The organism is Fervidicoccaceae archaeon (genome assembly GCA_038878695.1).
In the GTDB taxonomy this organism is placed as follows: Archaea; Thermoproteota; Thermoprotei_A; order Sulfolobales; family Fervidicoccaceae; genus JAVZVD01.
Map to the genome: position 1 here is coordinate 227,820 of JAVZVD010000001.1, position 230,686 is coordinate 458,505.

Sequence of the window (230,686 nt, forward strand, 5' to 3'; positions counted from 1 at the left end):
GCTTATTCTTCTTATGATGGGGGGGAAAATATCGCTCAGAAGTCCTCTCCTCCTATCACTCCAGTCTCCATTGCCAGCTTCTCGGCCGCGTCCCAAGTCAGCCCCTCCGTTCCCAAAATAGTGTATCTATCGGGCCTTATAGTGTGAGCTATAGTGAGAGCCTCAACGATCTTCTCCTCGGGCATTCCGAGCTCTTTGGCGGTCGTTGGGGCACCAATTTCCCTCAGTACGCGCCGGATCTTCCTCCAGTTCATCCTGTGGAGCTTACTCATCATGATCGTCCCAATGCCCGTCTGCTCTCCATGGAGGGCCGGTCTCTCTGCTACTATATCGAGAGCGTGACTGAAGAGGTGCTCACTGCCGCTGGCCGGCCGCGTGGAACCCGCGATGCCCATGGCCACGCTACTGCTAATGAGGGCCTCTAGGACGATCCTAGAACCGGCGATCTTGTTCTTTGCGACGACTTCTCTATATTTCACGATGTGTTTCGCGGAGAGTAGAGCGAGGCTGGCGGAATACTCGCCGTAGTACTCGTTGCGCAACATATGGGCGAGCTTCCAATCTAAAACAGCGGTGAACTTCGCTATCACATCGCCGGCCCCCGCTATCAGCAGCCGAGTCGGAGCTGACGCTATGACGTCTATATCGGCCACCACGACCGTGGGCTCTACGGTCTTTATCGACACGGGCTTCTCCGTTCCGCGCAGTGTAGCGAAGGCGCTGGCTATGCCGTCGTGGCTAGCCGCGGTCGGCGCGCTCACGAAGGGAACGCCGATTTTACTCGCGCAGTACTTCGCAACGTCTATACTCTTACCTCCCCCGAAGCCGAGAACGAAGTGTGCCCCCGCTCTCTTTACCTCATCTGCCACGACCTCGGCCACTTCCACGTCGGAGCTATCAACTCGAGCCACTTCGATGGAGTATCTCGCGTTGTCTAGAGCCTCCACGAGCCTCCCCGAGTAGGCTTGCCAGACGTGCGGCCCCGTCACGATGAAGACCTTGAAGCCGGGGACCCTCAGATGTCTCGGGAGATACTCGGTCAATCTGCCGAGGACTCCCGATCCTATGACCACGCGCCTAGTGAGCTCGATAACGTGCGTCGACAGCACCTCTCATCGAACCTCGCCAACCTTTGAGCAACCTTCTCGTGACCTTCTCAACTAACTCTGAGAAGCGCGCACTTTTTTCCTCTTCCTCCGTCCATTCCCCTGTCCACCAAGCGGAGGGTTTTTTCGCGTCCGCGTCTTCAGATTAAGGCGGTGAAACGCAGATTGCAGACCCCTCCCTTGAAGAGAGTCGGAGAATACGAGTGGGTGATCGATAAGACGTACAAGAAGTGCATGCACGTCTCGGCGGTGATCTACGCCGATGAGCATCTATTGGAGAAGATGAAGACGGACTTGACCCTCGAGCAGGCTGCAAACGTGGCGTGTCTCAATGGTATAGTCGGGGCGAGCTACGTGATGCCCGACGGCCATCAGGGCTACGGCTTCCCCATAGGTGGAGTCGCCGGTATGAACGTCGACGAGGGAGGAGTAGTGAGCCCGGGAGGCGTGGGCTACGACATAAACTGTGGGGTCAGGCTTCTCAGGACCAACTTGGATCTCGAGGATGTGAGGCCGAAGTTGAAGCAGTTGATCGACCTGCTAACAATTAACGTACCGAGCGGGCTGGGCAGCGAGGGGAAGATAAGCGTAAGCACAGCTGAGCTTGACAAGGTTCTCGAGTTGGGAGTCGAGTGGGCAGTCCAGCGGGGATACGGGCGAGTTGAAGATCCGGAGCACGTCGAGGAGAGAGGCTCGTGGACTATCGCGGATGCCAGCAAGGTCAGCCCCACCGCTAAGGCTAGAGGTAGAACCCAGTTGGGCAGCCTCGGGAGCGGCAATCACTTCCTAGAAGTCCAAGTTGTCGACAAGATCTTCGATGAGAAGATAGCCAAACACATAGGGATCGACCACGTAGGACAAGTCGTTGTGATGATACATACTGGGAGCAGGGGGCTGGGCCACCAAGTCGCTAGCGATTATCTACAGATCATGGAGAGAGCGATGAGGAGGTACGGGGTGAGCCCGCCCGATCGCGAGCTCGCCAGCGTGCCGTTCGCCTCCAATGAGGGACAAGACTACATGAAGGCCATGGCGGCGGCCGCGAACTTCGCTTGGGCTAACAGGCAGCTCATAACGCACTGGGTAAGGGAAAGCTTCAAGCAGGTGTTCGGTCAAAGCGACGACGTGTTAGGCCTGGAAATAATCTACGACGTCGCCCACAACATAGCGAAGCTCGAAGAGCACGTCCACGATGGGAAAAGGACGAAGCTCGTCGTGCACAGGAAGGGCGCAACGAGAGCTTTCCCACCAGGTCATCCAGACGTGCCGAAGGATCACAGATCCGTGGGTCAGGTCGTGCTCATCCCGGGCAGCATGGGCACGGCTAGCTACGTGTTGGTGGGAGTGGAGCAGGGCGCAAGGACTTGGTACACTGCTCCCCACGGGGCGGGGAGATGGATGAGTAGAGAGGGTGCGGTGAGGAAATATAGAGCGGACGAGCTTCTGAGGGAGCTCGCCGAACAGGGCATATATGTCAGAGCAGCGTCAATGAGAGTGCTAGCTGAGGAGGCTCCGGGAGCCTACAAAGACGTCGACCGCGTGGCCCACGTCGCCGATCGCGCAGGAATAGCGAAGCTCGTTGCCAGAATGAGGCCTCTCGGTATCACGAAGGGTTGAGCCGGAGGAGGGCCGCGAGGAGAATCAACGCGAGCCCGCTCCTCGCGGTGGAGAGCGACGTGTAGTCTACAGCGCTCGATACGACGAGGTTAACAGCGGCACCCAAGCTCACAAAGCACAACGCTATATTGGGCGCGAAGCTCTGAGAGAGCCCGGCCCCGACGGCGAGCCCCCCCTCTATTTGAGGGAAAAGCGCGACGTAGGCGTAAAGTCTCATAGCGAAAACTAAAAGTACTGCCGGAATTATCAGAGCCGACGCTTGAAGGAGCAGGCTGCTCGATCTGAACCTCCGTTCGAGCAGCACCACATCGTGGAGAGAGAAGTACACGAGTTCCAGGAAGCCTGGGTAGGCCGCTCCGAACTCCTCGAGCGACTCCACAACGTGTTTCACGAAGACCGAAGTCTGTCTGCGCACTCGCGAGGAGGCGGCGAGCTCGCAAATCGCTGCGATGCCCGCTCTCTCGATGGCATCTTGGTAGCTCAATCCAGCCTTCACTCCCTCTTTTACCGCGCTGAGAGCTTGGAGAACGCGCTGCTCAAGGCGCATCGCTCTCTCACTCTCTACGAGGAGAGGAATCCCGCACAGTAAGAGCGGTACGCCGGCCGAGATGGCGATCGTCGCGGAGCTCGCCCCAGAGCGCATCAGGCTGAGCGCGAGAACAAGTGAGAAAAGCGCACCTAGCGCTGACGGCAAGAGAAGAGACCCATCGTGTAATGATAGAGACGCCGGCCTGGAGGTGTTTATCGAGATAATCAAAGAGAGCTCGGCTATCATCACCGAGAGCGTTACCAAATTGACCGCGCGCGCAAAGAGGTGCGCGTCGACCAACACGGCCGCTATACTCAGTGTGATAATCGCAACTCCCAACACGAGCGCTACCTCGATGGCTCCGAGGCAAAGGCCCCAGAACCTCCTCCACCTCTCCCTAAATTCGTCCATTAGTTCTCTTAAGTAATTCTCAAGATACTCTGGCACTCTACCACTCGTCGTTCCCACAATGAGAAGGCCTCGGAGAAACTCTTTGTAGTGCTCCGAGGAGCTCTCCTTCTCTAGTACGCTCAGCGCCTCATCCCAAGACTTTCCTAAAGACCGAAGCACGGCGAACTTCTTACACTCGACTCGGAAGGCACGGAAGCCTCCTGAGCGCTCGACGCGAAACACTTCATCGACGCTTCCGCAGCTCGAAGTGATAACGAGCGCGTGAACTACAATGAAGGGGAGCTCTTGCGTTAATTGCGAATAGTGCTCTAATTTTCTGAGTATAGCGTAGATAGCGCCCGGGAGCCCAGCTAAGCTAGCGCCAATGAGGAGCGTGGCAACGAAGGCTCTCGCTTGAATCGATAGCGGAGCGGCCACGAAGATGAGAGGAGCTAGACCTAGCGTCGCGAGGTCCGTGGCGAGCGCCCTCGGATACAGCTCGCGAGCCAGCGGGAAAAGAGGCTCCAAAAGCCTTCTCCACGGCCTCGACTCAGCTCGAATCAGCGAGAGCACTTCGGGCAAGAGCACGCGACCTCCTGGTGAGCTCGTAAAAGCCCCTCAGGTACTCCCTAAGCTCTAGTCCGCCCACGCCGCGCTTGGATAGGCTCGAGAGAAGCTCCGTCCTGACATTAAGCTCCTCCACCAAGTCAGACTCGCTCAGATCCTCCAACGAAGCGTACAGCCTCAGTCTCGAGCTCTTAGCTACAACCTCGGCAGCAGTCGTGGGCTCGAAAGAATCGCTCTCGCGCTTCCATGAGAAGAGCTCACGAAGTGAGAACCCCTCGGGCCCTTCGGGGAGAACCTCGACTACTCTGACGATGCGCCTCCCCTTCGATTCGAGCGACCGGACCTCAGCGAAGGCCCAGATGAGACTGATGAAAGAAGGTCCTAAGGATATAGGCTCGCTCATAAGCCTAAAGATGGCTGAGTTGACGTCGTTTGCGTGGAACGTGCAATTGTGAGAGACCACGGACTCGACGACGTACGTTCGAGGTCCCGGCACTTCAATATCGTACGCGAAACCCCTCCTCTTCTCTATCTCGACGTCTTCTATGACGTCTAACCAAGGCTTATTCTCTGGAGTCAACTCGACTCTCAGGAGCTCATCGCCTCTCCTCAGCTCCTCGGCTCTTCTGAAGCGCAACACCTTCCCGTCCGAGCTCAACAATACGTGGTCAGGCGAAGCCCTCAACGTAGCGCCACCAGAGGTTCTAAGCTTGATCCATACATTACATCGAGTCCTTACGAGTGCTCTAATCTCAGCCCAGAGAACCCCCCTTCTTCTGGGGCAGTGTGCCAAGATCCTCAAGCCTTTCGGCGACAAAGCCCCCCTCGCGACCTTATCGAAGAGCTCGTCGATTCGGATGCGCCTCTCGCCTTCACCTGCGCGAATAACTACAGAATGTCCCTCGGAGACGCACAAAGAGCCGTGACCCGTAGCAGCTGCCTGAGCGAGTACTCTCGCCTCCTCGCCTCTCACTTCTCCTATGACGAGATGCTCGGCTCTTCTCCTCAAAGCGAACTTGGTCATAGCTACGAGGTCCAGCTCTTTAGCCTCGCCGCCAGGGTGATAGGAACTCCGCACGACTAAGGGGTCCCAGTTCTCTAAGAATAGACGCAACTCCGGGGTGTCCTCGATTGTCACCACGCGCCTATCGCTTGGCAACATATTGAGAAGGGCCTGTAGCAACGTCGTCTTGCCCGCCGCCATTCCTCCAATGATCATCAAAAAGCCTCGCAACTCCGCGAGTAGCCAGAGATAGCTGGCCATCAACGGCGAGAGCATGCCGCTTGCGATGAGCTGAGCTAAGCTCGGGGGCTCGGCCCCTCTCCTGATAACGAAGCTCGTGCCTTTCCTGGAGACGTCGCTCCCCAACGCGATAGCCACTCGGTGCCCTTCGCGCGTCACGCCCTCTGCTATGGGCGTAGCCGGTGACAAAGGCTTCCCGATCATCCTAGCTAGCTGCTTTGCTAGGAGCGACGCCGAGAGCTCATCGAGGATCACGTTGGACTTGAGCCAGCCATCAATGTGTTTGTGGAAAACAGACAAAGCTTCATTGGGTCCGTCGAGAGCGACGTCTTCAACTAGACGGTCAGCGAGGATTGGATAGAGAGGCCCCAAGCCGGACGATATTCTCTCTACGTAGTACGCTTCATTCGGTGTTAATTGAACAGAAGACGCCTCTCCTAGAGAGCGCTTTAAGATGGTTGAGAGCACTCGCTCGATGTTTTCCGCTGGGGGTTCATCGAGACAGTAAATGATCGAATTGTCTAACTCGAGGATTCTTACCGCGGGTTTCCCGAGAAGAGGTAAATCGTACGCATATACCGACTTCCCTTTCATTGAGCAGTTCACAGGCTCAACAAGGAATCTCGCCGGGAGGTAGGGTTTGGGCAGAGCCGCGCTATGGTTACGGATCGAGAACAGGCGTGAGAGCGAACCGGAAAGAAAATTTCGAAGTGGTCGAGGGCTCCGAAGCGCCGCGCGCATCTCTCATCTTTCTCGCCGTCTTTAAGTCACGATCACGGGCTTAGAGATCAGTGCTTGCCCTCGGCTCGTGAAGTGGACTATAGCATACGTATTTGTGCCGAGCTGACCGGATAGGTTCGCCGTCGTTATGTTGGCGTATCTAGACCCTGGCTCTAATGTCATGCCGTCTAGATTTATCAAGGCTAGCAAGGCACCTCCTCGTAGTATCTCGATCTTGTTGAGGTTCACAGGAGCGTTACCATAATTCGTGACCTCGTAGTAAAACGTAGCATTGCTCTGAGTCGAGCTGATAACCGAGATGCTAAGAACGACGGAGTCCTCGCTGGTGTAGACCTTCATGATGTGGTTGAAGTATTGATACAACATCACGCCTCCCAACATGGTGGCCGAGAGCAGTATCACTGTGGCAACAAGCGGCGAAAGTGCGCGCCACGAGCCTCTATAACTCATATTCCCCGTTCCTCGAAAAGGAGACGGCGCTTAAAAAATGAGCGAGTGCTCGCGCATTATCGAGGAGGTCTTAGAGGTTTCGCGGTTGCTCGTGGATCTTGGTCTCAACACGCTGAGAAGTGGCAACGTCAGCGGACGTTGCGGTGACTTCATCGTCCTGACCCCCACTTCTCGCTGGAAGCATACATTGACTCCGCGGGACTTGGTCTTCTACGACATGAAGAGAGGGATTTATATAGGAGCGCTGGACCCGACGATCGAACACATGATGCACGTGCTCTCTTATCGTAAGAAGAGCGACCTCGGAGGGGTAGCGCACGCGCATAATCCTCTGGCCACATCGCTCTTAGAAACTAGGTCTCCTGAGGGGGAATTCGAAGAGGAGCGAGCTCTGCGTTTGTGTGAGAGCTCCCCAGCTCCTCCAGGTAGCAGAGAGCTCGCCGAGGGCGTAAGCTCACTCGCCGACCAGTGCGACATTGTGCTATTGCCGGGCCACGGGCTCGTGTCCTTTGGCCGTTCACCGCTAGATGCCGCGGAGCGGCTCATAGCTTTGGAGGCACTGGCCAAGAGGATCGCGATCATCGGGAGGAGGAAATAGCATTGCCCGAAGCTCCGAGTGTGGCCTCGATCGAGAGGGTGGAAGACGTGTTGCCGACGCGCGAGCTGTTAGAGGCGGCGAGCGCTCTCGTTGAATACTATGAGCGGATTCATGGCTTCACGGCAGGAAGCGTGGCGCGAGCTAGTCGCGTGCTGAGATCGGCCAGAGAGAAGTGCGATCTCCGCGTGTTAAGCTTCACCGGGAACATCGTGGCGTCCGGGCTCAGAGGACTGCTCGCCTGGCTACTCGAGGAAGAGCACTTTAATCTGGTCGTGACCACGTGCGGCGCAATCGATCACGACATAGCCAAATCCGAGGGGGGAGTCTACATCAAAGGGCACTTCTTCGCCGATGATTATGAGCTGGAGAAGCTAGGAATTCACAGACTCGGCAATATATTCATCCCGCGAGATAGCTATGGACCTTTAGTCGAGAGGTTCGTCAAGAGATTGATGAACGACGTCGCTGAGAGGGCTCGAAAGATATCGGGTCACGAGCTACTATGGGAGGCTGGCTCTAGGATAAACGATAAAGCGTCGATATTGAGAGCGGCTAGGTCTCGGAAAATCCCCATCGTTGTTCCGGGCTTCTACGATGGGTCCTTCGGCACAAACGTCTACATCTACTCCAAGGCGCTCGGCGTAGACGTGGATCTGCGGGCAGATCAGGAGATGTTGAGTGAGAGGTTCTTCGGTGTGAAGGAATGCGTCGCGGCTCTCGTGGTGGGCGGTGGAATAAGTAAGCACCACGTCCTCTGGTGGAGCCAGTTCTCCGGTGGGCTAGACTATGCGGTGTACGTGACCACGGCAGTAGAATATGACGGCAGCCTAAGCGGCGCCCTCCCGAGAGAGGCCGTGACTTGGAGTAAGATCAAATCTACGGCCGAGTACGCGGTAGTCCACGGGGACGCCACAGTGATATTGCCCATGCTCGCGTCAACTTTCCTGCGGCCTTGAGGTGTGAGGAGCCCTCAGAGCCTCCACGACCTCAGGTACTCTCGTTGCTTCTCGGTCAGGCTATCGATCTCTATCCCCATCGATCTCAATTTCTCTCGCGCGATCTCTTCGTCTATCTCCCTCGGTATAGAGTAGATCCTGGGCTCGTGTTTCTCGCTCCAGAGCTTGAGCAACGCCAGCAGCTGATTTGAGAAGCTCATGTCCATTACTTCGCTGGGATGACCCTCGGCCGCAACCAAATTGACGAGCCTCCCCTGGGCCAGAACAATGAGCTTGCGCCCATCTTCGAGTATGTACTCGGTGACATGCTCTCGCGGGCATCTTTTCGCAACTGCTCTCCTCTCTAACTCTTTCACGTCTATCTCCACGTCAAAGTGTCCGCTGTTAGCTAGTATCGCGCCATCTTTCATTAGCTTCATCTCTTCCCACGTTATCACGTCAATAGAACCCGTGGCGGTCACGAAGATGTCCCCAATCTCAGCGGCCCTTCTAATCGGCATCACCTCGTAACCGTCCATAACGGCCTCGAGGGCTCTCACGGGATCCACCTCAGTCACCACGACTCTTGCCCCCATGCCCCTGGCCCTGGAGGCTATTCCGCGCCCAACCCAACCGTAGCCGCAGACCACTACGATTTTGCCAGCTAGCAAAACGTTGGTGGCCCTCAGTATGCCATCGACGGTGCTCTGCCCCGTCCCGTACCTATTATCGAACATCTGCTTCGTTAGGGCATTATTAACCGCGTATACGGGGTACGCGAGCTTCCCCTCGCGCTCCAGGGCGCGGAGCCTCAATACCCCGGTGGTGGTCTCCTCTGTACCTCCTCGGATCTTCGCCGCGACGTCGAGCCTCTCTGAGTGCAGAAGGGCGTGGAGGTCCCCCCCGTCATCGACTACAAGGTTGGGCCCCGCGTCCGCCAAGAGCCCTAGCGCCAGCTTGTACTCTTCGAGCGTTTCCCCTCTCTTAGCGAAGACTACGACCCCCTCTTTGTCTAGCGCTGCAGCCACCTCGTTTTGCGTCGAGAGGGGGTTACTGGCAGCCAAGAACACTCTGGCTCCTAAGCTCTTCAGACTCAAGGCCAACACGGCGGTCTCCTTAGTCACGTGGAGACACGCTGAGACCACGGCCCCATCGAGGGGCTTGCCGGGAGCGAGCTTCCGGGTCAAGCTCGTGAGGACCGGCATTTTTCTCGCGGCCCACTCCACTTGGAGTCTTCCACGCTCGGCCAGGACCTCGTCCTTAATCCAAGACCTCAAGGACCTCTCCTCCCCGAAGTACCGCAACGCAGGTTAATTATTTTTAGTTTTTTACTCTAATACATCAAAAATTTGCTCTATTTCTTTAAATTTATCTTCTCTGCTCTTCTCAACGGTAGCCGAGGCCCGAGGGGAGAGCTCCCCCCATGCCCCCGCACATGTTCCCTCGAACAGCAGGAGCTTGTAGCACGCATAGCAGAGCCTGAATTTAATTCCTTCGGCTTTAGAAGGTCGGCAGTCCGAGACTGGGGTGTACCTGTGGCATAGATCGCACCTTTGCCAATATATCGTCAAGCTTCCCCCTCCTCCAGGAGTCTTCTCAGAGCAACCGCGTCGTCTAACATGTAGATGTTATTGAAGAGGACATAAACGCGCTCGCATTTCTCAGATGCCTCAAGCACTAACTTCTTCAACCTATAGAGGTCTTCTTTCGCATATTTGTATTTGTAATTCACCTCGGACCCTCCGAGACCGTGGAGCCTTGTGTACGCCAAACCTCTCTCTAGGGTCTGGCTGTGCCAGTGGTGTCTGAGCACATCAGTCACCACCACGACGCCTTTCTTAGATAGCTCATTGAGGAGCGAGTGCTCGGCGCGCCAAGGTCCCCTAGGCTCCCAAGCTATCGCCGTCTCTCGAGCAAGTCCTAGGACCTCTTCGAAGAAGAGCCGCGCCCACTCCTTCGCCTCGTCGGTCAGCGGCATAGAAGGTGGCGTCTGAAATACCACGACCTCGGCACCCACCCTTGCTGCCTGCTCTAGCGTCAATTGGGCGGCGTGCAGGTTCTCCCTAGTGGGTCTGAGCCAACCGTAAGCATCGAGTCGTCCAGGCGGGCGCGCTCGCAGCCTCCTCCACGTTGGTGACGAGCTGGGGTGCGTGATGGTCTGCCAGGCTTTCCACGTGAGGATCAAGCCCCTCTCTCTCAGAGAGGAGAGGGCGCGGAGCCTCTTCTCGCTCACAAGATCGTAGAAACTCTCCTGCACCTCGATTACATCCACGAGCTCTACTAGCTTATCGACTCTGGTGGGGAAACCGCAGACGCCAACTTTAACTTTCGAGAAAACCAAGCGACACACCCGCGTCGGCTTCCCGGCGAACGAGAGAGCAGCTCTAATCCCTCTCGAGCGGGGAGCCAACATAAGTACTTTTTAATATTTGAACTTAGCATCTGATGGAGGAGAAGAAGGAAGCTAAAATAGGATGGTGAAAAGAATGCGCGTAACTAATATATTGAAGGTAGACCCTAAGGGTCGGATTACAATCCCGCTTGTGCTGAGAGAAGCCCTGGGCATACAAGAGGGCAGGCTCCTGCTCGCAATAGCCGACACCGAAAAGAAGGAGCTCGTGATAACGCCGCTGGTGCCATCGGAGAAGCAGATCTACGAGATAAAGGTAGAACTAAGCGATAAGCCGGGAGCGCTGGCCGACCTCAGCGAGAGGTTACGCGAGATGAAGCTGGACCAGATCCTGACTAGGTGCGCTGTGATCAGGCGAGGCGAGGTCGCGGAGTGCATCTTCGTTGTCGAGCCTCTGGAGACGCCAAGTGTAGACGTCGAAGCGGTCAAGAAGGAGCTCGAGGCGCTGGAAACGGTCTACTTCATCACGATTAAGCCCCTGGGGAAGTGAGTCTCGTGAGGGGGGAGAGCCGGAGAGGGGCCTCAACCCGAATGAATGCCGAGGCTTCGCAGGGAACAGAAAACGTGTCCTGAGCCGACGTCTCGTGACATTATCGAGGTCGATGGAGATATTGACAAGTTCTCGAGGCCTCTACGCGAAGGACTGCCTTCGGCTTCCGCGAGAAATTGAGAAGTGGAATGAAGAGACCCTGGCCGCTCTCTCAGAGTGCGAGCTCATGTTGGCGACGCGCCTTCTGATCGGAGATCTCGCTAAGGGCCGCGGAGCCGCTTTCGCGATCGCTCTGAGTGAGAGCGGAGAGCTCTGTGCCGTAAAGGCTTCGTTAGCGCGCGTCGCCGATGAGAATGAGCCCTGGGAGAGGATAACCGAGCTATTGGGAGACTGCATGGATATAAGAATATTGAGGGGGCGCGGTAAGGTTTGGGTGATCTGCGAGGATCGAGAGCTGGATCTCGAGGAGGCGTTGAGCGAAGTCTCCGGCTACGAGGATCCAGCGGTGCTTTGCTACCATGAGTGGGAATAACTCGAGGGAGCGACTCCCCTCGGTTAGGTTCAGGGTGCGCGGTTGGATCGACGACGAGACCTTCGGGGAGCTCCTCAAGTTTAGCGACTACTTAGGTCGAGACGGAGATGAAATAAGATTTGTTTTGAATCACGCGAAAGCAGAAAAAAATAATTATGATCTTAGAGAAATAATATTATTTTTGAAGAATCTCGGAGATAGGGTCGATGAGAGAGCTCTGAGGTACCTTGAGGAATACGAGGAGAAGAGCCGCTCCGTTGAACTTGAGCTGGAAGGCTCAAAGGTGCTCGTGAGGCCTCGCGTTTTCCTGGGAGAATACGCGAAACAGCTTCAGGGATTGCTCAAATACGATAGAGCGAGAAAGGTCTTCTGGGCTAGCCTCGGGGCCCTCCCCATTTTGCGGGAGAAACTCGAGTCGTTGGGCTTAAGCGTGGTCGATAAAATAGGTCTCCCTGAGGCCCAACCTCTTCCCAACAAGCTCTCCTTCAAAGGTCAGCTGAGAGATTATCAGAAGGAGGCTCTCGAGGCTTGGCGCTCGAGCGGGTATCGAGGCATAATCGCTCTGCCCACCGGAGCCGGGAAGACCCTCGTGGCGATCGCGGCTATGGCTATGCTATCAGAGCGGACCCTGGTGGTGGTCTACACGAAAGAGCAGTTATGGCAGTGGATCGAGAAGATACTAGAGCTCACAGACGCACCTAAGGCCTTCGTGGCTGGGTTCTACGGCGAGGAGAAGAGGCTAGCCCCGATAACCGTCTCAACTTATCAAACCGCCTTCAGGAACGTGGAGGACCTCGGGCTCAGGTTCAGTTTTCTAGTCGTCGATGAAGTGCATCACCTGCCGGCCGAGAAGTTCAAGACAATAGCTCTGAACATGTACTCTCCAAGAAGAATGGGCTTGAGCGCCACAGTGGTCAGAGAAGATGGTAAGCACGTCGAGCTATTCCCCTTGATGGGTGGGGTGATCTATCACAAAGGGGCTCAAGAGCTAGCTCAGTGGGGCTACCTCGCCCCCTACGTAACCAAGCTCATTAGGGTTGATCTGACGAAGGAGGAGCGGGAGAAGTTCGAGAACCTTAAGAGGGCATATAGGGCTCTCGTTGGCGAGATTCCCTTTAAGGAGCTAGTGACGCGAGCTCAGCGCGGAGACCCCATCGCGTCAAGAGCGCTAAAGATACATAGCGAAATGCTGCAGCTAGTTCAACGCTCGAGGGCGAAGCTCGAGGCGCTAACGAAGATAGTAAACGAAGAACTTAGCAGAGGCTCAAAGATACTCGTCTTCACGCAATATGTCGATCAGGCCGAGGAACTCGGCAGGATGCTCAACGCCTGCGTACTAACCGGCGAGATGGATCAGAAGACGAGAAGGAAGGTCTTAGATGAGTTCAAATCCGCTCCCAGCGGAGTATTGGTCCTGACCTCTGTCGGCGACGAGGGTCTCGACATACCGGATGTCGACGTCGGCATAATAGTAGCGGGGACAGGCAGTCGAAGGCAGTTTATACAGAGGCTCGGGAGACTGCTGAGGCCCAAGCCGGGCAAGATCGCCAGGCTCTACGAAATAGTGACTCGAGGCACGGGCGAGGAGTCCCAAGCCAGGAGAAGGAAAAGAGCCCTCTTAGATGAGGTCTTAGAGGGAGCCCCCGATCGCGGAGTCGATTAGTATTTAATATTCTAGCGCCGGAGCCCACGATGGTGCAGCGTTTGGAGGAGAGTAGCAAGAAAGTGGCCGTTTTCGAGGGTACGGCTAGGGTTGGCGAGATAGCCCGAGGATTCATGCATATTCAGCTTAGGCCGGAGGATTTGACGAGCCCCTTATCCTTCCAGATGGCCCTCAGCAGGATCTACGAGACCCTGATCAGGACGCTACAGGAAGGACCTAAGAAGACGTTCGTAGCCGAGGTCAGATTCACTGACTCAATAGGTCAGAACGTCTCATTCGCCGTCGATCTAGGCACAACACCTCCGCCATTCCAGAGCGAACGCGTGAAAGCCAAAATCATAGTTGAGCTCTACGAGGAGAATCGAGAGTCCTAACTAGTCTTATATATAAATAATATTGTAGCATATCATTTAAAACTTCTGTAAAACTTCTTATCAAAATATTATCGGTGTCCAGAGGAATAAGATAGCCTAGCTTGATGATGCGCCTACATATGTTCCTAGACACTCTGCGCGTGAAACCAAACTTCGCGGATACCTCCTCGACCAAAGAATCGAAGCTCAGGATTTCCCCAGCATGACGTAACGATAGAAAGTAGAAAACCAAGAGTTCACGCTTCTTCGGCCATCTCCTCAACTCCCTTGCCCCCGCTCTGCACGCCGCAGATGAGCCTCTTAATTTCTCGACAGAGGCTCCTGGGGGCGAATCCCATCTTCAGAAGCTCAAGGAGAACACCTAAGTTCTCCTCTTTTAACACTATGGTTTCAGCCCAGGCATCTCTCTCGATCACGTAATAACGATCGCCCAGCTCCCCTCTGGCTGGGTCTTCGCACAGAATACTACCGCTTCCAATTACGAAGAACGCCTTGGTTGCGAGAGACCCCTTGACGAAAAATGACGCGAGAACTGTCGTCGGTTCGCACAACAGCAACATTCTCCGACAGATGTCACGTCTACTCAGACACGGGGGGAGGTTGCCGGTTCGGAGCAACGAGATATCGTAGATCACGGAGCCTTTCTTGAGCCTCAAATCGTGGAAATTTCCTCCCGCAGTATCTCAAGGAGATTTTATTTCAAAAACTACAAACCGTTTCTGAGAAGCCGATCCTCGTTATTTTGCAAGCTTCAACGTTATCTCAATGGTGGAAACTCTGCTGGTCCTGTCCTGTCCCTGGATCGTTTGACTCCCGATCTTTATGTCCTTCACTTGGACCTTCTCGACGAGCAGCTTGTTTCTAATTATTTCGACCGTGTCGACCGCCTTTCCAATGGCTCTTCCTCTCGCCTTGATGACGACCTCGTCGACTCCCTGGTTTAGGAGGGCTAGCACAGCCATGACGTAGTTCATCACAGGCTTTTTACCGACGAGGATTACATTGCTAGGCGTCGCTCCTATGGCCATTCCCGGACACCTTTTCCTGTTGCAGCCGCAAGCCCCTCTATACGCCGTAGAAGAGCTTAAAAATTTAGAGGTGCCGCGGCACGCTTGGCGATTCGTGGTGAAGCGAAGAGCCCCCTCCTTTATATTGTCAACCCCCCAGTGCAGCCCTCTCATCGGGTTTCCAGCGCCACGAGCATTGGAGAGGACGAGCTTTCTATGGGTACCGAGATCCGCGCCGTCTATTACGCTGCTTGTCCGAGTTGTGGAGGGCCTGCCTCCTCGGTTAGGCTCGAACGAGGCTTGCCCTGTTCCTCTTGCCTCCCCGACTCGAGCAAACTTGATGAAATTACGATACAGAACTCTAATCGAAGACATATGTATGGAGAAATTGCTAAGAGAGCTTCATCGCGGGCCGCGCGCGGCTACTTCGCTTATTTATCTTCCATCTACTCGGAGGTGGAGGTTCTCGAGCGGATGTTCTCCGAGGTGGTGGGTCACCGCTTTTGGGATCTCCAGAGATCTTGGTGCGTACGCCTGCTACTCGGCGAGAGCTTCGCCATGGTGGCTCCCACCGGAGTGGGCAAGAGTACATTGCTCTTAGTGTACGCGCTCTACGCCGCTTCTCAAGGGAAAAAAGTCTACATCGTTGTCCCAACAGATAACTTACTCTTTCAAACCGCGGAAAGGCTAGACTTCATGAGAGAGAGGCTCGGCACGAATGTGAGAATCTTATGCTATAATAGTAGGAACAGTAAAGCCAAGAAGGAGAAGACGCTGGAGGGGCTCCTCCTCGGCGAGTACGACGTATTTCTGTCCACGTCCGCCTTCCTCTCGCGTCATTTCGAGAAGATTAGGTCGCTCAGATTCGATGTGGTGCTAGTCGACGACGTCGACTCCATCCTTAAGAAGAGCGTCAACATAGAGAGGGTGCTGCTTCTCATAGGCTTCGATGAGAAAGACATTGAGAACGCCGAGGCTATAATCAGAGCTAAGCGCGAGCTGGCCTTGGCTAGGGCATCGATCGACCAAAGCAGAGCCGAGAGGCTGGCCGAAGAGGTCGAGAGGCTCAGGCTCAATCTAAGCGAGGCCCTGGCCTCGAAGAGAGTAGGCCAACTCGTGATAGCTAGCGCCACGGGCAGGCAGAGCGGCCTCAAGCCGTTGCTCTTTCGCGAGCTCTTAGGGTTCGAAGTGGGAGGCTTACACGACTATATGAGAAATGTCATTGATGCATTTGAACTCTGCGACGAGGAGGAGCTCCCCGCTCTCGTGGCAGAGCTCGTGAGCATATTGGGACCTGGTGGTCTAATCTTCGTGCCCAAAGACCGAGGGGTCGCGAAGGCCAAAGAGATCGCGGAGAAGCTACGGCGACTCGGCTTGCGCGCAGAGGTGGCGTTGCGCGGGAGAAGGGCCCTCCGCGCAATGGCTCTGGGAGAGCTCGACGTACTCGTCGGCGTCTCGAGTTACTACGGAACTCTGGTCCGCGGTATAGACCTCCCGGATAAGATAAAGTACGCGATCTTCGCGGGTATCCCCAGAAATAGACTCCCATTAGAGAGAGCTCTGCTAAGCCCCAAGAGACTACTACAGGTCCTGGCACACCTGGAACCCGAAACGTTGCGCGAAAGAGAAGTAGCCTCGCTCCGTTCGATCGTGGAGAGGCTCTCCCATGGCGAGTTGACCGCACTGAAGATCGCTCTCGAGAAGCACTCTCTCGATCAATTGAGGGGGGATCTGGCCGAGCTCGGGAGCAGGATCCTCGAGCTCGTCGGCAGAGTCGTTGAGGACGCGAGAAGGAAGCTCTGCGGGGCTCCGAAGCCCAGAATGCTAGTCGGCTCGAGTTATATTGAGTGTCTCGAGGGAGGGTCTTTATACCTCGTGGTCCCTGACGTCTTCACCTATCTCCAAGCTAGCGGCAGGACTAGCAGGCTCCTCAATGATAAGATGACTCGCGGCCTCTCTGTAGTCCTAGAAACGTCTCGAGAGGCCGTAGAATCGCTACAGGCCAAGGCCTCTGCGTATCTGCGAGGCTTCAGACTCATCCCGCTTAGCACTCTCGACCTGCAAGCCGTGAGGGAAGAGCTCGAGGGGTCGAGGAAAGGAGAACTCTACAAGGTGAAACCGGCGAAGTCATTGCTTTTTATAGTAGAATCTCCTACTAAGGCGAGAACGATTGCGAGCTTCTTCGGTAGACCGTCTCGGAGAAGATTCCTAGACGTCGTAGTCAACGAAATAGCTATGATAGATCCGAATACCAAGGACGCCTATTTGGCTCTCATTGTGGCCACGAGAGGGCACATCTTCGATCTCGCTATTGACGACGTGGGTTACCACGGCACTCTCCTAGTGGGGGGAGACGTCGTCCCAATCTACGCTCCCATAACCAAGTGTCGGAGTTGCGGCGAAGTCTTCAGCTCCATCTCGAAGCGCTGCCCTAAGTGCGGCGAGGCGAATAGGTTGAAGAGCTCAATGGACGTAGTCGAGGCCTTGCGAAGATTAAGCATGGAAGTGGAGACGGTCATCATAGCTACTGATCCGGACGCGGAGGGCGAGAAGATAGCCTGGGACGTCAGTTTGATGCTGCGCGCGCTGGCCCCGCGCATTTTGCGCGCCGAATTTCATGAAGTCACGTTGGAGGCGGTGCTGAGAGCGTTGAAGAACCCGAGAGAGATAGATCGGGGGAGAGTAGCGGCTCAAGTCGTGCGCCGGGTCAGCGATCGCTGGATCGGCTTCTCTTTATCGAAGAAGCTGTGGGAGAAGTTTGGTCGACGATGGCTCGGCGCGGGCAGAGTTCAGGGACCGGTCCTCGGATGGATAGTCGATCGGTACGACAGATGGAAACGCGAGAAAGGGTACCGGGTCATCGTTAAGTTAGAACATAACTTAAAACTCAACTTATTCGTCGCAAACGCTAACGAGGCACGAGACCTGAGAGAGAGATTGTTGAGCACTAGGAAAGTCCGTATTTGGAGGCGATCCTCCGAAATACGAGAGCTAACGCCTCCACCACCGTTTACCACAGACGAACTAATCTCCGAGGCCAACAGGCTGCTCGGCTTCGCGGCGCCTCTGACCATGAGGTTGGCCCAGGAGCTATTCGAAGCAGGTCTCATAACATACCATAGGACCGACAGCACTAGAGTCTCGAGCGATGGTTTGCGAGTCGCCCAGGAGTACTTCGAGAAGAGGAATCTGCGATCGCTCTACGCGCCGAGGAGCTGGGATGGCGCGAAGGGAGCCCACGAGGCGATCAGACCTACCACGCCCTTGGCCCCCGATGAGGTGGAGAGGGGTCTATTGAGCGGAGCGCTCAGAGCTTACGTACCCATCACCGAGAAGCACCTAAAACTCTACGGCTTGGTCTTCAGAAGATTCATGGCCAGTCAAGCTAAGCGGGCGGTGGCCAAGTTCGATGAGGTAGAATTCGAGTTAGCCGGGAAGAGGGTCGAGGCCGAGCTGCTCGAGGAGATCTTAGAAGCAGGATTCTTGGCATTGCTTGGGGAAGAGCCCCGCCCCAGCGTCAAGAAACTCCTTGAGAGGGGCGAGGCCGACGTTGTAAGCGTCGAGCTCCACCGCGGCTCAGCTGTGCCGCTATATACTCAAGGCGAGATCGTCACTATGATGAGAGAGCGAGGAATTGGTAGGCCTAGCACCTATGTCACCACTCTGGAGAATCTCGCTAGGCACGGCTACGTAGTTGTGTCTAAGGTGCGCAAGGCCCTGGTACCAACTAAATTAGGCATCGAGATATACTCCTTTCTCTCGTCCAATTATCCCACGCTCGTAAGTGAGGAGACGACCAGGCGACTGGAAGAGGAGATAAACTCCCTCGAGAGGGGGGAGCTAGAGCTCAGGGGAACTCTCTCGGGTCTTTTGCGCGAGTTGGAGCTGCTGGGCCTCTACGTCATGGAGCCTGAGCGTATAGGAGTTTGCGGCGAGGAGCTGAGAAGAGAGCTTTTAGCTTAGGAGTTAAGCTAGCTTCAGCGATATCTCTATGTACGAGACTTTCCTTTTTCCAGACTTCTCGCTTCCTATAGATACTCCTACTAACTTCAAACCATCTCCCAATCTTTCTTTTATTTCATTATAAATATCTATGGCTTTGCTTATATTTTCGCCTCTTCCTTTAATTATTACTACCTCGTCCTCTCCCGCTTCCCTCAGCATTACGATGGCTCTCAGGGCATAGGCGTTCGGGTCCTCGCCCCCAACGAAGATCGTTCGACTTCTCGAGCGCTCTGAGCCGGACATCAATAGTGATCACGCTCTTACCTTCTTCGAGTGGACCTCCTAGGAGCAAGCGCGAGTCAGCCGAAATAAGTGTTTAGCACTCGGCGGGGCCTCTAACGGTTCTCTTCTTATATGTGTCAACAAGAGGTAAAATTCCCTTGGGCAATGAAGAGAACGCCGCAACCGATAGGTGAGGAGGGCCTGTGTTTCTGAGCCTCGCATTAGGTGCTCAGTAAATGAAGGCTCGAAGGTGCCGAGCAAGAATATTCTGCGTTGCCGAAGACAGCGTTAAAGCCTCTAAAATAGGTATAGCTATGAGCAAAGAAGGCTTCAAGGTAAATTATTTCAGAGAAGGAAAATACGAGGTCATCGAGGCCAGCGGCCCTTGCGGCTTCTTAAGTAAAACGAAGGAGCTGGGAGAGTGTCTAGTCTTAAGCGGATTCCTCGAGGGCATGTGTCGGAGTGACCGAAAAGGCGAATTGGTAGAGGTACTAGAATCGACCGGCCCGAGCGGCGTCCCTGTGCTTTTAGAGAGACGAGGGAGCATTCTACGGGTTAGGCCCTTTAATAGAAGCCTCGTCAATGGAGCGAGAATATTGACCTTAAAGCGGGATCGCGCGGGAGCAGCTCTATTGTCCGGGAGAATTTTCGCGCTCGAGCGCGAAATGCTTCTAGAGGCAGACAAAATTATGCGGGAAATTCTCAGAGAGGTCTGCTCTGAGTGATCACGCGCCTGCTCAGAGCCTCTTGGTCTCAACGCGCTCGCGGCTCTTCTCGAGATCCGCGATAGTCTTCTGGATCTGCCTCTCGACGCATGAGACGTCGGGGGCCTCCAGCATAACTATCTTGAAGAACTTGGCAGCGCATTTGGCCGAGTGAAAATGAAGCCTTAAGCCCCCTCGCATTATGATGACGCCTTGCCCCTCCGAGAAGGCGCGCCCGCAGACCACGCAGCGTTTAGCGTCACTCAAGAGAGCTCGCCTCTTCACCGAATAGCCTGGAGAGGATCTCTCTAGCTTTCTTCTCCGCGAGCTCTTTATTGGGAGCCCCCACGTCTATCACGATACCGCTGCGAGCATGTTTGAATCTGAACCTCTTCGTGGAACCAATCAACCTCTCTTCCACCAACGAGAGCTCCTCCTCGCCCCCTGTCTTCTTTAAGTAATCTATTATCGACGGCTTTGACTTCTCGCCGCTCAAGCGCGTCGCTCTCTCTCTAGAATGATTTTAAGAGCCGCACTCAGCTTTTCGTAGACCTTCTCGAGACTCTCGGATATCACCTTGGTGTCGAAAAGAACAGGCATGAAGTTCGTATCTCCTCTCCATCTAGGAACTATGTGGACGTGAACGTGGTCTTCTAGGCCCGCCCCCGAGTCCCTTCCTATATTGATCCCCACGTTGAAGGCATCGGGCGAGAACGCCTCCCCGAGAGCTAACAGACCCAATCTGATTGTCGTGAAGAGATCCAGAGCCTCCTCGTTCTCGAGGTCTACGAGGCTTGCGACGTGCCTATAGGGGGCCACCATGATATGACCTGCGTTATAGGGGTAAAGGTTCAACATTAGGAGGCTCCTCTTTCCTCGATAGACGACTAAGTTCTCGTGGTCCTTCGATAGCGGGGCTTGGGCTGCCTCGCAGATGAAGCACCTAGCTCTCAGGCTCTCACTATTGATCCTCTTCAGGTACTCGCTTCGCCAAGGGGCCCATAATCTATCCATGTAATGCTCCTCCCCTTCGTCCGATGCCCGCTCTCGTGAGCGACGAGCTCTTGTGCGCAGGCTTAATGTGGATTCGAGCCCTGCATTAATAGCTCTAATCGCTGCGCGATTTTCGTTGCTCTCTCACCTCGCCGCGCGTGGGTCCAGGCGAAGAGGGGGCTCGGGATCGACCTCTACGAGGCTCAGTGTAGAGGAGTCGGGCAGTTTAATCACGATTTGACCTACCCCTAATGCCTGGAGAATCGACGCGAGCTCCCCCTTCCGGCCCCCCAAAAGCCTCTCCAACGTCTCGGCATAGACGGAGTCACTTGAGCCAAAAGCCACGATTGTTCCGAAGTTAGCGAGAATCTCGTTGGGCAGATCAATTAGGCTCTGCGTTGAGAGGATAAGCCCCGTACCAAAGCCGCGGCTCTCCTTGACCAGCCTCTTGGTGAAGTACAACGTTGACTCGCTCAGCCTCCAGGCCTCATCGATTATTAAGAGCCTCCTCAGAGTTGAGGAGGGTCCAATGGAATACATGAGGTCTAGATATGTGCTCAGGATAGCGGCTATAATGGCGAATCTCCCTTCGTCGGTCAAGTTTTCTAAGAGCAGAGCAGACCAGCGCTCGCCCAACGAATCTTTTATCGATACCGAGCCGCTCTCTGGCGGATCGACGTAAACGAGGCGTATTCCGAGATCCCTTTCCAAGCTCTCAACGGTCTGGAGGCTCCGGTCGAGCTTCTTAGTCGAGTCAAGCGACAGTCGCCTCCACCTCTGTCCCTCGAGGACTCGCTCCAATGCTGCCAAAGCCACCTCGGCGGCTTTCGGTTCGAGCCTCGTAGAATAAGAGAATCTGTACCTCTTGTAGCCTTTCGCTAGAAGCTTATCGGTATCTCCCTTTGGATCTATCAATGTTACATCTACGAGATTCCTGGCGTATAGTCTATTAGCCACAGTCGCTAGGAAAGTCGTCTTGCCCTTGCCAGTCGGTCCCACGACCAGTACGTGTCTCGAACCGTATTTGCTCAAGTCAAGGAGAAAGGGGATTCTCGTGCCCACTCTATAGCCGACCAGCACTCCTCTCGGGCTCAGACTTTCTCTCTCGAACGGAGGTAACGCGAGCGACGACGCAGACTCAACGACTCCTCCTACGGAAGTCTTCACCCTTGGGGCGCTCAAGAGAAGCGACTCCAACATGGGGGACAGGGCTCTCCGCTCCAAGATCTTGGCCCTGGCGCCGAGCGCTATCGTGAGGGCTCTCGAAAGCTGCTGCGCTTCTCCACGCAACGCGTCAATTACGCTCTTCTTGTCCTGACCTCGCGTCCGGACGACGACGTAGAATCTTAGCCACCCGAGCCTCTCGCCGTTCCTAAGCCTCTCGTACATTCTTTTCAAAGCTCGTTCCCTCTCTCTTAACTTCTCGTCGTCCTGCTGCGAGCTCAGCACGGCTCTCAGCGAGCTGAGCTCCCTCTCGACTCGGCTGGCTAATTCGAGCGGATCCACTCCTTTTCGAGCGACCCTTAGTTCGACCTCCGTTGATGCGTTAGAGAGAATCTTCCCTAGCACCAAAGCTCTATTGAAGAAGGCATCAGGAGTCCTGGCCTCCTCTACGAAGCTCTCGTCGAGGCCTATGACAGCGAAGCCAATGTAGCCTCTGCCCCCTCTCAGCTCAGCAACGACGAACTTACCATCGACAAGCTCAATGCGTCGCGCGCGCCCGCTCACGAAGTTCTCAGCGCTTAGCAGGCCTACGCGGAGCGTGCGCGCGTACATGTAGGCTATCAGGGGGGACGCAAAGAGCGTCAAAATCAGCGGCATCCACGGAGACACAAACGTCACCAGACCACCATGGGAAGCCTCTCTCTAGCGCCCCCAATGAGGTAAGCGATCGCTCCAGCCGCGGAGCTTAACAGTGCGACGTAGACCGCTGGCATGACTACGAGAGATAAGATCAACGAGGCCGCTAGTCTGGTCAGGTCGGTCGATGGAGAGAAGCCTATGGAGTCCACGAAACGCCTTTCGGAGGTCATGGGCGTTTTGAGCGGCCCGCACTCGATAACCTCGGCTCGCACGAAGACCGTAGAGTTCCCCGGGATCCCGACCTTCTTAACTAGCCCCTCTAATTGGGCCCACTCAAAGCTTGCCTCCTCGACCTCGACGCCTGCTCCAAGCGCCTGCACTTCAACGTTGCAAGAACTGGGGTAGCGCACTTCCAAGTAGCCCGAGCCGCCGTGTGCCTCCACCTCCACCTCGAGAGATCGCTCGTTGGTGCTCAACACACGAACTCCCACGTTGGAGCTCCTATAAATCGCAGTGAGCGGCTCAAGCTCCCTGAGGAGGTAGAGCGATCTGGTCTCGAGCACGATGCTAGCTTGGGGCATATACTTAGTCGTTGGACGGTAATGCAACGATGGAACTACGGGATCGGGCTCGAGAGGAGTGATCTTCCCCATGTAATCTAACAGTAACGTATAGGGGCCGATCGAGGGTAGTCCGCGATCCGGGAAGCCCGCCAAGATTACCCCATTCGCGTCGCCCAGATACGAGAGAACTTCGCTGCCGTTGAGTATTCCTCTCACCATAGGGTAAGAGACAGCGTATCCCAGAGCGTCCTTCACTTCTATGGCTCCATACTCGATCGCTTCGTTCGGAGCCCTGGGTAGAGTAGCCGGATTCGCGAAATGATCAACGAAGCTTGGCATCAAGGGGAGCCCAACGAAGAAAGCTATTGAGAAGCCCAGCATGTAGGAGCCTGCTGTCTTCGTCAGCCTAAAGGGCACGCTCATTAGCAAGAGGCCGAGCAAGAATAACTTAACGAAGGACCCCTTGATCACAACGCCGAGCGCTATTATCGTGTAGATTGTGAGAAGAGCGTAATTGACAGCTCTGCTCAGAGGATCCAAGAGGACTTGGGCGAACTGACCTCCCAAAACTTTCGATGCGGCAGCTGTGAGGAAGAGGACCTGTAGCTTCCAGCCGAGCAACAGGGCGGATCTCTCGAGAACCCACACCGAGAAGTTCGCCCAATCCGCCCCGAGCAGACGTTGCAGGCGCGCAACTCCATAGAGAATGGTGCTTGAGCCTACCACTAGAATGAAAGCGAACAACGCATCTTTAATTAGTGCTGGGCCCCACCTCTTGAGGCCTGGCAGAGGTATTGGTAGCGTTAGTACGAGTACCCCGAGAGCGTAGGTCAACAGCGCTAGCGCCGATGCCAGCAGCAACAGCTCTCCGTCACTCAATCAAAGCCCCTCAACTAGGCGAGATCTCGATCGCCACCACTTGGACTAGATATGAGATCACGGAGAAAACAGTCGAACCCATTGCTAGCCAGAATGCCGCCCACAGAGCATCCTCGATGAGGCTCTGACCCGCTCTCTTGAGTCTGGCTACTGGCAGAGGAGAGCCCCTCAGGACCCATCCAATGCTCCAGGTCAATGCGAAGAGAGCCCACGCGAGCAACGCCACTTGGGTAGCTACGTTATTGACAAATTCTACCAGCGTCACGCGCGCTCAGCCTATGAATAGCGGACCCTTTAAAGGAGAGCTCACGTTATTTTCTGGCTTTCCTCCTCTCTCGCCTTCTTCTAGTAGCCTCTCGCGTCGCGTCTTCTACCTCGAGAGTCGAGTAGATCTCGGTCAATATCGAGGGATCTAATGCTCCCCGGAGGGCTGCTTTTATAAGTTCGAGTACTCTTAGAAACTTTGAGAGCTCCTCGGGCGAGAGCTCTCCCTCGCCTATTTCCTCTTCCTCGACCTCCCCAGGCACCGTCTCTTCTTCCATCGTCAGCTCGTCGCTTGCCTCCTCAGTCTCACTCGCGTACAAAGGTTGACACACCCTTAGTGTGACGAACTGGGTGTGCACTCACTCACTTCGAAGAGTAAAAGGTTATCTCTTAGTTCTCCGCTTATGAGAGCATAGCCTCGAGGAAGAACTCTAAGCGTGCTTTTGAGAAGCTCTACGAGCTCTCTGCTGCGCAGAGGAGCGAGATAGTCTACGGCGCGCTCGAGTTCCCGCCCAGAGACTCGAAAGGATATCCTGGTGGCCACATTGGCGAGGACTCGTTCATCGAAGTCCACGAGGCTTTGACTGATCAGAACTAGTGCTAGTTTATACTTGCGGGATTCGGCGACGAGTCTAACGACAAAGTCGTTGGTAGAAGGGTCGACCAACGCGCGGTGAGCTTCGTCTATTATCAACATAAGGGGTTTATCGGGAAGACGCGTTTTATATGCATAAATCTTTCTCAATAGAAGGCCTAGGTAGAGGCTTTGTAAACCCTCATGAGGTATACCGCTCAAATTGAGCACTACATTTCTCGAGAGTAACTCCTCAGCGTCTACGCTGGCGGCGTCTCTCGATGTGATCTCTGCGAGTAGTCTCATGTAGCTGCGGAGAGACTCCGCTCTGGGCGCCAGAGCTGGTCTTTCTTTCGCAATTTTGTCTAACACGCGTAGAAGGTCCTCGAGAGTCGGCGACTTATTAGACCACGTGACGGGGTTCTGGGAGGAAATGCCGACCTCCTCGTAAGATCTTTCGATCGCTTCCATCAGGAGTGCGCGCTGGGCTCCCCCTAGCGAGAACACATTTGCAATGGAGAAGCTCAGCTCGAGTGCCTTTAGATGAGGAGGGAACCCGTCGAGGTCTAAGGGATTGATGGGAGTCTTCGATGCGTCTACTAGCGCGAAGCCCGCCGTCGCCATGGACTCTCCGTACTCTCCATGGAGATCCACTATCAACGTAGTCAACTGTCGACGCGCCGCTTCCTTAGCTAACAGCTTCGCCAAAGTGCTCTTCCCCGAGCCGCTTTCGCCGAATATTATAAGGTGGGGATTTCTGCTACCGAACAAATCAAGTAATAGTGGAACACGAGAGATATCTACCCAACGTTTGGAACTATTTACAGTCTTATTGATTTCTCTAACAAAGTTTATTTGTGATTCTTTGCCTTTCTCGCCAATCACGGATGCCACATAGCCTATGCAGAGACCTCGCCATTCTGAGGGAAGCCCAGCGAAGCTCACGCGCTGCCCCCCCTCGCCACCCCGTCTAGCCCATTCCAGCACTAAGGGAAACCAGGAGGGCCCGAGGGGAGAGCCTAGGGCTAGGAGCCCCGTCGCCAGCTTGTCCTCAACAAGCAGGCCGACGGCTAAGCCGAGCACGAGCGAGTGAGCGAGCCAGGAGAGCGAGCCTCCGTAAATCTCGGCGACGCCCCCATCACTTGCCAATCCCGTGACACCGAAAGCCATGAGGGTTACCCCGACCGCGAGAAGAAGTCTCCCGATATCGACTTCGAGCCTCGGCGTGGGGAATAGCAACCTGACTGGAGAGCGTCGACCCAGGAGTCGCGCAGCGGCCCTCAAGGTCGTGTACGATAGAGCAATGGATCCCAAAAGTAACGCCGACAGCGACAATGAGAGCCTTAAGCTCAATATCATCGTAGGATAGCAGAGCATGAGCGTTAGCAGAAGAGATCTCGTTACTAAGAGTGAGGCTAAGGCCAACGTGAAGAACAACGCAGAAGACGCCGCGATCTCGAGGGGAACGTGATATATGCTTGTATTTGTTTGTAAGAGTGAAGAAAGCTTTTGAGCTGAGATGTGCCACGCGAAGATCAGAATCGCTAGCGACGCGGAACGGAGTACCCTGGTCGCTATTGACCCGCGAGAGCTTCGTGATATGTCCACGGGCTCCGCGAACCCTCTGATCGCCATGGGGTCGGTGGAGAAATAAATCGTTACGAGTGGAGGCTGGCCGCTTTGCAACGTATTAACGAGGGGCGGGGAGTGGAGGGAGCTTTCAGGCTCTTAGACCCGAGACTAGCGAGCGCCCTAGTGAGGCGAGGGATCACAAAGCCCACTCCTATCCAAGAGAGAGCAATCCCCCTAATTCTCTCCGGGAGAGATGTCATAATGTGCTCCCCTACTGGGACTGGTAAGACCGAAGCGGCAGTTTTACCCGTGCTCTCTCTCATGTTGCAGGAGGGCCGTCCAAAGGCTCCTCGGATGATCTACGTGACTCCTCTTCGTGCCCTCAACCGGGACGTCTACAGTAGGTTAAAGGAAATATCTGACGAAGTGGGATTACGCTCCATGGTTAGACACGGCGATTCCACCGCTAGAGAGCGACGGGATTTTCTCGCATCTCCGCCAGCGTGGTTCATCACTACGCCAGAGAGTCTTTCAATGATGATCTCTCACGAGCGGCTGAGGCCTCTGCTATCGGGCATCAAGTGGGTCATCGTAGACGAGCTCCACGAGCTCATCGATGACGAGAGAGGAGCTCAGTTGGAGGTAACGTTGCTCAGATTGAGAAACTTCACAAGAGGCTACCAGTTCATAGGAGCGACGGCCACACTTTCTGATCCGATGCTTTATAGAAAATTCTACCCGTGTAGGCGCGAATGCGTGATACTCGAAGAGCGCCAGCACAAAGAGGCCGAGTATAGTGTGACTACCTGCGGCACGCCGTGCTTGGAGGGCTCAAAGCGTTACGTAGAATGGGCGTTCGAGCAGATGGTCGAGACGCTCAAGCGGCATCGCTCAGTCTTGGTCTTTACTAATACTAGAGAGGAGTCGGAGCTCTTGGGCTACGAATTTAGGAGCAGAGGCGAGAGCTGGCTGGGAGTGCATCACGGCAGTTTGTCATTAGACTACAGGAAAAACGTAGAGGAGGGGCTGAGGTCGGGAGAACTCAGAGCGGTGGTCGCTACATCGAGTCTCGAACTCGGGATAGATGTGGGCACAATAGATGTAGTGTTTCATGTGAGGAGCCCTAGGCAAGTATCGAAGTTGATCCAACGAGTTGGCCGCAGCGGTCACGCGCCAGGACGAACGGCCCACGGCGTGATCCTGGCCGAGTCAAATATCGATGATATCATAGAGTCTCTCGTCATAGCGAGAAGAGCCCGAGCTGGTTTGTTAGAGCGTCCCAGAGTTCATAAGAGCCCTCGCGATGTGCTGCTACATCAACTGGTCGGAATGACTCTCTCCGGGGAGGTCAAGCGAGTCACCGACGCTCTGGAGATTCTGGAGCGTAGCTTCACCTTCAGCGAGACAGCTCGAGAGGAACTCTCCAAGGTCTTGGAGTACGCTCAACACGTGGGGCTTCTGAAAATGAGTGGCTCGGGTGAGCTTTTCCCAACTAAGAGAACTCGCGCTTTCTACTTCGCCACCACTATGATCCCGGACACGAGGAGACTGCCCGTGAAGTCTTTAAGTGGAGAGAACCTGGGCCTCCTCGACGAGGACTTCGTGGCTGCAAAATTGGAAGAGGGATCCACATTCCTCTTGGCTGGACGGGAATGGCGCGTCGTGGCTGTGAACAACGAGGAGGTGATCGTCGAGGAGTGCGCCGAGAAGCGCGGCATCCCCCCCTCTTGGGAGGGGGACATGATTCCGGTGGGGAGAGAAGTCGCGCGAGAAGCCTGCTCTATTCTGAGGAGGCTCTGGCTAGGCGAGCCTATTGACAAAGTCGTTGCACACTATCGCGGCGCGTCCGGCGAGGTCTGGGATTTCCTATTGACCGTAACGAGGAGAGCTAAGGATCAAGGCTTCTTGCCACCGGGGCCCAATTACGTGTTGATAGAGGTTGACGAGCGCGATGAAGTGGCTATACTCTACGCCTGCCTTGGTAGTCGAGGTAACGATGCGTTGGCGATCTTGCTCTGTAGCCACATAAATGCAAGGCTAGGTCGCGCGGCTAAGTGTGCCAGCGATCCTTACAGAGTCTACGTGGAGGTAACTCGACGGAGCGTTTCGAAAGTATTGGAGGAAACATTAAGAGCTCTCTCTTCAGCTTCGCCGGAAGAACTGAAGAATGAGTTCATTGAGGGAGTAAAGAAGACCGGGCTCTTCCGCTGGAGAACGCTGCAGGTCGCGAGGAAAATGGGGGCTATTTCTCCAGATGCGACTATCGAGAACATCAGGCAAGTAGCTCGTTACCTAACGGAAACCGTTGTGGGAGAAGAGGCTCTCCGCGAGCTGCTCACCGAGAAATTAGACCTGGACCTGATCATAGAGATCCTCCAAGGCGTCGGCTCGGGTAGGATCAAAGTGTTAATGCAACCTAAGCGCGGACTCAGTCCCTACACGCTCTACGGTGGTTACGGGGCCCGCCGACTCCATCTTCAACTCGAGAAGCCACACGACGAGCTTTCCCTGGTTCTCTTCGAGAAGCGCCTGCTAGAAAAAAAGATGCTACTGAAGTGCATCCGTTGCGGTTGGGAGCGTGAGGTAGTGGTTCGCGAATTGGAGGATCGGCCAACGTGTCGAAGATGCGGATCTCGAGCTTTAGCGCCTATACATCCCAGTAGCACCGATCTCCTCGACTTGCTGAGAAGATGCATGAGCTCGAGCGAGGAGTGCAACCGAGAGGATGCGAAAATCTTCGAGGAGGCTGTTCAGAGAGCCAACCTGGTCTTGGCGCACGGAAGGGCAGCCGTCATAGCCATGGCAGCTTACGGTGTGGGGCCTCGCGCGGCCTCGCGGGCCCTCTCGAAGCTTAAGCTAGGGTGGAGGGACTTCCTGGAGGCTTTGTTCAATGAGGAGAGGAACTACTTGAGGACGAGGAAGTACTGGAACGACTGACAAGATCGACGTGGTAGCAGATCGCTGTCATACCCTTGGCGCTATCCAATAGCGCGCTTCTCCTCCTCCGACCAACTCGAACGAGATCCTCGCCGGTTGCGCTGTTCCGAAGCCGAAGGTCATCACTGTCTGCGGGGAGGCCGCTCTCAGCGTGGAAGCGATGAGTTTTACAGCATAACTAGCGCGGGCCTCATCGACTGTCGAAGAGAGATCGGTGAGGGGCTCGCCAAGGCGTAGTTCGGCTTCGTAGAGTACGTCGGCCTCCTCCGCTCTCAACACGACCGAGTTATTCGAGTACTCAAGCGTGATCTCTTCGGCCACGAGCTTAGCCTCCTGGAGCAGGACCTTCAAATCCTTGGCCTTAATCCCGAACTTCACCTGGACGTCGACTCTAGGCTCTCCTAGCATTTCGCCAGCCTCCAACGACACTGGAAGCTCGAACGACCTCGAGACGCTCGACTTCTTGTTGACGAACGTGAGCTTTAACCTCTTCTCGGATATATCGAGCGAGAGCTCGAGCGAGTCTCCTCTGAGAGCGCGCCTGACCACTCGCAGCAGCTCTCTGGTGCTCACCTTGAATCCTAGGGGCCTCTCTACCTCGAGCGACTCGAACGAGTCAGGGGGCACGGAGAGTACAAGCATCACGGTCTTGTCCTCGCTGAGACTCCGGACGCTGATGCCCTTCTCGCTAACAAATATCGGCGCCTCGTCTATAATTTGAGCTAGCGAGTGGGCTAGGGATTTGACCGCAAGCGCTTTAGGGAACATCATCTTGACAGAGAGCATAAGCTTGTACCTAGTAAGCAGTCGTCAGGCCCCAGTTAAATAGATTGTAAGAGTCGAGCGGGGAGAAAGTAGAGCGGCGCGGAGAGCAAGGAAAGCTAAGATCTGATCTCGGTGTTGGCGGATTGGGTAGGCCTTACGTTATAGTCACGGCAGCGATGACAGTCGACGGGCGCTTGGCCGACTCCGAGGGAGTCTGGAGGCCTCTCTGTGAGAGAGAGGCTCGGAGATTTTCCGAGCTGCTCGAGTGGGCCGACGTTGTTGTCATCGGCTCGAGAGCTGTCAAAGACTCCAATATATCTTTCGCCCCGACTCACGCAGCTAAGCGGGCTCCTATTAAGGCGATTTTAGATGGTAGGCTATCTTTGAGTCCCGACTTGAGGGTATTCCTCAGCGGACCGCCGACTATAGTCTTCGCCTATAAGAAGTGGGCTGAGGAGCAGAAGCTTGAGGCACTGAGGGAACGTGGAGTCTTAGTGGAGCTTCTCGACGAGTATCCCTTCGCGGCGAGTACCCTGCTTGAAATATTGAGCAGAAAATATAAGGTCGAGCGGGTTCTCGTCGCTGGCGGCGGAGAGACCAATTGGACTTTCCTCTCGCAGCGGGCTTTCGATGATTACGTGGTCACCATTTCGCCCCAATTGTTAGGCGCAGGCTACGCTCCGACGGGTCGGCTAGGGCTTAGATTCCCCGGTCTCTTGTTGCAATTGAAGGAGGTGCGATTATGCGCGTGTGGGCAGGAAGTTATTCTACGCTATAAGCCTCTGACCGCCGATGCCAAGAGTCTGTGACCTCATTCCTAAAGATTCGTCGCCTAATCATTTTAAACTACCCTTACTCGATTGACCTTTTTATTCTGCCACGAGTATCTTCTCAGGCGGCGAGAGGCGCCGAAACCGCAGGCGGCGCAGCGCTTTTTAGAGACGTTATAACTGGTTCTCCCACACCTTCTACATCTAATGTGCGTCTTACTCCTGCCGTGCTTGCCAAACGAGGTAGTGCCCTTCACCACGGCTTAGTACCTCGCGCTATTCGAGCTCAATCTCACCCGGGCGACAACATCCTAGGCTTTCTCCTCATTCTATGGGAGCCGGAGAGACGAGTATCACGTTATCTCCGCGTATAACCACGAGGCCGAGCTTCCTATTGTTACCGGAGTCGGGTAAGATCTCCTCGGCGTCGTCTAGGACGATATTCAGGTGATAGTCGAAGCTTTTGAGCCTTCCGCGGACCTCTTTATTGCCTTTAAGCTTCACGAGCACGACTTTGCCTATCGACGCGGCTAGTAGTTTGTGAGCCGTCTCGCTCAACGCTCTTCACCGCTTGGAAGGACTACTCGAGAAGAGGCGAGCGCGCGGTGGTAATTTAAACGTACGGGGCTCGTTCTTGGTCGCTTCATACCGATGATCCGAGCCTACTACAAGAGGGCCCGGACAATAAATTTTACTACCATCGAGAAGAGGTCTCGCCGACGCTCCCAGTGAGAACGGCGGTGAGAGTTGAGAAGGTATCACCTCTCCAAGAAGGAGAAGAGAGTCCTAGCCAAGCGCGTAGCCGACTCTCTCGGATTGAAAGTGGAACTCGATGACGTCGAGGTAGTAATCATCGAGGGAGAGCTTAGGTTGTACCTGGCCGAGGGCGTACCCTTCGTGGCGGCTTTACCCGACGGGACGCTCGTGCCGCACTTATTCCTACTCTCACGGAGGGGGCACTGCTTTTTGCCGAAGATCGTCGTGGACTCGGGCGCGGTGGAACCTATAGGGAGAGGGGCCGACGTGCTTGCCCCTGGGGTTAGACGCGTGGTCGGAGAGTTCAAGTCAGGCGCCATTGTAGCGGTAATTAATGAGAGCGAAAGGTTGGCAGCCGTTGCGAGATCCCTCTACAGCTCCGAGGAGATCAGTCAGGCGAGGCGGGGAAAGGTGGCGCTCACACTTCATCATCCGAACGACCCGCTCTGGAAACTAGGGCTCTCGCTGATCAGACTTTGAGAAGCTTTCGCGTCAAATTAGAGATAAAAAGAAAAGAAGAAAGACTCCCTATCTCTCGCGTCAGAGGAGCCTAATAACCTCTCCATTGTTCGGGGCGAGTATTTGAGTCTGGTGCAGACCGAGTTTGTACCTATTTCTTTGCAGAGAGCTAGCGAGAGCCGAGATGGCCGCCGGCTCTCCGTGGTTCAGTACTATCATCTTCGGTTTAGGTCTCAACCTATATAAGAAGTCGAGAAGCTCTGCTCTATCGCTGTGCCCGCTGAAGCCCTCTACGCTGAGGACCTCCAGGTTTACCTTCCACGAGACCAATCGTCCCTCCGGCAACATGAAGAAGACTTCGCGCGCCCCATCCTTTATCTTACGCCCCAGAGTTCCTTGGACTTGGTAGCTAACGAAGATCAGGGCGTTCTTTGGATCTTCGCAGAGCAGCTTGAAGTACTCCACGCTCGGTCCACCGTTGAGCATGCCGCTAGTTGCTATTATTATGGAGGGGCCCTTCTCGAGGAGCTCTTCTCTTGTGTTGCCTCTCCCGCTAACTTCGATGAAATTCTCCGACTTGAAGGGATCCTCGCCGGCCTCGATTCTCCTCCTCACATCTGGAGCTAGGAGCTCCGGGTAGTGCGTGTGGAGAGCGGTGACCTCGGAGACCATGCCCTCCACGTAGATTGGTACATCTCGGGGAAGTAGCCCCCTCTCTATCGCATCATGCAAGACGAGAAGGATCTCCTGACCGCGCCCGACGGCCATGACGGGCACGAGCACTTTTCCTGATCTCTCGATCACGCGCTTGACGGCTTCGACGAATCTCTGCTCGGCATCAGTTCGATCGGGCAGCTCGGTAGCCCCATATGTGCTCTCCATTATGAGGGTCTCGACTCTGGGAAACACGCAGTTGGCTCTATTGAGGAGCTTCGTGTTCGCGAATCTGAAGTCCGAAGTATAAACGATGTTGTAAAGCCCGTTTCCTATGTGAAGATGCACCATGGCCGAGCCCAAGATGTGACCGGCGTCGTAGAGGGTCATCCTCACATCGGGGGCTATGTCTGTCACTTCTCCGTAATCGACGGGTATTGTATGCAACAATGCTCTTCTTATCTCTCTCTGTGAGTATGGGGGAAGACGCCCCTCCTTCGATGTGACTTCGAGATAATCTAGCTGAACTAGGGCCATTATGTCGCGCGTGGCCTTAGTAGCGTAGATCGGCCCGTTATAGCCGTACTTCGTGAGTAAAGGCACGAGGCCGCTGTGATCTAAGTGAGCGTGGGTCACGATTACAGCGTCTAGCTCCTCGAGGTTGAACTCCTCCTCGTCCAAGCTGGGTGCGGCGTCGGGGAACTGCGTAGAACCAGGGTTTATCCCAACGTCGAGTAGTATCTTGCTTTCGGGGGTCTCAACCAATATAGCAGATCTCCCCACCTCTTTGAATCCCCCCAATGCGACGAGCCTCAGCGAGCCGCCCTTGAAGAGGATCTCTCTATGTATCCTCTCCCCAACGGCTCTGAGCACGGATCTCCTGTAGGAGCTCTCCTCTACTAGCTGCGACAAAATCGAGTCCAGTATCTTGGACTCGGCCGGTGGAGCGCGCACCACAACGGGTCTCCAGCCGGTGACAGCTATAATCTCTCTCCTCATGACGCCGCCCTTGCCTATCACGAGGCCCGGCCTCTCGGCCTTTATGATGACTTCGCCCAACACGTCGTCGAACTCTATCCCTTTGATCTCGGCTTCGCGCGGGACCAGGGAGTAGATAATCCTCTTGGTCTCGTCCTTCGGCTTCCTTATGCTGGGATCGGTCCTAATGACCACTCTCTTCTTAATTCTATGAGCGAGCTCTCGGATCACTTCCATTTTATCGAGTATTGCTCTAGGATTCTTCACGTAAATAGCGATCTCGGGGCCCTCGAACTCCACCGTCGAAATCTCTGTTTCCGATGGTATAAGCTCGGCTAAACTCTTCCTTAACTCTTGGAGCAGTTTTTTACCTCTGCTCTCTTCTCTCGTCCTCTCCGTGCTCGAGCCCACTTCTGTTTCCACCCACGCGAGAGATGCTGCTCCCGCTCTAGCGCGGGATGCAGCAATAGCATTGAGCGTTGGAGCATTGAAACGTTCGAGGATCTGTGACAAAATGTAGATATTGGGAGATTTATAGACTTCACGAGAGGAGCTCCGTCTTCTCTTCGACGCGCTCCTTCTCTATTATCAATGTGTCTACGCCATCGCCTGTAGCGGCGTCGCGCCTTAGAGCGGCTTTGATCGCTTTCACAGCGAGCCTCCTGGCTTCCTCCGTCGATAGATCCTCGCTGTATTCGCTCTCTATAATTCCCATCGCTATCGGGGTGCCGCTGCCCGTGGCTATGTACTTGTCCTCTATGATACCCCCGTACCAATCTAGTCCGAACAACCTGGGCTCCGTGTCGTAGCCCGCCACTATTAGCTGGACAAGCAATGGGAAGAGCTTGTAGCTGTACAAGATCTGCGACAAATAATGAGCTGCCAGCCTAACCGTGACCGGATGCTTTGCGGTCAACGTGTAATACTTCAAGGAGCTCTCGAGATAGTCGGCTAAGGCTTGAGCGTCAGCGACGAGCCCCGCCGTGGTGATCGCTATTTTATCCCACACTCTCACGATCTTCTTGGTTCTTCGGTGAGCGACATAGTAGCCAGCCGTAGCTCGCTTGTCGGCCGCGAGCACCACGCCCTCTCTTACCAGTATACCAACCGTAGTCGTCCCATGCAACGGGGCCCTATGCGGCGGGGGCGAGCCGACGAAGGCCTCATGGTGCAGCTCCTTTCACCCCTCGAGAACCCTCGAGAACCGAGCAATACTCTAAGAGCTACGGCCTTAATATAAACGGGAGCACACGGGACAGCGCGGATCCCGCGCGACCTCGGCACCGAGGGCCGTCCCGCTTTTCAGGTCCACGAAAATCAGCCTGCCCACGAGGGGTTCTCCTACTCCGGCGAGGAGCTTCAGCGCCTCCCCCGCTTGAATTGAACCGATTACACCGACCGCAGCGCCCACTACGCTTGTACACCTGCGACCTTTCACGGACCCGAAGGTGCACGCGAGACAGGGCCCCTTCCTCGCTATGATCGTCATAACGTGTCCTTGCCAGCCTTCGACGGCTGCGTGCACTAGCGGTATCCCGCGCCTCACGGCCTCTTCGTTGAGCCTGAGCTTATCTTCCCAGTCATCGAGGCAGTCCACTACAACATCGACTCCATCTAATAATCTCTCGAGGACCCCTGACCTCGCGTCGGCCACCACTCCTTCAACCGATATCTCCGGGTTGAGGTCGCTCAGCCTAGCCGCGGCCGCGGCGACTTTGAACGACCCCATGTCGCTCTCTCCATAGAGGACCTGCCTGTTTAGGTTCGAGCGCTCTACACGATCCACGTCGATCAGCACGAGCCTACCAACGCCGGCCGCCGCCAAGTAGAGCGCCACAGCGCTGCCAAGTCCTCCCAGCCCTACGATGAGTGCACTCGACGACTCTAAGGCCTCCTGACCAGCCGCCCCAATGGCGGCCAATTGTCTGCAGTACCTGCTCGAAGACCAAGCCGGGGCCCAGCCGGAGCTACTGACTAGACTCACAGTTCCTCCCTGAGTTTGCCTCCATATCTCCTCAAGAGCAATCTTTTCGCCTTGAGATCTAACGCACCTTCTTTCTCCATTTCGCCGCCGCGAGCTTCCTCCTCGGGAGCTTTCCTCTGTTTAGTCCAGCCACAGGTGCCGTCCGGTAGCATATAGTTCAGCTTACACGTGGCATATTGACACGAATAGCCGATGCAGTCGTCTCCCACCCATCTACAGAAGACCCTCAAGTTCCCCGACCTATCACGCAGCGGCACGTATGTCCTCTTTTCGCACCAGAAGAGGGGGCACGTGGGGGTGCACTGCCCGTTGAGCGGAGCCGGGCTCGGAGGGCTGTGTTCTCGCCCTCTCCCTCCTTCCTCTCTAGGCCGAAAAACGCGAGAGGGGCCCCCTAACCTCTCACTCTTATCGCGCATGGATTCATCCCACACGTCGAATAACCGACTCCTGAGAATACATCTCGTGGCCCTACTTGGAATGTCCCGGCTAGGGCTTGAACCATTCTAGGCTCGCGTACTTAATTTTCTTTTCACCGCAATGAATAGCTATGATGAACTTCTTCTTCACGCTGTGGCTTAGTCTGCCGGCTCTGACGAGTTCGGCCGGATCTATCGTAGCGTCTCCCCGGAACACGTGTACTAGAAACGGAGCATGGTCTATCCCGGGCCCCTCCCGGTAGAGGCTGTAATCGCTCCCGAACTTCAGGCCGCTCCTCACGATGTAACCGCGCTCTCTAAGATCTCTATAAACGTCGTAGAGCATCTTGAATTCCGGGATCCTCTGCTCCGCTATCTTCTCGAGTTCCTCTGGCTCTAATCTTCTATCATTCTCGTAAACTTCGAGCGCGCCCTTCTCCGCTAGGTAAAGAGCCTCTACGAGAGAGAGCTCTAAGACTTCGTTGTAGTCTATTGGTCTTGGCTTCCGTATACCGAAGGGTTTTCCGAAGAAGCCCCTACGGTATAGCGCGGATGCCTTGGCGGGGTCCGACACGAGTACTCTAATTCCCTGGAGGATAGCTCTGGGCTTCTCAGCCTGTGAGTGCGAGATATCTGAAGACATGGCTTGCTTCCCTTATCTTATCGCTAGCCTCTTCGGCCACGCTTAGCGCCTCCTTTGTCAAGAACAAATGAGGTAGGTTCCGCGTGTTTTCTAGAATCCTTAACAACATCTTTCTGTACTTGAGGTCCATTTCGTCCTCGGAGGCTAATATCTCGGCGTGGATCTCGTGTAGCTTACTCCTACCCGCAGCTAGGCTCTTGGCGGCCTCGCGCAGCTTCCTCACCATCTGAAGCAGTCCCCCACTCATCTGAAGCAGTCCCTCTAGAACTTCTTTGCTCGCGCCTTCGTCATTGAAGTTCGTTAACAGTGTGAGCCTGTGAGCTAATTCGTCTATGTATTGAGCCAGGGAGTCCAAGTGCAGCATGGCAAATACGTACATCTCTTTGTTTAAGAGATTTGGAGAAACTCTTATCAGATACTCCATTACTTCTTCTTTCTTCTTTTGAGCTTCCTCCTTTAGTGCTCTCACGTTGTCGTAGGCCTTCCTTACCAACTCGATCTTGCCCTCAGACAGAGTCGTCGCCATTTCGACTACGCGCGCAGTCTCCTTCTCTATTATGTCTAGTATTTCGACAAATTCCTCTCTCAAATTTAGCTCGGCAATGCTGATCTCGTCGGATCTCTCAAACCTATAGGTACCACTCATATTTAGGACCACTTCCGAGTATGAGGGCTCGACTGGCTCTCCACGGAGTGCTAATCGCCGCTGTCTTTAAACCATTTCTGTGCAACGGTTCTAAGCTGCTTGACCTCCTCGAGGCTCCGTAGTATCAACTCAATGTTGTCTCGCAGCGCCCCCTCCTCTCTCGAAGCCACGTCGAAGAGCTTCCTCAACACGTCTTCTTCAACGTCTGAATCGACCAGAGCTATATAATCAGCGAGAGCCCTGTGGTACTCATTTACGAGATCCTCGGAGCGGCTTAGTCGAGCCAGAGCCTTGTTAAGACCTCTCCTATAGGCAACCCCCTGCTTGAGGAGCTCTACTATCTCTCTCTGAGCCTCTCTCTTCACGCTCTCGCTCGGCGCCTCTAGAGCCTCCATGAGCCTCTTGATCTCGTTAATCAACTTGTAGCGACTATCAATGAACTCCTCGATTTTGGTCAAGTCGTTGGGCAAAGCATCGCACCGACGCCAGTGCTTATAGTTCTCTCGCGGGAGACCGAAAAAAGGTGTTCTCCATGGCGGCCGGCGACTCGAAGTTGAGCAAGCTGTTAGAATCTTATCTGAGGTCTACCGGATGGCTCACGGCGGTGAGAGGAAACAACGTGCTAGCAAAGCGCGACGAACTCTCCGTAGTAATAGAACTCGAAGATATCGAAGGTTACGTGAGGATCGCTTGTCCTACGAACCTCGAGCTTAAGAGTTATGAGGAGATGAAGAGGGTCTTAGTGAAGAACTTCACGTGGAGGGGCGTCAAGGCCTCGTTGGACCCCGACGGTTTTCTGGTTTTACTCGTAGAAGTGGAGAGGGCACGCTTCGAGGAGCGCGTGAGGAGCGTGACGGCCGATGCGCTAAATAAATTGGCCAAGTCACTCCGTGATATATGCGCCGAGCTCGAGAAGAGTTCGAGCAGAGGAACCCACGAGTCCCTATAGAGTTGGGGGAGGCTACGTTGGGAGAAGATCTTGGTGATAAGATAGCCGAAATAGGGAAACGTCGCGGCATCTTCTGGCAGTCCTACGAGATCTACGGAGGCCTGGCAGGCTTCTATGACTTAGGACCTTATGGTGTTCTCCTGAAGAATAACCTCATCGAGGAGTGGAGGAGACACTTCGTACTACGGCACCAAGAGATGATGGTCGAGATCGAGACCCCCATCATAGGGCCCGAGAGACTATACGTAGCGAGCGGCCACGTAGAGAGCTTCACGGATCCTATTGTGAAGTGCGAAGCGTGTGGGCGTATTTACAGGGCTGACCACCTCTTAGAAGAGAAGCTCGGGGTGAAGGCCGAGGGCATTAACTTAGAGGAGTTGGGCAAGCTCGTGGCCTCGAGCAACTTACGATGTCCAGCCTGTGGAAGTAAATTGAGCGAGCCGCGCGCGTTCAACCTACTCTTCAAGACGCAGATCGGCCCTTACGGCACAAGCATCGGCTACCTTAGGCCCGAGGCGGCTCAAGGAATGTTCGTGAACTTCAAGCGAGTGTATCAGATAATGAGGAACAGATTACCGCTGGGCATAGCTCAGGTAGGGCGTGTCGCGCGCAACGAAATAAGCCCCAGGCAGGGCATGGTGAGGCTCCGCGAGTTCACGATAATGGAGTTCGAGTTCTTCTTCGACCCGCTGAGGCCAGGACACGAGAAATACATCGAGAGGGTCGCCGACAAGAAGCTGAGAATACTCACAGCCCAAGCCAGGGCGAGGGGCGAGACCTCGCCAGAAGAGTTCACGGTGAGAGAAGCCGTCGATGAGAAGATAATCATGGTGCCGTGGATGGCTTATTGGATGAACGAGTCGCAGGGCTTCTTGGAGTCGCTCGGTGTTCCACTCGAAAATCAGTACTTTGAGGAGAAGATGCCCGAGGAGAGAGCGCACTACTCCTCGCAAACGTTCGACCAATTGGTCAAGACGGAGAGGTGGGGCTGGATAGAGGTCTCGGGACACGCTTACAGAACCGACTATGATTTGAGAAGGCACTCGGAGGAGAGCAATCAGTATCTGGGCATCACAGTCCCCCTAGAGAATCCCATCGCAAGACGCCGAAAGATACTCAAGGTAGATAGGAAGCGACTGGGCACGTTATTCCGAGAGAGGGCTGCCGAGGTCGAGCGCTCTCTCACGGCGCTCGACCTCGAGGTCTTGCTGGACCACAAGCTCAGAGGCGAGCCAATAAAGTTGGGAGACCTCGAGGTGCCGACCGAAGCCTACGACATCGAGGAGACGGAAGAGGTGGAGCGTGTGAGAAGGTTCTTGCCGCACGTCGTTGAGCCGTCCTTCGGTTGCGAGAGGCTGTTATACGTCACGTTAGAATACGCTCTCAGGTCCAAGGGCGATCGCATCATCTTATCGCTTCCGCGGAGATTAGCCCCCGTGAAAGTGGCTGTCTTTCCGTTGCTCTCGAGAGGACCTATGGTCAGCAAGGCGTTGGAGCTCTACGAGGCTATAAAGGGATGGGGCTACACGGTTCTCTTCGATGAGTCAGGGAGCATAGGGAGAAGGTATGCGCGTGCCGATGAGATAGGCGTACCCGTGGCTGTGACCGTTGACTATAGGACACTCGAAGACGATACTGTCACGTTGAGGGATAGAGACAGCTGGGAGCAGGTCAGAATAAGCGTCGCTCATCTGAGAGAGGCCCTTAGCGAGTTTATCTTTGAAGGGAAGAGTCTACACGAGCTCACGCTTAAAATCAAATGAACCGCATAGTTGCGCTGGCGCGAGCGCTGTTGGGAGGCCCCTATATTATGGGCGAGGAGGTAAAGGAGGCGGGTCAAGAGGAGGGGGAGAAACGAGAGTTCGACGAGGAGAAGACGTCGAGCGACGTCATTGAGCTCAAGAAACACGACCTAAAAACTCTCCTCTCGGTGATACCGCCTGCCGTGCAGCTCAGAGCCGAGAAGAAGGCCAGATCTCTCGAGAAGAGAATCAGAGTGAAGTACGGCGATGTGGGGCGCGATCAGATCGCGGTTGGCAAAGAGTTATCAAAGGAGTTGGAGCTAGGCGAAGAGGCCTATTTAACTGTGGCCGGGAGAAAGCGGTTCCTCTTGAAGGTGATCGTGCGAGAGGACCTACCAGCCGGCTTGGTCTTGGTGAACGGGGATCTAATGCGAGAGAACGGCGTAGCGGACAACTCTATTGCAACTCTGAGAAGAGCGTGAGGTGAGGAATTCGGCTTGAGAATGGCCGAGCAAAGCGGGGAATCAGTCGAGAAAGTGCGAATAGACCACGCCGGGTCTCTCTTCGATACTCAACGCGATAAGATCCACGGCTACTATTATTGTCCGCTCTGCAGTTCAAGCGAGGAGCCCCCCATATTCTTCACCGTGGACGATCTCCTGCTCCACTTCCGCGTTCACCTCAGAGAGAAGCAGGTTACCAAGAAGCAGCGGGGCGGCCTTCCGTGAGCTTCCCTTTCACTCTACCAAAGAGCGGCGCCGAGTTAGCTCGATTCATCGATCATACTATGATCAGGCCTACCGACACGCTCGACAAAGTTATCGAATCCCTCGATGAAATAGAGAGCGCGGGATTCAGAGCTCTCGTCGTCAGTCCTTGGCTGTTGCCGGAGATAGCTTCTCTCACGACTTCGAGGCTCGCTTCGGTGATCGGTTTCCCCCACGGCTCTGAGACTCTCCACGCGAAGCTCTACCAGGTTCGCGAGGTCGCGGAATTGGGCGCGAGAGAAGCGGACGTTGTGATCAACTTATGTGCCGTTAAGTCGGGGAGGAAAGATCTTGTAGTGAGAGAGATCTCCGAATTAACGCGGGAAGCCCACGAAAGGGGCCTAATCATCAAGTTCATCATTGAGACAGGACTTCTCTCAGAGCGGGAGTACTTATGGGCAGCCGAGAAGATCGTGGAGCATGGAGCCGACTTCGTGAAGACAAATACGGGCCATGGCCCGAGGGGGGTTCTGCCGGAGGACGTTGTTAAGTTGAGAAGGGTGGTTGGCAATAAAGCCGGTATAAAAGCCTCCGGCGGAATAAGGAGCGCATTGCAGGCTCTGGTGCTCCTCTGGGTGGGAGCTGACGTCATAGGGACGAGTAATGGGCTAGAGATAGTGCGAGAATACGATGCCCTCATAAAAGAAGGCCCTCTACGTGAGCTACCGTGGAAGTAGGCTCTAGTCTGTGCGAGGTGTGCGCGAGGAATAGAGCCTCGAGAGTTTGTAGCTTATGCGATAGGAGAGTTTGCGAGGAGTGCTCAGCTGATCTCTTAACTTCGAGCTCTGTTCTCTGCTCGATCTGCGCTTCAGCCCTCTGCGAGATCTGTAAAGCTAGCCTATCGAATGACTCGTGCGTGCTATGCGGCCGAAAGGTCTGCAGAGCTTGCGCAATCGAGCTGGATCAGGTCAAGAGGATATGCTCTGCGTGCGCGATGCGTTACAGCGACGCTTTCGGTGAGTACATGCTCAGGGTCGAGCGAGCTAGGCGCGGACTCCTTTCTCTCTTCGAGCGAAGACTCTCTTCTGGACGTGCCTCGAGCTGCTGACGTGAGTTGAGCCGCCTCGCGCGCACCAACTCTTTTCGATTACTATAAGCGTTGGCTTCGGGCAAGAGGGAGAGGAAAAGAACGCCTCACCTATCTCGAGCCTAGGTAAGAGAACCCTCTCGTTATGCTCCAACGCCATGCTCTCCTCGAGGATTCTCATATCGATGTTAGAGCGGATTGCGTGAACTATTTTCGTGTTGAGATTTTTAATGAATTCGGGATTCACGCTGCTAGGAGACTGCGTCACGATCACCACTCCTATCCCGAACTTCCTTGACTCGGCGATCATCTTCGACACGAAGTTATCGACCGACTTAGGCATAATATTATGAGCCTCATCCACTACTAGCAGGATCCTCCCTCCGGCCCCCCCTCTCGCGTAGCGAGTTTGATAAATAAATTTAATCAGAGCCAATGAATATAGCTTCTTCAAATTAAAGTTCTTTATATTGCTCAAATTTATAACCTGAATCTCTCCATTACTCGGGGGTCTATAGACTGTTTTAGAGAAGAGAATTTTTCCCTCAGGTGAGTCTAAAAGTTCAAGTTTACGCAGTAGGGCGCCTCGGAGCTCGCGGTCCCAGTAGCCTTCGGGGGACTTGCTATCGAGCAGCGCTATCAATGAGCTTATTCCAAAGAGCGAGCCCCCGCTCTCTTTGAGGACTCTATAGAGCACCGCCGATTGGGGGGCGGAAAGCGATAAAACGTCCTCCAACATGCTCACGGCATCCTCGATTGCTCCCTCTAGGGGATTCACTGACGCTGAGTCGTCCTCTAAGGGATCTAAGACCTCGACCCGCTCGGCACACGCCTCCTCTAGCAGGACACCGTACTCGCCGTGCCAATCCAGAATCACTACTGACATGCCAATTGAGGCCGCGCCGGTAGCCAAAACTGCCGAGGTGGTGGTTTTCCCGCTACCAGTCGAGCCAAAGATTCCCACGTGCCTCAGCAACTCCTCGGCGGTTAGCCCGAGTGGGCTGCCAGTGCGCTTACAGCGTCCCACATAAACTAAAGCTTCCTCTTTGGGGAGCTCCCTGCTGTTGCCCCACGCGTCGTGCCTAAGCTGTTTCCCGAATAACTCGAAAAGGGCATCTGGGCTCGACGTGTACTTCGTTGAGTGCTCAGGGCACTTGAAGGACTCGTCGCGCTTCCACCGGATCTCTGGCTCTAGACTCCTCAAGAAGCCCTCAATGAACTCGACCTTGGAAGGATCCATGTCGGACAAGCAGAGATGAAGCGCCGCCCCTCTCGGCGATAAGCTCAATATCAGACTGCTCTCGGAGCCCCAATGCCTAGATTTGTTTTTGATTAGAGAGTAGAGCGCGGCCAGAGCTTTCTCGCTCTCGGTTGAGTCAATGATCTCGAGCCTCCACGCACGAGCCTCTTTCTCGCGGACTCGTCCCCTTTTTCTGTACAAAACGAAGAGCGAAACGCATAACGCTGTGAATACTAGTGCTAGAACAGCTGCTCTGTATCGAATCACGGAGGAATCGCCAACACCCTCCGAGAGCGAGTTAAGGAACTCGAGGAACTTTCCGATCTTGCCAGTTAACGCAAAACCTATTACAATCAGAACAACTCCCTGGAGAACTACGTCGCTCTTTCCGCGCAAGGCTCTCTTCAGAACAGAGGCTGCTTCTTATTAAGGGAACCCGGGGAGAGAATTCGGGCCGTTGCTAGATAGGAGGAGCTCTGAGAGTAAGGCGAGGTCGTCTATGACAAGCTGGAGGCTGAAGTGTAAGAGCTGTAATGGTATTTGGACGTTAGATCTAAGCTTCGACCTGACCTCGATAGGAAGACTATACCATTTCTGCCCTATCTGCAGGAGGAATTCTTTCCACGACGTTTTAGAGCGAATAGAACGTCTGAGCTAGGAAGGTTGGAAGCTAGCTTTTCCGCTATCGAGCTCGCTCGGCGTCGAAGAAGCTCTCGGGCTCAACCACACACTTCGGCTGAAGCACGCTCCCACCGTTGATCAGAGCTTTCTCGCCTATTACGCTGCCTCTCTTAACGAAAACCGCCCCCCGTGCCGCCTCTCTTGGATCATAATTCAACGTCACGCACATTGGGCGTAGGAGGGCTGCATCTCCTATCACGCTATCCGTGATGTGACACTGAGAGCCAACAACGGCTCGCGGCCCAATATAGCTCCTCTTGACTTCAGCCCCACTGCCGACAACGGCTCCCGGCTCTACCGACACATAGCTCCTCACGAAGCTGTGAGCGCCGACCAGAGCGCCGCGCCCTATGAAGGCTGGTCCTTTGATCACGCAGTAGTGGTCTACGATCGCGTCTCTCTCTATCACTACGACGCCCTCTATGACAGCCGTTGGCGAGATCCTCGCCTCTGTGCTTATGATTGCCTCTCTCGTTGCGCTCAAGAGCTCCTTAACCGTGGACAGGAGATTGAAGGGGGAGTTGACGGCCGAGATGCTCCCGGACCATACATGAAAGTCGCAATCGTCCTTGGAGGAGAAGGAGACTATAGCCTCCAAGATGCTCCGTCTCTCCGAGAGCTCCGAAGCCAACCTTTTATCAGATATCATGATACCGGAGAAGTAGAGTCCCCGCTGGCCTCCAATACACACTCCGCGGATGACCTTCCGCGCGAGGTCAACCTCATATCTAACCGAGTGAACACCGACTACGTCTTCGCCTGGCGAGTAGGGGACGAGCAGCAAGGTGCTTCGTGACGTCTCGTTCCACCTAGAGATGACTGATGCGTAGACCTCAGGCCCCGCTATGGCTGAGCCTAACTGTAATACGAAGAACTCGTCGTCAATAGTTGAGATGAGCGAGGCCAGAGCACGCGCTGCTTCCTGCGACCACTCTATGGGGGCTATCCTAGCCGGAGGCTTAACGTACTCGAGCAGCTCGTGTGAGCCAGGGAAGGCCACCAGCACCTCCTCGAAGCCCAAATTTTGGACTTGTTGAAGCACCCTAGCCCCCACGGGCTTACCCATGAGTGACTGCAGCGGAACCAAAGAGTCTCGCTTGCGTAGAGGATAAAGCGTCTCGATCTCGGGGTGAGAGAAGTAGATGAACTTCATCGTCCGATCACTCCACGGTCACGGTCTTCGCTAGGTTCCGTGGCTTATCTGGGTCTCTACCAAGTCTCACGGCTACATGGTAAGAGAGCAGTTGTAGAGGCGGAATTAAAACGAACGGTTCGAGCAATGGACTCGCATCGGGGAGCTCGAGTTCTATGGACGCTGTTCTGCTCGGAGGCGTGCTTCTCGACCTATAGAGCAATACGAGAGCTCCCCGAGCTCTCATCTCGGCTAGATTGCCTTCGAGCTCTTCCATGGACTCAGATGTCCCAACGAAGATTGTCGGGAAGCCGGGCTCCACCAGCGCAATCGGCCCATGCTTAGATTCGCCAGCCGGATAAGCCTCGGCATGCACGTAAGCTATCTCTTTCATCTTGAGGGCGGCTTCCATGGCCAGCGGAAGACCGAGTCCTCGGCCTAAATAGTACGCGCTTCTCCAGCTCATTAATATCTCGCTGTGTCTCTTCACCTCCTCTTCACACGAGACGATAGCATCTCCCACGAGGCCTGCCGCCTTTTCCAACTCCCTGAGCAACGAAGAGTACTCGCCGCTATCGATCGTACCAACATCTCTGGCCAAGTGTATGGCCAAGTACTCGCCAACCAAGACCTGTGCGGTGAAAGTCTTGGTCGCGGCGACGCCTATTTCGGGGCCCGCTCGGGTCAGGAGCCTAATCTCGCCTTCTCTATATATGGCACTGCCGAGCACGTTGGTTAAAGTCACGATAGATGCACCACGTCTTTTAAACTCGCGTATCGCTTTCAGAGTGTCGACCGTCTCACCACTCTGGCTGATTGCCACTAGGACGTCACCGGACCCAACGATTCTCGCGGCTTGCTTGTATTCCGAGGAGACGAACGCGTAGACCGGTCTATGCGCTAACATTTCAATGAAATATTTGAGGATAAGACCAGCGTGGAAGCTCGTGCCGGCAGCCGTGACGAAGATTCTGTTGGCAGAGTAAATCAGGTCGACGGCTCTTCGCACTTCAACCTTATCGCTGTAGAGGCCGTCGAGCGTATCTCTGATAGCGGCTGGTTGCTCGTATATTTCCTTAATCATGAAATGAGGATATCCTCCCTTCTTCACGGTTTCCGGCTTCCACGTCACGGTCACGACGCGCCTCTCGATATCGATCGCTCTCCCTGTCCTCAGGTCCTCTACTATGATGGAGCCCGGTTTAATCCAACCAACTTCGCCATCGTTTAACACGATGATTTTATTAGTGTGTTCCAAGAGAGCTGGTATATCGCTGGCCAAGAAGCTGCCACGCTCGCTCACACCGATCACCAGAGGACTCTCGCTCTTAGCGAAGAAGATTCTATCCGGTTCGTGCGTTGTCACGAGAGCTATCGCGTAGCTACCCTTGAGGAGAGAAATTGCTCTCTTAAACGCGCTGTATATGTCGCCTAGCTCTCGATAAAACTCCTCGACCAAGTGAGCGACGACTTCGGTGTCGGTCTCGCTCTTAAACGCGTGACGCCCTTTTAGCTCGTCGCGCAACTCCACGAAGTTCCTGATAATGCCGTTGTGTACCACGGCTATCTTGCCGGTGCAGTCCACGTGTGGATGAGCGTTCTCGTCAGTGGGTGGACCGTGCGTGGCCCACCTCGTATGACCTATCCCAATTTCACCATCAACTAATGCAAAACCCAATTTCGCGGAAACAACATCTACTTTACCGGCCCCCTTCAGCACGAGGAGCCCTCCCGGATCCCTCACGACGGCGATTCCGACGCTGTCGTATCCACGATACTCGAGCGCTTTCAGTCCTCTGAGGAGGAGCTCTCCCAGAGTCGAGTCGCCTCTGGGCCCTCGGAGGCACAATCCTATGATTCCGCACAAGGAGCTGCACCGGCGAATCAGTGGAGGTTCGTCTCGTCACCCAGACTCGGAGCCGTGAGTCTCCTCATCTCCGCCGATATAAGGATAAACTTGAGGGGAGATTATTCATATTTTGCGTTCTTAGAAGCTTCAGTGGCTAACCGCGGCTAACCGCAGTATCCAGCTACGCCGCTGACCTCTTTCAGGTAGTCCGCCAGCCTCCCGATCTCGATGACCTCCTGGAGACCTTTGTCGCGGCGTCTGACTACTAGCGTCCCTGTCCTCTCCTCTCTCTCGCCAACTATCAGAGTCACGGGAGCCCACATCATTCCAGCCGAGCGTATCTTGGACCCTAGCGGTGTGGGCTCTACGTCTATCTTGTACCTGAGACGGCTCGAGGCAATGATTCTCTCGATCTCGGATATAAAATTCGACGAGACCCCGCCAACTGCGGCCACGTAGACTTGAACGGGAGAGGCCGCGGAAGGTAGGAGAGGAGTCCCGCCCTCACTCACACGAGAGATCTCCGCCAGTAATGTGCTCATGTACAGCGCTAGGAGATTAATAGAGACTCCTCTAGCGGCTCGCATACCAATTTGAGCTGACCACTTATGGCCTAGAGCAATAATTGCTCCCTCGTTCTCGAGCACTGAGGCGCGACACGCGAGGTACCTTTCAATGACTCGCTCACTTGCCGGGAGTGAACGCTCAATGTAGAATGCGCGCTTGTTAGAGAGAATAAGCTCAGCCGGGAAAAGCGAGTCCTCGCTAGTCCAGCGCGGCTCTCGAACGAAGATTAACCCGCGACGCTCCGCGCCGCTCGAGACCTCCAATGCGACGCTTTCTATAGCCCACGCGAGTTCCGGGCTTAGCGAAAGCCCCCCCTCCTCGTTGATGCGAAGACCAAAGCGCTCAAAGTATCTCTCTGCTAGCTTCCCGAGCTCGCCTCCCTCGACTTTCACCGTGATACGAGGAATCAAAGCGCGCGGCGCGCGAGGAGCCGATCCCCCTATGTTCCTCGATAGCTCGCTGAGGGGATGGCCTGCCGCCTCCAACGAGAACCTCTTGTACCACCCGAAGGGTGCTCGATGAACCGTGAAGCCAGCTTCTCGCAGGACTCGCTCCAGCTCTCTCAGAAGATTCAGTGCCAGCGAGGGCTGAGCTGGCGAGCTCGAGAGATGTACGTAGGGATATAGCACGACCGACGACCTCTTCAGAGACCTTAGATGCGACGCGATGGACTCCACGGCTAGTGTTACGGCCTCCGCGTCGTCTCCTTCCTCTATCGTGGTGAATGCTACTAGGCAGTCGTCGAAGCATCCGCTCTTAGGCTCGTCGTGCGGCTCAATTGCTACTGCCACTGGCTCATAGCAGAATTTGAGAGCGTGGATCTGCAGTAACCTCAAGAGCATTACTCCCCTTCGGCGAAGAGCGCCTGATATTTTCGCTGTACTATATATTTATACACGGAGACAGAAAAAGACAGCAGGAGCCATAGCATGCAGTCGAAGACCAAATCTGGCAAGGAACGCGGGGCTCTAGAAGAGGGCGAAATCTCGGCCACCTCGACAATTAAGACTCTGACAGACTTACCCGGCATCGGGCCAGCCACGGCGGCGAAGCTGATCGAGGCAGGCTATGCGACGTTAGAAGCCATAGCGGTGGCAACTCCTCAGGAGTTGAGCGCAGTAGCCGGAATCCCTCTAGCCACGGCTCAGAAGGCCATAAAGGCCGCGCGCGAGGCCCTCGACATACGCTTTAAGACCGCGCTCGAAGTGAAGCGCGAGAGGATAAACGTTAGAAAGATAACGACGGGCAGTAAGAGCCTCGATGAGCTCCTCGGCGGAGGCATTGAGACTAGGACCATAACAGAGTTCTTCGGCGAGTACGGGACTGGCAAGACCCAGCTGTGTCACCAGCTAGCCGTCAACGTGCAGCTGGAACCGGAGCGGGGCGGATTATCGGGTAAAGCCGTTTACATAGACAGCGAGGGGACATTTCGGTGGGAACGAATAGAGGCCATGGCGAGAGGCGCCGGCTTAAACCCTGAACAGACCATGGAGAACATATTGTACGTCCGAGCCGTCAACAGCGATCATCAGATGGCCATAATCGAGGAGCTGATAGACGTGGTCCCTAAGGAGGGGATAAAGCTCGTGGTCGTAGACTCCGTGACCGGACATTTCAGAGCAGAGTATCCGGGGCGCGAGAATTTGGCTGCTAGGCAGCAGAAGCTGAACCGTCACCTCCATCAACTCATGAAACTGGCCGAAATATACAACGTTGCAGTCGTGGTGACGAATCAGGTCATGGCGAGACCGGACGTATTCTACGGAGACCCCACGCAAGCCGTCGGAGGCCACGTCCTATACCACGCGCCTGGCGTTCGAGTGCAGTTGAGAAGAAGTCGCGGCAATAAGAGAATAGCGCGCGTGGTCGACGCGCCGCACTTGCCAGAAGGAGAAGCAGTCTTCGCGATCACGGACGTAGGCATAAGAGACGCGGAGGACTAGAGCTAGGGCCAACCATTAGAGGCTTATTCACTACCGCTCTAGGAGCTCTACATCTAATCGTTCAGCGACGCTACCCATTCCCGGACAGCGAGCGCCCCTTCCACCTGCCTCCCTCATTACTTCCGTCTACTACGGTCGAAATAACGTGTTATTGCGTTTCGAGGGCGATCGCAAATGGCACGCGAGGGGAAAACAGAGCTCTACGCGAGGATCTCGTTCATCGCGTGTTAAAGTCTATAACGTCGAAGTTGCAAAGCGAGTATACTGGGGCGAGAAGCATGGGGGGAAGACAGAGGACGACACTCTTCATGGAGACTAGCGAGAGAAGAGGGGTCGAGGGGCAGAAGAGCGAAAAGCAGAAGGGCGAGAAGAAGGGTCAGCGATAGCGCTCTAATAAGTGAGGGTACTAGAGAGCGCCGGCCTCGGGCCCGAGGAGGAGCCTCTATTGTCGCTTATTGATGTCGCGATTCTACTACCAAGGTGTACCCTTGAAAACGAGCCCGACCTTCTCAGATCAACCATCAAGGCGTGGCTCATAGCTAGATTCTCCGCGATTTATAGGGTAAGTACTGTGGGGATCTATCGTAGTCGCTCTAGCGACAAGGAGTGCCGCAACGAAGGGGAGTTGCTGTCTCTATTGCTCTCCTACATGAGGGCGCCGCCCTACCTCAAGAAGAAACTCTTCTCCGTGAAGAAAGAGCTCAAATACGTTGGGTTGGCCCCGCCGCTTCAAATACCAACTCACACAGTCTCCGAGAAACCTGTCGTCGGTGAGGTGAGGGAAGCTCTCGTGGTGAAGGTCTCGAGGGGGAGAGCTCTACTCCACATAGGACTTGATGCCCCCGTGTGGGTTGAGGCCTCCGTGCGTGAGGTGAGACCAGGTTCGACGCTTTTTATCCGCGTGAAAGGAACCGAGCCATTAGAGGTAGAAATCTTGAGATCTGCGCCAAACGACGTCTACGTCGGCTATTCGGTGATCAACATAAATGATGTAGTAGCGCATCTCAGGGAGAGCGGCCGTCGCGGAGTCTACCGCCTGGGCACTTCTAGGTTAGGTGATCCTCTGGACAAGTCGCTTGAGAGGATGAAACGGAAAATCGCTAACTCGAGGGGAGTTTTACTGCTCTTCGGTGAGCCAAGGCGCGGCATATTCGACGTGCTTCGCGAACTCGGGGCAGAGCCGAGCGATGTCCTAGACGACGTGGTCAACTTGATCCCTGCCCAGGGCACCAAGACGGTTAGGACGGAGGAGGCGCTAGCGGCTGCTCTCCAAACGGTGAGACTTCTCGAAGCTCTCTCTACAAGCTCTGCAAGCTAAATAAGGCCGCGCCGCACATTCAGCGGAGCGACGCTGGGAGAAAACTGTCGAGTCCTCAGGAGTCGAGCTGAGTCAAGAGGGTAAGGTGAGATGGGTCATAGAAAGAAGCACGCCCCGAGACGCGGCAGCCTCGGAGTTAGACCACGTAAGAGAGCTTCGAGCATAATACCTAGGATCAGGAGCTGGCCAAGAGTCGAGGAAGGGCCGGTCAAGCCTCTCGGCTTCTTGGGGTATAAGGTTGGCATGACGCACGCAATTATAATAGACGATAGGCCGGGAAGCCCAACGTACGGCAGAGAAATTTTCGCGCCGCTCACGGTCGTGGAGACCCCACCTATGATCGTCGCTGGCGTGAGACTCTACGAATCGGGCTCGAGCGGTGGGAAGAGCCTAAGAGCACTCACGGAAGTTTGGGCTTCTCTCGATATATTGGAGAGAGCTCACGTGAGGAGGCTCATCAAGAACTTCCATGGAACTAGTGAGGAGATCAAATCTAAGGTAGAGGGGCTTATCGATAGAATTTCCGACGTGAGATTGCTCATGTTATCGCAGCCCTCGCTCATCACCGGTGTTCCAAAGAAGAAACCGGACCTCGTGGAAGTGGCTCTAGCTGGCATCGATGTGAGCGAGAAGTTGAATTACGCTCTCTCTAAGATCGGTAGCGCCGTGAGGGTGAGTGAGATCTTCAGGGCTGGGCAATTCGTCGATGTGCTTGGGGTGACGAAGGGCAAAGGCTTCCAAGGCGTAATAAAGAGGTTCGGCGTGAAGGAGCTTCCAAGGTGGCACAAGCATAGGAAGCACAGTAGAACGGTCGGTTCACGAGGATCCAGGGTGGGGGCGCTCTCAAGCACCCCCCAAGCCGGACAGATGGGCTTCCATCAGAGAACCGAGTATAACAAGAGAATAATCTACGTTGGTCTCGCCGAAGCGAGCGACTCCCTGAAGGAGTTCACGCCACCTGGTGGGTGGCATAGATATGGGCTGTTGAGGTCAGATTTTGTAGTGATATTGGGGTCGGTGCAGGGGCCACCCAAGAGGCCGTTGATACTCAGGCACCCAGTGAGGCCTATACCGTGGGAACCAGCCGGCGCGCCGAGGATTCTCTACATAGACGCGTCACACCGAATGTTGACCTAATCGATGAGATGAGGTCTCCGAATATACTAACGGTGAGGCAACATGCCTATCTTCATTGATAACAGCTCGGCGAAAAGAGTCCCTGTGTATGGAATCAATGGGGTTCAAGTGGGAGAGGTAGTGCTGCCCCCTATATTCCGGGCTCCTATTAGGAGAGACCTGATCCTGCGCGCTTTCCTCGCGGAGTTTACGGCCTCGCTCCAGCCCAAGGGCCGAGACCCCATGGCTGGCAAGAGAACTTCAGCCAGGAGCCTCGGCGTGGGCTACGGCCTCGCTAGAGTCCCAAGAGTGCGAGGAACAACGCGCGCCGCTTTCGTTAACTTCGCGGTGGGCGGCATGGTGGCGCACCCTCCACGTGTCGAGGAAAGGATAAGAGAAAACATAAATCGAAGAGAGAGGCTCCTAGCGACAATAAGCGCAATCTCGTCGACTACGGACCCCAATCTCGTTAAGAGAAGAGGGCACAGATTCTCCGCGGAGATACTCCCCATCGTGCTCCACGACGAAGTCGAGCAAAACGTGAGGAGCGCTAAGGAAGCGAGGGCGCTCATGGAGGCTTTAGGGGTCTACGAGGACATCGAGAGGTCTAAGGATAGGACTCGAATAAAGGCTGGACGGGGCAAAATGCGCGGTCGGAAATACGTCGAGCCTAAGAGCTTGCTGTTCGTCTTGAGCTCGCGCCTCTCACCACTGGCCCGGAGCGTGAGGAACTTTCCGGGCGTCGACGTAGAGACCGCGGCGACGCTGAGCGTCCTTAGCCTAGCTCCCGGCGGGATCCCTGGGCGACTAGCGATTTACACGATCTCCTCGCTCGACGCGCTGCAGAAGAGGTTCGAGGAGTTGCTAGTGGTGAAATAGTAATGGAGAAGTCTTTCGAGGTCCTGATAAAACCTTTGCACACCGAGAAGGCCCTCAATTACATAGAACGCTACAACACTCTAGTGTTCATTGTGGATAGAAGAGCTACGAAGCATCAGATAAAGCGCGCAGTAGAGGAGACCTTCGGCGTCAAGGTGAAGGAAGTGCGAACGCTCATAACGCCCAAGGGCGAGAAGAAAGCTATGGTGAAGCTGGCCGAGGGATACAATGCCGAGGAAGTGGCTACTAGGTTAGGTGTGCTCTGATGCGCGAAGGTGAGGGCTAGTTGGGGAAGAGGACATTAGTGCAGAGAAAGGGCCGCGGGGGGCCTACCTTTAGGAGTAGAAGGCATCTGAAGATAGCCCCAGCCAAATACCCACCCGTCACGGAGAAAACTATCAGGGGAATAGTCGAGGACATACTTCACGAGCCCGGTCGGTGGACCCCTCTAGCTAAGATAAGAGTGATAGAAGATGGTTCAATCTTCTACGTGCCCGCGGCCGAGGGCCTCTTTATTGGGCAAACGATCTTCATAGGTCCTGAGGCCGAGCCGCGCAACGGCAATGTGCTCCCCCTCGAGAAAATACCCGAGGGCACGCAGGTATTCAACGTAGAGCTGAGGGAAGGAGATGGGGGAAAGTTGGCCAGACAGGCCGGCTCCTATGCCGTCCTGATAGGGAAGACGGGGCAAGGCAAGGTGGTATTGTTATTGCCCAGCGGCAAGACGAAGGAAGTCGACGGGAAGGCGAGGGCTACCATAGGGATTCCGGCCAGCGGTGGCAAGATCGAGAAGCCTCTCCTCAAGGCCGGAGCGGCTTATCATAAGTGGAAGCCGAAGGCCAGGAAGTGGCCCATCGTGCGCGGCGTAGCCATGAATGCGGCTTCGCACCCGTGGGGCGGTGGCAGTCATCAGTCCGAGGGTAAGCCCACGACGGTCTCGAGGAACGCTCCACCCGGTAGAAAGGTAGGCCATATAGCGGCTAGAAGAACCGGGAGGAGGAAGAGATAGGAAGCCTCGAACGTGTCACCTATGCGGAGGGTGTCACGTGGTCAAAGCCTACAGATTCTACTACACGACTTTCTACGATGAAGAGCACGAGAGGGTCAAAGCCTATATCAAGGGGCTTTTCGGCATCGAGCCGATAGAGCACACATCGAGGATCCCAGGCTTTCGATGGATCGAGGTCAGATTCACCCGCGAGCTGCCGAAGGTGAACATAGAATCTTTGATAGAGTCTCTGAAGAAGATGTTGGGCGGAGACGCGTATGTGAGAGTCGACGTGATAGATCTCTGAGTGTTGTGAGCGCTGACCGATCTACCCTTCAATTATTAAGCGCAGGGACTGAGAAGCCGGGCCAAAGAAGAGAACTGGGGCTTCTCGTCGACAACGCGCTTGGCCCGAGTCTTGATGCTCGGAGCTGGTATTTCCGACTTTGCGGCAGCATTGGAGTTAGCGAATAAAACATCGATCAAGGTAGAACTTTTCGACCGTGGCGCTAGCTACTCGAGGTCGTGCGGTGAAGCGGCGATGAGAGAGCTCGAGAATATAAGTCCCGTAGAATTACCAATAGTAGCCGAAGTCTCGAGCTTTCATTTCGATCTGAGAGGTGGCGAGTCCTTCGAAGCAGACTTCACTAGTCCCGCGTGGTATATCATTGACAGGGGGCGTGAATGGCCTCGTTAAGAAAAATGAGGCGCGCAGAGCCGGCGCTAGGCTCCACTTTTTGCGCGTCAGAGACCCCCGGCCGTCAACAACGGCTCACCCCTGATAGATGCCAGGAGGGCCCTGGGTCGCTGGAAGCCTCGGGGAAAAGCCTCTGCTCTTAGAGCGATCGCGAAGGCTGAGTGGAGCGGGGACCCGGCGGTCCTCGAGTACGACTCGAGACGCCTCACACCATCCTGGATCTTTCCCAGAAGACGTGGTCTCGTCAATGTCGAGATCGCTCGTGCGCGTAGCGGAAACAGCAGAAATCTAATCGATGACTTGAGAGCCAATATCGAGGCTCACCCGAGGGGCGCCAAGGCTCTGAATACGAGAGGATCCCTAATAGTAATAGTCGTCGGTGGTCCGGCGCCATGGAAGATCCATGGAAGATAGGTCCTCTCCTACGCGTTGGCGAGGCTGGAGGCTATGTTCGCCCGCTGACCCACGAGGGCATAAGAACATCATCTACTCATGCGCTTCGCATAGCCGAAGCGATAACCAAGGTAGTAGATCTTCGGGAGGCTCTGAAAAATAGCTCGCTCGAAGCTTTCTGAGCTAGAATTAGAATCGCAGTTAAGGCTCAAAGCGCATCTTTTAAGAGTTCTAGAGAACATCGACCCAACGATTAGAGCACTGCTGCTATCGAGTCTCAGGAGAAGCTTCGTTGAGAGGTTTCTGAAGACCGCGACATCGGTTTGAGCGACGTCTTCACCGCGACAGTTCTTTCAACTTATAAGACAATAATAAAATTAAAATTGTTTAATAAATTATAACAAAATCGTCGAACTCTCCGCGATAATCTTGCCACTCCAGCGTAACGCGCCTCACCTTTGCTCGCGGAGGACCTCGCAGAGCCCACGTGATTACTCTCAGCACGTTCTCAAGCTCCCCCTCTATGACCGCCTCGACGCTGCCGTCCGGGTTGTTCCTGACCCATCCTTTTACTCCGTTGTTTAAGGCCACTCTGCGCATGTTCGCCCTGAAGAAGACCCCCTGCACTTCGCCTTCGATGCGCAGTCTGGCTCTCGCGCCTTCCAGAGAAAAGACACCCCCCACTTATTTTCCCTCCTTAGGCGGGAAATAAGCGGAAGACGTGAGGGTGTAATGACAGTCGAGCGAGAGATTAAGGTGAAACTAGATCAGCTGGACCTCGCCAAGCTCCGTGAGTGGTTGAACGATAGGTGCGTTCCTCTAGGCGAGGAGGTGCAGGTCGACACATACTTTCGACATCCGTGCAGAGACTTCGAGGTAACCGATGAGGCGCTGAGGCTGAGGAAGCGGGGGGGAGCAGACCAAGCCGAATTGTGCTACAAAGGCCCCAGGAGCGTCGGAGGAGAGCTCGTCAAGGCAAGGGAAGAAATTGAGGTGAGCGTGAAGAGCGCGAGCGAGCTCTCACGCATCCTAGTAAGGCTAGGCTTCGAGCCTGTGGCCGAAGTTGTGAAAGAAAGGGAGATCTTCGATTGCGGGAATTTCATCACTTATCTAGATCACATCGAAGAGCTCGGCGACTTCGCCGAGTTCGAGGCCAGAGGGGTAGAGCAAGCCGAACTGGTGAAACTTCTCAAGAACTTTGGGCTCCTCGAGAAAGCGGAGAGCAGAACGTACTTAGAGCTATTGCTCGAGAAACGCCGCTGAGGCTCGATATCCGGTCTATTTATAAGGCTAAATTCCGGGTCTGCGCACTCATGGCGAGTCCCTAAGAGCGCAGAGGTGCAGCGCCTCTTTGACGACGAAATTCGAACCAAGGATCGGCGAGAAGCGCTGGGACCACTCAACTGAGGAGACAAAGCTTTTGGAACTTTGGGAGCGAGAAGCTCCCGGAGCTTTTAGGCGAGACCAGATCCGAAAGAAGCCAACGATAGCTATCGACGTGCCTCCTCCCTACGCGAGTGGTAAATGGCATGTGGGAGGGGCAGCACATTACGTTCACCACGACATACTGATCAGGTACCTCAGAATGAGAGGCTATAACGTATTGGCTCCCTTCTACGCCGATCGCAACGGCCTGCCTGTAGAAGTTTACATAGAGAGGACGCGCGGGATAAACCCGCACGAGCTCGCGTCGACGCGAGAGGGAAGAGAGAAATTCCTCGAACTCTGTAAAGAGCAGCTTGACAAGACAGAGAGAGAGCTCGTTAAAATTTGGAAGAAGTTGGGTTGTAGCTTCGAGTATTGGCAGGAAGGCACCGATAGCTCTCTCTACCGGAGACTGACTCAACAAACATTCATTGAGCTTTGGAAGAGAGGACTAATCTACCTAGCCGAGAAGCCCGTGAGCTGGTGCCCCCGCTGCAGGACCTCCCTGAGCGAGGCCGAGATAGAGTACAGGGAAGAGCAAGGTCGCTTATACTTCTTGAACTTTGAGCTGCTCAGAGGCGGGAAGGTCACGGTAGCTACCACGAGACCGGAGCTGCTCGCTGCGTGTCGAGCTTTGATCTACAACCCAAATGACTTAAGGTACTCCGGGCTCCGAGGAGAGAAAGCTCGGGTCCCGCTCTACGACCATCTGGTCTCAATTTTCGAGCATCCATACGCTTCGCCTACCATTGGTACGGGCCTAATGATGGTATGCAGCTACGGAGATCAAGCCGACGTCAGGCTATTCCGCGAGCTTGGGCTAGAGCCCGTGGCCCTTATCAGAGAGGATGGAACGCTCAGCGAGCGAGCAGGCCGACTGGCCGGCTTGTCGGTGGTTGAGGCTAGGAGGAAAATAGTCGAAATACTCGAAGAGATCGGGGCGTTACAGAGAGCTGAAGATTATAAGCACACGATCCCTACCTGTTGGAGATGTGGCACGCGCGTAGAATACATACAGAGAAGAGAGTACTTCCTCCGACAGCTCGACTTTAAAGAAGATCTCTTGAAAATAGTAGAAAATATTAAATTCTTTCCTGAATTTCATAAGAGAAAATTGATAGATTGGATAAATTCGCTGAGCATGGATTGGCCTATATCGAGAGACAGATACTACGCTACCGAGATCCCAGCGTGGAAGTGCTCTAGATGTAACGAGATCTTGGTCCCCGAGAAGCTGGATGAATATTGTAGACCGTGGAGAGACCCGCCCCCATGGGAGTTCTGCCCCAAGTGCGGAGCTCCTAGGGAGGAGCTCGTGGGAGAGAAAAAAGTCTTCGACACGTGGTTCGATTCTAGCATCTCCTGCCTCTACGTGACGGGCTACCAACGCGACTTAGAACTCTACGAGGCCGTGAAGGACTCCACGGTCAGAGTACAGGGCTACGACATCATTAGGACGTGGCTTTACTTCAGCTTGCTCCGAGTGTACCTCCTCACAGGTCGTCCTGCGTTCTCTTACGTGAGAATAACAGGCATGGGCCTCGATGAGCGAGGCGAGGCGATGCACAAGTCCAAGGGCAACGTCATTAACCCAGAGCCTGTCCTAGAGGAATATGGCGCCGATGCCTTTAGATTCTGGGCGGCGATCTCGACCAAGATCGGCTACGACTACAGATTCTCGCCTCAACAGTTGAGAGCGGGGAAGCTATTCGTGACGAAGCTCTGGAACATAGCGCGCTTCATATCATCGTTCCCGGAGCCGGCGGCCGAGGCTCGCTCGACGTTGGTGGACCTGGACCGAGCTCTGTTGAGCAAGCTCAACTCCGTCGCCAGAGCCTACGTCAAGTACTTCGATGAGGAGCTTGACCACTTCGAGGCGACGCTCGTAACGTACAACTTCGTCTGGAACGTGTTTGCAAGCCATTACTTGGAGGCCGTCAAAGACAGAGCATACAACAGAACGGGCGATTGGTCTACGAGCGAGCAGCTGTCGGCTTGGGCAACCTTGCACGAGACCCTGCGAGGGATCCTAAAGCTCCTAGCTCCGATAATGCCGTTCATCACTGATGCCATATGGAGGAGGCTCTACGGGCCGAAGAGCATACACGAGGAGACGCTGGATCTCCCGAGGCCCGAGTGGGACTCTTGGGACTCGCGCTTGTTAGATCTACTCGTTACGATAAATGGAGAGGTCTGGAGATACAAGAGGAAGAGAGGTCTGACGCCGAGACAGCCCGTCGCCGATGTGCTGTTCTACGTGCCCTCGGAGGCAGAGCCCCTCGTGAAGCACCTCGAGAAGTTACACGCGGCAAAGTTCGAGGTCGGAGAACCTCCGCTCTACGCAGAGAAACTCGGAACGGTCTCTGTTGTTGAGCTCCGCCAGAGGTGATCGATTTGGAACTAGATGTAGAAAGCATCAGGCGCGACTTCCCTATTCTCGATCAGGTCATTGGAGGTAGAAAGCTGGTTTACCTCGATAACGCTGCCACGACTCATAAACCGAGACAAGTTGTCGAGAGAGTCGTCGAAGTATACTACAAGCATTACTCCAATGTGCATAGAGGTCATCACAGCCTGAGCGAAATATCTACCGAGCTCTACGAAGAGGCCCACAGAGCGGTCGCGAGATTTATCGGGGCCCGCTTTTGGGAGGAAATAGTGCTGACCTTCAATACTACAACGGCCATAAACGCGATCGCTGTCCCTCTACTCGAAAAGACCTCTCGAGAGGGGAGGAAAAAAGTTCTACTCACGCAGATGGAACATCACAGCAACATGTTGCCCTGGAGAAGAGCCGCTAAGCTTCTCGGGTGCGAAATCTCCTATATCCCAGTCAAGAGGAGCGGGCTCTTGGACTTTGAGAAGGCTCTAGAGCTTCTGAACGACGACGTGGGGGTGCTCGCGATCTCTCATGCTAGTAACGTCACCGGCGTGATAAACGACGTGAGGCTCCTGGCTCGCCGAGCCCACGAGTATGGAATCGTGGTGGTAGTCGATGGGGCGCAATCAGCGCCACACCTCAAGATCAATGTTAACGACCTCGAAGTAGACTTCTTCGCCTTCAGTGGGCACAAAATGCTCGCTCCAGAGGGGACTGGCGTACTCTACGGGCGAAGAGAGCTGCTCGAGGAGCTCGAGCCGTGGTTCGTCGGAGGAGGAGCGGTCAGGAGGGTCACAGTGGACGACGTGATCTACGAGGACCTGCCGTGGAGATTCGAACCAGGCACCCCCGACGTGGCAGGCGCGGCCGGACTCATTGAGGCTGTGAAGTACCTAGAGAGAGTGGGCATGGAGCGCCTCCACTCGCACGAGGCGAAGCTCTTGAGGCTAGCGAGAGAAATTCTAGCCAACGACGAACGAGTGATACTTTACCAGCCTGCTGAACCGGAGAAGCACACGGGCATCTTAGCGTTCAACGTACGTGGTATAAACTGCCATGTTGTCGGCAAGATCCTTAATGACTTCTACGGCGTGGCCGTGAGAACCGGCTTACATTGTGCCCATCCATATCACGTAGCCATAGGCGCTCCCGATGGCACCGTGAGAGCCAGCTTCTACCTTTACAATACGGCTGAGGAGATCGAGTATTTCGCGGAAGCCGTGAGAGAAATAGCACGCAAGTACTCCAAATAGATAGCTCCCCACCTAAGATAGTAAAATGCTGCGAAGAGCGAAACGAGGGAGAGGCGAAGAAACTTGGACGTAGAAGAGACGCTGAGATTAATCATGAGGAACACCGTCGAGATAGTCACATTGGACGAATTGAAGTCAGCTTTGGAGACAGGCAAGAAGCTGCAGGGGTACTTGGGATATGAGCCGAGCGGGCTATTCCATATCGGTTGGATGATATGGGCCCTCAAGGTTAAGGACCTAATCGAGGCAGGAGTAGATTTCACACTCTTGGAGGCTACGTGGCACGCGTGGATAAACGACAAGCTCGGGGGGAACATGGAGCTCATACGCGAGGCTGCAGTCTACGTGAGGCACGCTCTCAGGGCGCTCGGTATTCCGACGGAGAGGTTAAGATTCGTTGACGCAGAGGAGCTCGTCTCCGATAAGTCGTACTGGGCCCTCTTGTTGCGAGTTGCTAAGAATACTACTCTTAAGCGAGCCAAGAGAGCCCTCACTATAATGGGTAGACGCGAGGACGAGGCCGAGCTTGACTCCTCGAAAATAATCTATCCCTTTATGCAGGTGACCGACATATTCTACATGGACTTAGATTTGGCTCTCGGTGGGATAGACCAACGAAAAGCCCACATGTTAGCTAGAGATCTCGCCGAGAAGATGGGAAGGAAAAAGGTGATAGCGATCCACACGCCTCTTCTAACTTCTCTCAGCGGCGCTGGCAGGGAGGAAGCGCTCAAGCTCCCGCTCGACGAACAAGCGGTCGAACTTAAGATGAGTAAGTCGAAGCCGGAGGGGGCTCTGCTGATCCACGACGGCCCTGATACAATAGAGAGGAAGTTGAGAGCAGCATACTGTCCCCCTAGACAAATAGAATTGAATCCTATAATAGAGATAAATAAATATATTCTGTTCCCTCAGAAAGGATTCCGTCTCCTCGTGGAGAGGCCCGAGAAATATGGAGGGACCGTGGAGTTTCACGAATTCGATGAGTTGGCGAGAGCCTACGCCGAGGGCCGGCTTCACCCAGCCGATCTGAAACAAGCCACCGCGGCGGCTCTCGCCGAGGTATTGTCGCCGGTTAGAAAATACTTCGAGTCTGTGGCTGAAGCTCGCGAAGCGGCTCTCAAAATCGCGGCGGCACTGGGGCTGAGAATTGATTTGTGAGGAGAGCTCATCTGGTAGAAGCTAAAGAAGAACGATCTCGCGGGTGGTAAGGGAAAAAAGCCGGCAGCAACAGAGAAGACCCCAAGCCGTTGGTGGACCCCTGCCATCAACGTGCGTTGAGGCGATATGGACACGTGACCGGGAGATAAGCCGTGAAGTACCTGATCCGGGCTCGTATAGAGATCGACGGAGTAGTGGATAAGCACGACGTGATAGGGGCGCTCTTCGGTCAAACCGAGGGTCTATTACCTGAGCTCGACCTACGAGAGCTCCAAGAGAAGGGTCGAGTGGGTAGGATACAAGTCGACATGAACGCTGAGGGAGGCAAAGTTAGGGGAGAAATAAAGGTTCCTTGTAATTTAGACAGAGTAGAGGTAGCATTAATAGCTGCTCTCTTAGAAACAATAGATAAAGTTGGACCATATTCTGCAAGAGTACAATTAATAAAAATATTAGATTTAAGATTGGAAAAATTGAAGAAAGCGCTAGAGAGAGCCAAAGAGATTCTCAGAACCTGGCACTTCGAGGAGATCCCCGAGATGAAAGAGTTGCTGAGAGAGCTCCAGAGCTCGGTGAAGTCGGCCGAGCTTGTAGAGTTTGGCCCTGAGAAGCTTCCAGCCGGCCCAGCTCTCGAGAAGAGTGATCTGATAATTATAGTCGAGGGACGCGCCGACGTCCTTAATCTGCTCAGGTGCGGCTACAACAACGTGGTAGCGGTCGAGGGAGCCAGAGGCTCCGTGCCAGATAGCTTGAGAGAGTTGGTGAAGAATAAGACCGTGGTGGCTTTCGTCGATGGAGACCACGCTGGAGACCTGATCGCGCGAGAGCTTATATCGACACTTAAGGTGGATTTTGTTACTAAGGCTCCTCAAGGCAAAGAAGTCGAGGAGCTAACATGTAAGGAGATAGCAAGATCTCTCGAGAAGAAAATCCAGGCGCAGCAGTTCTTAGAGGGCTTAGAGGAAAAGAAAGCAGTCAAGGAGGTCGCGACGACTCCGACAGGACCGCAGCAAGCGGCCATTTCTATAGAGATCCCACAGAAGGTGGTAGAAGAGGCAAAGGGGCTCGCCGGGACTCTGGAGAGCCTCATCTATGGGGCGGATTGGACTCTCGTGAAACGAGTCCCGGTCAGGGACCTACATCAGGAGCTCAAAGCGAGTGGAGAGGGCACAATTTCCGCGGTCATCTTTGACGGCATCGTGACTCAGAGAATAATCGACGTAGCCTCTGAGAAGAAGATCCCCCTAATAGTAGGCGCCAGAATCGGTAGCATAGAGAAGCGTGGGGAGGGCATAACTATACTAACACTACAAGACTTGATTGCTCAATAAAAATAGCGGCGACCTCGATGAGAGAGACTCGGGCTACTCCGAGGGCCCTCTACGTGGCGATAGAGGGCATAGACGGGGCTGGAAAGACTACGGTAGCCGTAGAGGTCTATAATAGGCTGGTCCTCTCGGGCGTGCGCTGCGCGCTCGTTAGCGAGCCCTACACGGATATCGTGACCCGCGTCTTCGAGCTGCTAGGTCGGTTGGATCCGTTGACCGAGGCTTATCTATTCGCCGCGGACCGCGTGGCTCTACATAGAGGTCCATTGAAGCGCTTGTTGGAGTCCCGGGAGGTCGTCTTAAGTGATAGGAGCTATGTCGCATCTCTCGCTTATCAAGTGGTACGCGGCGTACCTGAGGAGCTCGTGGAGAGCCTCAATACTCCCTGCTCGATTCCTGATCGCGTGTATCTACTTGATGTTCCAGTCGACGTGGCTCTCTCTAGGCTCGCATCTAGGCCGGTTGACGAGAGCCGAAAGAGGTTGCCCTATCTTGAGTCGCCTAAGACGCTCGAGGAGGTTCGGAAGAGGTATTTGGAGCTCGCTCTGCGCGGGATATTCGAGGCTATCGTGATAGACGCGACGAGGCCCGTGGAGATGGTCGCCAACGAGATAGCGACAGACATCGTTAAAACCCTGCGCTCGAAGAACTCACGTGCCGGGGATCGTCGAGGTTAAGAGCGCGGTGGACTGGCCGTGATAAGCGAAAGCCTCAGGAAAGAAGCGCTGAGCCTCCTTCTCGACCTCATCAGGGTGCCGACCGTTTCGCCGTTCGGCGAGGGCTATGAGGAAGCGATCAAAATACTACGGGAATTCCTCGATAGGTACTCAGTTGGTACCGAGATAATAAGAGTCCCCACCGACTATCAATCGCATCGCTGTGCCCACGTGAGCTCCAAGCCCAGGTATATTCTCCGCGGGTTCGTTGATGAGGGTGGAAGACTTTGGCTGCAGCTCAATGGTCACTACGATGTTGTACCAGGTGGCTCAGGTTGGACCAAGACCAGTCCTTTTGAGCCTCTCGTCGAGGGCGACAGGGTCTACGGCCGTGGTTCAACCGACATGAAGGGGGGGATAGTCTCCATGGCGCTCGCGCTGGTTTTGTACGCCGAAAGCGCGAGAAAAGCCGACTGCAGATTAGATGCCGTCTTCGTTCCCGACGAAGAAGTGGGAGGAGAATGTGGCACTGGCTACTACGTTGAGACGCTAAAGGCTAGGAAGCCGGACTACGTGATAATCGCGGAGCCTAGCAGCCCAAAATATATTTACATAGGTCACCGGGGCGTGCTCTGGGCTCGCGTCAAGGTGAGGGGCAAAAGCGCTCACGCATCGGTGCCTTGGCTTGGCGTCAACGCGTTCCTTGATGCAGCTAAGCTCGCCCTCTGGTTAGAAGAGAATTATGTTGCCACGATAGCATCGGTAAGGAGCTCGTACGAGTACGATGTACCAAACGCGGGGACTCCTACGGCTATGATAGGAGGAGAGGCTGGAGTTCCCGGTGGAAAGGTTAACCAGGTGCCCGGAGAGGCGTACTTCACCATCGATAGGAGACTTATAGTCGAAGAGAAGACCGAGGACGTCGCCGCCGAGCTCAGAGCGGCGGTAGCGACCGGCTCAAAGAGGCTCGGATTGAATGGCGATAGAGTAGAGCTGGAGATAGTCTCAGTGGCGGCTCCAGCGCTCGTACCGCGGGGCAACCCTCTATCGTTAGCGCTGATAGATGAGGCTGAGAAGAAAGGATTACCTAGGCCGAGAGAGGCGATCAGCGCCGGGGGGCTGGACTCGAGATATTATGTTGAGAAGGGGATACTCACCGTCGCCTATGGGCCGGGCGTGCATAAGCTCTCGCACTCGCCCGACGAATACGTGAACTTCGAGGAAGTGCTGAAGTTCTCCGAGATTTACGCTAGCCTGCCGGCCAAGCTCTCAGGATCGTGACACGAAGAAGGAGCTTAAGCTCCGAAACTCGAAGAGAATTACTACGCGAGAAACTCGAGGGTCGATGTAGAGTGGAAAAGAGGCTCAATTCGTCGGCGGTCCTTCGGGAGTTAATTGGTTCGATCAACTACAGACTAGCGATTGAGGAGATAACGTCGTGTCTCAAAGGCTACGTCGATTCCTCGGGCTCGTCCGGGCTCGTGATCGGCTTGAGCGGCGGACTCGATAGTAGTGTGGCAGCCGCGCTCGCAGTCCGAGCCGTCGGGCCGGAGCACGTGACCGCTCTCATAATGCCCGAGAAGGAGAGCCCAATCGGTGACGTCGAAGATGCTCTCGAAGTAGCGAGGAGTCTGCGTCTCAATTATCTCGTGCTAAATATAACAGGCCTCGTGGAGGAAACCCTCAAACTCTTCGGTAAAACCTACGAGACTTCGGAAGATAAAGCGAGGGGAAACGTGAAGGCCAGGCTGAGGATGGTCTGTCTCTACTATTACGCGAACGCCAACAACTATCTCGTGGTGGCTACGAGCAATAGAAGCGAGTTCCTTCTAGGCTATTTCACGAAGTGGGGCGATGGAAGCGGCGACATTTATCCTCTGCTCTCGCTCTACAAGTCTCAAGTAAGGCAGCTGGGCAGAGTTCTAGGCCTCCCTCATCGAGTGCTCGACAAGCCGAGTTCCCCGGCTCTGTGGCCGGGGCAGACAGCTCAACAGGAGCTGGGCCTATCTTATGACGTTATAGATGCAGCCCTGTACTTGCTCGTCGATAAGCAGATGTCGATTGGAGAGGTCTCGGCACTTCTCGGTCTAGAGGAGGGCGAAGTCTCTAGACTCTGGAGGAGAGTGCTAGAGAGCGAACATAAGAGGAGCCCGCTCAAGAGCTGCCCCCTTTCGTTCTCTAGAGTCCTCACCGAGGTCGACTGATCATGACCTCTCTCTTTGCTGATGCACATTGTCACTCTAACCCGGCCTCGGGTCTAGGAGCCGCGAGTATAGCTAGAAAATTTAAGTCGGTCGGCGGATGGTTTATCGCTCTAGTTTCTCTACCCTCGTGGTACTATGGGCTTAACTCCATCGAAGCTCTCCGGAGCTACGCCAGGGTAGCGGAAACGCACTTGAACGAGTGTAATAGAGCTCGAGAGAGCGGAGTCGAGGTGGCATGTTTCGTCGGCCTCCATCCGGCTGAGATAGACCGAGCCTTAGAATCTGCTAACTCATATGGGCAAGTCATTGAGCTCTGTGAGAACGCGGTGAAGCTGATCTTCAAGTTGTGTGAAAGGGGGGTTATAGATGGTGTTGGCGAAATTGGGCGACAACACTACAAGGCTCGCCCCGAAAATATAATCATAGCTCAGAAGCTCCTGGAGCGAGCTCTAGAGCTTGCCAGAGATAGTGGCTGTAAAGTTCAGCTCCACCTCGAGAACATCAAGGGGTTCACAGCTCAAGATCTAAGCGGTCTAATAAGTAGATTAAATGTGTCCATGGATCTCATTTTAGTGCACCACGCTAGCCCGACTCTCTCGTTGGAGTTGAGTAGTCGAGGCATATGGTCTACCGTCCCGGCTACACGTGAGGCTATAGCGCGGCTCGCCGAGAGCGGAGGAGCGCTAGTCATGCCGGAGAGCGATTTCCTCGATGACCCGAGAAGACCGGGTGCAGTTTTAGAGCCGTGGGCTATGGCCGAGAATTTCCGCTCGCTGCGTGAGCAGAGCTCCATCACGGATGAGATGCTGTACAAACTAAACGTGGACAATATCGTGAGATTTTTCGGCGTAAAACCTCCATGAGGCCGTAGCAGCTTATTGCGAGGGTCGCACGTCGCGATGAGCGAACAATGGAGAATCCCAGGCTCGACGAAGCTCAGCGAGCTGTTCGTAGAAGGGGAAATGGACCTGATTCTGATATTCGGAGAGGCGAATGTGTTTTACTTTACCGGCTACCGAGGCCCAGGCTTCCTCGCGTACGAGCCGGAGACCGAGACGCGCAGACTCTACGTCCCTCCTCTCGAGTACTGGAGAGCAGAGAATTCGGCGAAACGGAGCGGAACGGAGGTGGTCGCTTACGGTAAGATGCTATCTGCTGTCAAGCTACGAGACCTGGAGCTTTTCGAGCCCAAAGACCACAGAGAGCTCATCTCGAGCTTGATTGAAAAGCGCCGACGGATTGGCGCAACGTTATCGCACGTTAGCGGCGAGCTCCGAGAACTGTTAGGTGAGAGAGCCGAGAACATCGACCATCTAGTGAAAAGAGCCAGAGCCGTCAAGTCACGAGAGGAAATAGAGCTGATCAGAATCTCAGCGGAGAAGACCGAGAAGATACTCGCCGAGGTCCTCAGCGAGATAGGCTCCTCCACGACAATCGGGGAGTTAAAAGGCTCGATTTTGTACAAGATGTGGAAAGACGATCTCGAGGGCTCGGCCTTTGACCCCATAATAGCAGTGGAACCCGTTTCCGCCTACCCTCACGCGCCGACCACGTCGAGCGAGCGAGTAATGGGTCACAAGATCCTCCTCATCGATCTCGGCGGAATATATAGAGGCTATTGTGCTGATATTACGAGAACCATCTTGCTGAGTAGAAAACCCACCGAGTTCCGCCGAATGTTAGAAGTACTAGCACAAACAGTAGAAGAAGTCGTTGCCGAGATCCGAGCTGGGATGCCAGCAAGAGAGGCAGACATCTTAGCCAGACGAATGTTGGCTAGGTTTGGAATGGAGGAACTATTCGTCCACGGCTTAGGCCACGGCATCGGAGTCGAGGTACACGAGCATCCTTCGCTTTCGCCTGTCAGCGAAGATGTCCTCGAAGAAAACATGGTAATAACGGTGGAGCCCGGCGTATACCGTCGAGGCGAGTACGGGCTCAGATTAGAGAATATGGTTCAAATTGGACAAGAAGGCTCTCGCCAGCTCAACAGATTAGAATTACTCCTAGAACTCTAAAGTTCAGAATATAAGAAGACTCACAAACAGTCTAATTCAACTTTCATATATTTGAGCACGTCGGCGGTATTCTCCATAGTAACCCCAGCGCCCGCGCAACATGCGCTTGTACTCTAAGTCCTCTAACAGTTCGGGGGGCAAGACTTCAGGAGCAGCGAACGTATTCCTGTTCAGCTGGATTATCTTGCCTTCATTAACCAGCTGTCTCAAGGCACGTCTGAGCCTGTCCTCGCCTATAGACGCGCTGAAGTACTCGCGGAGCTTCTGCCAAGCAATGGGCTTACCCTCGCTCCTAAAGCGCTCGAGCAGGAGCTCCGGTATCTCGTCGTCGTGGGGACCCATTTCTACGAGTATCTCGTCGTCCTCGTAGATCACCCTCGACTGCCTCTTCACGGCGTCTCGCACCCTGTTTTTGTCTTGCCCTGCTCTCTGGAGCGAATTTTGTCGCCTAGTTTAAAATGTTTTCCCTCGGGTATATAGTAGATACTTAGATACATCTGAGACACGATGAAGGCATCTATTTATTTTTGTTGCTTAATAGGAACATATATCGGATCTCGTTTACCTGAAGCATATAGTTTTACTATTCCTCGAGACGCTAGTTCTCGAAGAAGCTTCCTACTGACGCTTATAGGCACCTCGAGTTTCTGCGAGAGAGAGTAGGGCGTAACGTAGCGCATGTTCTGCGCGACACTTGCGGCCTTATCTAAGAGAGCGTGTGTCACGTCAGTTTTAGGCTGAAGAGCAGAGATAGGGGTCTTTGTCTGTCCTTTCTTCGTCCTGTCTTTCTCCTCCCTTTTGGAGGAGCTCATCTCAAACGTTACCTCCGCTGTTGAGTTGCTGCAGAGCTTTTATTTTTCGCTAGATCCTCTCCCATAACCTCAGTATCTCGGCACTTCTCTTCTCCACATCGATAAGCGCGTAATAACCGTATCTCAGAGGCCCCGCATTTACTGCGAGCGTTTTTCCTATGAATTCACTACCTGGAGCCTCGTGAATATGTCCGTGCATGCTGACAACGGGCTCGAACTCCTCTATGAAGTGGCGCAACTCCTTCGAGCCTGCGTGGATGCGACCCAGAGCCAAATCTATCTTCTCGGCTCTAGGTGGGAAGTGAGAAAGGACAATTAGCCTCCCTTCGAGAGAACCAGCGTACTCTCTGAGTTTACGGGACAAGGCCTCGAGAGAAGCCCTGAAGCCTAGCGCTCCAATTCCGCAAACGACGTACCCCTTCAGCTCTACCAGTTTAGTATTGACGCTGAGGCCTCTCTCATCGAATTTTTTGACAAGGCCTACGTCGTCCATATTACCCGACACATAAACGAGCGAGGGGCCTAGCTTCGTCAGAATATCTATGAGTTCTTCGTTGCACTCGACGTCTCCTGTCACTGTTATTAAGTCGAGCGGGAGCCCGCTGACGCGCTCGAGTAGAGCCTCGAGGGCCTCGTAGCTGCAGTGTATGTCCGACACGTGCAGAATCTTCAATCAATGCCTCCTCGCGGAAGTGGTGCGGGGGCGGGGATTTGAACCCCGGACGGCCTGCGCCAGCGGATGTCCCCCAAGCAACTTGAGTCCGCCCCCTTAGCCCAGGCTCGGGCACCCCCGCCTAGCCTTCTCTATCGGATGAAAGTTTTTTAAGCTTCTTTAGGCGGAGGAGCTGGTTCGAATCCGACGAACGAGCTCGGGTTAACTCATAAGCCCTGAGTGTGCTAATAAACTCGAGCTCGACGGGTGACGTTCGGAGCTGAACTAGGTGTGCCCTCCACGTCTACGGTCACAGACTGGGTCACTGCCGTGTCACAGTTGGTCTTCACGTTAGTATTTCTTATGCTGCTCTTCGGCTTTAATCAAAGGATCCAGGTCTACATGTGGTCAAGAAGCATTCGCTCAAAGCTGGCCGTACTCGAGGACCTGGCTCGAGATGGCAAGAGCAAAGTGATAGATTTCTTGAAAAGCTTGGGAGCCGATAGAGCGGAAGAGCTCACGAACAAGTTCATCGATTATTTCGTGATAGAGCCCGTCGATATCGAACCGATAGATATCATCAAGCGTCTCGATCACATACTGCGAGTCAGAGAGCTGAGACTCGAGGAAGTGATTAGAGAGCACCTGCGAGGTATCAACGAGAGCCTCAGGAGCTTGGCGTACTCGTCTCTCGAGATAGTCCTCGCACTGCATTTCATTTTCAAATACGTGAGGCATCTCCTCCTGACAGGACAAAAGACCAATAATTGGGTTCTCATCATGCAGCTCGAGATGTTGATGCCAACGATATTACGCCAAGCTCAGACCTACAGAAGGGCTCTCGACGTCTTCATGGAGGGTAAGCCTATAGGCGACGGCATAGGCCCATTAGTAGCGTTCAATCTAGTGAGATTCGCCGAGAGAAAAGAGCTTGTCAAGGACACGGTATTCTCCGAGGTGGAGCTCGAGGGCAGAAAGCTCTACGTTGTGAAAGCTAAGGGACCTGATAGCAACGTGGGTCATCCGGGTGAGGCCGTCGAGAAGCTAGTCAATATGCTTATTCAACAGAATCAGAGCATCGGAATGATAATCACAATCGACGCGGCGCTCAAGCTCGAGGGAGAAGAGACGGGGAGCATAGCCGAGGGCGTCGGAGCGGCGATAGGAGACCCGGGCCCCGAGAAGATCAGAATAGAGCGCGTCGCCGCTGCTCACAACATTCCGCTACACGCTATCGTGATCAAGATGAGCATGGAAGAGGCTGTGCTCGAGATTAGTAAGGAGATAGCTCAGGCGGCGCAATCGGTCACGGAGCGCGTTCGAGAGCTCGTCCGAAGATGTCAGCCGGGCTCCTCGGTAATAATCGTGGGAATAGGCAACACCATGGGAATAGTTTAACTTTAATGTGCTTCCCTGAGTTAATGATGACATTAGAGGATGGCACAAAGTGGAGTTAGCCTCGCTCCTCCAACTTGGGAACGAGCAGAGAGGTCTGTTGCCGCCGGCTTTCCAAAGCATCTTTATGTTGCTGATGCTTGCGTCGGTGCTTACGTTGATGTATTATTCCATGATGAAGAGAGCAGAAGTTCCTAAGGGGCTCGCGGCACGCAAGACTATAGTCGTGATCGGTTGCTCTAACTGTGACTATAACGAGTCGCGTGACTTCTCTCGCGGGGATTATATTGGAAAGGACCTAGGCCCCTGCCCCAAGTGTTCCAATGGTAGAGCATACGTGAAGCTCATGTACTCCGAACCAGTGGAGGAGAAGGATCGTCGCAAAGGCATAAAGGGGCCTCAGCGTGCCCAGACCTCGGGGGCTAGACCGGGGCCCGCCACCGCGGCTGTCACTTATTCGTTGGCGATCCCCGCTCCTAAGCTAGGCGAAGCGCTTCCCGAGAGGTAGACTTCTCATGAACAGAGCGTTCGAGAGCGCTCTCACCGTGAGAGACATCATGACCGTCGATGTTAAAACTGCTTCTCCCGACGCCAGAGTCTCTGACGTAGTTCGGATAATGATCGAGAACGAGATAGGTAGTGTTGTGATAGTAGGTGATAAGAGGGAGGTCTTAGGCATAATCACGGAGAGAGACCTCATCAGGCGTGTATTGGCGAGAGGCCTAGACCCCAAAGCAGTGAAGGCCGAGGAGATAATGAGCAGACCCGTTATTACGATAGAGCCCGACGCCTCTGTAGAGGAAGCGGCTAATTTGATGAAGGAGAAAGGAGTGGGACATCTGCCTGTAGTCGAGAGCGGCAGGCTCGTCGGCATAATAGCAGAGGGCGATATTTTGATGTTGGCACCTCAGTTCCTCGAGATCGTGCGCATCAGAGCGAAGAGGAGGAGGCGCGGCACTCTTTGAGAGGTTTAGGCCCGGTCTCCTCCTATATGTTTACGCGCTTCCCTACAGTCACCCCCGACGATACGCTTACGCGCATTAGAGCGCTCATGCGAGAGACAGGTTGGCGTATCGTGCCTGTCGTGAGCGACGCGAACTCGCTAAGACTTTTAGGAATCATCTATAGAGCCGACTTGCTCGTGGTGAGCTCGACGAGGAGCAACGCTAAGGCCAACAACGTGATGAACCCCCCCAAAATAACACTGAGACCACAGGATGAGGTTCTCGATGCACTAGATTTAATGCTGCGTTCAGACGAGTGGTATTCGCCCGTAGTATCGGAGAGGGAGAAGATCTCTGGAGTACTAGGACTGGAGTGCGTCAATTGCGCTGTAGTCGCTAGCAAGTCGCAAATACTCGAGAAGCCCGTGGAGCGCTATATGTCGAGGGACCTCATAGTTGTCGAGCCACGTGACGAGGTAGCTAAGGCGTGGAGATTGATGAGAGAGCACAGGTACTCCGGGCTCCCCGTGGTAAAGCCCAACGGTGAAATAGTGGGGGTGCTCACTCAATATGATCTGCTTAGAAGGGGTTCGGCCAGGCCTGTTATAGAATCTGAGTCCTCGCCCAGGAGGACGCTAGTGGGCTACTATATGAGCACACCACCCGTATGTGTACCGAGGGATTCGAGCATGCTAGAGGCCGCTAAGCTGATGTGCGAAAGAGACATTGGTAGGGTCTTCGTAGTGGACTTCAACAAGAAGTTAATCGGCGTGGTAGACAGAGAAGACGTCGCTAGATGCATTTTGGAACACTTCGTTAGCGAACATAAAGGCGCTCGCTCTCGGTGAGTAAGGCTATGGGGCTCCCGAGAAGGCCTCGTTTCGAGGCCCATAGATGGCTCCGTAGCAACGGCAAGCCCAGCTTCTCGAGTCGACTCCATGAAAAGATGCCCGAGCTGAAGCTTGTGACCTCAACTCCCCCGATCACGGGGACTCTCACCATGAAAATGATCGATGCGGCGAAGCGTATGTGCGAACATCGAGTTAGGAGCTTGGTATTAGTTGAGCGCGGCGGCAGATATGCGGGCATGCTCTTGGTAGACCACATCCTGAGTTTGTTAGGAGGAGGCGAGCTTTACGATGTCGTGGTCGGCGTACTGGGCAGCGACCTATATTCCACGGTCAATATCGCTGTGAGCGAAATAGCAGACTTAGATTACCCCTATCTCAGACTCGACGCGTCAATAGACGAAGTTCTACGCACATTGATAGAAAAAGACCTAAGCATAATCCCCATACTACGTAAAAAGAGCGAGGCCGTGTATGGTGTAGTTAGTGAGCACGATCTTGTGAGACCGCTTGCCGGGAGCGTCATTGGCATTAAGGTATCTGAAGTGATATCCCCGCTAATGACGCTGGAGGAGTCGGCGCCTCTTATCGAGGCAGTGAGAAAGATGACAAGGACGAGGCTCCGTAGGATATTCCTAGCGGACGCCTCCGGAAACATTACATCTATTCTCGAGGCAGATGCGGTTTGTTGCTACATTTCGTCTCGCGCGGCTTTCCGAGAGACAAAGAAAGGCTATATAGAGGAGCTCCTCATGATTGAGTCAGCGCGTCTCGCCAGCTCGTCTCGCATACGGACGGTGGATCCACGCGAAGACGTAGGAGCAGCTATCTCGAAAATTATCGAGGACAACGTAGGCGCGCTTCTCGTGATCGAGAACAGCAAGGCGGTGGGAGCTATCACAGCACGCGACGCTCTCTACGCCCTATTAAGTTGAGGTGAAAGTTTGGTCTCCAAAGTAAGCGAATATATGAGCTCTCCGGTGGTGGCCATAGCGCCCGGTGAGAGCCTGGCTCGCGCTAGAAATCTCATGTTGCGTTACAAGATAAATCGCGTCGTAGTAGAGGATCGAGGAAGGCCTTTAGGCGTCCTGACCTCCACGGACCTCGTCCGCGCTATGCTCAACCCGTCGCTGTCGCGCAAAGCATTCGACGAGATCCCGGCGAAGGCTGTCATGTCATCACCAGTTATCACGGTGAGCGAGAAGACGGATGTGAGATATGCGGCTAGGCTCATGTTGAAGAACAACGTAGGGACTCTCCCCGTAGTGGACCAAGAAGGGAAACTAGTCGGCATATTCACAAGGACCGACGCCGTTAAGGCTTACGCCGACGGCGAGGGCGAGGTGAAACAGGTTATCGAGGTGGCGGACCGCTCCCCCCCAACGGTCTCACCTTTCCATTCTATTTATAGGGTCCTTGAAGCGATGGAAGAGAAGCCCTACCACAAAGTTGTAGTCATTGAAGGGCGCAAGCCGCTTGGCGTGATAGCCAAGCGCGACGTCCTCTTTCTAGACCTCCGCTCGTTCACAAGCGGTCCGAGCTACCTCAAGCGCGAAACGCCACTAGAGAAGGGGCGCACCGGTGGACTCAGAATTTACCTAATCCCATTAGCGATCGATCTCATGAGCGAGAGCGTGATAACGGCCCTGCTCGACGAGGACACGAGAAATGCTTCTAGGAGAATGATCGAGAAAGGCGTGGGATGTCTGCCTATCGTTAAGGGAGAAGAACTAGTTGGACTATTTACGAAGCACGACGTGCTTAGACTCCTAGTCGCGAGTTAACTACGAGAAGCCGGGGCTCCTAAGATGCTGAGCCAACAACTGGCCAATAAAGCCTCCGTGAGGGTAGGAGAATTGGCTCGACATAGATTCCCCGTAGTAGATAAGGATCACAGCGTGAGCGAGGCTCTTCGGGCTATGCGGAGAAATCAGTCCGATGTGGTCCTCGTGGTTGAAGAGGGCAAACCCCTCGGCATCTTCGCAAGCGAGGTCCTGCTCGAGAAGCTCCTAACCGAAAGGACTAGGTTAGCGACAGTCTCAGGTCTACACGTGTCGAGTTTCGTAAGTAGCAACATCCACACTATAAGCGAGAGCGAAACCGTCACGATTGCGGCTAAAATTATGTTAGAGAAGAAGGCGATCTCGCTCTTAGTGAGCGGCGATCCTCTCAGACTCCTCAGCAGGAGGGATCTGGCTCGACTCTTCGTAGGAGTCACGGATATAACCGTTCGAGATCTTATGTCGCCGGCGATCTACATCGCGAGGTACGGCGAGAGGCTTGTGCACCTCAGACGGATCATGATAGAGAAGAGACTCGATACAGTCCCCGTCTATGGTCCAAGAGGGGAGCTAGTCGGCTTGATCAGCGTAGACGACATAGCTTGGGCTTTCGTGTTTTATCATGAGGAATTGCCCGAGAGGAGCAGGAAGAGGGCCAGGCGAGAGCTGCGAGTGGAAGATTGCCCGCTCGAGGGGCCCTTAACGGTCTCCCCGGAAGACCCTGCGAGCGAAGCCGCTAAGCTCTTAGTAGAACGCGGAGCACGAGGAGTGCTCGTAGTCGAGAGCTCGAAGCCCGTTGGGATCCTCGGTGTCGATGAGTTCGTCAAAGCGTTAGCTCTCTATGCGTGATGCTCCCCGAGATGTCGATATGTCAGCGGATCCCAAGAAGAGCTACCATCTCAAATTCGCGGTTGATGCTATGTTGGGTAATCTGGCAAGGTACTTGAGGATGCTAGGCTACGACACCGTCTACTCAACGAATTTAGAGGACGCCCAACTCTTGGAGCTCTGCCAAGCCGAGGGCAGAATACTAGTGACCGGCGACAGAGTCCTGGCGGCTACGGCTCGACGCATGGACTGCAAGGTCCTCCTTTTAGAGCCCGAGGACTCCGCGCGCCTCCCGAGAGCTTTGGGCAAAGTGGCTGAGGCTTTCTCGCTCAGGTTGAAGATTGACCCGGAGCACAGTAGATGCCCTCTTTGCAATTCTGTTCTTAGAAGAGCCGATATCGATGAAGTGAAAGCGGCCGGCTTGACTCCTGGGAAAGGAGCGTTGAAGTGCGATAATTGCGGCAATATCTATTGGGCCGGGGGACACTGGAGGACCATAAAAGCCGTGTTAGAAGAAGCCGAGAGACTTCAGAGAACGCCTGAGAGGGATCACTGAGCTTCTATCGTCGAGGGGGGTTTAGATGTCACAGCATATGCTACCATGGTTATCTCCGGTATCTCGCTTGTGAGCCTCACCGAGATCTTCTCTAAGACCTCATAGGGTAGTCTCGCCCAATCGGCCGTCATGCCGTCTTCGCTCTCGACAGCCCTTACGATGAGCACATAACCCTCTCTCCTGGAATCACCGGTTACGCCGACCCACCTGCTCTCCGTTAAAACGGGGAAAGCTTGCCACAGCTTATCGTAAAGGCCAGCTTTTTTGATTTCCTCATCTATTATCAACGACGCCTTCCTGACTATGCTTAGCTTCTCTCTAGTGACTTCGCCAATTATCCTGACCGCGAGGCCGGGCCCTGGGAAGGGATGTCTCCTCAAAATTTCCTCTGGAATGCCGATAGATCTGCCGATCTCCCTTACCTCGTCTTTGTAAAATTCTCTTAAGGGCTCGATCAGCTTCAAGCCTAGATCGCTAGGCAGACCCCCCACGTTGTGGTGCGTCTTTATCTTAGCCGAGTGAGGCCTTGAACCGCTCTCTACAATATCGGGGTAAGTCGTACCTTGAGCTAACCACTTTATGCTGGGGTCTCTCTCTATGATCTTCCTGAATACGTCAGCGAATAGCTTTCCGATGATTTTCCTCTTCTCCTCCGCGTCCGATACTCCCTCTAGAGACCTCACAAAGAGCTCGGACGCGTCGACGTAGAGGGGCTCTATCCCGACGCTTTTGAGGTTGTTAATGACCTCCTCGACTTCGCCCTCTCTCATCAGGCCGTGATTTACGAAGACAGCGACGAGCCTATCTCCCAAGGCTCTCTTGATGAGTACGGCCGTAACTGTCGAGTCCACGCCACCGCTCACGGCGCACAAGACTTTCCCATCGTCGCCTACGGTCTCGCGTATCTCTCTAATTATCCTCTCCACCATGTCGCCGGCTCTCCAGCTCCTCTCCGCGCCCGTGATCTGAAGGAAGTTGTCCAATATGGTCTTGCCTCTTCTGGTATGGGAAACCTCGGGGTGAAACTGGAGACCGTATACAGGCCTATCTTTTAACCTGAACGCTGCCACGTATCCCGTATCCACGGATACGGCCAGGATCCCCGCATTGGTGGGAACCTTCTCGACGTAATCGCGGTGACTCATCCAGACCTCTTCCACCTCCTCGAGACCTTTCAGCAGAGGATCCATCGCGACTAACCTCACTCTGGTTCTTCCGTACTCACCTCTACCTCTAGCCACCGAGCCTCCAAGCATCTGTGCCAGGAGCTGGTGCCCGTAGCATATGCCGAGAATTGGGACTCCTAGTTCCAGGATCCACCCAGGAGCCTTTGGAGAGTCTTCCTCGAGAACGCTCGAGGGCCCACCAGAGAGAATGATACCTTTGGGCTTCAATTCCTCAACGAGCTCTCTCGATAGGTCCCTCAGAGGCACTATTTCGCTGTAAACTCCGAGCTCTCTGATCCTCCTGGCTATGAGGTGAGAGTATTGTCCTCCGAAATCTACGACGAGAACCTTATCTCGTCGATCCATTGGAGACCCCCCTTCTACGCGCGCTTCCGATGTGCACGGAATAAAATCTTCGTATCGAGCCACCCCTCTAGGCGCTCATTTCATCTGAGACGCGAGAGGAGGCGATACGAGGCTCCCCGGGTCGATCTAAGAATTTAATGCCGAAAGGTGGGGAAGAGTGAGAGAGAAGCCGAATTGGTCGAGAGACCTCTCGACCCAGAGGAACTCACACTCGAGGAGGGCGCGTACCTCGTTAAAGTAGCTAGACAGGTCGTGGAGCGATTTTTCCTAGGGGAGAGGCCTAAACTCGAGCGCGGGCCAGAGAAATTGCGAAGGCCCGGGGCGGCTTTCGTCACCATAGAGAAGTTGAGTAAGCGGGGGAAAGAGTTGAGGGGCTGCGTGGGGTTTGTGGAGCCCGCGAGGCCTCTCGAAGATGCGGTAACAGAGGCGGCCCTTGCCGCGGCCTTCGAGGATCCTAGGTTCCCTCCTCTCAAGTTCAGCGAGCTGCCTCTCTCGGTGTTCGAGGTGACAGTTTTATCTAGACTCTCCATTCTGCCCGGTGAGCCGGAAGAGAGACCCAAAAAAGTTGAGGTCGGTCGAATGGGGCTAGTCGTGAAGCACGGAATATTTTCGGGCCTTCTCTTGCCCCAGGTCCCAGTAGAGCACGGCTGGGATGCCGAGACATTCCTCTCGTATACGTGCCTTAAGGCCGGTATGAGAGCAGATTGTTGGAAGAGACGCGAGGTCGAGGTGTACTACTTCACTGGTCGCATCTTCGCGGAAAAAGAGCCCGGAGGCGACGTGGAGGAGAGGATCTTGCGAACAACTTCAGAATAACTCTGATCATTCATCCGCATCAGCGTCATCCTTGCCGGCTCTCATCACGAGCCTCTGCGGCCCTCTATTCGCCCTCGCGGTCTCAATCGCGCTATCAGCAGTAGACTGTCTCGTAGAGGGCAATAATATAAACCATTCACCACAGGCCATCGTGACTTCGTGGTGCTGTCAGAGCGACACGTCGCGTCGAAGACGGACACGTCTCAGCTCTACGGCCAAAGGGGGAGCTTTTTTTGATTCTACCTCCACCATATAGTTGCTCTGGTGGGACATTGGACTTCAAGCTCATAGCAGAGACCCTCGATATGTTAGAGAAGACCTCGTCGAGGATAGCCTCTACAAACATCCTCGTCGAGCTCTTCAGGAAAACGCCCGCTCCTCTCATCGATAAAGTCGTGTACTTCCTACAAGGTAAGCTGTGGCCCGAGTGGAGAGGGCTCCCGGAGCTCGGCCTCGGCGAGAAGCTTATAATTAAGGCGATATCGCTCGCGCTGAACATCAAGGAGCAACAGGTTGTGGAGTTCTATAAGCGAGAGGGCGATCTCGGTAAAGTGACGGAGCAGCTCATGCGAATGAAGCCCTCGACCACGGCTAGGGGCTTAGCGGCATTTATCGAGTCGGCGGCTAGAGCGAAGCTCGACGTCGCCAGGGTCTACGATATTCTGGCGAGGATCGCCCTAGCTCAGGGGGAGGGAAGCAGGGATCTTAAGCTGAGGTTGTTAGCTGGGCTCCTAAAGGATTCGGAACCCATCGAGGCTAGATTCATCGTTAGATTCGTTGAAGGGCGACATAGGGTGGGAGTTGGCGATATGACGATAATCGACGCTCTGGCTCTCGCTTACGCCGGGGGCTCTGATCCGGCGATCATTGAGAGAGCTTATAATCTGAGGGCCGACTTGGGGGCCGTGGCCAAGTTGCTTGTAGAGCGGGGGATCGAGGCTCTACTAGCTGTAACGCCACAGGTGGGCGTGCCTGTAAAGCCGATGCTCGCCGAGAGGCACAAAGATCCTAAAGAAATGTTGAGTAAGGTAGGCGGTAGAGCCTTCGTCGAGCTCAAATACGATGGCGAGAGAGCGCAGATACACAAAAGCAGCGACGGGTCTGTAATCTTATTCTCGCGAAGGATGGAGAACATAACGGGCATGTTCCCCGATGTAGTAGAGGCAGTACGTGAGGCCTTAGTGTGTAAAGAAGCCATAGTGGAGGGGGAAATAGTAGCCGTGGACCCCGAGACCGGTGACATGAGGCCCTTCCAACAGCTCATGACGAGGAAGAGAAAACACGATGTTCAGAGAGCAATGAAGGAGGTCCCCGTGAAACTGTTCCTATTCGACGCGATATACTGCGATGGCCAGGACCTCACGACGAGGCCTCTCCCAGAGCGCAGGGAGATCTTGGAGAGCATAGTGCGCGAGAGCGAGAGCGTCAAGCTCTCGGAGTACATCGTTGTGGAGAACGCAGAAGAGCTCGAGAGATTCTTCATGAAAGCAGTAGAAAGCGGCGCTGAGGGTGTGATGGTGAAGGCCGTTCATGCGAAAAGCGTCTACCAGGCGGGGAGCAGAGGCTGGCTCTGGATTAAATACAAGAGAGATTATAGGAGCGAGATGATAGACACAGTCGATCTCGTAGTCGTCGGGGCGTTCTACGGGCGTGGCAAGAGGGCGGGTAAGCTTAGCACGCTCCTAATGGCCGCTTACGATGCCGAGGAAGACGTTTATAAGACCGTCTGCAAGGTCGGTACAGGCTTCACCGATGAAGACTTAGCTAGGATGGAGAGCGTGCTAGGCCCCTATATAGTCCGCGAGAAGCCTCCACGCGTCGTAAGCGACTTGGTCCCCGACGTTTGGGTCGAGCCTGTCCTCGTGGCCGAGATAATCGGGGCTGAGCTCACGCTAAGCCCTACGCACACTTGCGGGCGGGACCGCGTGGGAGAGGGAACTGGTATAAGCATCAGGTTTCCGAGATTTCTACGTTGGCGCGATGATAAAAGGGCCGAGGACGCTACCACGTGTAGGGAACTCGTTGAGATGTATAGGTCTCAGTTGAGAAAGGTCGAGGAGGAGCCTATAACGGCGGCAGAGGCCTCGACGCTCGAGAGACCCGAATAAAATTTTGCGCTCACGCGCTTCGACGAGGAGATCCCAAACAAGGTGTTCGATAACACGTGTAAAAGCAAGCAATAAAGAACGCCCGGGCCTTTTAAGGGGTGAAGGATCGTGAGCGCACCTTTGAGTAGGGAGCACGCGATGATCGGGAAAGTGAGGGTGGCTATCAAGATAAGCGGTAGATATGTGCAGCCCGATCAGCCAGGCAGCGTGGCCAAATATGCGGAGACGCTTAGGAGGCTCTGGGACGAAGGGTATAGACCTATTGTCGTTGTGGGCGGAGGCAAGATAGCCAGGACGTACATAGAGGCTGGGAGAGCCTTAGGGCTGAGCGAGGCAGCACTCGATGTGCTCGGTATAGAGGTCACGCGCCTAAACGCCAGACTCCTAGCATCGACCATAGGGAGGGTAGCTCTACAGAGACCCCCAAGCTCGATCGAGCAATTGATAGAACAGCTTGAGGACCCGCTCGAGAGGATAATAGTTATGGGAGGCCTCCAACCAGGTCAGTCGACCGGCGCGGTTGCTGCGATAGCCGCCGAGACGGCTGGAGCTAAAGTCTTGGTAAACGCGAGTAGAGCAGGCGGCGTCTACGATAAGGACCCCGAAAAGCACCGAGACGCGAGGCTCCTGAGAACGATTAAAGCGTCCGAGTTGAGCAGGTTACTCAATGATAGAAGGACGCTCGCCGGGACCTACGAGCTCATAGACGCCTTGGCTCTCGACATATTGCGGAGAGCGCGTATAACGATGTACGTGGTCGATGGGAGCGACCCAGAGAACATCGCCAAAGTGCTCCGAGGAGAAGTCACCGGTAGCGTCGTGCTCCCAGAGTGATGAAGAAGAAGGCTCGGGCAAGCTCTCGTGTGCCCCGCCGCCCACACTCCTTCTCACGGTCCCGCTTCTATCGGGTCTCAAAGAAGCTCTCTCTGGCGGCGGGGCGTGTAGCGTCTCGCTCTCTCAAGGCATAAAGTTTGAGCTCGAGCTCTCGCGTGAACGAGAAGCCCATTTGGGGTATAGGTCGTGCTCCAGGCCGAGGACGTCTAACACCTTGCCCACAACGAAGTAGACGATGTCGTCAATAGACTTGGGCCCATAATAGAAGGCGGGAGAGGCCGGCAACACCACAGCTCCCATGAGCGATACTCTCAACATATTCTCTATGTCCGCGGCGGTTAGTGGAGTCTCTCGTACCACCAGCACTAGAGGCCTCCTGAGCCTGATGGCGGAATGCGCAGCTCTAACTATTACGTTCCTCGGCGAGCCGCGGGCAATGTCGGAGAGAGTCCTGAGACTACAAGGAGCTACTACAACGGCCTCCGGGACGGTGCTACTGCTCGCCAAAGGACTCAACCAGTCGTTCTCATCGTAGATCGCGACTCTATCTTCACGCCCCTTGACGAGCTCTCTGAGCAGAATTGCTAGGTCCTTTCCGAGCTCGAGCTCGGCCACGCGCCTTGCCCCACGGCTATAGACCACGGCCAGTTCGCGGTCGGTCCTAGCCAAAAGTTGATCAACGAGCCTGATACCGTATATCAGACCGCTGGCCCCGGTCATACAGACTGCTATATATCTCCTCAAAGAGGGCATCCTCGAGAAGAGACGAAATTATTTCCTTATAAACTCTAATATCTTTTTTACTAGTATATTTCCTACGTTGATCCCCGTAGCTCTCATGAACCCCTTGAACTCGGGGACCCCATTTACCTCATTGACGAGCAGAGGCCCCTCGCTCTTTGAACGCAAAATATCGACGGCTGCGTAGAAGGCCCCCACGGCCTCCGTTGCTTTGATCGAGAGCTCCGAGAGAAGCTCGAGCCCCTCCGTGCCGCTTAGGGGCTCAACCGTGCCGCCTAGAGCCACGTTAGCTCTCCACTCCTCTCGACCAGCTATGCGCTTTATGCAGCCTACGCATTCCCCGCCCACCACGATGCATCTGACATCCTCGCCACCCGTATCTATGAAGTTCTGTATAACATGGACCTTCTCCTGCGTGCAGTGGAGCATCTCGCGGTGTTCCACCACGGTCTTGGCATCGTTGTTATCTCGAATGAGCGAGACCATCCTGCCCCAGCTACCTATAGGGGGCTTATCGACGAGAGGCTTCTTCATTGAGAGGAGAGCTCGGAGAGCGGCGTTGCTGTGCATTGCAATGATAGATTCTACCACTGGGATTCCGCTGCGCTTGAGACGCGAGTAAGTGAGAATCTTATCGCCACATGTGAGTATCGAGGAGCTTGAGTTTATCGAGATGCAACCTCCCGACTCGAGGACAGCGGCGGAGTACGTGGCCTTGTACATGCTGACGGGTCTTATTAGAGCCGCCCGTGCTCTGCATTCCTCCGAGCTCAGAGGCGTCTGATTGACATTGACCACGGCGACCTTGAGCCCCTCCTGTAGAAGAGCTCTCCAGATCAGCTTCTCCTCCGCTCTCACGACGTCAACAACTAACATGATGTCGAGTGCCTTCCCGGGAGAGTCAACGCTCATCAACTCGCACTCCCTCGCGCGAGCTCCCTCGCTCGCCTCTTGAGCCCCTCGACCGATTCCTCGAGCCTCTTCTCGAACTCCCTCGCTCGCATCTCGTGTAAAGAGAGAGCCTCTCGCGCTCTCGACAGAGAATCTCGCAGCGCCGCTGGCGAAGGCGAGCCGAGCGAGCTCCTGAGAGAGAGCACCCAGACTGGGTCGGCTAGGCCGGAGAGCTCCATCCCGAGCTCCGAGCCAAGCGCCTCGAGGACTTTCGAACAGTCCCACCCGTGTTTTCTTAGCAGCGAGGCTATCTTGGCGTGTAGTTCCCTGAAGGGAAGACCGAGGCGCATGGAAGCGAGCTCCGCGGCCTCGACAAGTCCGCAATAAAACGACCTCAGATAGACCTCGATCGCGGCTCTGTTCGGCTCGGCCCGACCCACGAGGTCTTCTAACACCGTCGTGGCTTCCTCGAGTAAATCGAATGCCTCCCATACATGCTTCGTGATCTCCTGCAGATCCAAGCTATATCCCGTGGGGAGCTTGGCTTCTATCATTGAGGCGAGGAGAGGCTTGACGAGCACCTCTATGCACCTCGCTCTCATTACTTCGACACTCGCCGGGTTTCTCTTGTGAGGCATGATACTGCTAGTCTGGACGTGGTGACTCGGGAGTTCGATGAGAGATAGTGCGGGATTGCTCCATAGATAGAAGTCCGTGGCTACTCTGCTATAGAGCACGGCTAGAGAAGCTAGGTCATGAAGGATCCTCAACACGAAGCCACGCGAGCTCGTGGAGTAAAGCGTGTTATCGATCACGCCTTCGAAGCCGAGCGAGCTAGCGAGCGCATCCCTTTCTATCGGTACAGAGGTTCCAGCGCCAGCTGCGGCTCCCAAGGGGCTCCTCAAGACGTACTTTAAATCGATTAGCGCTAACTCGCTGAGATCTCTCAGCTCCTCCTCGAGTGCGAGGAGATAATGCCCGTACGTCGAGATCTGCGCTGGTTGGAAGTGAGTATGAAGAGGGAACGGTGTGTCGAGGAATCTTTCGGAAGTCCTCACCAACGTCTCACGCAACGAGAGTACACGGCGAAGGAGCTTCAACGTCCTCTTGGCTAGTCTGAGTCTCAGAGCTGCTGCTACGTGGTCGTTCCTGCTCCTCCCGAGAGGGGCGTAGCCCGCCGCTTCTCTCACCTTCTCTCCGAGGAGAACCTCGAGAGCCTCGTGTACATCCTCAACTATCATGTTCTCAAGTCTCAGCCTGTTCGGGTCTTCGAGCAACTCTAGGAGAGCGGACACCAATCTCCTGCCAGGGTCGATCGGGATCAGTCCGAGCTCTATCAAGTGTATGACGTGAGCTAGCATGATCTGCACGACTTCTTCGCGAATTTCCTCGTCGACGACCACGCTGCTCGTGTACTTAGTGACAAATTCATCGCCCAAGCCGAGCGCAGCTTCTCTATACCTCCTCATAGGCCGACAGCTCTCCTCTTGAGGTAGGCGTCGATGCTGTGCATGCCCCAGATTTTTATGAAGCCTACGGCCTCCTCCTCCGACGGGAACCATCCCCTCTCGTAGTCCGCCTTGGTCTTCGAGTAAAGCGAGTAGGGACTCTCTCTCCCCACCACGGAGAGGGCCCCCTTATAGGCCCTGAGACTGACTCGCCCCGTGACGTAGGAGTTCATTTCCTCCGCCATCTTTTGTATAACAGAGCGTGCTGGCTCGTACCACAGACCCTGATATACTAGGTCGCTCCACTCGAAGTCCAGCGTCCTCTTGAGCCTGTACTCACGAGGCGTCAGGACAAGCTTCTCGAGTTCTTTGTGCGCCGTGAGTAATACTGTTGCGGCGGGAGCCTCGTAGATCTCCCTCGATTTGAGTCCCACGAGCCTATTCTCTATCATATCGATCCTACCTATGGCGTGGCGCCCGGCTTCGAAGTTTAGACGAGCTATTAGCTCGTGTAGCGCGAGCCTCTCGCCGTTTAGCGCGATGGGTCTTCCTTGCGCGAATTCGAGCTCAATAGCGAGAGGGTCGTTTGGCGCCTTCTCGGGAGATATCGTCCACTCGAAGGCGTCCTCCGGTGGAGGGAGAGACTCGTCGTCTATGGGCCCGCCCTCTACGCTCCTCGACCATAGATTTTCATCGACGCTGTACTTCTTGCTTGGATCGACCTTAATGGGCAAACCTCTCTTCTTAGCATACTCTATTTCCCAATCACGCGTTAATCTCCACATCCTAACGGGAGTTAGTATCTTAGCTCCAGGGGCTTCCACCATGAGCGTTAAGTCAAATCTGACCTGATCGTTTCCCTTGCTGGTGGAACCGTGCGCGACCGCGTCGGCCCCCTCAAGTCTAGCAACCTCGGCTAATACCTTAGCTATGAATGGGCGAGCGAGCGCCGTGCCGAGGGGATACTTCTCCTCGTAGCAGCAGTTCAGCATTATACAGGGCAAGATGTATTTCTCCGCGAACTCGGCTACCCCATCGATCGTGTAATGCTTCGAAGCCCCGGCCGCATACGCTCTGCTCTCTATCTCGTGGAAGTCCTCTCTCTGCCCCACGTTTACCGTGACGGTTATCACCTCGGCTTCGAGCCTCTCTCTGAGCAGAGCCACGGATACGGTTGTATCGAGTCCTCCGCTGTACGCAAGGACGACCCTCACAGGAGCTCCCGTTGAGGGTGAGCGCCGAAGGCCTTTTGAGCGTTAAGTTCGAGAGAGAGCGCTCGGAGAAATCCTAGTCGCCGCGGCGACTCCTGCTTCTCGCCATTTTAAAGGCGTGCTATTCGAAATCATTTAAATAATGATGAGGAGAGATGCTCGGCGCGTCAGGATCATCGACGAGAACACTCGCTCCTCCTCCACCCATCAAAGTGCTTGAGGCGCTCTCGGCCATAGCCGATGGAAGAGTCAAGATCATTGACGAGAAGCGAGCCAGGGTCTCATCTTCCGATGGAACGAGGATCTACGAGATATATTTGGACCTGGAACAGGGCCTCGCTTACTCCACCGACAACGGCACGCTCCTCCGAGGCTACGTGGGCTACCCGTTGATAGCGTTCATGATGCTCAGAGGGATCCTCCCCTTCGATGAGGAGGTGGCCGAGAAGCTTTCCGGCATCAAATGGCGCGAGCTCAATGAGAAGTACAAGCGATATTACATCGTAGAGAAGATTGTCAAGGAAGCATACGAATCACGAGGTGGAGACCTCGAAGCACTAGAGAGGCTGAGGCGGGAGGCTATGCTGCGGATCAAGAGCTTAAAGCTCAGGCTGGCCGAGAAGGCACCCCAAGAGAGCGCTCCCGGTGAAGACTAGCGCGGCGACGTAGCGAGACAATGAAGTGATACACTACGATAAAAACTGCTAAAATAGCTGAACGCTCCCCTCCACGATCATCTTGGTGTACTTTGCGATATTATCCAACTCCTCGAGCATTATCGCTTCGGCAGCAGACCTTACCTCGTTGCTAATCGAGCCGGGCGATGTCAGGAACTTCACGGCTGCGATCAGAGGCCTGTTAATAGGTCTCCCTATTTGGCTCAAAATTTGAACCAGCACGCCCCAACGCTCTCCCGTCTCTTCGTAGATTTTCTTGCTCGCGTTCTGAGCCAGCACGTTATAGATCTTGCCCACGTGGTTCACGGGATTCTTTCCTGCGGCAGCCTCGAGGCTCATCGGTCTCAGCGGTGTATTGAGGCCGTTTACTCTATTTCCTCGACCGGTGGCCCCATCGTCTCCGTGCTCGGCGCTAGTCCCCGTCACCGTCAAGTAGACTATGCCGCGTTCTATGATATCTCCGGTGTTCATATAGACCTCTACATCGTAGTCTCCAGCAAGCTTAGCGGCTAGATCGAGCACCGAGCTGACAACTTGCTCCTTCACGCTGATGTAGTGCTGAATATCGTCGACTAGGAGGCTTATGAGAGCACCAGCTATGGTGAGCTTTATTTTACGCCCGCGCCTGAGGCCCATGACTTTCACGTCTTCGCCCAGCTCTGGGATCTTCTGCTTGAAGCTCCTACTGTTCAACATGCGCTCAGTCTCGTAAACTAGTCTCTCCAGCGTTGTCAGAGGATAGAAGCCGGAGCCGAAGCTTGTGTCGTTGGCTAGCGGGATCGAATCTCCCGCCTCGAATATTCCGCGCAAGTCGGCGCTTCCTCTCCCGACTTTGTAATCAACGATCACGTGCTCTTCGGGATCGAGGAATCGCATGTTTCTACTGATCCAATCTTTAACGGCTCTCAATATGAGCGGCCCCACGGGCACCTGCTCGCGCCCAGTCTCTGAGATCACCTCCGTGGTGGCTCTGCCAGCCACGATGATGTATATCGGCTGCTTCAGCTCACCTCCGCCGAATTTCGGCTCGGATTGCCCCCCGACCACTAGGGTCTTGTCAAGGTTGTGATGCAGGATTCTCCCGTAGTTCGAGAGATAATATCTACAGAGGGCGAGGCTGGCTTCCTCCGAGGCGGAGTCCGCCATGTAGTCTGGATGACCTAGACCCTTTCTCTCGACGAGTTCGACCTCCATTTTGTCTGGAGGAGGCCACGCGACCTCCTCAACGCTGATGAATTCCTTGGGATTCACTCCCCTCACCGCGCGTGCTTGACTTGCGCTTGCGCGGTATTGAACCGCATCAAGGCTTTGCTCTGCTCTGCTCACGCGGTATAATTTAAGCTGATAAATAGTATATTGCTCCCTCTGATAAGTATAGTTCCATGTCTGGCCTTAGGCTCATTATTGGATTCTCTGAGCTCGAGACAGTCCTTGAGTATCACGTTCATAGTGTTGTCCGAGAAGTCTAACACGCCGACGAATTCTCCCCCGTCCTTCAGCTTCACGAGGACGCTCCTGCCACGCGCATCTCTTAGGTATTTCAGAGGCGGCGCTGATTTCTTGGAGCCTGAAGCGGCGTGCGCGGTCTCGCTCTCTTTCTCTTGGCGCTCTTTCGAGATAGACTTCAACCTCGCTCCCTTGCGATATCCGGATGCTGCGAAATCTCAAGTTCGCCGCTTAAAATAAGCTTTTACCCCGATCCCCATTTCCTTGCCATGAGGACTTAGGTAAGGTGCCCTCGGATCAGGGCGAGTCGATGATTGCCGAGTACTACGACAATTTAGCGGAGAGCTACGAGGAGCTCTACGGCGAGGAGCAGCTAGTTAAATATTTCTCGGTGGCTCGCAGAATTTCGTCGGCTTTCAGGGGCAGGTTACTTGATGCAGGCTGCGGAACGCTCCTCCTGTGGGAATTCGCTCAGAGAGCTGGTTTGAGCGAACAAATTGAGTATTACGTCGGAGCAGACCTCAGCGAGAAGATGCTCCTAAAGGGCTTAGAGCGATCTATTTCCTCCTGGAAGGCCGACGTAGTTAGAGCCAGCATATCGGCTCTCCCCTTCAGGCCGGCGTGTTTTGACTCCTCTTTCGCGCTGACGGTATTGTTGGGTTCGCACATCGAAGAGCAGGTCGCGAATGCCGTGAAAAGACTCGCCGAGGTCTCGCGAGAGGTCGTGATCTCGGTGGTCGAGGAGGCCTCGATAGAGAGGAGCTTCCTCGAGAGGATCAAGTGTGACTATTGGCGCGTGGGGCGCGAGCTCTTCTACAGGATCGAGACTTCTACCTTGACTTAAGCTTTGTGATGGCAGGGCTCGAGTAGCTCGAATTCACCTTCTGCGAGCTTTTATCAGCTCCTCTATGAGCTTAGCTGCCGGGTTATAGCCGAGAATCTTGGCGCCTTTCCAATTGGGCGAAGCATTTACCTCTAATACGAAGCTCCCCTCGCTCGTTTCCATTATATCGACTCCGGCGTAGAATAGGCCGAGCGCTTTCGCCGCTCTGATCGCCAACTCGCCTAAGTCTCCAAAGCTTGACCCAGCGGGCTCGATCTTCGCGCCCTGCGCTACGTTAGTCTTAAAGCTCCCCTCTCTCGCAACCCTGTAGTACGCCACATAAGGCTCTCCATTTATAACCAGGACACGAAGATCCCTGTTGCCGATTTTCTCGTAGTACTTCTGGAGCATTAGAGGTTGAGACCACGTGAGGAGCTGTCTGAAGACAGCATACGCGATGTCGGGATCCCTGAGCAAAATCACGCCGCGCCCCATGCTTCCTATTACGGGCTTCACTACGACGCTGCCCCACTTCTCCACGAATCTCAGAGCGAGCGGGAGACTTTCCGTGATCAGAGTGGGGGGAACGGGGACCCCGGCTTCTCTCAATTTGAGCAGAGCAAGAAATTTGTTCCTCGCGAGCTCTATGGAGAGGCTGCTATTCGTCACCAGCGTTCCTTGTAACTCGATGTGCCTCAGTAAGCTTAATCTGTAGGCTAACTGCTCGACACTGAGAGGATGCCCGAGCCCTCTAACGAGCAGCACATCGAGGCGAAGAAGCTCCCCCCTCCTAATTAAGGAAGGCTCCTCGCCAGAGACGCACGCAGCCAGCTCCTGCGGCCTCATGTAGAAGGCTCTGAGCCCGAGCCTCCTCGCCTCCTCGAGTAGGTCCCTCGCGGAAGGCGGAGGCACAGAGCTTTGATGCATCACTCCTAGGGTCTCTCGTGAGCTGGCTCGACTCAATAGAACTCCCTCCTCAGCTCAACTCGGGCTACGCAAACTCATATTAGCTAGCGAGATGAAACTCTTTTTGGATGATGTAGTGGGCAGCCCTTGACCTCCAGAGGAATGATGAGCCTAGCATCACTCTGATTTTACTGCTCTCTACTCGGGGGACCTGATAAGAGCAACCCGGGGGCTCATTTGGTGTCGAGGAGAAGCAGATCAATAAACGAAAGCGCGTCTCTGGTCCAAGGCACGATAGTAGTACTAGATTTAGATAAATTCGAGGAGCTTACCAAGAAGTTCGGACTTGATCCCTATAAGCCAAACTTCATAACCGGTGAACTCACGGAACTAATTGAGAGACTTGCTCGGAACTACGGCGGTGTGGTGATCTACGGCCTCGACCCCGAGCGCGGCACCGAAGAAGCGCTGTTAGAGTTTCCTTTCGTGAAGCCGCGCGAACTATTGCCGGCACTGGAGGAGATCCGCGAGGCGATCTCCCGCTTGGGAGCGAGCATCAGCATAGTTGCTATTGAGGGCATGGTATCCTGCGCGGTGGCGAGGACTCGGAGGGAACTCGTTTCGACTCCTTGGCGAGCTCTCGCGTACAAAGAGCTACGAGCGCTGAAGAGGAGAGGCGGAGGCAGGGTCCTCGTTACTTAGATCTCGAGTTGGAAGAGCACTTGACGAAGAGAAGATACAAATATCTCTTCTCTGAACTCTCTTTTAAACTCCGTAGGAGGTACCGTTTGTGGGAGTTCTCCGCGATGCTCACGGTCCTACAGCTAACATAGAAAACATAGTAGCGACGGTGACGCTGGAGCACCCACTGGATCTACACGAGATAGAGCGCGAGGTGCCTGGAATAGAGTACAATCCCGATCAGTTCCCCGGGCTGGTCTTCAGATTAAATAGGCCTAAAGTAACTGCTCTCATATTTAAATCTGGAAAAATGGTCGTAACTGGAGCTAAAAATACTCAAGAATTAATTAGAGCAGTCAAAAAGATAATAAAAGTTTTATATGATCATGGAATAAAGATCAGAGGTAAACCGAAGATACAGATCCAGAATATAGTCGCCTCGGCTAACTTGGGAGTCGAAGTTAATTTGGAAGAAGCCGCCTACAAGCTCGAAAACAACATGTACGAACCCGAGCAGTTTCCCGGACTGATATACCGTATGAGAGACCCACACGTCGTGCTTCTGATATTTAGCAGCGGGAAGATGGTGATCACCGGAGCCAAGAGAGAGGGGGAAGTCTTCGAGGCAGTGGAGAAAGTATACGATAGACTCCGAGAGTTAGGATGCATCATAGAGAGGGGCTCTTCGCTGGGGAGAGAAGAGATAGAATTCTTCTGAGAGATCAGGTCTGCGGGGTGGCAGGCGCTTTTGAGGCTCCCATCGAACGAGTATAGCCGATGCCGCCTTCAAGAAGATTTAAAATTCTCTGACCTTAGAGGGCGGAGATGGTGGGCCCGTAGCTCAGCCTGGTGGAGCGGCGGGCTCTTAACCCGTAGGTCCCGGGTTCGAATCCCGGCGGGCCCGCCATTCTGAAGCCTTAATGATGTATCGAGAGCCCATTCTAGCGCGGAGAAAGCGCTAGCTAGAGCTTTTCGCAGAAAGCTCTTTTGCCCGAGATGGAGAAAAACGAAAAACATGGGAGAGGGGCCTCTTTGAGTTCTCGAGAGTACGTAGTGGCTCGATACGAGGTCGGGGGCAAGCGGTTCGAGGTGCTGGTGGACCCGGAACGAGCCATGGAATTTAGAGAGCGCGGGCTGCCCAGCGCAAAGGAAGTGTTGGTTGGGGACTTCGTTTACAAAGATGCTAAGAAGGGCCTAAAGGCCAGTCCAGATGAATTGAAGAAGGTCTTTGGCACCGATGACCCCGTAGCCGTGGCCGAGGTAATTCTTCGGCGGGGAGAACTCCAGCTCACCGCTGAGCAGAGGAGGAAGATGCTCGAGGCGAAGCGCAAGCTCGTGGTGACATACATTTCGCGCAATGCCATAGATCCTAGGACCAAGACCCCTATACCGCCTCAGCGCATTGAGGCAGCTATGGAAGAGGCGAAGGTCAGCGTGGACCTATTCAAGCCGGTCGAGGAACAGGCGCTGGCCATAGTAAAGGTGCTAAGTCGAGTGATGCCCATAAAGCTCGCCAGAGCACTCTTGAGAGTCAGAATACCTCAAGCCCACGCGAGCAGAGCCTACCCGCGCGTCAAGAACCTAGGAGATGTTAAGAGAGTAGAGTGGTCTAAAGACGGAGCTCTGCTGCTAGAGCTCGAGATACCGGCCGGCATGCAGACCGAAGTCTTGGACAAATTAAACAATTTATGTCGGGGAGAGGCCACGGTGGAGATAATCGGGACAACGCATTTACAGTAAAACGCTGAGCCGACCCAACCATCTTCGCGACGATTAACACGACCTTAACGGCATCGCGAATGGCCGGAGAGATCCCGCGAAGGCGAGAAAAGCTCGCTGCGATTTGAAAGAAACGCCAAATAAGGGGGGCAACGCGCAGGGTCAAGTGGTAAGTCGGAGAAATGGAATACTTAGTTCAGCAGCGCGATGTCGTGGCTCCAGGCGATCCCATAGCTAGGTATGTAAAGAAGGACTTCGAGGTCCCCTCGCCATACCTCTATATAGAAAACGAAACGCTCTACGCGGCCGTAGCGGGCGTAGTAGAGATCAGAGGAGATAAGATATGGTTCACGCCACTTCAGCTCTATTATATCCCCAGGCCGGGCGACTTGGTGATAGGATTAGTCAAAGACGTGGGAACGTCGTACTGGAGCGTCGACATTAACGGACCCTACGAGGCCCAGCTCCCTCTGAGCGAGACGCTATTCAGGCAGGCTCACGTGGATAGCCTCAGAAAATACATAGACGTAGGGGAGTATTTGTTGGCTCGCGTGATCGCTTTCGATAGAAATAGGGTCCCGCTTCTCACGCTGAAGGGCAAAGAGCTGGGGAAGATAGTCGAAGGTAAGGTAGTCGAAGTGAGTATGGTGACGACCATAAGACTCCTGAGCAGGAGGACGCTTTTGAATGTGCTGAGTGAGGAGACCCAGACGAAGCTCGTTTTAGGTAACAATGCGAGAGCGTGGGTGAAGGGATCGGACTCCAAGAGTGAGGATATAGCTGTGCTGACGTTGAAAATGCTGGACGCGCGCTCTATGCAGCCGCCAAAGCCCCAAGAGCTCGCGAGCTACATCAGAGCCCAGAAGGAGGGGATTCTCGCTTGAGCAAAGCCGAGGTGACGCTCTTCGACGAAAAGACGGGTCTCAGGCATGATGGTAGGAGACCCGATGAGATGAGACCGGTCAGAATGGCTCTGGGAGTCATACCTAAGGCTCAAGGCTCGGCTCTCGTAGAATATGGCAAGACCAGAGTGGTGGCGGCAGTTTATGGGCCTAGAGAAGCTCTCCCGAGACACCTCATGATGCCCGACAGAGCTCTCATACGTCTCAGATACCACATGGCTCCTTTCAGCACGTTAGAGAGAAGGAGCCCCGCACCTACTAGACGGGAAATCGAGCTCTCCAAGGTCATGCGCGAGGCCCTTGAAGCAGCGGTACTAACTGAGTTCTATCCGAGGACAGTGATAGACGTATTCGTTGAAGTCCTCCAAGCCGACGGAGGCACGAGAACCGCTGGCGTGACCGCGGCCTCGCTGGCTCTCGCTGATGCGGGCATACCGATGCGTGATCTCGTAGCCGGAGTGGCCATCGGAAAGATCGCGGGGAAACTGGTCGTGGACGTGGACGAGATCGAGGACAGCGCGGGAGAGGCCGACATGCCCGTGGCTATGATGCCGGGATTGGGGAAGATAGTACTGTTTCAGCTCAACGGGGTGCTCACGCGGAGCGAGTTAAGCGAGGCTCTGAATCTAGCTATCAAGGCCATCAAGGAGATCTATATCATCCAGAAGCAGGTTCTTAGAGAGAAGGTATCGAAGCTCGCCGAAGTGGGAGGCGGGTGAAGGAAACATGTCCATAACTCCGACACAGCTCCCGCTCGTTCCCAAAATGAAGAAGGACTTAATGCTCTCTCTGCTCGCGGAGGGCCGCAGGATAGATAATAGGAAACTCGATGAGCCGAGGAAAATAGAGATAGTTACTAACTACGCGGAGCGCGCTAATGGGTCAGCTCTAGTAAAGCTGGGCGAGACTCTAGTCCTCGCTGGGATAAAACTCGAGTTAGGCGCGCCGTTCCCCGATACGCCCGATGAGGGAGTTCTAATAGTCAACGCGGAGTTCGTCCCCATAGCCTCTCCGTTTTTCGAACCAGGCCCTCCAGACGAGAACGCGGCCGAGCTCGCTCGTGTCATCGATAGGTCGCTCCGGGCGGGAAAGACGCTAGACCTAAAGGCCCTCGCTCTCATCCCCGGGAGCAGGGTTCTAGTGGTCTGGTGCGACCTCTATATCATGAGTCACGCGGGAAATCTTATAGATGCCGCATCCTTGGCGGCCATGTCAGCCTTAGCGACGACGAGGTTGCCTAAGCTCGAGATGTCGGGCAACTCCGTTAAGTTGATCCGCGGGTCTCGAGATAAATGTCTCGAGATAAAGAACTGGGTCGTCACTTCGACAGTAGCTAAGATAGGGGACTACTTCGTCGCAGATCCCAACGATGAGGAGGAGGCCGTAGCCGATGTAAGATTCACGATAGCTTTCAATAAAAGCGGCGAGGTGGTCGGCGCACAGAAAGCGGGTTTCGGCGCGCTCACGCTGAGAGAGATCGATGAAGCCCTAGATCTAGCTTGGAAGACCGCTGTGAAGTACTTCGCACAACTGGAGTCTTCGCTCGATACGCAGAAGTGCACCTCCGGGGACGCGGTGGCTGGTTAGTTGCAACACCGCGATATCGAAGGCGGCTTAAACTATATAACGCTCGACGTGTCGAAGAACCAGAAACAGTTACGCTAGAAGAATAGCGAAAACGTCGGGGTAGGATCGGTAGGGTGAGATAAGGACGAAATAGAGGAACGGCGAGATCCGAGGCGGAGAGTATGGGCAAGACTAAGAGCGTAGGAATTGCTGGTAGATTCGGGGCTAGGTACGGTTCTACTCTGCGGAAGAGATGGAAGGAAGTAATGGAAAGGAGGTACGCTCCGCACGCGTGCCCGGCATGTGGGGTCGTCGGGAAGACGACCAGAGAAGCAATTGGAATATGGCGATGCGAGAAGTGTGGTGCTAAGTGGGCAGGAGGGGCTTATGTCCCGAAAACCGGCTTGTCGAAGCAGTTCTAAGGGGGCTACAATTTCTCTCTTCTTTCTTCTATGTTAGAGTCTTTCTCGAGAGCTTTAATTACGGAGTCAGCCAATTTTCTGCTCAATAGGGGCAGCTCCCTCTTCGAGTAAGATTTAGCTAGTTTGAAGACCCCGGCACGCAGGTGACCAAACCACTTGCTTCCCAGGAGAATCTCGAGTTCCTTCAATATGTTGCGCGTTGCTTCCTCCGTGACTCTCTCGGAGAACCTATAGATCACGATCGTGCTCTCCTCCTTCGACGAGCAGACCAATGCAACGTCGGCTCCGAGACCTATGATCGAGGAGGCGGTTTGCCCCTCGTAACTCCCCACGTGCGTGGCCACGACTATTAAATCCCCCTCTCTCCTAACGACAGCCCGTTGCAGCGCCTTCAATTTGGCTACGCGCTCCGACAGCTCCGATCGGGCAACGGCGAGCTCCGAGATCGGCTGACCGCAAGATTCGTAGAGCTCGTAGGACGCTAGGAAAGTCAAGGGCGAAGCCCGAGAATAGCGCCCTGTGTCGGCTATTATCCCGGCCATGAGAAGACACGAGGCCTCCTTGCTGCGAGCCCTTTCTGGAAGCACTAGGGCAACGATTTCGGACGAGGAGGCGCATCTCGGCTCGTGCAGCGATGCATCGACTGCACGGAGGAGCTCGTTTCGCTGGTGGTGGTCTATGAGGAGCTTGAGAGCGCGCGCGCTCCCGGAGAGCGCGCGAGAGAAGTCGCCCAGATGCTGCTCAGAGGCCGCATCAACTACAATGACGCAGTCGTATTCGCCCTCCTCGTAACGCTCGAGCCACCTCTCCGAAGAGCCCCACCTCGCGCACGCCTCGCGAGCAGCCACCGAGGGCCCTCCCTGCGATGCGAGATCCACCGTCACATTGCCGTCGAGTACCGAAAGGAGATATTGCTTGAGCACAGTGCAGGCTGCGGCGGCGTCTATGTCGGCATTAATGTGTGTTACAAGGAGTATTTTTCTAGGAGCTCTCTCCAGTAGAAGCCTCTCTAGTAGCCTCCACGACTCTCTCAGGCTCTCGAGCAAGCTTCCCGAGCTCATTCGAGATCGCCTCCCGGATCTCTCTGATCGCGATCAAGGCCTCTCTATCTATAGCCTCTCTCGGCGTGACCTCGTCTCCTCTCGCGAGCACCTCGACCCCTACCGAGAGGGTGCCGTCTTCCCCCAAGTCTAGGCGCACTACGCTGAGCTCAATGCGCGAGCCCCGCTCCCTGCTTAGGCGATCCACGACCTCGTCTACCGAGGCCACCAAGCGGAGCAGGTCTTCTTGGCTTAACCGGAGACCGCTGCGTGACGCGCGGGACTTACGAGGCAGATTGCTTCTCAATTCTGGCTGCCCGCTGATAGTGTTGTGCTACCTTAATTCTAAGGGACTCTTGGAGCTCCTGTAGCTGTCTCTTCAGCCTCTCCTCCTCTCTTCTAAATCTTTCTAATAACAAATCATTTGTTTCTTTCTTTTCTTTAAGAGACTCTATGAGTTTAGTTTTATTTTGTTCAAATAATACATTACCAATGAGTCTATAGACTTTAGAGTTCTCCTCGAGTTCGCTGAGAGCCTCTAATACTCGCTCTATCTCCTTGTTCTCGTTCTCGATGATTATTCTCTGATTGACTATCGCGATGTATCTCTCTTGAGCTCTATCGAGCTCTTGTGCAAGCTCTTGTATCTCGGGCGGAAGCTGCTCGGCCAGAGCTTCTCACCTAAGCAGCCTGAGGCGCTAGGCCAATTAATTATTCTCCTCCCTCTCTCGGCCGCGAGCTCCACCGCGACGACTTCTCTCGAGCGACTCGAGGGCGGCGTAGACCATATATATCACGGAGTTAAGGAGCGCTCTCAGCGAGCCGACGTCCTTCGCATAGATCTCGACGAGCAGCCTTGCTCCCTCGCGGTGCACTTCAACGGTCCCCCTCTTATCAGAGGGGGCGCTAAGCGACTCGGGCTTCAATGCTTTAAGTAGAGTCTCCGCCTCTCGCTCGTCGGAGAGTTCGAGCTCCAACTTCGCTTCAAATTCTCGCGTGAACTTCGCGCTCGACAAGCCTGGCTTCCCCGACCCTGAGCACGGGACCGATGCGTACTTCACGGTCGAGGAACGTTGTGAAATACACTTCGGTGCACTTCTCTATGTCACGTACGTGTATGTAAAGCACGCCCTGCTCTCGTCTACCAGTTTGAGGTCTCGCGTCGTAGACCTCGCCCAAAGCTAGCGCGGTTAATCTTGACCTCTCGTCATTGATAGGGGCTTCTATAACGAGCTCAGCCTTCTCGAGCGCCCCCACGCTCTTGAGACTTCCCCCCTCGCGTGAGAGCTTCACGCCAACGAGGAACAGGCTGTACCGATGGAAAGCGCCACTCAGCAGATCCGCGCCCACATTATAGATCCTTAGGAGGCTCGGGTTAGCCCTCTTCTCGTTCACCACACAGAGAATTGAGGCTCCGCTTGCCATGGCCGCTTCGAAGAGCTCCGGGAGAGTCCTCTTGCCTCGGTTCAAAAGGATCACGCGCCGAGAGAGCAGGGCGAGCTCTTTGGTCAGACTCCTCGTCCTCCTAGAGGGCTCTCGCGATGTGGTGATGATCGCTCTGACGTTGGGCACGCTCGCGAAACCCATCGAGTTCGCAAGTTCGCGAGGTCTCGGATATGCGTTGCGGGTGAGGAGAGATTGGGCCGGCCGCCCTCTCAACCTAATCGTTATAAATTCTCGAGGGGAGACCTCGTTGAGAAGCGGGGGAGTAGAACCGCAGACACGTCTCGGTGGCGGACATGCCCAAGTATAAGATGGTATCCGAGATAGCGAAGATGATGGGAAATCTGGAGCAGGTAAGGAACATAGGAATAATTGCTCACGTAGACCACGGAAAGACCACCACAACAGATTCTTTGTTAGCGGCGGCTGGCATAATCTCGTTCAAGGTAGCTGGCGAGGCTCTAGCCACGGACTATCTGGAGGTGGAACAGAAGAGAGGGATCACCGTCAAGGCCGCTAACATAAGCCTCTATCACGAGTACAAGGGCAGACCCTACATAATCAACCTCATCGACACGCCTGGTCACGTGGACTTTACCGGTAAAGTCACGAGGAGCCTCAGGGTACTCGACGGTTCGATAGTAGTGGTAGACGCAGTTGAGGGCGTTATGACGCAGACCGAGACGGTCCTAAGGCAATCACTCGAAGAGAGGGTACGCCCCTTACTATTTATTAACAAAGTAGACAGACTAATAAAAGAGCTAAAATATTCTTCTACTCAAATACAACATAGATTCGTTGAAATAATAAAAGAAGTCAATTCAATAATAAGCAATAATGCAGATCCGGAATTTCGCGATAAGTGGTTACTCGATCCGGCCAAGGGTATGGTAGCCTTTGGGTCGGCGAGAGACAAGTGGGGCCTCACTGTGCCCACCGCAGCTAGCAAGGGCCTCAAGATAAGTGATGTGGTAGATGCTTACTCGCGCGGCGGAGAGAACTCTGTGGAGGAGTTGGCCCAAACCGCTCCACTTTACGAAGCTTTGCTCGACATGGTGGTCAAGTTTGTGCCAAACCCGAGAGAGGCGCAGAAGTACAGGCTGCCCAAGATTTGGAAAGGCGACATGAACTCCGAGCTCGGCAAGGCAATGCTCGAAGCAGATCCCAACGGGCCCCCTGTCATGCTGGTCAACGACATACGTGTCGATAGACACGCTGGCATAGTGGCTACGGGCAGACTTTTTAGTGGGACCATCGAGGCTGGCACCGAGGTGTGGTTGGTCAACGCGCGCACCGCTCAGAGAGTGCTTCAGACGAGCATCTACATGGGTCCCGTCAGAGAGATTGTTGAGAGAGTCTCAGCTGGCAACATACTGGCGGTTCTAGGAGTCGATAGAGCTAAGGCGGGCGAGACTCTAGTGGACGTAAGGTACAAAGAGATAGCCTCGCCCTTCGAAAGGCTCAAGTACGTCAGCGAGCCCGTCGTCACGATAGCAGTGGAGCCTCTCTCCGCAAAAGACCTACCTAAAGTGGTCGACGCATTGCATAAGTTAACCATAGAGGACCCAAACCTGATTTTGAGGATCAACGAAGAGACGGGCGAATATCTGCTCTCAGGTATGGGACCGCTTCATCTCGAAATAGCCCTCACATTTCTCAAGGAGAATTACGATGTAGAAGTAAAGACCTCGCCCCCCATCATCGTGTATCGTGAAAGCATCAGAGCGGCAAGCCAAGTCTTCGAGGGTAAGAGTCCCAACAAGCATAACAAGTTCTATCTCAGCGTGGAGCCTCTGAACGAAGAGACCATAGCTCTTCTTCAAGAGGGAATGGTTACGGAAGACCAGGACGCTAGAGAGAGGGCCAAGATCTTGCGCGAGAAGGCGGGCTGGGAGACCGACGAGGCTAGAAGGATCTGGGCCATCGACGAGAACCTCAACATATTCGTTGATAGGACCGTCGGCGTGCAGTATCTACGCGAGGTCCACGACACCATAGTACAGGCTTTCAGGCTGGCGATGCGCAACGGCCCGCTGGCCATGGAGCCCATCCGAGGAGTCAAGGTGATCTTACATGACGCCATAATACATGAGGACCCAGCTCACAGAGGCCCCGCCCAGATATATCCGGCCGTGAGAAATGCGATCTTCGCCGGATTCCTCTCTGCCAAGCCGACCCTCTTAGAGCCACTCCAAAAGCTCGATATCAGAATGCCTCTACAATATATGAGCGCCGTGACGGCAGTCCTAACGAAGAAGCGGGGGAAGATTTACGACGTCACTCAGGTCGGAGATCTGACAAGGATAATCTGCGAGCTACCCGTCTCGGAGACCTTCGACTTAGCCACAGAGATACGGAGCGCGACGTCTGGTAGAGCCTTCTGGGGTATGGAATTCAGTCGATGGGCCCCAGTCCCGGAGTCGCTTCTGCCGGAGCTCATTAGGAAGATACGAGAGAGGAAGGGATTATCGCTAGAGCCCCCGAAGGTCCAGGACTTCCTATCACCTTGAGCTTCATCCTAAGCAATCTCTGCGTTGCAGGGGATGCCGGTTGAGTGGGACCTCGCTCGGGGAGCTCTTCGCGGATCTGAAGAGGCTATCCGAGATAGGAGGACCCAGCGGTTATGAGGATGAAGTAAGAGAAGCCATCGTAGAGCTTCTGAAGGATCACGCCGATGAGTTATACGTTGACGCGCTCGGAAACGTAGTAGCCATCAAAAGAGGAACCGGGAAGAGACGCCTCATGTTGGCAGCCCACATGGACGAGATCGGCTTAATGGTCAGACACATAGACGATAACGGCTTCATCTTCTTCTCTCCTATAGGAGGATGGAATGAGAGGATCCTGCCCGGCACTAGAGTTAAAGTGCGGACTCTCGATGGGAGGTGGATACCGGGTGTAGTAGGCTCCAAGCCCCCGCACCTCATGAAGGAGGAGGAGAGGAAGCAGGTCGTAGAAATTGAGAAGCTCTACATAGACGTCGGCGCGAGAAGCCGCAGTGACGCCGAGAGCCTGGGAATCGCGAAAGGCTCGATCGTTGTTGTGGACGCACCTGTCGAGAGACTCGCCGGCACGAGGGTCACAGGAAAGGCTTTCGACGATAGAGCTGGACTCGTCGTGCTCGCTCGCGTCTTCCGCGAGATCGAGCCGAGAGAGGTCGATGTAGTTGCGGTGGCCACGGTTCAGGAGGAGGTTGGCTTGAAAGGCGCCAGAACAAGCGCCTTTTGGGTGGAGCCTCACGTAGCGCTCGCTGTCGATGTCACGGCAGCTAACGACCTGCCAGGCGTGGAGCCTCAGGACGCAGTAGCGAAGCTCGGCCAAGGTCCAGCGATCAAGATAATGGATGGGCGAGCTGGCAGCGGCCTGATATCAAACCCTAAGCTGGTGGAGCTGCTAAGGAAGACGGCCAAGGAGCGCGGCATACCCCACCAGCCCGAGGTCCTCCCGGGAGGAACAACCGATGCTACTGCTATACAGCTCAATAGGGAAGGGGTGCCGGCCACCACCGTGAGCATACCAACTAGATACATTCACAGCCCTGTTGAGGTTCTAGATCTCGAGGATCTAGTCAATGCCATAGAACTTGTTAAAGCATTTTATGAAAATCTAACTATAGATTTGATAGATAGGATAAGAGGTTATAGAATTAAATAATTATTGTTAAGATTGTTCAACAATTCGTTGAGTCAGAGGGGACAAGACGAATAAGACAAAGATGTAGAGGAAAAGCGTCGGTATGTAGGGCCCGCCCTCGGCAATCCCTGTTAACATTGGAATGTGCACTGGCGAGCTCACCACAGGAGGCAAAAACATTATCGCTATTACGAAGCCGAGGACGTAGACGCCAGCCACGAGGAAAGCCCTCTTCATCGCTAGATTGAAGTGCCTCCTCCTAAGCAACGACAACTGACTCTGTAGCTTTCTGGCCTTCTTGTCGAGCTTCGGGAAGAGAGCCCTATCTCGCTTAGAGGGCATCTGACTCGAGAGAGCCTCGATCTCTTCCCTGAGCCTCCTCATTTCAGTTGGATTACCAAAATACCTCACGACGTAGCCCGTTAACAGCGAGCAGGAGGCTCCTAGCGTATACGAGCCGACCACTGCTACGAGATCTTCCGAGAGCAAGCCTCGCCACGCTCACAGAGAAGCCACGAGCTCGAGAATCTTAGCGGCCGCCTCCTCGGGCCTACCTTGGGGGTTCACTACTATGAAGACGCTCGAGGCAGTCAGGACGGCGCTGGACATGGCGGCAACTCTGGCCATGTGCATAAGCTCTCTCAATGCCTCGGGAGAGCTCCCTACATCTGAGCGACGGCGAGAAGCATCGCTCTCCCGCCTCGCAAGTATCTCCTCTGGGTCGGCTTCTATCAACACAATGCTATCGGGGTTCAGCGCACTCACAACGTGCTCGGGCAGACCCGGCCAATAGCCCGAGGAGGTCTTGACGACGCTATGCGTGTCAACCACTAATACGCCTCCCTGACCGAGCCTCTTTGCCGCGTCGCTCACTATTTCCCGCGCGGCAAGCTCCTGAAGATCGAGTTGGACTCTATGAGGAAGTCGCCTCATTTCGTCCCGACTCTCGACTAGGCCTCTCGCGACGGCTACTTTCAACATGTAATCGCCGAAGTTAGCCACAACAAGGTCTACGCCGCTCTCTTGAGCGAGCCTCTTGAGCTCGCTCAGGACGGTGGTCTTACCCACCCCCGGCACGCCCGTGACCACTACCGTCTTGAAGGGGTTCCTAGGAGGCAAGAACCTTCACCCGTCCCGCGGCATCTCGTGCATCGCTCTCAGAGGAGAGCGCGCATCGAGCCTTTAAGCCTCATTCCTCACCTAGGACTCTCCTGAGGAGCGGGTAGGCCTCTAGAGCTCTTTCTCTCGATATTATCGCGTAGTACTGATAGATTATCCCGATGCTTAATAGGATCCCAGTGCCGCTTCCATAGGCTCCGAATATGTCCGAGACCACGGCGATTAACACCACTATGGCGCTGCTAATCAATGTGAGCGGGTAGATGTACTTCGCGAGAAGCCTCTCCAAGGCCTTCGGGTTCCTCCTGATGCCCGGGATATCGAGGCCTCCCTTGATGATATTATCGGCCTGCGCTCTCGGGTTCAGCCCAGCTATCTCAACCCACATGTAGCCGAAGAGAATACCGAGAATCAACCACGAGAGAACGAAAATAGCTACTCTCAGAGGATCCTCGATGGCGTTGGCCAGCCCCCTCGGGGGGCTCATGTAGTGGACAAGCCAATCTAGGACCTTATAACCGAGGTTTCCGCTCCCGGCTACGGAGGCTAGAGCGTTCCTGAAGAGTTGGAAGTCTGCGACCACGATCCCCACGAGGAGAACAGGAATGTTAGTTACATATATGAAGCTCAGAGGTATTTTGCTTCTGATTCCTCGGAACCTCTGGCTAGTTATCGGTATCTCTACTCTTATTCCTTGCAGGTAAACTAGCACTATTATCGCAACGAGAGTAGCAGCGAAGCCTACTAAGTCGGGGAGCCCTCTTCTCAATACTACAGCATTGAAGTTGCCGCTCGATATCGATTGTATCAGGAAGGGGATGAAGCCGACGTGTTGACCGTAATAGGGAGTGTAGCCCAGGAGATCCCAGAACATTGTTTTGGCGACGCCAGCCAATATGAAGAGGCTGATGGCGCTTCCGATGCCCCAGCCCTTCTGCAGCATCTCGTCGAAGAGCACCACTAGGTATGTGGCAGCGGTCAATTGGAGAAGCACGGCAGCTCTAACGGCCCAGGATGCTTCCGAGCCCGTGATAGGGTTTCCCACGTAGGGCCAGTACCTGCTGGCCAGCACGTAGATCAGGGCTTCGAAGAACCCGAAGAATAGCGCCAGACTCTTTTGGGCAGCCGTGAACTTCCTCCTCTCATCTGGCACGGAGAGGTCGAGCTTAACGATCTTGGCCCCAACGAGTATCTGCAAAATCAGACCGGCCGTGACTATAGGCCCTACCCCTAACTCCATCAAGGTTCCCGCGTTCGACGCAAAGATTATATTGAACAAGTAGATCTGCGCCTGCCCGGTTCTCTCGACTCCGTAGAGAGGAATATCGCTCATGATTAAGTATAATATGAGGATGAGGCCCGTCAGGGCGAGCCTCCTGGTTAACGTGGGCCTCTTGGCAGGCCTCCTGACGCTGGGCAGAAAACTGGAAAGCTTCGAGAAGAACTCTATGAGAACCATCGCTCTTGCTCCCGGGCTGCTTTTTGCATCGCGTTACGTGCTTGATTTAGGGGACCCGATGCCTCTATCCGCTCCTCTCGCGTGTTAAAATGACTTCTCCGCCCGAGCTACGAATCTTCTCCACAGCTCTCTTGGTGGCGTTCGGCACCAGCACCTTGACTCTGACGCTCACGTCGCCGCTTCCCAACAGCTTCGTGTAGCCCGCTTTCGCTAGATCTAAAACAAGAAGCCCGTCTTCCTCGCGCACTGAACCGAGGTTTCTCAGCTCCTCGAGCTTTTCGACGAGCTCTCCGACGTTGATCGTTTTCGGCTCACTCGACAGCGGCTGAGGCCTCGTGAAGCCGTGCTTGCCGTACCAATCGGGAGCGTACTTGACCGTCCAGCTCCACTTATGCTTATGAAAACCGACAGCTCCGCGCCCTCCTCGCGAACCGCTTTTTCTGTGCTGTCCTATCCTCCCCCATCCCATGGTCCTAGTTCTGCCTCTGAGCTTCCTACTCTTCTTCCTCCTTCGGGCTACCATGCCCCCGACCCCTCTTCGCTACGATCTGAGGACACTACAGCATTCTCAATATGAGCTCGTTGATGCGGTTCCCCCGATAGCCTGTCTCACCGCCGGAACTTATCGGTTTTTTAATCGTCCTTTTGAATCCTCCGCGCGGAGGAGAGAGTCTGAAAACTGGCTTTACGTATGCTTCAAGCTTGTGGAGCTCTAGCTCGCTAGATAAGAGCTTATCCGCCAGCTCTTCGATGCCCGAGAGCCCGAGCCGACTCTTCACGTATTCGTCGGTGAGCCTCGCTCCGCCAGGAACCCTGCCGCGCCTTCTAAGAACCTCGATTAGAACCTCTCTGTTGATTTCTCCCCATGTTATCCAACTAGACGCCACTCTGAGCATGCCTTCGAGACCAGGCTTGTCGGCGGGGAATATGACCATTGAGTATCTCCTTGTCAATCTGAGATGTCGCAGAGCCCTCTCCACCTCCGGTCTAACGTTTACACTTCCTCGGATCCTCACTATAGCCAGTAGCGCTTTCTCAGCGCTCGCAGGTCTCGTCTTCTCCACCTCCACTAGAATCACCACGCTCTCCAGTCCTCGACCGTCACCAGAGCATACGTCCTTCTGAGCGCATCGTAAACCGCTCTAGCGAAGTTGTACGTGGTCCTCGTGTTACCGAGCGTTTTGGACCACACGTCCAAGATGCCGGCCAACCTTAGGACGACTTTGCCCGCGTCCCCGATCACTAAGCCCGTGCCGCGCGGAGCCGGATAGAGAGTGACGCGAACACTTCCGCACTTACCTATTACCCTAAAGGGGAGGCTATGGGGTCTACCGCAGGTGCATTCCCAGCTACCGCAACCTCTCCTCACCGGTATGATATTCAGCTTGGCATCGACTATTGCCTTCTCTATGGCGTCGCGAAGTTGCTTGGCCTTGCCGCTTCCCACGCCGACCAGGCCGCCCTCATCGCCTACTACTACCGTCACACGAAACCTCGACACCTCGCCGGCGTCTGTCTGTCTTTGGACTATCTTGATATCGATAACTTCGTTCTTCAGGTTAGGCACGAGATAATCTATTATCTCTGGTTCCAGTATCGGTAAATTCATTTCAAATAATTCTTGAATAGTTGTAATTCTCCCCTCTTTAACTAATCTACCAACTTTAGTCCTAGGCACCCACTCTTCTCGAGAGAATTCCGCGCGCCTCTCAAGGACGTCGCCACTCAAGAGATTCACCTCGCTGCCTCTGCGCTCGCGGCTTGAGCCTTGGCGGCCGCGGCCCCCTCTTCCTCGGCTATCCTTCTCAGTGTCTCATCGAAGTGCTTCGGGTAATCTTTTGGATGAAAGCCGCGGGCCAGCAGCAACGAGAACCTGACTTTCAAAGCCTCGGGGTTCTCGCGCTCGAGGAGCTCGGCGTAAGCTGCTACGTGCTCCCCTCTTATTCTCTCCGGACTCGGGAGGACCTGCTCTGAGGCTGGCACGCTTAATCCTGCGTCGCGAGACCCCTTTATCACGGCGAACACTCTTGCGCCGGGCACAGGCCTGTGTAACCCTATGTCGGGGACGGCTTCTTTCACGCCACAGCGAAGGGCCCTCAGCCCAACGAGGTATCCAACTAAGTAGGCGGCGGGCGTAGATGAGGTACTCCCCTTCCAGCCGAATTTTTTGACGAGTTCTATACTGTGAGCGGCTACGAGCACCTCATCTCCTTGAGGCTTACTTTTAACTATTTTCGCTTCGATATATTTATTGCTTCTTCTTATTACTAATCTCGGTTTCCCAGATAAGATAATGATGTACCTCTTTCTATAGTTCGTCTTACCCTCTCTCCTTCTCCTCCTGGGCACCTTATATTTGGGGCCTTTAGCCATTAGAAGATCTCACCTCATCATTTCCTAGAGACTTCTTTCTCGAGAGAAAGTCTCAGAGCGGCTAAGCTAGAGAACTTCCCGCCTTTGACAAGCATGTAATACTTTCTATATGTTTTTCTATCTATGTGACCTTTATCTCTCAAATATTTCAAATATTTTCTCATTTTCCTAGCTCTCATGATCCAAGCTCTCTTCTCGTCGCTCCTGGCTGTGGCTTTGCCTTTACGCTTGCCGGGCCCTCTGCTTCTGCCCTCTCTTCTCCTTTCTCTATTCTCTCTCGCTCTTCCCCGACTGTTCGACTTCTCAGGCTCAACGCGAATTAAACCTCTCTCGAGGAGCCTCCTTACGTCGTCTCGCGTGATGGCTCCCTCTAATGCTTCGCGGTCATCGTCTGACTCGATCTTCACCTTAATCCTCGAAATACCTACTCCCAAGATCTCGGCAGCTAACCTCTTCTGTAGCGTGTAGTCGGTCAAGACACTCCCCTCTCATTCGCTATCCTGAAGCCTCTCTCCTTGAGTACCCTCTCGAGCTCGACCCTCTTCCTCAAGCCGACCGTTGACGATATGTAGATTACATGCTTATCGGGGCTCAGGCTCTCCGCATCTTTAAGGTTTGCGATGACAACGGGGATGAGCCCGGAAGGGTGAAGACCACGGATCAGCCTAGCGCTCCTATATCCTTCTTTTACTATAGGCGGATAGCCTTTCAACTGCAGCCTCATCTTATTGTCGTTACCCTTCGGCTTCCTCCACGAGTCCCTTCGCTCGAACTTCTTTAATGAGTTGTGGAGTCTCCTCTTGAACTCAGGAGTTCTTCTCCTCAGCCTTTTTAGCAGTCTTTTTAGTGTGCGCCGCGTCTTGGCTCGCTCTGAGAGGCTCAACTCGCGAATCCCCTCTCGTACAGATATATCCCGTCCATGAAGACTCTCCTATCTTTGTCCCGGATTTTACAGGCAGACTCAATGTTAGCGGCCGTCTGCCCAACCCTCTCAACATCGATGCCCTCTAAGATCAGGTCTTGCCCATCTACCCACACCCGCACTCCTTCCTCCACCCTAGCCCTACGCGGCGCCTTCTCACCGAGGAAGTTCTTTATCAGAACCTCGTCTTTCGCGACTTCAATTAATATAGGGAAGTGCGTGCTGATTATCTTCATCTTATATCTGAAGCCTCTAGTAACTCCCAAGATCATGTTTTTTATGTGAGCGGCAACGGAGCCAACCAAAGCCTTCTCCTTTCGTCCAGCAAAGTGCGTCTCGACGATTATCTTATCCTCGTTGAGTGTGATAGAGACTTTGCGAGCGTGACTGAAGTCGCGCGTGAGCACTCCCTTGGGTCCCCGGACGGTGACCCTTTTGCCTTGCACTTCTACGTAAACTCCGCTGGGAATGTCTATTGCGCGGCTCTCTCGGAGGCTCCGCATAACATACAACACCTCGCGCGTCAATAAACGTAGGCCACGAGCACTCCGCCCGTCCTTCTCTCGAGGGCCTCTCTGTGACTCATAATGCCTGAGGGGGTCGAGAGGACCAGGAGGCCCATATCCCTAGCAGGTAGATACCTCCTTAGCCACTGGGGCATCTCGACCAATTCGGCGAGCTTAACACTGTGCCTCGGCTTCACTGCTCCGGCTTTGTTTATTCTCCCGAGCAGTTGGACTTTAACTTTGCCTTGCCTCCCGTCGTCAATGTACTCGATTTCGCCAATGTAACCTGCTCGCTGCAACGTTCTCAGAACCTCTATGAGCAACCTCGAGGCGGGATAGACTACGACCTCTCTCTTCGCCCTGGCCTCGGCGTTCGTTATAGCGGTCAACGCGTTAGCGAGCGTATCAATGGCTACCAAACACTCTCACCCGCGCTACATGTATTTCCTAAAGCCCATCTCGAAGGCTACTTCCCTGAAGCACTGCCTGCACAAGTAGATGCCGTATCTACGAATTACGCTGTCGTGAGAACCGCACCTCCTACACTTAACGGCTCCGCGCCCGTAGATCCTGGGCTTGGGAGGTCTGATTTTACCCATGGACTCTCATCTCATGGGACTATTTTCACTCCGAGTTCCTCGGCGAGAAGCGCAGCCGCCTCCTCTCTGGAGACTCTATGCCTCTTGGGGATTCTGGTACGCCTTCTTCTCCGCCTAGCCACTCTATAGCCGGCTCTCTCCACTGTGATGCACACATCCATACCGAACATCCCCACGTTCGGATCGTAGACTGCGCCGGGGATGCTGACGTACTCGGCTATGCCAAAGCTCACGTTGCCGTGCTCGTCGAAGCTCGAGAACTTTAATCTATTGCCTACGGCACTGAGGGCCTTTTTGAGAAAGCTCAGAGCCTTCTCTCCTCTGAGTGTTACGGCTGCGGCTATGGGCTCCCCGCGTTTTATTCCAAACTCGCGTATAGTTCTCTTAGCTCTTCTGAGCTTCGGCTCTTGGCCTGTCAACTTCTTAAGCATCTCGGCGACTTTGAGAAGCCTCTCGCCACTCTCGCCTAGACACACGTTCACAGTGACTTTGGCTATCCTAGGTCTGAGCATTGGATTGCGTCGCCACCTCTCTCTGACCCTTGCTAGGACTTCCTCGAAGCTAACCATCGCGGATCCGGACTTCAGCTCTGGCGTCAACAAGGGATCCCACCACCTCACAGCGTCACTAGAGGCCTCTCTCTCCCGACGACCAGAACGTAGTCTATGAGAGACCTCAGGGTGGTGTTCTTGTCGTCAACTAGGGTGACTTCTCCTCCCTTCCTCTTCTCGAGGCGTCTTATTTCGGCTATCCTACCGTGCTTACCTACGTTTCTACCAGCCATGATCAATCCGTAGTTGTTTACCTGGAGCGGAATGTAGTCCACGATCTCCTGCGAGGGCAATTTGATCACTAACGTCCCTCTAGTCTCGTAGACGTCCTCCACGGGCTTTCTAGGATCCGAGACGCGAATTAGGACGTTTCTACCGTCCATTAGGTGCAGCTGGATGTGTCCTCCCTTCACGGTGGTCTTGTCGACTATCTTGAGGGGTTTTATTGACGCCTCGTCTTCTCCCACCTCTACTATTTTCAAGAACTTGGTAGGATCGGGGATCACTCTGTAGAATCTGTGCTCGGGCACCACTTGGATCACATCCATCGGACCAACGGGGAATTTGTAATCTTTCCTGGCAACTCCATCGACTCGGATAAGACCGCTCGAGATAATTCTCCTGGCCTCCCTAGCTGAAGTAGCATAACCCAGGAGGTCTCTCACCACTAATAACAGAGGGATCGATGAGTTAGCGGAGTGAGGACCGGGCGACGGTTTGACGGTCCAGGGCCTCTCCTTCACGGGGATAGGCCAAAAGCTCGGAGCCGCATATGGCTTCAGATGTCTGGTTCCGCCCATCCTGGCCATAGTTACTCGACCTCGCCTGCTCTCTTGCCCAGCCTCTCGACGAGTTTTCTTCGAGCCTTGTCAGATAGTTCGAGCTTAATTATTTCGACTTTGCTCGGGTGGATCGGAACCATGATGGGGGTCCCATCGCTCCTCTCTCTAGTCACCCCCTCGACGTATATCCGCAAGTCCTCTAAATCGACCCTAGCTACTCTGCCCTCTCTCCCAATGAAGGATCCTCGCACTATCCTCACGATGTCTCCCACTCGGACCGGGATCCTCTTTATTCCGTACTTCTCGCGCAGCTCCTTAGAGAGAGGGGCCACCATGAGCTTGCGCCTTCGGTGAAGTGGCGCCTCGTAAAGAGCTTTGCGTTGCTTTCTAGGTTGTGATGACTTCGTGAAAGACAAGTTCTATCACCGCGACAGCTTAGATTATCAGAGTAGCCAGAGCGGCTATCTTAGGCCATCTCTCTGCCGCCTCCTTCGCCACGGGCCCGCGTATCTCCGTTCCCTTGGGCGTTCCCTCGGGCGTCATTATCACTACGGCGTTTTCTTCAAACCTCACCCACGTGCCATCCTTCCGCCTGAAAGGTCTCTTCTGTCTCACAACCACTGCTGGGAAGATCTGCTTCCTCATCTCCGGGATGCCTTTCTTGACGCTAACGATGACCAAATCGCCTACCCCAGCGCTGGGCACCCTTCTAAGTCTTCCCTTGTAGCCCGGAACGCCGATCACCATGACCTCGTGTGCTCCGCTATTATCGGCAACCTTGACTCTGCTTCCCACTTGTAGCCCGACCGCGACTCTCGTCCTCTGATAAGAGAGTTTTTTTGGCATTTGAAACCACCGCGATTCCCCGCTTCCTACCTCTTAACAGCCAGCACGACGAACGAGACGGTCTTCGACAACGGCCGGACTTCTCCCACGATTACGACATCCCCTTCCTTGGCATTTATGCAGGGCGGATTATGAGCGTGTAGTATGCTCTTTCTCCGCTCGTATCTCCTGTATTTTTCATCGTAGTGGAGGTAATCGCGTCGCACCACCACGGTCCTCTCCATCTTGGATTTCACTACCACTCCCTCGAGAATCAGCCCTCTCACTTTCAGAGAGCCATGGAAGGGGCAATTCTCGTCGTCGCACGTCGTCTTAGGGAGCTCTACTCCTGGGACCCCGGGATCTCTCAAAGCCTTCTTCTTAGGCAAAACTTCTCCCCCGCTTCCAATACTTACGTTTCAATCTGTCATGCGGTCTTCCCGCGAGCTCCCACGCGTATAATTTCTTACAACGCTCATTCTCACGTTCGCACACGTTCATACTCATCAGAGAAGTTTTCAACAAAGTCTTGGGTCCTCTAGCGGTGCTCAACACCACAGTCTTGGCAGTCTCATTGTGTAATACGCCGGAGAGGCCCACTAAACCGTCGTCGAGAGCATGAGCGACGACGAGCCATTTACCAAAGAGGTCTTTGTATGTAGGGACACGACGCTTCATACCCGCGAGCCCCTCCCCTCTCTACTCGCTCCCACGGAGCTCTCTCTTCCTCTCTCTTCTTCGCGCAAAATTGTCGAGATCCTCGCTATCGTCCTCCTCAGAGCGCGGAGCTTTCCAGGATTCGAAAGGGTGCCTAGGTCGGCCTGCATCCTCAATTTGAGGAGCTCTCGTCTGATTTCGGTTAGCCTAGCTCTCTTATCTTCCGTGCTTAATTTTCTAAGCTCATCGGGTTTCACGCTCGCTCACCTCCGCCTCCGTAGCGCTGAGGCTCGCCCCCTCGGGGGCTCTCAAAGCCATATAGTCTTCCGGCTTGAGAGGCTTCACTATAACTACTTTAACTCCATATATTCCAGGCTTGAGGAGCGCGTGAGCTACTGCCTTCTCCGTCGTCAGGGTGGCCTGGCTCCCAGTTTTGTATATTTTACCAGCCCTGAACTTCTCGTGTCTAGCTCTCTCGCTCGTGAGCTTCCCGGCAATCGTTATCTCCGCTCCCACGGCTCCCGCAGCCATTATCCTTTTGAGAGCGGCGTTGGCGACTCGCCTGAAGTGATAGCCTCTCTCTAATGCCGTGACGATCCTGAACGCCACCACGCGAGCATTGAGATCGGGATTCTCGATGGGCATAATCGTGAGCTGGGGATTCTCGAGCCCGAAGTGTCTCTCGAAGAAGGCTCCGAGGGTTCTTATGGTCTGCCCTCTTCTCCCTATGATGAAGGCCGGCCTCTCGGCATATATGACCAGTCTCGTGCCGAGAGGGGTCTTGTAAATATCAACTCCAACGTACCCAGCTCTGTAGAAGTGCTTTGCCATGTACTCGTCGATCTTCACCTTCGTTAGTCCTCTCTCAATGAAGTACCTCTTCACGTTGACCAAATCGCTCTACCTCAACCTCACGCCTCTACTGCCACAATTTCTACGTGAGAGTGTCGTTTGTACTTTGGCGTGGATCTGCCGAAGGCCCTGGGCATGTATCTCTTCAGCGTATAACTCTTATGGACGCCCACGTGAATTATCCTTAACCTGGAGAGGTCGAGGTCCTTGTTCTCAGCGTTAGCCTCAAGATTCCTCAGCAGCTTCAACAGAAGCCTCGCGGCCTTAACCGGATATTTGGCCTGGGGGACCCCCCACCTCTCAGAGACGCCCCTGTGGTGAGCCGTCTTCCCTTTATATCTCCAATGCGGGACGGGCTGCTTACCAGCGGCCACCAACTCTAAGAAGCTTCTAGCTTCCTCGAGCCTCATTCCCTTTATGGCCCTTGCTAGGTTGACGAGCCTCTTCACGGATAGAGGTAAATCCCTCGCCACGGCCTTTGCGACGAGCGCCTCATCGGCCAGCTGAATGCTATAGGACCACCTCTTCACGTCGACCTCTTCCTCCCGCGAGCGTGAATTCTATGAGCAAGGCTTTGCGGTTAACGTTCCTCCTTAATTAAGATCTTCTTTGTCCGAGGACTCCAGGAGAGCGTCGCTTACTTCATGGCGACGAACATTGAGCTCCTGGTCGCTTTGAGGCCTGGCTCTCCGTGATGAACTATCTTCGTTGTTGGACTGAATTCGCCCAGCCGTCTACCTATCATTTCTGGGACTATTTTCACGTGAACGAACTCCTTACCGTTGTAGACGGCTACCGTCATGCCGACGAACTCGGGCAAAATTATAGCGTCTCTCGCGTGAGTTTTAACGACAGCCTTCCCTCTTTTCTTCGCCTTTCTCAGGTTTTGTAGCAACTTCACCTGCGCCGGTGTGAACCCTCTGAGGAGAGATCTTCTTTGTCTCGAAGGTAGAAGCTTTACGAGATCGTCCATCGGCATGGTGAGTAGCTCCTCTAGGCTCTTCCCTCGATACCTGAACCTCCTCCATTCTACGGGGATCTCGAGCTCGCTCATCGCCCGCGAGTCCTCGTTGTCCTCTGACGAATTGAGATAGCGATAAGGGCTCTTAAATTTAGCTCGAGCAATGCAAGGCGCCGGAGAACTGTTAGCTTCTCTCGGGACAGACCTCGGCACGCGCTTATAATATCCTATTTCGTCACTCCATTCGGTCTCATGAAGCTCCGAGGGGAAGAAAATTGTCTGTGGGCAGAGCACGCGGGATAAACGCCATGGGCCATTTGGGCTGGGTGACAAAGAAGTGCGCCGTGTGCTCGATCAAACTCGACATATCGAAGAGGCTCGTTTACTATTGCGATAAATGTAGCAAGACGCTGAACGCGTTTTTCTGCGAGGCCGACGCGAAGAGGCTGCGCTACAGATGCCCCTACTGTGGCGAGAAGCTTGCAACCTACTTCGAGATCGAGCGCGTCGAGAGCAGAGGCTGAAGATTTCGTGCAATCGAAGAACGACATCGAGCTGAGGGAGCACTGGCCGCGAGAACACGAGAGAGTCCTCGAAGTGTGTGACGAGCTTGAGTGCTTCTACTCCATCGATGTCTTCTTAATACGCTGCGAGCGTTTGCCGCGCGAGCCAAGTCGCTCGTTGAGTGTCGGGGAGACCTCGCTTCTCTACGTCGATGCTAGTGGACTTATCGAGTTCAGCTCGGGTAAGGTAGAGTTCGTCTTTTTGAACGTAGGGAAGGGGATCTTGCAACTCATCAATATAAGAGTCATCACGTCCGAGCCCATTGCTCCAGAGGAGATGACTCAACTAAGGGAAAAGGCGCTAAAAGCTCTCTCGAGCATTTGCGCGCGAGAGTGAGGACATTGGGCTCTCTCCGCTACGACGTGGTCGTGGTGGGGGCGGGGCCGGCAGGCTCCGCTCTAGCTTATTTTCTCACCAGAGGATCCGAGTACAGCATAGCAGTCGTAGAGTCTAAGTCCTGGGAAGAGGTCTGGAGCAAACCTTGCGGCAACGCGCTCGGAGCCCATCACGTAGAGAGGCTGGGCCTGCCCGAGCCCTCCGGCCCCTCGCTGATGCAGAGCGTGCGATCCGTGAGGGTGTTCTCGCCGAGCTCCAGGAACTACGTTGAGGTGCGGGGCAGGGGCTACATAATAGACAGGAAATCCTACGGACAGCTCCTCCTAAGAGAAGCCGAGAGGAAAGGCGCGGAGCTTCTGCTAGAGACGAGAGTCCTCGAGCCATTGCTCGACTCCGATGGTGTGGTTGGGATAAGGGCCTCGGCTCGCGGGGGCACGTTCGAAATCCGCTCAGAGCTAGTAGTAGACGCGAGCGGCGTCGCGGCGATCGTTAGGAGGAAGTTGCCACGGGAGTGGCCCCTAGCGGAGCAGCTAGATGCGAGAGACTCCAATATAGCTTATAGGATTCTAGCAGAAGTCGAGGAGGTCGAAGAGCCCGAGGTCCTCAGAATATACTTGGATCAAGAAGCGGCTCCGGGAGGCTATTGGTGGCTCTTCCCCCACGGCGGTGATCTCGTGAACATAGGCCTAGGCGTGCAGGGAGGGCGTAATCTAAGTCCAGCATCGCTGCTTGAGAGTCTGCTCTCAAGGAGGAGTATTATCAAGATTAAGAGACACGTGGCAAGCGGGGGGGCGCAGGTTCCGACGAGAAGACCACTGGACACGCTCGTGTGGAAAGGAATAGCGGCAGTGGGAGACTCGGCCTTCCACGTGAACCCCTTACATGGTGGAGGAATAGGTTACGCTATGACTTCGGCTTATTGTCTCTCCGAGGCTCTGAGAAGCGCTGCCGAGAGAGGGCTACCGACCTCGCTGGAGTCGTTGTGGGCAGCCAACATCTGCTATATGCACGAGCTCGGCGCTAGGCAGGCCGCGCTGGACCTAGTCAGGATGTTCTTGCAACGCCTTGAAAACGAGGACCTGGAATTCCTAATAGAAAGAGGCGTGGTGAGCGGCGAGGACGTAGACGTTCTGGGTAAGAGAGCCGAGATAAGAGACAGTGTACTTAATCGCGTGAGCTCAGAGCTTTCTGTCCTCCTAAAAATGGCCAAGAGGCCTAAGTTACTCTTGAGTCTGGGCCTTCTATCTTCGAGCGTGAAGAGGATAAAGAAGATCTACGAGGAGTACCCACTCAGACCGGAGGAGTTACCCACGTGGTCTACACGGGTTCGTCGAGAGATGGCAGTGTTCGAGAAAGAATTGGAAAAATATTAATAAAGACATTAAAGATAGAACTTATCTTTTCTTCTAAAGAGAAACTGACTCTCTCCATTCTATTACTTCTGTTTTCGCTCATAGCGTTAACATACCTTGGAGCGTTGGCCGGAGCGCTGGAGAGCTCCGCGGAGATCCGATGCGACGAGCGCCCTCTTGCCCGCGTCGCCTACGCCAGCTACGGTATAAGTCTGAAGATCGATGGGAGAGAGCTCTCCGAGGTCCCCTGTAACACGACTCTAGTTGCCAATGCAGTGGAGATCGCAGCTCAGGGCGTGAAGGCGAAGATTATCGCTGATGGAAGCGAGGCCCCCCTCGTGATAAGGGTCAGTCCTCTAAACATCACAATATTCGGGGCGGCTGCTCTACTCGTAAAGACTGTCGCTTGCGATGAGCCCTGGCGTGGCAGATATTATGTTGAGATGCTGACAGGAGAGTTAGGTAGACCGTCGGAGATAAGGCTCGTAATACTCGAGGGAGGCTCCGCGCGCAGCTACACTTATGCGGGTGGACTGCTCGAGCGCGCGCTGAAGAACGAGACGCTGAGCGTGCCTCCGGCTCAATGCTACGCCCCGCCTCTCGAGCTGCCGAGCGTCGAGGTGGCAGCGATTCTGCTCGTCGAGTGGTCTAACGTTAAAGCGGCGCTGGTCCTGCTCCCCCAGCTTGCTCCTCAGCCTGAGCTTTACTTCGAATCGACAATTAGCCCCTCTACCATCTTTACTCCGACCGAGCTCCCTCCCATAGCCACGGTGAGACCCAATAAGGCTCGCGAAGTTCCCGCGGGGGAGGATCTAATTGCGAGAGCGCTTTACGCATCGTCTATACTTGCGGGCGCGCTTGTCACGCTGATGGCTTGCAGACGGAATAGAGAGCTAAAGTCTAACCGATGAGAACGATAACGAGAGTCGCCTGCTCTCTCACCTGGTTACTACTATCGCCTCGTTCTTTAAGATCACAACGGTTTCCTCCGCCTGAGAGACCTGATGGCCCGTCGCTTCTATCAATACGGGATACTCGGTCAGGTACTTCTTCTTGCGGAGATCGGCGAGGCCTTTTCTGAAGCTCGCAAGATCGCCGAGCCTGGCATACCATCGCTCGGTGAACGGCAGAGTTGATCTCTGTGAGTAAATATTTGCGAAAATATCATCTCGCCCCCCATCTTTCGCCTTAACGTAGGGCTTAGTAAAGGAGAAGATCGTGACGGCGTCGCCATTGACCACATAACCGATCCCCGTCGTGGCGAAGGGCTCCAAAGCTACTATGGTCCCCGGCCCTAAGGAGCCTGACCCCCCGCTACTCGTGTTCGGAATGCTGAGTCCCGCGTGAAGCCTGTATCTCGACATAGTGTGACCGGCTAGGTTCCTCACGGGCTTCACGCCATATCGCTTTAGCGTATGCTCGATAACCTCACCGATAATTTTCACCTTGACACCGGGCCCGACCACCTCGAGAGCCCTCTCCAGAGCCTCCTCAACGGCTTGGATCAACAGTTGATTCTCGCCCGAGAGGTCTACGCTGAAGGCAGCGTCAACGGGGTAGCCGTCTATATGCACTCCAACGTCCACCTTCATTATTCCCTCGGGAGGCACAGTCCTCGTATCGTCGAGGAGAGGAGAGTAGTGAGCAGCCTCGCTCCCCCAACTCAGATTGCAAGGAAAGGCCGGCTCGCCTCCAAGCTCCCTTATGCGGCTCTCTATCTTCTCAGCTATCTCGAGATAGCTGCGGTGAGGCTTGATGAGCCCTCTAGCCTCTCTCTTGACTGTAGCGAGGATTTTACCAGCCAACGCAATCTTCTTCAAGACTTCTTCATCTATAATTTCCACCAATGTGTGGAAGCCCCTCGCGTCCTCAGGAGCCGCTGCACTTTAAGTTGTCGCCGGACTCTTAGCCTTTAGACTGCGGGGGGGCCCGAGCCGGGATTGACTATCTCGACTAAAGCCATAGCAGCGCTTCTGGTCAGCTCGCTCACGGTTGTAACCGCGTATGTTATCTTCTCGCTGGCGTTGCGCGTAAATCCGCTCGAAGCGCTCTCCGAGGTGGGAATCTTCGGAGCCGCTTCGGTCTTCGCGGGACTGACGGTGGGCGAGCTCGTTAGAGCGTTAAGGTTATATCTTTTGGTGCACTTCGTCGGAGCCCGCGCATCCCTCTCGAGCGCGCTAACGGCGAGGCTGCTTGGCAACCTCTCCGGCCTCTTGAGCCCTGGCAGTATAGCGGCCGAGCCGACCAGAGTCGCGGTTTTGATCTCGCTTAATAGGATCGAGGTGGAAAAGGCGTTCGCGGCTGGACTGCTGGAGTCGTTCTATGATGCGGTCGTTCTCTCGGCGCTCACGTTAGCGGTAGGAGTGATCATGCTCCCCAAGACCGCGTTTGCCGTGCTAGTCTCCGCTCTACTGCTCATTGTGTGGGTAGCAGGCCTCGTGGCGACTGCGCGCGAGGAGAGCCCGATGCTCAGGCTACTCGAAAGACTCGCAAGGAGATTCCCCCGCATCAGCGGGGAGCTCTCGCGGAGATACGCTTACTTTGCAAGGGTTCTCTCGAGAACCATGGGACTGAGTTTGCACGCGGCCGCTTTCTTCACCACCCTCTTGGCCCAGTATGCCCAGGCGCTGGGATTGGCCGCGTTGCTCAAGTACTCGCCCGGAGAGGGGCCACCTGCGGAGCCTTCTTCTCTGGTGCTGCTAGTTGGGGCTTTGTCGTCGACCTACGTGATGAGCGTCATGCCAACGCCCGGGGGCAGCGGCTTCTTTGAGTTAGGCCTAGCCGCTTTTCTGGGGGAAAGGATCACGGTGACTTGGAGAGCCCTCTTTCTCTTATTTACGGTTAGCGGAGCCCTCGCGTCCTCCTTCCCCTTATTCAGAGCTAGGAGGGACCTGCTAAGGAGGGCCCTCGAGTCGCTCTATCTCGCGGAGAAGCCCGCGGGCTCAACCGAGAGAGACCCGAGAGGAACAAGAAAACTTCGCGCCTCCCTTAGACCGACTAAGAGAGCGTATGCTCCATCATGGCACTCAAATAATTTGCCCGCAGCTCGACAGGAGGGGTAGAGGTCCGGGATCGAGGCGTAGAGCGACTCGAAGGAGATCACCTTGATTCCTCCTCGCCTCGAGCTTATAGCGCGCGGTGCTCGCAGGACCTCGAGCACTCTGCCCTCGAGTATGTGAGGGAAGTAATGGTGCTGGCAGCCCAGCGGCTCGAACTCGATTAATAGCTCGGCCTCACCGAGATAATTGCAACCAATCAGTGGAGCCGCGCGACGAGGCCTCGGCTCAACGTAGAGGATCGATACGAGCATACCATCGAGAGAACCGCGTCGCGCTTTATCATAGAGCATAACAGCTGAGGTGGGGGGCAACCCCGTTCTACGGGAGGCCCGCAGCGACCACTCAAGAAGATCGCGACCGCGGAGAGGCTCCAGCGGCTCTACCTCGCGGATCGCCCCAGCGTATGAACAATCGTAGACGATGAGGTCAACGTCGCTGACCCCCAACTTCTGCGTCCCCAAGAGCAGGCTCCCGGTAACGCCGAGAGCGTTGCTTGGAACTCCGGCAAGCGAATGTAACCGGTCTACCGCTTCTAGCGCGCGCATCTCGAGCACGTCTCGAGCACGTTTAATGAGCCTCTCGAGGCCGAGCTCTGGCAATAAATGCGCGCGCACGCTTGACGTCGAAAGCACAGGGAAGGGGGCTTTCAGCTCGAGGTCCCAGTAAACTCGTTGACTGGAACTCATTACCGATGGCTCACAAACCTCAAATTCTCGCTTAAGCCCTGCGCCGCCTAGTTTCCAGGGCCAAGCAGTTGAAGGGGGAGCCAGCGAGTATTTCTTGACGGCTAGCACCGCACCGGGCGGATGAAAATTACCCAGTACAACATATATGTCAAATTTGTTATCTATTATTATATCGTAATCGAAGAATGCTCTCATCCGTCTCTCGGAACGCGTGATCTCCCCGCTACTTCCATTTACCATGAGAGTCGCCCGCGTTATGTGCGCAGTCGGGCCATTGATACTCGCATTATCCGGCGAGTTTCAACTATCTAGTCTATGAGGCTATGTTTAAATTTCACGGGGTTCTCGCTTTAACCCCGGTGCTCGAGAGGTGGAGGGAGCCCGCACTGCGGCGAGGACTGTGACAGGAAGGGCTCTCGAGACGCAACACAGAGCGCCGAGGGTTTACGGTAAGCACGTTTACGGGAGCGCCTACAATTGCGACGTCAAAAAGCTCATGGACAGCGTCTTCTTAGAGAACGTAGTGCGTGAGGCTGTGAAGATAGGCAATATGAGGCTCCTCGACGTGAAAGCGTGGAAGATAGGGCTAGGCGCCTCTGTAGTGGCGATAATACTAGAAAGCCACATCTCGGTCCACACCTGGCCGGAGCACGCTTTCGCGACCATCGACGTCTACAGCTGTGGCGCGCACACGAGACCCGAGCACGCATTCGACTACATAGTCAGCATGTTAGAGCCGGAATACGTCGAGCGTAACATCGTTGAGCGAACTCTAGTATAGTATCCGGCGAGCTGGGACTCGGCTGACTCGCCGACACGACTATAGCCGGCGAGATGAGCTAGCCGTGATTAGTGGCGACGCTCAGAGGACCCGACTTCGGCCCGACTCAATAGTCTCTTGGGCGCCCGATATCCTCACGCTTTCGACAGGCCCCCTAGCCGTCATCGCGCTGATCTTTGCCATGGAGGGGAAAACGGAGCTAGCGTGTCGACTCGTGATGGTCTGCTTATCTGTAGATGCCCTAGACGGCTATCTCGCCAGGAGGCTGGGAACTACCAGCGAACGTGGCGAGCTGCTTGATCGCGTATTCGATAGATTACACCAAATCGTGACCCCTTCCGTGATCTATTACACGTTTCTCCACGACGCGCTCGCGACGATGTATGCCGCTTCGATAATTACAATTTCATATTGGAGATTAGTGCGCAGAGTACCCTCGCGCGAGTACTTCGCCGGCCTACCTTTGAATGTGCACACGATCTTAATGATAGCGAGCATCTACTCCGGGTGCCCAATGGATCCGGCTATTCTCCTTCTCCTAGCGCTTCTCAGCGCGTCTCCGTTGAAGTATTACAGGAGGAGGAGAACATCACGTATGCGCGATGGGGGGAGCCTCTGGTTCGCCAGATTCGCGGTCCCGCTAGCCATAGCGTCTTTCCCTCGTCCTTTGGAGACGCTGGGCCCGCTCTTTCTGCTTCTCGAATTCGCAGCTCTCGCGTACGCGGCGCTTGGCTGGCTCCCATTCGCTATGGAGGGGAGGGGCTCGCTAATTGCTCGCGTTCTCCACAGGGGCTCCTAGCCCGAGCCTCCTCCGGGCTTCCGTGCTCGAAAATCTACGACTACCTGGAGCATTCTAGGACCTACGCTCCTAACAATTCGACCGCCCAAATAGTCCAATTCAACGTTTAAGTGCCTCACTATCTCACGTATTCTCTCGAAGGCCCTGAGAGGGGCCTCTCGCTTACTCTCGCCGCGTCTCAGTTTGACAAACTCGTATGCATGTATTATCCCTCCTTCTTCTCGTAGAGCCTCGATGGCATGCTCGTAAAAACTCGCAGAAAAGCTCGGGAGAGGCATTAAGACGCGGTCGGCCTCTCCTCGCAATCTCTCTCTGATTATTTCCCTACAGTCGCCTAATAGCGGCACGACTACTCCCTCGACCGAGTTGAGCTTGACGTTCTCCACCATTAGGGAGTAAGCCAGCGGACTCTTATCGATAGAGTAGACGACCTTTGGTCTCGAGAGCTTAGCTATCAGCACGCTGAAGAGCCCCGTCCCGGCGAACATATTCACAACTACTTCGCCGGCTCGCACTAGCTCGGCCACCCTTCTACGTTCAAAGCTGAGTCTCGGAGTCACGAAGGTTCTCTCCACGTCTACTACGAAGGAGCAGCCGTGCTCACGGTAGATCGTGAGCGTCCTTCTCTCTCCAGCCAAGTAGATGAGCTTCCTCGTCCTGTACTCACCCTCAATAGGCGTCGACGCTAGGTGGACCGATTTGACGTAGGGGAGCCTGGCCAAGAGCCTCTCCGCAACGCATTTTGCCGCTTCGCCGAGCCTCTCCTCTAAGGAGAGGGGATCTCTGAGAGGGATTAGCGGCCTGAGAATTATTATGTCCCCTACTAGATCGAATGACGTTGAGATGAGGTCTGCGGCTCCGCATTCCGACGATAATAATTTAAGTAATTTAGTCCTAACCATGAGAAGACTACTACCTCTCCGTTGCGGTTGGACCTTTAGAGGAGAGTGGGATCTATTTCATTTATTACGAAAAGAGAAAAATTATTTTGATATTATAAACTTTATTGTTTTGTCTGAGTAAACTATCAGTATATTCTGATCTGACATTTTATAGTTACAGGCTACACATTTGTAGTATGACGATATCTTACGCGAGGCCCCGTTCACGCGCTCGGACTCCATCTTGTATTCCATACTCGATCCACAGCGCGGACACTTCAAGCCCTTTCCACCTCTTCCGTAGAGCGGATCGTTGAGCACCTCTCGGCGGGACATCGTCCGGTTAAAACGTAGAGCGAAGGCTACGGCCTATTTAATAGACCGATACCCCTCTATTAAGCGTGACGTCGCGGTGCAAGGCCGTGGAAGGTGCTCGTGAGCCGATCCTCTTAAAGAATCTATCTGCCCTCGTGGGATCGATCAATGATAGGCTGAGCGTTCTCCGAGCAGAATCCGCTCTCTTGGATGCATGGGGCCTGAGGGTGGGGGAAAAGGACAAGAGCGGTCTCGTAATAGACTGCGGCGGCGGAGTGGCGGCGCAAGCTCCCTTCGACGCCTTCACCGCCAGCGTCCCGGGGGACGATCTCTGCCCACGGACCACGATTGGCCCCCTCGACGTTGAGCTCCTAGCTAGGTGGAACTTGACGTGGCACTTAGCTCTGGGCTTCACCGGCCTCTCTATGGCGGTTCCGACTGGCATCGTGACTCTCACGAGCTCGGCAGCGCGAGCCCTGGAGAGGCATCCTCTCGCGCACGATAGGACTCTTGTCTGTCTCTCAGAGACCGAGCTATTGCGAGAAGAGCGAGCATCTCTAGATGAGGTGGAAAAGATAGTCGAGGAGAGAAGAGCTCTCACTCTCTTAGCAGGGCTCAGCCGCTATACTACGTTGAAGTTCATCGAGGTCTTCGGTCGCTCTCCTCTCGACTACATTGTGGCAAAGTTGGGAGAGGCCTTAGACCTCCTCGTGGTAGTTACTAGCGGCTGGCTCACGTCACGCGACCTAGAGCTTGCGAAGAAAAGGCGAGAAATCCGCCTCGTGCATTGTCCTCATCTCTCGGCGTGGAGAGGGCGGGGAGGCGAGCTTCCGTTGGATGAGCTCGTTTATGCCATGCGGGGCAGAATCTTCTTGGGATTATGCGAGCCAGGCTTCCTCACACCTTACACGAACTCTTGGCAGCCCCTTCTCTTAGAGCGCTCACTCGTAGCCTATACGCGTTGGAGAGAGATAGAGGTGGGAGACCTCGCATCAATGATGTTCTCAGGCTGGAGTTTAGTTGACGAATCAAAGTCTCAGATAGGACGTGGGTACTCGCCCGATCTTCTCATCTACGAGCGCCCCAGATCGCTGGGCCCAGGCTCATCGCTTCTCCTGGAGCTCAGCTCGCTCAAGCCAAAGTTGGCACTAATCGATGGACTTCCAATCGATTTGAGAAGATTTGAGGAGGAGTCGGAGAAGCTCTACACTAATTTCCGAGAGACCTCGACGCTTAAGCCTCATCGGGACGCTTAATGCACTTAAAGAGGAGGACGAGATAGCGAGTATCAGATCGGAGAGGAGATAAAGGTAGAGGGGACAGATGCGCGAGAGAGAAAAAGCAGAATATAAGGGCACGGAGCTCGTCCCGACAGAGCAGCTAGCCGAGCTATCTCTGCTCACCGACAACCAGTGGATTTTCGACGTGGCCGTCGAGCGTCTCGATAGGATACGCGAAGAAATTGAGGGGCCCTATTGGATTCGCTCTGCCGTGGGGACTTTCCGCGGAGCGAGTGTGGTCGTGACGCGTTACGGCGCCTCTCTCCTACCGGTACTACTCGAGGAGCTCCTCAGGAAAGGGGCGAGGGTTCTCGTCAAAATAGGCTTGGGTGTGTACTTAGTCCAGGGCCGACCCCAGCTCGTGCTCTGTGTCGGGGCCGCGAGATTTGATAGATCGCTGGACGCGTACTACTCACCTGAAGCTCCGGCAATCGCGAGCTTTAAGCTCGCGATCGAGGTGGCAGAGTCCTTGGAGGCGCTTGGTGTCGACTATGAGGAGGAGGTAGTCCTCAGTGTAGGAGCTCCGATTAGAAATCTCGAGGAGATTTGTAGAACCTCGGCTTCGACCGTGATAAGGAGATTAGGCATCACGACAATAGACGTGGACACGGCCGCGCTCTATTTGACGGTCAGAGCCAAGAAAGCCAAGGCCGTCTCCCTAGTCATACCGGCTTTCTCAATAGGCGAGGTGAGCGCGATCGGTCTATGGACCAACGCGAGACCCGACGAAAAAGATGAAAGGTACGTGGAGAGCGTCGTTGAGGGCGCGCTCGAGGGTTTGCGTAGGTTCAAAGAGAGAGCTCTCGTGGGGGTAAGGCTCAAGAGGTTGAGTACGCCCAGAGAGAACAATATTGAGGAGGAAAATGAAAGATAAGAGTGTACGTAGCCAAGTAAAAACTAAGAACAAAAAAGCTAAACATGATGAGACAACAAAACCGAGCCGCGCGATGAGGAAGTGGAGCGACTCTGATGATTCCTTCCTGCGCATTCCCCACATTTACATGAGATGATTTCAAGCGAAAAACGCGCGAAAACTTACTCAGCCCCTCGTCTTCGCCTTCAGCGACGCGTGAGCCGCAGCAAGCCTCGCGACGAGCACTCTAGAGGGCGAAGCGCTGACGTAATCTAGCCCGACGTTGAGGAAGAATTCTATCGAAGCGGGGTCGCCCCCATGCTCACCGCATACCCCTATTTCTAGATCCGGTCTTGTTCTCCGTCCGCGCTCTACGCCTATCCTCACAAGCTCCCCCACGCCTATCGAATCTATCGTTTCGAAGGGGTTGCTCCTCAAGATACCGTGCTCCAGGTATTGCGGTAGGAACTTGCTTTCTACATCATCTCTACTGAAGCTAAATGTAGCCTGTGTGAGATCGTTCGTCCCAAAGCTGAAGAATTCTACTTCCTCAGCTATTCGATCGGCGGTTAAGCACGCTCTGACGGTCTCTATCATTGTTCCGATCTTGAACGGGACCCTGATCCCCTTCTCTCTCTCGATAGCCGACGCTACCGGCTCTATCGCGAATCTCTTCACGAACCTGATCTCCTCTACGTCAGAGACCTGAGGTATCATTATTTCAACGATGGGTCTCTTACCCTCGAGCAAGAGCTCCGCAGCCGCCTCTAGTATGGCCCTAGCTAGTCCTCTGTAAATTTCGGGGAAGGTGATGCCCACGCGTACACCTCTGTGACCCATCATTGGGTTGGCTTCGTAGAGTGCGGCCACTCTCTTGTAAAACCTCTCTCTCTCGGCGATTAGCTCGGCGCTTGCTCCCTGTAATTTGAGCTCGTAGACTTCTCTTAGAACCTCTTCCGGCTTTGGTAGGAACTCGTGTAGAGGTGGGTCTATCAATCTCACGACGACTGGGAGCCCGTCCATGATCTCGAAGATCCTCTTGAACTCCTCTTTGACGAGTTCAGCGAGCCTCCTCATTAGAGCCTCGCGTTCCTCACTTTTCTCGGAGAGGATCACCTGTCGCAGAAGAGCCAGCCTCTCGGGCTTGCGGAACATTCTCTCGATGCGTAGGAGCCCTATGCCCTCGGCGCCATACTCCTTCGCCATGATCGCGTCCTCGACCACGTCGGCGTTCGCCCTGACTCCGATCCTCCTAAAGGAGTCGGCCCACTCCATGAGGATTTTGAGTTCTCGTCCTATCTCCGGCTGCTGAGTCGGCACCACTCCGAGGTAAATAGCGCCTGTGCTGCCATCGATGGTTATCCAGTCTCCTTTCCTGACCACGTGCCCATCTACTCGGAAGAGGCTCTCCTCGTAGCTTATCTTGATGGCCTCGGCTCCAACAACGGCGGGTTTCCCTATCCCTCTGGCTACCACCGCCGCGTGAGAAGTCATGCCGCCGCGGCTAGTCAAGATGCCGCGAGCAGCGTAGAAGCCGTGCACATCGTCGGGCTTCGTCTCGACGCGGACTAATATTACCTGCTTACCTTGTCTCGCCCATTCGACTGCTTCGTCGGGGTCGAAGACTACTTGGCCGCTCACCGCTCCTGGGGAGGCCGCTAGGCCCCTCGCGATCGGTTTGACACCAGCTCGCTCGTCGATCCTGGGGTAGAGAAGTTGAATCACGTGCTCCGGTCTCACCTTGAGCACAGCCTCCTCCTTGGTGATTATTCCGTCCATGGCCATGTCGACTGCAGTCTTCACGCGCGCGAGGGGGGTCATCTTCGCATCTCGCGTCTGGAGGAAGAAGAGCTTGCCTCGCTCGACAGTGAACTCTATGTCTTGAACTTCCCTAGCGATGACTTCCAGCATTTTACTCTTCTCGTAAAGCTCCCTATAGAGCTCGGGGAACGCGTCCTTGAGCTTGGAAATGGGCAGAGGAGTCCTCACGCCCGCTACTACGTCCTCTCCTTGCGCGTTGGGCAAATACTCACCGTAAAGCTCGTTCTCCCCCGTGGCGACGTTTCGCGTGAAGACTACGCCCGTACCAGAGTCGATGCCCATATTACCGAAGACCATGGATTGTATATTGACGGCGGTGCACTCGGCGACATCGCTTCTTATCTTATTGGCCAACCGGTAGAAGATGGCGCGAGGGTTCATCCAAGACCTGAAAACGGCCTTGATCGCCAGCTCTAATTGAGAGTAGGGATCCGCGACGAGGCTTCCTCGCTCCTCAACGATGACCCGCTTGTGCTCCTCAACGAGCTCTTTCAGGCCCTCGAGCGGTATTTCCACATCGTATTTAGCACCATATTTCGCCTTGATCCTCTCTAAGTTCTCGGAGAACCTCTTCTCGTCGACGCCCAATACGATCTTACCGAACATTTGGAGGAACCTTCTGTAGGAGTCATAGGCGAACCTCTCGTCTCCGGTCATCGAAGCTAGGCCTTCTACCGTCTCGTCGTTAAGGCCCAGGTTGAGGACCGTGTCAAGCATCCCAGGCATGGAGACGGGAGCTCCCGACCTCACCGAGACGAGCAGAGGCCTCCTCGGGTCTCCAAAGCGCAGACCGCGCTCTCTCTCGAGCCATGCCATGTACTCGCGGACCTCATCCATCAAGCCGGCGGGGAGATCGAGCGCGTCTATCATCGACCAGAGCTCTTTGATGATCTTGTCCCGCACCGCCGGGGGAGGGTCACGCTCCAATTCCTTCAGGAGAGACTCCATCTCAATTTTTATTGGGGCGTAGAAGTCCTTGCACGCATCCGTCGTTATTATGAAACCAGGAGGCACCGGGAGCCCGGCCCGGCTCATCAGAGCGAGGCCAGCGCCTTTGCCACCATACTTCTTCTTATCGCTCGGGTCCGCCTCGAGGAAGCTGTAGACGTACTTTTTGTTGACCAAAGAGATCCCCTGCGCCCGCGTCGTAACTCAACACACAAGACGCGGAAGAGAGTTTTAAACGTAAACGCGTGAAAATTCGTGCGGGAGCTCTTGCTTAAAACGTATCCTAAGCCGCTCGGTGGTTGAGTGCCGCCTTTGTGCTGGTTTTTAAATGGCGGGCGATCATCTGGAACGAGTGCAGAGTCGCGGCTTGGTGCCTTTGCCCATGAGGAACACGAAAATCATCGCTACCCTGGGGCCGGCGAGCAAAAGCGCGGAGGTCGTCGTCGAGATGGCTAAGGAGGGTGCTGAAGTCTTCCGCATTAACTTCAGTCACGGAACCGCCGAGGAGTGGGATGAGTATGTTCGAGGGATTCGAGAGGCGGAGACCGAGAGGGGACCTCTTTCTCTTGCGGGCGACCTCCAAGGGCCTAACGCTAGGTTGGGCTACATCCCCAGCAGGTTGATCGAGGTGGGCGAGAGCTTGTTGCTCGAGCCGGGCGATTCTACGTTAGAGAGAGACCGATTACCGATCCCCCACGAAGAAGTCTTCGACGTGCTCGAGGTCGGAGATTTGTTGCTAATAGGCGACGGGGTGCCGATGTTGAAGATAGAGGAAGTCCAAAGGCGCAGAGCGCGAGCCATCGTCGTTAAGGCTGGGCGCATATCGAGTCGCGCTTCGGTAGCTGTGCTCGGTAAGAGAATCCCTCTTCCTCTCTTCACGAAGAAAGATAAGCGAGACCTCGAGTACGCCGTGAAGCGAGGCTTCTCGCACTTAATGGTCAGCTTTGTTGATAGCCCCAAGCAGCTAATCGAGGTGAGGAGAGAGCTTGAATCGCTGGGGGCGGGTGACGTTGCCGTTTTTGCGAAGATCGAGACGAGAGAAGGTGTTCGGAACCTGGATGAGATACTACGCGTGTCTGACGGTATCGTGATCGCGCGAGGCGACTTGGGTAAGCACTTTGGCCTCGAGGAGCTTCCGTCACTACAGCGATCGCTAATAGTAAGCGCGAGATCCGCGAGGAAGCCCGTCTACGTGGCTACGCAACTTTTGACTTCTATGCTCAACTCCCCTGTGCCAACTAGGAGCGAGGTCGTTGACGTATACAATGCGGTCCTCGAGGGAGTCGACGGCCTAATGTTGACGGCAGAGACGGCCGTGGGAGCTTATCCCGTGGAGGCCGTAGCTTGGTTGGCGAGAATATCGACCGAGGCCGAGAAGCTCGCTTCGACCACGCGTCCGCCGGCGACTCCTATCGAGGGGGACCTCTACTTCAAGGTACTCGAAGTCGTGAGAGATCTAGCTGCCAAGATAGTGGGCGAGGTCGTAGTTTACTCCTTCACGGGCAGGACCGCCGAGGCGCTCTCGAGCCTCAGGCCACACGGGGGATTCTATGTGGGTGTCCCTAACGATAGAGTCGCCAGGAGGGTGAGAGCGTTATGGGGAGCTCGCCCCATCGTATTGGAGGCGCGTGACCATAAAGAGGGAATAGAAGGCTTAACGCACTCACTAATAAAGAGATCCATAGCGAGAAGCGGTAGTTCCATTATTAGAGTTTACTCGGAGAAGAGCAAAATCTTCATAGAAGTGCTCAGCATAGAATAGGTTAATTATAGAATAGAATAATGAATTAATCTTTCCACCTCTATTTCTCATTCTCAGCTTAAGGGCAGCGCTCAGCGAAGCCTCCCTATCGACAACCTTCGCCATATTTGGGGAAAGAATCACGCATCGATAGCACGACCACTCTACTCTCCCTACTCTCATTGGCCACTCCATAGCCCGTCCTCCTTGACAGGGACTCGGCAAATTTCTTCACCTCCTCGTGCGATGGCATGGCGATCCTGGGGAGCCTGAGCGTGCTCGCCCCCACGTGCATGTACGCTTTAACCTCTACGAAAGTTGGTTGCATCTTATCGACAAACCAACTGAAGCCTTCGACGGCTTTCTCGTCCAAGTTGATGCCTCGCATCACGGTAAGCCTCAGCACGGTGGGCGTCCCGAAGTCTCTCAACACTTCTACACTCTGGAGGGTGAGCTCCCAGGCCCTCGGGACCGCTGGCTTGTTCACGCTCTCGTACATCTCTTTGGTATAAGACTCCACGCTCAAGTATACCTGCGTGGGCGGCTCTTCATCGCGCAGCCTCTCGAGAACGTCCGGCCTCACGCCGCGCGTCACGAGAAAGGTCGTCATGCCCCTACGGTGGAAGGCCCTCACGAGCTCGAGCAGCTTTGGATAAAGGGTGGGCTCTCCGGCTAAGCTTATCGCCACGTGCTTTGGCCTCATTGCCTCCTCGGCCAACTTTCTATTGGCGCGCGGATTCCCGAGAAATCCCGATAGAAGTCTCCTCTGGGCATCGATAACCGCGTCAGCGAGCTTCTCCGCGTCATCTTCGTAGCTCTCCATAGAGACTTCGAACCACTCAAAGCCCAGATCTTGAGCTCTCGCGCGCCAGCAGTGAACGCACATATTCCAGCACCACAGCACTGCCGGCGACATCTGTATACAACGATGGCTCTCTATTCCGTAGAACTTACACTTATAGCAGAAGATCCCTCTCGTTATCGCGCTCTTAGTCCAATTGCAAGTCTTAACGGCTGTATGTTTATTGACAAAGTGATAATGTTGCTTCCTAAGAATGCGTCTGAGCATCTCTAGCGGCTCCGCTCTCTTCTCGAGTTCTGCGGCGCTCTCCACGTTCACGCTCGCTTCGCCTTTGAGTTCTCTAGGCTCTTATCTTTAGAGCGTAAGACGGAATAAGCATTGTTGGCGCCGGGGGCGGGATTCGAACCCGCGCGCCCCGCAGAGGGCAGTGGGTCTCCCTCTTTAGTGAAGAGCCGGGAACAGGGTCTCGAGCCCACCGCCTTGGTCCGCTCGGCCACCCCGGCGCTGAGCTAACACGGCTCGCCCGCTAAAATCTCCGAGCCCCCGCTTTAATAACAGCTCTCCTCGCGCGAGCCCGAGAGATCATCTTTCAACTCTAGGCTAATTTTTTATAGACAGTAGCAGTAGCGTCTCCCAAGGGATCTTTCTTGCGACCCGTGGCTATCATAGGCGCCGGGATGACGCGTTTCGGTAAGCACGAGGGTAGAAGTCTTTTGAACCTAATGATCGAGGCGTCCCTCGAAGCTCTCCGCTCCTCACGTGTCGAAAAGCTCGACGGGCTCGTCGTGGGCGCTATGAGCCCGGAGAACTACGAAGGAAGACTAGGCGTAGCTAACACTCTAGCCGGTTACTTGGGACTCGAGGGGGCTCTCGTGATGAGGACTGAGAACACCAGCGGTAGCGGAGGCAGTGCGCTCTGTGCTGGCTGGCTAATGGTGGCGAGCGGCATGGCGGAACTCGTCATGGTCGTGGGCGGTGAGAAGATGACGCACCTCTCCACTCAAGAGAACGCTACGATAATAGCGGGCCTGACCCACGACTACGAGCGCAGGGTTGGGGTGACTCTCCCCAGCTACGCCGCGCTCCTAGCCAGGTACTATTTGCACGTGCATAAAGCCCCGAGGGAGGCTCTGGCCTACGTGGCTATAAAAAATCACTACAATGGCAGCCTCAACCCAAAGGCCCACTTTCAGAAGCGCATCACGCTCGAGGAGTACTTCTCCTCAAAGATCGTGGCCGACCCTCTGAGAGTAATGGATTATACTCCCATAAGCGACGGCGCAGCGGCTGTAATATTGGCCCCCCTCGAGCTGGCTCTTAGCTACACGAGCAAGCCCGTCGTGGTGAAGTCGGTCGCCGGGGCTACGGACACGCATGTTGTACACGAGAGAGAGGATCTCTTAGACCTGAGAGCGGTCAGGCTCTCCACGGAGCTTGCCCTCAGGAGAGCTGGTCTCTCTCTCAGAGACGTGGGGCTTGTTGAGCTCCACGACATGGCCACGATACTGGAGCTCGTCGAGCTCGAGAGCATGGGCTTCTTCCCTCGGGGCGAGTCTTGGAAAGCCACCATGGAGGGCGTCACGGCTCTCGACGGCGATCTGCCCATTAACTCGAGCGGAGGGCTCAAGAGCAAGGGACACCCCATAGGCGCCACTGGTGTTGCTCAGGCCTACGAGATATTCCTCCAATTGAGGCGCGAGGCCGGCGAAAGACAGGTGAAGAGAGATGTCGAAGTGGCCATATCCATGAGCATGGGAGGCTTCGGTAACAACGCCTATACGTTGGTCTACGAGGTGGGTTGGTGATGAGCTCTGAGCTCATTGTGCAGATGTGTCGCAACTGCGGTAAGCGCTACTATCCCCACAAGGCCAGATGCAGCTGCGGCTCTATAGACTTTCTTTACGAAAAGCTTGGAAACTGTCGAGGAAGGATCCTCACGTACACGACGATATACGTGCCTCCCATAGGCTTCACGCCTCCGCTCAGAGTAGCCATAGCGGATGTGGGAGGGCTGAAGCTGCTCGGCAGGCTGAAGAGCAACAGAGACCCCGAGATAGGCGAGGAAGTGGACGTGACCCTCGAGGATGGCATCGCGGTCTTCGTGCCAATGGCCGATAGAATTCAGGAAGACTCGGAGAGCACGCCGAATTCTTAAAACCTGTTTCGAGAAGTTATCGGCGGGGCCGGTAGCTCAGCCTGGAAGAGCGCTCGGCTTGCACCCGAGAGGTCCCGGGTTCGAGTCCCGGCCGGTCCACCAATCGCTCATCCAGGGCTACACGCGCTCAAGCTCGCGAGGCCCTCGTTAAGCCTCGAACGAACTCATAGGCGCTACGAGCCGCAATGGCTCCTTGCGCTGCCGCCACGAGCACCTGTCTGAAGCCCTTCCACTTGGTTGTACAGTCCCCCGCCGCGAATATGCCAGGCTTGCTGGTCTCCATCCACTCGTTGACTACGATGTAGCCCTCATCGTCCGTCTCGAGACCCAGCCTCCTCGCGAACTCTACGTCAGGCTCGAAGCCTATTTCTATGAACACGCCATCGACCTCTAAGACTTTGCTCTCACCCGTCCTGACGTTGTGGAGTTCCACGGCTCTCACTCTTTCGTCTCCGATTATTCTCACGACCCTACTCTCGAGAACCATTTCGATGTTGCCTGCTTCTCTCAACGCTCTCGCGTAGATCGGCTGAGCCCTCAGGGAGTCTCTCCTGTGCACTAGAGAGACTTTCTCGACCAATCGACTCAATAGGAGAGCGCTCTCGGCTGCGCTGTCTCCCCCACCCACTACTACGACGTGCTTGGCCCCTTTATAGAGGGGGGCATCGCAAATCCCACAGTAACTGACGCCTCTGCCCACGAACTCAGCCTCGCCCGGCACTCCGAGCCTTCTCCTCTTGGCGCCGATCGCCACGATGACCGCTCTGGCCTTGGCTTCGGTTCCCCTGGAGCCTGAGACCCCGAAGCTCCCGCCTTCGCCCTCCACGCTTACTACTCTATCGAGCACTATAGTCGCTCCAGCCTTCTCCGCTTGCTGCCTCATCCTGAGCGCGAGCTCCGCGCCCCTAAGTCCAGGAATGCCTGGGTAATTCTCTACAAGCGGGGAGAGAGAAAGCTGCCCCCCTATGGTTTCTGTGATCACCAGGGTGCTGAGCTCAAACCTCCTCAAATAAAGTGCTGCCGCGAGACCAGCGGGGCCTCCTCCCACCACGACCACGTCGACGTCGTATCTGTAGCGCCCGAGCTCGCGTCCTAACCTCAAGCTCAAAGTCCTCGCGCCTCCGCGCGAAACCTTAAATCTACGTCAGATTATAATATCCAATGCCCGAGGTCCGGCGGTGCAGCCGCGACGCGGAGCCTGCGGGCTCCAGGCGTGAGCGGCTAGCCTCCATCCTCGGGCACAGGAGCGCCGCGGTAACGCTTAATAGACCGCGGCTTCCCGTAGATAATAATAGGAGGATGGAATCTCAACGCGTGAGGGCTCGAGGACCCTCCATCCCTCTGGTCGGAGGGATGGAGCAAACTCGAGCCCGAGAGAGGCCGGCGCCGCTGCGAGCTCGAGCCGCTCGACGCGCCCTCTGGCGCTGTCGACGCGCCCCGTGTTTCACTACATTCGCCCCGCCGATCTTGCGGCCGTAACTCCGGTTGATCCTGCCGGACCCGACCGCTATCGGGGTGGCGCTAAGCCATGGGAGTCGTACGCCCCGCCGCTGCGGGGCGTGGCGCACGGCTGAGTAACACGTGGCTAACCTACCCTCGGGAGGGGGACAACTCCGGGAAACTGGAGCTAATCCCCCATAGGTGGGGGGCGCCTGGAAGGGTCCTCCACCGAAAGGGCTCGCCGGGGGTTATCGCCGGCGCGCCGCCCGAGGATGGGGCTGCGGCCCATCAGGTAGTTGGCGGGGTAACGGCCCGCCAAGCCGATAACGGGTAGGGGCCGTGAGAGCGGGAGCCCCCAGATGGGCCCTGAGACAAGGGCCCAGGCCCTACGGGGCGCACCAGGCGGGAAACCTCCGCAATGCGGGCAACCGTGACGGGGTCACCCCGAGTGCTCCCTTCTGGGGGAGCTTTTCCCCGCTGTAAAAAGGCGGGGGCAATAAGCGGGGGGCAAGTCTGGTGTCAGCCGCCGCGGTAATACCAGCCCCGCGAGTGGTCGGGACGGTTATTGGGCCTAAAGCGCCCGTAGCCGGCCCGGCAAGTCCTCGCGCAAATCCTCGGGCTCAACCCGAGGGCCTGCGGGGATACTGCCGGGCTAGGGGGCGGGAGAGGCCGGGGGTACTGCCGGGGTAGGGGCGAAATCCTATAATCCCGGCAGGACGACCAGTGGCGAAGGCGCCCGGCTGGAACGCGCCCGACGGTGAGGGGCGAAAGCCGGGGGAGCGAACCGGATTAGATACCCGGGTAGGCGGCACGGCTGGGAGCGCATTAGCTGTTTTTCGCTGGGACGGGAACCGCCGCTCTCCGTTGTATAACGGAAGAGTCGGAGAGCGCCTCGAAGCGGGGCCCCGCGCCAGATCTACGCTCATACGCATCGTACACGTCAACCCGGAGCTCTCGATCTCTCATCTTCGATCGCAGACCGCCCCAGCCGGCCGCCCCGGAGAGTCCCGGCTGTAAACGATGCGGGCTAGGTGTTGGGCGGGCTTAGAGCCCGCCCAGTGCCGCAGGGAAGCCGTTAAGCCCGCCGCCTGGGGAGTACGGCCGCAAGGCTGAAACTTAAAGGAATTGGCGGGGGAGCACACAAGGGGTGGAGCCTGCGGCTTAATTGGAGTCAACGCCGGGAAACTTACCGGGGGCGACAGCAGGATGACGGCCAGGTTGAAGACCTTGCCCGACGCGCTGAGAGGAGGTGCATGGCCGTCGCCAGACACGCCCGTGGCGTCTCATACCCTATCGGGCGCCACGGCGTGGGCGAACTCGTGCCGTGAGGTGTCCGGTTAAGTCCGGTAACGAGCGAGATCCCCGCCCCTAGTTGCTATCCGGCCCTCCGGGGCCGGAGCACACTAGGGGGACTGCCGCCGTTCAAGGCGGAGGAAGGAGGGGGCCACGGCAGGTCAGCATGCCCCGAAACCCCCGGGCTGCACGCGGGCTACAATGGCCGGGACAGCGGGTACCGACCCCGAAAGGGGGAGGCAATCCCTCAAACCCGGCCGCAGTAGGGATCGAGGGCTGTAACTCGCCCTCGTGAACGAGGAATCCCTAGTAACCGCGCGTCAACATCGCGCGGTGAATACGTCCCTGCTCCTTGCACACACCGCCCGTCGCTCCACCCGAGTGGGGAAGGGGTGAGGCCTGGCTCCGCGAGGGGTCGGGTCGAACCTCTTCCCTGCGAGGGGGGAGAAGTCGTAACAAGGTAGCCGTAGGGGAACCTGCGGCTGGATCACCTCCAGTCGCGGTCCAAGACCGGCGGCGGGGCGCGTCGGCGCAGACATGAGGGCGCGTCGAGCGGCTCGAGCTCGCAGCGGCGCCGGCCTCTCTTCATGCAACTCGGGAGCTCTTGCTCCCGAGTGAAGGGCCTAGTCGGCGCTAGGGCGATGAGAGTCTTTAAGCGCCGACCATGAGGCCAGGTAAAGGAGCGCTCGCTCAGACCAGCCTAGCTCGGGGCGCTCCGCGCGGAGGGCTCGATAAGGTAGGTTCCCCGGCGTCTGCGGCGTCAAGCCGCTCGGTGGATGGCTCGGCTCGGGCGCCGACGAAGGGCGTGGCAAGCTGCGATAAGCCCGGGGTAGGCGCATGCGGCCTTTGAACCCGGGATCCCCGAATGGGACTTCCTGCCGCCGGCAAATAGCCGGCGGCGCTCGGGAAACTCCGCGAGGAGGAGTACCGAGCGGGAACCCCCCGAACGGAAACATCTTAGTAGGGGGAGGAAGAGAAACCAAACGGGATCCCCTGAGTAGGGGCGACCGAAAGGGGGAGAGGCCAGACCAAACCCCCGCGCGAAGAGCGCGGGGGGATGTGGGGTTATAGGGTCCTCGGCTGGGCTTCGAGCCCGAGAGGGCCTAGCCGCGGTAGCCGAAGTGGGCTGGAACGCCCCGCCGTAGAGGGTGATAGCCCCGTAGGCAAAACCGCGGTGGCCCTCGCCGAGGACCAGAGTACCACGGCCTGGCTTGGCCGTGGGAAGTTGGGAGCCACCAGCTTCCAAGCCTAAACACGTCCCGAGACCGATAGCGAACAAGTACCGTGAGGGAAAGCTGAAAAGAACCCCGGAAGGGGGGTGAAAAGAGCCTGAAACCGAGCGGCGACACAGGGCGCGGCCCGAAAGGAGTGAGCCCCCCGAAGGAAAGCAGGGCGACCTGCGAGTACGAGGGGAGGCGACCGGGGTCGCGCCTTCCGTCTAGAAACACGGGCCGGGGAGTTCACGGCCGTGGCGAGCTTAAGGGGGTCGAGCCCCGAAGGCGTAGGGAAACCGACTGCCCGCAGCCGCTCTCGTGAGAGCGGTGAGGGGCGGGGTCCCAAAGGGCCCGGAGTCACGGCCGTGAGACCAGAAACCGGGCGATCTAGGCGGGGGCAGGGTGAAGCCGGGGGAAACCCCGGTGGAGGCCCGAAGGGGTTCTGACGTGCAATTCGTTCCCATGACCCCCGTCTAGGGGCAAAAGACCAATCTAGCCCGGTGATAGCTGGTTCCCGCCGAAGTGGGTCTCAGCCCAGCCCCGCCGGAGGCCGGTCGTGGGGTAGAGTTACTGATTGGGGGCGCAGGAGCCGAGAGGCTCCGGCCTCCAGTCAAACTCCGAACCTGCGGCCGCCGTAGATGGCGGGAGTGGGGCTCCTCGGGGTAAGCCTGAGGGCCGAGAGGGGAACAACCCGGACCGGGGTTAAGGCCCCTAAGTGCCGGCTAAGTGCCAAGCCCAAAGGGCGTCCCCGGCCTAAGACAGCGGGGAGGTGGGCCTAGCAGCAGCCATCCTCTAAAGGCGGGCGTTTCCTCACGAGAGGAGCCCGCCGGAGATGGAGTGCGTAACAGCTCACCCGCCGAGGCCGGGGGCCCCGAAGATTGGTCGGGGCTAAGCCGGCCGCCGAGACCCCGGGGCTCCACCGCTTTGCGGTGGAGATCCGGTAGGCGGGCGTCGGGGCGGGGCAGAAGTCGGGCCGTGAGGTCCGATGGACCCGCACCGAGCGCGGATCCCGGCGGCAGTAGCAGCGAAGAGGGGTGAGAATCCCCTCCGCCAGAAAGGGCAAGGGTTCCTTGGCAACGGTCGTCGGCCAAGGGTCAGCCGGTCCTAAGCGGGCCCGTAACCCGGTGCCCGCGAAAGGGAAACGGGTTAACATTCCCGTGCCGCGGGGGTAGGCTTCGCGGCAACGCGAGGCCCGGCCTCCGACGCTTCGGGGTAGGCCGACGGGGGTCGCCGCCTCCGCTAACTTCCCGTGGACCGGGGAGTGCCGTCACGGCGAGAACCGGTCTGAGGGGGGAATGGCCCGCCGCTAGGCGGGTTCGGCTGACCCCCGGAGCCCGTGAAAAGGGGGCCGGGAACGATCCCCCGCGCCCGTACCGAGAACCGACACAGGTGCCCCAGGGTGAGAAGCCCAAGGCGTCTGGGGGTTAACCCGGGCTAGGGAACTCGGCAAATTGGCCCCGTAACTTCGGGAGAAGGGGTGCCTGCGGTCCTGGGCCGAAACCTGGGACCGCAGGTCGCAGTGCCCAGGGGGACCTGACTGTTTAATAAAAACATAGCTCCCCGCTAGCCCGAAAGGGTGTGTACGGGGGGTGAATCCTGGCCACTGGCGGTCCGTGAAACCCGGGTACAACCGGGCGAAGCGCCGCTGAAGGCCGGGAGTAACTCTGACTCTCTTAAGGTAGCCAAATGCCTTGCCGGGTAAGTTCCGGCGCGCATGAACGGATCAACGAGGTCCCCACTGTCCCAGCCCGGGGCCCCGCGAACACGCAGAGCGGGTGCACAGTCCCGCAACCCCCCGTAGGGAGAGAAGACCCTGTGGAGCTTTACTGCAGCCTGGCGTTGCTTCACGGGCGGGGGTGCGTAGCGTAGGTGGGAGGCGTTGAATCCGCCCTTCCGGGGGCGGAAGAGCCGACAATGAAACACCACCCACTCCCGCCTGTGGGGCTAACCCTGGGGAGGAGCCCGGGGGACAGCGTCAGGTGGGCAGTTCGGCTGGGGCGGCACGCCCGCGAAAAGGTAACACGGGCGCCCAAAGGTCGGCTCAGGGGGGTCAGAAACCCTCCGTAGAGTGCAAGGGCAAAAGCCGGCCTGACCGGACCCTTGACGGTAAGGGGTCCGGCCGGGAAACCGCGGCCTAGCGAACGCTCGTGCCCCCACTGGTGGGGGCCGGGCATGACAGAAAAGTTACCCCAGGGATAACAGGGTCGTCGCGGGCGAGAGCTCCCATCGACCCCGCGGTTTGCTACATCGATGTCGGCTCTTCCCATCCTGGGGGTGCAGCTGCCCCCAAGGGTGGGGCTGCCCGCCCATTAAAGGGGATCGTGAGCTGGGTTTAGACCGTCGTGAGACAGGTCGGACTCTACCCACGGGGGGCGCTGGCCGCCTGAGGGGAAGGTGCCCCTAGTACGAGAGGAACGGGGCGCCGCGGCCTCTGGTCTACCGGTTGTCCGGCAGGGCAACGCCGGGCAGCCACGCCGCGTGGGATAACCGCTGAAAGCATCTAAGCGGGAAGCCCTCCCCGAGACGAGGCGGCCGTTCCCTGCCGCTCGGCTTGACCGAGCGGCGGGACGAGGGCTCCCGTAGAAGACGGGGTCGATAGGGCGGGGGTGTAAGCCCCAAGGGGGGTTTCCCCCGAGGGGCGAGCCTGCCGCTACTAATCGCCCGAGGCCGCAGACGCTCCTCACCCTGGGATGGCTGCGCTCATTCGTTCGCGGCCGTCCCTGGGACCTACCTCGAGCATCCCCCGCGCGGAGCGCCCCGAGCTAGGCTGGTCTGAGCGAGCGCTCCTTTACCTGGCCTCGCCTCGATTTAGAGAATGGACTCCATAGCCCTTCTCACGAAGAAAACCACAAAGGGGTCGGTCGGCGACAGCTTGACGTAGCTTAGCGGAGGACTCCACGAGGGGAAGAGAGAACGTATCTCAGCTAGCGTCGGTCTCAGCGAGAAGGCCCTCGGCCTCACCACTTCTATTGCCACGGCCCTCGAGCTCCCTTCTATATATCTCTTGGCGTCTCTCCCGACGCCGCTATCTCTCTTAGACGAGACGTATCTCCAGACCTCCTCAGGGGATCCTCTGAATACGGAGCCTATCTCGAAGCAACCGAAGAGCCTCTTGATCCTCCCGCTCACGTAGACCACGGCCAGGTCGCCGCGTTTTAGGTCCGACCCGGCGCCCCGCCTGAGTTCGTACTTCTTGAGACCGGAGAAGAGGGCTTTGGCGTACTCAGGCCTTAGCGAGAAGAGGAAGAGGTCACGCTCCGGTCGGAGCACGCTCATCGCCTCACGCACGTGCCGATCGGTGCCAGAGCGCCTCGCCACGGGGAACCGAAGAAACTCTCGAGAACTTCATCTCTCCAGACGGCGTGGGGAGGACCCCTCACGTAACGTTCCCGCTTGAGGAGCAGCAGATATGTGGCGTGCTCGAGCAGGTGCTCGACGTCGTGCGAGGTCACGACAACGATCTTGGTGCGCGCGAGGTCAGCCAGTAGCTCGGCTAGGAGAGGCCTACTGCCGGGGTCGACGGGCCCGAGAGGCTCGTCGAGAAGCAATATCGGCGGGTCGTGGGCCAGAGCCCTCGCTATGAAGACTCTCTGCCTCTCGCCTCCGCTGAGCGTATTGATGGGGTTCGACCAAGCCTCTCTCCTCAATCCCACGGCTTCGAGTAACCTCGCAGCCTCCTCGCGAGCTCTCCCAGAATTGAGGCGGGGCCAGCGGCGCCTCCTCGCCAGCCACTCGAAGGAGACGAGCTCCAGGGGGGTCATGGGAAACTCCGTGGTGAGCGGATACTGAGGCACGTATCCTGCTAGCTTCCCGGCCAGCGAGGGCCTCCCAGTCACGTCCTCACCGCATAATATGACGCGGCCAGACGAAGGTTTTATGAGACCTAATATAGTGCGCAGGAGCGTAGTCTTGCCCCCGCCGTTGGGGCCGACAACTAGAACCAGGCCCGGGCCTCCTACCTTGAGCTCGAGATTCTGCAGAATCCGTTCGCCGTTTAAAGTAACTGTGAGGCTTTGTGCCTCGAGTGAGTAGTCCTCGCACCTCGTCAAGTCTCCATCGACGCAGATTTTAATTTGTGCACAACTTAAAGGTTATCCCTCCGAGGAGGCGTGCACATCAAAATGATAAGAAGACCCTTCCGGGTCGTGCTCGTGGCGCTTCTGTTGGTCGCGCTTTCTAAGTGCACAGCGGAGGCCGAGGAGAAGCTGACGGTGGTCGTTACGATGGATCCTCTGGTCGGCGATTTGCTCGAGCTCGTTGACGATAGAGCTCGCGTGGTATCGGTAGCGAGCGGAGCCCCTGATCCTCACGAATACGCTCTTAAGCCGAGCGACGTCGAGCTCCTGAGGAGAGCCGACGTGATTATTACGACGCTTCACGCACCCTTCGAGTTAAGGATCCAAGAGCTCGTCGAGCGCGGGGAGCTGAGGCCGAGAGCTTACGTCGTGGTACACGAAGTGCCTGGAATCAAGCTTCTGAGAAATCCGGCGACGAGCCAACTTAATCTACACGGAGTCTTGTATCTCCCGGAAAATCTCAAGAGCTTCGTGACGTTCGTGGCATCTCTATTAAGCGAGCTCGACCCGGAGGGTCGAGATCTCTACCTAGAGAAGGCGCGAGACATGTTGATCAGGATAGAAGAGTTGGAGACGAGGGCAGCGGAGGCTCCGAGGCTAAGGGGGGTGATATCATCCCCGCTCGTCCAATACGCGGCCGTATTTCTGAATGTAGAACCGTCGCTCGTGTTGACGATAGAGCCGGACGTCCCGCCCTCTCCCGATATCGCGGAGGAGGCCCTCGAGGCCCTCAGAACGAAGAGAGTTGACGTGGTCGTGGTCTGCGGGCGGATCTTCGGCGGCACGGTGGAATACTGTGACCAAGCCGACGAGATTTTGGCGAGGTCTGCTCTAAAGTGGGGCGTGCCGCCAATCGTCGTGCCGCCCCCGATGACTGGGCCAGGCTTTCTCGAGCACCTCGAGCTTGCTCTCGAGAGCTATGAGAGCGCTCGAGACCTCCTCGGGTTGACTGGTGGTGAGAGGCGGGAGAGAGAGATCTTCCTAGCGTCCGCGGTAGCAGCGGCAATCGCCATCTCGATGGCGCTCATTTACTCGGAGGGGAGGGAACTTGAGCCAGACTAAAGTATTCCCGCTAATCGCGGCTTTAAGCTCTGCCGCCGTTCTGAGCTTCGCGGCGCTCAAGCCCGTCTCTCTCTCGTGGTTGGCTGCCACGATAGGAGCGTGCTTAGCATTCGGCTCGCTCAGCCCGCTCCTCGTAGCTAGAAGGATGCTGTTCCTAGGCGGCGCACTGCCGCACGCCGCTCTGCTAGCGAGCGCCGTAGGCTACATCTCCTCTATCGCTCTCGACTTTAACTACTTCGCCGCCGCCGCGATCGCCGGAGCCCTGATGAGCGCCGCAATAGGGTTAGCGGCGTCTCGATCTGCAGACCCCGACCGAGTGGTCGCCGCATCGATCGGGTTGACAGCCTCGCTCGGCGTCCTGACCACGTACTACGTCGCCTCCGAGTATCCAGGGACGCTACGCGTTTCGACGCTGTTACTCGGCGATCCGCTGCTCGCGGGCGAGGCCGAGGCTCTCGGAGCCCTAGTCTTCTCGATGGTAGTGATGATTTCGGTCTCGCTCATTTACAAAGAGGTCTTGCTGATCGGCCTCCAACCGAATGAGGCGGAGCTGACGGGGCTCAGGGCGAGGCTATATGATGCCTTCTTCTATTGTCTGCTGGGGCTCGCCGTCGTAACTATGCTGAGGATCGTGGGCTACGTGATGACTCACGTGCTTCTCCTGATACCAGGGAGCGCTGGTGCCTCGGCCTCGAGCAGCTCGCGCGGAGCTCTCGCAGCTAGCGTGGCTTTCTCGATGTCGTCGGCTGCGCTATCGTTATTTGCAAGCTCGCTGCTAGACGTCTCGCCTAATGCCGTGGCGGGTCTCGTGTTGTTAGCGATTTACGTTGCCATTGCTAGCAGGGGGAGAAGGGGTTGAGAAAGAAGCGGTTCGGCGTATCGATCGACAGCTCTCTTTGGCGCGATCTCGTTGAGCTCAGTAAGTCTAGGAGCGTGACGCGGTCGGCGATCGTAGAAGAGGCCCTGAAAGTGTTCCTAAACAACGCTAAACACGCGCATCGTAGGCACGCGTGTTGCGGCCTCGTGGTGGCAACTGCTAGGAGCGCGGAGGAGCGAGAGAAAGTGAGTCGCATCATCGAGAGCGGGCATCCGGTTATACGCGGAGTGATCCACAGCCATGTGGAGGGGCTATGCATAGCGTTACTGTACGTCGAAGGGGACTCGGACGGCGTCGCATCGGTGTCCGAGGCGTTAGCGAGCAACGGCGTGACGAGCTATTTCATACCGCTCGACCACTAACACTCGATCAGTATAACGCCTCGACCGGCTCCTCGTCGCGCGAGGGCCTCCTAGGCTCGCTGAGCATCCTCCTGTAGTGCTTCGGTAGATTGAAGAGCGAAGCGTGGGTCTCCCCGTCATAAAATCTCAACTTCTCGCGCGCGCTCTCTAAGAGTTCCGTTAACTTCTTGTCAACCTCCTCGGACCTCAGAGCCTTAGGGTCTCCCGAGGCGGACCCAAGCACGAAGCCCCAGACCCCCCCGAAGCTCCTCACGCTAACTACGTAAGGTCTGACTATATCGAAGACCTCGGCTATAGTCCTGGCCACCGTAAAGTATACCTGAGGGTAGTGGTCCGGACTCGTTGCCTGAGTGACCATGATCCCTCTCTCGCCCACGAGCTTCTTCAACAGCTTGTAAAACTCAACAGTGTAGAGCTTTACCGCGGGTCCTCCCGCGAGAGGATCTACCACATCGACTACGACCACGTCGAAGCTCTCTCCTCGCGCGGCTGCTCCCTCTACGTATCTCCTACCATCCATGAATAAGACCTTAGCTCTAGGATCGTCGAAGGCTCCGTCGTGCCACTCGGGTAACAGAGTCTTGGCGAGCTCGACGACTCTTCTGTCTATGTCCACCATGATTGCCTCTTCGACGCACTTGTATCTCAGGACCTCGCGCAGAGTCGCCCCCTCACCCCCTCCGATGATGAGCACCCGCCTTGGTCTGCCGTGAGTTACCATGGCCGGATGTACCAAAGCCTCGTGGTAGACGAACTCGTCGTATAGCGAGGACTGGACCTTACCGTCTATCACGAGCGTTTTGCCTAACCCCTCGATTTCTACTACGGCCACCTCCTGATACTCCGTGGTGACCCAAGTTTCAACCCTCTTGATCCCCCTCAATACGATCTCGCCCGGCGAGAGCTCTTCCATGAGCCAGTCCCACGACACGAGAAAGCCTCGCTTTAATGCATTCCTCACGAACTCAGCCCCCCGGCGCCGGTTCGGGTCACCGCTAATTATGCATTTGTGTTTTTTAGTCAGCGGGATTCGAGAGGCGCGAAGCGTTTTAAGCCGGACCGACCGTAGCATTTCCCGCGCGGCGGTCGTCTAGCCTGGACTAGGACGCCGGCCTGCCACGCCGGAAATCCCGGGTTCGAATCCCGGCCGCCGCACCATAGGGGTTAAACTGCTCCGGTATCGGCTCATTCGCGATAAGCCTAGAGGGAGCTCGGGAATACCTGACTTAGAACGCAGGTCTCTGACGTATTGAGCTATTTCGCTTCGCGGATTTTAAGTGGACGAGATTTTCTTGTACGTCGAGTAGACTCTGAGCGTGTCGTAGATCGCCGCGCTCATCGAGGAGACCAAGACCACAATGGTCGCGACCTTACCCAACAACGTCGCCCGCGGCTCCTCCTCGAGAGGCGTCAAAATTTGGGCGAGGAGTTGGAGCCCCAGTATCGCGAAGATTAGTGAAAAGAGCGCCGACTCTAAGAAGAGCACCATGTCTAGAAGCGCTCTGAACTCGCGCCTCGACCCCCAGTAGCTCGCCGCTCTACTCCTCAGGATGCGCCTCGTCGCAATGCGAGTGAAGACTAGGACTAAGGCTAAGCCGAACGCGATGAGCCCGGCCCTGAGCTCGTAGCTGTGGTGAAGCGGGAGCTTGACGCACAAAAGCGTCAAGCCCGCCAACACGATCCCCAGGAGTGACAGGTACTTCAATAGAGCCCACGCGATTTCGGAGAGAGCCCCGGCCATTCTGGTGTACCTGCTCCTGAGGGGTCCCTCGACGAAGTTAACAAGAGAGGCTGGGAGAGCTCTATAGAGTCGGGGATACATGAGCTCTGCTAGAAACGCTGCCGGTTTGGAAAGGATCAGCGAAAAGATAACTAACAGCAAGGTCACGAGTAGGTGACCGCCGGAGAGGTAACCGCTACTGACCGCGGCCCCCGCCAGCACCACTCCATATTCGCTGAGAGGAGCCATGAGGACCCCGCCGCGAAGCGACTCTCGCAGGTTGAAGCCGCTCAACCAAAGAGCCGTGGAGAACGAGAAGACTCGTACAAACACGGAAACTAGAGTCAGCATCAGCATGGCGAGTAGCGTTGTGGCGGGGATCCAGCCGATCTTAGCGCCGATTGTCGAGAAGTAGGCCACGAGCCCCAGCTCCATCAATCCGTGAAGCCTGGAAGCTAATCGCTGCTCAGCGAATAGTCCAAAGAGGAGTCCCGCTGCTAGTCCTCCGAGGAGCGGACTCAAACCGAGAAAGCCCGCGAGAGCCGAAAAAACTAAGACAGCTGAGAGTGCGGTCGCCACATAGACCTCGCCTTGCGAAACGAGAGAAGCGAAGACCCTCGCGCCCTTCCGTCCATACCTATAAATAATGAGGAACAGAGCCACAGCTACAAGCGAGCTCGTCGTTGGCTTAAGCCCGATGCCCCCTCCTCCGAGCATCGAAATGGCGAGGATAACGATGAAGTCCTGGAGGATCAATGCGGTGTATATTACGTGCCTTAGCTCCCAACTCGCTCTCTCATCGGTAGAGAGAGATTTGTATACCGCCGCCGTTGAGGAGCACAGCGTGATCAGCGCGAATATTATAGCTTGAGTCACGTCGAGGCCCAGGAAATGCGACGCAGAGAGCCAGAAGGCCGTTATCACGGCCACGTCCAACATCATTAGAGCGGCTAAGGATCGGGAGACTCTCTCGAGCTGCTCGAGCCTCATCTCAACGCCTATGGCGAAGCCTACCATAGCGAGTCCGAGCTGGCCCAACAGCTCGAGAGCGGGGCCGGTGTCGGTCTTGTCCCCCAACAACCTCACGAAGAGCGCCCCGGCTAACATGTAGCCTAACACTGTCGGATAGCTCGCTCTCGAGGCCAAGGCTCCAGCTAGCGCTGATGCCCCGATCACCGCTAGCAAGGCGTAGAATTCCATGGCACTCTGGGCGAGGACCTCGAAGATTCCGCTTAAAACTGATTACGACCGATGTGAACGTTAGCTAGCATCAACGGGAGAGCTCGAGCGAATCGTATATGAACTCGTTGCAGGCGCGCCCCTGGCAGCCCAGGTCCATCCGACCTTCTAGGCTCTTGGCTTCGGCGACTATAGACGCGGGATCCTCGGCCACCGCTCTAAGCCTATCGGCTAAGCTCAGCACGGCTCTCCGCGACTCGAGCGAACTTAGCAACTCCTCTAGAAGCTCGGTCTTTTCGCCGAGCACGCTGCCGAGGTAGGGCAAGAGGTACTCGAACGTGGCGTTGGTAGTCTCGATCGGGAGGAGCAGGCGCAATCTGGCTGAGAGCTCCAATAATATCGCGAGAGCGGTAGCGTAGCTCGCGCTTATGGTTAGAGAGAAGAGCTCATCGTGTTTCTCCCAATCTAACGTCACGACTCGTAGGCCGAGGGACTTGAGGAAGCGCACTACGTAAATGGCGTCGTCCTCGCGCCCAGGGATGGGACAGACGGCGAAGAGCATGCTCCACGGATCGATGGCGCGAGGGCCGAACAGCGGATGGATCGTGGCGGTTTTGACCCACACAGGAAAGTCTCTGTAACTGTCGATGACGCCCCGCTTAAATGAGACGACGTCGAAGATCATCGAGCACCCCCGCTCTCTACTCGAGAAGATCTTCTTGAGCTCGTTGAGCAGGCTTAGCGCGACGGAGCTGGGCACAGCTACCGCGATGACGTCGCAACTATCGGCGAGCTCTTCCAGCTTGTTAAAGCGTTTTGCCTCCAAAGCGCGGGCCGCGGCATCAGCTCGCTCGGGAACCGAATCGTAGAGACCCACCTCCAACGAGCTAGACGAAAAGATCAAAGCGAGCATGCGCCCCATTTCGCCGGCTCCGATCACGCCGACGCGCTCTGACCGCTGAGAAGTCGGGGCGCCGACCATCTCATCCCGTTGAACCTTCTTGCATTCGTTGACGATTTCTTCGAAGACGGCCGAGTATCTTGCGGCTCGCTTAAGGACCTCCACCTCGCGCTCCGCGTCCTCTATCGGTAAGCCCAGCCTCCTCTTGACGGTAGCTAGCTTCCTACAGAACTTCTCGCGCTTCTCGAGGAGCGAGATAATAGCGGAGTCCAACCTATCTATCCTCGATCTGTAGAATTCTAGAAGGAAGCTCCTCGCCAAGAGTTCCACCTCAGGAGGTGGTCAGCCAAGATGATCGATGTGGCGGCCTCCACTGCGGCAGCCCCTCGTACCGCTACGCACGGGTCATGTCTTCCGCGACCCTCAATGATGGTCGATTGAAGGGTCCTGAGGTCTACCGTTCTCTGCGGCCTCCTTATGGTCGGGGTCGGCTTGAAGACCACGCGGAAGACGAGCGGGGATCCTGTGCTGAGTCCTCCTAGGATTCCGCCGCATTTATTCGAGGCGAGGGCCACGCGTTTCTCTCCGCCATCCTCGAGGACTGTCCACTCATCGTTAGCCTCACTGCCGCGCATCTTGGCCAACTCGAAGCCAAGGCCGAACTCCACGCCTTTCACGGCCGGTATAGCGAATAGAATCTTGGCGAGATCTCCGTCGAGTGTATCCATGGGAGGTTCTCCTAAGCCTAGGGGGAGGCCGGTTGCTATTGTCTCAACGATGCCGCCTACGCTATCTCCCTCCCGTTGCACCTCTCGGAGTAGCTCCACCATAGCCGTTGACGCTCTTGGATCGGGGCACCGCACGGGGCTCTCGAGCGCAGACCTCTCTAAGCTCTCGATATCCATAGAGGGGTCTATTGAGGCGTCCACGTGACCTATTCTCTTGACGTAGGACACCACGCGGATCCCGTGGAGCTTGAGGAGGACCTTAGCTACGGCTCCCGCCGCCACGAGACCTACCGTGATCCTCCCGGAAAAGATCCCTCCTCCCCTGTAGTCGTTGAAGCCCCTGTACCTAGCCCATGCTACGTAATCCGCGTGGCCCGGCCTGGGCTTGTATTTGACCTCCTCGTAGAATTCCGAGTCTACGTCGACGTTCCTAACGATGATCGTTATAGGAGCCCCAGTTGTTCTACCGCGGAAGACCCCGCTCAGTATCTCTGGTCTATCGGGCTCCGCTCTCGACGAGACCAGGCAGCCGCCCGGCGCGCGTTTGGAAAGCTCCTTCGCTATGATCTCCTCGTTTATCTCGAGACCGGGGGGGCACCCCTCTATGACCACTCCCACGCAAGGCCCGTGGCTCTCGCCGAAGAGAGTTATCCTAAATCTTTCCCCTAGCACGACCTATCACCTCGACGACCACTCCAAGCTTTCTGAGATCGTCTATGAAGCTCGGGTAGGACTCTCTATGTTTCTCAAAGCCCGAGATAACCACAGGACCTTCGGCCCTCGTCGCGGCGACGGCCATGGCCATGGCTATTCTGTGATCCCCGTAGGAGCTTACGGTTCCTCCGCGTACGCGCCCGCCTCGCACCACGAGCGAGCCCTCGCGAGCCTCGGCGTGCACTCCTAGTCTACGGAGATTCGAAACGAGGGATCTCAATCTATCGGACTCTTTGTATGCCAAGTGCTCTACTCCTTTGAGAACGGTGACTCCTCTGGCGTGAGCGGCTAGAGCTGCTAAAACGGGTACGAGGTCTGGCGTATCAGAGCAGTTCACCTCCACGCCCTCGAGAGGATCGGCGCGTTCCACTTCGACGGCCGCGTCCCCCACTCTAACCTTCGCTCCCATTTCTCGGAGGATTTCGACCACGGCTCTGTCGCCCTGCTTCGTTCGCGTGGAGAGGCCGGTGACGCGCACTCGCCCAGCGAGAGCGCCGAGAGCTAAAGGGAAAGAGGCAAGCGAGAAATCTCCTGGGACTTTCACGCGCGCCGGCCTATAACCGTCCAACGGCTCTGCTATGAAGAGGGAGCGCCCCTCTACATGCACTCTGGCCCCGAACCATGACATAACTTCGACGGTCATATCGACGTAGGGGGAAGATTTGAGCTCGCCGACAACCTCTACCTCGAGCTCGAGCAGCGGAGCTATCAAGAGCAGGGCACTAACGAACTGCGAGCTCTTGGAGCCATCCACGCGCACCCTAACCCCTCTCGCCAACTTCGAAGCTCTCACGGCCACGGGAGGGAAACCATCGCGAGATAAGACCTCGGCTCCCAACTCTCTCAGCGACTCGACTAGAGGGGCCATCGGCCTCCTATTTAGCGAAGAGTTTCCGTAGAGAATCGTGGGGCCTCCGACTAGTGCCGCCACAGCCGTGGCCAATCTGATCGTGGTTCCAGAGCCTCCACAATAGACGTAAGGAGGAGCCCTCAGCCTATCGGGGGGGCGCACGAGGGCCCCCTCGATCTCGGCCCCGAACTTCCTCGCCGCGCGCAACGCCACTAGCGTCGTCCCGGCTATTAACATTCCTTCGATCTGCGACTCTCCAGTAGCGAGTAACGAGGAGAAAATGAGCCTGTGCGTGTAGCTCTTCGACGGAAGAGCCTCGACTTCTCCCTCCACATGGTCCACCGGCCTCACTCGGACCCTCAAACAGTCTCACCCTCTCAAACGAGTAAGTAGCACCTCTCCATCAGCTCCTTGCCAGGCCTCGATCACCTCACCCGGGTCATCGGTGACAGCGAAGATTGTAGGACCCTTTCCCGTGACTCCCGCACACGCCGTTCGTGGTAAGAGGAGCGCCCTCAATATGGGCTCGGGGTCCACCCCGGCGACGAGCGACGTCAGCAGCCCATTCAGCGAAGCTGCCCCCCAAATCTTCCCGGCCAGCATCAGATCAACTGCCTCTTCGTAAGCGTTCCTCAGCCGCTCATAGGCCCCTTTATCTACCTCCCTAATGTGGATAGAACGCCGAGGCACCAACGCGACGACCTGCATCTTGGGCAAGCGGAGGTGCCTTAGTAGTTTACCCTCGCTATTATTCGTCACGAAGAGCCCCTCTCCGAGCGTAGCGAGAGCGTCATCGAGAGCACCGGTCAGAGTGAGTCTCGCGCGCCGCGCGATCTCCACGACGAGTCTGGCCTCCTCCATTAAGTCGAGCCGTATGCTCATAGCGTCAAGCCAACCGCGTAAAAGACAGCCGAGTAGAGCCGTGCTGCTCTTCATGCCCTTAGCCACGGGGATCTCTGACTCAACGGAGAACCTCAGACCACCGCTGTACCCGAACCTCTCTCTCAGCGTCTCTAATAAGCTAAGGGAGACGTCGCTCTCGAGTTCCACGGGAGCGCCTCGGGCCCTAGACTTGCCAACCACCACGGGCTCGTCGAGTAGCTCAACTTCGCACTCCATGCGCAGGTTCACGCCAACGGCCGCTCCTACCCCAGTGGGAATCGCGTTAAGAAAGCTCAAGGCCCCGTGCGCCCCTCCTACGCCCTTCTTCACGACTTAACCCCTCAGCGCATCTGCATGCTACCGAGGAATTCCATCCCGTAGGAGCGCAGCTCTTCGACCTCTACATCTAATCCGAGCCAGATCTTGAGGTTCTCAGCGGCCTGATAACAGAGGACCCAGAGCCCGTCTATCGTCGTGCACCCAGCGGATTCTGCCGCGGCCAAGAGCCTGGTCCTAAGCGGATTGTAAACGAGATCCATCACGATTAGCCCAGGATGCAGAGAGTCCTCGGGGACGGGGCTCTCCCATGAGAGAGTTCCCACGGGAGACGCGTTAATCAGTAGATCAACTCGACCGAGGATCTCTCTAACCGCTATATTCGATGCCTCGAGACCTACGGCGTCGAGGCCCCACCTCGATGCCAGAGCCGCTAGCTCCTTGGCCGAAAAGCCGGTCCTGCTGAGCACTACGACGCGTCTCGCGGAATCTCTCAACGCATAGACGACTCCTCGAGCGGCTCCTCCGGCTCCAACGACGAGGACCTCGCCAAGGCCTCGGAGCACATGGAACCTCTCTAAAGACCTCCTCACTCCGATCCAGTCCGTGTTATAACCAAAGAGCTTCTCATTTACATTGAGCACGGTGTTCACCGCCCCGATCTCTCTTGCCGTGGCGTCGAGCTCATCTAAGAGTGGCACTACCGTTGTCTTGTGAGGGACGGTGACGTTGAAGCCGGCGGCCTCTCGTGCCACAAACTTCACGAATTCTCTCAGTCCCTCCACATCGACCTCGAGAGGCTCGTATCGCGCTCCGATGCCTCTAGAGGAAAAGACCCTGTTATAGATGTGCGGGCTGGCTGTGTGCGAGAGTGGCTTCCCAACAATGAAGAACTTCTTCACGTCGATCTCTCCTCGGCGAGTCCGAGCTTGGTCCAAACGCGCACGAGCTCCTCTACGGTCAGTTGTCCCTCGGCTGTAGGGGTCCCTCCGGCTGGGTAAGCGTAAGTGAAAGGAGCGCCAAAGAGGGGAGAGAGGATGCGCGAGACTACGCCGAGTCTCCCAACGCAGAAGGAAACGACCCTGCCGCTAAACATAGCGCAGGCCTCTAGAGCGGCAATATTGTCTTCAATCCTTGAGGCCCTGTAGACTACCTTGACTACATCGGCTCCCAACCGAAAGCCCCTCAGAATTCTGGAGCGCAAATCGTCGCGAGAGAGAGCTGAGCTCAGCTCGTGTGAAGACACGATCAGCTTCGCGCCCCGTCTCTTCAACTCGCTCGCGACATCGCTCACGCGTTCATAAGACAGCTCGAGATCCGCGGCGACTCCGACCGCCGAGCTCAGCTCTGCTACGATTTCGGCTTTGCGAACGGGGCTTCCCGAGTAGAGGCCGCCCTCGCTGCGCTCCCTAAGCGTTACGATGACCTCGACACCTCGTCTCTTCAGCCTCTCAGCAAGTTCCATCACGTCTTCCAGCGGGAGCCGTTGCTCTCCTAGGGCCCATAGGAGATAGTCGAGCCTCAACTCAGCCATCGCGGTGGAGAGGGACTCGGCCAGCCTCTTAAGCTCGTTGAAGTTCTCGGCGGCTAGCACCGTACATATGGCTCTCACTGGATTGATCTTCTTAGCGCCTCCTCGAACTCCCTCCAACTGAGCTCCACCACCTCGACGCGACCTATCGCCACGGGGAGAGCGAGGACGGGTCTACCACGCCTGAACTTCTTGTCGGCTCGCGCGTTCTCGAGAAGCCTCTCCGCGTTGATCTCAATTTCCGCGGGGAGGCTCAGTGACCTGAGCACGTTGAGCAGCCTCTCGCGCTCTTTCGACGGAAATCCTACGAGCTCCTCGGCCATTCTCGCCTCGACGGCCATGCCAGCAGCTACGGCTTCTCCGTGTGCTACGGAGTAACCGGACGCTCTCTCGATCGCGTGGGCCACCGTGTGACCGAAGTTTAACCTCGCTCTCACGCCTTTGCTGTCCTCGAAGTCTACTTCGACGTGTTTGATCTTCACATTAATGCTCCTTTTTATAGCCTCCTCGAGGAGGACCCAGTCCTCGAGGAGACTTCTCCCCGCTCTCTCGATGAGCTCGAAGAAGTCGCCGCCCTCTATTACGGCATGCTTAACTATTTCGGCCGCCCCGTGTCTGAGCTCGCGCTCAGGCAAGGTCCTCAAGGTCTCGGGGTCTATGACCACCAGCTCGGGGAGCGAGAAGGTCCCCACATCGTTCTTGCCTTCGAAGTCTATTGCCGTTTTGCCTCCTATCGAGGCATCAGCCTGGGCTAAGAGCGTCGTAGGCACGTAGGCTACGCGGCAGCCTCTCATGTAAGTCGAGGCGGCGAATCCCACCGCGTCTAAGAGAGCCCCCCCTCCTATGCCCACCACGAGCGTATCGCGCGTCGCTCCTACTCGCGCCAGCCCCCTCCATACTTGGGACACGACCTCCAAGGACTTACAGCTCTCCCCCGAGGGCAGAGGAAGCAGTGAGTAGCGCACGCCAGCCTCATCGAGTGAGGACGAGGCCAACTCGACGAGAAAGCGAGGAAGCAGCCCCTCATGCGCTAGCACGACACCGTACGGCTCAAGACCGGCGACGATGCGTCCTAAGCTTCCAAGGGACCCTCTGCCGACCACGATCTCGCAGGTCAGCTCCCTCCTCACAGCAAGCCTAGGCAACGAAGCTCACCCATCAATGCCTCGAAATCAGACGGCGAGAGGCTCTGGGGGCCATCGGATAGAGCCTTCTCGGGATTTACGTGGACCTCCACAATTATCCCGTCGGCTCCGGCGGCGAGAGCAGCCTTAGCGAGAGGCGGCACGAGAGAGCGCTTACCGGCCGGGTGACTCGGATCCACGAAGATCGGCAGGTGGGATATCTCCTTTATCACCGGTACAGCCGCTATGTCGAGGGTGAACCTGGTTCTGGTCTCGAAGGTTCTTATTCCGCGCTCGCAGAGGATCACATCCTCGTTCCCGCTCGACATGATGTACTCGGCCGCGTAGAGTAATTCGTCGATAGTCGCTCCGAAGCCTCTTTTAAGCAGGATCGGCTTGTCGACTCGGCCCAGCTCTCTCAAGAGCGGGAAGTTCTGCATGTTCCTGGCCCCTACTTGGATAACGTCTGCGTATTCCGCGACCAGCTTCACGTCGCGCACGTCGAGGACCTCCGTGACGATGGGTAGACCAACGGAGTCTCTTGCCTCGCGGAGGATCTTCAATCCCTCGACACCGAGCCCTTGAAAGGCATAGGGCGAGGTCCTCGGCTTGAAGGCTCCTCCACGCAACATATGAGCTCCGGCCCTCTTGACGGCCTCGGCCGTCTCGAGCAGCTGCTCTCGCGACTCGACGGCGCAGGGGCCGGCAACCACGACGGGTCTCTCGCCTATCCTAAGATTTCCAATTTTTATTACTGTTTTATTCTTGTACTCTTTCGTTACTAGTTTGTAATCTACCAATTTCTCTTACCTCTTTTGTTTAATCAATTTTATAATCTCATCTAGGACTTTCTCGGGCGTCAGACCGTAGTGAGCGAGGAGTTCCTCGTAGCTCCGAGCGGACGTGCCAAAAGACTCTCGAATTCCTATCCTGCGCAGAGGAACGGGGTACTCCTCCGAGAGGACCTCGGCGACCGTGGAGCCGAGGCCGCCTACCACGCTGTGTTCCTCCAACGTCAGAACGCAACCCGTCCTCCTAGCGTGCTCAACGAGCGCGCGAGAGTCGGGAGGCTTAATCGTGTGAAGATCTACGACCATTGCCCGAAGTCCGACCTTCTCGGCGAGCTTCGAGGCTTCAAGCGCTATTCTGACCATGGGGCCGCACGCCACGACGAGAACATCTTCTCCATCCCGCAGAACTGATGCCCGCCCGAGCCTCAATGAATCGCCGCGCTCGTAAACTTCGAGAGCGTTGTCTCTACCCAATCTCACGTAAACCGGACCGACGACCTCCTCGAGGGCGCAGCGTAGGAGCTCGCGCGTAGCGATAGCGTCGGCGGGGGACACTACGGTGAAGCCCGGGAGAACTCTAGTGAGAGCGAGGTCTTCCAGAGCTTGATGGGAGGACCCGTCGATGTGAGCCGATAGACCCGCATGCGTGCCAACGAGCTTCACGTTCAATCGGTCACGTGCCACGGTATTTCTTATCTGCTCCCAGCCCCGCATCATGAAAGACGCGAAGGCCACGGCCACGGGGAGAAGGCCCGCTATAGCCATTCCGGCTGCGGTAGAGATGAGATCTTGCTCGCTTATTCCGATATTGAAGAACCTGTGGGGGAACATCTCCGCGAATGCGAAAGTCCCCGTAGAGCGCGCTGTGTCCGCATCGAGGACCACTACATCGCTATTCCTGAGGCCGAGCTCAACCAAGGTCTCCCCGAGCGCTTTGCGATAGCTCTTGGCGGTGAGCTGGACTGTCAAAGCCCTCCCCTCTCCCCCGACTCCCCTTGACCTCGGAGCGCTTTCTAGTGTTCACCCTAATTCCTCGAAGCCGGAGGAGCCCGTGTAAACTATCACGGCGGTTGGCCTGCTGTTCTTCGCTGTGGAGGCCACGTTGAGCGCCCACGCGATAGACTCTACGTTGTTCTCCACCTCGAGCACGTTCCACCCAAAGGACCTCCACTTTTCCCTCAGAGGCTCTTTGGGCTTCACGAGTTCGGTGGGACCCGTGTGTTGCATTAAGTTCCTATCGATGACAGCGATCACCTCTTCTAATCCATAGGCGGCCGCGGTGGCGGCGGCCTCCCACACTTGCCCTTCGTCGAGCTCGCCATCCCCCATGATAACCGCCACCTCGAGCTTCTCGCCTTTCAATCTCCCGGCCAGTGCTATGCCGTTTGCAATTGAGAGCCCCTGCCCTAGCGAGCCGCTAGATACGACGATGCCGGGCACCGTTCGAGCCTCGGGGTGAGCTTGTAGCCTCGAGCCGAGAGAGGCGAACCTCTCGAGCTCTTCGCCGTTTATCGCGCCGGTCTCGGCGAGCCACGCGTAGACCGCCATGGAGCAGTGGCCCTTGCTCACAACGACGAAGCGCCTAGAGCCCGCGCTCTTCTCGGCCCAAAGCCCGTAGAGGACTGCGACTATTTTGAGCGATGTCAGAGCAGAGCGCATATGCCAAGCTAGTCCCTTGGACTCCAGCTCTCGCAACCTGAGGAGCATTCCGCGAAGCGACGCGGAGAGCCTCTCGAGCTCCTCACGCGGAGGCCGGAGATTCTGTAGCGGGGAGGCTCGAGGGTCGAGAGGCTCGACCCCGCTTCTCAGGCTCGATATTGGCGGGGCAACTCCCCCGCCTCGGGAAATTGGCGTGACCTCACGCCCCATTGGAATTCCATCGCATCCACCCGAGCTTGGTTAAGGAGTGGGATAAAAGTGGTAATTTAAATGTTACGGCCTCGCGGAGAACAGAAGACCCGCTCGAGCTCGATGGCGAACTCGCTCAAATCGACTGGACAGCCAGTCATTATCTTACCGCTCGAGGGCTCGAGCAGGACCGGAACAATCGTTCTACCGCCGGTAAGCCACTTGAGCTCCTCCTTATGCTCTCTGGCGTCTCGCACCTCGACTTTACTCAGCAGCCCAAGGGTCTCGAGGAATCTAAGGATCCTCGCGCAGGGTAGACATCTCTCATCGCCGAGCAGCGTGTAGAGGACGAGGCCCTCAATGTTGCAGGCCAGCCCCTCTCTTCTCATTCGTTCACCTCGAGCCGAAGATCCGACGGGCCTTCTCGACGATCCTGTCTCTCTCCCCGCGCAGCTCTTCCTCGAGTTGTCGAAGAAGCTCGACCTTCCTTCTCTCCAGTATCGCCTTGGACTCGGCATACTTCTCTGAAAGCGCTCTCCTGAGCTTCTCCAAGTACTGCTCTCTCGGCGCAAGAGGCAAGCGGCCTCCCTCGAGACGTGGAGGGGACTCGGGCAGCTCTAATAAGCGCTCGCTCATCGAAGGTGGGGGAGAGATTCACGCGATCATCGAGGCCTGTTCACGCTAACATCACCTGACCCTTTTTGACCTTGAAGAGACCCTGCTCGACCATTCTATAGAAGAGGACCCTAGCCTCCTCTCTAGTTGCGCCGAGCCTCGCGGCTAGGACATTGACGGCGTCCTTGAGGGTCAACTGACCAAACTCGACCATAGCATCGAGCAGCACTTTTCGCCCGCGCTCTAAGAGGGCGTCCGGCCGCTCCGAGACCGCGCTCACGGAGTCGAGCGAGATCGCGTAATACTCTATAATGCCGCTCGGCAGCAGAGCTCTGTAGAGCCCCCGAGCGTCGGGTCCCGCGACTCTCACGACCGGTACGCCCAGGATTACGCCGATCCTCCCAGCCGAGTGAGTCAGGATTACTCTTAGAGCTCCGCCGAGCTCTCGGATTTTGCGCGAGCTCGGCTTAAGCTCGACGCCGACTGCGTGCACGACGGCGGGTCTCCCTCGTACTTCCTCGAGGCTCTCGACCACGTCTAAGTCGCTCGCTACCCCGCGCCTCCTGAGGATCTCGTAGAAGGCCTCCTCGTGTAATGGGGAGAGCTTAACGAGGCAGGAGCGGGCTCTCGTAGCAGTTATGTTGGCCACAGCGTGCGCGGCCAGGACCGTGGAGAGCGAGCTCTTATGCGTGACTACCACAGCCCTAACTATCCCTAAGCTCTCCAAGATCCCGCGCTTCACGTCGTTCACGCTCCTCCTTGGGAGAGCTCTCTTCTCATCTCGCTCTGATAAACCGCGCGAGCAGAGAACGCCAGTAGACAAAGGGACCTGAGCAGAGAAAGCAGCGTCGGTAACGAGAGAGGATCGAGAGGGCTGCTGGGCGCGAATTTGAAGAGGAATCTCTGAAGTTCAGCCCCCTTCCACCAGGCGGGGAGAATGAGAGCGTTGATCGCGTCGGCCGCCCACAGAGCTGCGAGCTCTCGAGCTCCGAGTAACGCGCCAGCCGGTAGCACGAGCAGCAACCACTGTGGGAGCGTGTTGAGCGATAGGGCGTAGGCCGACGCGAACGCCACATAGAAGCCCTCCGCCGGCCCCAAGCCGCCCCTCCTCGCTAAAGCGTAGGGGACTAGTGCCGAGGCAATTAAGAACACCAAAGACCCAATTACTCCCAGCGACGCGACAATCGAGGCCACGCCGGGGGTCTGGGGCTGCAGGAGAAGGGAGGAGATAGCCTCGGCTTTGTCGCTCCACGCGATCGAGGGGAACAAATTGATGCAGAGAAACGAGGAGACAAACGCCGCTAAGAACTTGAAATCGCGCTTCAACATCCCTAGGATCGCGGCAGCAATCGCGGCGGCCGGGCTATTCGCTGCTAGCCCCATGAGAGCCCCCGATCTGATGGGGCAGCCCTCGAGGGCCAGATTCAACGCTGCGAGACTCAAGGCCGTCGAGAAGAGGCTACCGTCGTGCACTGAGTAGAGCACGAGCGATAGGAGAGGCACCAAAGCTGCGAAGCGTCTGGGTTTGCGCGCCTTAACGCGCAGGGCCTCTAGCTCGTTGAGTACGAGGAGCAACCCTATGAGGTCCAGAACCCAGAGCGTAGAACTCGAGGAGTCTAGCTTCGACAAGACCTCGCCGAGGAGAGGAGCCAGCCCCATGGCGGCGACTCTCTCCCCGAGGCTTACGATCTCGGTTGAACCTAGCTCTACCACGGAGAAGTGCAATCCTAGAGAGAGAGCAGCAGCACCAGCGAGCGTGGCGTAGGAGTGCCTGTAACTCGGTGGAGCCTTCGCGAGCTTCTCGAGCCACCTCAGCTCGGCGGGGAATCGCGAGCTTCTCGAGAACCCCCTAACTGCGCTTAACGCAAGGTTCCGCCACGACTTCCAGGAGCTTTCGACGAGCGAGCTCCTGTCGCGCGCGAGCACTTCGAGAGCGGAGGGGAACGATGCGTAGATCGCCGGAGCAAAGTCAATGGCATAGAAGCTGTACTGCGTCCTATTGCCAAGTAAATAAATTAAACAGAAGCCAGCAAGAAAGAACTGCCAGAATAAGAACGCATCGAGGGCTGTTAACGCGGGCTCGCGCCTTGGGGCTTTTAACGCCGTAGGCAAGATGCACAGGCCGACCACGAGCACCGGGGCATAAATAAAGGGGGAAGCCCTGGCTTTCATCTCCGGTTCGAGGCTCAGGTAGAAGGGGTTCAGCCCGAGGAACCAATCGAGCGGGCTCGAGGAAGGAGGCCCCTCGGGTCTGCTCGACGTGTGCCACGCTAGCGCTCTCTGGAACTCCTCGAGGAAGTCCTCGGGGCCGAGAACGCGCAAAAGCGGAGCGGCTGTAATCAGCGCCGCGACCAGGCTGAGGCATAGAGCGCCTGCCACGATTGTCGGGCGGCCGCCGCGCAGTCTCCACGCTATATATATCGCGGGTAACGCGAAGAGGCCCGGGCCCTTCGTGGCGATCCCGAGCGCAGTCGCAAGGACCGCCAATGCGAACTTCCCTCTCACTACCGCGTAGAGAGCGAGAGCCACGAAGAACGCCAGATGTATGTCGAGCATCGCGACGGCACCCATGTTAGTCGATAGAGGATCAAGAGCCGCCGCCGCGGCAGCAAGGAGCCCGCCGAACGCCCCGAGAGCCGCGTAGCCGGTCGCGCCGGCCAAGAGCACGAGAGCGCAAGCCTCAAGCACGCTTGGTAGACGCCAACTGAGAGGTTCGTCGCCGAGAAGCGCTATCGATAGAGCAATTATGTATTTGCCGAGAGGAGGGTGCTCTAAGTTATAATAGCGGTCTATAGCGTAAGCGTCGGGAAAAGGGAATCCCGGCACGATTTTGACAGCTGGGAGACCTTCGAGGATGTCCCTCGAGTCGGGCGGAAGGGCCACGGCTATGGCCAATGCTTCCGAGTAGTCTCCCTTAACTACGCGTAGTCCGGCCGACGCCACCGCAGCTTCGATCTCCTTGAGCGCAGGACCCGAGCTCGCGAACAAAGTGTAGACCACCATTCCGTCTTCCTCGTGCTTGGGCTCTATGCCGAAGACCTCGTGGAGGATCATGCGAGCGCTAGAGACGTACCAGACCTCGTCGCTGACGTACCAATCGCTAGCGGCAGCCAATCGATAACACGCGTGAGCTTTGTAAACTGCTAGCGCCATTATCAGAACGAATGCGACGAGCTTGAGAGTGCGACTCGAGGCGCGGACCTCGGGGGGCAACGAAAGGCGCGGCACCATCGAGTCGCAACTCCGGCGCTAAGCTTGAAAACTCGAGCTCGTATTTAACGGCTATGCGCGGTGCATCGATTTGCCCAAGCCTACGCTGATCTTCACCGACGTAGACAGGACTCTGTTGGGGCCTAGAGGAGAGCTAGACTCTCTTCGGAGCCTCTTAGAGAAGCTGCGCCTCCTCGGAGTGCCCGTGATCCCTGTGACCAGCAGGACCTCGGGGGAAGTTCTGTTGCTAATGAGAAGTTTACCCTTAGGATTCGTTGGGAGAGCTCGCGTGGCCGTGGTAGAGTCGGGGGGAGCGATACTTCTTTCGAGAGAGCTCGCGTGGCTCTCCGCCAAAGCGTCGAGGAACCCTACGCTACCGTCCGACTTCGCGGAGGTCCCACTGGCGAGGCCTCTGATCGAGATCGACAAGCTACTCGACGAGCTCCTGGCCGAAGCCGATTGCGTAGACGCGATCAGGTTCAGCAAAGCCGAGGCGAGAGAGATAGCCAGGGAAACGGGGATGAAGCTCGAGGAGGCGGAGCTCGCAAAAACACGGAGATACGATGAGGCGCTAATACTTAAGGACCCTGCGTGTCGGAGGAGGTTCCGCCTGTTGGCTCTTAAGGCGGGTTTGGAAGTCCTAGAAGGAGTCAAGATAATACACGTCGGCTCAGGCATAGGGAAAGGGAGGGCTCTCGCGTTTCTGTTGAGGAACCTTCTGCTCCTGGAGAAGAAACCTCTCGTAGTCTGCCTCGGGGACTCCGAGGCCGATCGACCCATGCTTGAGAGCTGCGACGTCTCAGTTCTAGTCCCGTGGCCGGATGGGAGCTACCGTGCTGACTTGAAGAAAGCGGTCTACATCAAGAGCCCCTTCCCCGCATCGCTCGGCTGGGCGTGGACTCTCGAGAAGCTCGTTCTACCGCGGATCACGTGAGAAGGCCCGGTCCCGGCTCGGGGCCCCTGCGAGCCCTCGCGGAGCTCACGGGGGCGCCCGACGCGGTCGGCTTAACTTCTGGGATCTGACGAGTCCAGGTGTTGCCCGACCGCTATGGCCGGGCCGGGCGGATCTCTCTTCGCCGGAGAGGTCTATTAAATTTCCCGCAGCGCAGACACGTGGAGGAGATAGGCTTGGACGAAAAGCTGAAGTTCATCGAGGTAGTAGCAGCTGACATAGACGGGACCATTACGAGGGACCGAAGCGGCTACGAGCTATCAATTGAAAGCATCGCGGCATCGCGCCTCCTCCGCCTAGCCGGCTTGGACTTCGTTTTGGTGACAGCGAACAGCCTTCCCGTGGCGTTAGGGCTCGGGCGCTATCTCGGCGCCTCGGGGGTCGTCGCGGAGAACGGATGCGTCGTAGCTCGAGTCGAGCCCTCGAGTGCACGCGACGTTGTCGTCGAATGCGAAGCGAGCGCTATCGATGTAGCTCGGGAGGCTGCCCTGGCTCATCCCGAAGCGCTCAGAGAGAGCTGGCAGAACATCTATCGCGAGTGCGACGCGGCTCTCATCGCGGAGAAGAGTACCAGCCTCGGTGCAGTCGTCGAACTCGTCGAGAGGTTTCTAAAAGGTCGCGGACTCTCCGGGCGTTATAAAATCTCGGCGAGCGGCTACGCGGTGCACATCACGCCGCGCGACTGCTCGAAGGCGCTAGGTCTCAAAAAGTACTTGGAGCTCGTCGGCTTGAGCTTGGAGAATGCCATGTGCATAGCCGACAGCGCCATGGATGTGGACTTCATAGCGGCTTGCGGGGTAGCCGTAGCGGTCTCGAACTCAGATGATGAGCTGAAGAAGGTGGCCCACTGGGTTACCGATTCACCCAGTGCTCGCGGATTCCTTGAGGCAATTGAGCGGCTGATCGAATTTAAGCTGTCGGTGCTCCGACAGAGCCCCTTCGGCCGGTCGCGTTAACCTCACCTCTATCGAAGAATAGTACCTCGACCACTTCGAGAGGATCTCGTCCGCCACCTCCTCTGCCCTCTCCCTGCTTGCGAGCGCGAAGACGGAGGGGCCTGCTCCGCTCAAGTTGAAGCCTAAGGCTCCACGCTTAAGAGCTCCCTCCTTGAGCTCCCAGTAGCCGCGCACGAATTTGGCTCGGGCCTTCTCTATTGGACCTCCGCAGCTCACGGCCCTGCCGACGAGAGCCAAGTCTCCACGCCTAAGGCCCTCGACGAACGAGGCTGCGCAACTCACCATCTCGACGACCTCGCCGAGCTCTATAGAGCTCGGCAGGATGCTCCTCATTACGCCGGTCTTCCCGAGCCCCTCGCCCTCCTCATAGTCGAGGGGGTCAAGCGGAGTCGCGATCACCACTACTAGGTCCTCGGGCCAGGGCACTCTCACAGGATTTGGCCTACCCGATCTGACTTCTCCCAAGACGACGAGACCTCCGAGCAAGGCGGCTGCTACATTGTCGTAATGGGGGCTCCCGCCGAGAAGCCCCTCGAGTCTCCCGCAAAGTGCTACGAGCTTGCGGCGATCCTCCGCCGCTTCGGTGGCGTGAGCTACGAGGGAGGCAACAGCCGCTATTGTGGCAGCAGACGACCCGAGCCCTCGCGCTATCGGCACGCCCTTCTCTAAACGGAGTTTGACGAGCAGTCGAGAAAGATCGAGCCCCAGCTCTCGAGAGAGCTCTAGCAAAGAGAGATAAGCCAAATTCTTCTCACGCGACGGGAGCCCCCCGGCCCATTCGCCTCTCACTTCAAGCTCGACGCGAGGAACGTCGTTCTCAAGCAGCTCGAGACATGCCACGTCCCAGTACGCGTCCACGGCGAGCGCGGCTACGTCGAAGAGGCATCCCAAGTTCGCGATAGATGCAGGAGCTCGCGTGCAGGCGGAGAATAACTTCAAGCGAGTCTATCCTCCGCCGTGAGGTATGACTACTAGCTGGCTAAAAGCTAGGCGTCTCCTCGCAAGCTTAGCTGCGTTGCGGCGGCTCGCCGCTGACCCCTCATCACCTCTTCGGCTTCAATATCCTCGAGAAGAGAGAAACTATGTGGTCTCTAGCACTCTTCGCGCTCTCTATACTTAATCTCGCCCCAGCGGCGCGCTTGTGACCTCCTCCGCCCATCAATCGAGCTAGCGTCGAGACGTCGAACTTGTCGCTCCTCATGCTGACCCCCCTGCCATAGATGAAGACGTAGAGGTCGGCTTTCCTTTTCAGACCCTCCTCGAGGAATCTGTGGAGGTCGCTCGGATGGACCCTCTGATCAGGATACGCGAAGAGCAGCACAGTGTCGTCAAGGACCACGGTCTCCGAGGATTTAGCTGCCTCTGCGAGCAGCTTCTCGTAGTCTCTACGGATCTTCTCGTGCTTCTCTTCGGCCCAATCGGGCCAGAGTATACCATCTAGCCACGCCTCGAGGGCCCTGTACCTGAGGTCCCACCCCTCCCACCTCAACAGGACCCTCCACTTTGGCGTGAGAGGCAACTTGTTCGAGAAACTGTCATCGTCTATGGCCATTCTAACTAGGATATCGTGGAACTCGTCGAGGAGAGCCCCATGAAGGAGCTCGCGCTTGACCAACTCAGCCGTGCAACTCGCGGTGGGATCGACGACGAGCTTCACATTAGGAAGGCTCGAAGCGAGCTCTAAGAGGTCAATCGGCCACTCGTGGTGATCTATTATAACCAGGCCGCGTCCGCGGGAGCGAGCCCTCTTCAAGATCTCGCGCAGAGCCTCTGCGTCGGGGTTGAGGTCTAAAACGAAGATGCGACCTACGCCCGCCTTGAAGAGCTCTTTGACGAACTTCTCCACGCTCCCTGTGCTTGAGAGCCTTATGTTAGAGGGGTCTACGTTGAGGTAGCGGGCCACTAGCACGGCTGAGGCTAGGCCGTCGATGTCCCAATGAGATATTATGCCCTCGGGCCTCGCTGAGTCCATTCCTTGCTACCTCGAGGGGCCGAGCCCTGACGGTGACTTAGTAATAAAAGAGAGGAGCGGATATGTAAACGTAACCTAAGCCGTGGCCGAGAGTAGCTGAGCGATCGAGAAGGCGCGCGGGAGTGATGAGCGCGGGGGACTCCGGACGCTCACTAGGGCTATGACGCTTCCGGTGGTAGCCTCTGACTCGCGCGCTCGAGCGAGGCTAGTCCCGGTGAGAGCTTGCTAGACGGTGTCGCCTTGGTCGACGCGCTGGCCGTGGGAGTCGAGAGAAGGCTCAGCACGGTCGACTTCATAGGAGCGGGTCCCAGGACCGTGGCGGGGGTGCTCGAGGCCGCGGGAGTGCGCACGCTAATCGTGCCGGCAGAGGTGGTGTTTGAGAAGCCGAGAGTCCTCGAAGATTTCTCGGTTCTCTTCGTGAGCGGTATGATCACGGACCTACCTGCCGTCAAAAGAGTCATGAGAATCTGGAAGAGGCGCGGAGGGCCCATAATAGTTGGAGGCCCCATCTCGAGCGCGGGACCTCGGCTTCTCGCTCTCGGAGCCGATGTCGTCGTTTTCGGCGAGGCCGAGGGCACGCTAGTCGAGCTCCTTAACAAGACGAGCCTGCTTGAGGGTCGAGTTATTCCTGAGGAGTTAGCGGAGATACGCGGCCTGATGTTCTCGCGCGGAGGAGAGGTCTTCTTCACGGGCAGGAGGCCCCCCCTCTCTTCTCAGGAGCTCGCCTCGTTACGGCCATCGACCGAGCTGATAAGATGTTATCCGCGCTTCTGGGCCAACCGCGTCTACGTGGAGGTCACGCGGGGTTGCAGTAATGCGAGGATCTCCCCGGCCTCACTGCTGCGGGGTCGCCCCTATCCCGGTTGCGCCTACTGCGGAGTAGTAGCCACGTGGGGCCCCTCTAGGAGCATCCCTCTCGATAGAATAAAGCGAGACATCGAGGGGCTGATCGATGAGGGGGTCAGGCGCATAGTGCTTGGAGGCTCCGACTTCCTTGATTACGGGCGAGGGGATCTTCTCGAGGACCCTCGCCATCCTCCCCCTAATCTCGAGGCAGTGGGGAGGCTGCTGGAGGAGGTATTCTCCATCCCCGAGGTCGCAGTCGGCGAAGTAACCGTGATGATCGAGAACCTCAAACCGTCTACGCTCAACGAGGAGGCGGCCACGCTGCTCGGGTCGTACCTCAGGGGCACCTCAGTCAATTTGGGTATCGAGACCGGGGACGAATCGCTGTCGAAGAGCTTAGGCAGACCCTTCACCGTGGAGGAAGCCATCAGGGCGGTGAGCTTGTTGCTGCGAGAGGGCATGAAGCCCCACGTCTACTTGATCTATGGGTTGCCGGGACAGACTCGAGAATCCGTCGAGGCTACGCTCTCGCTAATCGATAAGCTCGAGGCTATGGGCGTCGAGAAGATAACTCTCTACAGATTTACGCCCTTGCCTCGCACCGGACTAGAAGACGCCGAACCAGGGAGACCCGAGGATCCTCTAAACAGAGTGCTCATAAAGAGGGTGCGCGCTTTCAACGTTAAGGCTAAGAAGAGAATGATTGGCGAGAAGCTGAATGTGATCGTAGCGGCTAAACTGAGAGGCCGTTACATCGCGTATCCCGTCAAGCACGGCCCTGTCGTAGAGATCCCAGAAAACGACTCACCCAAAGAGATCTTGGGACGCCGCGCGAAGGTCCTGATCACCGATATCGTCACGGATAGAATGCTAAGGGGTAGCGTGATTACCGTGGGAAGGCCTGTCGCGAGAGAAGACATTTGGACTCGCTTTCTCGGGAGCGAGCGCGCATCGCTCCCACCCGAACCATCAGACCGGACTCGTGAGTTGAAGAGAAGACGCCCTATTCGAGGACACGACGCGCGAACTCGCGGAGGAGTAAGGAGAACTTAAGGAGAACTAAATCATCTCGACTCTCTCGCCTCGAGGCGATAGCACTCTCACGATGTACTCTAGCTTGTTCCTCACTCTCGGGGGCTTATTCTTCCTCCCCTTGGACGGAATTTTCGGAGTCTGACTTCTCACCTTTCCAGCCTTCGTTAGAGAGCCGTGACTGGGCACGGGCTTCACCATGTGGAAGAAGGGAGAAAGAGGATTAAAAACGTCAGGAACGCCTTCCCGCCGCGCGCTTATTAGAAGGTTTCCTAGACCCTTGGAATGTAGATCTCTTCTCAGGCGGGGCGATAACGTGTGGGAGGGGGGCCGGCGACGCCAGAATTGCTAAGGCCCGGAGCTCGCGTTAGGATACGCACAAAGAAGGGGCTCACGCTCGAGGGCCTCGTCCTGCCCAGGTACGAGCTCTACTCGAAGGAACATATCACGCTGAAGCTTGACAATGGCTACAATGTGGGAGTCAAGCTCGAGGATATCGTGGAGGTGAACCCCATTGAGTCGCGCCCGAGTGTCGGTTCAGCTTACGGAGAGGTGATAGCCGAGCTGCCGAAAGTAGCGAAGGAATTGCCCGAAGTCCTCGTCGTGGGGACGGGGGGCACGATAGCGAGCAGAATAGACTACGAGACCGGCGGCGTGAAGCCAACCCTCTCTGCAGAGGAGTTGATGCGAGCTCTGCCCGAGCTCGCGGAGATAGCGCGACTCGAGACGATCTCTCTCTTTAACATACTTAGTGAGAACATGGAGCCGAGGCTCTGGAGCGAGCTAGCCGAGCGCATACTCGATGAGCTGGAGAAAGGCGATGCGGCCGGCATAGTCGTGACGCACGGGACCGACACTATGGCCTACACGGCGGCGGCTCTGAGCTTCGCGCTTCGGCGGCTCCCTGCGCCGATAGCGTTAGTGGGTGCGCAGAGAAGCAGCGACAGGCCCAGCAGCGATGCCGCCCTGAATATGCTGTCTGCTGTACTCTATGCGTTGAGCGACTTCGGCGAGGTCGCAGTAGTAATGCATGGGGAAATCGGAGATACGTACGCTCTGGCCCATAGGGGGGTCAGAGTGAGGAAGATGCACGCGAGCAGGAGAGACGCCTTCCAATCCATAGGCTCGAGGCCTCTAGCTAAGATATTCCCCCTGGAGAAGCGCGTGATGCCTCTACGCAGCGACTACGCGAGGAGAGCTCCCCGCGGCCTCTTAGAGGCTCGAACGCGATTCGAGGAGAAGGTGGCTCTCGTTAAGTATTATCCTGGCATGAGCTCAGAGCTCCTAGATTTCCTGGTGGACCGCGGATACCGGGGCGTGGTGATAGAGGGCACGGGGATGGGTCACGTCGCGGAGAGGCTCGTGCCTTCGGTGAGGAGAGCCGTAGAGCAGGGCACTGTGGTGGTCGTGGCCACGCAGTGCATCTTCGGCTCGGTCGACCTCTACGTCTATAGCACTGGGCGCAAGCTCTTAGAGGCCGGCGCTATGCCGGCCGGCAACATGCTGGCCGAGACCGCTTACGTGAAGCTCTCGTGGCTCCTTGGCAACTTAAATGACGAGAGAGAGGTGGTAGCACTCTTCCGAGAGAATCTCGTTGGCGAGTACGAACCGAGAGAGCTCACATCGTATTTCCCTCGATGGGACCACGGGTGAGAAGTCTTGGACTTCAGAGCTCTCGGTTTGAGAGTAGGGCTCGAGATACATCAACAGCTCGCCACGCGCTCAAAGCTATTCTGCAATTGTCCAACCGAAGCGCACTCCGAAGGCGCCGAGAGTTCATTTGAGCGAAGGCTCCGCCCTACTCCCAGCGAGTTGGGCGAGGTCGACGTAGCAGCGTACTTCGAGTGGAAGAGGGGCAGAATCTACGTTTACCGCGCTCCAGAGCAGTGCTCGTGCCTGGTCGAGGCCGACGAGAAGCCCCCCCACCTCCTCAATAGGGAAGCCCTGTTGGTGGCCCTGGGCGTCGCCAAGGCCCTAGGCGCTGTGCCCGTCGACGAAATACACGTCATGAGGAAGATCGTCATAGACGGCTCGAACACGACCGGCTTCCAAAGAACGGCTCTCGTGGCAATCGGCGGGAGCATAGAGGTCGGTGGCAAGAAAATCGGAATACAGACCATCTGCTTGGAGGAGGACGCGGCGAGAAAACTCGAGGAAGGAGGACGCGTAGCCCAATACTCTCTCGACAGGCTCGGCATACCTCTGGTGGAGATATCCACGGCTCCTGACATAGAGACCCCAGAGGAGGCTGAAGAGGTCGCCCTGAAGCTTGGGCAGCTCTTAAGATTGACCGGGCGCGTCAGGCGAGGGATAGGCACGATAAGACAGGACCTCAATGTGTCCTTACGAAATGGAGCTAAGGTAGAGATCAAGGGGGTCCAAGAACTTAGGCTCCTCTCTAAAGTCGTTCGCAACGAGGCGCTGAGGCAGAAGAAGCTCTTGGAGATAAGAGAAGAACTCGAGAGGAGAGGGCTCTCGGTCAACGATTTGAAATACGAGCCCGTCGATCTCACGGAAGCTCTTAGGTTGAGCGGGAGCAAGCTCGTTAAGAGGCTTCTATCTGGCGATGGAGTTAGAGCGTTCGGCCTGAGACTCCCTAAAATGAGGGGGATACTAGGCGTGGAGATTCAGCCGGGGAAGAGATTCGGGGCCGAGGTGGCCGACTACGTTAGGTTCTGGAGCGGAGCTGGCGGGTTATTGCATCGAGACGAGTTACCGGGCTACGGAATAAGCGAGGAGGATGTGCGGAGACTTTGCAAGGCTCTGGGGGCCTCCGAAGAAGACTCCTTCGTCGTGGTGATAGATGAGGCGTGGAGGGCCCTCGAGGGCTTGAGAGCGGCGCTCGAGCGCCTGAGGATGGCTTTCGAGGGAGTCCCGCGCGAGACGAGAATGGCAGAGCCGGACGGCACGACGCGCTACATGAGACCTCAGCCGGGAGCTGCCAGGATGTACCCGGAGACCGATGTGCCTCCTATAGTCGTCACGGAAGAGCTCCTGAGAGAGGCCGAGAAGTACAAGCCCGTCGACCCCGGCGTTAAGCTGAGAGAGCTCGTCGAGCTCTATGGACTGAGCTGGCAATTAGCGGAGCAGCTCCTGCTCGACGAGAACCTACAACTCGCGGAGGAGCTCATGAGGATGTTCAGAGGCAGAGTCGATCCTACTCTCGTGGCTGCTATGTTCGTCAACACTCTCAGGGCACTCCGAAGAGAGGGCGTTCCCGTAGACTCTCTAGAGGTCAAGCACTACGTAGAAGCCCTCGAGCTCGTCGCGAGCGGCAAGATCGCTAAGGAGGCTCTGCCAATGCTTCTCGAGGCCCTCGCCAGGAGCCCCGGGCGCAGAGCCGAGGACGTAGCGTCCGAGCTCGGATTGAAGGCCCTATCGTTCGAGGAACTCGAGCGACTGGTCGATAGAGTAATCGAGGAGAACTTAAGCCTTATCATAGAGCGTGGAGAAGCTAGCGCTAAACTCGTAATAGGCAAAGTGATGACTCTGGCTAGGGGCAGAGCCGACGGCAAGATCGTAGCCGAGCTCGTCAGGAGCAGAATTGCGCGCATCGCTGATTCCAGATCTCGAGCTGCCTAGTGTCTGATTAAGCGCATCAGCCAAATGCCTTCTCATCAAGAGTTATTTTCAGTGACGGGAGTACTCTTCATCTGCGCAGCTCCCGAGGAGTAGCACAATAATTTATTCCGGAGCTCCCTAAAAGGCTCGCGCGAGTCGTGCTCGAGCGGTGTCACGAGCTTGGGCAAGCTCTTCCTGCTACACCATGTCGTGGGGACGTTCCTGCTAGACGAGCGAGGAGAGATAGTAAAGGGTTTCCTAGCCGTTAAGGACATTGATGAGAACGTCGAGCAGAATCTGAAACTAGAGAGCGGGTCGGATGAGCTCCCCGCCTCGCTCTCGAGAGTTTTCGAGGAGCTTAGCGCAGATTCGACGTATGTCGTAGAGACAGAGCAGTTAGCTAGACTGCTTTCGAGGCGTGGCGCAGCGGGAGTAGAGGTTGACAGAGGCGCTGAGCCTTTCAGGAGGTTCCGCGAGCGCGTCGCAGATATCGCGGTGGAGCTCGGGTTCGTGAGAAGCAGAGAAGAATATTACGAGTACATGAGGGCTTTCCTAACGGAGCTCGCGCGAAGAAAGCTACGAGCTGCGGCTAGAAGGAGAGACCTGCTAGCTGCTCAGAGCATAAGGGCTATCGATGACCTCGATAAGACGTTCAATCTCTTCGCCACTAGGCTGAGAGAGTGGTATGGTGTGCACTTCCCGGAACTTGATGAGCACATTCCTAAGCACGAGCAGTACATAGAGCTCGTTTACGAGCTAGGACATCGCGAGAACTTCACGATCGAAAAGCTCGAGAGGCTTGGCGTGCCGAGATCGAAGGCCGAGAAGATAGCAGAGGCGGCTCGAAACAGCATAGGAGCGGACCTAAGCGACTTTGACATAGAGCCGATAAAGGTCATGGCTGAGATAGCTCTCACGATGTATAATCTACGTCAGCGCCTGGCGGACTACGTCGAAGCCGTTATGAGAGAAGTAGCCCCGAACGTCACGGCGCTGGTGGGAGGGCTGCTCGGCGCCAGATTAATAAGCTTGGCCGGAAGCCTCGAGGATCTCGCGAAGCTTCCGGCCAGCACTATTCAGGTCCTCGGCGCGGAGAAGGCACTCTTCCGGGCCTTGAGGACAGGCACAAAGCCACCAAAGCATGGCGTGATCTTCCAATATCCCGAGATCCACAGGAGCCCGAGGTGGCAAAGGGGAAAAATAGCCAGAGCTCTCGCCGGCAAGCTCTCCATAGCAGCCAAGGTCGACGCATTTACGGGTAGGCTCGTCGGCGAGAAGCTTGTTGAGGACCTGAAGAAGAGGATCGAGGAGATCAAGCGGCTCTACCCGAAACCCCCACTCAAGAAGGAGGTCGCAGGACCTCTGCCTCCTAAGAAGGAGAAGGAAAAGAAGAGAGAGACAAGAAGACCGCGTAGGTGAGATCGCGTGAGCCTCCCCGTGAGGGTCTCAGAGCACCCGCTCAATAGGCACATATACGTTGTGGAGTTGGAAGACGGTAGCTCGAAGCTGGCTACGCTCAATATGGTTCCTGGTAAGAGAGTCTACGGCGAGAAGCTCTACAACATCGCCGGCAACGAGTATAGAGAGTGGGTTCCGTATAGGAGCAAGCTCGCGGCTGCTATACTCCGCGGCATAAGGAGCGTTCCGCTGAGAGAGGGCGACAAGGTCCTTTACTTGGGAGCGGCAGCTGGCACCACGGTGAGTCACGTAAGTGACGTGGTCGGCAAGAGCGGGAGAGTCTACGGCGTGGAGTTCGCCCCTAGAGTAATGAGAGATTTCCTGCTCGTAGTGCGTGATAGAAGCAACGTGCTCCCCATATTCGCTGATGCGAGAAAGCCGTGGGAGTATGCGCATCTCCTAGAGCTCGTCGATGTCCTCTACGTGGATGTAGCACAGCCCGAACAGGCCTCTCTGACCGCAGACAACGCTCACCACTTCTTGAAGCCCGGCGGTAAATTGTTCTTCGCTATAAAGGCGAGGAGCATAGATGTGACGCAGGAGCCGACGGAGGTCTATAAGCGCGAGATCGATACGCTGAAGCGCGGAGGCTTCGAGATAATCGACGTGGTTCACTTAGAGCCTTACGACAAGGACCACGCCATGGTCCTCGCGGAGTATCGGGGATGAGCTCACACGGTTTTAGGGACCGGGGGGAGGCGGGCGAAGTCGAGGCTTCCGTTCGCGAATACAAATATCTCGAGTTGCTTTTTGCTCATGAGTCTAGGAACTTATTCGCGGAGCCTCTGAAGAGGAGGCCCCTGAGCGAGCTCAGCGGGGACGAGGACGTGGTCGTACCCCTCGACAACGGCTCCCAGCTGTTGATCTCGAGACACGAGGTGAGAGCACTCAAGCTCAGAGTGCCCAAGTATCTACACGCGAAGCTCACATTACCTCTACATCTAAAATTAATTAGTACTCATCCTCTCAAACTAAAAATAGCAGGAGACTTGTGGCAGAGGAGGGTCATTTGGTACCTGCTGAGGGGGGAGCTACGCTGGGAGGTCGAGGACACGGTGAGCGAGTCAGAGTTCGTGAGGCTCCTCCGGGAGTTCCCCACTGCTCTCCACCTTAGCCTTGAGAGGTGAGCCGCACCTTGGCACCGCAAGGTCGCGTAAAGAGAATAGAACGTGCGCTGAGCGAGCTGGTGGAGGAGCTAGCCTCCGAGGCAAAGGGAAAACTTGAGAGGCATGGCTACTCCGTCGTGATGTTGGAGAGCCCGCGCTCCTCGGCCAATAGAAGCATAGATCTCCTTGCTTCGGGCGGCGAGAGAAGACTCCACGTCAAGGTGACGCTCGACGCAGAGAGCCTCGACCAGAGGGATCTGGGAGACTTAGCTGGCTTCGCGAGGACGATCAGATCGGCCCCGCTCGTGGTCTGTGAGTACGTCGGGAGGATAGATGTTCACGATGACGTGATCTACGAGCGGGGGGGAGTGCCGGCGGTCAGCATAAGTACTCTCGACCCTCTACTGCGAGGCGACAGGTCGCTCTACGTGATAGGTAGGCGAGCGAACTTTTATGTGAGAATAGATGGAGAGAAGCTTAGAGAAAAGCGAGAGGAGCTCGGCCTCAGCCTCGGCAGAGTTGCCGACGCCTTAGGGGTATCCAGAAAGGCCGTGTATGAATACGAGCGTAATGCCTTCGACGTCGAAATCGAAGTGGCCGAGAAGCTCGTCGAACTGTTCGGCGAAGATATCACGAAACCGTACAGGCTCTTCGACGAGGAGGAGTGGCCGAAGCTCCCTCGCTCGCTCGAGCCCGATAATAAGCTAGAGAAGAAAGTCCTGGAGATGCTGAGCCCAAGAGGGGTGACTTATCACGCCAAGAAGACTTTCGCGGACGTGCTGATGACCACGCGCTCAAAGAGATTGATCATAACAATTGAACACTCGAAATCTAGTTCCACGATAGAGGAAAAGATCAACGAGTTAAGGAAGCTCCGCGGCATGGACGACATATGCAGGGTAGTCGTCTCTAGGAAGGAGAGCGCGAGCGAGAACGAAATATTGTATGTAACCGAGGACACAATGGACAAGCTGAAGACGTTGCTAGATGAGGAAGAACTCTAGTGAGAGGGCTCCTCGCCTCGAGCGGCATACTCATCACGGGTCCTCCCAGAAGCGGCAAGACCTCTCTCGTCATAGAGGCGACGTCTCTCGCCAAGAGCTTAGGCCTAAGAGTGATCGGATTCTTCGCCCCGGAGGTTAGAGAGGGGAGCTCGAGGATAGGCTTCAATATTGAGACGGTGAGCGGAGACGCCGTTCCGCTGGCTCGTAAGAGCCCGGCTCAGCCTTGGGGCATTCGATTCGGCTCTTACTATGTGAACCCGGGAGCCAAGGTAGTCTTCGAGGAGCTGCGGAGAGCCCTAGAGGCGGGATGCGATCTGCTGGTTATCGACGAGATAGGACCCATGGAGCTGCTGGTGCCCGGAGCTCGCGAGCTCTTCCGTGAGGTCCTCTCGAGGAGGAATCTCAATCTGCTCGGAGTAATTCACAGGAGGCTATCGAGTTACGACAGAGAGCTCTATAAGCTCGCGCTCGCTTACAAAATTTACGACACCGCTCTACATCCGAGAGAGCTCGTAGCGTCCGAACTCTCTTCTTGGATTAGATCTCTGGCTTTCGCGGGGACTCGCTGAGACGGCCGGGACGTTCGAGATGTTGAGTAGAAGAGAAGAAGCTTCGATCAGCCTAGACGCGCTCAGAGTAATCGAGGAGGGGAAAGTGAAAGTGTTGGCGCCAGCGTTGGAGCTCTACGTGAGGCCCAATGGCGTGCCGGAGCCCGCTTGGGCCCCGGTCTTCTATAATCCGGCGATGACTGATAATCGTACTCTCACGGTCCTACTGGTGAGGTGTTCGCGAGCACTAGGCCAACGCGTCGAGACCTTCGTGGAGCCTCTCGCGGGGATCTGCGTCAGATCCGTGCGCGCTCTTATCGAGGGAGGAGCGGAGACGGCCTACGCTTTTGACGCGAACCCCCTGGCTGTTTATTTGTGTCATAAGGCGTCTCAACTCAACAAGCTCGTCGGCAGACTCTTACCCGAGAGGGTTGACGCGAACGAGGGGCTTCTGCGGTTAGACAGCGAGGGCGTGCGGGTAGACGCGGTCGACTTGGATCCCTTCGGGTCCCCCATCTACTACGTAGCGAGCTCCGCCAGAGCTCTGGGACGAGGCGGTCTACTAATAGCCACGGCGACGGACCTCGGGTGCCTCGAGGGAAAGTACCCGGAGACTGCGCGCAGAAGATACGGTCTCAGGGTCAGGAGGACCGATTATTCCAAGGAGGTTGCTGCTAGAGCGCTCGTGGCGGCAATGATCAGGCAGCTCGCCGCATTGGAGCGAGGAGCGAGGCCTGTCCTCGCCTACTACGAAAAGCACTACGTGAAGATCGCTCTCTCGGTGAGGCACAGCAGAGGAGAAGCCTCTGCCTCCCTCGAGGAGACGGGGTATTTGTGTCTCGATGAGAGCGGATACCCTGAGGCGCTGGCTAGGTCTCCCTCCGAGTGTGACCAGCGAGAGTACATGGGCCCCCTCTGGTTAGGGCCCATCTATCATTCGAGCCTCCTGAAAGAGCTCTGCAGCGTCGGAGAAGCTGAAGTCTCGCCGAGACTGAGAAAAGCCTTGAAGCTAATCGAGTCCGAGGCCTCGGTGAACAGCCCCTTCTATTACAAGTTAGACTCTCTGTGCTCTCGATACTCCATTGGGAGCATGCCGTCGCCAGACGTTGTCGTGGTGAAGCTCAGAGAGATCGGCTACTCGGCTAGCAGAACGCACTTCGACCCCGTGGGAGTGAAGACCTCAGCTCCTCTGAGCGACGTTCTGCGAGCTATCCGCGAGGCTCAACTCTCTCAGCCATCTGCTTAGGGTCGAGCAAGTCGCAGGGGAAAGTCTAGGGTTCTGCGAGCAGTCAAAGAGGTGCTTGCAAGAAAAGCAGGGCGTCATCGAGACGAGCTCGAGATTGACTGAGACGATTTGACCGTTCATTCTCCTAGAGGCCATGAGCTTGTACGTCCGTTTGCCGTTTTCGACGTAGGGCTCTCTCCTGAGCAATCCCAGCCTCTCTAGCTTCCTGACGACTCTGCTGACTTTCTTGGAATCCGAGCCTAAGACCTCGCGGAGAGCGAATTGCGTCACGGGGCCCTTCTCATTTAAGATCCTCAGGACCTCTAGCTCTAAATCCGTCAGATCCTCCATGGCCTACCCCGTTGAGGCTCTCGCGAGTTCGAGGATCCCGCTCCCGAGACGAGAATATCCGCCCGCTCATATTAAGGTGAGCCCTAAGAGCCGAACCTCCTCTCCCTCTGCTGAAACGACCTGACGGCTCTCCACAGGTCTATCTTGCGGAAGCTCGGCCAGTACACGTCCGCAAAATAGAGCTCCGAATATGCGAGTTGCCAGAGCAGGAAGTTGCTTATCCTCTCCTCGCCGCTCGTTCTAATCACGAGGTCGGGATCGGGAGCCTCGCTCGTGAAGAGGTACTCGCGGAAAAGATCCTCGTCTATTCTCTCGCATTCCACTCTGCCAGAGAGCGCGTCGGCCACGAGCCTCCTCACCGCGTCGATTATCTCGTCTCTGCCTCCATAGCACAGAGCCACGTAGAGCACTCCACCATCGTTCGAGGCCGTCTTCTCTTCGACGAGCTCCGCCACCCTTCTAACTTCATCGGGCACGAGCGAGAGCCTCCCAATGACCCTCACCTTTAATCTCTTCTCCCAGACTTCGCGGCTCTCAAGCAGCTCCTCGAGGCCCTGCTTGATTATCGAGAAGAGATGTTCGCGCTCTTCGGGCTTTCTTCTCGTGCAGTTCTCCTTCGACATGGCGTATATGGTCACATACTTCACGCCTAGCTCGTCGAGCCAGCGCATGACCTCGCGCATCTTCTTGTAGCCCTCCACGTGACCGAAGACGGCGCTCCACCCGCGCTCCTTTGCCCAACGCCTGTTGCCGTCCGGTATTATCGCAACGTGGCGCGGCACAGGTCCTTGCTTTATCTGTCTCCAGAGCCAGAGTTCGTATAGCTTATAGAGGGGAGCCAGGACCGCCCTCAGCGACTTGAACCTCGCCCCGACCCCGGCGCTCATTTACTCCACGCGAGCTATGGGCTCTCTCGGGAGAAGGAAAAAAGCCTCTGCTCGGCGGAGAAGATGATCGGCCGGAGGGGAGGGCGTTGAGCTGCGAGAAGAAGCTCGTGGCTGTCGGCACCACGAACAGGTCCAAGCTGCTCGGCGTGGCCAGGGCGTGGAGACTCTTCGGTCCGGCAGAGCTCGTGGCGATAGACCCCGGATCTCCTGTGAGTCCTCAGCCGCTCGGATGGAGCGAGGTAGTGACGGGCTCTCTTGCCAGGGCTCGGCGAGCTCTCGAGAAGGTGAGCGATGCATCATTCGGGGTGGGCCTGGAGGCCGGGCTCGTGCCAGCCCCCGTCCCTACGGGCTATCTCGAGGTGCAGGTCGCGGTGATCGTCGACGATCAGGCTAGGGTCTCCGTGGGCACCAGCGCTGGTTTCGAGATCCCTCACGAGATGCTAGGGAGAGTCTTAGGGCTCGAGGAGCTGGGCGCGGTGGCGGAGAGGGAGCTGAGAAGGAGAAACATAGGCGAGAGGGTAGGTCTGATAGGATACCTCACGCGGGGCTCTATGACGAGGGCGGATCTAGCTTTTCAGGCCACGCTGAGCGCTCTCATCCCGCGCCTCAGGCCCGACCTCTACCCGGCCCTTCCAACCGTGGGAGAGTACGAGGCGCAGCTGAGAGAGAACTTCTTCTGAGAGCAGAGAGTAGGGTCCTCCTAATTAATCCCTCCCGAATTCACTTCACGCAGACTCGGGGGAGTTGGAGGAGCGAGTGGCTTGAGCGTATACCAAGGCAGAGATTCTAAGAAGCCCTCGGGGGGCCTGAGGAGGAGGCCTTACAAAGTTAAGCGCAAGCATGAGCTCGGGCGCTTCCCTACGCACACCACGGTCTCGAGAGAGCACGTTGTCGTGGCTCAGAGAGTGCGAGGCGGAAACTTGAAGCTCAGAGTCAAGAAGGCCAGCGTGGCGGTGGTGTCTGATCCCAGGACCGGCGAGAGCAGGGTCGAGAGGATTCTCAGAGTAGTTGAGACGCCGTCTAACAGAGAGCTGGCGAGGTACGGCGTGATAGTCAAGGGCTCTATCATCGAGGTGGAGAGCGGGCTAGCCGTGGTCACCTCGAGACCTGGGCAGGACGGCGTGGTCAACGCTGTTCTGCGAAGCGAGCGGGGACTCGCTCGTTGAGCTCGAGGAAGTACAGAGGAGAGCGCATATGCATTTGGCTCGCGAGTCTCGATTCAAAGCTGAGTCGAGGTCGGGGACGCAAGATCTCATTGAATAAGTCCGTGCCAAGGCCCTCGCTGACTGAGCTAGTGGAGGCGGCTAAAGCCCTCGGTCTGGATCCCGTCGTCGAGGAGAAGCGATACCCGAGGGCGTGGATGAAGGTCGGGAGGGTCTGCGTCAAAAAGCTCGGGCGAAGGAGCGAGATTCTTGCTGCGCTAGCCAATAAGATAAAGGAGATGAGGGGGACGGCCCGCGGCTGATTAATAAGAAGCCGAGCTGGGGATTGCCGAGGACGGCCTAATAGCCGACGCAGAAGCCTGAGACGCTCTCGCTAACCGGGTAGAGGCTGAGGAAAGTAATACGTGCAGCTTCTCTTAAATCGCAGGCTACGACTGCGATAGACACCGTTAGGACCGAGGTCGTGATACTTGATGAGACTCGGAACGATCGAGAAGATCTTCAAAGACAAGATCCTCGTCGTGAAGCTGGATCCACGACCTCGGCCTCCACCCATAGGGTCTCCGGTCTTCTTGATCGATTCCACAAGGCTCGGCAAGGTCCTCGACATCGTGGGCCGAGTCGACGATCCGCGAGCCCTCGTGCTCCTCACGACAAAGATCGAGCGGATCCCTCTACAGGGTAGAAGCGTCTTCGTAGAGGCGCGAGGGAGAAAAGAGGAGGAGAGAGGCGGAGGCGATAGAGTTGCTCGCCGCAGAAGACGATGAGGTCTCGTGCGAGGAGGGGCATCTGATCATAGACGAGACGCGTGGAGAGCTAATATGTAGCTCCACGGGCGAGATCGTCTCAAGAGTCGTTGATCTGGGGCCCGAGTGGCGCGAGTTCTCGTCCGAGGACAGAATGGCCAGATCGAGGCAGGGGAGTGCTCGCACGAACTTGGTGCACGACCACGGGCTCTCTAGTATCATAGATTACAGAGACGTAGACCGCCTCGCCCCCACCAAGAGATTCGAGGGTCGCAGGCTCCAGAGACTCCAGATGGCGAGCAGAGTAGCTGGGCACCGGAGACTAGTCAGATCGCTTCAAATCGTCAAGAGGGAAGGCGAGAAGCTCGGCCTCCCTAGGAGAACTCTCGAGACAGCTGGCGTGATGATGAGGAGAATCATCAGCAAGGGGCTCGGCAGAGGAGCCATGCTGAGCGCCTACGTGGCGGCGGCCCTCTACGCATCGAGCAGAGTGACAGGAGTCCCGAGGCCGTTCTATGAGGTGGCGAATAGCATTGGGGTCCCACTCGAGAGGGCCCGCTATGCCTATAAGAGGCTGGTCGAGCTCGAGGGGGGGAAAATCGAGGCCAAGATATACAAGCCGTCGGACTACGTGGCGAAAGTCAGCAGCGTCCTCGGTTTCTCGAGCGAGACCGAGAGGTTGATGTACAGGCTCGCCAGGGCTGCCGAGAAGCTGGGTCTAGTCCACGGGAAGTCGCCGACCGCGGTGGCTGCTGCCGTGGCCTACATAGCCGGTGGGGTGCTCGGCGAGAAGAGAGACCAGAAGACTGTGGCTCGTTCTCTCGGAGGATTCACCGACGTGGCCGTGAGAAACAGATACAGAGAGCTGATCGATAGACTCTACATCGAGGTCTCGCTCTGATTCTCTCATAGCCCCTCGTTGGAGCCCCTCTCGTACTTCCTCACTAGGGTTCTTGCTAATGCCGTCAGCGCTCCCGAGACGCCTATACCCACTAGCATCAGCTCGACGAAGCCCGACTCGAATAGCGCTGATTTAAGGACCCTGGCTTCAATCCCAGGAGTGAGCTGACTCAACGAATTTCCGAGCCTTGAGAACGCCACGGCGAACATCGTGGCCAAGAAAGCTCCAACCACGTCGTGCCAGACCTTCACGTCCCTCTCGACGATCCTACTCACGGCCCTCCCGATGAGGAGCGAGAGGAACGAAGCGCACAAAAGAGGCCCCCCTCCCCCCAGCGCCTCCCCCACGCCGTTCAGCGTAACTCCGTAGGCTCTTACGGAGCTCGCGACAACGTAGACCCCTGTTACGGCGAGAGCCAGAGCTAGCACCACCGAGACGAAGATCACAGGGAACTTGGCCCAATAGCTCTTCAGCTTATCGTCTAGGTTGAAGCCTCGAATTACCATGAATCCTCCGATGAGGATAGCCGCGGCAGCGAGCGCGTAGTTCAGGAGCCCTAGCACCTTCAGGATCGCCACGGTGAGTATCACAGCCCCTGGCAGGCCCAAGAAGACTCTACTGAAGCGGGGCTCGCTCAGGGCCTTTCGGGCGTATCTGGCTAGGAGGACGTACGTCGTCTCGACCCCTCTCCACTGCTCCACGATCACTCGCTTGATCCCAGAGACTCTGATCCTGGATTGGATGACCGGCAGAACCCCCTCATCGTCGGCACCGTCTACAACGACAAAGGCCTCTGTCGCCCCGGTCGATGCCACTAGCTCCTCGACCTCTCTGCCCAGCTTCATGGAGGCTCTCACGAAGTCCGTCGCCTCACCCCCGACGAGCGCGATTTCAGCGTCTACGCTCTCGCTCTTCAGCCTCCTGTACAGCTGAAGGCCAACAAAGAGGGAGTTCAGGTCGCTGTCCTCGGGTCTCACCGAGGCGTACCTCAGAGCTACTTTCTCGACCTCCTGCTCCCCGACTATGGGGGTCGAGAGGCCCAGCTCTCTCCCCACGTCGTTGTCGCGATCCACCACGAGCACGAGGATCTTAGGACTCCCGGCCTCCACGCGCGGGATCTACCGAGGAGTGATTAGCAGAGCTCTCAGGAATTAATTCCTACACGTGGGGAGGCCCTCAAGTAAATTCGTCTTGACCCGAGAAGAGCAGCTTGGCTTCCTCGAATGTGAGCCTCTCGCCGCGAGAGAGCTTCGCCGAGGCCTCCTCGCGCCTCCTCCTGAGGAGCTCCGCTCTCTCGCGCCTGAGAGCCTCCTCGAGCTCGGCCTTCGCTCGCCGCAGCTCGTTGAGCTTGACCGAGATCGCCTCGCTCAGCTCCTCGATCGCCTTCCTGATATCGGAGGCCTCGGACTGCAGCTTCTTTATCCTATTGCTCAGCTCCGAGAGCCTCGACTTTATCTTCGCGGCCTCTTCGTCGGTTCGCGCGGCCGAGGCTCTCAGCCGCTCGAGCTTCTCGAGCTCGAGCGAGAACTCGAGCTTGAGGCTGGCGGCGAGAGCTCGCAGCTCCTCTCCCCTCTTCTCGGCTTCCCTCGCCTTCAACGCTTTCTCGAGCTCTTCCTCGAGCTTGGCTATCTCGCTAATGATCCTCCTCTCTTCCTCCGAGCTCATCGTCGTTGTCTGGAGCTTCCACTCAAGCTCATCGATCCTCCTCCTCGCGACGGAGGCCGGCACTTTCACCTGAGACCTGAGGCTCCTGGCCATCTCTGCCTGAGCCCTCATCTCGGAGCGACAGCTCTCGATCCTCTTCCTAAGCTCTCTCAGCCTGCCCGAGACCTGCTTGATCTCCTCCCCAATTCTCTTCTTGGCATCTCCCAGATTCCTGAGCTCAGATATGAGGGCCCTCCTTTCGGCGGCCGACGCCCTCGTCTGCGCTCTAATCGTGGCCAGAGCTTCGACGAGCTCGCGCCTTCTCCCGCTCAACTCATCGAGCTCCGCTCTGAGGGCCTCTATCCTCTTTCTGAGGCTCTCGACTCTCTCTCCCCCGCTCATTCCCCGATCCTCGTCAAAAGGCCTCGAGAGGCTGCCGCCTCTCCCCTTAAAAGCTCTCCGCGAGGCCTAGAGCATCACGCGGTGAAATTCTTGGCCCGGGGAGCGCGAGTGACTAGGACCATACTGAGCGTGCTAAGAGAGCTGGGCCCCTCGAGTCCGAGCGACGTCGTGGTCAGAGCGGGGCTCCCCAGGTATCTCGTGCTGGCGGCCTTCCAAGTCCTCGAGGAGCTGGGACTCGTCAGGAGGATCTACGATAAGGGCTCGCACAAGGTATACGTGGTGAGCGAAGAGGGCGCGAAACTCCTCGAGGGCAGCGAGAAGAGCGCGAGCGAGCCCGTCGCGCTCGGAGCCGCCGAGGCGGCTACAGGAGAGACCTGAGCTTAGCCTTCATGAACTCTATCATCGATGCGTTGAGATCCCACCCTCTAGCGTGCTGACTGAAGGAGAGGAAGGGCACGGTGTAGCTCTCTATGGAGGAGTTATCGAGGACGTAGAAGCTCAGCTCGACGCCTAGCCGCCGAGCGTTCGCGTTTATGATCTCAAGGCTCTTCGCTAGATTATCTGGCCTGAGCGCCAGCAGGAAGATCACGCGATCCGAGTCAGAGATGGAGCCAACGGAGAACTCAAAGGCCCTCCTCAACGCGAGTAGAAGCAGCCTGCAGGATCCGAGATCGCCGCGCCCTAGCGCTAGTACACAGATCAAGTCGTCCGTAGCGACGGATCGCGCTATGCTCACGCCCGTGAAAAATCTCGCGGCGTGCCCTTCTAGGTGCTTCATTAGCCTCTGCCTCGATACTCCGAGCCTCTTCGCTAGAGCCGAGGGCTTCGTGAGAGCGTCGGCGTGGTACGCGGCCGCTATCAACAGGTCTAAGAGATCGACCCTAACAGGCCACGCTCCGAGCTCAGCGCCGAGGCTCGAGATAGACGCGCCCGGCGAGTCCCGGAAATCGAATTCGAAGACCTTCCCCCAATCCGTCTTGGCGAAGTCTCTGGTGAGCGTATCGGGCGAGGGCCTGTTGCGCAGAGTCTCTATTAAGACGAGGGACTCCTCGACGGGGAAGCGCGAGCTCACCTCATCCACGATGCTCTCTATCGCATTCAAGTCCATGGGCACGTAGAACATCATGAAGCCTCTTCTCTCGCCGATAAGCGAATTAGCCTTCCATCTCAGGGTCCACTTGAGAACCTCGTTGAAACCTCTGACGCGGAGCTCGGGGTCGGGCTCCACGGGTTTCTTGAGAGAAACGAAGAGCGTCGTGAGGCCCATCGCGGTCTCGTTGATATCCGCCCTGAACCTGAATCCCATGCCCAACAATCTTCTCAGCCTCGATTTGACTACTTCCGTCGGATAGCCCGCTCTCTCCGCTAGAGAGCTGAGGCGAATTGGGGGCCTCGAGCTCAAGAGGGCCTCGAACGTGGCTCTGTAATCGTCTCTGGCTAGTACGCGGAGAGCCCACTGGAGCGGAGGCCTTCGCTCTTCCCCTTTCTTAGCGTTAGCGCCTCGGCCGAGAGGGCGAAGAAAGGCCTTGTCCACGCTCGCGACCCGCTAGAAAGCACGTAGAAGAAGTATATAAGTTCAAGTAATCAACCCAGTACGAATGATTTCAAAAATCCGGGGCGCGCTTCTACGATCGCGGCGCGACCTCTCACCAACCAATGTCGTTGACTTTCCAGTTCATGGGCTTCAGCACCTCCAGATCGGTTTTCTCTATAAGTTCCAAGTCGTCCAACGCCAGCATCAGCGCGGGCAATCCACGAACGTCTACCCCCCTCTTGAGGGGGAGAGGCCCGTCGTGCCTCACCGCGACGCTTTTGGACAAGATTCTCTCCAGTAAGAGAAATACTTTTCTATATTTTTGTTATTTATTTACATGCGCCTCGAGAGATATCATGGTAATACGCAATCTTAATAGAAAAATTATAAATAAGACATCTCTCAAGCCTTCCTCTCGTGGCAGAAAATAAATCTTCTCCGGCTCAATATAAAGACGGGCTTGTGGCAGAGGAGACCTCGTCGACTAGAAGGTACGAGACTCATGGTTAGGGTAGCCGAACTCCCCCTACATGGAGGAAAAGTGCCTATTTGGATGCTGAGATACATGGAGAGGCTCGGAGCCTCCGTGATCTCAGCCTTCGTTGAGCTCAGGGGACCAGATGCCCTTCTCTCGGCCCTCTCCGACCCGGCTTGGCTTCAGGCCTACGCGGCGGTCATCGGCATGGACTGGGATAGCAGCGGGGCCACGGTCGTCGCGCTCTGGACCCTGAAGAAGGCCTCGCTCGAGAGACCCGAGCTCGGCTTCCTGGTCTTGGGGGGGAAGGGGAGAGCCATGCTCGAGATCCCGGAGGAGGCCGGGCTCGCCGAGACGAGACTCGGGCTCGACGCGGAGCTCTTGAGAAGGCGGAGCAAGCTGGCCGCGAGGCTCGACGGCGTATTCCTTCAGGACGGCTACGAGCTCTACGTCCACTCGCTGATCGTGTCGGAGAGCGGCAAGACCGTCGCGGTCCAACAGGGCATGAGCCCCGAGGAGGGACTCGCGAGGCGCTACCACATCGATAAGTTCGAAGTCGAAGAACCTCACTCAGGCGTGGCTGGGGCTCCTAAGAGCGAGGTCCTCGACGCGACGGCCTCCGAGAGCTCCGAGGCCAGAAGAACTTACCTCGACGTGATCGCGGAGGGCCCCCGTAGATTCTCGAGGCTCTTGGCCGAGGCGACGGCTTCCCTGAGAGGTCAAGCCACTTTGATTAGAGCCCCTCGCTCGACTTCGAGCGACGTCGCGCCCATCGGCGAGAGGATCCCAGAGGTCTACAGACCTACCAAGCCGTCCAAGAGGCTCGAGGAGGCGGTGAAGAGGCTAGCCGAGGTCAGGCCGAGGACCGATCTCGAGCTGGCGCTCGCCCCGGGGCTGGGCCCCGCCCTTCTGAGGGCTCTGGCCCTCATATCTCACCTGATCTACAGAGTCCCCACGAGCACGAGAGATCCCGTGACGCATCTGCTCAGCCCCTACGTCTACGGGTACGCCGTGGGCGGCAAAGACGGGGTGCCCTACCGCTTCAGGCCCAAGCTCGCCGAGGCAGTGGCGGCTACCCTGGAGGATGCAGTCGATAGGGCCAAGCTCGGCGACGCGGAGAAGCTCAAGGCCTTAGCCAGGCTCAGGAGACTCGTCGAGCGACTTTAAGCTCGATCTCTGGGTTGAGCCGTGAGCTCGGAGATAGATCTGGTCAAGTGGAGAGAGCTTAGAGAGAAGCTGGCGGCGAGCGACGTCGTCTTAGTGCTCGTCGAGGCGAGGAACCCCCTCGGCACGTTCAGCGAGAGGCTGTGGAGAGAGGTCGAGGAGGCCGGGAAGAAAGCGGTCCTCCTCCTCAATAAATCGGATCTCGTCCCGCCTCGAATAGCTATCGAGTGGTCAAGCTATTTGGAGTCCAAATTGAACTCACCGACTCTGCCTATCTCGGCAACCAAGAGACTGGGGACGTTGAGGCTGAGGAAGCTCCTCAGGAGGCTTTTGAGGGAGTCGGGACGCGAGAAACTCTACTGCCTCGTTGCGGGCGTGCCCAAGGTGGGCAAATCCTCAGTCATCAACGTATTGAAGGGGAGGAGCTCCGCTCCTACTAGCCTATACCCGGGCTCCCCCGGTTACACCAAGTCCTACACTTTCTACAGAGTCGAGTCCAGGATCTACATCTTAGATGCGCCGGGGGTGGTCCCCGACGTGCCAGACCCCCTCGAGAGGCTCCTGAGGCTCCACAAGCCCGAGAAGCTCCCCGACCCCGTCGGAGCGGCCGTGGCCGTTCTCGAAAGGGTAGCGCGAGGATTCAAAAAAGACCTCGAGGCAAAGTACCGCGCTCCCTACGTCGAACCCTACAGCTTCCTGTCTGAGCTCGCTAGGAGAAGGGGCTGGCTGGAGAAGAAGACGGGAGAGCCTCTAATAGAGCAGGCCGCTCTGGTCGTGGTGCGCGACTACCTCGGCGGCGAGATAAAGTTTTACGTTGAGCCGCCGATCAGAGCGCGCGAGCCTCGAGACTGACCCGCAGATTCTCGAGGAACCTGAGCCTCTTGGAGATCGGCGGGTGCGTGCTGAAGAGCTCCGAGAGCCCTCCCTCCCTCCTTCTCATTAGCTCTTCGACCAGTCTATCTATGTCGCCGAAGTAAGCCCTGGGTCTCCTGGATTTCCTCCTGCCCCAGAACTCGTCGTAGGCGGGAGCGCCATAAGCCCAAATCAGATAATTAACGATAAAGAGCATCGCGGCGGTCTTATTGGCGCTCTCCGAGAGCTCGGGAGCCTCTTTATAGGCTACGTATAGCCTCGCTAGAGCCCTCTGCAGGAGTCTCGGGGCGCCTGTGAGTTTGCCGCTGAACGCGTCGGCGTAGTATTCGCGCAGCCTGCTGAAGTGCGTCACCAGGAAGTGGAAGAGGAAGCCCGCCGTGACTAGGAGGAGGCCCGCTCCAACGTAGTAGAGAGTTGCGTTGCCCCCGCTCTTTCTGCTGTTCGACCCAACGAGCCAGCCCCACATTAGGAGGCTTCTGCCGATGTAGTACATGGCTGCCGGCAACAGGCTGAGCGCTAGTATGGCCGCGACGTCTCTGTGCTTGAGGTGGCCCAGCTCGTGGCCCAGCACGGCCTCGACCTCCTCGGGGGGCAGGAGCTCGAGCAGTCCTCTCGTCACAGCCACGTAATTGCCGAAGAGAGGACTCCCGTAGGCGAAGGCGTTGGGAGCATCCACCTCGGCGATTCTAAGCTGCGGGGCCCTCTTGAGCCCGGCTCTCCTGGCCAAGGGCTCGAGCCTCGCGACCAGCCACTCCTCAGCTAACGAGGGAGGCCTAGTTCTGTAGGCGGCGTTTATGATGGCTGGAGCAAAGAGCCACTGGAGCGCCATAAAAAGCGCTACGAAGAGCACTCCACCGTAGAGTATACCGGGCCCTGCCCCGAGGAGTTGAGCGGCAAGCAGCAGGACGCCGAGCGACCCCAGAAAGGCCGCTCCGGCGGTCGCGATCATCGACAACCTAAGGCCCAGCAGGCTCCTTGGCTCGGGGCCTATTAGTCTGCCGCCGAGCAGCGAGACGAGCCCAATCGCTAGAGCCAGAGCTAGGCCGGCGAAGATCGCTTCGAGGATCAACGCCTGAAATATCATGACCATTACCTGCTAGCGACTTAGCGATCCAGATTATAATCCTTGCCGATTTGAGGCTACGAGCGTAATAGCGTCAGGCTCTCGTTTTTAAATCCCGAAGAAACCTCGCAAAGCGGTGCTTCTCTGTAGTGCTCAGCGCGACGCGTAGAGTCGTCGAGGGCGTGTGGTTAGGGAGAGCCGGGCAGGGAGCCGTCCTGGCCTCATATATACTGGCCGAAGCGGCCGTGCTCGAGGGAAAGCCGGCCATAGGGATGCCGGAATTCGGCGCCGAGAGAAGAGGAGCCCCCGTCAGGGCGTTCAATAGAATAGTTGCCCGCCCTCTCCCAGGAGACGCCAATATACTACCTAGGACTCCGATAAGCTTAGCAGACTTTCTCGTCGTCATGGACCCTCACCTCGTCTCAGCTCGTCATCTCGTGCCCTCCCTAAGAGAGGGAGCAGTCGTGGTGGTCAACACGAGCAGGACGCCCCAGGAGACCTCGCGCCTCCTCGGAGTCGAGGGGGTAAGGGTTTTTGTTGTCAACGCCACCGAGATGGCCCTCAGGCACGTGGGCAGGGCTGTGGTCAATACGACGCTTCTCGGCTCTCTCGCGAAGGCGACCGAGGTAGTAGGGCTCGAGAGCCTCAAGCTGGCCTTAGCTAGGAGATTCGGTGGGCCTCTTCTCGAGAAGAACACCAGAGCTCTCGAGGCGGGCTATCGAGAGGTGGAGGGCGCGTGACTTCGACGACCCTGGCCCCCCGGTGGCACGAGATGCCGCCGGGAGCTGTCGTGCGCGAGCTCGGCAACTCGGCCTCAATCGATAGGAGCGATTGGAGGCTGGAGAGGCCGGTGAGGGATCAAGAGAAGTGCATACGGTGCAGGCTCTGCTGGATCTATTGCCCCGACGGGGCGGTGCTCGAGCTCGACAAGCCCTACATCAATAGAAATGGCAGGAGATACGAGGTGACTTACGAGTTCGACTATAGGCTGTGCAAGGGCTGCGGCATCTGCGCCGAGGAGTGCACGGTCAAGGCGATCACCATGGTCCCGGAGGCGCTGTAGAGTGACGCTCGCCTCCACGAGAGTGAAGGTGGCCACGGCCAACGAGGCCGCGGCCGAGGCGGTGAAGGACGTCGACGTGGACGTCGTGGCGATCTACCCGATAACACCGCAGACTACAGTGGTTGAGAAGATAGCGGAATTCGTCGCTAACGGGGATTTAGATGCTGAGCTGATCTACGTCGAGAGCGAGCACAGCGCGATGAGCGCGCTCATCGGGGCCTCGGCCTGCGGAGCCAGAGCCTTCACCTCGACGAGTAGCCAGGGCCTCATCTACATGCACGAGGTGCTCCACATAGCCAGCGGGATGAGGCTGCCCCTAGTCATGTGCGTCGCCATGAGAGCCCTCTCCGCTCCTATCAGCATATGGAATGACCACTCCGACCTCATGAGCGTCAGGGACTCCGGTTGGGTCATCTATGTGGCCTCATCGGCTCAAGAGGTGTACGACACCACGGTAATGGCGTACAGATTGGCCGAAGATCCGGAGGTCCTGCTCCCCGTCATGGTGGCCTACGATGGCTTCATAGCGAGCCACACAGCAGAGCCCTTCGAGCCAGCGGGACGCGAGAGAGCCCTCGAGCTCTCGCCCAAGAGGCGGACGTGGAGCAGGCTCGACCCCGACAGTCCCATCACGATGGGGACGATAACGTCGCCGGAATACTACTACGAGTTCAAGTACCAGCAGGTGGTAGCCATGGAGAAGGCTCTCGAGAAGGCCCGAGAGCTCGAGCGTGCCGCGCAGCGGGTGCTGGGCAGGAGCTACGGTCTCATCGAGACGTATAAGATCGAGGACGCAGACGTGGCTCTGCTCGTGATGGGGTCCTATTGGGACAACGCCAGGCTGGCCGTGGACGAGGCTCGGAGGAGGGGGACGAGGGCCGGCGCCCTCAGGCTCAGACTCTATAGGCCCTTCCCGCTGGAGGAGCTCGAGCGGGCGCTGAGGGGGGTCTCCGTCCTCGGGGTGGTCGACAGGGCAATCAGCTACGGGGCCAGGCCAAGTGGCCCGATCGCTCTGGAGATAGCAGCGTCGATCGGGAGGAGGCTGGACCTCTCTCTCGTTAGCATCGTGGCCGGGCTGGGGCAGAGGACCGTCACCGTGGAGGACCTCACCGAGCTCGCGGTCTCTCTCGAGAACGCCCGAGGAGCGAGGGACGCTCATCTAGTCACGCGGTTCTATGGGGTGAGAGGCCTTTGATGAAGGTCCCTGAGAGCGTGAGAGATATACCTAGAGAAGAGCTATTCGTTGGGGGGCACGGCCTCTGCGCAGGCTGTGTGGCTGGCACCATAGCGCGACATCTCGTCAAAATGGCTGGGCCTAATACTATCGTGGTCTCCTCGACGAGCTGCGTCGAGGTCTCGACAGCCTTCTATCCCTACACTTCGTGGAGGGTGCCGTGGATTCATGTGGCATTCGAGAACGCGGCGGCCGTGGCCTCCGGGATAGAGTCCGCCCTCAAAGTTCTCGCCAGGAAGGGAGCTATAGACCCTAGCAGGAGGATCAACGTCGTCGTCTACGCCGGCGATGGGGGAACGTTCGACATAGGTCTGCAGGCTCTCAGCGGGATGCTCGAGAGAGGGCACAAAGTCACGTACGTAGTTTACGACAATGAGGCCTACATGAACACGGGGATTCAGCGAAGCGGCGCTACTCCACCCATGGCGTGGACCTCGACGACACCTGTCGGCTCTAAGGTGCGAGGAAAGGAGGGGAGGAAGAAGGACATAGTGGCCATAGCGCTAGCTCACGGAATACCTTATGCCGCTACGGCTAATCCGGCGTACCCTCTCGACATGGACGCGAAGTTCGTGCGCGGGCTTTCGGCCCCCGGCCCCTCGCTAGTTCACGTTCTGATGCCGTGCACAACGGGCTGGAGGTTCGAGCCGAGGATCGGGATAAAGTTGGCGAGACTGGCGGTAGAGACGGGCATGTGGATAAACTATGAGGTGGTAGAGGGGAGGCTCAGAGTCACCACCAAGGTTCCCAAGAGGAAGCCCGTCGAGGAGTATTTGAGGCTGCAGGGAAGGTTCTCGCATCTGACTCCCGAAGAGATACGCGAGATACAGAACACGGTAGATCGGGAGGTGGATAGAATCAACGCATTAGCCGGGGAGATCGCCATAGGGCCCGTGGCGCGCTAGCTCGCTCCGGGCCCCTCCTCTTCGAGCTCGGCGCGAGCTCGCTCCAGCATCTCTTCAACAATCGCTCGGAGCACTCTGGGATCCGCTCTCTTGCCCGTCCTCTCCATCGCCTTTCCTATCAGATGCTGGATCGCGCGCTTATTCCTCAAGGCGTCTCTCACGGCTTTCTCGTTCTCGGCGAAGACCTGTCGAACCACAGATCTCAGCTCCTCGACGTCACGAACGACGCGCCACCCCCTTTCTGTCACCACGGCCTCGGGGTCTCGGCCGGATAGGAGGTCTGGTATGATCTCCTTGGCCATCTTTATCGTAATGAGGCCCTCGCTCAACATCTTGATCACCTTGGCGGCGACGTCGGGGGGAACGAGCTTCCACAGCTTTTCGGGGCTCTCCTCGGGAACCCAGCCCAAGAGATCATTGACTATATACGAGGCAACGAGGTCCCCCTTGACGCCGCTCAGCTCAACTACACGCTCGTAGTACGAGGAGAGGGCGCGCCTGGAGACGAGCACGTTCGCGAGATAGGGGCTGAGGCCGTGCTCCTCCACGAGGCGCCTGAGCTTGGCGTCGGGCAGCTCTGGCATTTCTCTCCTCAGCTTCTCCAGCAGCTCCCGCGTGATCTTCAGCGGAGGCAGGTTGGGGTCCGGCATGTACCTGTAGTCCTCTTCGACCTCTTTCCTCCTCAGAGGAAACGTGACTCTCCTGATCGGGTCCCAGTGCCTAGTCTCTCTCCTAATCGGGATGTTCTTCCTCAACGCGTCGAGCTGTCTTTCTCTCTCGTACCTAATAGCCTGGATTATGTCACTGATGCTGTTCAGATTCTTTATCTCGACCCTCTCGCCTCCATCGACGCTTATGTTTACGTCTACGCGCAGCGCGCCCTCGAGCGAGAAATCTGTCACGTTAAGGTGTTCGAGCACGCTTCTGACCTTCTTAAGGAAGGCCTCGACCTCGACCTCGCTCGAGAAGTCCGGTTCTGTGACTATCTCGAGAAGGGGCACGCCGCTCCGGTTGAAGTCGACGAGCACGTAGGGGCTCGTTAGCGCGGAGCCCGTCGGGTGAACGAGTCTGGCCGGGTCCTCCTCGATGTTGAGCCTCCTCAGCCTGAAGACTCTCTTGACCCCGCCGACCTCTACTTCTATTCTTCCTCCGCGCGCTAGGCTCATCACGCCCTTTCCGTCATACTGCGTTATCTGATAGCTCTTGGGGAGATCCGGGTAGAAGTAGTGCTTCCTCGCCCACGAGAGAACGGGCGAGATCTCCATGTTGAAGGCGAGAGCGACCATCAGCGCTTTCTCTACGACGGCTCGATTCGGCTTAGGTAGAGCTCCTGGCATGCCTAGGCAGACGGGGCATACATTCGTGTTGGGGGGCTTGCCTCTGTAGTCGGCGCTGCAGCTACAGAACAGTTTAGTCTTTACGCTGGTCACTTGAAAGTGCATCTCGAGCCCCAAAATAGTCCTCACTGGGACCACCTCTTGGCTGACTTGTACACGAGCTCCGTGAGGCACTTGGCGATCTCTAGGAGTCTCGGGTCGCTCAGCCTGGGGCCGATTAATTGCATCGAGATAGGAGCTCCGCGACTCAAACCGATGGGGAAAGAAATCGCCGGTAGCCCGCTGAGGTTAGCTACGACGAGGGGGGCGTCGACGGCATTCAGCTTCGAGAGGTCGGTGACGTCGAAGTCTAGCGGCAGGGGCCTGACGGGAGACCCCGGGGAGACTATCGCGTCGTATCTCGCCAATATCTCCGCGATCTTGCGAGCTAGGAGAGATCTAGCTCTGAGAGCCCTCGAGAAATACATATCGTAGTAGCCCTTGCTCAGGACGAAGGCCCCCAATATTATTCTCCTTCTAACTTCCCATCCGAAGAGCGCCCGAGTTCTCGAGTACACTTTGTCCCACGATGAGCCTTCCAGAGGCACGACCCTCTTGCCGAATAAGACCCCGGTATACCTGGCGAGGTTGCTGCTGGCCTCCGAGAAAGCAATGACGTAATAGATCTGTGGAGCCTTTAGGACGAGCGGGCACTCCACCACGTCTATCTTCACGCCCTCGGAGGAGAGCTCGTCTAGAGCTTTCCAGAATCCTCTGATCACGTCCTCGTCGGCCTGAGGGTGCTCGACCAGCTCGCGTATCACAGCGAGTCTGAGCCCTTCCAGGGCATCGGGAGACGGCTCAGAGAAAGCGACCTTGAGGAACTCAGCTTTAAGATCGGCGTCGAGAGACGTAGCGTCCCTCGAGTCTCGACCGGCGATGACGGACATAAGCAGTGCCAGGTCCTTCGCGTTGGCAGCCATAGGTCCTATCTGCTCCAGACTCTCGCCGTACGACACTAGACCGTACCTGCTGACGAGCCCGAAAGTGGGCTTCAGCCCGAAGGTTAAGGTCCACGCGGCGGGGAGCCTTATGCTACCGCCCGTATCGCTACCCAGAGCCACAGGCACCATGCCGGACGCGACTGCCGCAGCGCTACCGGAGCTGCTGCCGCCGGGAGACAGCGAGAGATCGAGCGGGTTCCTAGTGGGCCCAAAAGCGCTCGTAGTACCCAGAGCCCCCATGGCGAACTCGTCCATGTTGGTTTTGCCGATGACGATGGCGCCGGAGGCCTTCAATCTCTTCGTGACAGTGGCATCATATGATGGCACGAAGTCCTCGAGGACTCGGCTGGCGCAGGTGGTCCTGAGCCCCATCGTGGCTATGTTGTCTTTAAGGGCTATCGGGACCCCAAGTAGAGGTCCGCGAACGCGCGGTGGATCCTCCAACGCGCTCCCATCGATCGTTATGAAGGCGTTGATCTGGGGGTCTAGTCTCTTTATATTCGCGAGAGACCTCTCGAGGAGAGCCAGAGGATCCGCCGAACCTCTCTCGGCCTCACTAACGAAATCTACTACTCTCTCGTAAAGGGTCAGTCTTCGATCACCACCTTTGGGGCCTTGACGAATCCGGCCTCCACCTCGGCGTTGCGCAGAGGCTCTAGAAGCTCCTCGCGCTCAGGCTCGTCGTCTCTCAGCTCGCCAGAGCCACCTACGTAGAGGAGCTCCGACGAATCTGACACATCGATGGAGAGGACGTCGTTTATGTAGCTTATCAAAATCTCCAATTCGCTTAGCAGTCTCTCGACTTCCCTCGGCTCGAGCTCTACGAGAGTTAGCCTCGAGAGATACTCCACCAACTCGCGAGAGAGGACCCGATCCGTCACGATGGCACGCTCCTCTCCGCCTACTGCTCTACGCCTCTCCGGCCTAGGTACGCGCGCTGGCGCTTAATTTTCCCCCTCCTCGAGCTGTTCCAGTGTGGTTTGACGCCTCAGGACTATTTCCCGGACCCCGCCTATGGCGGGGAAAGAGACGTTGTAGACCACCGCTTTGCCGATCCGAGCCACGGGCACTTTGCCCTTGTGGGCGTGCCCGTGGACCACGATATCGACCTCTCCGTCCGATATGACCTTTTCTGCGGCTCTCGACCCCATCTGGGGCCACGCCCATCTGGCTTCACCTATCAGGGTCTTGGTGGTAGGGGGATAGTGAAAGAGAACCACCCTGAAAGTCCCCACCCTCCGAGGTGCTAGAGAGAAGTCCCTCAACATCTCTAGCCTCTTGCTATAGACCTCCGCCAGCCACGGCGCGTTCCTCGACTGCCAGTTCGTGAGCTCGTCCAGTATTCCGGTGGAACCCAGAACATCGAGCCTCAATCCACCAAGCTCTACCGAAGCCACTTCGTCGTCGAGCCACAAGACGCTGGGCGTCGCGGCTCTGATCGCTTCTCTCGTCTCAACGAAGTCGTCATTGCCGAATACTCCGACGATCTTGGTCGCGGACTTGCATTCGCGAAGCACCCTCTCCACGAGCTCTGCTGCCTCCGCTCTTCCACGATCTACGATATCCCCGGCTATCATCAAAACGAAGCTCCTCCTAGAATCGCACACCTCCAATAGAGCGTCCCGCCATATCGCTAAGTAGCGCGGTGAGTGTATATCGGATGTAGCTACGATCAGGGGCTCTTCTCTTAAGCTCAAGCGCCTCGCTCCTCTCCCGGTCTCGAACTTCCTCCGCCGATTGTAGGCCGAGTGGATTTAAGTGCGCAGAGCGCCGAGAACCTCGGGCCCCCTATCCGAAGAGCCTCCTCGCGTTCCGCCTGACCGCATCAACTAGCGTCGCCTCGTCTTCGCCCCGTAATTCGGCTAGGAGGCTCACGAGGTCTGGTATCATGGTTGTGCTCAGCCTCGCGCCTCTGTACTCGTAGGGCCCATCGCTCTCGGTGAGGATTTTATCGAGTGGCACTGCCTTGGCAACTGCTCTGTGTCTCTCCTGAAGCCTCGCCGCTACGTTGATCGAGAAGTAGAATCCTCGCTCGACCGCTCTCTCTAGTAGATCGATAGGCCCCGTGTACCAGTGGAACACCGCCCTCTCGATCTCCGACCTCTCCAGGAACTCCAGGACCTCACGCCAAGCTCCGGCCGCGTGTACGTTGAGGACCGCGCCTAGCTCCTCAGCCAACTCCACCAACTCCGCGAAGACCCTTCTCTGCCTCTCGAGAGTCTCCGGGACGAACTTTGTGTCCAGCCCTACCTCTCCAATGCACGAGACCCCGAGGTCTTCCGCCAGTTCTTTAACGGCTTTAACCTCGCTGAGGCTCACATCGGAAACTCTCCACGGGTGCACCCCAACGCATGGTAGGACGAAGGGTCTCTCCTCTTTTAACTCCACGCTCCTCCTCGAGCTCTCCAGGTCCTCCCCAACGGAGACTATCAGGAGCGGCGAGAGCTCTTCTATTTTTCTCCAGTCCTCCTCTGTGTACTCGATTGCATGGGTGTGCGCATCTACGATGCCGGTCAAAGTACGGACCTTCACGGCATGACTCCTCGCGTGGCACGCTTCGTCTCCTCTATGATCATTGAGGCTAACTCTTCCGGCGTCGCCTCGAATCTCTCCTCTCTAGGCGCGTAGCGCCTTCTCTCGTCCACACCGTACCTTATCCTGGTCACCGACAGAGTCCTACTCGAGACCTCACGTTCTCCTACTACAGCTATCATGGGAACTCGAGAGGACCTAGCGGCCCTAATCCTCGCGCTCAGCCTCCCCTCGGAGAAGACCTCTGCCCTCACCCGCCTTGCTTTGAGCTCCTCGGCCACATGCTTAGCGTAGGAGAGCTGCTCTTCGTTTTCTTCCTCCACGGGCAATATGGCTACCTGGAGCGGCGCGACCCATAGCGGCACTCTGCCAGCGTAATATTCTAACAGTATCCCGGCGAACCTCTCTATAGTACCTATCAGGGCTCTGTGTATCATTACCATGTAGCGCTCGCCCCCGCTCGCGTCCGTGTAGGTGAGGCCGAATCTTCTGGGCAGATTGAAGTCCAACTGTATCGTACCGCACTGCCACTCTCGCTCAAGAGAATCGCGGAGAACCACGTCGATCTTCGGTCCGTAGAATGCCGCCCCGCCAAGGTCGATCGAGAAGCTGGCTCCTCTGGCTTTGAGCGCAGCCTCGAGGGCTCTCTCGGCCTCTCTCCAAAGCTCCTCGTCTCCTAGGTACTTCGAGAGACTCGAGGGATCTCTGAGGCTCAGCTTGAAGAAGTACTCCGTCACTCCGAAGGCCTCGTAGACCTCCTGGAGCAGGTCGAGGACGCGCTCTACCTCCTCCTCGATCTGATCTTCGCGAGCGAAGATGTGGGCATCGTCTTGAGTCATGCCTCTGACCCTGACCAGGCCGTGGAGGGTCCCTCCCCGCTCGAATCTGTAGACCGTCCCCAGCTCGAAGTAGCGCAGAGGCAGATCTTTGTAGCTCCACCTCTTCCTTTTGACTATGGCTATGTGGAGCGGACAGTTCATCGGTTTGACCACGTGAGTTCTGCCTTCGTGCTCGAAGACGAACATGTTCTCGCGGAAGAGCTCCAGGTGACCGCTGACCTTATAGAGGTCGGCCGCGACTACGTGTGGCGTCACCACGGGCTGATAGCCTCTGAGCATGTGTAGTCTGTAGAGGTACTCTTCGATGGTCCTCCTCATGGTCGCCCCGGCCGGAGCCCATAGCACGAGCCCAGCTCCTACCGATTGCTCGAAGACGCAGAGGTCCATTCTGCGGACCAGCTCCACGTGATCGCGCGCTCTGATCTCCTCGAGGCGCTGCTCGTACAGCTTCTCGTCTGCGGCGCTAGGGTAACCCGTGAGGTGCACTCTCTCCATGATAATGCCCGTCGCCTCGCCGAGCCAATGCACTCTGCTGACATTGGACGCCGTTACGACGGAGTTGGGGTAGCTCGCGCGCCCATCGATGAGCTCTTCCGAGAAGCCGACCGACTCGCCACAGCGCACTAAGGTGAGCAGAGGGCCTGTCGCCTCTCGCGCCCTCTTATAGAGGAAGGGTTCTCCGGCTTGCTTCAACCTCTCCAGGACTTCCTCTTTCGGTATCACCTGGAAGAGAGCCTCGCCCGAGGAGAGAATCGAGCGCGTCTCTTCTGCTATCTTGTCGGCGACGCTCTTGTCTAGGTTAGCGTCGTACGCAAAGAAATCTATTCTGCTCTCTTCACCGACTACGCTGACTCCCCCCAACAAGGAGCGCGGGAGCACTCTCTTCGTGGCCAGCGAGGCGACCTGACCCAATATCTCGAGGAAGACCCTCCTCCCGACACCCTCTCCGTGATATAAGGCGCGGCTCGTCGCGGCGGAGGGCTCGACCAGCCTATACACTTTGAGGCCCTTCTCCTCGACCACGTAGGCTACAGGTGATCCTAGTTCGCCGCTCGGGCTCGCCTCGGCTCCGCCGTCCCGCACTCATCCTCACCGTTTAGCCGGACCAGCGCGCTAGCTAAATAAGAGCTTCATCGCAGTTTTTATTTGCGTCAGTTGATGTGCTGGAGCGCCCGCGGAAATGGCCTTTGTCCTGTTCACTGGAGGCAAGGACAGCACGTACGCGCTGCACGTGGCTCACGCGAGCGGATACGAGATAACGGGGCTCTGCTGCGTGGTGCCGGCCTCGCGCGACTCCATTCTCTTCCACTACACCGAGCCGCGACTCTTCCAACTTCTTGGCCGCGCGTACTCGATGCGCGTTTGCTTGGTCGAGGGGGTCCGCGACGACCTACCCTCGTTAAAGGAGGCGTTGCGCGAGTGCGCGAGAGAGCTCGGGGGAGAATACGTCGTCGCGGGGGCACTGCGCTCGAGCTACCAATTGATGAAGTTCTCTCAAGCGGCTCTCGCGATAGGGCTGAAAATCAAGGCTCCTCTGTGGCTCAGAGGAGGCGGAGGATACCTGAGAGAGCTCATCGAGTGCGGCGTGAGATTCATTATAACCAAGATCTCGACCGCGGGCATGCCGGCCCGATTGCTGGGAACACCAGTGGACTTGAAGACCGCCGAGGAAATAGAGTCACTCTCAGAGAGATGGGGCTTCGATCCCAGCTTCGAGGGAGGAGAAGCCGAGACGCTAGTTCTCAGTGCTCCTCTCATGCGGGCCAAGCTAAACGTGAGGGGATATGCGGTGGCGTGGGGCGAGAGAGGAGAGTTCATAATTGAGGAGGCCTGGCTCGAAGAGAAAAAGGCGGGCAAAGGGGCTCAAGTTTAAATACCGACGCTACTGCCGTCGAGATACTAGGTAAATCCCTCTCGGAGGAATTAGCTCGGAGTGGCCGAGGCCCAGAGCTCTAGTGGAGAAGGCACGACTAAAGAGGAGGATAATAACGGCGTAATCGGGAAGCACTTATACGGAAACTTTTACGGGATAAATAGCGAGCTGCTAGGCGACAAAGATTTCCTCGAGAGATTAATGCTCGAGGCGGCGGAGCTCACGGGAGCTAAGGTGGTAGAGCATCACGCGTGGTCCTTCGGCGGTAAGAAGGGAGGAGTCAGTGTACTCGTTTTGGTCACCGAGAGCCATTTGGCTCTCCACACATGGGTAGAGTATGGTTACGCTACCGTGGACATATACACCTGCGGAGCCCACACGGACCCGCTAAGAGGATTCAATCTCCTATTGGAGAGATTGAAGCCTAGAAGATACATTGCTCGCTACGTGGAACGCAGCAGCCGCGAAGAAATCTTCCTCTCGGAGCGCGAGATAGCCCGTTAAAATAAACTACCAGTTTTTATACTATGCTTGCGGATTTCGCCACTTTTCGAATAATACCTCAAATTAGAAACCTAATAAGCTCTCTTCACGGAGTACCACAGGCGGCCCCCATCGTAGCCGGCGATTCCGCGGGGAGAATAACATGAGGCTCTCCTGGCAGCCTGGAGCAAGCTACGACCCCTCGGCAATCGAGAGAGAAGTGAAAGACTTCTGGAGGAGGATAAGCCTCTACGAGAAGCTCAAATACAAGGGCAGAGGACCGAAGTTTTACTTCCTCGATGGGCCCCCCTACGCTTCGGCCAAGAGCATACACCTCGGAACAGTCTGGAACAAGGTCATCAAAGACGCCGTGCTTAGGTACAAGAGGATGAGAGGATTCGACGTCTGGAACAAGCCCGGCTACGACACGCACGGCCTCCCGATAGAAGTGCTCGTCGAGAGGAGTCTGAAGCTCAAATCGAAGAAGGAAATCGAGGAGCGGGTCGGAATAGAGAACTTCGTGAAGCTGTGTAGAAGCCTCGTTGACGAGAACATCGCCTACATGACGAGGCAGTTCGAGGACATAGGATCCTCGTTCGATTGGGAAAACCCCTACGTAACGTACAGAAACGAGTACATAGAGAGCGGCTGGTGGCTCATAAAGAAAGCGTGGGAGAGAGGCCTCCTGAGTCGCGAGTTGAGAGTGGTGCACTGGTGCCCACGATGCGAGACCACGCTCGCGGACTACGAGGTCTCAGAATACGCGGAGCTCGAGGATCCCTCGGTCTACGTCAAGCTGAAAGTGCGCGGTACATCGAAATCGAACGAGTACTTAGTAGTATGGACGACCACTCCCTGGACTCTGCCGGCCAACGCCTTCGTGATGGCTAGCCCACATCTCGACTACGCGCGCGTGCGAGTCGGAGACGAGATCCTGATCTTGGCGGAGAAGAGAGTCGAAGAAGTGATGAAGGAAATCGGAGTCCCCTACGAGGTTATTGAGAGGTTCCCGGGTACCTCGCTCGAAGGCTTCAGCTACGAGCACCCACTGGAAGACGTCGTCGACGCGCAGCAACTCCTCAAGCCTTACCACGTCGTGGTCATGGCCGCAGAGGCGGTATCGGCCCACGAGGGCACGGGCTTGGTGCACGCCGCTCCCGGCCACGGCGACGTGGACTTCGAAGTGGCCTCGAGGCTGAATATACCGGTCGTCTCGCTAGTCGACGAGAGAGGGCGCATGAGCGAGGACGCCGGGATTTTCCGGGGAATGCACTTCCGAGAGGAGGCCAACGACAAGATACTCGAGGAGCTCAAAAGACGCGGCGCACTTCTCCACGCATCGAAGATCAGACACAGGTACCCCATTTGTTGGAGGTGCAAGAGCCCTCTACTCTTGCGCGCTTCGACGCAATGGGTGATTCGCGTCACCGCCATCAAGGACAGGCTCCTGGAGGAGGCCAGGAAGATCCGGTGGATCCCCGAATGGGCCAGGAGCAGATTCGAGAACCTCTTAGCTGAGCTGCGGGATTGGGTGATCAGTAGGCAGAGGTATTGGGGCATCCCGCTTCCAATATGGGTGTGCGAGAGATGCGGTCAAATCGCGGTGGTTGGGAGCAGGAGAGAGCTCGAGGAGCTAGGAGGAGAAGCGCCGAGCGACCTCCACAGGCCGTGGATAGACCGGGTCTCACTCACCTGCAGCGTTTGCGGAGGCCGAATGAAGCGTACCCCCGACGTGGCGGATGTGTGGTTCGATAGCGGCATAGCATTTTTCGCTAGCCTGGGCGAACCCCCCGGCGGAGAGACGTGGAGGGGGCTCGCTCCGGTCGATTTGGTGATCGAGGGGCACGACCAAGTAAGAGGATGGTTCTTCAGCCTTCTCAGGAGCGGGCTGTTAGCTCTGGACGCCGCGCCCTACTCGGCGGTGCTGGTGCATGGCTTCCTCCTCGACGAGCAAGGGCGTGAGATGCACAAGAGTTTGGGCAATTACGTCGAGTTCGAGGAACTGGTAACCAAGTACCCCAGAGACGCTATACGCCTCTGGCTCCTCCAGAGCACTCTGTGGGAGGACCTGAGGTTTTCGTATAGATCGCTCGAGCAGGCGAGACGTGATCTGACGGTGGCTTGGAACGTGTTCAACTTCGCCGCCACGTACATGTCGCTGGACGGCTTCGACCCCGAGGTCCATACGCTCAAGGAGCTCAGGCAACACATGAAAGTCGAGGATCTCTGGTTGCTCTCGAGATACGCCAGACTCTTTCGAAGATACATCGAGAATATGGAGGCCTACGAGTTGCACGCGGCTGTGAGGGAGCTGAGGAGATTCATAGTCGAAGACCTGAGCCATTGGTATGTAAGGATCATCAGGCGGAGGGTGTGGACCGAGGGGGAGTCCAAGGACAAGTTCGCCGCCTACGCCGCGCTTTACACTGTCCTGAAAGGCTGGCTCCTGATGGCCGCACCATTCCTGCCATTTATGACCGAGTACCTCTATCAACACTTCGTCAGACCCTTCGTTTCAAATTCCAAGGAATCGATACACTTGGAGAGACTCGAGGAGGCACCGGGGGAGTACGTGAACGAGGAGCTCGAGAAGTCCGCGGAGATAGTGAGAGCGATGGTCGAGGACGTCCTCGCCCTGAGAGCGAGGGCCGGACTGAAGCTCCGCCAGCCTATATCCAGAGTCGTAGTAGCCCCCAAGACCGACGAGGCTCGCAGCGCCGTCCACCTAATGAGCGATATTCTTCGAGAGCTCGCGAACGCTAAGGAGCTCGCCATGGTGAGTCTCGAAGAGCTGAGAATCTTGGAGTCCTCCGGCGGATACGTCGCGTGCTCTAGTGCGAGCTACGAATTGGCAATCGACGCGAGACTCTCACTCGATCTGCTCTATGAGGGTCTAGCGAAGGAGCTTGTGAGGCGAGTCCAGCATACGCGCAAGCAGCTAGCTCTCAACGTAGAAGAGTACATAGAGTTATGGGTAGAAGGTGACGAAGAGCTGCTCGAAGCAGCCAAAAGATGGGAACGCTATGTGAAAGAGGAGACGAGAGCCGTGAGCTTGACGTATGGAGGTCGCCCCCCCGACGGCGCTCACGTCGTCGAGTGGGACATCGATGGCAAGCGCCTCCTCATAGGAGTTAAGAGAAGAGGGGCGACTTCGCAATCTTTTAAATCGCCCGAGACCGCAGGAGAGACCGAGCCGCGGTAGTATAGCCCGGCCAAGTATGCGGGCCTCTCGAGCCCGTGACCCGGGTTCAAATCCCGGCCGCGGCACTAGCTCTGCGCGGGCCCTCCTCTCACGAGGAAGTCCGTGGCCCCGCCTCTTCTCCGAGTATCAGCGTTTTCGAGAGCTACCCTCGCGAGAAGGCGGGACTAAAGCTTTTAATCGGTAAACGGAGGCGAGCTTAAAGCCTCGAACGGCGACGTTTTCGCGAAGTGAGAGCAGGAAGGGTAGGAGCGTCATGCCTTCAGGCTCGAAGTTTAACGTGCTAGACCACAGGCTCGTCCCTAAGCACGAGCGCGTGCCTCTCCATGAGGTCCCCCGAGTGTTGAGAGAATTGGGGGTTGAGCCGACTCAGCTCCCTCTCATAAAAGCGAGCGACCCGGCGGCCCGCGCCGTCGGGGCCAGGCCGGGCGAGTTGGTCAAGATCGTGAGGAGAGGAACGACGGGAGGTCCCATAGTGGTATATAGATTCGTTGTGGTGGGGTGAGAGCTTCGTGGCCAGCGCCGCTCCCGACCTCATTGACGACAACGACAGGTGGATCCTCGCTCGCAGCTTCATTGAGGAATACGGGCTCGCCAGGCAGCACCTGGACTCCTATAACAGATTCGTTGACGCAATGCTCCAAGAGATAATCGATGAGCATGCGGAGATAGAGACCGAGATACCCGGAGTAAAGTTCAAGCTCGGGAAAATTGAGGTCCTGAGGCCAGTCGTGCGCGAGATCGACGGATCCGAGACGGAGATAACACCCTTCGAGGCGAGGACGAGGAATCTGACTTACGCCGCTCCCATGTACCTCGAGATAACCCTCGTGGAGAACGGCGTGGAGACCTCGAAGGAGAGGGTCTACATTGGCGACCTCCCGATCATGGTGAAGTCTAAGCTTGACCCGACCAGCAATTTCGGGCCCGACGAGCTGATCGCGATCAACGAGGATCCGGAGGACCCAGGCGGGTACTTCATAGTGAACGGGAGCGAGAGGGTAATCGTGGCCCAGGAGGACATGGTAGCCAACAGGGTCCTTGTCGATGAAGGCAAACCGGGAACCAACGTGTTGCATACCGCGAAGGTGGTATCGAGCACGGGCTCGCAGAGGACCCCCGTCATTGTAGACAGGTACCGAGATGGCACTCTCCACGTGAGCTTCGGCGGAGTTCCCACGAAGGTGCCCTTCGTCGTGTTAATGCGAGCGCTCGGAGTCGTCAAGGATAGAGACATCGCGCTCATGGTCTCGTTCGACCCCGAAAAGCACAACTTACTCCTCCCCAGCTTCGAGGCGGCTCGAGCCATAGCAACGCAGGAGGACGCCCTCGATTACATTGGGTCCAAGGTGGTCATCGGTCAGCCGAGAGAGGTCAGAATCGAGAGGGCCAAAAACGTAGTGGACAAATATCTCTTCCCGCACTTGGGGACAAAACCCGCCAGCAGACACGTCAAGGCTCTATTCTTAGCTCAGATGGTGGATAGGCTCTTAGACCTCGCGCTGGGTAGGAGAGAGCCCGACGACAGAGACCACTACGCTAATAAGAGGTTGAAGTTGGCTGGCGAGCTCCTCGCTACGTTGTTCCGAGTAGCGTTCAGGCAATTTGTGAGAGACATGAAGTATCAGACCGAGAAAGTGATGGCGAGAAATAGAAGGATCAGGGTATCGTCTGTCGTGAGGCCTGACGTGATAACCGAGAGGCTGAAGCACGCTCTGGCCACGGGCAATTGGGTCGGCGGGAGAACCGGAGTGAGTCAGCTCCTAGACAGGACAAACTGGATGAGTATGCTTAGTCATCTTAGACGCGTTGTGTCCCCTCTCAGTAGAGCGCAGCCTCACTTCAAGGCCAGAGACCTCCACGGGACTCAATGGGGCAGAATGTGTCCCTTCGAGACCCCGGAGGGCCCGAACTGCGGGCTCGTCAAGAACCTCGCGCTCCTCGTGAATATAACTGTGGGGGTAAATGAGAAGGCCCTAGAATCGAGGCTCTACAAGCAGGGCGTCATCCCGGTACAGGAGGCCTTAGATAAACATCTGAGCGGGGAGCTCGACCTATCGAGCTATTATAAGGTCTTCCTCAACGGCAGGCTGATCGGCTACGTGGAGGACGGCGAGAGTCTCGCTCAGAAGTTGAGAGAGCTGAGGAGGAGAGGAGCAATATCTCATGAGGTCAACGTGGCCGTCTATACCACGGATTACGTGCGCGAGGTCTACGTCAACGCCGACGCAGGAAGAATACAGAGGCCCCTCCTAATAGTTAAGAACGGTAAGCCCCTCGTGACGAAGAGCGACATCGAGAGTCTAGTGAAGGGGGAGAAGAAGTTCTCGGATCTCGTCAGAGAGGGTAAGATAGAGTTCGTGGACGCCGAAGAGGAAGAGAACATCTACGTAGCGGTGAAGCTAGAAGATCTGCTCGAGGACTCGAGCTACACGCACCTGGAGCTCTGGCCCGCCTCGATTTTAGGCGTGACCGCTCAGACTATACCCTACGCCGAGCACAATCAGTCTCCGCGCAATGTTTACCAAGCCACCATGGCCAAGCAGGCTCTGGGGTTCTATGCCGCGAACTTCCCAGTTAGAACGGACTCGAGAGCCCATCTCCTCTGCTATCCTGAAAAGCCTCTCGTTCAAACCAAAGCCCTCGACGTTATAGGCTACAACAGCAGACCCTCTGGGCAGAACGCTATCGTTGCGGTGATGAGCTTTACAGGTTACAACATAGAAGACGCGCTTATCTTTAATAAATCAAGCATAGATAGAGGCTTCATGAGGTCTATATTCTTCAGGCTATACGTGGCTGAAGAGAGAAAGTATCCGGGAGGCCAGGAGGACCGTATCGAGATCCCTGAGCCGGGTGTGCGAGGCTATAGAGGACTCGAGTACTATAGGAAGCTCGACCCCGATGGCATAATATCGCCGGAGGTCGAGGTCTCCGGAGGAGACGCGCTGGTTGGTAAGACCAGCCCGCCGCGATTCTTCGAGGAGTTCCGCGAGGCCGGCTTCGGTGCTACGGCGAGGAGGGACGCCTCGGTGTGCTTGAGGCATGGCGAGAAGGGAGTCGTCGACGCGGTGCTCATAACCGAGACGCAAGAGGGAGACAAACTCGTCAAGGTGAGAGTGAGAGATTACAGGATCCCGGAGATAGGAGATAAGTTCGCGTCGAGGCACGGACAGAAGGGCGTGATCGGAATGGTCTTTGCTCAATATGATATGCCCTACACCGAGGAGGGCATAGTCCCCGACATCATCATCAATCCCCACGCTTTCCCCTCTCGAATGACGCTCGGTCAGCTCCTCGAAGCGATATCAGGCAAGCTCGCGGCTATCCAGGGGAGGACGATAGATGCTAGCCCCTTCTCTAAAGAGCCCATCGAGGAGATCAAAATGAAGCTCCTGAGCAGAGGCTATTCCCCAGACGGTCGCGAATTGATGTACGATGGGAGAACCGGCGAGCTCTTGGGTCAGCCCGTCTTGATAGGCGTGGTGTACTATCAGAGGCTACACCACATGGTGGCGGACAAGTTCCACGCGAGAGCGCGCGGACCGGTCCAGCTGCTCACGAGGCAGCCCACCGAGGGCAGAGCGAGAGAGGGCGGCCTGCGCTTCGGAGAGATGGAGAGAGACGCGTTGGTCGGTCACGGGACAGCCATGGTTCTCAAGGAGAGACTCCTCGACAACAGCGACAGAACCATTGTCTACGTTTGCGTTAAATGCGGGCTGATTGGGTGGTACGATAGGAACAAAAATAGACCCTATTGTCCGATCCACGAGGACAAAGGCGAACTATACCCGGTCGAGATGTCTTACGCATTCAAATTGCTTCTGCAGGAGCTAATGAGCATGGGAATAGCTCCAAGGCTGGAGCTTGTTGACCCGTACGAGAGAGGTGCCTGAACAATGAGCTCTCCCTCGAAGAAAGTGGTAAGCAGCATCAGGCTCGGCGTGCTCTCGCCGTCCGACATAAGGAAGATGAGCAGAGTTCAAGTGATCACGGCGGAGACCTACGATGAGGACGGCATGCCAATCCAAGGCGGCGTCATGGATCCGAGGCTTGGAGTCATAGAGCCGGGACAGAAGTGCCCCGTTTGCGGAAACGCGTTACAGACTTGCCCCGGCCACTTCGGTCACATAGAGCTGGCAAAGCCTGTCATCCACGTGGGCTTCGTGAAACACATATACGATTTACTACGCGCCACTTGCGCTAAGTGTGGGCGCTTGCTCTTGTCGCAGGATCTCGTCGAGAAGTATCTCGACCTCCTCGATAGGCTCGAGAAATACATACCGCGACTTGTCCCCAGATTACACGAGCAGGTCAAGAACAAAGCTTTCTCTGCTCCTTCTTGTCCTCACTGCGGAGCTCCCCACTTGAAGGTTAAGTTCGAGAAGCCCTCACACTTCTACGAGGAAAGCGAAAAGGGGCTGAGGAAGCTCGCCCCCGATGAGATTCGCGCCAGGCTCGCCAACATACCAGACAGCGATTTGAGGCTTCTCGGAATTAACGCGTCTGAGAGCAGGCCCGAGTGGTTCGTCCTCACTGTGTTGCCGGTCCCCCCCGCTCAGGTGAGGCCCAGCATATTGCTCGAGACCGGCATAAGATCTGAGGACGACTTAACGCACAAGCTCGTCGACATAATAAGAGCCAACTTGAGACTCAAGGAGAGCATAGAGGCGGCCGCGCCCCCTATTGTAATAGACGACCTCTGGGAGCTTCTCCAGTACCACGTGACCACGTACATAGACAACGAGGTGCCCGGCATACCACCGGCGCGCCACAGGTCCGGCAGGGCCCTCAAGACTTTGGCGCAGAGGCTACGCGGCAAAGAGGGGAGGTTCAGGGGGAACCTCTCGGGCAAGCGCGTCGACTTTTCCGCCAGGACGGTCATCTCGCCCGACCCCAACCTCAGCATAAACGAGGTCGGGGTCCCAGAGGAAATGGCGAAACTCCTCACGGTCCCAATGGTCGTGACCCCGTGGAACATCGACGAGGCTCGGAGGCTCGTTATGAATGGCCCGGAGCGCTGGCCGGGCGCCAACTACATCATAAGACCCGATGGGAAGAGAGTGGATCTAAGGTTCTTCAAGGACAGGAAGGCTCTCGCCAGTTCCTTAGCCCCAGGCTATGTGGTCGAGCGTCACTTGATGGACGGCGACGTGGTGCTATTCAATAGGCAACCTACCCTCCATAGAATGAGCATCATGGCACACATAGTCAAGGTGCTGCCGGGCAAGACCTTCAGACTTAACCTCCTCGTCTGTCCGCCCTACAACGCAGACTTCGACGGCGACGAGATGAACCTCCACGTGGTCCAGACCGAGGAAGCGAGAGCTGAGGCCAAAGAGCTCATGCTCGTGGAAAAGCACATACAGTCACCAAGATATGGAGGCCCGATCATTGGGGGGCTCCAGGATTACATCAGCGGAGCTTACCTTCTGACCGTGAAATCAACGGTGTTGACGAGGGAACAGGTTATGGACATCCTGTCGGTCACAGGCTACGATGGCGAACTGCCCGAGCCGGCTATCTTCTCACCGCGCGAGTTCTGGACGGGGAAGCAGCTGGTCAGCTTGTTCCTGCCTCCAGACTTCATATTCAGAGGCAGAGCGTCGGTGAGCGCGGGGAAGCTGAGATGCACTGACGAAGACTGCCTGAACGACTCCTTCGTGTTGATCAAAAAGGGGAAACTCCTCGTGGGGGTGCTCGATAAGAAGACGATAGGCGCTCAGCAGCCTGAGAACATAGTGCATTGGTTGGTTAAGGAATACGGGTCCGGGGCTGCTAGAGAGTTCCTCGACAGAGTCTTCAAGACGTTCATCTTCTTTGCCGAGAAAAGCGGCTTCACCATGACCTTCGAGGACGTTCAGGTGGAGCAACCCGTCAAGGCCCGCATTCGAGAGAAGCTAGAGGAGGCCGAGCGCGACGTGGAGAAGCTCTTAGAGGACTACGAGAGCGGAAGGCTAGAGCCCTTGCCGGGTAGAACGCTGAGTGAAACTCTGGAGCTCAAGATAATCGAGAGACTCAGCAAGGCGCGAGACGCGGCAGGGGAGATCGCCGCCGAGAACTTGGACATCTTTAACAACGCCCTCGTAATGGCCAGGACGGGAGCTAGGGGCAATATCCTCAACTTGACGCAGATGAGCGCGACGCTCGGTCAGCAGTCCGTCAGAGGCGAGAGAATAAGCAGAGGCTACCGGGGTAGAGTCCTGCCGCACTTCAAGGCGAACGACATCTCGCCGGCAGCCCGCGGCTTCGTTTACTCGAGCTTCACCGACGGGTTGAACCCGCTGGAGATGTTCTTCCACGCTGCTGGAGGACGTGAGGGTCTAGTTGACACGGCTGTAAGGACAAGCCAGAGCGGTTACATGCAGAGAAGGCTCATGTACGCTTTGATCGACATATACGTGACATACGACGGTAGCGCCAGGCTCTCCGATGGCACCATAGTGCAAATGGTCTATGGGGAAGACGGAGTGGACCCCTCTAAAAGCGATCATGGCAAGCCGGTTAATGTGGAGAGGATCATCGATAGAGTGATAGGTTGGAGGGAGTGAGTGAGAGACCCTTGACCGGGGAAATTTTGGGGCAAGCGGAGATCGAGCGCATAGTGCGCGAGAGAGCCTCGGGGAAGATCCCCGAAAAGCTCGTCGAGGAGACTGTGGCGAGGCTCAAGGGTAAAAAGGTCACGCGAGAGGAAGCTGAGAAAATAGTCGATCTAGTAATCGAAGCGTATGTGGCAAGTCTCGTCGAGCCGGGTGAGCCGGTAGGAGCTGTGGCGGCGCAATCCATCGGTGAGCCCGGGACTCAGATGACTCTGAGGACCTTCCACTACGCTGGCGTTAGGGAGTTCAACGTGACACTCGGGCTGCCGAGGCTCATCGAGATAGTCGACGCGAGGAGGACTCCGTCGACGCCAATGATGGAGGTGTACCTTGACGAAGCGCACAGACACGATCTACAGAAGGCCCTAGAGGTGGCGAGAAAGCTCGAGATGACGCTCTTAGAGAACGTGGCAAGCTACGTCGAGGTGGACCTAGCGCTCAACGCTATCAGGATCCGCCTAGATCCGGAGATGTTGAGAGACAAGGGACTAACGATGGAGTACGTGCTCGGGGTCGTGAAGAAGACCAAAGTGGGCGAGGTGCGCTTGGAGGACGACCACACGATACTTGTCGAGCTCGGCGAAGAGCTCGACTTGGCTCGATTGGCGAAGCGCAAAGAAAGGCTCCTCGGGCTCAAGCTCAAGGGGGTCCGAGGCATCAAGAGAGCCATAGTGCAGCTGAGGACCACGGAGTACGGGAACGAGTACGTCGTGGTAACCGACGGCTCGAATCTGGCTCAAGCGCTCAAGGTGAAGGGAGTAGACCCCACTAGGACCAGGACGAACAACATCTACGAGGTGGAGCAGGTCCTTGGCATCGAGGCAGCCAGGAACCTCATCATCGAAGAGATGATGAACGTGCTCCAGGAGCAGGGTCTCGAGGTAGACCCGAGACACGTCTACTTGGTCGCCGACATAATGACGCATACCGGGCGCGTCAGGCAGATAGGCAGACACGGCGTGTCCGGCGAGAAAGACAGCGTCCTAGCGTGCGCCGCCTTCGAGATGACCACGAAGTATCTTTTTGATGCGGCCGTTCGAGGTAGGCGCGACAGCCTGAGAGGCGTCACGGAAAACGTTATAGTGGGACAGACCATCCCCATGGGAACTGGTGCAGTCGACCTCTACATGATGCCCCTCAAGCTGAGGGAGGGAGGAGCCGAGGCCGAGGAGGCGAAGAGAGCGTGAGCCTGGGAGCGAGCTTAGAGAGAGAGCTGAAAACGGCCTACAATACTGGCAGAGTCGAGCTGGGCACGAAGGCCTCACTCAAGGCGCTTAAGCTCGGGAGAGCGAAGGTGGTTGTAGTGGCGGCTAACGCTAATCCCTCGACGAGATCGGACGCAGAGCGATACGCCGAGCTCTCGGGAACGCCTTTGCTCTTTTTCAACGGGACGAGCGTCGAGCTGGGAGGATTGCTCGGGAAACCCTTCCCGGTCCAGATGCTAGCAGTAGTTGACCCCGGAGAGTCTCAAATAGTAGAGCTCGCGCTCAGCGAGAGAGCCAAGGAGAAGACCAAAGAGGCGGTGAGGGCTTAATTGCCTAACATAAAGCTCACATCTAGAGAGCTGAAATACATAGCTCTATTTCAAGACTTAACCGGCGCCACCGTCAAGGACTGCATAATCGTCGAGGAGGACAACAGCGTAATATTCGTGGTCAAGCGCGGAGAGGCCGGCATCGCGATTGGTAAGGGAGGAATGAACGTCAAGGCTCTCAGAAAGATGCTAGGCAAAGACGTGAAAATAGTTGAGGACGGCGAGACAGCCGAAGAGCTCGTAAAGAACAGCCTGGCACCGGCTAGGGTCAAGAGCGTGAAGTTGATCGAGACCTCAGGCAAGAAAACGCTCTACGTTGTCGTCGAGCCGGAGGATAGAGGGCTAGCCATAGGGAAAGGAGGCAGGAACATAAACAAGGCGAGGCTTCTGTTGAAGAGGTACTTCGACGTAGAGGACGTGGTCATCATATGAGGGCGGCGGGGCCGCGGCATTCTTTATAATTCTTGATTTGCGAGAGCGCATTCGAGAGCGTGAGAGCTCGTGCCCGGCAAGAAGGCTCCCCTCGGACTCTACGCGGCCAGAAACCTCAGGAGAAAGAGGAAGAAATTCAGATGGAGTCAGATGGAGTTCAAGAGGAGAGCGCTTAGGCTCAAAGAGAAGGTCGACCCCCTCGAGGGAGCCCCCATGGCGAGGGGCATAGTGCTCGAGAAGGTCGGTATAGAGTCCAGACAGCCTAATTCCGCTGTCCGGAAGTGCGTTAGGGTGCAGCTGATCAAGAACGGGAAGGTCGTCACGGCCTTCGTGCCTTGGGACGGAGGGCTGAATCTGATAGATGAGCACGATGAGGTGATTGTGGAGGGAATAGGCGGGAGCAGAGGGAGATCCATGGGAGATCTGCCAGGCGTCAGATATAAAGTAGTAATGGTCAACGGGGTCTCCCTGAAGGCGCTACTGCTAGGCAAGAAGCAAAAGCCAGTTAGATGATAGCTTACCGGAGCTCGAGCGGACTTAAACAATTTAATATCGCCGCTCCACAAGAGCTTATCGGTAGGAAGCTGTTTGTCGCTTGGGGAGGGTCCTCGTAGGAGCTCCTCTTATCTTCGCGTCTTTGATCTCGAGGCTCTGATATTCCCCGGACTCCCGGCCACTCCAGCTATAGTTCTGCATCTCGAGGAGGGGCTCACTCTAACGCTCTATCACGTTCCTCTCGAAATAGTCGAGGCGATCAACACGTTCAGGGGGGTAGAGCACGTCTTCGGGAGGCTCACGGGTCCAAATAGGGAGAGCGTGTTCGATCTGCTGGCCGCGCACGAAGAGCTGAGGAGGGTCCTCACGAGCGAGCTCTCCCACGTAGTGATCGACGAACTGGACCGGGAGACCATGCTTTTCACGGCTAAGGCCGTGTTCTCCGATGGAACGACGACCATCGAGAGACGCATGATACCGAGCCACGCCGTTTTCCTGGCCTTCATAGCGGACAAGCCCGTTTATGTTTTGAAGAGACTGGCCGAGGAGCAAGCAGCGAGAACGTGAGTCGACCCGCAGCGAAGCGACTCTCCTCCAAAATATTAAGCCGGCTTATCGCCTCTACACCGAGATAAGCTAAGAGGGAGCGCGCTTGAGCGGGTCGCCTCTGAAGTCGGTCGACATCAAGCTGTTCGGGAAGTGGAGCTATGAGGGCGTAGAAGTCAGGGACCCGAGTCTCAAGAAATACATCTGCCTGAGGCCCGTTTATCTACCGCACACAGGAGGAAGGCACGAGAGCAGGAGATTCGGCAAGGGGCAGGTCCCAATAGTAGAGCGCCTTCTTAACAGGCTGATGAGGCACGGTAGAAATATGGGCAAGAAGCACTTAGCGTATAACATCGTGAAGAAGGCCTTCGAGCTGATCTATCTCTCAACGGGCGAGAACCCCATTCAGGTGCTGGTGCGAGCTGTTGAGAATTCCGCTCCCCGGGAGGAGACTACGACGATAATGTACGGTGGCATAAGATACCACGTCTCCGTCGACGTATCTCCGCTCCGCAGGATCGACCTAGCCCTGAGGCATCTGACAGACGGTGCCAGGAACTGTGCCTTCAACAACCCGAAGCCCATAGAGGAGTGCCTAGCCGAGGAGATAATTGCGGCCGCTAACAATGATCCCAAGAGCTACGCGGTGTCGAGGAAGGACGAGATAGAGAGGATAGCGCTGAGCTCCAGGTGAGAGAGCGGCGGGGACAACTTTTAAATGTCCGCTTCTCATTATCCCCCGCTGACTCGGTGAGATAGACCAGCGGTCGAGGTGTGCACGAATGAGCGAGAAGCCTCACTTGAATTTAGTAATCATAGGTCACGTGGATCACGGCAAGAGCACGTTGACCGGCCACATACTGTACAGGCTCGGTTACGTTGACCCCAAGAAGTGGGCCGAGATCGAGGAGGAGGCGAAGAAGAAGGGCAAGGAGTCCTTCAAGTTTGCCTGGATACTCGATAGGCTCAAGGAGGAGCGAGAGAGAGGACTCACTATAGACCTGGCCTTCATGAAGTTCGAGACGAAGAATCGCTACTTCACCATAATCGACGCGCCGGGCCACAGAGACTTCGTTAAGAACATGATAACTGGAGCTAGCCAGGCCGACGCGGCTCTCCTTGTGGTCTCGGCCAGGCGGGGTGAATTCGAGGCTGGCATGAGCCCCGAGGGCCAAACGAGGGAGCATATTATACTCGCCAAGACCATGGGAATAGACCAGGTTATTGTGGCCGTGAACAAGATGGATGTCACCGAGCCGCCGTGGAGCGAGGAGAGGTACAAGCAGATCGTCGACACGGTCTCCAAGTTCATGCGCGGGCTCGGCTACGACATATCCAAGGTCCCCTTCATACCGGTCTCCGGCTGGCTGGGCGACAACCTTATCGAGCGCAGCCTCAACATGCCGTGGTACAACGGTCCTACGCTCGTGGAGGCTCTGGACGCGCTTAAGGTGCCGCCCAAGCCCGTCGACAAGCCCCTTAGGATCCCCATTCAGGCTGTGCACTCCATCAGCGGCGTAGGCACCGTGCCCGTCGGCCGCGTCGAGAGCGGGGTCCTCAAGAAGGGAGATAGGGTGGTTTTCATGCCACCGGGCAAGGTCGGCGAAGTGAGAAGCATAGAGATGCACCACCAGCCCATCGAGAAGGCTGAGCCCGGAGACAACATAGGCTTCAACGTGAGAGGCGTGAGTAAGCAGGACCTGGCTAGAGGCGACGTGGCTGGTCACCTCGATAATCCACCGACCGTGGCCGAGGAGTTCACGGCTAGAATCTTCATAGTCTGGCACCCCTCCGCCGTGACCGTGGGTTATACTCCAGTGATACACGCTCACACCGCTAGCGTAGCCTGCAGAATTTCGGAGCTCGTGAGCAAGCTCGACCCGCGGACTGGCAAGGAGGTCGAGAAGAGCCCCCAATTCCTCAAGCAGGGTGACGCGGCGGTAGCGAAGTTCGTTCCGATAAAGCCTATGGTGATCGAGAGGTTCAGCGACTTCCCGGGCCTTGGTAGATTCGCTATAAGAGACATGGGCAAAACCGTGGGCATAGGTGTCACACTCGACGTCAAGCCACGCGAGATTCAGGTCAAAGCTTAATCGCACGCGATCGAGGCGAATGGCGCTCAGCTTTCGAGGGAGTAAAATCTTGCCGGCGATAGCGAGGATAAAGCTCTGGAGCACCGACGTGCGCTCGCTCGAGAGCGTCACCAGAGAGATCAAAGCAATCGCCGAGAAGGCCGGAGTCAAGGTCAGAGGCCCCGTCCCCCTGCCGATTAAGAGGATAGTGGTGCCGGTTTTCAGGCTCCCCCACGGGGAGGGCTCGAAGCATTGGGAGAAGTGGGAGATGAGAGTTCACAAGCGGCTAATCGACGTGGTCACGGACGAAAGGGTCATGAGACAGATAATGAGGATTAGAGTCCCAGAGAACGTCTACGTCGAAATAGAGCTGATTTGAGGGCTCACTCCGAGGGCGCGCAGCGCCTTTTCGAGCACTTCCTCCAGCTCTTTTCTCCCCAACTCGGCTCCGCAGGCGCACGCTCTCAACTCCCTGCTGCACGCTAATCCATCCAACGGAGCGAGCGGAGAGCTCGCCAGCAACAGCAGAGGATACTGACGAAGACCGATTCTCTTCCTCCCCCGCTCTAGCAAGCTTATCGGGTCATAGCGCGCCTTAGAGAAATCGAACTTGTCGAGAGGGGGCTCCAATGCATAAATGTACGGCGCGCATCTAAGCCCTTTAGCCTCTATGATTTCGCACGCCTCCGCGAGCTTTTCCAGCGCGACTCCCTGGGACCTCGCTACTAAGATTATCGACAAGGGACCCTCTCCTCGGCCCTCTCTGTTGCCGCAGTGGGGTCGGCGGTTACGGTTAAAAGGGCTCTCTAAGAAGAAGAGAAAGGCCGCCGTAGCTCAGCTGGGAGAGCGCCCGGCTGAAGACCGGGTCGTCGGGGGTTCAAGTCCCCCCGGCGGCGCTACGCTCGGTCGTTCTCTCGGCGAGACTCCGCGTAAGCCCTCGTGAGTCTCTCGTGGTCCTAATGGGAAAAATTTTGGCTCACGTTGCCGGAGACAAGATCGAGGTCGCGCGATTTGCTCGCCCTGATCTACGCCGGAGGCCTCGGCAAGAGGCTCAGGCCTCTCACCGACGCGATACCCAAGCCTATGATAAGGGTCGGTGGGAAGCCCATTTTGCAATGGCAGCTCGAGCACCTGAGGAGGCATGACGTGAGGAGGATCCTGCTGCTCGTAGGCTATAAGGCCGAGGCGATCGAGAAGTACTTCGGGGACGGCAGCGCTTTCGGCGTAGAGATCAAGTACTCGCGCGAGGAGGAGCCGCTGGGGACGGCGGGCTCTCTAGCAAAAGCTCTAGAGCTCGTGAATACGGAGAAGTTCCTCCTCTTGAATGGCGACATCATAACTAACATAGACGTGAGAAAGCTGCTCGAAGCGCTCGACAACGAGCCTAAGGCCGGAGCCTCGATAGCGGCCGTGGAGCTTCCCAGCCCCTTTGGAGTCCTGCAGATAGACGAGAGCGGACTCGTCAGAGGCTTCGTCGAGAAGCCCAGGCTAAAGGACGTCTGGATAAACGCCGGGCTATACGCCATGAGGAAGAGCGTAGTGGAGGGACTCTGCCCTCGGAGAGGCGACGTGGAGAGGACGCTTCTTCCCGCTCTGGCCGAGGAGGGAAGGCTTGTGGCTGTTAGGTATCCAGGAGCTCTTTGGAAAAGCATAGATAGCTTCAAGGATCTGGAAGAAGCCGAGGAATTGGTCTCACTCTTACGCTGAGCGGCACGATTTTATCCCGGTCGCGCGAGAACTGCCAACGAGCCGGGGTGCCCGAGCGGACCAAGGGGCCGGCCTGGAGAGCCGGTGGGTCTCCGCCCGCGCGGGTTCGAATCCCGCCCCCGGCGCCACAAATAAGACCGCATCTTATCGCGCTTGAACTCTAATGAGCGGAGTAACCTCCGTCCACGATGAACAGCTGACCCGTAATGAAGCCGGCTTTCTCAGAAGCGAGGAACGCCGCGACCTCCGCTACGTCTGCCGGCGCGCCGAGTCTGCCGAGAGGGATCTGCTTAAGTATGCTCAGTTTTAGCTCCTCATCGACTAATACGGTCCTCGTGCCGGGAGTCTCTATGGGACCCGGGGCGATCGCGTTCACCGTTATATTGTACGGGGCCACCTCGAGAGCCAATGCTTTGGTTAAGCCGACGATGGCGGCCTTACTCGCACAATAGTGCACCAGATTGGGGAAGCCGATAACGCTCCCGGCTATAGACGACACATTAATGATCCTACCGTATCTGTTGCTCATCATTGACGGAAGAACCGCCTTAGTGAAATAAAAGACGCCCTTCAGGTTGACGTTCATGACCTTGTCCCACTCCTCCTCGCTCATTTGAACGAAAGGTTTGAAGGGATAGATGCCAGCGTTGTTAACGAGTATGTCGATTTTCCCGAAGCGCTCTAGAACCTTGTTGACCGCTTCTTCGACCTCAGACCTCACGCTCACGTCACCCACGAAAGCGAGGGCTCTAGTTCCCGCCACGCTTTCTACCTCCTCTGCAACGTCGCGAACCCTCTCCGAGAGATCGTAGAGAGCTACGTTGGCTCCGTCGCTCGCGAGTCTCAGCGCTATCGCCTTTCCTATGCCCATGGCGCTACCAGTTACTATGGCTACTCTCCCGCGGAAGCTCACAAAGGCTCACCATTCAGCTGTAAATGATGTAAGTAGTTAAAATTTTTGGACGCATCAGAGGGCGGGAAAATAAGCTACGCTTCGCCGAGGCGACTTGAGTTGCTGGTCAGTTCCTTCTCAACTCCGCTCGAGACGGCGCGCACCAGCTTGTCGACAGCTTCAACAAGCCTCGAGCGGGTCTCAGGGGTCAGCGAGCCGCGGAACTCGACCACGTCCACCACTCTATATCCCGCCTTAGAGAGAGCCTCGGCTAGCAGCCGACCGGCGGCCCCTCTCCAGCCGTACGAGCTGATGACGAGGGCCGGTCTCTCGAAGCGGAGCTTGTGAGCAATGAGATCTACGAAGCAGCGCGCCAACGGGTGCACGTCGTTCTCGTAGGTCGCGGCCCCCACAGCAAGAGCCTCGGAGTCCGAGACATCAGAGATCAGTTCGCTCAAGTCGCCTCGGAGCTCATCGTTGAAGATGTGGAGAGAAACGCTTTTCCCCCTCTTCTCGAGCTCCTCGGCGACCGCCAGCGCGGCCTCTTCGAGCGCCCCATACATCGACGCGTACACGATGGTCACTTTCCCCGGCTCTGCCTCACCGCGGGCCCACCTCTCGTAGTAATCGATGATCCGCGAGGGCGATCTAAGCCACAAGAGACCGTGGCCCGGGAGCACCGAGCTCACTCGCGGATAAGCCCTCCTGATCTTCTCCGCTGCTCTCGCCAAGTGGTCCCTATAGTGGCCGACCACCGCGGCAACGTACTTCCTGACGAAGGGCAAATATTCTTCGACCACTTCGTCAGACACGTCGGTCAGAGTTCTCGGAATGGAAAAGCCCCCAAACAAGTCGCACGTTATCAAGGCGTCGAACCCTCCCACATAGGTCACCATAGCGTCGGGCCAGTGGACCCACGGCGCGCGGTGGAATCTCAGCTCCACGCCCCCCAACTCAATGGACTCCTCCTCCGAGACGACCGAGACCCTCTCCCTAACACCATAGAACGCGTCGAGCAGATCCAGCGCGACCTCGGTCCCCAGCACTGTCGCGTTCTCGGCTCGGCTGATTATCTCCGGCAAGCTGCCCGAGTGGTCCGGCTCGGCGTGATTGACTACGACAAACTTCAGCTCGCTAAAGTCGACGAGCTCTCTCAGGGCTTCCAAGAACTCGGGTAGGAGCCTCCTGCTGCAACCGTCAAAGAGCATCGAGCCCTCCCGAGTCCTCAGCAGGTAAGAATTGTACGTTATGCCTTCTGGGATCTCCCAGAGAGCATCGAAGTATCTCTTCTCGTGATCCTCACACCTCAACACGTAGAGGTCGCGCGCTATTTTGCCTACCGTCACGCTCCCAATATATGTTCACCTTATATGTTCGCTTCTCGAAAGATGCTCCGTCCGTCGTTTATTATATTCTTTGGTGGTTGTCTACGGGCGCGTTTCGCGAGACTTAAAGCGCGCAGGCTCGAGAGAGAAAGAGGTGGTGCTCGATGGTCCGAGTCAAGTGGCACGGCCACGCTTGCTTCGAGCTGAGGACCTCGAGCGGAACCGTCGTGGTGTTTGATCCGCACGATGGCAAGAGCATAGGCCTGAAGGCTCCCAATGTCAAAGCGGACATCGTGATCGTTAGCCACAATCACTTCGACCACAATGCCGCGGAGCTCGTAGCCAGACCCGGGGCCCTCGTGATCAAGGAGCGCGCAGCGGAGATACGACGCGGAGAAATCTCGGTGAAAGGCTTCCCGACCTATCACGACGAGAGCATGGGGACCAAGAGGGGTCGCAACGTGGTGTACAAGGTGAGAGCGGACGACGTGGACTTCGTACACTTAGGGGATTTGGGTCACGTCCCGTCCCCAGAGCTCGTCGAGGAGCTCAGAGGGGTGGGGGTGCTCTTCGTACCCGTCGGAGGCACGTTCACGATCGGGCCAAGAGAAGCCGTTCGCGTGATAGAGCTACTCGAGCCCAAAATTGCCGTGCCGATGCACTATAAAGTAACAGGCCTTAATCTGCCGCTCAGCGGGCTCGAGGAGTTCGCCGCGCTGAGCAAGTGGCCCTTCGCTAGGCTCGGAAGCTCGGAGCTTGAGGTGAACTCGAACAATCTCCCCGAGAAGACTACGGTGATAGCGCTGAGGCCGCCAACCTAGGCCCGCTTCGCCATTCTCTGCGCCATTCTCCTGAGCTCCTCCTTTATTCCCCCCGCCTCGAGAATCCTAAGTAGCTGCTGCGGGAGAGGCTTCGCCCTGAACTCTTTAGGGCCAATAAATATCGTGCCCGTCGAGAGGTCCACCGAGACCTCGGCCCCCGTCTCCGCCTCCTCGATTAATGCCTCGAGGGCCGGGAGCCCGTTATTGAGAGCATTCCTGAAGAATATTCTGTGGAAGCTCCTGGCGATCACGGCCCCTACGCCGGCCGCTTTGAGAGCCAGGACCGCTTGCTCTCTACTGCTTCCGTAGCCGAAGCCTCTCCCCGCGATTATAATGACAGGCTTATGTAGCGAGAGCAACGCGCTCCTTATCATTGGCGCATCCTCGAAGACGTGCTCGGCTAGCCAGCTCGGGTCGGCTCTATGAAGATGCCTGGCCGGTATTATCGTATCCGTGTCTATGTTGTCGCCCACGACTAGGGCCCAGCCTCTAACCCTCAACGCGGCTCACCTCAGAAGCCTCCTGGGATCCACGAGCCTACCTTCGACGGCGGAGGCGGCCGCCGTAAGCGGGGACGCCAAGTAGACGCGAGCGCTCGGGGGACCCATTCGCCCCGGGAAGTTCCTATTGGCAGTAGAAATTACAACTTCTCCCTCGCTCGCTACTCCCATGTGCGCTCCGAAGCAGGGACCGCAGCCGGGCACGCCAATCACGGCTCCAGCTCCCAAAAATATGTCGAGGAGCCCCTCCTTGCTCAAGAGGGAGAGAGTTCTGGCGGAGGCGGGGATCACCAAGAGTCTGGCTCTCACTCTCCTGCCCTTGAGTAAGCGGGCGGCTGCCGCTAAATCCTCGAAACGTCCGTTGGTGCAGCTACCGATGAAGACGTAGTCCACCTCTATCCCCTCGAGCTCCTCGACCGGCTTGACGTTGGTCGGGGAGGGAGGAGCGGCCACCATGGGGGCGAGCTCTCCAAGTTCGACGGATATATCGCGAGAACCTCCCTCGAACCTCAGTTCGGCCGACCACTCTTCATGGACCCCGAGCTCTCGCAGATATCTCATCAGCTCCTCATCGAGCGGGAACATGGCCGTCTTCGCGCCGGCCTCCACCATCATGTTTGAGACGGTGAGTCTATCGTGCATTTTCATCTCTCTCAGAGAATCTCCGAAGAACTCGATCGACCTGTAGAGCGCCCCCTCCGGTCCGAGGAGCCCGAGCAGGTAGAGCGCTAAGTCTTTGCCACACACTGCCGGCCCGAAGGATCCCCGCAGCTCAACGAAGAGAGGCTCGGGAGCTCTGAACCACAGCTCTCCGGTCACAGCTGCGTAGGCGGCCTCGGAGCTCCCCACGCCCGTCGCGAAGGAGGCCAGAGCGCCATATGTGATCGTGTGGCTGTCAGCTCCCACGACGAGCTCGCCGGGCCTCACCTCCCCCTCAGCCAAAAGTTGGTGGGCCACGCCTGCCCCCACGTCGTATAGGCGAGCGCCCCAGATCCTCGAAAGCGAGCGCAGTCTTCTGTGGTTTTTGGCTGCATCCCAGTTGTGAGCTGGAGCGTAGTGGTCGAACACGACGTAGACCCTGGGCCCCCTATCGCGTCGAGCCTCGAGTGCGCCCGTCTCCTCCAATACGTCAAGCGCGAGGGGCCCAGTTACGTCGTTGAGCAGGACCGCGTCCACTCGGGCGACCACCAAGTCGCCGGGCTCCACCCTACGATCGCCGCTATGGGACGAGAGGATCGAGAGGGCTAAGCTACGCAAAAGCACTCACCGCAGCGGCGACCTTCTCAGCGAACTCGGCCGTGCTAGCCGAGCCCCCTAAGTCGGGTGTCGAGATCCCTAATGATAGGACTCTCTCGACGGCTGCCCACACGGCCCTCGACGCGCTGGCGAAGCCCAACCACTCGAGCATCATCGCGGTCGATAAGATCATCGCGGTAGGATTAGCTACCCCTCGCCCCGCTATATCCCATGCGGCTCCGTGGACAGGCTCAAAGAGGGCTCTCGTGTCTCCGATGTTCGCCGAGGGAGCCAGTCCTATGCCGCCGGCGATCTGAGCAGCTAAGTCGCTCAAGATGTCACCGTATTGGTTCGGCGTTAACATGACGTCGAACTTGGAGGGGCTCCTCACTAGCTCCATGGCTGCCGTATCGACGTAGATCTCATCTACCTCGACCCCTTCTCCCTCGAGCACCCTCTTAGCGGTATCGCGGAAAAGCCCATCAGTCGCTCTCAGGACGTTCGCTTTGTGGACCACAGTGACGCGTCCGCGCCGCCTCTTGGCAAACTTCGCCGCCACTCTAGCCACGCGCGCTGTTCCGCCGGCGGTTATGACTTTGAGCGCTATCGCCACGTCCCCTATTCTGTACTCGGCTCCAACGTACACGTCTTCGACGTTCTCTCTGACTATCACCAAATCTATGGGCTTCAGTGCTCTGACTCCCGGCATACTCTTCGCGGGTCTAATGTTAGCGTAGAGGTCGAGGATTTGCCTAAGCCTCACGACCGCCTCGAAAGCGCTCTCGCCGACAGGGCCCTTGAGTATGGCCTCAGCTTCCCGACAGAGCCTGAGCGTCTCTTGGGGCAGAGCCTCTCCTCTCGCTCTCAGAGCTGCATCGCCGGCCAGGGCCTCGACCACGTTTAGGTCGAAGCCGAAATGACTCTTGGCCGCCTCCAACACTCTGAGGGCGGCACGAGTTATTTCCGGTCCTACCCCGTCACCCGGTATTACTACGACCAGAGGCATTCAACGCGACCCCCCGGGCGAAGTACTCTTCGACCCAGCGCGATATCTGCTCCTCGGGCACCTTCTTCATTCTAGGCGCCACCTCTTTGATTCTTTCGAGCACGAAGGCGACGAGAGAAGGCTCGGGCTTTATCCCCATTTGCTCGAGCGCCCAGCTCACAGAATGGCGCCCGCTGTGTCTCCCCAGCACTATTCTGCGCTTGTTCCCCACGTCCTCGGGTCTTATTGGCTCATAGGTGAGCGGATTGCTGAGGACGCCGTGTACGTGTATTCCGGACTCGTGAGCGAACGCGTTGATACCAACGATCGGCTTGTGAGGCTGTAGCGAGACCCCGAACTTCTCGGCCACGAACCTCGAGACCTCTGTGAGTCTCTCGAGCTTGACCCTAGTCTTTCTTCCCATCAGGAAGTGCAATGCGGCCACCACCTCTTCGAGCGGAGCGTTGCCGGACCTCTCGCCGAACCCATTGACAGTCACTTGAACTCCGTCAGCGCCCTCCTCGATCGCAGCGAGAGAATTCGCCGTGGCCATTCCAAAGTCGTTGTGGCAGTGGACGTCGATTTTAACCCCGGGAGGCAGAGCCGACGCTATCCTCCTCACGAGTTTCATGAAGGTCCACGGAGTCGCCACTCCCACCGTGTCGGGGATGTTAATATAGCGGGCTCCTGCGCTCACCGCGGCTCTGTAGACCTTCACAAGGAAGTCCTTATCGCTCCTAGTGGCGTCTTCGGCCGAAAACAGCGCCTCGGCCCCGAGTTCTCTAACGAGATCGATCGAGGAAATAACGCTCTCGATTACCTGTTCTCTGCTTATGTTGAGCTTATACCTCAAGTGGATGTCGCTCGTTGCTATGAAGACGTGGATTATCTGAGCCTCGGAGGCGGCGGCTTCCTCTATGTCGCGCTTAGAGCATCTGGCCAGGGCCGCTACACGGGCCGACCCGACCTCCCTGACCGCGAGCTTTATCGTCTCGAAGTCTATTCTCGAAGAGGCGGGGAAACCGGCTTCTATGACGTCGACGCCGACTTCGTCGAGAAGCTTCACGATATCGATCTTGTCTTCTAACGATAACTCAACTCCGGGCATCTGATCTCCGTCGCGGAGGGTCGTATCGAAGACCCTCACGAGCTCTCCAACAATCAGGATCCTCCTCGCTAACGGTCGCTCAGTGCGCACTAGCGCGCGAGGTTATTTAAGCTCTCCGCCGCGTCGCTCGCGTTAGAAATCTTAACAAGCCCATAATAGATATTAACGCTTCGATACGGATCTCTGTACTCGGATGAGAGCATGAGCGAGAAGTATAGAGTAATCGTCGAGAGAGAGCGTTGCATCTCGTGCGGAGTCGCCCCGGCCGTATGTCCTCAGGTTTTCGAGCTCGGCCGAGACACCGGCAAGAATAAAGTCGTGGATACCTTCAGCGTCGATACGACGGAAACGATCTCTGTAGGCGAGATAAGCGCCGAGCTTTACGATTGCGCGAAGCGTGCGGCGGAGCTTTGCCCGGTCGGAGCGATAACTATCGAGAGGGCGTAAATCTACTCGGCTGTTTTCCCGGGAAGGCCTCGAGAGTCGGCGCTTAGTCAAACGGGCGCTCCGGTTTGACCTTTAATTGGTCAACGAATTCCCCTAGGAGCTCTGTTACTCGATTTCCTCGATCTCTACGCGATGATGAGCGGCGTTTGCGTTTACACTTTAACTACGTCGGCGAGCTCCTTCAAAGTGTAGTACACCCTCTTTCTCCTCCTCCCGCGGCTCTCTGTCTTGAGGAGAACGATCTCGCCCACCTCGCAAGTGTTGCGAACGTGGGGCCCTCCATCGGCTTGTACGTCTATTCCCGGTATCTCGACCAGCCTGAGCTTATCGACGTTGGGAGGCAGCCTCTCGGCCAGCTTGACGATCCCGGGCATGGCGAGAGCTTCCTCTCTGCTCACCCATTTCACGAGCACGTCGACGCATTTAGCCGCCACCTCGTTGACTTCTTCGATGGCGTCCTTCACGGCAGCCCTCCAGTCCTCGAGCTCCAAGTCGAAGTCGTCTCTCGAGTAATCCGGCGAAACATGTCCCCCGGTCACGAGGGCTCCGTACCTTCCGTGGAGAATCGAAATGAAGATGTGCGCCGCCGTGTGGAGCCTCATCATCTTGTATCTTCTGTCCCAGTCTATGAGACCTCGCACCTTCTGCCCCGGCTCGAAGAGCTCCGGTCTGTCGACCACGTGGAGCACGTCTTCGCCTCTTGCTATTGCTTCGAACACCTTGGCCGCGCCCCTCTCCGAGCGTAACTCGCCGACGTCGCAGTCTAAGCCTCCGTGTGGTCTCGGGTGGAATACCGTCTCATCGAGCACTACCGCGTTGCCCTCTAGGGAGAGGACCTTCGCCTCGAACTCTCTCAGATAGCTGTCCTCTTGGAAGAGCAGACGCGTGGGCGAGACAAATCCCCCTCGGCGACCTCTTCAGCTCGAAAGGCTTTGTGTATTGCGATCTCTCAAACGACGAGCCTAAGAGCTCTGCCGAGACCCCTGCTTCTCGCTCTATCGTAAACTAGCTTGGCAGTCACGGCGTCCTGCACGGCCAGGCCCGTCGAGGCGAAGACCGTTATCTCGTCCTCGCTCTCGCGACCGCGCTTTAAACCGGCAACTACCTCACCGAGCTCCCCGTAGATGTGCTCACGACGCAGGATCCCCTCGGAGAACGGCACGTTTATCTCGCCGCTGTGGATGGCCTGCTCTACATCGTCGACTACTATCTTAGCGCGGAGGAGAATCCTCGGGTCTAGCTCCTGCTTGCCGGGCGCATCGGCTCCTACGCAGTTGAAGTGCGTGCCCTTTCTAACCCACTCGTCGCTCACGATGGGCTTTCTCGAAGGAGTGGCGGTGACCACGAGGTCGGCCTCTTCCACCGCCGCTCTCGGGGAATCACAAATCACGACGCGCGCTCCTTCAGCTATGGTCGACGCGAACGAAGAGAACTTCTCTGCGGCTTCCTTTGAGACGTCGTAGACTCTCACCTCACGCAGCTCTCTCAGCACGAGCCTCAGAGCCTCGAGCTGGGTCCTCGCCTGCGTCCCCGCTCCAATGAACGCGAGGACCTCCGAGTCCGGCCTGGCGAGGTATTTAGCGGCTACGCCGCCAGCCGCCCCGGTCCTCACGGCTGTGAGCCAACTGCCCCCCATGATGCAGAGCGGAAAGCCCGTGGCCGGCTCAACGAGCACCACTACTGCCATAACGGTCGGCAGACCGAGCCTTCTGTTGTTCACGTGTACATTGACGATCTTAACCGCCGACACCTCCAGCTCCTCTAGGTACGATGGCATAACTCTTAGGTCGCCGTCATATTTGCGATAAAACAGGTAGACCTTGGGCGGCATCTGCGCGCGCCCCAGAGCCTTCTCCCTGAAGGCCGTCTCCACGGGTTCCATTGCGTCCTCTACGCTAACGAGAGATCTGACTTCTTCGTCGGAGATGATCAACGTCTCGAATCTCTTCTCCAAGGCCGGTTCACCTGACTTCGCGTACATCTGTGCATAATAACTAGCACACATGTAGAGCTTATATGAGGCGTCATGCGGAAAATGAGCTCAAAACATTTTGTTAGGTTTAAATCTTCTAGCTATCATGTTATAACATGAATATGCTTTACAATTTGAAAGTCAAAATTAAAACTATAAATTATCTAGGTGAAAAATTTATCTAACTATTTAGATAAAAAAGACGTTAGATTAGAATAGACTAACCCGGCAATTTTGGGAGGTAGCTCAGGTCTATCTCACTCGGCTCGAAGTCCGCGAGCCTCCCTGAGGCGAAGTCGTTATACCCGCTCAGGTCCAAGAGGCCGTGGCCGCTCAGGTTAAAGAGCACGGAGACGCTCTCTCTATCGTGCTTCGCTCTTAGCGCAATATCTATGACGGCCTTCACGGCATGAGCGCTCTCGGGCGCGGGAACTATGCCCTCGCATCTAGCGAAGGTCACGGCTGCCTCAAAAACCTCGGTCTGATGATAAGCGACAGGCTTAACGTAGCCCTCCTCCACGAGCACGGAGAGCGTGGGCGCCACGCCGTGATACCTCAGCCCACCGGCGTGAAGGGGAGGCACCCTGTATTTGTGACCGAGGGTGTGCATCTTAATGAGCGGAGTGAGACCGGCCGAGTCGCCGTGATCGTAGGCGTAGACGCCGCGGGTCATGCTCGGGCAGGCCTTAGGCTCCACGGCCACGAAGCGCGTGTCGCTCTTGCCCGAGAGCCTCTCGCGCATGAACGGGTAGGCCAAGCCGGCGAAGTTAGAGCCGCCTCCCACGCAGCCGACCACGTAATCGGGGTACTCGCCTAACTCCGTCATCTGAGCCGCGGCTTCCAGCCCAATGACTGTTTGATGTAGGAGAACGTGATTGAGCACCGAGCCTAGCGAATATCTCGCTCTCTCGTCGCTCAGTACGTCTTCGATGGCCTCAGCTATGGCGATCCCCAGCGAGCCGGGGTGATTTGGGTCGCTGGCTAGTAGGCTCCGACCGAAGCTGGTCTTCTCGCTTGGACTCGGTAAGACCTCGGCGCCGTAGACTTCCATCAACACGCGCCTATACGGCTTCTGCTCGTAGCTGCTCCTCACCATGTAGACTCTCACTTTCACCCCGAAGAGGGCCCCGGCTAAGCTTAGGGCGGAGCCCCACTGACCTGCCCCCGTCTCGGTGACGAGTCTCTCCACGCCCTCGGCCGCGTTGTAGAACGCCTGGGGCACGGCTGTGTTTATCTTGTGGCTGCCGGTCGGCAGCACGCCCTCGTACTTGTAGAAGATCTTGGCCGGGGTGTCCAGGAATTTCTCGAGCCTGGTCGCCCTGAGGAGAGGAGTGGGTCTGCCGAGCTCTAGCAGGCACTGGCGCACCTCGCTCGGGATAGCGATGCTTCTACTATCGCTGAACTCCTGGGAGACCAGCTCCTTAGCGAAGAGTCTCTCAAGCTCTCTCGGTCGCACGATATCGCCGTTAGGCTTCAAAAGTGGGGGTAGAGGCCTCGGGAGGTCGGGAACTATGTTGTACCAGGCGTCGGGGAGAAGGTCCTCTCTCTGCGATGCTCTGAGAAGCGGGCGCCCGAGCCAGCCTAGCCCCATCGGCGCACGAGATGCACCTCGCCCGGAGCTCAAGCGGTCATCCTCCGTCCTCTTATCGCGAGCGCGCAAATCTTACCAGTAACACTCTTTTAATCAGGCGCTCGGCTCGCGCGCCCACCCTTAATATTGCTACGTAGACCTGCGCGGCCACGAGAGCTTTCAATGCATCCCACGCCACGAATGGTACCACGCCCTCGACCGCCGCGACACGAGCGGCCTCAACGAGGTTGCGCCCCGAGATCAAATACATGTAAGCAGTCAGCCACCCCCAGCCGAGCGCGTAGACGACAACGTTGACCGCCATGGCGAGGAGCAAGAGCCTCAGCGGACTCCTCATCTTAGCGCCTACTAGGCCGAGCGCAGAAGCGGCGACGAAGCCTATGATGTAGCCGAAAGTGGGCGAGGCCGCGTATCCCAGGCCACCGCCGTAGGCAAAGATCGGCGCGCCGGCCAAGCCCGCGGCGAGATAGGCGAGGCTCGCGGGCAGGGCGTGTCTGCCGAGGGCTAGCACCAGGAGTACTAGAGCCATCGTCTGTAGCGTGAAGGGGATCGGCGTGAACGGCAACACGAAGCGAGCCTTAGCTCCCAGCGTGAGCAGAGCTACGCCTATTGACACTTTGACCGTGTGGGAGAGCACGCGTCGCGCAAGAGCCCCCCGCTCGGTCTGTCCGACGAGCGCGAGGCTAGAGATGGCTCCTCTCCTCGAGGTTGGCGACATCTCGCTCGCTCCCCGCGGATAGAAGCTAGGAGCCTTTTTGAGCTCTTCGGACTCTCAGTCAGGAAGCGAAGGGAAGATAGGCGTTAAAAGTAAGTGCACGGACTCAACGAGTCGGGCTGCAGCGTCGCTATGCGAGTGAATCCTCAGTGCTTTGGATGCCTCTTGTCTGTGAGGCTGAGGGAGCTGATTGAGTGCGCAGAGCGCGACGGAGCCCTCCCCTCGCTCGTCTCACTCTTTCTCCGCAGAGCCGCAGCGATCTTCGAGAGCGAGAGCGAGTTGACCAAGCTGGCCACCAAGCTCTATAGAGAGCTGATCTCGTTGGCTCCCTGTGTGGTGGAAAGCCACAGAGCCCGCAAGCGCGAGTCCATAAGAGAGGCCCTCTTGCGTCTTGGCGCCTACTCGGCGCGATTGGAGACGCTCCGAGGTGAGAAGAGATTCGCCGCGGCGGTCCGAGTAGCGTTAGCGGGGAATCTCTTAGACTCGGGGGTCGCGGGCCACGAGCCTTCGTGGATCGAGCCCAATGAGGTCGAGGTCTCGGAGCTCGAGATAGATCACGTGCCGGAGCTCTATCGATTGGTCTCTCGGGGACTCAAGGTACTATATCTGCTCGATAACGCCGGCGAAGCGGTTTTCGACTCGCTGCTAGTGGAGGAGATGACTAAGCTAGGCTGCGAGGTCGTCGCGGCGGTCAAGAGCGAGCCCGGCTTTCAGAACGACGTCACGATAAACGACGTCAAAGAGACGCCTCTCAAGAGCCTCTTCCCCACCGTCGTCGAGACGGGGACTAACGCATCGAGCGTACACCTCGACGAGGTTTCGGCCGAATTCCTCGAGGAGCTCCGCTCGTGCAACATCGTCGTGGCCAAAGGGATGTCTCACTACGAGTACTTGACCGAGATCCATGTGGGCAGACCAGTCTTCCACCTGCTAGTGGCGAAGTGCGACGTAGTCGCTCGAAGCCTCGGCGTGCAGCGCGGGAGTTTCGTCGCAATGGTGAGACTATGAGCTCTGTAATGAGAGCTCTCGAGACCAGGCCCTTTGCCGTGGTGGGCCACAGAGGAGCTCCAGCGTACGAGCCCGAGAACACCGTGGCCTCTTTCGAGAAGGCCCTCCAGCTTGGGGCGGATCTGATAGAATGCGACATTAGGCTCACGAGGGATGGCACCCCGGTCGTGTTCCACGATGAAGACCTCTCTAGGCTCGTGGGAATCGGGGCGAGAATCGCCGACCTCACGGAGCACGAGCTCAGATCTTACAGAGTAAGGGGTCAACCGGTACCGACGCTCGAGGAACTATTAGGGAGGCTAGCTGGAAGAGCGGGCGTGCTCGCGGAGCTCAAGACGCTCGAGGCAGTGGAGAGCTCACTCGAGGTGATAAAGAGGCTCGGCGCCGAGAAGTGGACCGCGTTAATCAGCTTCGCCCCGGAGGCGCTCGAGAGAGCTCGCATTTTAGCTCCATCGATACCGCGCGGTCTAATCTACGCTAAGCCGCTAGAGGCGGTCCGGGTCTGTCGAGCTGTCGGCTGCGAAATACTCCTGCCGCGTTATAATCTAGTCTCTCCGAGGATGGTCTCTTTCGCGAAGAAAATGCGCCTTAAGGTCGTCGCATGGACCGTTAACTCTGCCGAGCTCGCACTCAAACTCTACGATGCGGGAGTCGACGGAATGGCCACGGACGACCCGGCTCTACTCGTCGGAGTCAAAAGCAGGCTTTTGACATCGAGTAGGTGAGACGACGTTGACGCGGCTTCCTCAGAGACTCGACATCGAAGTGCGGCGGTGGACTCAACGAAATGGAGGGCGCGAGAAAACTCCCCGGGCCGGCGACTCGGGCGAGGATTTCCCCTCCCCTCTCCCAAGAGGCGCGAGAGGCCGAATGCCTCGCTCTCTCGAACTCTCGCAGTCTCGCGAGCGTCGTGAGCAACACCGCGTAGCTCAGCAGTAGAAGAGGCTTTAGAGGTAGACCGAGGAGGGTCAACGCCAACGCCGTCAAGCCCGCGAGCCCCTGAGCGAGGTAGTTGGCGGCTAGCACGCTCGCCACGCGGTGCTCGCCCAAGCTCTTGGCGAGGCTTACTACCAACGCGTCGAGCTGAAGCGCCAACCCCAATAGAGAGACCGAGAGGATCAGGCCCCCGACTCCCGCGCCCGAGGCCACGGCGAGGGCCGAAATCAGCAGAGCAGCCGGCGCTCCTCCGCGACGAGAGTAGAGGAAGCCTTGGAGCAGCAGCGAGATCGCGAGCGCCGACGCGTGGGCCACCGCTACGGCCAGCGGCCCCCAGCGCGATATCAGAGCGTAGTGGGCTAATTCACCGCTGTCCACCAGCCACAGCGTAAGCGTGAACGAAAGAGCGCTGCTCGCTGCAATAGCTCTAGGCGGCGTTGTCAATGGCGAACCTGATCGTCGAACCTCATATTCGCGGTTCTCAGCGTCGCTAGGCGCGAGAGCCCCCATTAGGAGGAACGCCGAGGCTAAGGCCGCGTGCTGCGGGAACGCGACTCCTCGGGGAAGACTCAGTAGCGCTATCGAAGCAACAGAGCCCGCGCATATGGCGGCGCTCAGTCGCGGAAGCCCCCCTCTGCCTCCAACAACCAAGCGGTAAGCGTCCGGGAGCGTAATTGCGAGAAGGAAGCTCCAGGCCACGTTTACGAGGAAGAGAGCGACGAGGGAGGACATCAAATTGCTCGTTGACAGCGATGCGAGATAGAAGGCGGCGGTCGCCGCCCCCAAGAGCCCGGCGAGCCTTCTAGTTTCACCGGTAGTCGCGAGCTTAATGCCGAGCGCTACCAGGGAGACGCTCAGGTACTCCAGTCCGGCCAGGTAAACGAAGTACTCGAAGGGTCCTCCGAGCTCTCTCAGACGCTCCCGAGAGACCGCGTAGTACATAGTCGAGGTCAGTGCTCCCAGAGCTACGATGGAGAGCGCCCTCGCTGCCCCTCTCATGTGCTATCACCTCGTGCATCACCTCGAGAGAGTGCCCGGTCTTCGCGTAGGTAGGCTTATAGGGTGAAGATTCGGGGCGGAGAGGATGAGAGTTGGAGAGACAGATTACCTTTAATTAGTATAGGGTGCCCAGCTTTATTAAATCTGCTCATGCTAACTATATATTTTGAGTATACTTATAGTCTATTTTAATGGGAATAATATACATATTCAAAATTGGTTTGTACAGTGTTCGGCCGAGCGTAAACGCCATCGCAATTTTACTTGGCCTTCGCTAGCTCCCTAAGAGAGCATGTAGAGGAGCCGTGGCGTAGAGCGATAAGGTCTCGCTCTTTCCCCCGCTACTGCGGGGAAAAGACGCAAAGGACATAGGACGCCAGGGAGTCTCGGGAACCACATCAGCTCGCTCAACTCGTTGGAGAGGACGTGAATCGACGACCCTCAAGGCCAATAGCAGATGGGGCGGGGAGGCTCAGCTCTCCTCTATCTCGAATAATCCGACGAGGCTCTCATCTTCTAACGAGCCGCGTATCTCTACGAGCCTCGCTTTAACGCCGAGCTCCGAGAGCACGAATACTAGATCCTCGATCCAGTCAGTTACGCCACACGTCCTGCAGAAAGGTCCGCTGAACAGCACTTCTGCTCTGTTCCCGGACGACGATAACAGCTCTGCTCGCGCCTCTGGCGCTCTGTATCTGTTGTACCTCTCTATGGCCTCCTCGAGAGAGCGGAGAGTCTCCAGCCTCAAGCCTCTCCCCGCGTCAGTTAAGCTCGCCCCTGCTCGCGACGCCTCTTTCCCCCTCCGCTAATTAGCTTGACCGAAGAGCTCAGCGAGCCCAGATCGCCGGCACGAGCGTGGCCGCGCTCAACGTCATCAAGAATAGCGCCACCGCCTTCCACTTGGCCGCTACGCGCGCCAAGAGCTCGTAACCTCTTTCACCGAGCACCTCCATCTCGATCTCGAGCACGGAGTACGCCGCCTCGACATCGCTGAGGGAGCTTAGCGCTCGAGAGAGAGCAGTCTCGCAAGCTGAAGAGAGGGTCTTTGCATCGATGGTCTCGCCCACTACTCTATACCCTCTTTTCCCTCCCCACCCGACTCTAGCGTGATTATCCGTCGTGACCACCTCGACTACGTCGACTAAGGGTTTGAGCCTATCCACTATTCGATCGTAGACCCCTCTGTCGAGGTTATTCCCGTCAATTACCACGAGGCCAGCTCTAATGTCACCGCATTCGAGCGCGAGCGCCGAGATCCCGGCCGGCCCTAGCTCTCTTCCGAGCGGGTCTACGGCTTCGGTGGGCACCTCGGAGAAGCCTGCCCTGAAAGTAGAGCAGGGAGATAGCGAGGCCCTGATCCTCTCGATGCCCCTGGCGATGTCGCCGAGCAGCTCCTCATCGACCTCGACGCCCAGGCCGTTCTGTGCTTCGACCACGACGAGTCCGCCCCTCGATCCAACGAGGGGCGCGTCGCTGGGTACATCGTCCATGCCTTTCCCGGCTCTGCTAACCACGGCCAGCGGAGGCCCGACTCCGAGGTGCAAGGCGAAGACGCGCGCCTTCCCCTCGACTATGTCGAGAGGCCTCAAGGCGCGCGTCTTCGAATGCTCAAGCGATGCCGCGCGCTCGAATATTTTCTCCACGAGCGCGTGGACTTGACGCCGCGATATGGGGTCGTTCTCGTGACTTCCGATGCCGTGGAGGAAGATGACGGAGCGCCCCGACGATTTAGCCTCTCGGATCAGAGCATCGACTAATAGTGCTCCGCCCACTCCAGCGAAGGGCCCGGGATGCACGTCGGAGACGAGGAGCAGGAGCTCTCTCGACGTTCCTCGTAGCGAGAAAATATGGATGGAGAGCTTCTTGCGCGACAGAAGAGGCCCGCACTCCCTCTCGAAGAGAGAGGCGTCTTCGATCACGACGGACCTCAGGTAGCCCGAGAACAGGCACAGGGCGGCCGGCAGGCCCGAGAGCCTCGCTACCCCCCATCTGACCACGAGGGGGAGCGGCGCCAGGAGCAGGCTCAGAGCTGCGTAGAGCGCCTCACCTTTGCTCGCGAAGATCAGAGCGCCCATGGCGCTGGGCGAGACGAAGGCGGGAGTGCTACAATTCACGGACAAGATAACGATGGAGGCCAGATTAGCCGCCAGAAGATAGCCTCGTAGAGTCTCCAACCCGAGGAACAATTCGACTGCAGAGGCTATGGCCGCTAAGGGCAGGGCTATCTTGAGCGCTCTATTGAGTGTAATAATTCTCCCGCCTCCAGCGAGCAGAGCCACCGAGAGCGATGCGAGCTCGACCCCGTAAGCCAGAGTCGAGCGCAGAACGCTGGCAGCCACCAGCGTGGCGCCGCTCGCGAAGAGGAAGCCCCTCCCGACCCTGCCGAGGAGGGCCCCGTAAGCCCTCTCGAAGATCTTCAAGAACTCAACCTCTCACGGAAGGAGCTTTTCGCCGTGCTCCCCCCCATATCTGCTGAGCAGCTGCTCCAGCTCTTTCCTGAAGGCCTTAGGCAACCAACACGGCAGATAAACGAAGCCTTTCCGGCCTATTACTTCAATCTCGATCGTGTCCTCTGTGCAAGACGTCCCTATCACGGCCCATCTAGCGCCGAAGCTCTCTAGAGTCTTCACGATCTCTTCGAACTCCACCTCAAGAGGGAATCTCGCTCTCTTCTCGGTCAAGCCCCCAACGCCCGCGGCTGAGCTTTTGCAGGTAACACTTCGTTGCGCAGATCTCTATCAATCGCGGAGCTCGGTAAAGACTTATTAGCGTTTTTGAGGGCCGCGTCGGGGGAGCTCCAAGTTTCAAGTCGCAATCTCTCTCGTAGCGAGAAAAGCGGAGAGGGCCTCTTGCGCGACAGGAGAGGCCCGCGCTCTCTACTTTTCTACTGAGAGAAGAGACGAGAGGAAGCTTTAAAGATACGCCGGGACATTCGCCAGGGTAAGAAGAGGGGTAAACGCACATGTTGAAACAAAGATCTAGAGGAATATCTCAGGCGACCATAATCGCCATAGCGGCTGTGGTCATAATCGCTGCCGTCGTGGCGGCCTACATCGCGGTTAAGGGTCCAGCCGCACCCTCGCCCACTCCAACGCCTACCCCCACGACCCCCAAGCCCACCCCCACCCCGACCCCGACGCCTGCGCCGGCCCCGACAAAACAAATCCACGAACAGGTCCTCTACTTGATATCGAACGACGAGTTGACTCGGATCCAGATGTACAAAGCTGGAGTCTGCGACATTGCGACGATCACTCCGGCTAGATGGAAAGACGTCAATGGCTCCCCCGTGGACGGTCACAGGCTCATCCTCGAGGTGGATCCCTCAATCCTTCGCATGACGATTCAGTACGTGCTCTTCAACACGATGAGAGAGCCCTTCAACATAACGGAGGTTAGGCAGGCTCTCTCCTACGCCGTGCCCTATGATACCATAATCAGCCAGATCTTCGGCGGCCTCTACACGGGCCTCTACACCATAGTACCGAGGGGTATGTTCGGCTGGACCGAGTACGGCATAACGAAGTACACCTATGACATGGCCAAGGCCACGGAGATCATGAACTCTCTCAGGGCGAAGGGATTTGATCCCTCGAAGTACACCATCGTGATAATCTACAATCTGGGCAACACGGCCAGAGCCCAAATAGCGGCCCTGCTCCAAAACTCGTGGACTCAGTTGGGCTTCAAGGTGCTAGTCGAGGTCTACAACTGGCCTCAGTTCCTCGACAAAGTCGATCACTTCGACTACGACGTGGCGTTGCTCGGGTGGATACCAGATTATCTCGACCCCGATAATTACCTCATGCCATTCGTGTGGGGAGGAGCCGAATTCTCCGAACTGAAATACTATAAAGGGGTTAGTGCTGCCGAAGTTGGCAATTACCTGGCCAAGGTCGAGAGGGCGATTGAGACCGAGAAGTTCATTGTGGTGGTCGGTCCTAAGGGGTCGGGAGCCACTTACGCCGGGCCAACGAACAAGCCTCTGCTTGTGGTCTCCTACGTAATTGACGATGAGAAGACGAAGGAGAATTGGGAGAAGCCCATCGCTTTCGTGACGATAGGCGCGGCCGGCTGGAAAGATGTGCCGGTGAGTGCTCTCGTTAAGCTCTCTAGGACCGTGATAGACCCGGAGGCTAGAGAGGCCATCATAAACGCGGCCGTCAGGATCTTCAACAACGAGGCGGTAATGATAATGTTGGGCCAGCAGCTGGGCGGCAGGAACTATGGTAGCTGGGTCGTTGGCATGTATTATCCGCCGACGGCCTTCGCCCGCTACGATCTCGTGTGGGAGAAGCCGGATGCCCCCGTGCGCGATACCGGAGTCCTCGGAATAAAGAATGACCCGAAGACCTTCGTCTATGCCACGATAGGTTGGCCCGACACATTCGATCCGGCCAAATCCTACGAGAGCTTCGGATGGGAGATATTCTGGCAGACTCTCAGCAAGCCCGTGACCTACTACTTCGAGAAGACGGAGCCCGAGCCGGAGCTAGCGGCGGCTTGGGCGTTTAGCCCCGACGCGACCGAGCTCTACTTAGTGATAAGAGGGGGAGTCGTGGCCTACGACCCGTGGAACAATAGGACCTATCCAATAGACGCCACCGACGTACTCTTCAGCCTATGGAGAGTGGCTAGGCTCAACCTGCCCGGCTCCGCTGCGTGGATGATAACGGACTTCATCGACATCAACGCGTCATCGGTGTTGACCGAAGACGAGTTCAAGGAGGTTCTCGCCAAGGGTCTTGTCACGGCGTACCACGGGAGGGGCAGTGAAGTCAAGACGTTGGAGGAACTGCTATCGTTCTTCGGATACGCGGGTAAGACTGCCGGGATCGTGAGACTCAAGCTGCACTTCCCGTACCCGCCAATACTCCACGTACTGACGACTGCGGTGGCCAGCGTCATACCCATGGAATACGCGCTCGGAGCAAACTACGCGCAAGCTCTGGCTGACTCTAACAACGGGAAGAACCCGAGCGCGTGGGCTAAGTACCTCGTGCCCGGCGTTGACGACCCGTCTCACAAGCTGCTGAGGGACAAACCCGTCTCGACCGGACCCTACTACGTGGCAGACTACAAGGAGGACGTCTATATACTGCTGAAACTCAACCCGTACTACTGGAATGCCACCTATTGGCAGGAGCTATACGGATACGCCCCCAAACGCTGAAGCTCGAGGGCACGCTCTCTACGCGCTCGTTTTTCCCCCAACGCAATAGCTAACGGTTTCTCGCGTGATTGGCAATCGATAATAACCGGCTAGTCTTTCTTCGTTGAGGGGCGCGAGCGAGTGGATGGCTCGTGGGCTTCGCGTCATTCCTAGCGCGCAGGCTCGTTACCTTCGTGCCGACCGTGCTCGGGGTGCTGTTATTGACTTACCTCATCGCTTACGCCGTGCCAGCCGACCCGGTGCGAGCATGGGCGGGAGAGAAGGTGAGGAACCCAGAGGCTTTGCAGCAGATCCGCGAAAAGTACAAGTTCGACGCTCCGTGGTACGAACAGTTCTCGTTTCTACTTAAGCAGCTCCTCACGATGAATTTGGAAGACCCCGTCAGATCTAAGAACGTCTTCGATGAGCTCGGCTATCGGTTTCCGGTGACGGTTCAACTAGCTCTCGTCGCCTTCGCATTTCTAGTTCTCATCTCGTTGCCGCTCGGCGTGATCGCTGCTTTGAGGAAGGACACGGCCGTGGACTTCTTCGTGAGATTTCTCGCGTTGTTTGGGAGCTCCATGCCCTCCTTCGTCCTCTATTACTTCATGATATTGCTGCTGTTCGTTCGCTACCATACGACCTACATGGCAGGCATACCAACTTACTCCACTCGCTGCGCGCTTTGGCTCGATAGCCTACCATCGTCGTACCCCATATTGGGCCACGTGCTCAGCTACATCGGAGCCGTGCCGATGTTTGGAGCTGCTATGTGCGGGGAGTGGGACGTAGTGGGCTACACGTTGAGGAGATTCTACTTGCCCGGGCTCGCTCTAGCTCTCCTCGGAGGAGGCTTCGTGGCCAGGATAGTGCGAAACAGCTTCCTAGACGCGTTAGGCTCGGAGCATGTGCTCTTTGCGAAGGCGAGAGGGCTCAAGAAGTGGAGGATCTGGAGGCACGTTTTCAAAAATGCGATGATACCCGTGGTGACGGTGCTGGGTCTACAGCTGGGAGGCCTCCTCTC

General features: G+C 56.6%; 238 protein-coding genes, 8 tRNA genes and 3 rRNA genes (1 of these 249 running past the window's edge). 124 read left to right on the forward strand and 125 right to left on the reverse strand.

Going from position 1 to position 230,686, the window contains the following annotated elements; translation table 11 throughout:
• Window positions 1-35 precede the first annotated feature (35 nt).
• On the reverse strand, window positions 36-1,109 hold the full coding sequence (locus QXU97_01335) for an NAD(P)-dependent glycerol-1-phosphate dehydrogenase (GenBank protein MEM4035248.1): 1,074 nt from the start codon (window positions 1,107-1,109) through the stop codon (window positions 36-38).
• Window positions 1,110-1,271: 162 nt separating this feature from the next.
• Between QXU97_01335 and QXU97_01340 the strand changes: the two genes are divergently transcribed.
• The gene (locus QXU97_01340) at window positions 1,272-2,723 is read left to right on the forward strand and encodes an RtcB family protein (GenBank protein MEM4035249.1); all 1,452 of its coding nucleotides are present in this window, start codon (window positions 1,272-1,274) and stop codon (window positions 2,721-2,723) included.
• Here the strand turns inward: QXU97_01340 and QXU97_01345 are convergent.
• The 3 genes from QXU97_01345 to QXU97_01355 all read right to left on the reverse strand — a co-directional run bounded on the left by QXU97_01345 (window position 2,710) and on the right by QXU97_01355 (window position 6,643).
• Window positions 2,710-4,215: a type II secretion system F family protein gene (locus QXU97_01345; protein ID MEM4035250.1), complete on the reverse strand. Its 1,506-nt coding sequence runs from the start codon at window positions 4,213-4,215 to the stop codon at window positions 2,710-2,712. The genes QXU97_01340 and QXU97_01345 overlap by 14 nt on opposite strands.
• Window positions 4,193-5,824 carry an ATPase, T2SS/T4P/T4SS family gene (locus tag QXU97_01350; protein MEM4035251.1) on the reverse strand — a complete coding sequence of 544 codons (1,632 nt, stop codon included), beginning with the start codon at window positions 5,822-5,824 and terminating at the stop codon, window positions 4,193-4,195. The genes QXU97_01345 and QXU97_01350 overlap by 23 nt, the downstream gene beginning before the upstream one ends.
• A 390-nt stretch (window positions 5,825-6,214) precedes the next feature.
• Entirely contained in the window at window positions 6,215-6,643 is a 429-nt protein-coding gene (locus tag QXU97_01355) for a hypothetical protein (protein ID MEM4035252.1), read from the reverse strand.
• 37 nt (window positions 6,644-6,680) lie between these two features.
• Between QXU97_01355 and QXU97_01360 the strand changes: the two genes are divergently transcribed.
• Together QXU97_01360 and QXU97_01365 are read left to right on the forward strand one after the other, a co-directional pair.
• Entirely contained in the window at window positions 6,681-7,241 is a 561-nt protein-coding gene (locus tag QXU97_01360; GenBank protein ID MEM4035253.1) for a class II aldolase/adducin family protein, read from the forward strand.
• Between the two features lie 2 nt (window positions 7,242-7,243).
• Complete coding sequence (locus QXU97_01365; GenBank protein ID MEM4035254.1) at window positions 7,244-8,197, forward strand: deoxyhypusine synthase; 954 nt, start codon at window positions 7,244-7,246, stop codon at window positions 8,195-8,197.
• A 14-nt stretch (window positions 8,198-8,211) separates the two neighbouring features.
• Here QXU97_01365 and ahcY read toward each other — a convergent pair whose 3' ends face one another.
• Both ahcY and QXU97_01375 read right to left on the reverse strand, forming a co-directional pair.
• On the reverse strand, window positions 8,212-9,453 hold the full coding sequence (ahcY, locus tag QXU97_01370) for an adenosylhomocysteinase (protein ID MEM4035255.1): 1,242 nt from the start codon (window positions 9,451-9,453) through the stop codon (window positions 8,212-8,214).
• Between the two features lie 290 nt (window positions 9,454-9,743).
• Window positions 9,744-10,517, reverse strand: a complete 774-nt coding sequence (locus QXU97_01375; protein MEM4035256.1) for a DUF72 domain-containing protein — start codon at window positions 10,515-10,517, stop codon at window positions 9,744-9,746.
• A gap of 145 nt (window positions 10,518-10,662) precedes the next feature.
• Here QXU97_01375 and QXU97_01380 point away from each other — a divergent pair, with 145 nt between their 5' ends.
• The 4 genes from QXU97_01380 (at window position 10,663) to QXU97_01395 (ending at window position 13,645) form a co-directional block, all read left to right on the forward strand.
• Window positions 10,663-11,076 carry a hypothetical protein gene (locus tag QXU97_01380; protein ID MEM4035257.1) on the forward strand — a complete coding sequence of 138 codons (414 nt, stop codon included), beginning with the start codon at window positions 10,663-10,665 and terminating at the stop codon, window positions 11,074-11,076.
• 112 nt (window positions 11,077-11,188) lie between these two features.
• Entirely contained in the window at window positions 11,189-11,608 is a 420-nt protein-coding gene (locus QXU97_01385) for a hypothetical protein (GenBank protein ID MEM4035258.1), read from the forward strand.
• Window positions 11,595-13,271: a DEAD/DEAH box helicase gene (locus QXU97_01390; GenBank protein ID MEM4035259.1), complete on the forward strand. Its 1,677-nt coding sequence runs from the start codon at window positions 11,595-11,597 to the stop codon at window positions 13,269-13,271. Before QXU97_01385 ends, QXU97_01390 begins: the two co-directional genes overlap by 14 nt.
• Before the next feature lie 41 nt (window positions 13,272-13,312).
• Window positions 13,313-13,645: a hypothetical protein gene (locus QXU97_01395; GenBank protein ID MEM4035260.1), complete on the forward strand. Its 333-nt coding sequence runs from the start codon at window positions 13,313-13,315 to the stop codon at window positions 13,643-13,645.
• Between the two features lie 236 nt (window positions 13,646-13,881).
• Here QXU97_01395 and QXU97_01400 read toward each other — a convergent pair whose 3' ends face one another.
• The gene (locus tag QXU97_01400; protein MEM4035261.1) at window positions 13,882-14,301 is read right to left on the reverse strand and encodes a hypothetical protein; all 420 of its coding nucleotides are present in this window, start codon (window positions 14,299-14,301) and stop codon (window positions 13,882-13,884) included.
• An 81-nt stretch (window positions 14,302-14,382) separates the two neighbouring features.
• Entirely contained in the window at window positions 14,383-14,826 is a 444-nt protein-coding gene (gene albA / locus QXU97_01405; protein ID MEM4035262.1) for a DNA-binding protein Alba, read from the reverse strand.
• Window positions 14,827-14,868: 42 nt separating this feature from the next.
• On the opposite strand from albA, the gene rgy reads away from it, so the two are divergent.
• Window positions 14,869-18,615, forward strand: coding sequence for a reverse gyrase (gene rgy, locus QXU97_01410; protein ID MEM4035263.1), 3,747 nt, complete (start codon window positions 14,869-14,871; stop codon window positions 18,613-18,615).
• A gap of 3 nt (window positions 18,616-18,618) precedes the next feature.
• Here rgy and QXU97_01415 read toward each other — a convergent pair whose 3' ends face one another.
• The 9 genes from QXU97_01415 to QXU97_01455 form a co-directional block, all read right to left on the reverse strand.
• Entirely contained in the window at window positions 18,619-18,900 is a 282-nt protein-coding gene (locus QXU97_01415; protein MEM4035264.1) for a hypothetical protein, read from the reverse strand.
• A gap of 716 nt (window positions 18,901-19,616) precedes the next feature.
• Window positions 19,617-19,850 carry a hypothetical protein gene (locus QXU97_01420; GenBank protein ID MEM4035265.1) on the reverse strand — a complete coding sequence of 78 codons (234 nt, stop codon included), beginning with the start codon at window positions 19,848-19,850 and terminating at the stop codon, window positions 19,617-19,619.
• Complete coding sequence (locus tag QXU97_01425; GenBank protein MEM4035266.1) at window positions 19,843-20,079, reverse strand: hypothetical protein; 237 nt, start codon at window positions 20,077-20,079, stop codon at window positions 19,843-19,845. The genes QXU97_01420 and QXU97_01425 overlap by 8 nt, the downstream gene beginning before the upstream one ends.
• Window positions 20,076-20,597, reverse strand: a complete 522-nt coding sequence (locus QXU97_01430) for an HIT domain-containing protein (GenBank protein ID MEM4035267.1) — start codon at window positions 20,595-20,597, stop codon at window positions 20,076-20,078. Before QXU97_01430 ends, QXU97_01425 begins: the two co-directional genes overlap by 4 nt.
• A 123-nt stretch (window positions 20,598-20,720) precedes the next feature.
• The gene (locus QXU97_01435; GenBank protein MEM4035268.1) at window positions 20,721-22,418 is read right to left on the reverse strand and encodes a DUF87 domain-containing protein; all 1,698 of its coding nucleotides are present in this window, start codon (window positions 22,416-22,418) and stop codon (window positions 20,721-20,723) included.
• Window positions 22,415-23,821 carry a hypothetical protein gene (locus QXU97_01440; protein ID MEM4035269.1) on the reverse strand — a complete coding sequence of 469 codons (1,407 nt, stop codon included), beginning with the start codon at window positions 23,819-23,821 and terminating at the stop codon, window positions 22,415-22,417. The genes QXU97_01435 and QXU97_01440 overlap by 4 nt, the downstream gene beginning before the upstream one ends.
• 10 nt (window positions 23,822-23,831) lie before the next feature.
• Window positions 23,832-24,086, reverse strand: a complete 255-nt coding sequence (cedA1, locus tag QXU97_01445) for a DNA import protein CedA1 (protein MEM4035270.1) — start codon at window positions 24,084-24,086, stop codon at window positions 23,832-23,834.
• A 46-nt stretch (window positions 24,087-24,132) separates the two neighbouring features.
• Window positions 24,133-24,405: a hypothetical protein gene (locus QXU97_01450; GenBank protein ID MEM4035271.1), complete on the reverse strand. Its 273-nt coding sequence runs from the start codon at window positions 24,403-24,405 to the stop codon at window positions 24,133-24,135.
• Window positions 24,406-24,419: 14 nt separating this feature from the next.
• Complete coding sequence (locus tag QXU97_01455) at window positions 24,420-26,267, reverse strand: ATP-binding protein (GenBank protein MEM4035272.1); 1,848 nt, start codon at window positions 26,265-26,267, stop codon at window positions 24,420-24,422.
• 147 nt (window positions 26,268-26,414) lie between these two features.
• On the opposite strand from QXU97_01455, the gene QXU97_01460 reads away from it, so the two are divergent.
• Entirely contained in the window at window positions 26,415-29,168 is a 2,754-nt protein-coding gene (locus QXU97_01460) for a DEAD/DEAH box helicase (protein MEM4035273.1), read from the forward strand.
• Window positions 29,169-29,195: 27 nt separating this feature from the next.
• On the opposite strand, the gene QXU97_01465 is transcribed toward QXU97_01460, so the two are convergent.
• Window positions 29,196-29,954, reverse strand: coding sequence for a hypothetical protein (locus QXU97_01465; GenBank protein ID MEM4035274.1), 759 nt, complete (start codon window positions 29,952-29,954; stop codon window positions 29,196-29,198).
• A gap of 122 nt (window positions 29,955-30,076) precedes the next feature.
• On the opposite strand from QXU97_01465, the gene QXU97_01470 reads away from it, so the two are divergent.
• The gene (locus tag QXU97_01470) at window positions 30,077-30,742 is read left to right on the forward strand and encodes a RibD family protein (protein ID MEM4035275.1); all 666 of its coding nucleotides are present in this window, start codon (window positions 30,077-30,079) and stop codon (window positions 30,740-30,742) included.
• 32 nt (window positions 30,743-30,774) lie between these two features.
• On the opposite strand, the gene QXU97_01475 is transcribed toward QXU97_01470, so the two are convergent.
• Both QXU97_01475 and QXU97_01480 read right to left on the reverse strand, forming a co-directional pair.
• Window positions 30,775-30,963 (reverse strand): 50S ribosomal protein L37e, encoded by a 189-nt coding sequence (locus tag QXU97_01475; GenBank protein MEM4035276.1) that lies wholly within the window; start codon window positions 30,961-30,963, stop codon window positions 30,775-30,777.
• A gap of 64 nt (window positions 30,964-31,027) precedes the next feature.
• Window positions 31,028-31,261: an LSm family protein gene (locus QXU97_01480; GenBank protein MEM4035277.1), complete on the reverse strand. Its 234-nt coding sequence runs from the start codon at window positions 31,259-31,261 to the stop codon at window positions 31,028-31,030.
• 189 nt (window positions 31,262-31,450) lie between these two features.
• Here QXU97_01480 and QXU97_01485 point away from each other — a divergent pair, with 189 nt between their 5' ends.
• A complete protein-coding gene (locus QXU97_01485; GenBank protein MEM4035278.1) occupies window positions 31,451-31,939 on the forward strand; it encodes a DUF1947 domain-containing protein in 489 nt (162 codons plus the stop codon).
• A gap of 60 nt (window positions 31,940-31,999) precedes the next feature.
• Here the strand turns inward: QXU97_01485 and QXU97_01490 are convergent, their stop codons facing one another.
• From QXU97_01490 to QXU97_01520, 7 genes are all read right to left on the reverse strand, one after another.
• Window positions 32,000-33,973 carry a beta-CASP ribonuclease aCPSF1 gene (locus QXU97_01490; protein ID MEM4035279.1) on the reverse strand — a complete coding sequence of 658 codons (1,974 nt, stop codon included), beginning with the start codon at window positions 33,971-33,973 and terminating at the stop codon, window positions 32,000-32,002.
• 118 nt (window positions 33,974-34,091) lie between these two features.
• On the reverse strand, window positions 34,092-34,676 hold the full coding sequence (gene psmB / locus QXU97_01495; GenBank protein ID MEM4035280.1) for an archaeal proteasome endopeptidase complex subunit beta: 585 nt from the start codon (window positions 34,674-34,676) through the stop codon (window positions 34,092-34,094).
• A gap of 105 nt (window positions 34,677-34,781) precedes the next feature.
• Window positions 34,782-35,534 (reverse strand): HesA/MoeB/ThiF family protein, encoded by a 753-nt coding sequence (locus QXU97_01500; protein ID MEM4035281.1) that lies wholly within the window; start codon window positions 35,532-35,534, stop codon window positions 34,782-34,784.
• The gene (locus QXU97_01505; GenBank protein ID MEM4035282.1) at window positions 35,531-35,791 is read right to left on the reverse strand and encodes a hypothetical protein; all 261 of its coding nucleotides are present in this window, start codon (window positions 35,789-35,791) and stop codon (window positions 35,531-35,533) included. The genes QXU97_01500 and QXU97_01505 overlap by 4 nt, the downstream gene beginning before the upstream one ends.
• A 229-nt stretch (window positions 35,792-36,020) precedes the next feature.
• A complete protein-coding gene (endA, locus tag QXU97_01510; protein MEM4035283.1) occupies window positions 36,021-36,593 on the reverse strand; it encodes a tRNA-intron lyase in 573 nt (190 codons plus the stop codon).
• A complete protein-coding gene (locus tag QXU97_01515) occupies window positions 36,562-37,239 on the reverse strand; it encodes a hypothetical protein (protein ID MEM4035284.1) in 678 nt (225 codons plus the stop codon). Before QXU97_01515 ends, endA begins: the two co-directional genes overlap by 32 nt.
• Before the next feature lie 50 nt (window positions 37,240-37,289).
• Window positions 37,290-37,709 (reverse strand): hypothetical protein, encoded by a 420-nt coding sequence (locus tag QXU97_01520; GenBank protein ID MEM4035285.1) that lies wholly within the window; start codon window positions 37,707-37,709, stop codon window positions 37,290-37,292.
• A 53-nt stretch (window positions 37,710-37,762) separates the two neighbouring features.
• Between QXU97_01520 and QXU97_01525 the strand changes: the two genes are divergently transcribed.
• The 5 genes from QXU97_01525 to deoC are packed head-to-tail and all read left to right on the forward strand — an operon-like array spanning window position 37,763 to window position 41,374.
• Window positions 37,763-38,188 (forward strand): hypothetical protein, encoded by a 426-nt coding sequence (locus tag QXU97_01525; GenBank protein MEM4035286.1) that lies wholly within the window; start codon window positions 37,763-37,765, stop codon window positions 38,186-38,188.
• Window positions 38,137-39,951 carry a glycine--tRNA ligase gene (gene glyS, locus QXU97_01530; GenBank protein ID MEM4035287.1) on the forward strand — a complete coding sequence of 605 codons (1,815 nt, stop codon included), beginning with the start codon at window positions 38,137-38,139 and terminating at the stop codon, window positions 39,949-39,951. The genes QXU97_01525 and glyS overlap by 52 nt, the downstream gene beginning before the upstream one ends.
• A 47-nt stretch (window positions 39,952-39,998) precedes the next feature.
• A complete protein-coding gene (locus tag QXU97_01535; protein MEM4035288.1) occupies window positions 39,999-40,412 on the forward strand; it encodes a hypothetical protein in 414 nt (137 codons plus the stop codon).
• Between the two features lie 15 nt (window positions 40,413-40,427).
• Entirely contained in the window at window positions 40,428-40,658 is a 231-nt protein-coding gene (locus QXU97_01540) for a hypothetical protein (protein ID MEM4035289.1), read from the forward strand.
• Entirely contained in the window at window positions 40,655-41,374 is a 720-nt protein-coding gene (gene deoC, locus QXU97_01545; protein MEM4035290.1) for a deoxyribose-phosphate aldolase, read from the forward strand. The genes QXU97_01540 and deoC overlap by 4 nt, the downstream gene beginning before the upstream one ends.
• 306 nt (window positions 41,375-41,680) lie before the next feature.
• Here the strand turns inward: deoC and QXU97_01550 are convergent, their stop codons facing one another.
• The 4 genes from QXU97_01550 to QXU97_01565 form a co-directional block, all read right to left on the reverse strand.
• A complete protein-coding gene (locus QXU97_01550) occupies window positions 41,681-43,360 on the reverse strand; it encodes a DUF87 domain-containing protein (protein ID MEM4035291.1) in 1,680 nt (559 codons plus the stop codon).
• Between the two features lie 286 nt (window positions 43,361-43,646).
• Window positions 43,647-44,798, reverse strand: a complete 1,152-nt coding sequence (locus tag QXU97_01555) for an NDP-sugar synthase (GenBank protein ID MEM4035292.1) — start codon at window positions 44,796-44,798, stop codon at window positions 43,647-43,649.
• Window positions 44,799-44,805: 7 nt separating this feature from the next.
• Entirely contained in the window at window positions 44,806-46,644 is a 1,839-nt protein-coding gene (glmS, locus tag QXU97_01560) for a glutamine--fructose-6-phosphate transaminase (isomerizing) (protein MEM4035293.1), read from the reverse strand.
• A gap of 146 nt (window positions 46,645-46,790) precedes the next feature.
• Window positions 46,791-48,029, reverse strand: coding sequence for a threonyl-tRNA synthetase editing domain-containing protein (locus tag QXU97_01565; protein MEM4035294.1), 1,239 nt, complete (start codon window positions 48,027-48,029; stop codon window positions 46,791-46,793).
• 93 nt (window positions 48,030-48,122) lie between these two features.
• Here QXU97_01565 and radA point away from each other — a divergent pair, with 93 nt between their 5' ends.
• The 9 genes from radA (at window position 48,123) to QXU97_01610 (ending at window position 54,709) form a co-directional block, all read left to right on the forward strand.
• The gene (gene radA, locus QXU97_01570; protein ID MEM4035295.1) at window positions 48,123-49,136 is read left to right on the forward strand and encodes a DNA repair and recombination protein RadA; all 1,014 of its coding nucleotides are present in this window, start codon (window positions 48,123-48,125) and stop codon (window positions 49,134-49,136) included.
• 224 nt (window positions 49,137-49,360) lie between these two features.
• Entirely contained in the window at window positions 49,361-49,522 is a 162-nt protein-coding gene (locus QXU97_01575) for a hypothetical protein (protein MEM4035296.1), read from the forward strand.
• Window positions 49,523-49,533: 11 nt separating this feature from the next.
• Complete coding sequence (locus tag QXU97_01580) at window positions 49,534-50,454, forward strand: putative RNA uridine N3 methyltransferase (GenBank protein MEM4035297.1); 921 nt, start codon at window positions 49,534-49,536, stop codon at window positions 50,452-50,454.
• Window positions 50,455-50,544: 90 nt separating this feature from the next.
• Window positions 50,545-51,591, forward strand: a complete 1,047-nt coding sequence (locus QXU97_01585; protein ID MEM4035298.1) for a 50S ribosomal protein L3 — start codon at window positions 50,545-50,547, stop codon at window positions 51,589-51,591.
• A 42-nt stretch (window positions 51,592-51,633) separates the two neighbouring features.
• Complete coding sequence (gene rpl4p / locus QXU97_01590) at window positions 51,634-52,449, forward strand: 50S ribosomal protein L4 (GenBank protein MEM4035299.1); 816 nt, start codon at window positions 51,634-51,636, stop codon at window positions 52,447-52,449.
• A 2-nt stretch (window positions 52,450-52,451) separates the two neighbouring features.
• On the forward strand, window positions 52,452-52,715 hold the full coding sequence (locus QXU97_01595) for a 50S ribosomal protein L23 (GenBank protein MEM4035300.1): 264 nt from the start codon (window positions 52,452-52,454) through the stop codon (window positions 52,713-52,715).
• Window positions 52,716-52,735: 20 nt separating this feature from the next.
• Entirely contained in the window at window positions 52,736-53,458 is a 723-nt protein-coding gene (locus QXU97_01600) for a 50S ribosomal protein L2 (GenBank protein MEM4035301.1), read from the forward strand.
• Between the two features lie 37 nt (window positions 53,459-53,495).
• Entirely contained in the window at window positions 53,496-53,744 is a 249-nt protein-coding gene (locus QXU97_01605) for a hypothetical protein (GenBank protein ID MEM4035302.1), read from the forward strand.
• Window positions 53,745-54,526: 782 nt separating this feature from the next.
• Window positions 54,527-54,709, forward strand: coding sequence for a hypothetical protein (locus QXU97_01610; protein MEM4035303.1), 183 nt, complete (start codon window positions 54,527-54,529; stop codon window positions 54,707-54,709).
• A 205-nt stretch (window positions 54,710-54,914) separates the two neighbouring features.
• Here QXU97_01610 and QXU97_01615 read toward each other — a convergent pair whose 3' ends face one another.
• Complete coding sequence (locus QXU97_01615) at window positions 54,915-55,211, reverse strand: acylphosphatase (protein ID MEM4035304.1); 297 nt, start codon at window positions 55,209-55,211, stop codon at window positions 54,915-54,917.
• 48 nt (window positions 55,212-55,259) lie between these two features.
• Between QXU97_01615 and cyaB the strand changes: the two genes are divergently transcribed.
• The 10 genes from cyaB to QXU97_01665 all read left to right on the forward strand — a co-directional run bounded on the left by cyaB (window position 55,260) and on the right by QXU97_01665 (window position 66,952).
• Complete coding sequence (gene cyaB, locus QXU97_01620) at window positions 55,260-55,790, forward strand: class IV adenylate cyclase (protein ID MEM4035305.1); 531 nt, start codon at window positions 55,260-55,262, stop codon at window positions 55,788-55,790.
• An 88-nt stretch (window positions 55,791-55,878) separates the two neighbouring features.
• Window positions 55,879-58,341 carry a valine--tRNA ligase gene (locus QXU97_01625; GenBank protein ID MEM4035306.1) on the forward strand — a complete coding sequence of 821 codons (2,463 nt, stop codon included), beginning with the start codon at window positions 55,879-55,881 and terminating at the stop codon, window positions 58,339-58,341.
• Window positions 58,338-59,585, forward strand: coding sequence for a cysteine desulfurase (locus QXU97_01630; GenBank protein MEM4035307.1), 1,248 nt, complete (start codon window positions 58,338-58,340; stop codon window positions 59,583-59,585). Before QXU97_01625 ends, QXU97_01630 begins: the two co-directional genes overlap by 4 nt.
• Window positions 59,586-59,648: 63 nt before the next feature.
• On the forward strand, window positions 59,649-60,746 hold the full coding sequence (locus QXU97_01635; GenBank protein MEM4035308.1) for a tyrosine--tRNA ligase: 1,098 nt from the start codon (window positions 59,649-59,651) through the stop codon (window positions 60,744-60,746).
• Window positions 60,747-60,898: 152 nt separating this feature from the next.
• Window positions 60,899-62,077, forward strand: coding sequence for a DNA primase DnaG (dnaG, locus tag QXU97_01640; protein MEM4035309.1), 1,179 nt, complete (start codon window positions 60,899-60,901; stop codon window positions 62,075-62,077).
• 17 nt (window positions 62,078-62,094) lie between these two features.
• Window positions 62,095-62,751 carry a dTMP kinase gene (gene tmk / locus QXU97_01645; GenBank protein ID MEM4035310.1) on the forward strand — a complete coding sequence of 219 codons (657 nt, stop codon included), beginning with the start codon at window positions 62,095-62,097 and terminating at the stop codon, window positions 62,749-62,751.
• Window positions 62,752-62,769: 18 nt separating this feature from the next.
• Window positions 62,770-64,011, forward strand: a complete 1,242-nt coding sequence (locus tag QXU97_01650) for a M20 family metallopeptidase (GenBank protein ID MEM4035311.1) — start codon at window positions 62,770-62,772, stop codon at window positions 64,009-64,011.
• A 71-nt stretch (window positions 64,012-64,082) separates the two neighbouring features.
• Entirely contained in the window at window positions 64,083-64,934 is an 852-nt protein-coding gene (locus QXU97_01655) for an NAD+ synthase (GenBank protein MEM4035312.1), read from the forward strand.
• A gap of 2 nt (window positions 64,935-64,936) precedes the next feature.
• Window positions 64,937-65,797, forward strand: coding sequence for a TatD family hydrolase (locus QXU97_01660; protein ID MEM4035313.1), 861 nt, complete (start codon window positions 64,937-64,939; stop codon window positions 65,795-65,797).
• A gap of 36 nt (window positions 65,798-65,833) precedes the next feature.
• A complete protein-coding gene (locus QXU97_01665; GenBank protein ID MEM4035314.1) occupies window positions 65,834-66,952 on the forward strand; it encodes a Xaa-Pro peptidase family protein in 1,119 nt (372 codons plus the stop codon).
• Window positions 66,953-66,988: 36 nt separating this feature from the next.
• On the opposite strand, the gene QXU97_01670 is transcribed toward QXU97_01665, so the two are convergent.
• The 3 genes from QXU97_01670 to QXU97_01680 form a co-directional block, all read right to left on the reverse strand.
• Window positions 66,989-67,345 (reverse strand): hypothetical protein, encoded by a 357-nt coding sequence (locus QXU97_01670; GenBank protein MEM4035315.1) that lies wholly within the window; start codon window positions 67,343-67,345, stop codon window positions 66,989-66,991.
• Window positions 67,346-67,813: 468 nt separating this feature from the next.
• Window positions 67,814-68,437: a metallophosphoesterase family protein gene (locus tag QXU97_01675; GenBank protein MEM4035316.1), complete on the reverse strand. Its 624-nt coding sequence runs from the start codon at window positions 68,435-68,437 to the stop codon at window positions 67,814-67,816.
• Between the two features lie 20 nt (window positions 68,438-68,457).
• Window positions 68,458-68,558: transfer RNA gene (locus QXU97_01680), tRNA-Leu, on the reverse strand.
• 125 nt (window positions 68,559-68,683) lie between these two features.
• Between QXU97_01680 and QXU97_01685 the strand changes: the two genes are divergently transcribed.
• The 8 genes from QXU97_01685 to QXU97_01720 are packed head-to-tail and all read left to right on the forward strand — an operon-like array spanning window position 68,684 to window position 74,768.
• Complete coding sequence (locus QXU97_01685; GenBank protein ID MEM4035317.1) at window positions 68,684-69,814, forward strand: DUF1512 domain-containing protein; 1,131 nt, start codon at window positions 68,684-68,686, stop codon at window positions 69,812-69,814.
• Between the two features lie 49 nt (window positions 69,815-69,863).
• Window positions 69,864-70,319, forward strand: coding sequence for a hypothetical protein (locus tag QXU97_01690; protein MEM4035318.1), 456 nt, complete (start codon window positions 69,864-69,866; stop codon window positions 70,317-70,319).
• A 7-nt stretch (window positions 70,320-70,326) separates the two neighbouring features.
• Window positions 70,327-70,776, forward strand: a complete 450-nt coding sequence (locus QXU97_01695; protein ID MEM4035319.1) for a CBS domain-containing protein — start codon at window positions 70,327-70,329, stop codon at window positions 70,774-70,776.
• Between the two features lie 26 nt (window positions 70,777-70,802).
• Window positions 70,803-71,603: a CBS domain-containing protein gene (locus tag QXU97_01700; GenBank protein ID MEM4035320.1), complete on the forward strand. Its 801-nt coding sequence runs from the start codon at window positions 70,803-70,805 to the stop codon at window positions 71,601-71,603.
• Window positions 71,600-72,538, forward strand: coding sequence for a CBS domain-containing protein (locus QXU97_01705; GenBank protein ID MEM4035321.1), 939 nt, complete (start codon window positions 71,600-71,602; stop codon window positions 72,536-72,538). The genes QXU97_01700 and QXU97_01705 overlap by 4 nt, the downstream gene beginning before the upstream one ends.
• Before the next feature lie 33 nt (window positions 72,539-72,571).
• Window positions 72,572-73,387 (forward strand): CBS domain-containing protein, encoded by an 816-nt coding sequence (locus QXU97_01710; GenBank protein ID MEM4035322.1) that lies wholly within the window; start codon window positions 72,572-72,574, stop codon window positions 73,385-73,387.
• Between the two features lie 24 nt (window positions 73,388-73,411).
• Window positions 73,412-74,233 carry a CBS domain-containing protein gene (locus tag QXU97_01715; protein MEM4035323.1) on the forward strand — a complete coding sequence of 274 codons (822 nt, stop codon included), beginning with the start codon at window positions 73,412-73,414 and terminating at the stop codon, window positions 74,231-74,233.
• Between the two features lie 19 nt (window positions 74,234-74,252).
• Window positions 74,253-74,768: a Mut7-C RNAse domain-containing protein gene (locus QXU97_01720; protein ID MEM4035324.1), complete on the forward strand. Its 516-nt coding sequence runs from the start codon at window positions 74,253-74,255 to the stop codon at window positions 74,766-74,768.
• On the opposite strand, the gene guaA is transcribed toward QXU97_01720, so the two are convergent.
• On the reverse strand, window positions 74,762-76,300 hold the full coding sequence (gene guaA / locus QXU97_01725) for a glutamine-hydrolyzing GMP synthase (GenBank protein ID MEM4035325.1): 1,539 nt from the start codon (window positions 76,298-76,300) through the stop codon (window positions 74,762-74,764). The genes QXU97_01720 and guaA overlap by 7 nt on opposite strands.
• A 174-nt stretch (window positions 76,301-76,474) precedes the next feature.
• Here guaA and QXU97_01730 point away from each other — a divergent pair, with 174 nt between their 5' ends.
• From QXU97_01730 to pyrH, 3 genes are all read left to right on the forward strand, one after another.
• A complete protein-coding gene (locus tag QXU97_01730; protein MEM4035326.1) occupies window positions 76,475-77,116 on the forward strand; it encodes a TIGR00296 family protein in 642 nt (213 codons plus the stop codon).
• A 272-nt stretch (window positions 77,117-77,388) separates the two neighbouring features.
• Entirely contained in the window at window positions 77,389-79,224 is a 1,836-nt protein-coding gene (locus QXU97_01735; GenBank protein ID MEM4035327.1) for an ATP-dependent DNA ligase, read from the forward strand.
• Between the two features lie 120 nt (window positions 79,225-79,344).
• On the forward strand, window positions 79,345-80,058 hold the full coding sequence (gene pyrH, locus QXU97_01740; protein ID MEM4035328.1) for a UMP kinase: 714 nt from the start codon (window positions 79,345-79,347) through the stop codon (window positions 80,056-80,058).
• Window positions 80,059-80,181: 123 nt separating this feature from the next.
• On the opposite strand, the gene QXU97_01745 is transcribed toward pyrH, so the two are convergent.
• The 4 genes from QXU97_01745 to QXU97_01760 are packed head-to-tail and all read right to left on the reverse strand — an operon-like array spanning window position 80,182 to window position 84,352.
• A complete protein-coding gene (locus QXU97_01745) occupies window positions 80,182-80,802 on the reverse strand; it encodes a UbiX family flavin prenyltransferase (protein ID MEM4035329.1) in 621 nt (206 codons plus the stop codon).
• 27 nt (window positions 80,803-80,829) lie between these two features.
• Window positions 80,830-81,711, reverse strand: coding sequence for a lysine biosynthesis protein LysX (lysX, locus tag QXU97_01750; protein MEM4035330.1), 882 nt, complete (start codon window positions 81,709-81,711; stop codon window positions 80,830-80,832).
• Window positions 81,711-83,159 (reverse strand): lyase family protein, encoded by a 1,449-nt coding sequence (locus QXU97_01755; protein MEM4035331.1) that lies wholly within the window; start codon window positions 83,157-83,159, stop codon window positions 81,711-81,713. The genes lysX and QXU97_01755 overlap by 1 nt, the downstream gene beginning before the upstream one ends.
• Window positions 83,156-84,352, reverse strand: a complete 1,197-nt coding sequence (locus QXU97_01760) for an argininosuccinate synthase (GenBank protein MEM4035332.1) — start codon at window positions 84,350-84,352, stop codon at window positions 83,156-83,158. Before QXU97_01760 ends, QXU97_01755 begins: the two co-directional genes overlap by 4 nt.
• A 152-nt stretch (window positions 84,353-84,504) precedes the next feature.
• Here QXU97_01760 and QXU97_01765 point away from each other — a divergent pair, with 152 nt between their 5' ends.
• Window positions 84,505-85,005 carry a hypothetical protein gene (locus QXU97_01765; protein ID MEM4035333.1) on the forward strand — a complete coding sequence of 167 codons (501 nt, stop codon included), beginning with the start codon at window positions 84,505-84,507 and terminating at the stop codon, window positions 85,003-85,005.
• Window positions 85,006-85,053: 48 nt separating this feature from the next.
• On the opposite strand, the gene QXU97_01770 is transcribed toward QXU97_01765, so the two are convergent.
• Window positions 85,054-86,277 (reverse strand): methionine adenosyltransferase, encoded by a 1,224-nt coding sequence (locus QXU97_01770; protein ID MEM4035334.1) that lies wholly within the window; start codon window positions 86,275-86,277, stop codon window positions 85,054-85,056.
• A gap of 71 nt (window positions 86,278-86,348) precedes the next feature.
• Window positions 86,349-86,654 carry a U6 snRNA-associated Sm-like protein LSm6 gene (locus tag QXU97_01775; GenBank protein ID MEM4035335.1) on the reverse strand — a complete coding sequence of 102 codons (306 nt, stop codon included), beginning with the start codon at window positions 86,652-86,654 and terminating at the stop codon, window positions 86,349-86,351.
• Between the two features lie 104 nt (window positions 86,655-86,758).
• Here QXU97_01775 and QXU97_01780 point away from each other — a divergent pair, with 104 nt between their 5' ends.
• A complete protein-coding gene (locus QXU97_01780) occupies window positions 86,759-87,316 on the forward strand; it encodes a class I SAM-dependent methyltransferase (protein ID MEM4035336.1) in 558 nt (185 codons plus the stop codon).
• 33 nt (window positions 87,317-87,349) lie between these two features.
• On the opposite strand, the gene QXU97_01785 is transcribed toward QXU97_01780, so the two are convergent.
• Window positions 87,350-88,258 carry a RimK family alpha-L-glutamate ligase gene (locus QXU97_01785; GenBank protein ID MEM4035337.1) on the reverse strand — a complete coding sequence of 303 codons (909 nt, stop codon included), beginning with the start codon at window positions 88,256-88,258 and terminating at the stop codon, window positions 87,350-87,352.
• Window positions 88,259-88,441: 183 nt separating this feature from the next.
• Here QXU97_01785 and QXU97_01790 point away from each other — a divergent pair, with 183 nt between their 5' ends.
• The 8 genes from QXU97_01790 to QXU97_01825 all read left to right on the forward strand — a co-directional run bounded on the left by QXU97_01790 (window position 88,442) and on the right by QXU97_01825 (window position 93,491).
• Entirely contained in the window at window positions 88,442-88,903 is a 462-nt protein-coding gene (locus QXU97_01790) for a hypothetical protein (protein MEM4035338.1), read from the forward strand.
• Window positions 88,904-88,991: 88 nt separating this feature from the next.
• A complete protein-coding gene (locus QXU97_01795) occupies window positions 88,992-89,600 on the forward strand; it encodes a TATA-box-binding protein (protein ID MEM4035339.1) in 609 nt (202 codons plus the stop codon).
• 112 nt (window positions 89,601-89,712) lie between these two features.
• Window positions 89,713-89,789: transfer RNA gene (locus tag QXU97_01800), tRNA-Lys, on the forward strand.
• A gap of 125 nt (window positions 89,790-89,914) precedes the next feature.
• Window positions 89,915-90,622: a ribosome assembly factor SBDS gene (locus QXU97_01805; protein MEM4035340.1), complete on the forward strand. Its 708-nt coding sequence runs from the start codon at window positions 89,915-89,917 to the stop codon at window positions 90,620-90,622.
• 161 nt (window positions 90,623-90,783) lie between these two features.
• Complete coding sequence (locus tag QXU97_01810; protein MEM4035341.1) at window positions 90,784-91,485, forward strand: exosome complex protein Rrp4; 702 nt, start codon at window positions 90,784-90,786, stop codon at window positions 91,483-91,485.
• Entirely contained in the window at window positions 91,482-92,222 is a 741-nt protein-coding gene (gene rrp41, locus QXU97_01815; GenBank protein MEM4035342.1) for an exosome complex exonuclease Rrp41, read from the forward strand. The genes QXU97_01810 and rrp41 overlap by 4 nt, the downstream gene beginning before the upstream one ends.
• A gap of 7 nt (window positions 92,223-92,229) precedes the next feature.
• Entirely contained in the window at window positions 92,230-93,090 is an 861-nt protein-coding gene (gene rrp42 / locus QXU97_01820; protein MEM4035343.1) for an exosome complex protein Rrp42, read from the forward strand.
• A 161-nt stretch (window positions 93,091-93,251) separates the two neighbouring features.
• The gene (locus QXU97_01825) at window positions 93,252-93,491 is read left to right on the forward strand and encodes a 50S ribosomal protein L37ae (protein ID MEM4035344.1); all 240 of its coding nucleotides are present in this window, start codon (window positions 93,252-93,254) and stop codon (window positions 93,489-93,491) included.
• Between the two features lie 5 nt (window positions 93,492-93,496).
• Here QXU97_01825 and QXU97_01830 read toward each other — a convergent pair whose 3' ends face one another.
• The 4 genes from QXU97_01830 to QXU97_01845 all read right to left on the reverse strand — a co-directional run bounded on the left by QXU97_01830 (window position 93,497) and on the right by QXU97_01845 (window position 96,118).
• A complete protein-coding gene (locus tag QXU97_01830; protein MEM4035345.1) occupies window positions 93,497-94,552 on the reverse strand; it encodes a DHH family phosphoesterase in 1,056 nt (351 codons plus the stop codon).
• Window positions 94,473-94,763: a hypothetical protein gene (locus QXU97_01835; protein MEM4035346.1), complete on the reverse strand. Its 291-nt coding sequence runs from the start codon at window positions 94,761-94,763 to the stop codon at window positions 94,473-94,475. The genes QXU97_01830 and QXU97_01835 overlap by 80 nt, the downstream gene beginning before the upstream one ends.
• A gap of 475 nt (window positions 94,764-95,238) precedes the next feature.
• The gene (locus QXU97_01840; GenBank protein ID MEM4035347.1) at window positions 95,239-95,508 is read right to left on the reverse strand and encodes a KEOPS complex subunit Pcc1; all 270 of its coding nucleotides are present in this window, start codon (window positions 95,506-95,508) and stop codon (window positions 95,239-95,241) included.
• Window positions 95,509-95,515: 7 nt separating this feature from the next.
• On the reverse strand, window positions 95,516-96,118 hold the full coding sequence (locus QXU97_01845) for a hypothetical protein (GenBank protein ID MEM4035348.1): 603 nt from the start codon (window positions 96,116-96,118) through the stop codon (window positions 95,516-95,518).
• A gap of 152 nt (window positions 96,119-96,270) precedes the next feature.
• Between QXU97_01845 and QXU97_01850 the strand changes: the two genes are divergently transcribed.
• Together QXU97_01850 and QXU97_01855 are read left to right on the forward strand one after the other, a co-directional pair.
• Window positions 96,271-98,484, forward strand: a complete 2,214-nt coding sequence (locus QXU97_01850; protein MEM4035349.1) for an elongation factor EF-2 — start codon at window positions 96,271-96,273, stop codon at window positions 98,482-98,484.
• Window positions 98,485-98,524: 40 nt separating this feature from the next.
• The gene (locus QXU97_01855; protein MEM4035350.1) at window positions 98,525-99,628 is read left to right on the forward strand and encodes a M42 family metallopeptidase; all 1,104 of its coding nucleotides are present in this window, start codon (window positions 98,525-98,527) and stop codon (window positions 99,626-99,628) included.
• A gap of 6 nt (window positions 99,629-99,634) precedes the next feature.
• On the opposite strand, the gene QXU97_01860 is transcribed toward QXU97_01855, so the two are convergent.
• The 22 genes from QXU97_01860 to QXU97_01965 form a co-directional block, all read right to left on the reverse strand.
• Window positions 99,635-100,096 (reverse strand): hypothetical protein, encoded by a 462-nt coding sequence (locus QXU97_01860; protein MEM4035351.1) that lies wholly within the window; start codon window positions 100,094-100,096, stop codon window positions 99,635-99,637.
• Between the two features lie 12 nt (window positions 100,097-100,108).
• Entirely contained in the window at window positions 100,109-100,726 is a 618-nt protein-coding gene (locus tag QXU97_01865; GenBank protein MEM4035352.1) for an adenylate kinase, read from the reverse strand.
• 70 nt (window positions 100,727-100,796) lie between these two features.
• Entirely contained in the window at window positions 100,797-102,185 is a 1,389-nt protein-coding gene (secY, locus tag QXU97_01870) for a preprotein translocase subunit SecY (GenBank protein MEM4035353.1), read from the reverse strand.
• A gap of 64 nt (window positions 102,186-102,249) precedes the next feature.
• Window positions 102,250-102,708 carry an uL15 family ribosomal protein gene (locus tag QXU97_01875; GenBank protein MEM4035354.1) on the reverse strand — a complete coding sequence of 153 codons (459 nt, stop codon included), beginning with the start codon at window positions 102,706-102,708 and terminating at the stop codon, window positions 102,250-102,252.
• A 34-nt stretch (window positions 102,709-102,742) separates the two neighbouring features.
• Window positions 102,743-103,267, reverse strand: a complete 525-nt coding sequence (locus tag QXU97_01880) for a 50S ribosomal protein L30 (protein ID MEM4035355.1) — start codon at window positions 103,265-103,267, stop codon at window positions 102,743-102,745.
• Window positions 103,261-103,923, reverse strand: a complete 663-nt coding sequence (locus tag QXU97_01885; GenBank protein ID MEM4035356.1) for a 30S ribosomal protein S5 — start codon at window positions 103,921-103,923, stop codon at window positions 103,261-103,263. Before QXU97_01885 ends, QXU97_01880 begins: the two co-directional genes overlap by 7 nt.
• Window positions 103,920-104,558: a 50S ribosomal protein L18 gene (locus QXU97_01890; protein MEM4035357.1), complete on the reverse strand. Its 639-nt coding sequence runs from the start codon at window positions 104,556-104,558 to the stop codon at window positions 103,920-103,922. Before QXU97_01890 ends, QXU97_01885 begins: the two co-directional genes overlap by 4 nt.
• A gap of 17 nt (window positions 104,559-104,575) precedes the next feature.
• Entirely contained in the window at window positions 104,576-105,034 is a 459-nt protein-coding gene (locus QXU97_01895) for a 50S ribosomal protein L19e (GenBank protein ID MEM4035358.1), read from the reverse strand.
• The gene (locus tag QXU97_01900; GenBank protein ID MEM4035359.1) at window positions 105,031-105,441 is read right to left on the reverse strand and encodes a 50S ribosomal protein L32e; all 411 of its coding nucleotides are present in this window, start codon (window positions 105,439-105,441) and stop codon (window positions 105,031-105,033) included. Before QXU97_01900 ends, QXU97_01895 begins: the two co-directional genes overlap by 4 nt.
• The gene (locus QXU97_01905; GenBank protein MEM4035360.1) at window positions 105,438-106,007 is read right to left on the reverse strand and encodes a 50S ribosomal protein L6; all 570 of its coding nucleotides are present in this window, start codon (window positions 106,005-106,007) and stop codon (window positions 105,438-105,440) included. The genes QXU97_01900 and QXU97_01905 overlap by 4 nt, the downstream gene beginning before the upstream one ends.
• Window positions 106,004-106,405 carry a 30S ribosomal protein S8 gene (locus QXU97_01910; GenBank protein MEM4035361.1) on the reverse strand — a complete coding sequence of 134 codons (402 nt, stop codon included), beginning with the start codon at window positions 106,403-106,405 and terminating at the stop codon, window positions 106,004-106,006. The genes QXU97_01905 and QXU97_01910 overlap by 4 nt, the downstream gene beginning before the upstream one ends.
• A gap of 15 nt (window positions 106,406-106,420) precedes the next feature.
• Window positions 106,421-106,585, reverse strand: a complete 165-nt coding sequence (locus QXU97_01915) for a 30S ribosomal protein S14 (GenBank protein MEM4035362.1) — start codon at window positions 106,583-106,585, stop codon at window positions 106,421-106,423.
• 11 nt (window positions 106,586-106,596) lie between these two features.
• Window positions 106,597-107,184, reverse strand: coding sequence for a 50S ribosomal protein L5 (locus tag QXU97_01920; protein ID MEM4035363.1), 588 nt, complete (start codon window positions 107,182-107,184; stop codon window positions 106,597-106,599).
• 17 nt (window positions 107,185-107,201) lie between these two features.
• A complete protein-coding gene (locus QXU97_01925) occupies window positions 107,202-107,945 on the reverse strand; it encodes a 30S ribosomal protein S4e (GenBank protein ID MEM4035364.1) in 744 nt (247 codons plus the stop codon).
• 2 nt (window positions 107,946-107,947) lie between these two features.
• Window positions 107,948-108,334: a 50S ribosomal protein L24 gene (rplX, locus tag QXU97_01930; protein ID MEM4035365.1), complete on the reverse strand. Its 387-nt coding sequence runs from the start codon at window positions 108,332-108,334 to the stop codon at window positions 107,948-107,950.
• Window positions 108,335-108,353: 19 nt separating this feature from the next.
• Window positions 108,354-108,764 (reverse strand): 50S ribosomal protein L14, encoded by a 411-nt coding sequence (locus tag QXU97_01935; protein MEM4035366.1) that lies wholly within the window; start codon window positions 108,762-108,764, stop codon window positions 108,354-108,356.
• A gap of 26 nt (window positions 108,765-108,790) precedes the next feature.
• On the reverse strand, window positions 108,791-109,132 hold the full coding sequence (locus QXU97_01940; GenBank protein ID MEM4035367.1) for a 30S ribosomal protein S17: 342 nt from the start codon (window positions 109,130-109,132) through the stop codon (window positions 108,791-108,793).
• Entirely contained in the window at window positions 109,125-109,421 is a 297-nt protein-coding gene (locus QXU97_01945; protein ID MEM4035368.1) for a hypothetical protein, read from the reverse strand. The genes QXU97_01940 and QXU97_01945 overlap by 8 nt, the downstream gene beginning before the upstream one ends.
• Window positions 109,418-109,657 carry a 50S ribosomal protein L29 gene (rpmC, locus tag QXU97_01950; GenBank protein ID MEM4035369.1) on the reverse strand — a complete coding sequence of 80 codons (240 nt, stop codon included), beginning with the start codon at window positions 109,655-109,657 and terminating at the stop codon, window positions 109,418-109,420. The genes QXU97_01945 and rpmC overlap by 4 nt, the downstream gene beginning before the upstream one ends.
• Entirely contained in the window at window positions 109,644-110,285 is a 642-nt protein-coding gene (locus QXU97_01955) for a 30S ribosomal protein S3 (protein MEM4035370.1), read from the reverse strand. The genes rpmC and QXU97_01955 overlap by 14 nt, the downstream gene beginning before the upstream one ends.
• 26 nt (window positions 110,286-110,311) lie before the next feature.
• Complete coding sequence (locus tag QXU97_01960) at window positions 110,312-110,782, reverse strand: 50S ribosomal protein L22 (GenBank protein ID MEM4035371.1); 471 nt, start codon at window positions 110,780-110,782, stop codon at window positions 110,312-110,314.
• Between the two features lie 107 nt (window positions 110,783-110,889).
• Window positions 110,890-111,306 carry a 30S ribosomal protein S19 gene (locus tag QXU97_01965; protein MEM4035372.1) on the reverse strand — a complete coding sequence of 139 codons (417 nt, stop codon included), beginning with the start codon at window positions 111,304-111,306 and terminating at the stop codon, window positions 110,890-110,892.
• 182 nt (window positions 111,307-111,488) lie between these two features.
• Between QXU97_01965 and QXU97_01970 the strand changes: the two genes are divergently transcribed.
• The 4 genes from QXU97_01970 to QXU97_01985 all read left to right on the forward strand — a co-directional run bounded on the left by QXU97_01970 (window position 111,489) and on the right by QXU97_01985 (window position 114,376).
• Window positions 111,489-111,737 (forward strand): hypothetical protein, encoded by a 249-nt coding sequence (locus QXU97_01970; GenBank protein MEM4035373.1) that lies wholly within the window; start codon window positions 111,489-111,491, stop codon window positions 111,735-111,737.
• Window positions 111,738-111,744: 7 nt separating this feature from the next.
• Window positions 111,745-112,113, forward strand: coding sequence for a hypothetical protein (locus tag QXU97_01975; protein ID MEM4035374.1), 369 nt, complete (start codon window positions 111,745-111,747; stop codon window positions 112,111-112,113).
• A gap of 5 nt (window positions 112,114-112,118) precedes the next feature.
• Window positions 112,119-113,486, forward strand: a complete 1,368-nt coding sequence (locus QXU97_01980) for a geranylgeranyl reductase family protein (protein ID MEM4035375.1) — start codon at window positions 112,119-112,121, stop codon at window positions 113,484-113,486.
• A 104-nt stretch (window positions 113,487-113,590) separates the two neighbouring features.
• A complete protein-coding gene (locus QXU97_01985) occupies window positions 113,591-114,376 on the forward strand; it encodes a hypothetical protein (protein ID MEM4035376.1) in 786 nt (261 codons plus the stop codon).
• Window positions 114,377-114,403: 27 nt separating this feature from the next.
• Here the strand turns inward: QXU97_01985 and map are convergent, their stop codons facing one another.
• Window positions 114,404-115,309, reverse strand: a complete 906-nt coding sequence (gene map, locus QXU97_01990) for a type II methionyl aminopeptidase (protein MEM4035377.1) — start codon at window positions 115,307-115,309, stop codon at window positions 114,404-114,406.
• Window positions 115,310-115,405: 96 nt separating this feature from the next.
• On the opposite strand from map, the gene QXU97_01995 reads away from it, so the two are divergent.
• The 3 genes from QXU97_01995 to QXU97_02005 all read left to right on the forward strand — a co-directional run bounded on the left by QXU97_01995 (window position 115,406) and on the right by QXU97_02005 (window position 118,790).
• The gene (locus tag QXU97_01995) at window positions 115,406-116,527 is read left to right on the forward strand and encodes a lysylphosphatidylglycerol synthase domain-containing protein (protein ID MEM4035378.1); all 1,122 of its coding nucleotides are present in this window, start codon (window positions 115,406-115,408) and stop codon (window positions 116,525-116,527) included.
• Window positions 116,528-117,580: 1,053 nt separating this feature from the next.
• The gene (gene speD, locus QXU97_02000) at window positions 117,581-117,991 is read left to right on the forward strand and encodes an adenosylmethionine decarboxylase (protein ID MEM4035379.1); all 411 of its coding nucleotides are present in this window, start codon (window positions 117,581-117,583) and stop codon (window positions 117,989-117,991) included.
• Between the two features lie 64 nt (window positions 117,992-118,055).
• Window positions 118,056-118,790 (forward strand): CDP-alcohol phosphatidyltransferase family protein, encoded by a 735-nt coding sequence (locus QXU97_02005; GenBank protein ID MEM4035380.1) that lies wholly within the window; start codon window positions 118,056-118,058, stop codon window positions 118,788-118,790.
• On the opposite strand, the gene QXU97_02010 is transcribed toward QXU97_02005, so the two are convergent.
• Window positions 118,787-119,692, reverse strand: coding sequence for a class I SAM-dependent methyltransferase family protein (locus QXU97_02010; GenBank protein ID MEM4035381.1), 906 nt, complete (start codon window positions 119,690-119,692; stop codon window positions 118,787-118,789). The two genes, QXU97_02005 and QXU97_02010, sit on opposite strands and share 4 nt — an antisense overlap.
• Before the next feature lie 401 nt (window positions 119,693-120,093).
• On the opposite strand from QXU97_02010, the gene QXU97_02015 reads away from it, so the two are divergent.
• Window positions 120,094-121,242, forward strand: coding sequence for a hypothetical protein (locus QXU97_02015; protein ID MEM4035382.1), 1,149 nt, complete (start codon window positions 120,094-120,096; stop codon window positions 121,240-121,242).
• A gap of 67 nt (window positions 121,243-121,309) precedes the next feature.
• Window positions 121,310-122,140 (forward strand): hypothetical protein, encoded by an 831-nt coding sequence (locus QXU97_02020; protein MEM4035383.1) that lies wholly within the window; start codon window positions 121,310-121,312, stop codon window positions 122,138-122,140.
• A gap of 165 nt (window positions 122,141-122,305) precedes the next feature.
• Here the strand turns inward: QXU97_02020 and ppdK are convergent, their stop codons facing one another.
• Window positions 122,306-125,065 (reverse strand): pyruvate, phosphate dikinase, encoded by a 2,760-nt coding sequence (gene ppdK / locus QXU97_02025; protein ID MEM4035384.1) that lies wholly within the window; start codon window positions 125,063-125,065, stop codon window positions 122,306-122,308.
• Between the two features lie 193 nt (window positions 125,066-125,258).
• On the opposite strand from ppdK, the gene pyk reads away from it, so the two are divergent.
• A complete protein-coding gene (gene pyk, locus QXU97_02030; GenBank protein MEM4035385.1) occupies window positions 125,259-126,650 on the forward strand; it encodes a pyruvate kinase in 1,392 nt (463 codons plus the stop codon).
• A gap of 85 nt (window positions 126,651-126,735) precedes the next feature.
• Here the strand turns inward: pyk and twy1 are convergent, their stop codons facing one another.
• Window positions 126,736-127,749: a 4-demethylwyosine synthase TYW1 gene (gene twy1 / locus QXU97_02035; GenBank protein MEM4035386.1), complete on the reverse strand. Its 1,014-nt coding sequence runs from the start codon at window positions 127,747-127,749 to the stop codon at window positions 126,736-126,738.
• A gap of 64 nt (window positions 127,750-127,813) precedes the next feature.
• Window positions 127,814-127,934: transfer RNA gene (locus QXU97_02040), tRNA-Ser, on the reverse strand.
• Between the two features lie 153 nt (window positions 127,935-128,087).
• On the opposite strand from QXU97_02040, the gene QXU97_02045 reads away from it, so the two are divergent.
• The 3 genes from QXU97_02045 (at window position 128,088) to QXU97_02055 (ending at window position 129,688) form a co-directional block, all read left to right on the forward strand.
• Entirely contained in the window at window positions 128,088-129,236 is a 1,149-nt protein-coding gene (locus QXU97_02045; protein ID MEM4035387.1) for a hypothetical protein, read from the forward strand.
• Entirely contained in the window at window positions 129,236-129,586 is a 351-nt protein-coding gene (locus QXU97_02050; GenBank protein MEM4035388.1) for a hypothetical protein, read from the forward strand. Before QXU97_02045 ends, QXU97_02050 begins: the two co-directional genes overlap by 1 nt.
• A gap of 25 nt (window positions 129,587-129,611) precedes the next feature.
• Window positions 129,612-129,688 (forward strand) — tRNA-Ala (locus QXU97_02055).
• 25 nt (window positions 129,689-129,713) lie between these two features.
• On the opposite strand, the gene trxB is transcribed toward QXU97_02055, so the two are convergent.
• Window positions 129,714-130,688: a thioredoxin-disulfide reductase gene (gene trxB, locus QXU97_02060; protein ID MEM4035389.1), complete on the reverse strand. Its 975-nt coding sequence runs from the start codon at window positions 130,686-130,688 to the stop codon at window positions 129,714-129,716.
• 376 nt (window positions 130,689-131,064) lie between these two features.
• Between trxB and QXU97_02065 the strand changes: the two genes are divergently transcribed.
• Window positions 131,065-132,815: ribosomal RNA gene (locus QXU97_02065) — 16S ribosomal RNA — on the forward strand.
• A 252-nt stretch (window positions 132,816-133,067) separates the two neighbouring features.
• Window positions 133,068-136,210: ribosomal RNA gene (locus QXU97_02070) — 23S ribosomal RNA — on the forward strand.
• Between the two features lie 131 nt (window positions 136,211-136,341).
• Here QXU97_02070 and QXU97_02075 read toward each other — a convergent pair.
• The gene (locus tag QXU97_02075; protein MEM4035390.1) at window positions 136,342-136,809 is read right to left on the reverse strand and encodes an ASCH domain-containing protein; all 468 of its coding nucleotides are present in this window, start codon (window positions 136,807-136,809) and stop codon (window positions 136,342-136,344) included.
• Window positions 136,806-137,582 (reverse strand): metal ABC transporter ATP-binding protein, encoded by a 777-nt coding sequence (locus QXU97_02080; GenBank protein ID MEM4035391.1) that lies wholly within the window; start codon window positions 137,580-137,582, stop codon window positions 136,806-136,808. Before QXU97_02080 ends, QXU97_02075 begins: the two co-directional genes overlap by 4 nt.
• 60 nt (window positions 137,583-137,642) lie before the next feature.
• On the opposite strand from QXU97_02080, the gene QXU97_02085 reads away from it, so the two are divergent.
• Genes QXU97_02085 through QXU97_02095 form a run of 3 tightly spaced genes read left to right on the forward strand, consistent with a single transcriptional unit; the run spans window position 137,643 to window position 139,910 of the window.
• A complete protein-coding gene (locus QXU97_02085) occupies window positions 137,643-138,671 on the forward strand; it encodes a zinc ABC transporter substrate-binding protein (protein MEM4035392.1) in 1,029 nt (342 codons plus the stop codon).
• Window positions 138,658-139,530 carry a metal ABC transporter permease gene (locus QXU97_02090; GenBank protein ID MEM4035393.1) on the forward strand — a complete coding sequence of 291 codons (873 nt, stop codon included), beginning with the start codon at window positions 138,658-138,660 and terminating at the stop codon, window positions 139,528-139,530. The genes QXU97_02085 and QXU97_02090 overlap by 14 nt, the downstream gene beginning before the upstream one ends.
• Window positions 139,527-139,910: a ribbon-helix-helix domain-containing protein gene (locus QXU97_02095; GenBank protein MEM4035394.1), complete on the forward strand. Its 384-nt coding sequence runs from the start codon at window positions 139,527-139,529 to the stop codon at window positions 139,908-139,910. The genes QXU97_02090 and QXU97_02095 overlap by 4 nt, the downstream gene beginning before the upstream one ends.
• 7 nt (window positions 139,911-139,917) lie before the next feature.
• Here the strand turns inward: QXU97_02095 and speE are convergent, their stop codons facing one another.
• Window positions 139,918-140,841, reverse strand: coding sequence for a polyamine aminopropyltransferase (gene speE, locus QXU97_02100; protein ID MEM4035395.1), 924 nt, complete (start codon window positions 140,839-140,841; stop codon window positions 139,918-139,920).
• Between the two features lie 148 nt (window positions 140,842-140,989).
• Between speE and QXU97_02105 the strand changes: the two genes are divergently transcribed.
• A tRNA-Gly gene (locus QXU97_02105) sits at window positions 140,990-141,068 on the forward strand.
• Between the two features lie 115 nt (window positions 141,069-141,183).
• Here the strand turns inward: QXU97_02105 and QXU97_02110 are convergent.
• The 15 genes from QXU97_02110 to QXU97_02180 form a co-directional block, all read right to left on the reverse strand.
• Entirely contained in the window at window positions 141,184-142,830 is a 1,647-nt protein-coding gene (locus tag QXU97_02110; protein ID MEM4035396.1) for a cation:proton antiporter, read from the reverse strand.
• 70 nt (window positions 142,831-142,900) lie between these two features.
• Window positions 142,901-144,031, reverse strand: coding sequence for a prephenate dehydrogenase/arogenate dehydrogenase family protein (locus QXU97_02115; protein MEM4035397.1), 1,131 nt, complete (start codon window positions 144,029-144,031; stop codon window positions 142,901-142,903).
• Window positions 144,010-145,110 carry a chorismate synthase gene (gene aroC / locus QXU97_02120; GenBank protein ID MEM4035398.1) on the reverse strand — a complete coding sequence of 367 codons (1,101 nt, stop codon included), beginning with the start codon at window positions 145,108-145,110 and terminating at the stop codon, window positions 144,010-144,012. The genes QXU97_02115 and aroC overlap by 22 nt, the downstream gene beginning before the upstream one ends.
• The gene (gene aroA, locus QXU97_02125; protein ID MEM4035399.1) at window positions 145,091-146,365 is read right to left on the reverse strand and encodes a 3-phosphoshikimate 1-carboxyvinyltransferase; all 1,275 of its coding nucleotides are present in this window, start codon (window positions 146,363-146,365) and stop codon (window positions 145,091-145,093) included. Before aroA ends, aroC begins: the two co-directional genes overlap by 20 nt.
• 6 nt (window positions 146,366-146,371) lie before the next feature.
• Window positions 146,372-147,214 (reverse strand): shikimate kinase, encoded by an 843-nt coding sequence (locus QXU97_02130; GenBank protein ID MEM4035400.1) that lies wholly within the window; start codon window positions 147,212-147,214, stop codon window positions 146,372-146,374.
• 11 nt (window positions 147,215-147,225) lie between these two features.
• On the reverse strand, window positions 147,226-148,098 hold the full coding sequence (gene aroE, locus QXU97_02135) for a shikimate dehydrogenase (GenBank protein MEM4035401.1): 873 nt from the start codon (window positions 148,096-148,098) through the stop codon (window positions 147,226-147,228).
• Window positions 148,059-148,811 (reverse strand): type I 3-dehydroquinate dehydratase, encoded by a 753-nt coding sequence (locus QXU97_02140; GenBank protein MEM4035402.1) that lies wholly within the window; start codon window positions 148,809-148,811, stop codon window positions 148,059-148,061. The genes aroE and QXU97_02140 overlap by 40 nt, the downstream gene beginning before the upstream one ends.
• Window positions 148,769-149,836 (reverse strand): 3-dehydroquinate synthase, encoded by a 1,068-nt coding sequence (aroB, locus tag QXU97_02145; protein ID MEM4035403.1) that lies wholly within the window; start codon window positions 149,834-149,836, stop codon window positions 148,769-148,771. The genes QXU97_02140 and aroB overlap by 43 nt, the downstream gene beginning before the upstream one ends.
• Window positions 149,818-150,615 (reverse strand): 3-deoxy-7-phosphoheptulonate synthase, encoded by a 798-nt coding sequence (aroF, locus tag QXU97_02150; protein ID MEM4035404.1) that lies wholly within the window; start codon window positions 150,613-150,615, stop codon window positions 149,818-149,820. Before aroF ends, aroB begins: the two co-directional genes overlap by 19 nt.
• Window positions 150,616-150,621: 6 nt before the next feature.
• Window positions 150,622-151,575, reverse strand: coding sequence for a transketolase family protein (locus QXU97_02155; protein ID MEM4035405.1), 954 nt, complete (start codon window positions 151,573-151,575; stop codon window positions 150,622-150,624).
• 51 nt (window positions 151,576-151,626) lie between these two features.
• Window positions 151,627-152,475, reverse strand: a complete 849-nt coding sequence (locus QXU97_02160) for a thiamine pyrophosphate-dependent enzyme (GenBank protein ID MEM4035406.1) — start codon at window positions 152,473-152,475, stop codon at window positions 151,627-151,629.
• A 56-nt stretch (window positions 152,476-152,531) separates the two neighbouring features.
• On the reverse strand, window positions 152,532-152,843 hold the full coding sequence (locus tag QXU97_02165; protein MEM4035407.1) for a glutaredoxin domain-containing protein: 312 nt from the start codon (window positions 152,841-152,843) through the stop codon (window positions 152,532-152,534).
• 4 nt (window positions 152,844-152,847) lie between these two features.
• A complete protein-coding gene (locus QXU97_02170; protein ID MEM4035408.1) occupies window positions 152,848-153,033 on the reverse strand; it encodes a hypothetical protein in 186 nt (61 codons plus the stop codon).
• Between the two features lie 97 nt (window positions 153,034-153,130).
• A complete protein-coding gene (locus QXU97_02175) occupies window positions 153,131-153,820 on the reverse strand; it encodes a hypothetical protein (GenBank protein ID MEM4035409.1) in 690 nt (229 codons plus the stop codon).
• Window positions 153,817-156,282: a glycosyltransferase family 39 protein gene (locus QXU97_02180; protein MEM4035410.1), complete on the reverse strand. Its 2,466-nt coding sequence runs from the start codon at window positions 156,280-156,282 to the stop codon at window positions 153,817-153,819. The genes QXU97_02175 and QXU97_02180 overlap by 4 nt, the downstream gene beginning before the upstream one ends.
• Window positions 156,283-156,370: 88 nt before the next feature.
• On the opposite strand from QXU97_02180, the gene QXU97_02185 reads away from it, so the two are divergent.
• Complete coding sequence (locus tag QXU97_02185; GenBank protein MEM4035411.1) at window positions 156,371-157,213, forward strand: HAD-IIB family hydrolase; 843 nt, start codon at window positions 156,371-156,373, stop codon at window positions 157,211-157,213.
• 7 nt (window positions 157,214-157,220) lie between these two features.
• Here the strand turns inward: QXU97_02185 and rrf are convergent.
• A 5S ribosomal RNA gene (gene rrf / locus QXU97_02190) occupies window positions 157,221-157,339 on the reverse strand.
• Between the two features lie 68 nt (window positions 157,340-157,407).
• Here rrf and QXU97_02195 point away from each other — a divergent pair.
• Window positions 157,408-158,187: an HAD hydrolase family protein gene (locus tag QXU97_02195; protein ID MEM4035412.1), complete on the forward strand. Its 780-nt coding sequence runs from the start codon at window positions 157,408-157,410 to the stop codon at window positions 158,185-158,187.
• Here the strand turns inward: QXU97_02195 and QXU97_02200 are convergent.
• Together QXU97_02200 and QXU97_02205 are read right to left on the reverse strand one after the other, a co-directional pair.
• Complete coding sequence (locus tag QXU97_02200) at window positions 158,092-159,126, reverse strand: homoserine kinase (protein MEM4035413.1); 1,035 nt, start codon at window positions 159,124-159,126, stop codon at window positions 158,092-158,094. The two genes, QXU97_02195 and QXU97_02200, sit on opposite strands and share 96 nt — an antisense overlap.
• A 103-nt stretch (window positions 159,127-159,229) precedes the next feature.
• Entirely contained in the window at window positions 159,230-160,159 is a 930-nt protein-coding gene (locus QXU97_02205; GenBank protein ID MEM4035414.1) for a DHHA1 domain-containing protein, read from the reverse strand.
• A gap of 222 nt (window positions 160,160-160,381) precedes the next feature.
• Here QXU97_02205 and QXU97_02210 point away from each other — a divergent pair, with 222 nt between their 5' ends.
• Complete coding sequence (locus QXU97_02210; GenBank protein ID MEM4035415.1) at window positions 160,382-162,058, forward strand: radical SAM protein; 1,677 nt, start codon at window positions 160,382-160,384, stop codon at window positions 162,056-162,058.
• 6 nt (window positions 162,059-162,064) lie between these two features.
• Here the strand turns inward: QXU97_02210 and QXU97_02215 are convergent, their stop codons facing one another.
• On the reverse strand, window positions 162,065-162,238 hold the full coding sequence (locus QXU97_02215; protein MEM4035416.1) for a 30S ribosomal protein S30e: 174 nt from the start codon (window positions 162,236-162,238) through the stop codon (window positions 162,065-162,067).
• Between the two features lie 144 nt (window positions 162,239-162,382).
• Between QXU97_02215 and gatD the strand changes: the two genes are divergently transcribed.
• From gatD to QXU97_02255, 8 genes are all read left to right on the forward strand, one after another.
• Window positions 162,383-163,690, forward strand: coding sequence for a Glu-tRNA(Gln) amidotransferase subunit GatD (gatD, locus tag QXU97_02220; GenBank protein ID MEM4035417.1), 1,308 nt, complete (start codon window positions 162,383-162,385; stop codon window positions 163,688-163,690).
• Window positions 163,691-163,696: 6 nt separating this feature from the next.
• Window positions 163,697-165,619 carry a Glu-tRNA(Gln) amidotransferase subunit GatE gene (gatE, locus tag QXU97_02225; protein ID MEM4035418.1) on the forward strand — a complete coding sequence of 641 codons (1,923 nt, stop codon included), beginning with the start codon at window positions 163,697-163,699 and terminating at the stop codon, window positions 165,617-165,619.
• 159 nt (window positions 165,620-165,778) lie between these two features.
• Window positions 165,779-167,017 carry a C/D box methylation guide ribonucleoprotein complex aNOP56 subunit gene (locus QXU97_02230; GenBank protein ID MEM4035419.1) on the forward strand — a complete coding sequence of 413 codons (1,239 nt, stop codon included), beginning with the start codon at window positions 165,779-165,781 and terminating at the stop codon, window positions 167,015-167,017.
• 6 nt (window positions 167,018-167,023) lie between these two features.
• Window positions 167,024-167,725 carry a fibrillarin-like rRNA/tRNA 2'-O-methyltransferase gene (locus tag QXU97_02235; protein ID MEM4035420.1) on the forward strand — a complete coding sequence of 234 codons (702 nt, stop codon included), beginning with the start codon at window positions 167,024-167,026 and terminating at the stop codon, window positions 167,723-167,725.
• Window positions 167,722-168,183, forward strand: coding sequence for a DUF61 family protein (locus QXU97_02240; GenBank protein ID MEM4035421.1), 462 nt, complete (start codon window positions 167,722-167,724; stop codon window positions 168,181-168,183). Before QXU97_02235 ends, QXU97_02240 begins: the two co-directional genes overlap by 4 nt.
• 8 nt (window positions 168,184-168,191) lie before the next feature.
• A complete protein-coding gene (locus QXU97_02245; GenBank protein MEM4035422.1) occupies window positions 168,192-169,166 on the forward strand; it encodes a helix-turn-helix domain-containing protein in 975 nt (324 codons plus the stop codon).
• On the forward strand, window positions 169,166-169,735 hold the full coding sequence (locus QXU97_02250; protein MEM4035423.1) for a nucleoside-triphosphatase: 570 nt from the start codon (window positions 169,166-169,168) through the stop codon (window positions 169,733-169,735). The genes QXU97_02245 and QXU97_02250 overlap by 1 nt, the downstream gene beginning before the upstream one ends.
• 22 nt (window positions 169,736-169,757) lie before the next feature.
• Window positions 169,758-170,960 carry a hypothetical protein gene (locus tag QXU97_02255; GenBank protein MEM4035424.1) on the forward strand — a complete coding sequence of 401 codons (1,203 nt, stop codon included), beginning with the start codon at window positions 169,758-169,760 and terminating at the stop codon, window positions 170,958-170,960.
• On the opposite strand, the gene QXU97_02260 is transcribed toward QXU97_02255, so the two are convergent.
• Together QXU97_02260 and uppS are read right to left on the reverse strand one after the other, a co-directional pair.
• Window positions 170,895-171,290, reverse strand: a complete 396-nt coding sequence (locus QXU97_02260) for a MarR family transcriptional regulator (GenBank protein MEM4035425.1) — start codon at window positions 171,288-171,290, stop codon at window positions 170,895-170,897. The genes QXU97_02255 and QXU97_02260 overlap by 66 nt on opposite strands.
• An 83-nt stretch (window positions 171,291-171,373) precedes the next feature.
• A complete protein-coding gene (gene uppS, locus QXU97_02265) occupies window positions 171,374-172,177 on the reverse strand; it encodes a polyprenyl diphosphate synthase (protein MEM4035426.1) in 804 nt (267 codons plus the stop codon).
• An 86-nt stretch (window positions 172,178-172,263) separates the two neighbouring features.
• Here uppS and yjjX point away from each other — a divergent pair, with 86 nt between their 5' ends.
• The 5 genes from yjjX to QXU97_02290 all read left to right on the forward strand — a co-directional run bounded on the left by yjjX (window position 172,264) and on the right by QXU97_02290 (window position 174,987).
• Window positions 172,264-172,857, forward strand: coding sequence for an inosine/xanthosine triphosphatase (yjjX, locus tag QXU97_02270; protein ID MEM4035427.1), 594 nt, complete (start codon window positions 172,264-172,266; stop codon window positions 172,855-172,857).
• Between the two features lie 81 nt (window positions 172,858-172,938).
• Window positions 172,939-173,343, forward strand: coding sequence for a 30S ribosomal protein S8e (locus QXU97_02275; protein MEM4035428.1), 405 nt, complete (start codon window positions 172,939-172,941; stop codon window positions 173,341-173,343).
• Window positions 173,340-173,642, forward strand: coding sequence for a signal recognition particle subunit SRP19/SEC65 family protein (locus QXU97_02280; protein MEM4035429.1), 303 nt, complete (start codon window positions 173,340-173,342; stop codon window positions 173,640-173,642). Before QXU97_02275 ends, QXU97_02280 begins: the two co-directional genes overlap by 4 nt.
• Window positions 173,643-173,813: 171 nt before the next feature.
• Window positions 173,814-174,107, forward strand: a complete 294-nt coding sequence (locus QXU97_02285; protein ID MEM4035430.1) for a hypothetical protein — start codon at window positions 173,814-173,816, stop codon at window positions 174,105-174,107.
• Window positions 174,085-174,987 carry a hypothetical protein gene (locus tag QXU97_02290; protein MEM4035431.1) on the forward strand — a complete coding sequence of 301 codons (903 nt, stop codon included), beginning with the start codon at window positions 174,085-174,087 and terminating at the stop codon, window positions 174,985-174,987. The genes QXU97_02285 and QXU97_02290 overlap by 23 nt, the downstream gene beginning before the upstream one ends.
• A gap of 5 nt (window positions 174,988-174,992) precedes the next feature.
• Here the strand turns inward: QXU97_02290 and QXU97_02295 are convergent, their stop codons facing one another.
• A complete protein-coding gene (locus QXU97_02295; GenBank protein ID MEM4035432.1) occupies window positions 174,993-176,096 on the reverse strand; it encodes a DUF373 family protein in 1,104 nt (367 codons plus the stop codon).
• Between the two features lie 67 nt (window positions 176,097-176,163).
• Window positions 176,164-177,033: a hypothetical protein gene (locus QXU97_02300; protein ID MEM4035433.1), complete on the reverse strand. Its 870-nt coding sequence runs from the start codon at window positions 177,031-177,033 to the stop codon at window positions 176,164-176,166.
• 81 nt (window positions 177,034-177,114) lie between these two features.
• Here QXU97_02300 and QXU97_02305 point away from each other — a divergent pair, with 81 nt between their 5' ends.
• Window positions 177,115-177,411 (forward strand): hypothetical protein, encoded by a 297-nt coding sequence (locus QXU97_02305; protein MEM4035434.1) that lies wholly within the window; start codon window positions 177,115-177,117, stop codon window positions 177,409-177,411.
• On the opposite strand, the gene QXU97_02310 is transcribed toward QXU97_02305, so the two are convergent.
• Both QXU97_02310 and QXU97_02315 read right to left on the reverse strand, forming a co-directional pair.
• A complete protein-coding gene (locus QXU97_02310) occupies window positions 177,395-178,567 on the reverse strand; it encodes an Lrp/AsnC family transcriptional regulator (GenBank protein ID MEM4035435.1) in 1,173 nt (390 codons plus the stop codon). The two genes, QXU97_02305 and QXU97_02310, sit on opposite strands and share 17 nt — an antisense overlap.
• A gap of 112 nt (window positions 178,568-178,679) precedes the next feature.
• Complete coding sequence (locus tag QXU97_02315) at window positions 178,680-178,853, reverse strand: hypothetical protein (GenBank protein ID MEM4035436.1); 174 nt, start codon at window positions 178,851-178,853, stop codon at window positions 178,680-178,682.
• A 216-nt stretch (window positions 178,854-179,069) separates the two neighbouring features.
• Here QXU97_02315 and QXU97_02320 point away from each other — a divergent pair, with 216 nt between their 5' ends.
• The gene (locus QXU97_02320) at window positions 179,070-180,209 is read left to right on the forward strand and encodes a DUF763 domain-containing protein (protein ID MEM4035437.1); all 1,140 of its coding nucleotides are present in this window, start codon (window positions 179,070-179,072) and stop codon (window positions 180,207-180,209) included.
• Window positions 180,210-180,230: 21 nt separating this feature from the next.
• Complete coding sequence (locus QXU97_02325) at window positions 180,231-181,058, forward strand: GTPase (protein MEM4035438.1); 828 nt, start codon at window positions 180,231-180,233, stop codon at window positions 181,056-181,058.
• Here QXU97_02325 and QXU97_02330 read toward each other — a convergent pair.
• Window positions 181,033-182,169 (reverse strand): zinc metalloprotease HtpX, encoded by a 1,137-nt coding sequence (locus tag QXU97_02330; GenBank protein MEM4035439.1) that lies wholly within the window; start codon window positions 182,167-182,169, stop codon window positions 181,033-181,035. The two genes, QXU97_02325 and QXU97_02330, sit on opposite strands and share 26 nt — an antisense overlap.
• Window positions 182,170-182,291: 122 nt before the next feature.
• On the opposite strand from QXU97_02330, the gene QXU97_02335 reads away from it, so the two are divergent.
• Genes QXU97_02335 through QXU97_02350 form a run of 4 tightly spaced genes read left to right on the forward strand, consistent with a single transcriptional unit; the run spans window position 182,292 to window position 185,344 of the window.
• Window positions 182,292-182,882, forward strand: coding sequence for a 2-oxoacid:acceptor oxidoreductase family protein (locus QXU97_02335; protein MEM4035440.1), 591 nt, complete (start codon window positions 182,292-182,294; stop codon window positions 182,880-182,882).
• A complete protein-coding gene (locus QXU97_02340) occupies window positions 182,879-183,205 on the forward strand; it encodes a 4Fe-4S binding protein (GenBank protein ID MEM4035441.1) in 327 nt (108 codons plus the stop codon). The genes QXU97_02335 and QXU97_02340 overlap by 4 nt, the downstream gene beginning before the upstream one ends.
• Before the next feature lies 1 nt (window position 183,206).
• A complete protein-coding gene (locus QXU97_02345) occupies window positions 183,207-184,400 on the forward strand; it encodes a ferredoxin oxidoreductase (GenBank protein MEM4035442.1) in 1,194 nt (397 codons plus the stop codon).
• Entirely contained in the window at window positions 184,400-185,344 is a 945-nt protein-coding gene (locus QXU97_02350; protein MEM4035443.1) for a thiamine pyrophosphate-dependent enzyme, read from the forward strand. The genes QXU97_02345 and QXU97_02350 overlap by 1 nt, the downstream gene beginning before the upstream one ends.
• Here the strand turns inward: QXU97_02350 and gatB are convergent.
• From gatB to thrS, 6 genes are all read right to left on the reverse strand, one after another.
• The gene (gene gatB, locus QXU97_02355) at window positions 185,341-186,855 is read right to left on the reverse strand and encodes an Asp-tRNA(Asn)/Glu-tRNA(Gln) amidotransferase subunit GatB (GenBank protein ID MEM4035444.1); all 1,515 of its coding nucleotides are present in this window, start codon (window positions 186,853-186,855) and stop codon (window positions 185,341-185,343) included. The two genes, QXU97_02350 and gatB, sit on opposite strands and share 4 nt — an antisense overlap.
• Window positions 186,807-188,288, reverse strand: coding sequence for an amidase family protein (locus QXU97_02360; GenBank protein ID MEM4035445.1), 1,482 nt, complete (start codon window positions 188,286-188,288; stop codon window positions 186,807-186,809). Before QXU97_02360 ends, gatB begins: the two co-directional genes overlap by 49 nt.
• Complete coding sequence (locus QXU97_02365) at window positions 188,252-188,545, reverse strand: hypothetical protein (protein ID MEM4035446.1); 294 nt, start codon at window positions 188,543-188,545, stop codon at window positions 188,252-188,254. Before QXU97_02365 ends, QXU97_02360 begins: the two co-directional genes overlap by 37 nt.
• 63 nt (window positions 188,546-188,608) lie before the next feature.
• Complete coding sequence (locus QXU97_02370) at window positions 188,609-189,361, reverse strand: metallophosphoesterase (GenBank protein MEM4035447.1); 753 nt, start codon at window positions 189,359-189,361, stop codon at window positions 188,609-188,611.
• A gap of 91 nt (window positions 189,362-189,452) precedes the next feature.
• Window positions 189,453-190,196, reverse strand: coding sequence for a TatD family hydrolase (locus QXU97_02375; protein MEM4035448.1), 744 nt, complete (start codon window positions 190,194-190,196; stop codon window positions 189,453-189,455).
• Entirely contained in the window at window positions 190,193-192,118 is a 1,926-nt protein-coding gene (gene thrS / locus QXU97_02380) for a threonine--tRNA ligase (protein ID MEM4035449.1), read from the reverse strand. The genes QXU97_02375 and thrS overlap by 4 nt, the downstream gene beginning before the upstream one ends.
• A gap of 97 nt (window positions 192,119-192,215) precedes the next feature.
• Between thrS and QXU97_02385 the strand changes: the two genes are divergently transcribed.
• The 15 genes from QXU97_02385 to rpsJ all read left to right on the forward strand — a co-directional run bounded on the left by QXU97_02385 (window position 192,216) and on the right by rpsJ (window position 208,647).
• Window positions 192,216-192,908 carry a diphthine--ammonia ligase gene (locus QXU97_02385; protein ID MEM4035450.1) on the forward strand — a complete coding sequence of 231 codons (693 nt, stop codon included), beginning with the start codon at window positions 192,216-192,218 and terminating at the stop codon, window positions 192,906-192,908.
• 60 nt (window positions 192,909-192,968) lie between these two features.
• The gene (speD, locus tag QXU97_02390; GenBank protein ID MEM4035451.1) at window positions 192,969-193,412 is read left to right on the forward strand and encodes an adenosylmethionine decarboxylase; all 444 of its coding nucleotides are present in this window, start codon (window positions 192,969-192,971) and stop codon (window positions 193,410-193,412) included.
• A 142-nt stretch (window positions 193,413-193,554) separates the two neighbouring features.
• Window positions 193,555-196,593: an isoleucine--tRNA ligase gene (ileS, locus tag QXU97_02395; GenBank protein ID MEM4035452.1), complete on the forward strand. Its 3,039-nt coding sequence runs from the start codon at window positions 193,555-193,557 to the stop codon at window positions 196,591-196,593.
• Window positions 196,584-196,658 (forward strand) — tRNA-Glu (locus QXU97_02400). The genes ileS and QXU97_02400 overlap by 10 nt, the downstream gene beginning before the upstream one ends.
• A gap of 188 nt (window positions 196,659-196,846) precedes the next feature.
• The gene (locus QXU97_02405; protein ID MEM4035453.1) at window positions 196,847-197,095 is read left to right on the forward strand and encodes a DNA-directed RNA polymerase subunit H; all 249 of its coding nucleotides are present in this window, start codon (window positions 196,847-196,849) and stop codon (window positions 197,093-197,095) included.
• A complete protein-coding gene (locus QXU97_02410; GenBank protein ID MEM4035454.1) occupies window positions 197,082-200,486 on the forward strand; it encodes a DNA-directed RNA polymerase subunit B in 3,405 nt (1,134 codons plus the stop codon). The genes QXU97_02405 and QXU97_02410 overlap by 14 nt, the downstream gene beginning before the upstream one ends.
• 3 nt (window positions 200,487-200,489) lie before the next feature.
• Entirely contained in the window at window positions 200,490-203,141 is a 2,652-nt protein-coding gene (gene rpoA1 / locus QXU97_02415; protein ID MEM4035455.1) for a DNA-directed RNA polymerase subunit A', read from the forward strand.
• Window positions 203,138-204,376 (forward strand): DNA-directed RNA polymerase subunit A'', encoded by a 1,239-nt coding sequence (gene rpoA2, locus QXU97_02420; protein ID MEM4035456.1) that lies wholly within the window; start codon window positions 203,138-203,140, stop codon window positions 204,374-204,376. Before rpoA1 ends, rpoA2 begins: the two co-directional genes overlap by 4 nt.
• Window positions 204,373-204,723: a 50S ribosomal protein L30e gene (locus QXU97_02425; protein ID MEM4035457.1), complete on the forward strand. Its 351-nt coding sequence runs from the start codon at window positions 204,373-204,375 to the stop codon at window positions 204,721-204,723. Before rpoA2 ends, QXU97_02425 begins: the two co-directional genes overlap by 4 nt.
• Window positions 204,724-205,155 carry a NusA-like transcription termination signal-binding factor gene (locus QXU97_02430; GenBank protein ID MEM4035458.1) on the forward strand — a complete coding sequence of 144 codons (432 nt, stop codon included), beginning with the start codon at window positions 204,724-204,726 and terminating at the stop codon, window positions 205,153-205,155. It begins immediately after the preceding gene.
• A 69-nt stretch (window positions 205,156-205,224) separates the two neighbouring features.
• Complete coding sequence (locus tag QXU97_02435) at window positions 205,225-205,668, forward strand: 30S ribosomal protein S12 (protein MEM4035459.1); 444 nt, start codon at window positions 205,225-205,227, stop codon at window positions 205,666-205,668.
• 75 nt (window positions 205,669-205,743) lie between these two features.
• Window positions 205,744-206,217, forward strand: coding sequence for a hypothetical protein (locus QXU97_02440; protein ID MEM4035460.1), 474 nt, complete (start codon window positions 205,744-205,746; stop codon window positions 206,215-206,217).
• An 85-nt stretch (window positions 206,218-206,302) separates the two neighbouring features.
• Entirely contained in the window at window positions 206,303-206,890 is a 588-nt protein-coding gene (locus tag QXU97_02445) for a 30S ribosomal protein S7 (GenBank protein ID MEM4035461.1), read from the forward strand.
• An 88-nt stretch (window positions 206,891-206,978) separates the two neighbouring features.
• Window positions 206,979-208,289, forward strand: coding sequence for a translation elongation factor EF-1 subunit alpha (gene tuf, locus QXU97_02450; protein ID MEM4035462.1), 1,311 nt, complete (start codon window positions 206,979-206,981; stop codon window positions 208,287-208,289).
• A gap of 49 nt (window positions 208,290-208,338) precedes the next feature.
• Entirely contained in the window at window positions 208,339-208,647 is a 309-nt protein-coding gene (gene rpsJ, locus QXU97_02455; protein MEM4035463.1) for a 30S ribosomal protein S10, read from the forward strand.
• On the opposite strand, the gene QXU97_02460 is transcribed toward rpsJ, so the two are convergent.
• Window positions 208,623-209,009: a hypothetical protein gene (locus QXU97_02460; GenBank protein ID MEM4035464.1), complete on the reverse strand. Its 387-nt coding sequence runs from the start codon at window positions 209,007-209,009 to the stop codon at window positions 208,623-208,625. The two genes, rpsJ and QXU97_02460, sit on opposite strands and share 25 nt — an antisense overlap.
• Window positions 209,010-209,091: 82 nt before the next feature.
• Here QXU97_02460 and QXU97_02465 point away from each other — a divergent pair.
• From QXU97_02465 to QXU97_02475, 3 genes are all read left to right on the forward strand, one after another.
• Window positions 209,092-209,164 (forward strand) — tRNA-Phe (locus QXU97_02465).
• A 115-nt stretch (window positions 209,165-209,279) separates the two neighbouring features.
• Window positions 209,280-209,975 (forward strand): nucleotidyltransferase family protein, encoded by a 696-nt coding sequence (locus QXU97_02470; protein MEM4035465.1) that lies wholly within the window; start codon window positions 209,280-209,282, stop codon window positions 209,973-209,975.
• 41 nt (window positions 209,976-210,016) lie between these two features.
• Window positions 210,017-210,103: transfer RNA gene (locus QXU97_02475), tRNA-Ser, on the forward strand.
• Between the two features lie 32 nt (window positions 210,104-210,135).
• On the opposite strand, the gene QXU97_02480 is transcribed toward QXU97_02475, so the two are convergent.
• Both QXU97_02480 and QXU97_02485 read right to left on the reverse strand, forming a co-directional pair.
• Window positions 210,136-210,888: an SDR family NAD(P)-dependent oxidoreductase gene (locus tag QXU97_02480; GenBank protein ID MEM4035466.1), complete on the reverse strand. Its 753-nt coding sequence runs from the start codon at window positions 210,886-210,888 to the stop codon at window positions 210,136-210,138.
• A 74-nt stretch (window positions 210,889-210,962) separates the two neighbouring features.
• Window positions 210,963-212,213: an FprA family A-type flavoprotein gene (locus QXU97_02485; GenBank protein ID MEM4035467.1), complete on the reverse strand. Its 1,251-nt coding sequence runs from the start codon at window positions 212,211-212,213 to the stop codon at window positions 210,963-210,965.
• 143 nt (window positions 212,214-212,356) lie between these two features.
• On the opposite strand from QXU97_02485, the gene QXU97_02490 reads away from it, so the two are divergent.
• Window positions 212,357-213,013 (forward strand): MBL fold metallo-hydrolase, encoded by a 657-nt coding sequence (locus QXU97_02490; protein ID MEM4035468.1) that lies wholly within the window; start codon window positions 212,357-212,359, stop codon window positions 213,011-213,013.
• On the opposite strand, the gene QXU97_02495 is transcribed toward QXU97_02490, so the two are convergent.
• Genes QXU97_02495 through QXU97_02510 form a run of 4 tightly spaced genes read right to left on the reverse strand, consistent with a single transcriptional unit; the run spans window position 213,010 to window position 216,932 of the window.
• Window positions 213,010-213,513 (reverse strand): 3-isopropylmalate dehydratase, encoded by a 504-nt coding sequence (locus QXU97_02495; GenBank protein MEM4035469.1) that lies wholly within the window; start codon window positions 213,511-213,513, stop codon window positions 213,010-213,012. The two genes, QXU97_02490 and QXU97_02495, sit on opposite strands and share 4 nt — an antisense overlap.
• Before the next feature lie 6 nt (window positions 213,514-213,519).
• Window positions 213,520-214,776, reverse strand: a complete 1,257-nt coding sequence (locus QXU97_02500) for an aconitase/3-isopropylmalate dehydratase large subunit family protein (GenBank protein ID MEM4035470.1) — start codon at window positions 214,774-214,776, stop codon at window positions 213,520-213,522.
• Window positions 214,763-215,755, reverse strand: coding sequence for an isocitrate/isopropylmalate dehydrogenase family protein (locus QXU97_02505; GenBank protein MEM4035471.1), 993 nt, complete (start codon window positions 215,753-215,755; stop codon window positions 214,763-214,765). The genes QXU97_02500 and QXU97_02505 overlap by 14 nt, the downstream gene beginning before the upstream one ends.
• A complete protein-coding gene (locus tag QXU97_02510) occupies window positions 215,727-216,932 on the reverse strand; it encodes a hypothetical protein (GenBank protein MEM4035472.1) in 1,206 nt (401 codons plus the stop codon). The genes QXU97_02505 and QXU97_02510 overlap by 29 nt, the downstream gene beginning before the upstream one ends.
• 111 nt (window positions 216,933-217,043) lie before the next feature.
• Between QXU97_02510 and QXU97_02515 the strand changes: the two genes are divergently transcribed.
• Window positions 217,044-217,289: a ferredoxin gene (locus tag QXU97_02515; GenBank protein ID MEM4035473.1), complete on the forward strand. Its 246-nt coding sequence runs from the start codon at window positions 217,044-217,046 to the stop codon at window positions 217,287-217,289.
• 152 nt (window positions 217,290-217,441) lie between these two features.
• On the opposite strand, the gene QXU97_02520 is transcribed toward QXU97_02515, so the two are convergent.
• The 4 genes from QXU97_02520 to QXU97_02535 form a co-directional block, all read right to left on the reverse strand.
• Window positions 217,442-218,170: an alanyl-tRNA editing protein gene (locus tag QXU97_02520; protein ID MEM4035474.1), complete on the reverse strand. Its 729-nt coding sequence runs from the start codon at window positions 218,168-218,170 to the stop codon at window positions 217,442-217,444.
• A 68-nt stretch (window positions 218,171-218,238) separates the two neighbouring features.
• On the reverse strand, window positions 218,239-219,243 hold the full coding sequence (gene ala, locus QXU97_02525) for an alanine dehydrogenase (protein MEM4035475.1): 1,005 nt from the start codon (window positions 219,241-219,243) through the stop codon (window positions 218,239-218,241).
• A gap of 238 nt (window positions 219,244-219,481) precedes the next feature.
• Complete coding sequence (locus QXU97_02530) at window positions 219,482-220,885, reverse strand: TrpB-like pyridoxal phosphate-dependent enzyme (GenBank protein ID MEM4035476.1); 1,404 nt, start codon at window positions 220,883-220,885, stop codon at window positions 219,482-219,484.
• A gap of 19 nt (window positions 220,886-220,904) precedes the next feature.
• A complete protein-coding gene (locus QXU97_02535; GenBank protein MEM4035477.1) occupies window positions 220,905-221,570 on the reverse strand; it encodes a biotin transporter BioY in 666 nt (221 codons plus the stop codon).
• A gap of 168 nt (window positions 221,571-221,738) precedes the next feature.
• Here QXU97_02535 and QXU97_02540 point away from each other — a divergent pair, with 168 nt between their 5' ends.
• Together QXU97_02540 and QXU97_02545 are read left to right on the forward strand one after the other, a co-directional pair.
• Window positions 221,739-222,575, forward strand: coding sequence for an ARMT1-like domain-containing protein (locus QXU97_02540; GenBank protein ID MEM4035478.1), 837 nt, complete (start codon window positions 221,739-221,741; stop codon window positions 222,573-222,575).
• A complete protein-coding gene (locus tag QXU97_02545; GenBank protein MEM4035479.1) occupies window positions 222,572-223,300 on the forward strand; it encodes a glycerophosphodiester phosphodiesterase in 729 nt (242 codons plus the stop codon). Before QXU97_02540 ends, QXU97_02545 begins: the two co-directional genes overlap by 4 nt.
• Here the strand turns inward: QXU97_02545 and QXU97_02550 are convergent.
• The 4 genes from QXU97_02550 to QXU97_02565 all read right to left on the reverse strand — a co-directional run bounded on the left by QXU97_02550 (window position 223,269) and on the right by QXU97_02565 (window position 227,191).
• On the reverse strand, window positions 223,269-224,510 hold the full coding sequence (locus tag QXU97_02550) for a hypothetical protein (GenBank protein MEM4035480.1): 1,242 nt from the start codon (window positions 224,508-224,510) through the stop codon (window positions 223,269-223,271). The two genes, QXU97_02545 and QXU97_02550, sit on opposite strands and share 32 nt — an antisense overlap.
• Before the next feature lie 472 nt (window positions 224,511-224,982).
• Window positions 224,983-225,258 carry a hypothetical protein gene (locus tag QXU97_02555; protein MEM4035481.1) on the reverse strand — a complete coding sequence of 92 codons (276 nt, stop codon included), beginning with the start codon at window positions 225,256-225,258 and terminating at the stop codon, window positions 224,983-224,985.
• Between the two features lie 79 nt (window positions 225,259-225,337).
• The gene (locus tag QXU97_02560; protein ID MEM4035482.1) at window positions 225,338-226,930 is read right to left on the reverse strand and encodes a DUF2070 family protein; all 1,593 of its coding nucleotides are present in this window, start codon (window positions 226,928-226,930) and stop codon (window positions 225,338-225,340) included.
• A 12-nt stretch (window positions 226,931-226,942) separates the two neighbouring features.
• Window positions 226,943-227,191, reverse strand: coding sequence for a hypothetical protein (locus tag QXU97_02565; protein ID MEM4035483.1), 249 nt, complete (start codon window positions 227,189-227,191; stop codon window positions 226,943-226,945).
• Between the two features lie 281 nt (window positions 227,192-227,472).
• Here QXU97_02565 and QXU97_02570 point away from each other — a divergent pair, with 281 nt between their 5' ends.
• Together QXU97_02570 and QXU97_02575 are read left to right on the forward strand one after the other, a co-directional pair.
• Window positions 227,473-229,683 carry an ABC transporter substrate-binding protein gene (locus tag QXU97_02570; protein MEM4035484.1) on the forward strand — a complete coding sequence of 737 codons (2,211 nt, stop codon included), beginning with the start codon at window positions 227,473-227,475 and terminating at the stop codon, window positions 229,681-229,683.
• A gap of 131 nt (window positions 229,684-229,814) precedes the next feature.
• Window positions 229,815-230,686 carry the 5' portion of an ABC transporter permease gene (locus tag QXU97_02575; protein MEM4035485.1) on the forward strand. The gene runs 187 nt beyond the window's last position, so the window shows 872 of its 1,059 coding nt (coding positions 1-872); it begins with the start codon at window positions 229,815-229,817; the stop codon falls past the right edge of the window.

Bases quoted from the DNA above. Each gene is read 5' to 3' on its own strand.
- QXU97_01355 (MEM4035252.1), bottom strand. From the start codon at position 6,643: ATGAGTTATAGAGGCTCGTGGCGCGCACTTTCGCCGCTTGTTGCCACA.
- QXU97_01360 (MEM4035253.1), top strand. From the start codon at position 6,681: ATGAGCGAGTGCTCGCGCATTATCGAGGAGGTCTTAGAGGTTTCGCGG.
- QXU97_01380 (MEM4035257.1), top strand. From the start codon at position 10,663: ATGCGCGTAACTAATATATTGAAGGTAGACCCTAAGGGTCGGATTACA.
- QXU97_01385 (MEM4035258.1), top strand. From the start codon at position 11,189: ATGGAGATATTGACAAGTTCTCGAGGCCTCTACGCGAAGGACTGCCTT.
- QXU97_01390 (MEM4035259.1), top strand. From the start codon at position 11,595: ATGAGTGGGAATAACTCGAGGGAGCGACTCCCCTCGGTTAGGTTCAGG.
- albA (MEM4035262.1), bottom strand. From the start codon at position 14,826: ATGAGAGGGCTGCACTGGGGGGTTGACAATATAAAGGAGGGGGCTCTT.
- rgy (MEM4035263.1), top strand. From the start codon at position 14,869: ATGGGTACCGAGATCCGCGCCGTCTATTACGCTGCTTGTCCGAGTTGT.
- QXU97_01415 (MEM4035264.1), bottom strand. From the start codon at position 18,900: ATGTCCGGCTCAGAGCGCTCGAGAAGTCGAACGATCTTCGTTGGGGGC.
- QXU97_01430 (MEM4035267.1), bottom strand. From the start codon at position 20,597: ATGGATAGATTATGGGCCCCTTGGCGAAGCGAGTACCTGAAGAGGATC.
- QXU97_01465 (MEM4035274.1), bottom strand. From the start codon at position 29,954: ATGCTCTCTGTCAAGATGATGTTCCCTAAAGCGCTTGCGGTCAAATCC.
- endA (MEM4035283.1), bottom strand. From the start codon at position 36,593: ATGTCTTCAGATATCTCGCACTCACAGGCTGAGAAGCCCAGAGCTATC.
- QXU97_01515 (MEM4035284.1), bottom strand. From the start codon at position 37,239: ATGAGTGGTACCTATAGGTTTGAGAGATCCGACGAGATCAGCATTGCC.
- glyS (MEM4035287.1), top strand. From the start codon at position 38,137: ATGCGCCGAGCTCGAGAAGAGTTCGAGCAGAGGAACCCACGAGTCCCT.
- QXU97_01535 (MEM4035288.1), top strand. From the start codon at position 39,999: ATGGGCGAGGAGGTAAAGGAGGCGGGTCAAGAGGAGGGGGAGAAACGA.
- QXU97_01555 (MEM4035292.1), bottom strand. From the start codon at position 44,798: ATGAAGTTCATCTACTTCTCTCACCCCGAGATCGAGACGCTTTATCCT.
- radA (MEM4035295.1), top strand. From the start codon at position 48,123: ATGCAGTCGAAGACCAAATCTGGCAAGGAACGCGGGGCTCTAGAAGAG.
- QXU97_01585 (MEM4035298.1), top strand. From the start codon at position 50,545: ATGGGTCATAGAAAGAAGCACGCCCCGAGACGCGGCAGCCTCGGAGTT.
- rpl4p (MEM4035299.1), top strand. From the start codon at position 51,634: ATGCCTATCTTCATTGATAACAGCTCGGCGAAAAGAGTCCCTGTGTAT.
- QXU97_01595 (MEM4035300.1), top strand. From the start codon at position 52,452: ATGGAGAAGTCTTTCGAGGTCCTGATAAAACCTTTGCACACCGAGAAG.
- QXU97_01610 (MEM4035303.1), top strand. From the start codon at position 54,527: ATGGAAGATCCATGGAAGATAGGTCCTCTCCTACGCGTTGGCGAGGCT.
- cyaB (MEM4035305.1), top strand. From the start codon at position 55,260: ATGACAGTCGAGCGAGAGATTAAGGTGAAACTAGATCAGCTGGACCTC.
- tmk (MEM4035310.1), top strand. From the start codon at position 62,095: ATGAGAGAGACTCGGGCTACTCCGAGGGCCCTCTACGTGGCGATAGAG.
- QXU97_01660 (MEM4035313.1), top strand. From the start codon at position 64,937: ATGACCTCTCTCTTTGCTGATGCACATTGTCACTCTAACCCGGCCTCG.
- QXU97_01665 (MEM4035314.1), top strand. From the start codon at position 65,834: ATGAGCGAACAATGGAGAATCCCAGGCTCGACGAAGCTCAGCGAGCTG.
- QXU97_01695 (MEM4035319.1), top strand. From the start codon at position 70,327: ATGAACAGAGCGTTCGAGAGCGCTCTCACCGTGAGAGACATCATGACC.
- QXU97_01700 (MEM4035320.1), top strand. From the start codon at position 70,803: ATGTTTACGCGCTTCCCTACAGTCACCCCCGACGATACGCTTACGCGC.
- QXU97_01710 (MEM4035322.1), top strand. From the start codon at position 72,572: ATGAGCTCTCCGGTGGTGGCCATAGCGCCCGGTGAGAGCCTGGCTCGC.
- QXU97_01715 (MEM4035323.1), top strand. From the start codon at position 73,412: ATGCTGAGCCAACAACTGGCCAATAAAGCCTCCGTGAGGGTAGGAGAA.
- QXU97_01720 (MEM4035324.1), top strand. From the start codon at position 74,253: ATGTCAGCGGATCCCAAGAAGAGCTACCATCTCAAATTCGCGGTTGAT.
- guaA (MEM4035325.1), bottom strand. From the start codon at position 76,300: ATGGATCGACGAGATAAGGTTCTCGTCGTAGATTTCGGAGGACAATAC.
- lysX (MEM4035330.1), bottom strand. From the start codon at position 81,711: ATGAGCGTTGACTCTCCCGGGAAGGCACTCGACATCATGTTAGTTGTT.
- QXU97_01755 (MEM4035331.1), bottom strand. From the start codon at position 83,159: ATGAGGAGGTATAGAGAAGCTGCGCTCGGCTTGGGCGATGAATTTGTC.
- QXU97_01765 (MEM4035333.1), top strand. From the start codon at position 84,505: ATGCTCGGCGCGTCAGGATCATCGACGAGAACACTCGCTCCTCCTCCA.
- QXU97_01810 (MEM4035341.1), top strand. From the start codon at position 90,784: ATGGAATACTTAGTTCAGCAGCGCGATGTCGTGGCTCCAGGCGATCCC.
- rrp42 (MEM4035343.1), top strand. From the start codon at position 92,230: ATGTCCATAACTCCGACACAGCTCCCGCTCGTTCCCAAAATGAAGAAG.
- QXU97_01825 (MEM4035344.1), top strand. From the start codon at position 93,252: ATGGGCAAGACTAAGAGCGTAGGAATTGCTGGTAGATTCGGGGCTAGG.
- QXU97_01830 (MEM4035345.1), bottom strand. From the start codon at position 94,552: ATGAGCTCGGGAAGCTTGCTCGAGAGCCTGAGAGAGTCGTGGAGGCTA.
- QXU97_01845 (MEM4035348.1), bottom strand. From the start codon at position 96,118: ATGGGTTTCGCGAGCGTGCCCAACGTCAGAGCGATCATCACCACATCG.
- QXU97_01850 (MEM4035349.1), top strand. From the start codon at position 96,271: ATGCCCAAGTATAAGATGGTATCCGAGATAGCGAAGATGATGGGAAAT.
- secY (MEM4035353.1), bottom strand. From the start codon at position 102,185: ATGGTTCTCATAGAGTTCTTCTCGAAGCTTTCCAGTTTTCTGCCCAGC.
- QXU97_01875 (MEM4035354.1), bottom strand. From the start codon at position 102,708: ATGGTAGCCCGAAGGAGGAAGAAGAGTAGGAAGCTCAGAGGCAGAACT.
- QXU97_01890 (MEM4035357.1), bottom strand. From the start codon at position 104,558: ATGGCTAAAGGCCCCAAATATAAGGTGCCCAGGAGGAGAAGGAGAGAG.
- QXU97_01915 (MEM4035362.1), bottom strand. From the start codon at position 106,585: ATGGGTAAAATCAGACCTCCCAAGCCCAGGATCTACGGGCGCGGAGCC.
- QXU97_01925 (MEM4035364.1), bottom strand. From the start codon at position 107,945: ATGGCCAGGATGGGCGGAACCAGACATCTGAAGCCATATGCGGCTCCG.
- QXU97_01935 (MEM4035366.1), bottom strand. From the start codon at position 108,764: ATGCCAAAAAAACTCTCTTATCAGAGGACGAGAGTCGCGGTCGGGCTA.
- QXU97_01945 (MEM4035368.1), bottom strand. From the start codon at position 109,421: ATGAAGCGTCGTGTCCCTACATACAAAGACCTCTTTGGTAAATGGCTC.
- QXU97_01965 (MEM4035372.1), bottom strand. From the start codon at position 111,306: ATGAGCGAGCTCGAGATCCCCGTAGAATGGAGGAGGTTCAGGTATCGA.
- QXU97_02010 (MEM4035381.1), bottom strand. From the start codon at position 119,692: ATGGTTAGGACTAAATTACTTAAATTATTATCGTCGGAATGCGGAGCC.
- QXU97_02020 (MEM4035383.1), top strand. From the start codon at position 121,310: ATGCGCGAGAGAGAAAAAGCAGAATATAAGGGCACGGAGCTCGTCCCG.
- QXU97_02050 (MEM4035388.1), top strand. From the start codon at position 129,236: ATGAGCTCTGAGCTCATTGTGCAGATGTGTCGCAACTGCGGTAAGCGC.
- QXU97_02075 (MEM4035390.1), bottom strand. From the start codon at position 136,809: ATGAGCGTGCTCCGACCGGAGCGTGACCTCTTCCTCTTCTCGCTAAGG.
- QXU97_02110 (MEM4035396.1), bottom strand. From the start codon at position 142,830: ATGGAATTCTACGCCTTGCTAGCGGTGATCGGGGCATCAGCGCTAGCT.
- QXU97_02160 (MEM4035406.1), bottom strand. From the start codon at position 152,475: ATGGGGCGTGAGGTCACGCCAATTTCCCGAGGCGGGGGAGTTGCCCCG.
- QXU97_02165 (MEM4035407.1), bottom strand. From the start codon at position 152,843: ATGAGAAGAGAGGGGCTGGCCTGCAACATTGAGGGCCTCGTCCTCTAC.
- QXU97_02205 (MEM4035414.1), bottom strand. From the start codon at position 160,159: ATGGACTCAGCGAGGCCCGAGGGCATAATATCTCATTGGGACATCGAC.
- QXU97_02215 (MEM4035416.1), bottom strand. From the start codon at position 162,238: ATGGTGAAGCCCGTGCCCAGTCACGGCTCTCTAACGAAGGCTGGAAAG.
- QXU97_02240 (MEM4035421.1), top strand. From the start codon at position 167,722: ATGAGCTCACACGGTTTTAGGGACCGGGGGGAGGCGGGCGAAGTCGAG.
- QXU97_02260 (MEM4035425.1), bottom strand. From the start codon at position 171,290: ATGGAGGATCTGACGGATTTAGAGCTAGAGGTCCTGAGGATCTTAAAT.
- uppS (MEM4035426.1), bottom strand. From the start codon at position 172,177: ATGAGCGCCGGGGTCGGGGCGAGGTTCAAGTCGCTGAGGGCGGTCCTG.
- QXU97_02285 (MEM4035430.1), top strand. From the start codon at position 173,814: ATGAGACTCGGAACGATCGAGAAGATCTTCAAAGACAAGATCCTCGTC.
- QXU97_02300 (MEM4035433.1), bottom strand. From the start codon at position 177,033: ATGAGCGGGGGAGAGAGAGTCGAGAGCCTCAGAAAGAGGATAGAGGCC.
- QXU97_02320 (MEM4035437.1), top strand. From the start codon at position 179,070: ATGGTTAGGGTAGCCGAACTCCCCCTACATGGAGGAAAAGTGCCTATT.
- QXU97_02330 (MEM4035439.1), bottom strand. From the start codon at position 182,169: ATGGTCATGATATTTCAGGCGTTGATCCTCGAAGCGATCTTCGCCGGC.
- QXU97_02350 (MEM4035443.1), top strand. From the start codon at position 184,400: ATGAAGGTCCCTGAGAGCGTGAGAGATATACCTAGAGAAGAGCTATTC.
- QXU97_02385 (MEM4035450.1), top strand. From the start codon at position 192,216: ATGGCCTTTGTCCTGTTCACTGGAGGCAAGGACAGCACGTACGCGCTG.
- ileS (MEM4035452.1), top strand. From the start codon at position 193,555: ATGAGGCTCTCCTGGCAGCCTGGAGCAAGCTACGACCCCTCGGCAATC.
- QXU97_02405 (MEM4035453.1), top strand. From the start codon at position 196,847: ATGCCTTCAGGCTCGAAGTTTAACGTGCTAGACCACAGGCTCGTCCCT.
- rpoA1 (MEM4035455.1), top strand. From the start codon at position 200,490: ATGAGCTCTCCCTCGAAGAAAGTGGTAAGCAGCATCAGGCTCGGCGTG.
- tuf (MEM4035462.1), top strand. From the start codon at position 206,979: ATGAGCGAGAAGCCTCACTTGAATTTAGTAATCATAGGTCACGTGGAT.
- QXU97_02490 (MEM4035468.1), top strand. From the start codon at position 212,357: ATGGTCCGAGTCAAGTGGCACGGCCACGCTTGCTTCGAGCTGAGGACC.
- QXU97_02505 (MEM4035471.1), bottom strand. From the start codon at position 215,755: ATGCCTCTGGTCGTAGTAATACCGGGTGACGGGGTAGGACCGGAAATA.
- QXU97_02515 (MEM4035473.1), top strand. From the start codon at position 217,044: ATGAGCGAGAAGTATAGAGTAATCGTCGAGAGAGAGCGTTGCATCTCG.
- QXU97_02535 (MEM4035477.1), bottom strand. From the start codon at position 221,570: ATGTCGCCAACCTCGAGGAGAGGAGCCATCTCTAGCCTCGCGCTCGTC.
- QXU97_02545 (MEM4035479.1), top strand. From the start codon at position 222,572: ATGAGCTCTGTAATGAGAGCTCTCGAGACCAGGCCCTTTGCCGTGGTG.
- QXU97_02550 (MEM4035480.1), bottom strand. From the start codon at position 224,510: ATGAGAGGGGCAGCGAGGGCGCTCTCCATCGTAGCTCTGGGAGCACTG.
- QXU97_02570 (MEM4035484.1), top strand. From the start codon at position 227,473: ATGTTGAAACAAAGATCTAGAGGAATATCTCAGGCGACCATAATCGCC.